This window comes from Vibrio sp. VB16 (genome assembly GCF_015594925.2).
Lineage (GTDB): Bacteria > Pseudomonadota > Gammaproteobacteria > Enterobacterales > Vibrionaceae > Vibrio.
Genome location: NZ_CP087591.1, coordinates 634,387 through 865,072, shown reverse-complemented (window position 1 = coordinate 865,072; position 230,686 = coordinate 634,387). Strand labels below are relative to the sequence as shown.

The window sequence follows — 230,686 nt, the reverse complement described above, 5'->3', positions numbered from 1 at the left end:
AGCCGATAAACGCAGTAATAACGTGTCGACGCCAACGCCTACAAATTTGGTTCCGCTTGCGGCAAACTGCTGAGCTTTTTCAATGTTGAGGCACAAAATTCCCGACGCTTTGCCACTGTTGTGGATGACGTCCATTCCCCACTGGATCTTTTCAACCACTTCTGGATGATCTGGGTTACCTACATACCCCATCGCACCAGAAAGATCAGACGGTCCTATAAAGACACCATCAACACCATCCACCTGCACTATCTCTTCGAGATTATCCATTGCTTCTAGGGTTTCTACTTGAACAATGAGGCAAATTTCGTCATTTGCATTTTGCAAGTATTGGGGAACCTTGTTCCATTTGGCCGCGCGGGCAAGTGAACTTCCCATCCCTCTTATACCTAAAGGTGGATAACGAACAGCAGACACCAACTCTTTTGCCTGTTCTGCTGTATTCACCATAGGGATAAGCAAGGTTTGGGCGCCAACATCAAGAAGCTTCTTGATTTTGGCCACACTGCCCTCATCTGGACGTACGATAGGAGAAACATCATAAGGCGCTAAAGCTTGGAGATGATGCAATATATCTTTGAGTTCAAAAGGCGCGTGTTCACCATCTATAAGGAGCCAATCAAAACCGGCACCGGCACAGATCTCAGCACAGCTTGTATCAGGCAAGCCTAACCATAAACCCCACAAGGTTTCATCCCCTTGCAGAGCCCGTTTAAATTTGTTTATCGGTAACGCAGACACAGGATTCAATGTAGACATAATTCGCCTCTATACAAACTTAACGGAGATACCGCCAAGAGGACCAAAATCAGCATGCACGGTATCCCCTGCTTTAACAGGGACAGGTCGAGTAAACGAACCAGATAGAATCACTTGACCAGGCTCCAAGCCTATATCATGAGGCGCAAAACGTTTACAGACCCAACAGATACCGTTCGCTGGATGACCGAGTACGCCTGCAGCTAACCCTGTTTCTTCAATTTGGCCATTTAGATAAAGCATTGCTCCGGCCCAGCGCATATCAAAGTCCATTGGTTTGATTGGGCGACCACCGACAACAATGCCAGCGTTCGCTGCATTATCAGCAATCGTATCGTAAACCTTGCGTGTATAACCCGATTCCGGATCAGTACGATGACAGCGTGCAGCAATCAATTCTAAGGAAGGAATAATGTAATCTGTTGCGTTTAGCACATCGAATATAGTGACATCTTCCCCTTTTAAAGGATCTTTTAACACAAACGCCAATTCTACTTCTATACGAGGGTCAAGAAAGTCATCTGCCTTAATTTGTGCACCGTCAGCAAAAAACATATTGTCTAGCAGTACACCGTAATCTGGCTGATCAATGTTTACCGCCATTTGCATAGCCCGTGAAGTTAAGCCGATCTTGTAACCTTTAACCTTCGCCCCCTCGCTCTTCTTGCGTTCTACCCATGCGCTCTGTATCGCATAAGCATCGGCCATCGTCATGTCTGGGTGTTCTAGCGTAAATGCTGGGATCTGATAGCGCTCTTTTTCTGCTACATAGAGCTTATCGGCTGCCGATTGTACTTGTTCTGGAGTGAGCATGGATTGACCTTCCTTTGCCAAATTATTCTGTCTTTATCGATTATCTTAAAAAACGACTTTCATTAACATGTTAAACATAATACTTAACATCTTAACTAAATACCAGAAACAAAAAGTGCAAAATATAACCGAATGGTTTGGAAAAAAACTAACCATTTGATTAATAAGTAGTTTACGTTTAACTTACTAACAACTTGTTAACGAATATGAGCATTCGATCACATTTTAGTGACATTTATCGATTTATGGCAATGTGGCTTTTTGTACAATCAGGCAAGGTAATTAATTGCTAATGTTTTAATTAACAATGGATTACATAATTTGCACGTTTTTATTAACCTATGAAAAGTGCAAGCATCTCCTGTTTTCGTCTATTTCCAATCACCCGTTTCACGTGGAAACTTAACAATATATTAACCAGATGGAATTGAGAAAATGTCTAATCAACCACTATTTAGAGACGCAATGGCAAACCTAGCAGCAGCCGTTAACATTGTAACCACAGGCGGCGAAGCTGGAACCGTTGGTATTACCGCAACCGCTGTTTGTTCTATCACCGACACCCCAGCAACCATTATGGTGTGTGTGAATAAAAACAGCGCTTCCAACGATATAATCAAGAGAAACAAGAATCTCTGTATTAATGTATGTGCAGCAGAACAGCAAAAGATGTCACTCGATTTTGCAGGGATGACAGAGTTAACAATGGAAGAGCGTTTTGCCGACCCAGCATGGTCTTTAAACGAGGCAAAAGTACCTGTACTCAGAGGCTGTCTAACCAGTTTAGAAGGTCATATTTCAGAAAATTTGGAGATGGGTACACACACGGTTTTCTTTGTCGAAATTGACAATATTATCGTGAATAAGGGCAAAGATGCTTTAGTCTACTTTGCACGTGAGTTTAAAACCGTAGAATGCGCGAAAGAAAAAGAAGTTGTGGCTGCATAACGACCCCAAAATATACCCCTTAATTCCCAATGTGAGATTGCAAGCTAATCACCTGCCTAAACAAAAGGTTAGCTTGCTTTTTTATGGCCCAAGTTAAATAATATCAGTTGTACTCACACTCTAGTCAAAATAGATTCTATTCAGCATTTTAAGTACTGATATAACAGACATGGATAATAACTTGATTGACAAATAGTTTGGTAATCAAATATGATTACTATCAAATACTTTGACTATCAAACATTATGAATACTCCTGCCATCTTGCCTTTAAAACATTCTCATCAGTTTGGTTCTCACCACTCTAATGGTGAAAAACGAACCTTTTATGTCCTTCTTCTCACCGTCACCGCGATGTTTGTTGAGATCATCTCCGGTAAAATTTTTGGATCAATGGCACTGCTTGCCGACGGCTGGCACATGGGTACGCATGCTGCGGCATTCTGCATCACTCTGTTCACCTATCGTTATGCAAAACGACATGCCCATGACGACAACTTTTCATACGGAACGGGAAAGGTCAGCGTGTTAGGTGGCTTTAGTAGTGCTGTCGCGCTCGGTATTGTTGCGTTAATGATGTTTTCCGAATCCTTGGTTCGTCTTTTTGATCCTCAAAAAATTCAGTTTAATGAGGCTATTTTTGTTGCGGTCATTGGTTTAATTGTTAATTTTGCCAGTATGATGCTATTGCATAATAACAACCATCATCATGACCATTTTCACGATCATCATGATCACCATCAAGACCATAATCTCAAAGCGGCGTATATGCATGTTTTAGCCGATACGCTTACGTCTATTTTGGCCATAATCGCACTCATCGTAGGTAAATATGTGGGATGGAACTGGTTAGATGCCGTGATGGGAATGGTGGGTGCTATCGTGATCACCAAGTGGGCGATAGGACTTCTTAAGCAAACCAGTCCCATTTTGCTCGATACCGCTATTGACAAAAAATACCGCGATTCTGTCATCGCAGCCATACAGCCCCATGCGGATATTATCGACTTACATATTTGGAAAGTAAGTGCCGATCACCATGCTGCCAGTCTCATTTTACGTTCAAAGAGCAATAAAAATATTGATGATTACAGACAATTACTAAGTAAGTTTGATAAGATTCACCACCTCACTGTTGAACTGCATAGCGCTAAACCTGCATGAATGATCTGACTTCACTCAACCATTTACTGACCGAATTTTATGATAAAATGTCGTCTTGGGAGCAATCCGTTGTAAAAGAAACGGGTTATACTTTGGCACAGGTCCATACTGTTGAGGTGTTGGGTAATCATGGTGCATTGCGCATGAAGGAATTAGCAGAAAAACTGGGCATTACCACCGGAACACTCACGGTTCAGGTTGATAAGTTGGTGACAGCAAACTTAATAGACCGCCGTCCGCACCCAGAAGACCGGCGATCAATTGTTGTTTGTCTCACGAACGAAGGTAACGAGTTGCATGAACAGCACAATCAACTGCATTTGAATCTGGTGAGAGAGCTCACCCGAAATATCAATTTTTCTGCAGAAAAAGTGTTGATCCAGTGTCTCAAAAAAATGAATAGAGAGTTTTAAAAAAGTTGATAACGTTGAAGAAAATGATAAACCGTCTCACCCTACTAATAACGTTGAGTGCATTCATGCTTTCAATGTTTTCGGTGATGCCTGTTTATTCTTCGACAAAAACAATGCCTCACAGTCCGAGTAACTTATCTACTGAAAATGCTACGTATGCAAATCAAAACATGGCATCGAGCCACCACTGTCCTGATCATCTTGTCGTCAGCAACGTCTCTCAAGGTGAGTGTTGTGATGATAATGGTATTATTCACACATGCTGCGGAACAGCCTGCTCTGGGTTATATTCAACAACAACCAACCATATTGCTCATAGCAACTCCGTAAGTCGATCACCTCGAATGCATTATATTCCCCAAAATGCTCCTCCATCTTGGTTTCAGGCCCCCTTCAGACCCCCGATTTCATAACACTATTCAAATCTAAACCAACAGAAATCAAGTGACAGAGTACCTATTGAAAAACCAATACGGCGACGATGTTGATTGACGACACTGAAATTTCGTTGATTTAGTCTATCGCAACAAAAAATGATGACTTAAGGTCCGTTTATAAAACGAAACGAGAATAGTAAGCCAATGAACTGGTTACATAAATCGACTATATATGCCGCTGCACTAATCAGCTTTTCTGCCTTTTCCTCAGGTAAAGATACGTCCGGTATACCGACGTCAGACTCGTCTGATTTTGAAAAAGGTCAACACCTTTTCAGAACCGCTGGTGGTTATGGTTGTTCTACCTGCCACGGACTTTTTGCACAAGGAGGGGGAAATGCGGGTGGCAATATTCGCGGTAAAGGGCTAGACGCCTTAAATCTTATTTTAGAAAAAGAACCAACAATGAAGTTACTCGGACCAACGCTTACCACAGAGGACCGGCGACTACTTTCCATCTATGTTGGCGAGCTTGGTACACTGAACCTTGTTGAATGGACAATCGAAAAAGAAGAGGTTCTCCAGAACGGAGAATTCGTCGCTAATACAGATAATCAACTGGTTATATTGAATAAGACATTTGAACCCGTTGAGTTAAATCTGCTCGGGTTTATTAACCGTAATACCGTATCAATTAACCCATATGAAACCAAGGCATTTAAATGGAATCCAGACGGTAACGCTCTGGATTTAAAACCATCTAATTATGAACTTAGAGTTCAAACAATTAACGAACTAAAGTAGGACACTAATATGACTAGAATAGTAAAATTCACCCTCATACTTATCGCAATGTTGAGCTTTTCGGTATTCGCAAAGCCCACTATTGAACTATACAAATCACCCACCTGCGGTTGCTGCACTGAATGGGCGGCCATTATGGAAGAGAAAGGTTACAAGGTGAATGTTCACCACAGCCGTGACTGGACATCGGTTAAGCAAGAATTTGGTATGCCGGGCCAGCTTACCTCATGTCATAGCGCTGTCATTGACGGCTACATGATAGAAGGCCATGTACCGGAATCTGATATCGCGAAACTACTTAGCGATAGACCTACGGATATTTCGGGGCTTTCTGCGCCAGGTATGCCTCAGCACTCTCCAGGAATGGCTGCGCCGGGTGCTGAGTATAAAGATTTCAATGTTGTCGCTTTTGATAGACAAGGTAAGATGAAACTTTATAAGAAATATTAAGAACCCTCAATGCCGCTTCTATCGGGCATATAAAACTCGTCATCCTCACGAAAGTGTAATGCTGTTCGGTTAGTGCTAAATACTTCGTCATTCCCGTGAAAACGGGAATATTAGATCCCCATTTTCATGGGGATAACGTCGGTTTTCGCGAAAATAGCTCAGTTTTCGTCAGGATGACAGGTTTAAATAACCTTAACCGAACAGCATTCCAAGAAAATCTCAGGGCCAATGAGTTCTAATGATCTAAAGAATATTTTTAGGCACAATTCGACGAATTTTGACACCCAATTGCTTCGACATACTAACCCCATCATCAGGGTTAAAATCTTGGGTGACTCGCCATGCATTGTCTGGTTCCATCTCCAATAAGATTGAAGACTTCACATCTTTCGTAATCTCAGCTGATCGGATTATCGTCATACTCTCTGTATTCAAATTCGCGCTCCGTGGATCAAAATTGTATGTCCCTATCGCGGTAATATCATTATCCACAGTCATTGTTTTCGCGTGTAAACCAAAGATGGGTTTTATGGGTAGTGTTTCGTACATATTTCCCGTCATCACCCTCTGTCGGACCTTTGCATCCGGTCTAAATTCAAAGATTTCAACGCCCGTATTTAAAAGTGATTGTCGGTCTCGTTGATACCCACTGAATGCCTCTAGGTTGTCATTTGAAGCAAGGCTATTGGTGAGAATTTTTATTTCTATGCCTTTGTCTACCAAACTTTTCAGGTATGTCCTGTCTGCTTTTGTGGTCACTAAATACGGCGTTTGCATAATGATCGATTTTTTAGCGTTCTGAGTTAACTCAATTAATCGGGCTCGGGTTAAGCCTCCACCACCAAGAAACTGGCTACCATCATTTTTACCCGGTATGTCTGACACGTACTCAACATCATCAAGCCAGACAAATTTTCCTTCTCTGTTTAGTTGTGCAAACGTATCTGGTACCTGTTCTATTTCTGCTCGGATAGCCGAATGAAAGTTCTCAGGATTGCAAGCATAGGAGTGCAGCCGAGTAAAATCGGGGTTTTCTTCAAAAGGATTATCTTTGACGAGGTCTTCAACAGGTACGCTTAGATCATACTGCCAATACTGCTCAAAGGAAGCGTGTAGATCGCTTATCACTTTTCCTGCAAGGAATACATCTCGATCGCGAAAGTTATATTGGTGATCGAAACCAAAATATTCATCCGCTATATTCCGACCTCCGGTAATCGCAACATGTTTATCTACAATAAAAACCTTGTTGTGCATTCGTTGGTTGAACCCATGAAAATCGAACACTAATGTACTGAGTTTATCGACAATGTTCTTGCCAATATTTGCATTAGGGTTGTAGATTTTGATCTCGATATTTTCGTGAGCAGAAAGCATCAATAATTCGTCCCCTCTCGCCTCGATCATGATGTCATCAACTAGGACGCGAACTTTAACGCCTCTCTCAGCAGCCAGTACCAAATAGTCGCTTGCAATTAAGCCAACATTATCCGTCGAAAAAATGAAGTATTGAATATCGATAGTTTCTTGCGCATGTTCCGTTAACCACGCTCGAGACATCATCGCTTCAGCACCTTGTTCCAGTACGTAAACGCCTGTTTGGCTTTTCATTTTAGATTCGAAGACCGAGCTATACTTAGTCAGTGGTTCTCGCTCAATCACATCTTGGTTCTCGCAATAATTGATCTCTAAAAGTGGAACGCTATCTGGCGTTGAGTCGCATCCAGAAAGTAGAAAGGTCAACATTATCGCGGAGAGTGTAATCAGCAGGGTTTTTATCATATATTGAGTTTTTTATTAGATGGTGGAGTTTGATGCCCTAAACTTACACGTAATGGAAAGGAATTACTAAAACTTGTTAACGAATTGTACTCTCCGGCAGTGTTGCGCATACGACACAGAAAACCATTAATTTTGGCGGTAAATATGTCGACCCCAGCCCTATTTAAAACAGCCATTTTATTCAACGTCATAATTGTGGTAAATAAAGCAACAGTGAAATGTTCAGACTCATCTATCTCTATTAGCCTAAAAGCCTTAGAATTTAAGAGTAACGGAACCCAAAACACATCAAAAAGAGAACTTACATGCTACGCAAAATAATTGATAACACTCTGCCCCTAACCTTTGGCGTGCTATCTATCATGTTGGTTCAACTTATAGACAGTATTTTCATCGGAAGATTAGGCATAGATGCTCTGACTGCTCAAGGGTTAACGCTACCATTTCATACCGTTATTATCGGAATCCAAGTTGGTCTTGGCGTCGCGAGTACCAGTATCATTTCCCAAGCGGTTGGATCTAAAAATATTGAAGCGGCGACGAAAACAGCGACCATTGGTGTCATTATCGGTGTACTTGTTCTTTCTGTGCTCAGCCTGACATTATGGCTAAAACGCCCATTTTTCCTTTCCCTGTTTGGCGATTTTGATGACAGTGCATCTGGTCTAGGCGTTATTAACGCGCTGCTTGATGACTATTGGTCTGTTTGGTTAATAAGTGCGGTACTTGGCGCCTTGCTCTACTTTATCTCCGGTGTATATCGAGCCAATGGTGAAACCAAAACACCAGGATACTTTCTCATTCTCGCTAGCATGATCAATCTGGTTCTTGACCCGATTTTTATGTTCACTCTTGAGATGGGAATAAAAGGGGCGGCATTGGCGTCTTCGGTCTCATTTGCCATCTGTATTCTTATCATGATTATTCGAGTCCAAAAAAAGCAATGGTTCTGCTTTTCTCTATTCGAGCGAAAAACAATCGATTACAGTCGAGCCTTAATGAATATGGCGATACCGACGACGACTAACCAGATATTGCCCTCTGTGAGCGCGATGACCGTCACCTTTTTTATCGCTCAATTAGGTACAACGAGTATTGCCTTTTGGACGCTGTTAACACGATTGGAAATGTTTTCGTTAGTGCTTGCGCTCTCACTTACCATGTCCATTCCACCAATGGTAGGTCGCTATATTGGTGAGAAAAACACCGATAAAGTCGCCGAACTCGTTTTTACTGCTGCCCGCTTTGTTCTTGTTTATCACATCGTCATTGCTATTGCAGCGATGCTTGGCGCTTCCTATATTTCGGAACTACTCACTGAAGATGCCACCTTAAGCTCTACATTGGAATATGCACTGGTATTCGTCCCACTGAGTTATGGACCCCTTGGTTTATGTATGGTTATTGTGTCGGTATTTAATGCTTTGTGTGAACCCAAAAAAGCGCTCATCCTTTCGTCTTTCCGATTGTTTGTATTCTATATCCCTGCAACCGTGATCGGTGTAACACTGGGTAGCATAGAAAGTGTTTTATGGGGTGTCTTTATTGCCAATATACTTGCAGGTACCACTGCATGGTTTATGTTCTCTCAGCGCATTCGCAAGTTGAATATGGAGTCCGATTACTGCGAAAATGCCTAACGAGCCTGTCACACTGGCCTATAAGTTATCACTACTTTGTATAAGAAATTTGATACCTATACCTAAAAAGAACGCTATGATATGCATAATTACGTTCTCTATTTCAGGTTCCTTTCTATGGATATGGCAACTCGACTCGACCTTTTTCTAGATGTTGTTCAACATGGCTCATTTGCTAAAGCGGCTGATTTACGCAACCTTGATCGCTCAGTGTTATCTAAACAGATTAAAACGTTAGAGGAAGACTTGGGCATTCGATTGCTCAACAGGTCCACTCGTTCCCTTTCTTTAACGGACGCAGGCACGGAGATTTTAAAACAAGCGGAATCAATGCGCGAACTGCTCTTAAATACGCAAAGGCTTGCCGAGTCTTATCATTCCCAACCAAAAGGCCAGATAAAGATTACTGGACCCACACCATTTGGTTATCTTTATCTTACCAAAGCGATCAATTGCTTTATGAAGAAATACCCAGACATTCATATCAGTCTGCATTTGGACGATAGGCGCTCAGATATCATTGGCGAGCAGTACGACATTGCATTTCGTGTTGGTATGTTGTCAGACTCAAATCTCATCGCGAAAAAGATAGCCAGCAACCCAATCGCTATTTTGGCATCTCAATCTTTTATCGAAGAATATGGTGAACCCAAAACACCAGAAGAATTAATAAAATTGCCCGCCATAATTTACACCAATGGTGAAACCACCATTAATAAAATCGATTTTTGTCAATCACCTGGTTGTGATGTAATGCAAACGTACACGATGAAAGGCAGGTACAAAGTAAACCAAGCCAAAGCTATCCTTTCTGCGGCTCAAGATGGCCTCGGATACGCTTCTGCTCCATTATTTACTTTAGAGAGAAACATTAAGGAGATGGGGCTTGTACCATTATTAACAAATTACAAAATGCCTAAAACATACGGTGATATACACGCTATTTATCCCCATAGGAATCAGACCCCAATCGTCAAACTCTTTATTGAAACGGTACAGGAAGTCATTGGAACTCCCCCCATTTGGGAAAGCTATATCGATAACTATTCTTCTTTGTATCGCTAGTTATATTGTGGACAATATGTCCATTGTGAATGGACATATAAACGTATTGATAAATAGCAGAACACGCCTATAATTCGCGCTGATTTGTTGGCAAGACGGTCAAATTACTTTGGCATTATTTACGCTATACCAAATCAAACACTGCTATTTCTTAAGATAATTATCTTACCTACCCTATTGGGTAGGTTTTTTTATGCCCGTTAAACAGCGGCAACGACAGAAATTTCGACAAGTAGAGCTTCTCTAGCCATCTGCGCTTGGACACAAGCTCGAGCGGGTGCATGACCTTCTGGAACCCAGTTGTCCCATACTTCATTCATCTGAGCAAAGTCTTCCATCGTTTTAAGGTATATCGTTGCTGATAGCAGTTTCTCTCTTGATGAACCGACACTTTCTAATAACTCGTCTACTTTATCTAACATGGTTTCGGTCTGCTCTTTAATGGTTTTAGTCGAATCTTTTGCAACCTGACCACAGAAGTATACCGTACCGTTATGGATAACAGCGCGACTCATGCGCTGCTTAGTTTCTTTTCTTTCAATCATTTTTATACTCAATTCTAGATACAATGAAGGGGGATAGTGTAAGGAAATTCACGTCAAAGATCAGCTTTAAAATGTCTGATATTGTTGTAATCGGTTATAGATCATTCTAAGCACGACCCGACCGTTATACCGCTTTTAAAAAGAAAAGGCTTTGAGCAAATACTCAAAGCCAAAACAAACGAAACCATCAGATTGGTTGTGATCTAATACATCAAACTGGGCAATAGCAGTGCAATAGATGGGAACAGCACAATAATTGCTAACCTCACCATATCCGCAACCCAAAAAGGTAAAATACCTTTAAAGATGGTCCCTGTACTGATGTCTTTTACTAACCCTGAGAGAACAAAAACATTCAACCCGACAGGAGGCGTAATCAGACTGATTTCCGTTACGACCACAACAACGATACCAAACCATATGGGGTCAAACCCAAGCTCAACGACAACCGGGAAGAAGATCGGCACCGTGAGCAGCATCATTGACATGCTTTCAAATACACAGCCCAAGATAATATAGATGAGCAGGATAATCCCCATCGCCACTATCGGAGACACATTTCCGACTTGGATAAGCTCGATTAACGCGGTTGGTAGGCCAGCACGGTTAACGAAATTAGACAGTATTAATGCACTTATCACAACAGCAAAAAGTGACGCTGACGTTTTGGCGGTATCAACCAGAATATCTCTTAATATGTCATAGCTCAGTTTTCTGCGATAAAGTGCTAAAAAGAAAGCACCTGAAGCACCGATACCGGCTGCTTCTGTAGGCGTAAATACGCCCGCGTAGATACCACCCATAACCAAGACAAAAAGTAATAACGTAGAGAAAATTCCCTTTAATGCCGTCAATCGTTCTTTCCAGTCTGAACGTTCACCCGGTGGAGCACTTTCTGGTGAGCGATAAACGACCCAACGAACCGTAAGCAGGTAAAGTGAAATACCTAGCAAGCCGGGAAGAAAGCCCGCAGCAAACAATTCACGTATGCTACTTTCGGTCAAAAGCCCATAGATAACCAACATGACACTTGGTGGTATCAAAATACCGAGCGTACCGCCAGCAGCAATTGATGCGGCAGCTAAACTGTCCGCATACCCATAAGCACGCATCGGTGGCATGGCGACTTTTGACATGGTTGCCGATGTGGCTAGGCTAGAACCGCAAATGGCAGAAAAACCACCACAAGCAAGTATCGTCGACATGGATAACCCACCGCGACGGTGCCCAACAAACGCATTACAAGCTCTATATAACTCAGCGGACAAGCCCGCTTTCGTCACAAAGTTCCCCATTAATATAAATAGTGGAATAACCGACAAACCATAATCTTGCCCAGTATCAATGATTCGACGAGCGGCCATAGACATGGCCGCTGTCCAGTTATAGTCATTGATGTACCAAAATCCAATAAATCCAACAACCCCCATGGCAAAGGCAAGTGGTAACCTTAAAAACACCATGATGATAAGAATGGTAAAACCTACAATGGACTCCATCATTCGCTGTTACTCCTTTCTGATATCGGCGTTCCTGAGCGGAAGATTGGTAATCTGGCCATGTATACAACAGCATTCATAAAGGTAAGAAAACCACCAGCAAACCCTGTAATTGAGATTAGATAGGTCACGTAACCCAGTGGAATTTCTAATATCTCAGATACTTCTTCATACTCAAGAGAACGACCCGCTAGTTTCCAATTCATCATCGCGACCAATACCAGCGATACTGCACAAATAAGGTTTATGACTGCTTGGCGAACGTCAATCCAGCGGTCTGGGAAATAGGCGTCGAGTAGATCTACGCAAATATTCTCTTCTTTCCAAGACACAAGAGGGAAAGCCATAAAGACCATGACAGCGAGTAGAACCTCAATCATCTCAGTTGAGCCATCGATCGGTGAATTTAGAAAATAGCGTCCGAAAACATCGAAAAATGTAATACCCATCATAAGAAATAAGCTGAGCGCAGCGAGGGTCTCCAACCCTCGCCTTACAGCTATCGAAACATTTTCAGCTATCATAATGATTATAAGCCTTTGTTAATTTGCTCTTGGTAGTAGTCGAATGCAGCAGGGCCATCAACCTTGCGTTTCTTCGCTGTTTTATACCAATCTTCAATAATAGCGGTTGTCATGCCTTTTACTTCAGCTACGAGCTCTGGCGAAGCATCAGTAAATACATGACCACCTTCTTTAGCTTTGGTATAGGCATTATTATCGTAATCATCCATCATCTTACCGAATAGACGAGAAAGCTTTTCGCCCGACACAGCCTTAATTGCCTCTTGGTCTTTCTTTGAAACACCTTCTAGTGCATCGCGATTCATGACAATAGCAAAACTTCCTCGGTACAAACCACCTGGGAACATAAGTGTATTATTGGCAACTTCCGCTAGACGGAAACTACTTAGGGCTTCTACAGGTAAGTAAGTACCAACGACAACACCTTGAGAAAGCGATTCATACACCTTAGTGGTCGAGATAAACACTGGCGTGACTTCCATCCCTTTCGCGATGGTAGAGATCACACCACCACCGACCCGGATTTTCTTACCTTTCACGTCCGCGAGGGTTTCAACTTTCTCTTTAGTGATAAGCTGACCTGGACCATGTACCCCCATAGCCAACACTTCTACGCCACGGTGTTCTTTGCCTTTTTTAAGGTATTTTTCATAGGTGTTCCAGTAAGCTTTCGACGCGAGCTCTGAACTTACACCTTCTTTAAAAGTAGGAATTTCTGGAAGCTGTGTTAATTTGAAACGTCCAGCCTTATGGCCGTGGAAGATCCACGTTACATCACCAATACCATCAGTAACGACATCAATTTGCGATGGTGGTGGAGCCAAATCATATTCAATTTTCACGGTTACACGACCTTCTGTCGCTTCTTCAACCCACTTGCCCCACGTTGGCCAAACGACCTTATTTATTCCGTGATTTGGCGAAGCCCAAGAGCTTATTTTTAGTATTTTCTCTGGTGCGGCATTAGCACCTGTTGAAGCGAGTAACAGTAAACCAGTGCTTACCATAAGGGATATTTTAGATTTGATCATGACACTTCCTTGTTTTACTTATCGTCGTTATTTTATTTATATTCGTTATCTAAATATCACTTTTCAGATACAATTCGATAACATGTTAATAATCTACCAAAAGACATATAGTTAATATGTTAACAAGATCATGTTTGTAACATTTATTTTACTTTTAATGGGTATACTTTAGTCTATATCCAAGTGGTAATAGGTAATCTAAGACATTAAAAAAGCTCCACTTATTAACGGTAGAGCTTTGTTTATTAGAGCGAATAAAAATCTCTGATTTGATTATACCATCGTTGGATCAGGTTCTAATCCCATCAACTCTCGCCCTAGAATTTGTGCACAAATATCATAATCCGTGTAAGCATGTGCACCTGTCATATGCGAATCACGGAAGAGACGTTGAGCTTCATTGTCTAGGAACCAACTCATACCACCCATCGCTTCAAACAAACGATCCACGGCTTGAATACACATCTTCACTGCATACGCTTGGTTTGTGCGCCAATAGGTCAATGTCTCACGAGTTGGATATTCTTTACGCTCACCGTGCTCTTTATGATCTTGCCACGTTTTTTCTAACATGGCGCGAGCCGCAAATATTTGATGAGTCGATTCAGCAATACGCATAAGAGCTGGTGTAGCAGTCCCTGCATTCGCCCCTGTATAAGCGCGGACACGATTCTTGGTCTTCTCTTTGTAAGCAACCAACATACGCTCGGCAATGCCTAAGCTTATCGCTGCAAATCCGCAAGCAAAATATGGACGATAAGGGGTGTAGAAAATATCACTATCTGGGTACAGACCAAAGCCCGCTGATTCGCCTTCCATCATGCCTTTCGCTGTCTCGATGCGGTGATCAGGAATGAAAACATCTCTCAGTACTAATGTTTTTGTACCGCTTGATTTCATACCAGCGGCATGCCAGTCATCAGTAATTGTGTATTCATGTCTTGGTACCACACCAAAGCAGTAGACTTTGTTACCATCCGCATCAAGTCGGTGGAATCCGAGGATAGCCCAGTCAGCATGGTCACACCCGCTGCTCCAGCGCATGTCTCCGTTAAAGATGACGCCGCCTTCTGTGTTTTCTGTTTTACCAAACGGCGCGATACTGCTACTTGCTGTTGCATCCGGATTCTCTCCCCAAAATTCTTGTTGTGCTTTCTCTGAAAACATGGCCATTTGATGGCTATGCGTGGCAAGTAAGCTACCACCCCATGCTGTACCACCACATGCGCCAGCAATTGCCGCGACACAATCGGTAAACTCAGGTAACGATATTTCAAGGCCACCATATTTCTTAGGTTGAAATGCTCGGAAAAACTTAATTTCTTTTAATAGACGAATATTCTCTTCGGGTGGTGTTCGATCCATTTCAGCTTGAGCAGCATTGGCTGCAATCGTAGGTAGGATTTCTTTGATTTGCTCTAATAATGAGTTTTCACGTTTCATGGTTACTTCCTTTTAATCTTGCAACTTACCCAACAAATTCACCTAGTGGGTCGAAATAAATAATTTTGGCTTCTGAACATTTGTTATTATCATGTTAAATAAATAGTTATAAAATGGACTAAGCACGACAACAATTGCACTTTTCGCAGAAAGTAATTAACATATTAACTGTTTTATACAAAAATGTGATCTGACACGGAAACACGAGTTATTACTAAACGTAAATTGGAGTTACAAGGTGGCTGGAGAAATCCCTAACATTATTATTGGGCAGGTTTACGATCAAAAGTACGCAGATGCGGAATTACATTTTGAATACTTGGACAACTTGGCGAGCTTCTTTGGTCGGAATATGCCTGTCCATTATCACGACCGATTTTATCAACTGCATATCGTAATGGAAGGAAAAACGCACGTTCATTTGGATGACAAACACTATTCTTTCAAGGGTATTACGTTGTTTTTTACCCCTCCAGCAGTCCCCCACTCTTTTGTGACTGAAGCCACTTCTACAGGGTATGTCCTCACTATTCAGCAGCAACTGGTTTGGCGACTCTTAGACATGGAGAGCGGGATAAACAATATTATGGTGGATCAAATGAAACCATTTTGTACTAGGCTTGAAACAGATAATCCTATTTTAGATTTTTTAACTCACCTGAAAAGGGAAATGGATTCTGGCGCGATAATGAAAGAGCGTGCAACTCAATCTATTTTGCAACTTGTACTTATCGAGGTAATGCGACTTTCTAATAGTTATAAGAGCGAGACCAGAAACCGCAGTGTGGATGTCACCATTTTTCATAACTTTAACCACCTTGTAGAGAATCAATACCACCAACATTGGGCCTTAAGCCAGTACGCAGACAATATAGGTATCTCTGTTTCTAGGCTTAATGATATTTGCCGCCGAGTCAGTGGGCTTTCCTCTAAAAAGATCATTATTGATAGGTTGATGCAAGAAGCAAGACGCCATTTACAGTTCACACCAAAAAGTGTGTCTGAAATAGGTTACGATCTTGGGTTTAGAGATCCAGCCTATTTTGCACGTTTTTTTAGAAAATACGCACAGATGACTGCAACAGAGTATCGCAATCATCTTCAAAATTCTGAATTAAAAACAACGTCTACTTAGAATTACGATCTAAAAGACTAGAAAGGTAAAACATGACAAAATTTAAAGACTCTTTGCCACTGCAGTTGATAAAAGCGAGGGACGTAACCCTCGATTACTTTCGTCCTGTACTGTCAGCAAACGACTTAACAGTCCAACAATGGCGTGTGATGAGAATTATTTTTGCTTACGGCGAAATAGATTTTACGACACTCGCGAGTGACTCTTGTATATTGAGCCCCAGTCTAACAGGCGTGATCAATCGATTAGAAAAACAGGACTATGTTTGCAAAATAAAATCGGAAGTTGATCAACGACGTGTAAATATTCGTCTCACCAACAAAGCAGAAGAATTAGTGAAAAGAGTTCGTATCGATGTCGACAAGCAATATGTGTTATTAAAAGAAAAACTTGGTGACGAAAAATACAACCAGCTTACTGAATTACTTGAAGAATTAATTGATATCAGAGACAACTAATTAGTGAAGACAACAAAAATTAGGCAGTGTGCTACCTTCCGTTTTTAGGCCGTCACACTGCTTTAGTTCGTCTAAAAAACAAAAGCAAATCGATTGCTCTCTCCCATTCAACAGATTCAGTTATCAAATAGTCCAATATGTTAAAGTCTCACAAATAATGTGATCTAGATCTCATGTAGATGGTCTTATTGCCGCTAATATTCAATTAAGCTAACAAATAATTTCAACATAATTAGTAATTGATAAATAAGTTACTAATTTTATCCCCATTTTAATCGGAGAAATCGACATGGCAACCCCACATATTAACGCTCAACTAGGTGACTTTGCAGAGACAGTTTTGATGCCTGGTGACCCACTACGTGCTAAGTATATTGCAGAAACATTTTTAGATGATGTGAAGCAAGTATGTGATGTCCGTAATATGTTCGGTTATACCGGTACATACAAAGGTAAGAAAGTGTCTGTAATGGGCCACGGTATGGGTATCCCGTCGTGTTGCATTTACGTACACGAATTGATTGCAGAATTCGGTGTGAAGAATGTTATCCGCGTTGGTAGCTGTGGCGCGGTTCGTGATGACGTTAAATTAATGGACGTTGTTATTGGTATGGGTGCATCGACTGACTCTAAAGTAAACCGTATCCGATTTAACGACCATGACTTTGCGGCTATCGCCGATTTCGGTCTGCTTGAAGAAGCGGTAAAACAAGCCCGTATTCAAGACGTTCCAGTAAAAGTAGGTAACGTCTTCTCTGCCGATCTTTTCTACACACCTGAAGCGGATATTTTCGGAAAAATGGAAAAATTGGGTATCCTCGGTGTGGATATGGAAGCGGCAGGTATCTACGGTGTCGCAGCCGATCTTAACGCAAAAGCGCTAACAATTCTTACCGTATCAGACCACATTATTCGTGGCGAAAAGCTAAGCTCTGAAGATCGTCAAAAATCATTTAACGATATGATGATGGTTGCGTTAGAAACAGCAATCAACATCTAATTTAATCGCTGTCAGTGTTTGCTGACAGCTCCAGTATTTCCTGAGGGGGCGATCGTGTCAAACGGCAAACTACCCAAGGATGCAAATGGTTTACAACTCAACTTTTGTAAAACATTGGCGTGTGATAACTTTGGTTTGAGTGATGCAGAACGATACGTTCTACAGCACGTAAATCCTAAGCGTCCAACGATGGTTTGTCGAGAATGTGGTGCTTTCCCCCCCTTACTTAATAATCAAGAAGTCCTAAATGAACTGACGCGTCTGCGCCAAGTTCATAGTGATGGACTTCCTGCTTGTCGCTGCAAAGAGTGTCATAACTTTGGTCTTTCCGTTCATACCCATAAAAGCCTCTATCATGCTTTTGGATATAGCGGTGATAGGCAACGTTATCGCTGCAAAGAGTGCCAATCGACTTTTGTAGACAAATGGTCCGGCGCTAACAACAAGCTTCAACTTCAAGAAAATCTGCTCGGTCTTCTATTTATGAGCTTTTCAGTCCGAGAAGTGTGCCGTAAATTACAGATTAACCCTAAAACTTTTTATGATCATGTCGACCATATTGCAAGTCGATGTCGCCGAAAGTTAGCGATGTTTGATGCTCGCTGGGTAAATCACGAAGAACATTACCACCTCGCTTCGCACTTTATGCCGTTACAACCAAAAAGCAATAATGGCGTACTATGGTTCGCAACAGGCGAAGCTCAATCTGGGTATATTCTTTCCCAGCATATCAACTATTCAACAAATGAAGAGCCTACCGGCCCAGTAGACCATGACCCATATGGCTCTGCGGCTCGTTATGTGTCCCGAAGCTACCTGTCCGAAGCGAATATAGACATTAAAGTGAAGTCCCACGATCTGCGCGAACGTATTGATGAAAAATATCAGGTGATTCTTGCTAGAGGAAATGTCGAAGACCCTATGGGTAACATGACGCGTTTTGATTATCCATCAAAAGGGGCGCTAATTCGCGCACCCTATACCTCATACGCGCATTTTTTGCATATCCTCGAGATGTGTAATGACGACAAACGTATCTCCATATACCTACCTCAAGATCCTGTGTTACGTTCAGCAGCGGTGACTCTATGTCTGAAAAAGATCCAGCGTCAAAATGTTGACCTTATGTACGTCGAAGAAGATGAAAACTGGGATAACAGTAAAGCTCTTGAAAAAATTGATATTATTCACATGGGTTGGTGGAAAGATCGTTGGGCCATGTCATTTCAAGAAAACGCAAGCAAAGGAATATGTTACTTAGCAGGTGACAACCCTTCGCCCGACCATTGGTTTCACAAGGCTAGCATAAGAAACACCAAGTTTTACCAAGATCGTTTTCAAACCTTATTTGGTAGTTTTATTAACGAGCCACGCAGAAAACTGAGACCCGGTGGCATTTTGCCAATGTTGGACATATTTAGAGCATGGCATAATTTATGCTACCAAGATAAGGATGGGAATACACCGGCTCAAAGACTTGGATTAACCGATCATCCACTGACTTTAAAGCAGTTACTTTCCTAATGAGATCTCTATTTACTATATAATCGCTTTGCTAGATTGTGAGTCGGCGCTAACTTTTATAGAAATGCGAATCGATTATTGTGTTTTAATTAGTGATTCCTGCCAAAGTATTCATATAATGAGTACGTTGTTTATGTAATTAACATCATGGACTTAGCCTTGGATAAAGCCCACGCCGTTCTAGAAAACGAAATCGAACAGCTCGCCTCACGAATTGAAGCCGAGCCTGAGACTGTATTGCAGCTAGCAAAACAGTCATTAGTTAGAGCCGATCAAGTTTTGTACCCTGAAGGGGGTATCAAGACTGCGATCCTGATTTCTCGATGTTATTGGTTCCTGATGGATTATACTCAGGGTCTCAAAGCGATTAAGGATGCCCACGCCAGGCTGAACCGACTCGATACCGATCTATTCCTTCCTGAAATTTTACATGTGCACGCCTTACAGTTCTGGGGCCAAGCCAAGTATTACTCTGCTCAGCAATTTTGGATAAACGCGTTAGAACAAGCCGCACTAGTTGGTGAGACTGTCATTGAGATTGAGAGCCTTATCGGCCTCGGAAACGTATGGCGGGTAACCAATGAACATAAATTGGCCATGTCTACCCACTCACTAGCGGTCAATGTGGCAAACAATGCCCGCATAAACTGGTTAGAAGGCAAAGCAAGGATTTTACTCGCAAGAGACTATTATCTGCTCAACAACTATATCGCGATGCTTTCTGTATTAGATACTGCTGAAGAGGTGCTAAAGCACAATAGCAATGCCACCTGGAAAGCGGAAATATGGGAATACCGAGGGTTAGCGCTGCTCGGATTAGAAAGGGTTAAAAACGCAGAAGAGGCAACGCTCAAAGCGTATGACCTTGCGATGAAACACAACCTATTTTGGTTACAAACTCAAGCTTACATTAACCGAGCACGGCTAGAACTTATTCGTAATAACCTGAGCGATGCGAAGCAGCTCTTAAGTAAAGCTGAAAAAGCGGCAAAAGAATTCCAAGATGGTGATTTGCTCGCACAGATTTGCTACCAACAATCTGCTGTTGCAGAAAAACAAGGTGACTTTCAAGATGCGCTGGAATCCTTTCAAAAATATCGACGATACTCGATTAAGTTACTAAAAGATAAAACCAATAGACTCGGCTTAGATAAAGCTCGTGCATCTAAAAGGCAACTGGATAATCGCGCTCGTAAATTAATTAACCGAATCAGGCGTCAGGTCGAATTCCATCACGGTGAAAAAGGCTACTCCAATTTAGTTTCAGAAACCTATTGGTGGGAGCAAATGGTTCTGTTTAAGAGCGAACTAAAAGCATCGACTCATGCCATCATTCTTATTCAACATGACAACGCAGCGTACCTTGAAGTCTGTATTGAAATAGCGCAGTGTCTCTGCAATCGAAATGACCTTATCTCTCGTTTGAGTGAAGATAGGATTGGTATGTTAGTAGCCGAAAAAGGAGAACAAGCAGAAGCGCTTTTTCAGTTCATCCTTCAAACACTAAATAACTACCCTTGGGATCGACGAGGATTAACGGGTCAAATACCCGTCGCCGTCCTACACGACATACTTTCTTTCCCATTTACATTAGAGCAGCTCGAAGATCAAGAACAAATGGATAGTCAAAATGGATAAACTTCTCAGTAAAGTATCCGATGCTGGTTTAGATCCTTCTTCTGTTACCGGTGAAGAAGCCATAATTTTCTGGGATCACGTCCGCAATCATGTTGCGGCATCTCAAAATGAGAAAGCACACTGCTTCCTCATAAGCGCTGAATACAGAAGTTTACTCAATCAACATCGACAAAGCATATCTGAACTCAAAAACGCATTAGATCTTTTAACACTACCGAACGATGTTGAAGAGATCATCACGATAAAAACCAGCTTGAGTGAAAGGCTTGTCAATGCTGGGCTATATGATGAAGCCCTTAAAGAGTTTGTTGATCTTTCCTCTCTTGCGGTGGAATACAGCTCGATAGATGAATATGCCATCGCGGTTTTAGGCATGGGCAGTCTTTGTGATGCTTATGGTGACCACGCGAAGGCTTATCGCTATTATCAGAAAATAGACAGCATTGATCATGCCATTAGTAGCCGTTCTTTAAGGCTACGCTGTAAACTCAATATGGTGGCATGCCTAATATCGCTAAATCGCATTACGTCCGCAAATGAGCTTCTAAAAGAGTGTGAAGAGCTCAGTATTTTAGTCAGCGATAAAGGGCTAGCCGGTCAGATAATTCTTTATCAGGCAAAGTTACTAAGTCGCCGTAAAGAGCATCATCAAGCATTGGCCACACTGGCTAAGTCCTATTACTTGATTCATCGGTCAAAATCTCATTGGTTAGCGAATATGCTTCGTCTTGAGCAAGCTCACAACTTAACAGAGTTGGGTAAAACCGATTATGCAAGCATCATTCTAAGAAGCACGACCAAGAAGATCCAGCAAACCTCATCACCTTTATTATTACAAGAATTGTACGACTCTATGAGTCATGTTTTTCGCAATCAAGGTCAATATCAAAAAGCATTAACCTTTGAGAAACTGGGTTATAGAGTATCGACCGATTTGATCAAAAGCATCCCAATTACGGATCTTGGCTCCCATCAGTTGCGTCGATTGTCTCGCTTCGAGCTACAGCTAAAACTCATTATGTCTGAACAAGAAAATAAAGAGCTAAAAGAGACGACTGAGAGCCAAAAAGATGCGGTTGCCAAGCTTCAACAAGACGTATTTACCGATCCGTTAACTGGATTACATAACCGTCGTTGGTTAGATGTAAAACTGAAAGACCTGTTACTCCACGACACTCCGTTTGCATTTTTGGTTATTGATATAGACCACTTCAAATCAGTCAACGATGAACTTAGCCACCTGATTGGTGATAAAGCCATTGTATGTGTCTCTTCTGAGCTTAAATCTCACTTTAGATTTAAGGGGGCATCATGTGTGCGCTTTGGTGGAGAAGAGTTTCTCGTTATCTTAGAGCACGCCACCACAGAAAGAGCGGTAATGCACGCTGAGCACTATCGAGAACATATCTATGGTTATGGCTGGAGTGCCATACTGGGCGAACGTGGGTTAACCGTCAGTATCGGTATTACACTACATCGAGATAGCGAAAACACTCAAAGAACATTCTATCGCGCAGACAAAGCGCTATATAAGGCAAAAGCTAACGGTAGAAATCAAGTCTGCCTTGAAGATTGACCCGTTTTATTCCATCACAAAAAGAAAAGAGAAATTCCAAATAATGCCCCTAATGTGCCAATAACGTTTTTCTTGGTTATTGGCTCACCATTCCACGCATAGATCATCAAAATAAATAACGGACTCGTCGCGATTAACGTTTGTGCTACGGCAGGATTAGCGTGCTTTAAGGCAATCTGTTGTAACCATAAAGCTAAAAATGTACCAACAAAGATTGCCGCTAACAGCCACCTTCTGTCTCTATTTTTGAGCTGCTTTAATTTAATCAACATTGAAGCTACTGGGCGTTTTTCAACAAAAACCACCACCGCAAACACCACCATAACCCCGATGCCTAAACGGATAAGCGCACCTAATAAAGGAGGAATATCTCCCGCAACCAATGCATAGTGAGAGATGACAACCCCTGTCGCCTGACACACACTCGCGAGCAACCCAAAACCGATACCACTAATAGAGGTTGGTTGATTATTCATATTGGGTTGAAAAATAACGTAAGTCACCGCAACCGTCGTGACAAAGACGCCTAACCAACTCTGCCCACTAAGTGCACTGCCAAGTGCCATCAAAGCCAAAATCCCAGATAAAGGCGGTGCAAGAGATTCCAGTAAAAGCGTTTTATTGGCGCCTATTCGTTTCAGAGCCGCAAAATAAGCGCTATCACCAATAGCGATACCAATAACGCCCGATATCGCCAATATCCAAAAATGCGACGGACTCAGTACAAGTTCAGGAAGAGGCAATACAGGAAGAACGAACAACATCATAGTAGAAGCGGCGATACCTTTTACAATATTCATCTGCATTGCACTAAATTTATGACTAAACTGGCTATAAATCCACGTCGCTACCGCCCATGCCAAAGCAGCAAATATGGCCGCAATTTCTCCTACATATTGCAATAGAATCCCTTACTTTTATTAATTAAATCAATCATAAATATTCAAAAACATTACTATAATAACTATAAATGATACGGTTTTCTCTGTTAAACTGGAAATAAACATAAACGTAACTTTAATAGTAAAGTATTAACAAACACAAGGAATAGACAATGCTTGAGACCGTGGCGCTAGTTATACTGGTGTGTGTTGTTTTGATTATTTTTTACGGAATTATCGTTATACACGATATCCCCTATGAAATAGCCAAAGAAAGAAATCACCCTCATCAAGATGCCATCCACATATCTGGTTGGGTAAGTCTATTCACCTTACATGTGTTATGGCCTTTTTTGTGGATATGGGCAACGCTATGGAGAGAAGATCGAGGTTGGGGTTTTACCAAACTCATTGAAGAGCAACACGATCTAGAACATAAGATCACACTGTTGTCCGATCAAATAGCAACCCTTCAAAACCAAGTGAGTCAATTGCAAAATGATAAAACCACTCCGAAGACAATGCCAGCTATAGAGCCTTCTATTCAAGAAAGTAATAATACAAATCAGGAGCAGTCTAACTGATGGAAATACTACTGATACTGACTTATACCGCATTGTGTATTGCGATATTTAAGATATTTAAAATTCCTCAAAATAAATGGACCATTCCAACGGCGGGACTCGGTGGTATCGTTATAGTCGGTTTTCTTACATTGGCTATGAACTATAACCACCCATTTACCTCTACAGGCGGTCAAGTCTTTACCACTACTCCAATCGTGTCTAGTGTGCGAGGTAAAGTTATTGAGGTTCCTATTGAGGCCAATAAGCCGATCAAGAAAGGAGACATCCTTTTCAAAATAGACCCAACACCATTTGAAGCAGATGTCATCAACAAGCTTGCCCAATTAGCAGCAGCAGAACAGAACGTCTTACAACTGGAAGCCATTTATCGTGGTGCTCAGGCAACAAGCCTCCAAGCCGCCGCGCAACGAGATAAACTTGATAGAGAATACAAAAGATACGCTGCTGGCTATAAAAAAGGCGCATTCACTGCCCAACAAGTGGATACTCGTCGCCAATCTTATTTGGCTTCAGAAGCCGCATTGCTCGCCGCTCAAGCAAGTGAAAGCCAAGCAAAACTGGCCTTTGAGTCACAAATAAACGGCGTGAATACCACTGTCGCCAGCGCACAGTCCGAATTAGAACAGTCTCAGTTCAAACTCGACGAAACGGTTGTACTCGCTCCTACAAACGGCTATGTATCCCAAGTAGCATTAAGGCCTGGCATGATGGCGGTACCATTGCCGTTGGTCCCTGTAATGACATTTGTCCACTCTGAGGAGAAATATTATATCGGAGCATTTAGACAAAACGCATCACAGCGATTAAAACCAGGATATGAAGCTGACTTTATATTTCGCGCCTTACCAGGCAGAGTATTCCAAGGTGAAGTCATCGAAATGTTACCTGCGATCGCAGAAGGGCAAGTACAAGCTAACGGTTCATTAATCAGTAGCGAAACGTTGGATACTGGGGGTCGACTATTAGTTAAACTGAAGGTCCACGATGACCTGTCTGAATTTAATCTACCACTTGGTAGTGCCGCGGAAATTGCTGTTTATTCAGAGCACCTAGAACATGTTTCAATGATGCGAAAAATTTTGATTCGCATGAAAAGCTGGCAAAACTATTTGTACCTAGATCACTAAACTATTTTTCAGTCATTCTTGAAATGAATTGTGTTAAAAATCCGCTTGTATCAAGCGGATTTTTTTCCCTAAATTAGGGATCGTTAGAAGTATCAGCAACAAAACTATTCGTAATTGTCAATAATGAAGTAGTAATCCATTTGAAGATGACTTTTTTTCAAGTTTATTGGTCATCAAACAGGACACTATTGTATAAATTCGCTAACATGACGAATAACGGTACAAATTTATAACTACCTCGAATCAGTTTGGTTAAAAAATGACTAAAGAAGACTTCCAAAAAGCGGCTGAAATACTCAGGACCGCAGTACCTCTAATGATCAAACATCAGGTACCAACTACACCACCCAATTATGCTTTGTGGTACACCTATGTTGAAGAAACACAACCAAAGCTTAATGTTGAACTAGACGAGATCATCGCTGAGTACGGCATTTGTCTTCCAAGTCACAACAAAAGCCTTTATAAAAGATACATCGCAGGGAAAACAGAATCCGATATACACGAGTTAAGGTCTAACCTAGAGATTCTGGTTAACGAGATCTTTCTTTCCATGAAAGACACCCTTGCCGATACAAGTTCGTTTGAGAAGTCGATTGAAAGAAGCTTCTCCAATCTCGAAAAAATTGATCACGAAGGGCTCACATTCGATGAACTGCTTTCACTTGTTAGAAAGTTTGTTAATGAATCAGAAGCAATAAGAAGTTCGACTAGCCACTTCAACGAGCAACTGAATACCGCAAGTTCAGAGATATCCAATCTGCGAGAAAAACTGGAAAAAGTTCAAAAAGACGCACTTCACGATAGTCTGTCCGGGCTTTTGAACCGAGGTGCGTTTGATAAAGATATCGCCGCTTATTGTGCCTCAGAACAATCCTATCCTCTCTGCCTAATTTTAATTGATATAGATAGCTTTAAGAGTTTAAACGATGATTATGGCCATGTATTTGGTGATACGGTGATTAAAGCCATCGCAAAACGCTTACAATCTAGCTGTAGAGATGGCATTGCCGCTTACCGTTATGGTGGCGAAGAGTTTGCTCTACTTATACCAAATAAACCACTTAGAATTGCAAGGCAATTTGCTGAGACCGTTCGTCGCTCTATAGAACGAATCTCCGTCAAAGATAAACGTTCTGGTGAGCAAGTTAAAAATATTTCGGCTTCTTTTGGAGTTGCTCAATTCGAAGAGACAGAAAGCCCTATCTCTTTAATAGATAGTGCAGACCAACAGCTGTATAAAGCGAAAAGCTTAGGAAAAAATAGAGTCATGCCTATCTAAACGTTTTGTTACGTTATTAAAGAGCCTACTTTTGGCTCTTTTTTTGTGCCCGCTTAATAATAAAAATATAGCAGGTAATAACACAACAATGCCTACTTCCGAATGACGGTTATTCATATAGCCAATAATACGATATTTTCTCATTTAATTTACAACAACGATCACTCCTCACCCCGTATAGAATTGAGCTAGGTTGGCGACCAAAGAGTAGAAACTTAACGGACTAATGTCACAATTTAGACCATTGTTAACAAACTATTTCTTTTTATTCCTATTAGTTAGCGTTTTTTCCCCTGACGTTGTTGTTTCATTGTCTAAACTAGAACTAAAGTATTTTATGATGGAGTCAGTGGAACTTATGAAACTAAAACCAACATCTTTTTTCATCCTCTTTTATTTCATTTCTCTTTCTACCAGTGCAGCAGAATCAACTGGTCATGTTATTGAAGGATTAACTTCATCAACCGTTGGCTATGCCTCTTTAATTATATTTTCGATAGCTTACAGCTTAGTCATGGCGGAAGAGTACCTTCAGCTGAGAAAGTCAAAACCTGTGTTACTGGCTGCAGGCCTAATCTGGATAATGATCGGTTATGTCTATCAACAACATGGTCAAATAGAAGTCGCCAAGCAAGCAATAGAACACAACTTATTAGAGTACGCAGAACTCTTGCTATTCTTATTAGTGGCTATGACCTACATCAGTGCGATGGAGGAGAGACGCCTATTTGATGTACTACGGTCATGGATGGTCGGGAAAGGTTTCAATCTTAGAACACTTTTTTGGTTAACGGGGATCCTGTCATTTTTCATATCGCCTATCGCAGATAATTTGACCACAGCATTACTAATGTGTGCTGTGGTAATGAAAGTGGGTGGAAATAACACTAAATTTATCAACATTGCCTGTATCAACATCGTCGTCGCAGCAAACGCAGGTGGTGCATTCAGCCCCTTCGGCGACATCACTACTCTGATGGTGTGGCAGGCTGGTATAGTCTCGTTCTCACAATTTTTAGCACTCTTTATTCCTTCCGTTGCCAACTATCTCATCCCGGCTCTAGTGATGTCGTATTTTGTTCCGAAAGATCAGCCAGAAGCCATTCATGAATACGTCGAACTGAAAAGAGGAGGGAAACGAATCGTTGGCCTATTCTTACTCACCATTTTAACGGCGGTAGGTTTTCATGGCCTCTTACACTTTCCTCCAGTAATAGGCATGATGATGGGCCTTGCCTACCTACAGTTTTTTGGTTTTTTCTTACGCAAGACGCTGCCCGCTTCTATCGCTAGAAAAAAAGCCAAAGCCGTTGCTGCGCATGATGAAGCAGCACTGAAAAGATTGGGTTCAATTATTCCATTCGATGTATTCAGGCGAGTTTCTCATGCCGAGTGGGACACACTTTTGTTCTTCTATGGCGTCGTAATGAGTGTTGGAGGTTTGAGCATACTCGGCTATCTAGGCTTAGTCTCTGATATCATGTATAACCAATGGGATCCCGTTTGGGCTAATGTGGTCGTTGGATTACTCTCTGCCGTGGTCGATAACATTCCCGTCATGTTCGCTGTACTCACCATGGACCCCGATATGTCTTTAGGAAATTGGTTGCTTGTAACGCTAACTGCCGGTGTAGGTGGTAGCCTACTTTCCATCGGTTCAGCTGCAGGTGTTGCCTTAATGGGAGCCGCTCACGGCAAATACACCTTCTTTGGGCACCTAAAATGGACACCGATAATTGCCATCGGATACATAGCCAGTATCGGCCTACACTTATTAATTAACAGTGCAAGTTTCTGATAGGCTAACCGATGAAGTAAGTAAGCGCTGTAAAGTGAGTGCTTACTTACTTAACGTATCCACTTTTTTCAGAAAACTGTCTCTCAGATGTTCCTGATCATATTCAAGATGATAGGTATTGTGGAATCCAACCTTGAGCTCGACGCCATTACCGCGAATAAAAACATTATAACCATCGTAATCAGAGTAGGCTTCTAGCCCTTCATACATTTTTCCGAATTCAGTCGGCGTACCATTGTTCATCACCATTTCGTACGCGCGCAATACTTTGCTAGGATCCAGTTCATTTTTCACAATAAATACCCTATTAACAAGAAATGCAGATAAAATAAGTATGGTAACGAGTAATCGAATTTTCCATTGAATCCTCTATTTTTAACCCACAATTTTAATTGCTAAGCAGAACGTAAGTTAATTCATAACGTTAGTATTTTATGATAGCGTTTAGATCACTCAGTTTTTTACGCTCAGTTAATTTTTAGGAAAGATTTACTATGCAAGACAAGATCTCGACGACCAACTTAGCAAAACAGAATAACGTAGAATCAAAGGCGTTGTTTTCTGAACTTAACCAATATGGCTATATCGTCAGACATGAAAATAAATGGTTATTGACCGACTTAGGTAAGCGTTTTGGTGGCGAGTACGTTACACATGCAGAATACGGACAATTTATTGTCTGGCCTAAAGACGTTGTTATTGATAAAAACCTGAGCGCTGGGGCGCGATTAACGGCGACACAAATAGGTGAAAAAGTTGGTCTACACGCAAAAAAAATCAATCAAATTTTGAACGAATTGGGCTGGATAGATAAAACAACAAATGGCTGGGCGCTGTCTGATCTTGGTCTAAGAGCAGGTGGTGAACAGCGAGAAGACAAAAACACCTCCGCTCTTTATACATTGTGGCACGATACGATACTTAAAAATCGCAACTTCAAAAACTCCATTCGAGAGTTCTCGGGGGCGGATTCTGATTCGCTCTCAACGGACAAATCTTTTTCAAGTTTTAAACAGAAGTTTGAGGCTAAGCATAGAACCTCGGATGGTCATTATGTACGTTCTAAAGGTGAGTTAATTATTGATAACTGGCTTTATATGGCAGGGTTAGTCCACGCATATGAGAGGAAACTCCCGATAGAAGAAGAGTTTACCAGCAACTTTTATCTTCCTAACGGCAAGGTTTATATTCAGTTTTGGGGAAGCGATACAGGGCCAATTGATACAATAACGAAACAGAAAAAGCGCCTAGCTTATACTGATCATGGTTTCAATTTAATTGAAATAGAAAGTGATGAGATTGATAAGCTTGATCAATTGCTTCCCCATGCCTTAAGAAAGCTTGGTATTAAAGCTCATTGAATCCGTTATCATTTCTAACATCTTGGTAATAGAAGAAGTAGGTTTACCGAAACAACGTATAAAAAAAAGCAGCGTTAAATGCTGTAATGCCGTTCACTTAAGAAAAAGTATTCGTCGTCATTCCCGTGAAAACGGGAATCTGAGTAGTTTAGATCCCCACTTTCGTGAGGATGACGGAGTTTGATGTCTTAAATTAACAACATTGCGTTAAATGCCGCTGTTTTTATATATCGATCTGAAATCAAAACTCTTTAGGTGCAAACCCTGTTACCGCGTCTAGTTTTAACTCTTTACCGAGTTTTGTGAGTGGATGAACAACCACAATACCTTTAATTTTCTTCTTAAATAGACCCAAATCCGCCTGTTCTTCTTTGGTCAGCTCTCGTTGAAAAGGCATATCAAGTAGGCTCTTACGCTCTTTGTTAAGATCATAACTCTGCTTATGCTTTATCTGATTAAGCTTTTTATTTAATTGCTCTACTTCTTTTTCAAATTGAGCGATAACTGGCTGATCTCGTCTAGAAACCGCTGCACTCAATTTATTTTTACACTTATCTAGACGATCATTCAGTTGTTGTATCTCTTTCTTAACGCTCATTTGTCTGCACCTATAAAAAATCAACGCTCTTTCTACCACTATCTAGCCAAAAAATGAATAACTATTTCACGACCTTAGCCATTCTTTTTAAATTCTGGTAAAGAAATCCCAATCAATCAACTGGTTGCACCAGATCAATAATATCTAAAGATTTTGGACTGATAGTCGATAACAATACATGCAACATATTTCTGCATAACGCCGAATATATTCGCTACAACTATTAAATGCACCTGTCCGTACCTGTCAAAATTGAGTTAATCATTATGAATATTACTATAAAGACGAGACTATACATTTTAGCCATCCTCCCGTTACTGATTATTGCCATTGGGACAATGTACTTTACCCGCGTTGAACTTTTCAACCTAAATCAAGCTCACATGGACTCTTCAAGAGCCTACATGACTGAAAGTAAGAAGATTGAATTAAAATCTTACATGGAGATAGTAGACTCTGTACTTGGCCCGCTGAAAGAAAGAAACGCGCCAATTGAAGAGGTCATATCTGAACTTTCCCGAATTAAGTTTGGCGAAAATGGATACGTATATGGCTATAACAGTAAGGGTGACCGATTGCTGTTAGGGCAAAGCACCAGTGGTATAGGCAAGAACTATTGGAGTCTAAAAGACGTTAATAACTTCCTTTTACTGCAAGATATTATTAAGCAAGGGACAAGTGGTGGTGGCTATACAACCTACTACTTTCCAAAACCAGGTGAGAATGAAGCATCGCCTAAATTGGCTTATTCAATCTACGTATCTAAATGGGATCTAGTTATTGGTACGGGCTTCTATATTGATGATATTGAAACAACGGTTATCGATATGGAAAAGACATCTCAAATTCTTGTCGACGATGCTTTGATCGGTATAGGTATAGCGACGTTTATCATCGTGATCATTGCTGGTCTATTTGCTGTGTTTGTAAATCAAAGCATTATTCGCCCTCTTAACGCCTTCGACCGTTCTATTGCCTCGTTTGCGAATGGTGATGCCGACTTAACAGCAAGAATGGAAGAATTTAAGATCCCTGAGTACAACCGTTTAGGCAACAATTTTAACTTATTTGTCGCAAGCCTTCAGTCAATCATCAAAAACGTCACTTTAGTCAGCGGTGAAGTCGTCAGCGAAACCAGTAACATGATAGGTAGAGCCACACAGGTCGATTCATTGGCAAGTCAGCAACGAGAAGAGACCGAGCAAGTAGCGACGGCAATGACAGAGATGACAATGACAGCAACTGAAATATCGAGTAATGCTGTTCAAGCGGCGGAGTCAGCGAAAGAAGTTGAAGGTAGTGCTCATAAAGCGATGGAGATTGTGGTTTCTGCCGCTCATTCGGTTGAATCACTGGCTAGTGACGTTGAGCAAGCCAACGAGGTCGTCTCTAAATTGGAAGGTGATGTACAGAACATCTCAACATCATTAGAGGTGATTCAAGATATCGCTGAACAAACGAACCTGCTCGCTCTCAATGCTGCGATCGAAGCCGCACGTGCTGGCGAACAAGGTCGAGGTTTTGCTGTTGTTGCAGATGAAGTTCGTAAGCTAGCAAGCCGAACACAAGAGAGCACACTCGAAATCCATCAGATGATTAATCAGCTTAAAGCCGCTTCCGATGCCGCGGTACAAACCATGGATAAGAGCAAATCTAAAAGTGCAGACACTGTGGCAGAGGCCAACGCGGCAAGTAATGCGTTAAGCAAGATACAAGAATCGATCAACGTCATTATGGACATGAATGAACTCATAGCGACGGCAACGGAAGAGCAGAGTCAAGTGGGCCATGAAATATCTGAACGCGTTGTTATTATTTCTGATAAGAGCCATCAATCGGCACAGTTTGCCAAGGAAAACCAAGCGGGTAGTGGTCAATTAAATACCAAGGCGACGGAACTGTCTCATCTCGTTGGTCGATTCACTGTCTAATTTTTTACAGTGTAAATCGTTATCTGAAATGCCATCAATCCCATGACAATGTGATGCTGTTCGGTTAGTGCTAAATACTTCGTCATTCCCGTGCAAACGGGAATCTTGGTGATATTAGATCCCCATTTTTATGGGGATGACGTTGGTTTTCGTGAAAATGGGGATCTGGATTAGGTACATCGTTCTTATTGTTTCCGTACATTATATTTAACCACTTTCTGAGAAGGTGGTTAAATATTCCAATGTAGATCAATGACTAATTTGCTTCTTTTTTTATCGCAGTCATTAATACTGAAGTATCCATCCTACCCAATCCCTGCTCAGACAGTTCTTCATACTGTTTAATTATTTTATTGGTTAACGGCAGCGATATACCTTGTCTATCTGCTTCATCTAAACAAAAACCTAGGTCTTTGACCATCCAATCAATGGCAAATCCAAAATCAAAACTACCTTGCGCCATCGTGGTTGCACGATTTTCCATTTGCCAAGAGCCCGCGGCGCCGTTTTTCAAACAGTCGACGAGTGTCGGAATATCCAACCCTGCCTTTTCAGCGAGTATCAACCCTTCCGAAAGACCATTAAGTACACCAGCGATGCAAATTTGGTTCACCATCTTAGCTCGTTGACCTTGGCCAACTTCACCCATCAAAACCGACGATTTTCCATAGGCATTGAATACAGGTTGTAACGTATCAAATATCGCTCTATCTCCACCGCACATGATGGTTAGAACGCCATTCTCAGCCCCGGCTTGCCCACCTGATACTGGTGCATCCATAAATGCAATTCCCGCGGTCTGACAAGCTTTTAAGAGCTCCTCTGCTAGGTTTGCGGACGTCGTTGTGTGGTCGATCAAGATCGCGCCTTCATTCATGGCAGAGATTGCACCGCTACTGGCTGTGATAACACTGCGCACATCATCGTCATTCCCCACACAGCAGATAACCACATCCGCGTTTTGTACACACTCAGAAACGGTGGTCTTATAATTACCACCGTACAGTTTGGCCCAATCCTGTGCCTTCTTTGTAGTACGGTTATATACGGTTACGTCGAACCCTGCTGTTTGAAGATGTCCAGCCATGGGGTAACCCATAACACCCAATCCAATAAAACTAATCTTCATTACTTTTCCTTATTTTTAGCTGAACGATGAAATAACACGTTAACAAAGCCACCAACATTATTCATTCTTTTCTCTCCAATATTCGCAAAAAAAAGAGCAACATTCGATTTTCAATTAACGGCATTTTAATCAATAAGTTAGTTAATCAATCTTTAGATTCTTCGGAAACATGATCAAGGCTACCATGTAACATGGCTTTTCAGACAATTAACAAAGCTAAGTAGGTTCGAGATCAGCATGATGATCATCAGATCCTTTTATGCCTAACAATGGGCATCCGCTACCGTCATACGGCTGATTCAGTTTCAATGTAAACCATGCTGTTAACTTTAATTCGTAGACAAAAAAACCGAGCATAATTAGCTCGGTTTATATGTTGTAATCACGTTTAAGTTTGACTCTATTCGGCGTCTAACTCAGCATTGTGATAGACCTGTTGTACGTCATCGCACTCGTCAAGTAAATCTAAGAACTTTTGAAACTTAATTGCATCATCACCGGTGATAGGTGTATTTGTTTGGGACACAAAGGTGATTTCTTCAACATCAAGAACAAGGTTTGCAAACTCGTTGTTCAAGGCTGTCTTTACCTTGAAAAATTCAGTGTGCGGCGCGAATACCGTAATAACACCGTCTTCTAGTTCGATGTCGGTTACATCAACATCTTGCATCATTAATGCTTCTAAAACGGCATCTTCATCATCACCGTTGAATTGAAACACCGCCTGATGATCGAACATATGCGCCGTGGTGCCTGGACTACCAATTTTTGCACCTGTTTTTACAAAGCACTGGCGTACATCTTGAAAGGTACGGTTTCCATTATCAGTAAGGCAATCCACTATGACGCTAGCGCCTCCTGGGGCAAAACCTTCGTAACGGGCTGCTTGGTAATCTTCACCACCACCACCCGTTGCTTTATCAATCGCTTTGTCTATTACATGTGCTGGTACTTGATCTTTCTTTGCTTTAGCGATCAAGTGTTTTAGAGAGAGATTCATGTCCGGATCACCGCCGCCATTCTTGGCGCTCATGTATATCTCTTTACCATACTTGGAATAAACTTTTATTTTCGCGCCTTGTGTTTTTGCCATTGAGGCCTTGCGCACTTCAAAACTTCTTCCCATTGGGGTCTTCTCTCTGCTTCAATTTATTTGACGAATTTTAGCAAAATGTAAATTCAATTTGCTAAGGAGCTGGAAGGTTATACCACTCCCATGGCTCTTTTATATTTTGCTACTGATTGCTCAAAACATGTTTTTTCATCTTCGTTTTTGAGCTTTTCTCTTTGAATTAACATCTCATTTGGGCCGATTTTAGCCTGCTTTAGCTGCCAAACCAAATACGACGCTTGTTTATCAATCTCAATCTTGTTTTTCTCTTCCACAGAGAGCAAAGATAAATTAACTGGCATGATGTTCTCAATAGAGTTTATTTTGTGGTGCTGCAATATATCACAGGGAATGGAAACGAGTGAAGACTCAAGATTAACGAAATAGAGAAATGACAGCAATCAATCCTCTTTATGTCAAAAAGGGGATTTAATGTAGAAAAATCAGGGGCGGTAATAACCCGCCCTTGCGTGCATTCAAAAGACCATTAATGGAATAAGCCCAGTTCCTCGGCTTCTTCCAATGTTAAACCGCTTTCACGAATTTCGCGCATCGCTTCAATACGACGACGAGCTTCAGCTGATTTAATCTGTTTTTCTGTGTGCTTAGCGTCTTCTTCCTTGATGTCCCAATGGGATGCTATATTTGCCATTTCATCATGGTCAATAGAATTAATAGACATAAATACCTCCGATTAAAACCATGTCCGAGGACATAACTTTTGTAGCAAATACCACGATCATTGTTAAGAAGAACAAGCTTAGAGTGTGAACTGCTACAGAGTTATGACAACAAAATTACATTTCTATCAGTATGGCTTTGATTATCAGATTTTCCACGTTTATTCTTAAGAATTGTTCTACAAACACCTGCCAGATCTTCAAATTGAACTCGGCTGAGTTCTGTATCCAGCTCTCCGCATTACCTATTAGAGATAGTAGACTGTTTTCAATGGATGGCGTCAGTAGCTCGGCATTTCTAAGAAAGACAATGGTAATATTTAATAATTTTGGATGGTAGATGTTAAAACGGATACGGTCAGAACGATGATCAAGACGGCTTAAAGGTACATGTAAAGGATATTACTGAATTTTGGGCAAAAAAATAGCGAGTATCTCGACTCGCTAAAAAATTCATAAATGAATGTAACTCTATGAGCTAATATATACCTTTCCTCAGAAAGGATAAAAGGTTGTCTATTCGTATTGAACTATAGCTAATAGGGATTAATTACTGTCAGACTAATGTCAATCTTCTGTCCGAAGTTAATCAAATACCTATTGCGACATCGTCCAATGTGCGAAATACCTCTTCGTCAATATGACCTTCGAAGACGGATTTACAAACCTTCTTACGCACGGCTAACGCAGAAATAAGCTTTTCGATGGACAGATGTTTCGACGAAGTCTGAGTATTATATAGCTCTATCGTTTTACTCAATACTTGATAACTCACTACTTCATCAGCAACACGAAGCCAATCAAGCTTGCCTATTAGCTCCTCACACTCTTCTTTAATTGATGATGGCGAATGACCAGTCATTGCAGAAAGAGCCGTTATGCTTCTTTCTAGGGCTTCTGAAGAGGTATATTTGGAGAGAGTTATCGTTAATTCGTCCGCATTCACTTCTACAAGGTGTTTTCGAATTTTAACTCGACGCCCCAATTTACCTTTGGGCTGACGTTCTTTGCGTTGAATTGGTTCAAATTCGCCATCAATTATTTCAGATAACTCCGCAAGTTTTTGCTTTGAAACCATTTCATTACGTAATGGATTGGGAAGCGTTGGTGCCATATTCCTTTTCCCTGCGTTGGTCGTCCTTGCACGAGAAAAACGCAATACTTCTTCTACGTCACATTTAATATCAACCAAATAATCTGAAACCTTACCTTTTGCTTCCATCATCGATATCGTTAAGTGATAACCCCAAAGGTTCACTGTAAAATAGGTGTCATTTACTTCTTCATCGGATATTTTCTTTAACTCTCGAATAAGTTCAGATGAAAAACGCCTCCATTCGATATTCCTTGCAAGCTTTTGATTTAACTCACTTAATAGCATGCTGTCCGTATATCTTCTCGACATACGACTACGGAAATATGAATAGAGTTGGAATACCAATGTGTGCTGCTTAAGAATTTCAGGTGGGAATAGGAAAAAGTAATCTTTCGTGAGTAGTTCTTCATAGAATGAAGGTTCCCACACTAAAATATAAAGGTTCGGCTTTATTTTTATTTCACCTGCTGCGTTTTCCGAAGGTGCTTCCTCTGAAGCGGTAATTGTTCGTGCCAAAAAACGAAATCGATCACTTTTAAAGCCTTCCGGCATATTGTCGCTAAGCCAACGACCTGCCAACTCATGCAGTTGAAAGTCCGTGTATTCTATTCGGTCAATGCTTTCACGGATGGAATCTCGAGCTGGTCCACTATCTTTCTTTCCACGCATCGAAAGAATATCGGTTATGTACAATGGCGTTTTGTTCGGGGCTTGCTTAATGTTGAGCTGGTATTCTTCTTGGTGATGTTCATGATACTGCACTGTGAGAGTAAACAGAGCGAAGAGTGTCATAAGATCATCGACAGTCATGATATTTTTCGATGACCGTGTTTCAATGATAGCTCGAGATCCAGAGATAGAAACCATTGATTTCTGATAGTTTTTGCGAGTTCTAGGTGGTGCTAATGCTTGATCTATAATTCCAGCCCAGTTTGCTGGAGACACGATAAATTGATCGGCTTCATCTTTAAGCGCTGGAGGTGTTTGTAGGCCGTATTCGCTTAAGAGGCGTTTATTTACTTGAGTTTGAGCCAACGCTTTCGATCTTTTTTGTTTCTCAGTCTGTTTAGAACTTTCCGTCATTAAACTTGTTGCACCCAAGACGGATACAAGCTGACTTGGGTTAACGAATATATGCAGCATCGTTTTACCGGCTAATCCTTCTTCAAATCTTACGGGGATCTGTTGAAATAAACCGATACTTACTGCCGCTCTTAGCCTTTGTTGAATTGCCGCTCTCGTTAAATGTCGATCCGTCGCTTCAACAATCTCGGTTGTTGAAACGTAACCATCTTTACTTGAAAAGCTTCTTAAGGAGATAAGATTGAGTAGTTCAATGATGCTTTTAGTGACCCCTTTGAAGTGCTGATATTGTTCGATCCAATCAACCGCATGCTCTGATACAGCAAATAAATGCCCATCTTTATGAGTTCTAGGTAATTTTATGAGCAATTTGTCACTTGGTTTGACTTTTGGGTTCACTAATCATTATCCGTAATATTACTATCGTTCCACAAGAGTAAAGAAAAATAGATCATAAATAAAGGCTTTTTTATGGTTATTTAAATAGATGATCTTAATGATTAAAATGATCTATATTGATTATATGATCTAATGATCCGAGCCTTGATATGCTTGTAACGTGTTGTTTAAAAGAGATAATATTTTCATGAGTGTAGAAGCATGATCATGTAATCAGCAGACCTATGATCAAAGTAGCTTCAGAAGTATGATCAAAGTATTGTGAAACGATGATCATTAGTTTACTGAACCTATGATCATCACTCGATCGGAAATATGATCAACGTCCTTATACAGGTTATCCACAAAATAATGGTTCTATTGTGTGCTTACTTTATTAAATTGGCCTCGAAAGTCGAGTTTACATGTGCAGAAGAATGATCAAGGTTGTCGGGTTTATCTATTTTATGGTTATCGAACCAGTATTTACCACTTATGCCAATTAAAAAATATTCATAAATAAAATGCGTTGCTTACATCGATATCGAAACGATGATCAAGGTTGGTATTTGTAGATTGACCGTTTCGTCTGAATGATATTCGCTAGGTATTGTGGCCTCTATCCTATATTGAATAAGCAATCCCCGTAACTTATACGGTTAGTTATATTCTTCCGGAGTTTTACATAGCTTGATCATTGATCCGAACGTAGATCGGTTTAGTTGCGATCGAAAACGATGTTTATACGGTCGTAGTTGTCCTTGATCATCGTTCCACTTCGCCATAATTCCTCGAAACGATGATCAAGGTATTTTCTTGATCATCGTTCCGGATATGGTGTATTCGATTAGAAGCTAGCAATATTCGTTTATCTAGATGACAAAAGCCGTAAGTTGAAGACTATTTTACATCGTTCCGAAGAATAGATGTTTTTACACTGTAAATACGTGACGCGGTAACACTTTTAATCTGAATTTATTTGGGAGTGGTAAATAGTTTAATATTGAACCTATTTATCACGTTTAGTCGGCTTTTATAGTAGATTTCTGCTTAATAAATGTGAGCTTGCTCTAAAATGAATGTTCAGCTATTTATTGTTTATGATCTAGAATGCTGTACAATATTTGCAAACCATTTTGCACGGATGATTGCCGATGAAACGAGATAAAACCATAGAAAACCTCTACAGGTTAGCTGAACAAACGAAACAAGTTCAAGCAGACAGAATAGAGATTGTTCTTGAAGAAAGAAGTGAGGAGCATTTTCCTCCAATGTCGAAAGCGCTTATGGAAACTCGGTCAGGGCTGACGCGCAGGAAACTAGATGATGCAATTAATAAGTTAGAAGCCGGTGGTCACCAGTTTACCAAGAATAATGCGAATCATTACTCCATTTCTTTGGCTGAAGCTCACATGCTGATGGATGCAGCAGGCGTCCCTAAGTTTCACGAGAGAAAACTAACGCGAGCGTCCAAATCTAACTTGAGCAGTAAACCTTGGGTTATTAATGTACAAAATCAAAAAGGGGGAACAGGTAAGTCAATGACCGCTGTTCACCTAGCAGCGTGTTTGGCACTGAATATAGATAAAAGATATAGAATTTGCCTAATCGATTTGGATCCGCAAGGTTCGTTAAGGTTATTTTTGAACCCTCAGATCAGTATGGAAGATCACGATAATATATATTCAGCTGTCGATATCATGTTAGACAATGTACCGGATGATACTGTTGTTGATCGGGAATTTCTCAATAAAAATGTTTTGTTACCCACGCAATACCCAAATCTAAAGACTATTTCTGCTTTCCCTGAAGATGCGATGTTTAATGCAGAAGCGTGGCAGCATTTATCGAAAAACCAATCTTTAGATATTGTTCGTCTGCTTAAAGAAAAACTCATTGATCCTATTTCTGAAGATTTCGATATTATTATGATAGATACGGGACCTCACGTTGATCCACTTGTTTGGAATGCGATGTATGCATCTAATGCACTGCTGATTCCTTGCGCCGCTAAGCGGTTGGATTGGGCATCGACAGTGAACTTTTTTCAACATCTACCGACGGTTTACGAAATGTTTCCTGACGATTGGAAAGGCCTAGAATTCGTAAGACTTATGCCTACGATGTTTGAGGATGATAACAAAAAGCAAGTGTCTGTATTAACAGAGATGAACTACCTTCTCAATGATCAGGTAATGATGGCAACCATACCGAGAAGCCGTGCGTTCGAAACTTGTGCAGATACGTACAGTACGGTATTTGATCTTACCGTTGGTGATTTTGAAGGTGGTAAGAAAACACTTCATAATGCTCAAGATTCAATACAAAAAGCGGCTCTAGAACTAGAGCGTGTATTACATAGTAACTGGAACTCACTTAATCAGGAGTAATAAACCATGGCGATAAAAACTTCTGAGTTAAACGCGAAATTATTTGGCAAAGCCAACAAGCGCCGCGCGACAACTCCTCAAGAAGCACAGACAGCGGCTAAGGAAAAAGCGCAAACTATAGAGCTTAGTGTTGCTGGGCAAGAAATGGTCGAGTTCGAGCTCGTTCAGATTCCGGCTGAAGATATAGAAAGCAGAACAACCGTATTTGCTCAAAATGCACGTGAGCAGTCATTTTTAAATGAACATGCTTTATCTGATGTTCTTGTGACGTTAAAAGAACGTGGTCAACAATATCCAGCGGTTGGTCGCAAAACTAAAGATGGCAAGATAGAAGTATTAGATGGTAGTCGTCGTCGAATGTCATGTATTTTAGCGAAAAAACATTTCCTAATATATGTGGCAGAGGCAATAGGTCCAGAACATGCTAAGTTTCTTTCTGATGTTGCAAACGCCCATAAGCCGCTTTCGTTATATGAACGTGGCAAAGAGATGTTGAACAAATTAGAGAGTGGCGAAGCAAGTGATCAGAAAACGTTGGCTGAAATTTTTCAATGCAGTGAAGCTCTTGTGAGTGGTGCGTTGAAAGCCGCTGCGTTGCCTTTAGAGTTATTGCAAGCGTATCCTAATGTGAGTGAATTAGGGCGACCGACGATTGTTAAACTACATAAGCAATTTAACGAATTGGATGAGAATGGACGACAGTCATTGCTCGATAAGTGTAAGTCTAAAGAAGCTTTTGCGTGGCAACGTAGTGAAGCTCAAGGCGTCGCTCGCTTAACCAAGGATGTAACAGAACATATAGAAAGTTGGATCGAAGAACTGGCACCCAAAAAATACGAAATTACTACAAAGAAAGAGTTGATAAAGGGGAGAGCTATGTATACGCGTAAAGGCAGTAATTTAGCGATAAACCTTAAAAAGGTCGATGATAGAGCCATGCAAGATATCCTGGCGTTTATTGAGTCGAAATTAAATTAATACAATAAAGCCGCTCTAGCGGCTTTTTTTTTGTGCTGTGATAACATAAAGCATTGTTTCTCTCCGGTGTTTATCAAATGACCTCTCCCCTATCCTATCTAAAATCTTTGTCCGCTATAGCTGAAGCAAATGGGCACCGTTATTTGGTAAGACTTAACGGCGATGGTTATTGGCAAGATGAACTGCTAGAAAGCTATCTCTCAAGTCGTCCGCTAGATTTATGCTATAAGTTGGGAGGAAAAGCATTAGCTGGGGCCAAATTATTATCGGCTAAGCAAGGTGCTCAATTATTAGGTAGAGAAGTTGAATGCCTTATTTATGATGATGATGATGGCTTTGATGCCAACAGTTTTACCGCTGCTTCTGGTGCACTTCGCTATGGTGGGATCTTGTTCCTCTTGCAGTCAAATAAAGATGATTGCATGTCGAACCGATGGTTGAAAACGGCACTCGTTGATTCGATTACAATCTCTGAACATAATAGACCGCCTTCGTTACCCATATATTCAAACTCTTCAGCTCTTGAAAACCAGTTCTATGAACAAGAAAATGCGATATCACTAATAAAAAATGTAGTAAGTGGGCATAGAAAAAGACCACTTATTCTTACTGCTGATAGAGGTAGAGGAAAAAGTTCGGCACTCGGTATCGCCGCTGCACAACTGATCAATAGTAAGGACCTCCGTATCGTCGTTACGGCGCCCTCTCGAAAAGCGGTCGACCCTGTGTTTGTTCATGCGAAACAACATTTAACAACTATCACTAACGAAAACAAAAACTCGCTTTCGTCAAACCACTCTTTCATTCAGTTTGTTTCTCCTGATGAATTAATCCGGTCGAATATTGAATGCGATTTAGTATTGGTAGATGAGGCGTCCGCGATACCCGTTTCGATGTTACTGCGTATTACTTCTCTCTATCATCGCACTGTATTTTCTTCGACAATTCATGGTTACGAGGGTTGTGGTAGAGGATTTACGCTTAAGTTTTTTAAGTGGCTCGACGAAAACCGACCAGGTTGGAAAAAATGTCACATTCATCAGCCAATACGGTGGAATGAAGGCGATCCACTAGAAGCATGGGTTTTTGATACATTTTTATTGAACGCAGAAGTTTATCCAAAAAACGTTGAACGCATTATTGGTCAGACACAGAGTTCGATTATCAATAAAGAACAATTACTGAGTTCCCCTACTCTATTTAAGAAGATTTTTTCTTTACTGGTTAGTGCACATTATCAGACCTGCCCTAATGACATGATGCAGATATTGGATGATGAGTCTATTTTCCTTTTTGTTCGTAAGAGTAGGGACGATGTAGTTGGTTGCATTGTGGCAAAAGTTGAAGGTGAGCTCAGCCCCGAATTAATTCAAAGTGTGATGAAAGGAATTAGAAGACCTAAAGGGCATTTGGCACCCGTTATTCTTGCGGGTCAAATGGGTTTTTCACAAGCTGCTGTCTGTCGCTCATTACGAGTGATGCGGATTGCCGTCGCACCCGCGTTTCAACACTCTGGTATCGGTAGTCAGATGCTGCGCGACCTGAGGTCTCAAAAAGAAATTCCGTTTGATTACCTTTCTACTAGTTTCGGTGTTACCTCGGAGTTGTATCGTTTTTGGATCAGTAATTGTTTTTACCCGGTACGTTTGGGCTCTAGTCTCGATCATGCTAGTGGTACATATTCGTTATTGATGCTCAGTTCTGATGCTAAAACTAACTGGTTAGGGGAGGCTGAAGCTCGTTTTTGTCAGGATTTTGTCGCCTTGCTACCAGAGACATTTCAACAATTACCTGCACCTTTCGTTTTGGATTTATTGCGTTCGTGCAATATGAAATCCATTTCCATTTCCGTTTCTCATTCTCAAGTTAGCCTAGTTCAATTTTATGTTGAAGGCGGTGGCGGATACGAGAGCGTCGTTTATCCATTGATCAAGTTGTTGTTAAAGTACATAGACACGAAAGAGATCCATCCTATATTGGTGTCTAAGTTGTTGCAAAAAAATTCATGGAATGAGATTGCGACGATTTACTCACTTAAGGGAAGGAAACAATCTGAACAACTTTTTAGGCGGAGTGCAGCCATATTGCTTTAATTTACACTGTAAACTGTTGCTTGATTTACACTGTAAATCTTATTTCTTATCTGAATTGTTAATAAAAAAGTGATTCAAACAGGGTTTTTCGTAAAGTTTGACAAAGTGTCCCATACTTTAATATAAACTCTTAATATCAAATGAAATGAGCTATGTTCTAAAATGTGGAAAGAGTTAACTCGATTATCTGAAGACTCCAACAGCGTCATTGCTCAACTGCCCCGAGGCGAGGAAGTTGGGCCTACGTTTAGTATTGACGGCCTAGAAAAAGTCTTAACTGAGCTAGAAGTTAGCAGCTTTTATTATGATGATGAAGCTGCTGGACGATTTGTGCGAGCTGCTAGAGAAAATAAAAAATCGGCGTTTGAAGGCGTTACTGTCGCCTTTCGTAAAGATGCAGAAGCTAAAGTTGAATTGTCAGATAGTGACATGCTCGCGACAATGCATGTCACTGGCCCTTTTGGGGGTAAACAAATTAGTCCAGTAGAAATCATGCAGGCGCTTGCAAATGCACATGTAACGAAGGGTATTAATAAGCTAGCGCTTAAGAAGATGCTATCTTTGAGCACAGACTTGCCGAAGGGAGAAGTCGTTGAACAACCTGTAGCCCGAGGGTTACAACCAGTAAATGGTAAAGACGCACAATTTGTCCCTATGGTTGAAGACGCGAATACTCGGGTTTTAGCTCCCCAAGAAAAAGACAACAAAACCCATAAAGTTGATATGCGTGACCTTGGTGAAACCATTACAGTTGAGCAGGGTCAAGCGATAATGAAACGCATCCCTGCGACGAATGGCAAACAAGGTTATACGGTAGTCGGTGTCTCCATTCCGCCTCAAGCAGGCAATGATAAAATATTGAAAGAAGGTAAGGGCTCCAATATCGATAGGGACAACCCAAACTTGTTGCGTGCTAGCCAGTCAGGAATGCCAATTATTCGGGAATCGACAATCGACGTTGACCCTTCTCTTATTTTGAAAAATGTTGATGTTACAACTGGCCATGTCAAATTTAAAGGTAGCTTGATTGTATCTGGAAACATCGAGGCGGGAATGGTCGTTCGTGCTACTGGTTCTGTAACCGTTGGTGGTTTTATAGAATCAGCAGATGTCCAAGCTCAAGAAGATATCATTGTAGGTAAGGGTATTATTGGACACGCCGTAGACGAAGGTGAAGATAAAGCCTGTGTTGTTAAAACAAACGGGAACATCAAATCAAAATATAGTCAGTTTGCTTTTCTTCAAGCGATGGGAAACATTGAATTAGAGCTTTACTGTATGAGCTGCACAACAATGTGTACGGGTGATCTAACCGTCAAAGACGCGAACAACAAACATGGTACGCTTAGTGGCGGTATTGCACGAGTGGGCGGTAAAGTAGAGTGTATCAATTTGGGTGTAGAAGGTGATACGGCGACAACGATACAGGCCTTCGTTAAATATAATAAGTATAAGCAGGGTCTAGCCGAGCTGAGAGAACGTTACAAGGTTGTGCAAGACAAAACCATGGACGCCATTCGGCAAGAAATGGAATTGATGAAAAGGCCCAAAGAAGAACGCTCAGAACGAGAAATCGTCGGGATTCAAAATCTAAAGAAAAAAAACAACGTATTGATTGAACAAACTAAAACTAAAATAGAGAACGCTGAGTCTGAGCTTGAAAGGTTATTGGAGCTAAATACGATAAAAGCCAACAAGGTCTTTACCCGTGTTTCAATTCAGTATGGGGATGAAACATATTTGACCAAAAAAGACAAAGGTGTCAGCGTATTTTCCTATGACCGGAATAAGATTCATTGTCGGACGATGGTTGAAGGTGTTGAGCAAGAGGAAGAACTTTAAATCTTTTAATACGAGATAATGGATGAAAAAAGAGGAAGCATTGCGCTTCCTCTTTTTTTTGCAACTCTGCTTCTTTAACTTACGGCTCTAACTTTCCCTTGCTTAAGGTCTTTTAATACCTGATGTTTTGGGCCGTCCGCGATGATAGACCCTTTTTCCATCACTATTACTCGATCAACAATATCCAGCATAGAGGTTTTATGCGTTATCAAAATAAGCGTTTCATTTTTATTCATCTGCCCAAGCTGATTTTTAATATACATCTCGGTACGGTTATCCATGGCACTTGTTGGTTCATCCATCAAAAGTACAGGAGGGCGACCCAATAATGCGCGAGCAATTGAAACCGATTGCCGTTGTCCACCAGATAACAATAAGCCACCTTCACCAACTTGCCTTTCAAGGCCCGCAGGATCTTGTTGAGTAAATACGGTCACACCGGCGCGATTAGCCGCATCCATTACCTCTCTATCATCAACGAGCGTTTGTCCCAGCGTAATATTGTCTCTTATTGAGCCAAAGAATAAGACGCTTTCTTGAGGTACACAGCCTATATTGCGTCGTACATCGACATGATGCAGTTGGGCTATGTCGGTATCATCAATACGTACATGCCCCTCTGTGGGTTGATACAGGCCCATAATCAGGCGCTCTAGAGTGGTCTTGCCTGAACCAATACGACCTATTATTGCCACTTTCTCCCCAGGCTGAATGGTTAGGCTCAGATTTCGAATAGACGCAATCGTCGAGTCTGGGTAGTGGAAGGTCACTTTATCAAGTTCAATTTTACCCTGAATTATCGGTCTATGGATGTAGCGTTTACCTTCTTCTTGCTCGTCGGGCATTGCCATGATTTGTTCGATGATAGTCATTGACGACTTAGCTTGATTGTAGCGAGTCGAGAGAAGGGATAGCTGCACGAGTGGACCAATTGCTCGTCCGCTTAACATAGTGGCAGCAATTAACCCGCCCATTGTTAGCTCGCCATCAGCAATCAAATATACGCCGAGGATGATCATTCCGATATTACAAGATTGCTGAACAAACCCCGCCATGTTCTGGATAGTGTCGGTAATTCTGCGGGTTTTAATGTTCCAGTTTGCCATATGGGCAACGGATTCTTCCCAGCGATATTGAAACTGACTTTGTGCACCAAATAACTTAACGGACTCAAGTCCTGCTAGACTTTCGATTAGGTTGGCATATTTCTGAGAGGCTAACCGAGAACCCTCTTCAATACTCTTTCTCAACGGGCCCTGAATGATCAAGGAGTGAATGATTAGAATGGTGACCCCTGCGATTGGGATGATGACCAAATTGCCAGCCAATAACCAAATTATACCCAAAAAAAGCAGAGCAAACGGCAAGTCTATTAGAGCCGACATCGTTGCTGACGTGAAAAATTCACGAATAGATTCAAACTCTTGTAAGTGTCGGGCAAAGGCACCTACTGACGGAGGTTTCGACTCCATACGAATGCCCAACACTTTACTGTATAGCTTTGATGAAATGAGTATATCTGATTTTTTTCCGGCCACATCAATGAAATAACTTCGAAGTAGCTTGAGCACAAAGTCAAAAATGAAGACAACAAAGATACCCGAAGCTAAAACCCATAATGACTCAAAGGCTAAATTTGGCACTACCTTGTCATAAACGAGCCGAGTAAACATAGGTGCCGCAACGGCAAACATATTGACCAGTATAGAAGCGATTAATACATCTCTATAGATATGTTTTGACGCAAATAATGTGCCCCAAAACCAATGTCCATCTCTTGTTTTCAATATCTCAGGTGAGCGCTCGTCGTATCTGAACTGCTTTTTCACCAAGAAATATCGGCCGATGTACTGTTGGTTCAGCTCTTCCACAGGTATTGACACAGGCATCATGTCTGAGTCGGAGGTCACTATTTCAGCCTCACCATCGTCACTGTTGATGCTGACTAATACACATGCGTCGCCTTCTTTGAGAAGGAGAATCGCCGGTAGAACGAGATCGGATATCTGGCTAAAGGGGGATCGGTTCTCCTTTGCGACTAATCCTGCTCGTTCCGCAGAGCGAGGTAAAAGAAACGGTGTCAGTAAACCATCAGATAACGGCAACCCGTTGATAAGAGCATCTGGTGAATTTGCTAAGCCATAATAACGACTGACATAAATCAGTGAATTTAATAGTGGATCTCGCATTCAATGCGACCTCAAATATAATTTTTGTTATTTATCGACAATAAAGCCTTGGAAAACTTCAATAAAGTGCTCAGATAAGAAGTCTAATTGAGTCTTAGTTTCTACCCTAGAAGCGATGGTTGTGATACCTAAATTATGCGCCGTACGAGAGATAGACGTTAGTGTGTAGCGCTGTTTTTCATCTTCAATTTGATGGGTATAGAGATAATCTAATTTAACGTACTTTGGTCTAAACTCATTGATGTAATCGAGCGAGTGGAAGTGACGCCCGTAGTTATCGACACCAAACTCTGAACCACTACTGCGAATGGCATGGCAAAGTAATGCCGTATGGTGTTGATGGGAGATAAAGCAGATTTCGGGTATTTCGAAATGGAGTTTTTTGGCTGCATTAGGAAATTTGGTAAGAATTTTGGTTAGCCAGCGAATAAAGCTTGGCTCTGAAATACTGCTCACGGTCAGGTTGATTGCGAGTGTGTCATTGATAATCCGGTTTTCTAGGTTATCAATCATGTTTTCAATGACAAATTGGTCAAATATGTAGCCAGCGTTGAGTTGATCAAGAGCAAATAGGTACTGGTTTGCGGTATAGCGAACGCCGTCTTTTTCAATCGAGGAGAATACTTCGCGGTGGAATGTTTTACCGTCGTTACTGCTTGCTGACTGAAACTTGAATTCGACATTGCGGTTGCTGATGGCTTCTTCAACCAACTCTTTCCACTGTTGTTTACCTAGTAAAATTTGGTCATTTACGTCAGAGACAATGGCATAATTTCTCTCTGGATGCGCCACGGCTTGAGACAGTGCGTTATCAACAAGAGAGAGTACCTCAGACGATGATTTGCTCACCTCGTTGTATACAAGGCCTAGAGCCATATCGACAGGGGCAGTGCCTGTTGGGTCTGCACGCACACTTTGCACATTATCAACAATATTCTTAGCCAACATATGCAACTCTTCATTTTCAATATTAGGGAAAATGAAGGCGAACTCTTCGGTGCTAATTCTCGCAATAGTCACGTCGGGAGAGTGCGTAGTGAGTTTTAGGTGATCGGCAAGCTCTCTTATTAGAGTATCTCCAGCCTCATAGCCAGACTCGTCGTAAGCATCTTTAATAAACTTAGCCTGTAATAGCGCTATACCACCTTTGGAAGACTCAGCCAGCCATTGAGTGAGCTGCCCCATAAAGAAGGATCGATTACCCAATTGAGATACCGGGTCCATATAAGCCCTTTCTCTTAGCTGCTCTGCTTCTTTCGCTTGTGCCCTAAAGCTTTTCTCGACTTGCAGTGACATCGTGTTTATACCGTTAACGACAGCGACTAAGTCTTTGGTTTTTGGTTTTTTAAGTGGCTCACCAAATTTATTTTGGGCAATTTCTTCCATCTTGATAATGATAAGCGAAAGTGGACGTAGGCTTCTTTTTAGCATGGCAGAAATCAGTAACATACCCAGAGTGAAAGCAACAAGAAATGCGACACCTAGGTTTTTGAGTGCTCCCCAAAGTTGCACATAGGCGGCACCTGGATGACTAATTATCTCTATTTCGGCCAGTTGCAACCAACCACTTGTGACGACTCTTCGGTCATGGAGCTTGGTCAAAAAATGCATATCAATAAACCAATCGGGTACGCCATTAGCCTTTACTGGGTAGGAGCGAATTATCTCCTCTTCTGTATCCAAGAAGGTCAATTTCACTATTGAGTATGAGCTACCGTCAAACAAGGCGTTGATAACGGACTCCACAGCAACGCTATCCTTTTGTTCAAGATAAGGAGCAAGTGCAAGGCCAACGGTATTGATGGTGTTATTCATTTCTGAGCGCTGTTGTTGCATCAGAAAGTTACGCGTTGTCGTGAACTCTATCACTAAGACAGAGCCAACTAGTAACAAGAAAACAGCCAACATACCTGCGACAAGTTGTTTATGTAATGTCATGGTGGTTACTCATTGTAATTTAGTTTTGGTTTATTAAGTTTCAATGACTTATTTCGCGAGCGAAGATCATTCCATAAGCTTAAGCGAGAAGAGTTACCTGCTAATTGCCCGCTCGCTTTTTCCTTCATTAGCCATAGGTTTTTACCATTGAAACTATAAATTGGCAGTAAATCTCGCCTCTGGGTAGCGGGCTTAATTACTGGATTAATATTGTCTAGGATTACAGGAACTGAACTCGATTTTTCATAATAGGCTAGAACCATATGAAACTGATTCAATTCAATCGCTTTTACGTAAACGAGCCGTAGCTTTTTGTCAGAAACTCCTAGCTCGAGTAACGAAAAATACTTTGCGATAGTGAAGTCTTCACAATCTCCTGCATTGCTGCCGATGAATTCGAGTGGTGTGGCCCAATAATCTTTCTTGGCCCATAAATCGATATCATTCACAAAGTTAAGTTGATTAAAAAAGTTGTTCACACCAGTAAGCTTATTGTTTTCAGACTGATTTTTAAGTGCCGCCATTTCGGAGCGCCAAGTTTCTGTCCGCTTTCCTGCTCTTACTCCATATATTTTTGAAACAGCGTTAACCCAACGCTGTTCTTCTGTATTGAGAGCCGATGATGTCATAGAAAAAAACATCAATATTAATAGCGGAATAATGGTTCTCACGGTTACTTATTCACTGCTTACAGTCTGAGTGTCGTACGGCATGGTGGTCATTATTCCCTAAGTGCGGTTTTTTGTGCTGTTAGAATAGGTTTTAACAGATAGTCTAAAACGGTGCGTTTTCCGGTAATAATATCGACGGAAGTTGTCATCCCAGGGATAATAGGCAAGCCAGCCTCTGTACCAAATTTATGGTCATCTGTTCTGATTTTTACCATATAAAAGCTATTCCCTTCTTCGTCTTGGATAGTGTCCGCGCTGATATGCTCTAAAGTTCCCTCTAAACCGCCATAACGGGTGAAGTCATATGCACTAAACTTAACTATAGCAGGTAAGCCTGGTCGTAAGAATGCGATGTCTTGTGGCGCAATTTTTGCCTCTACCAGCAGTGTATCCTCTGTTGGTACTATTTCTACCAAATCCATACCCGGTTGAATAACGCCCCCAACAGTATTGATGTGTAGTTTCTTGATTGTGCCTGTTATCGGCGATAGGACGACGGTTCTATTGACCTTATCCTCTAATCCGATAGTCGATTCGGTAAGTGCTGACAATTTGTCTTGTGCCTGATTTAACTTTTCTTGTTGTTCTGAACGAAACTTCAATGCGGCGTCAATCCTACCCAACATAGACTCTCGAACGGAAGAGGTTAGACTCGGGATTTTTAGCTGAGTAGAGGTAAGTTCTCTGCGCGTATCGTTAAGTTGACGTTGTAATTTAAGCAATTCAATTTTAGGAACAACACCTTCATCGGCCAAAGGCTTGGTTATATCTAACTCTCTTTTGGCGAAGTTATAACTGGTCTGTAGGTTTTTCGCCCTAGCTTTTAGCTCAACAAGTTCTTGTTCTTTTTGTTTTACTTGTTGATCTATAACGGAAAGTTTATTATTTAGATTGTCTAAGTCTTGTCGGTATTCAGCACGTTGACGCTTGGCTAACAGAGGTCGTAATTCGGTTATGATTGGTGGGAAGGCGAGCTTGTCGAAATCAATGGTTACGCTATCTTCCCAGTTAGAGTTATCAAATTCTTCTTGAATTTGTACGCTAGTGATTGAGGCAGACAATTGTAAGACACTCGCGGTTAAGTTTGATACTTGTTGCTCTCGTTCTCTGAAGTCAGAACGAAATCGCGTATCGTCAATCAGGATGAGCTGTTGACCTTCTACTACCGATTCACCTTCTCGAACCAAAAGGCTTTTTACCAAACCGCCCTCTAGGTTCTGTACGACCTGAAGTTGAGAGCTTGGAATAACCTTGCCTTGTCCTACGGTAACTTTGTCTAGCTGAGCCCAAGAAGCCCATACAATGGCGGCAATAAAAAACAGCACCATTACCCATAGAAGTATTCGGGCACTACTTGGTGTGTTTAGAAGCAAAGCGGCGGTTTTGTCATCCACATAGTCTAACTCTGCATCTTTTAGCATCTTAAACTTCTTACTGCTCATCTGCTTTCCTTGGCAATAAACGGAAAATACGGGTGGTTATTTTAACGACATTTAACATTGATTTTATTAGCTGTTGGGTAGAATGTTAAGCAATAATATATTTTTATTTTTTTTCTCAAATAGTTAGAGTGAATTCAAGTAGGGAGTAGCATAGTTTAATTGTTGATAGAGTAAAGGGTTTCAGTATTTATTTGATTATCAAAGAGTGTTCTCAAATTTCGCTGAGCCAGAGGAGAAGATTCTTGTTTTCATCGCGTGATAAGCGCAAAATTAGTAAAAATTATTCGAGGACATAATATGGAACTGAAGGATATTCGTCGTGAATATACTAAAGGTGGATTACGCCGAAAAGATTTGAAAAAGAATCCGATCGATCAGTTTAACCTATGGTTAGAGCAAGCGGTTAAAGCTGAATTGGTTGATCCTACTGCGATGACGGTTGCAACGGTAGACGAGCACGGTCAACCTTTCCAACGTATTGTGTTACTGAAAAATGTTGATAATGATGGTTTCGTTTTCTATACCAACTTAGGTAGCCGTAAAGCACATCAAATAGGGGTGAACGCGAAAGTGAGTATTCACTTTCCTTGGCATCCTATTGAGAGGCAGGTTCATATTACAGGGACGGCGGTCAAATTGTCGGCACTAGAGAACATGAAATACTTCTCTTCGCGTCCTAAAGAGAGTCAGATTGCGGCGTGGGCCAGTAAGCAGAGTAGTCGATTGTCTGCACGTGGCCTACTTGAAGGCAAATATTTGGAGTTAAAACAAAAATTTGCTAATGGAGATATACCTATTCCTAGCTTCTGGGGAGGCTTCCGTATTGTTCCTGAAAGTATTGAGTTCTGGCAAGGTGGCGAGCACCGTTTACACGATAGGTTTATCTTCACAAACGATAGAGAGCGGCCTTCAAGTGGCGACGCTTCTCAAGATGAGAGTTCGTGGTCAGTTGATCGACTAGCTCCTTAGGTAATGTATTTTAAAATCTTAATCTCCCCTTAATAAGGGGAGATTATCTGAAGTTATCTACCCTTATTAAGAGTGAGTCTCTTTAAAGCTGGCGCAGTATCCGGAAACCAACGTAATTTGATGCTGTATTAGGTGCAATAAAGAGTTGGCTGTGGCTCGTGGCTTGGTTTGGAGAGAAACTCCAAGAGCCACCCTTAGTGACACCTCTTGAATCATTCGTCCACTCCCAAACATTGCCAACGACGTCATAGAGCCCGAAGCCATTAGGAGCAAAGGTTTTAACGGGTGACGTGCTTGTATTAGACCACTTGGTACCACCCCATCCTGTGTTTGCCTGACCCGCTCCAAATGAATTCCCCCACCAATAGGGTGACTGACTGCCAGCAAGTGCTGCAATTTCCCATTCGGTTTCGCTCGGAAGTCGATATTTAAATCCAGTTTGTTTTGATAGCCACTTAGTATAGGAAACCGCATCTGTCTGGCTGATACATACTGCAGGAGAGTTTGCTTTCTGCTTAAACCCTGGGTTACGCCAGTAGCTATCTGTAATTGGTACAATTTGAGACTCTTCTACCGTTGTGCAAATTTTCTTAAGTTCTGCGTCGGTTTGATAACCTGTGAAGTTAACAAAGGTTTCAAATTCGCCAACCGTTATTGGTGTTGCGGACATAGCGTAAGCTTTGTTGACGTTTACTTGTTTCGCACTGTTTTCACCGATGAGGTATTGGCCTGAACCAATAACAACCATCTCTGGCGCTTTGGATTTATTTTGTAATGCGTCGGCAAACTTTCGGCCTGAATGAGGAACATTTTCTTTTTCTCGCAATACAGCTCTTAACGTATGGTCGCTCAATATATTCAGCTCTTGATGGAAAGATCGGTATCCTTCTTTTTCAATCGTCACCATATGGCTACCTACAGGTAACATGATGTCGAGAGGTGTACTACCATACCGAACACTATCCACCGCGACTTTATCTTCGTACTGGTTTGAACGAATGGTGAGTGTTACCCACTGAACCTCTTTTTTCTGTTCGTTGTTTGGTTTTGCGCTCTCATCAAAGCAGTAGCGAGACTCTACATCCAACAATTTACACGGAATGTTCTTAGCAGGACGTGCTTCCATGGTGACGTCTAAGATGGTTTGGTAGCGACTGTCATCAGCAAAACCATCTTTAGATGTTTTCTGTCCGACAACATGGATGTTTAGCGACACATTGGTTAAATGTTGCTTGATCAGTTTTTGCTCGGTCGTATTGGCAATGAGTTGATTTTGATATTTTCCGACTGCTTTCTGCAAGGCGAGATTTTTAGTTTGGTCTGCACATTGTGCAATGGTCATGTTTTCTTGACAGACATTAGTGAAACTGGTTTTTAGCTCGTCTTGTTGTGTAAGCTCTTTTCGCAAGCGCTCAATTCGTGCCCTTACTTTTTGGTCCGCGAGCTTATTCAAATCGGCATTCAGCCTTTTTTGATCGATTTCAAAAAGCGACAGGTCGGCGTATAGCTCTTGCAATTTTTGTTCGGATTCGAGACGAACCTGTTGATTCGTTTTGACATCTGCCCATGCGCTCTGATAAGCACCTTGGCTTGGTCTCAAGTCGATATCAGGCTCATTGGTGACTCGACTGTAATCTCGATCGAGCGCCTTTTTTGTCTGCTCAAGCTTTTTGCTCAGTTGAACAGATTGCCTTTCAAGTCGGCTTTGTTCATCTTGAGCTTTTTTGATAGCCGTTTTTTGCTCTGCTACTTGTTTGGCAGAAGCGTCCATTTCTGTTTTTTTGGACTGTAGCGTATCATCTGCTTGCTGAACTGTTACGGTAGCAACGGTATCCGTTGCTAGCACCGCAAAAGGAATAAAGCACAGAGACAATGCTAGTAGTAATGCAGGTAAACCTTGTCGCATGATCGTAATTACTTTAATGATTAATCGGGTAATTTATCCATTCTATACGAAAACGCCACTTTGTCAGAACATATCATTGCATGATATTGGACAAAATGGCGCTTAATAATCAGCTTTGTGAATTCCGGCAGGTAATCACAGCGTTAACATCACCGATAAAATAGCGGTAATGTAACTAACTTAGCTTTCTTTGCTGTTGAGTAGTTTTACCCAAACGGTGTCGCTGCCGTTTATCGTAATGACACGATTGTAAGTTTCGTAGCCTTCTTTTGATACAGTGACTTGGTGACGACCTGCTGGTAATACGATCTCGACAGGCGTACTTCCGTACTTAACACCATTGATGGTCACGGAATCATTGTATTGATCTGAACGAACCGTCACATTTGCCCATTGCTTGTTTTTATTGTCCGTTTTCGTTGATGCTTGGCCTTTTAAGCAATATCTCGATTCAACGTTCAACAATTTACATGCTGCGACGGCTTCTGGTTTCGCCTGCAACTGAGCTTGCATCTGTGTGCTGTAAGAATTGCTACCAGCAAAGCCACTTTTAATCAATTGGCTCTCTTGAACGTGGATGTTCAATTGAACACCATCAAGGTTCTGCTTAGCAAGCGTTGTTTCTGTTAATCCTACCAATAGTTTAGATTTGAAGGCTTTAACGGCTTTTTGCTTCGTCAGATACTTACCCTGATTAGCACATTCGCCAAGTGTCATTGTGGTAGAACAGGTTGTTGTGTAGCTTGTTTCTAACACATTGCTTTCTCGAAGCTCCGCATTGATACGTTTTACACGAGCCTCAATATGAGATTCTTGTAAGTTCTCATATTCATTATTAAAGCGGGCTTTTTTCTGTTTAACCTGAGAAAGCTTCACTTCACTTTCCGTTATCTCTTGACGGTTAGCCAGTTGACTTGCCTGGGTTTCTTTTAGCGCTGCCCAAGATTCTTGATACTCTTTTTGGAAAGAGGTCAAATCAGTATCGGGATCATCAAGAAGTCTCGAATATTGCTTATCAAGTGCAACTTTAGAGCGATTTCTCTTCGCTTCTCTATCCGATGCATCTCGCTTTAGAGACGCACTTTCTTGTTGTAAGCGTTTGAGATTTGCCGATTCGGAATCAAATTCTTGATTTACAGCATCGATGTCGGCCTTCTTTTGGTCAATTTTTCCATCTATCGCAATGACAGGATCCACTTGTTGTGTTTCTTCTGTTGCGAAGGATACTGGCGACCAAAAGGGAATTAGCGCAAGAAAAAGCGCTGGGATACGGCGTGTGATCATAAGTCCCTGCATAACATTTTAGATTAAGGCAAAATGAGCTAGATTAATAATTAAATTTGCTACTCAGCTTTCACTTCTCTGAGCTCTTCAATAACAGTCAATAAGCATAGCATTATTAATGATATTCTTTAAAGCTTTATGATAATTTTTGAGCTGTAGAGAATATATTACGAGTTGACCATCACAAAATATCCATCTTAAGATTAGAGCAAACATTAGCCGTAAATTATGTGCACTTGATCATCGTTCCGAATGTTGAACAACCGTAACGCTTTTGACTCCTTATTTCATTCATGATTAGAATGCAGGACTATACTGTAATACGATTGACGATTTTAAGGTGCCTTTACCGTGGCGATATCTGACGAGAAACGTAAGGCGTTGATAATGTCAGCATCTGAGTTTGCGCCTAAACCTGCTGAATTAGTGACGCTACCCAATTATATGAATAGCCATGATCATGATTATTCTCAGGTTGTTATTGGGTTAAAGGGGCAGGCCGAATTTAATGTTAACGGTATTGGTAACTTAGTAAAACCGGGGCAGGGGGTAGTTGTTACTGCAACGACGGATCATGCTTTTGGTGGTGTGAATAATAATTCTGATATCTTGGTTCTAAATCTACCGACTTTAGCCGATGACAGCCCTGTTCTACTACAACGACTAAACCATCTTTCTCAGTCGGATGTTTATTTTCAGCTGGACAATCAAATTCGTCAGTTAATTAAGATGTTGGTTATGGAGATGGAAGAGCATCCACAAGATTTATTGTTGAGCCGTGCATGTAACGATACGGTTTTGGCGTTATTGCAAAGACATTCGTCGACCTTTCAAACGAGTAATAGAGACGCAAGGTTAGATATCGATGTTGTCGATAGATACATCACTCATCATCTTCGAAGAAAAATCTCGGTAACACAGCTTGCAGGCAGCGTCTTTCTGGGTGAGAGTCAGTTTCACACGCTGTTCAAATCGCAAACAGGGATTACTCCACACCAATATGTACTTAACAAACGGATTGATTTTGCTAAAGAGCTTATTGAACAAGGTAAGTATTCATTGAGTCATATTGCTGACTTGGCTGGTTTTTCTGGTCAAAGTACCTTTACCCACGTATTTACTCGTCTTCACGGTTTTTCGCCCTCCCAGTATAAAAAGCGTATCCATAATAAATGATTTGTATCGAATAAATTAAAAGTTAAGGTGAGATTTGTTCAAATTTTGTTAACAACCGAAGTTTTAGACAAATAAACAGGAGTTTTTGACAACTACTGCCTTCCTCAGCAAAATACACTGCGGCTATCTAAAGAAACGTTAGAGATTTTTCTGATGTTGAGATTGAGGAATGTGGATGTTTAGAGCAACTGATGTGCTGACGACAGGCCTCGTTGATAAGCCTATTGACGAAATCTGGTCACTTATCTCTCCACTTTATATGGTGGATGAATCTAGATGGTTAACAGAGCTACTTCCAATGGCAACGCCTTCGGAAGATGAAAAAAAGCAAATTCAGCAGCAAACAACAGATTTGATCAAATCTATTAGAGCAGACAAAAAATCAATTCAAATGGTTGATGCTCTATTGCTTGAGTACAGTTTAGATACTCAAGAGGGTATTTTGTTGATGTGTCTTGCAGAAGCATTGATGCGTATTCCTGATAGCGCAACCGCAGATGCATTAATAAAAGACAAATTGACGGTTGCAGATTGGAAGTCCCACCTACAGAACTCAGATTCTGTATTTGTTAACGCTTCAACATGGGGACTTATGTTAACGGGTAAGGTTGTTGGTTTGTCGCAATCAGAGACCAAAAGCCCAGCAACTGCGGTTTCTAGGCTCGTCAATAAGATGTCTGAGCCTGTTATTCGACAAGCGATGCACCAAGCGATGAAGATCATGGGGCATCAGTTCGTATTGGGTCGAACGATCAAAGAAGCGCAGAAGAACGGTAGAGAGAATCGAGACAAAGGCTATGATTTCTCTTTTGATATGCTCGGTGAAGCCGCGGTAACAACTCGGGATGCACAAAAATATTTCAATGAGTACCTAAGTGCGATTCAAGCTATTGGAAATAGTAGCCCTAGTGCTGACCTAACCACCGCGTCAATCTCTATTAAACTTTCCGCGTTACACCCAAGATACGAAGTCGCGAATGAAAATCGTGTGATGAGTGAACTCTATGCCTCGATTCTTAAGCTTGCGGTGAAGGCAAGAGCGTTGGGTGTTGCTATTACTATTGATGCCGAAGAGATGGATAGGCTTGAACTTTCGTTACACCTGTTTAAAAAGCTATACCAAAGTACTGAAATAAAAGGGTGGGGCAAGTTCGGTCTTGTGATTCAGTCTTATGCTAAGCGCGCATTGCCTGTTTTGATGTGGCTTAATAAATTGGCCAAAGATCAAGGCGATGTTATTCCAGTGCGTTTGGTTAAAGGTGCTTACTGGGATAGTGAAATAAAGTGGGCTCAACAGTCTGGCTATAAAGACTACGCGGTGTACACACGAAAAGAGGCGACAGATGTTTCTTATCTTGCATGTGCGCGTTTCTTATTGAGTGAACATGCTCATGGAAATATTTTCCCTCAGTTTGCTAGCCACAATGCCCAAACTGTTACCTCGATTGCGGTGATGGCGAAGCATACTGACTATGAATTTCAACGATTACATGGGATGGGAGAATCTCTATACCACCATGTTATCGACACGTATAAATCGAATGTTCGTATTTATGCACCAGTTGGTAACCATAAAGATTTGCTTCCTTATTTAGTGCGGCGCTTATTGGAAAATGGAGCGAATAGCTCTTTTGTACATAGACTCGTTGATGCCCGATGCCCTGTCGATTCTTTGACTGAGCATCCTGTAGATATGTTGTTGGGTTGTTCCACACTACATAACAATAAAATTCCGTTACCGTTAGAAATATTTCCGGGGCGTCAAAATTCGTCAGGGGTGAATGTTGATATTGAAAGCCAATTGATACCGTTTGAGAGTAAAGTGAGCGCTTACTATGACAAGAATTGGACCGCAGGTTCGGTCATTGATGGACATTCAATATACGAAAGCATGATCAAGGACGAGATCAACAATGTTCAGGTGACAACACCTTATGATCGAAGCAAATTAGTGGGGAACGTTCAATTTGCCACCCTTGATCATGTTTCCAAAGCGATTGCAGCATCAGAGCATGCTTTCGACATGTGGCAAGAAGTCTCAACTAGCCAACGTGGACAATATCTAGAAAACTTAGCCGATTTGTTAGAAAAGAACCTCGCGGAACTCGTCGCTCTATGTCATCACGAAGCTGGCAAGACAATTCATGACAGTATAGATGAGGTTCGTGAAGCAGTAGACTTTTGTCGTTTTTATGCAAAACAGCATCACGTATTTGAACCGGAAACCGTTACCGGGTTCGATGGTTCAATACAGACCATTACCCGCGGTGGTCGTGGTGTTTATGTCTGCATCAGCCCTTGGAACTTCCCATTAGCCATATTTTTGGGGCAGATTACGGCCGCGTTAATGGCCGGAAATACAGTGATAGCTAAACCAGCTGAACAGACGTGTTTGATTGCAGCGAAAGCGTTTGAATTGATTAAACTCGCCGGTTTCCCAAATGGTGTGGTGCAATTACTGCTTGGTCGAGGAGCCGATATAGGCGCAGCACTGACGAGTCACCCATCTATTGCAGGTGTGGCTTTTACTGGTTCTACGGAAACAGCAATGCGCATCAATCAATCACTCGCGATAAGAGACGCCGCTCCAGTTCCATTTATAGCCGAGACGGGTGGTCAAAATGCGATGATTGTTGACAGTACGGCATTGCCGGAACAAGTGGTGAGAGATGTTATACGCTCAGCATTTGCCTCTGCAGGGCAGCGTTGCTCGGCTTTGCGTGTCCTTTATGTGCAAGAAGATATCGCCGATAGGATTATAGAACTTATTCAGGGCGCGATGGATGAACTATACGTTGGGTTGCCTTATCGGCACAAAACGGATGTAGGCCCAGTCATCGATACCGTTTCGAAAGAGAAGCTGTTAGAGCATATCGGTAATATGAAACAAACCCAGAAATTGGTCAAAGAACTCAGCCTTTCTAGTGAGTGTGATTCAGGTGATTTCGTACCGCCGTGTGCGTTTGAGATCGATAGTATAGGAGCGTTGAAGAAAGAACATTTTGGCCCAGTACTGCACATCATTCGATTTAAAGCCCACGAAATACAGCAGATTGTGAGTGAGATTAACCAAACTGGATACGGTTTGACACTGGGTATCCATAGTCGAAATGAAACGACTTATCGTTGGATAGAGAAAAATGTACGCGTTGGTAACTGCTATATCAATCGAGATCAGGTCGGTGCGGTTGTAGGTGTTCAACCGTTTGGTGGTCAAGGGCTATCTGGCACTGGACCTAAGGCCGGTGGACCACATTATCTCTACCGATTTACTCAGGCGAAAACAGAAAGAGGAGTGGCATAATGGGCGAGATACAAAAGAGCTTTGATTACTCTTTCACGGCTTGGGAAGAGTGGAACCTAACGGATATAGACTATCGTTCTGAGTTGCTTGGTAAATTTGTGAACAGTTTACCCAGTGGTGTTATTGCCGCGGGTAGATTTCAATTAAATCAAAGTCAAAAGGTGACGTCGACGGCTTATCAACTAGTTGGGCCAACAGGCGAAACGAATGAGCTATATGTAGCAGGAAGAGGGGTCGCTATATTAGCGATCGACTCTACTCACGACAGTGCCCATTGTGCTGCAATTGCCTTTCTTGTTTCTATGTTGGCTGCTGGAAACAGCGTTATCGTTTGTTGCGATGACGAAACACTGACGCAGCTGTTAGCAACAGTATCTGTATCAGAAAGTTTGCTTAGTAATATTGTTCAATGTCTTCCTTTCAACAGCTATAAAGCGCTGATGGATAAAGATATTAAAAGTTTTGCTTTTGTAGGTAATACACAAGCGGAATTAGAGATGAATAAGTTGCTTGCTTTACGTACTGGCGCGATTACTGCGCTGGTATCGGAAACGGATCTAGATGGGCTTCCACAGTCGCAAGATCCTAAATTGGTACTTCGTTTTATTACAGAACGTACTCGTACTATCAATATTACCGCGGTTGGTGGTAATGCCACGTTACTTGAATTAGGTAGCGAGACCCGGTAATCCCCCGTTCCTTTTTTATCCCCTCTAATGATGGAGGGGCATGGAAGATTTTTAAGATAGAGGATATTTTAATGATAGAAAATAGCTTTGCTATTACAGCAACATTTGCTGCATATTTAATCATGATGTTGGCGATAGGATACTATGCATATCAACGTACATCGAATTCTAGCGACTACTTTCTTGGTGGTCGTTCGTTAGGTCCTTGGCCCGCGGCGTTATCTGCAGGGGCATCCGATATGAGTGGTTGGCTCTTATTAGGTCTGCCGGGATACGCGTATGCTGCAGGTATTGAAGCATTTTGGTTGGCCGGAGGGTTGCTTATAGGCACATGGGCAAACTGGTACATTTGCGCGAAACGCCTAAGAACCTATAGCGTTACAACGGAGTCATTGACGATACCTGAGTTTTTAGCTCGTCGTTTCGGTGATAAATCTAAGCTCATTCAAAGTATCTCTGCATTCTTTATTTTGTTGTTTTTCCTTTTCTATACCAGTTCTGGTTTAGTTGCAGGTGGTAAATTGTTTGAGACTGTTTTTGGCCTTGATTATAGCTATGCAGTAGTAATTGGTGCGATTTGTGTGGTTTCTTACACCTTATTTGGTGGGTTCCTTGCGGTGTCTTGGACTGATTTGGTGCAAGGTTTATTGATGTCGGCAGCGTTACTCATTGTGCCGATTGCGGCAATGCAAGGCGGTTTCGGGCAGCTAACTGCAGATCTAGCCACAATTAACCCTGAACTACTCACACTTTGGAATGATTCCAAGGGTGAGCCTTTAACGGCTGTCGCTATTATTTCATTGGTCGCGTGGGGACTTGGTTATTTTGGTCAACCCCATATTTTGGCACGCTTTAAAGCTACGCGCACAAATCGGGATCTTACCGTCGCGCGTCGCATCGCTGTGGTGTGGACGGGTATCTCCATGGCGGGTGCATTACTTGTCGGTTTAGTGGGTTTAATTTACGTCACCAATTCACCAATGGGTGAACTGGCTGATGGTGAAAAAATATTCATGGTGTTAGTGAATGCTATTTTCCATCCTGTCATCGCGGGTATCTTACTAGCGGCCATCCTTGCTGCCATAATGAGTACGGCTGATTCCCAACTTCTGGTTTCGTCATCTGCACTGGCGGAGGATTTTTACAAGCAAGTATTCAAACCAGATGCCACCTCAGAAGAAGTGGTTAAAGTCGGGCGTATTGGTGTGATTTTTATCTCCATCTTCGCACTGGTGTTAGCTGCAAACCCTGACAGTTCTGTTTTAGGCCTTGTTTCTTATGCTTGGGCTGGATTCGGCGCTGCATTTGGCCCGGCAATCGTGCTTAGCTTGTATTGGTCTCGGATGAATAGAAATGGTGCTCTAGCGGGTATTGTTGTGGGTGGCATTACGATTGTTGTTTGGAAACAGTTATCTGGCGGTTGGTTTGATGTGTACGAAATTGTACCAGGTATTATATTCTCAACGATCGCGATAGTTGTTGGAAGTTTGGCATCTAGTGAGCCAGAACAAGTGGTGATAGAGCAACACAACAAGTATAAAAGATTGTTAGATGAACTTGAGTAAATTTGATCTAGCTCAAACATCGTAAAAATGAGAAGTAGAAGGGCAGAGTAGTCTGCCCTTTTTTTGTGATCAAATTCTTACATATTGAAAATAATTTTAAAGTTTTTACATTAATCTAATAAATCTGGACTTTTTAGGTTTACTATTGATTCGCTTTTTATAACTCATTCATAAGTTTAGATTTTAGGAATCGACCATGCCAGATTTGTACTGTTCCGCATGTAAAAGAACAACCGCCCATAAATCAATAATGTGCAGAAACGAGATCGTTCCTGATTCATCTATTGGGCAGTTTTTCAATTCTATCGGACAGATATTCCGTGGCAATCATTACTGTGATATGAAAGCACAACTGTTTTGCAGGGAGTGCAATTGCCAACACATAAAACTAGAAAGTGATATGAGCGGAACCAAAATGAATACAACAACTCAGGTGAGCCTGAATTGATATCATAAGATTCGATGTTTAGATATTACAGAATAGATAAGAAAATCCAGATAACGAGTTATCTGGATTTTTTTCTTTTGTTTCTAAGGAAAATCTTTATATTGAATGGATGAATTCTTGGATGAAGAAGGTTGAGCAAGGATATGGCTCAAAACTTAGATAGAACCGATCGCGAAATATTGCGTATCTTGCATAAAAAAGGTCGCCTCTCAATGGTCGAATTGGCGAAACAAGTCCATTTAACAACCTCACCATGTTCCGATAGAGTTAAACGCCTTGAAAAAGAAGGTTTTATTAAAGGCTATCACGCAGAAATTAGTGCAGAAAAACTTGGTTTAGACGTGCAGGTCTTTATACATATACGTTTAGACCAATCAAGTTTTTCTATATTTGATAGGTTTGCCAAAGCGGTCAATTTGATGCCTGAAATAGAAGAGTGTTATTCACTATCAGGCGATTTTGATGCAATGATTAAGATTCGAGTTAAGAACATGAAAACGTATCAAGTTTTCATGTCTCAGAAGCTAGGTACTTTACCCGGTGTTATACAAACTCGTAGTGAAGTTGTCATAGGTGACCACAAAGATAGTTTCGGCGTCAATGCTGATATGATCACTTCGGAATAGTATTAAACAAGCAATATCGTTTTTATGGAAGATCGACAGTGATGGTTTTACCTCCGTACTGGTGGATAAAGTCATGTGCTCGAACCGTAACATCAAATCTATAGGTATCCTTGCTCGTTTTACTCACCTGCACATCTATAATGTTGGCTTCCCCGGCAAGGGCTGAAAATGGAAGTAACAGTGCTGAGATGATGATTGCTTTGGTACGAACGTACATTGGCTAACTCCGAAAATGACAATAGGGTGTTTTTCTTGATGGAATTCACTTTACACTGTAAATGGATCCTCTAAGGGAATAAAAAGAGAATTGTCATATAGATAGTTCTCTTTTTTTGTTTGTACAGCTTTGTAAGTAGATTTAACTTTCTATCAATAACAACTTTAGTTTTGCTAATGTAATTACCACACCAAAAAAGCAATCGATTGCTTTCGGAGTATTCGAAAACTCCCATAATTTCCTTTCATATGAACGACTATTCGATATATTATCCACAATAAAATCAGGGATATAGCTAGGTGTGGCTAGCTAGCTATACGTCAAAAATGTCTATTTATAGTAGGATTACACAGTGTCAATTAAGAAAATGCTTTGCTCAATAGTAGGGCTGTTGGTTGTTGGGATGGCGATTCTAATATTCAGCACCCAACACTTAGTACAAAAGATTGAAGGTGCCATCGAAACCTCTAAACAAGTCGTCAATATTGAAGTGAATATGTTGATGTTGCGAAAAAATGAAAAAGATTTTATGTCACGAAAAGATCTTAGTTATCGTGACAAATTCCAAAATAATCTAGAAATTCTTCATACTAAAATAGACCTATTGGAACAAATGCTAGTAGAGGCTGACATTCCGAATTCTAATTTGTCCTCGTTGACCTCCACATTTGATAAATACGACAACGAGTTTCATAAGTTGGTGAGTATCCAACAAGAAATAGGTCTAAATGAAAAAGACGGGGCGTATGGTTCTTTAAGAGAAGCTGCACATACTATCCAAAGTATTACGCAGGAGAAAAATAACAAGTCTTTAGAGATACAACTGCTTTTATTACGCGGTTATGAAAAGGACTTTATGCTGCGTCTTGATGAAAACTATGCAACTCAATTTAATCATCAGTTGACTAAGATGGCGGCCGATGTAGATTCAACTAACAGTGAAAACATCGAACTCACTTCTAGTTTAAAAGTTTATAGAGACGCCTTTAATCTATTTGTTTCGCTATCAAAACAAAAAGGATTGACTGAAAACGAAGGCATTATAGGAGCGTTACGCCGCGCAGTTAAGCAGAGTGAGTCACTACTATCAGAAGAAGTCGAAGTATTAAAAGGTAAGATTGCAGCGGTTCAAAAGGAAACAAAATTGATTCTTATTTCGCTGAGTTTAGGAATAACTCTGGTTATTGCTTTGTTAGTGATCTTTATCGCCATTAAGATCTCCAGCCGCCTAAAAATTGTAATTCTGACCATGAATGATATTGCTGAGGGGGAAGGGGACCTACGAGTAAAACTTGATACAAACGGGAACGATGAAATTGCAGAACTAGGACGAGCTTTTAATGTATTTGTTAGTAAAATTCATCATACGGTAAGTACGGTTGCAAAATCTACTGAGCAACTTGCCTCTACCTCGGAAGAAATGTCGGTTGTGATGGATCAAGCTCAAGCCGGTGTATACAAACAACAACAAGATATAAGTCAGATTTCAGCTTCCATTGAAGAAATGAATGTCACTGTACAGGATATAACGCTTAACTCAACGCAGGCGGAAGCAGCAGCTGTGCAAGCTCGTCATGACGTTTCTCAAGGATGTGAGGCGTCTGATCTCAGTATCAACAATGTAACTGAATTAGCGAAGGATGTTGGCGGTACAACGAATATCATCAAAAAACTGGTTACTCATAGTAACGATATTGGAGGCGTATTGACGGTTATTCAAGAAATTGCAGCTCAAACCAATCTACTCGCACTTAATGCTGCCATCGAAGCCGCTCGAGCTGGTGAGTCTGGCCGCGGGTTTGCTGTTGTGGCGGATGAAGTCAGAACGCTTGCAATGAGAACTCAGGATGCAACGAAAGAAATATCAACCATTACTGACAGTATTCAGATTGACGCGCAAAGCGCGACTAAGGTTATGGCGAATAATGAAAAACAGGCGAATAGTACCGTACATCAAGCAACATTAGCCCACGATGCGTTAATGCATATTACCCAGTCCGTTGACGTTGTCACTGACATGAATAATCAAATCTCGGTGGCGACGGAGCAACAGAGCCAAACAAGTAATGAAATTGGCCATCATATGGCTGACATCAATCAAGTTTGTGTGGAATCGGCAACGGGAATGGAACAATTATCTGTTGCTAATAAGGAATTGGTACAGATGACTTTACAGCTTAACCAACTGATTAATAAATTTAAGTTGTAGCAGAAAATGTACTTTTTGTAAGTAGAGAATAATTTGAGCACCGTCACTTATGGTGCTCAAATTTGTAGAAAGCTTTACACTGTAAATAGAGGGAACTGTTCAAAGAATAAGGACATTCGCATAAACGTCACTCTATTCATCCGTAGAAAATTTTCGTTAGCATTGAGCATGTACCCGCTTAAAATAACAGTTTTACTTTCTTTACTTTGCCAACATTCGCACGGCCTCCTGCCATTATTTGGGTAAGTTTCTCTTCCTCAACGATCAAATTGACAATGATTTCACTTTTTGACGCGGGCGTCATGAAATAACCTTGTTCGATCACTATTTGCGGTACTTTGAAATTCATATGGTCAAATAGATAGGCGGCTAAACTGCCTGCAGCCATGCCAGTAGCCGACTCTTCAGGAATGGCGTAAAGTGGCGCAAACATGCGCGCAGAGATATCGTGATCAGGTTCCACGGCATCAGTGGTGAAGGCATAAAAACCGACGAGGTTAAACTTCTCACTAATCCTATTTATAGCATCTAAGTTAGTGTTGATTGCTTGCAATATGAGATTGTTCTTAAGCGGAATGACAATAAAAGAATTCCCTGTGTTGGACACCATAGGGCGATACCCTGTTTTCAAGTCATCAAGGTTTAAGGACAGGGATGTCATGACAGCCAAAACCTCGTCATCGTCTAGCTCGGTATAAAATTGAGGTTTTTGTTCCATAAATGCCATCCCATCTTGCAGGATAATATCTCTTGTTCCGTCGATGGTTTCTTTAGTTGCATACCGCTTGTTCAGTTCGTTACTTTGCGACAGATAAGAAAAGGTCGCGACGGTCGCGTGGCCACAATGGGCAATCTGTCTATTGGGAGTGAAAAACTCCAGTTTACGATCGGCGATTTGTGAATGGGAAACAAAAGCGGTTTCAGCATACTCAGCGAGCCTCGCGATTTCTTGTTTCTGCTCTTGACTGTATTGATCTGCGTTGAGTACCACGCCAGCTGGGTTACCACCAACGCCTTTAAAAGTGAATGCTTTCACTTCCATTACCGATACTTCGTTAACTGCTTCAATCATTATTGCCTCTGCAATTCATTTTGTGTACTTGCATAAAATATATTAGAATCTTAATATCGTGTAAAACGAATATATTCGATATCATTAATCGAAATTGTCGATAGTAGGAGCACATGGACACTAAACAACTAAGAACTTTTCGCTCTATCGCCCGTAACCTGAGTTTTTCTAAAACCGCGGTAGAGTTAAATTTTGCCCAGTCCACTGTATCCGCACAAATCCGTACACTGGAGAACGAACTGCGTTTAACGCTGTTTGATCGTTTGGGTAAAAAAGTGGTGCTGACTGACGCTGGAAAAAGTGTGCTCCAATACGCTAACCGTTTTATGGCTATCGAAGAGGAGTTTATTGAATCGTTAAAAAGCACCACGAAAATTTGCGGTGAACTCAATATTTACGCGCCAAATACTATCTGTGTTTACCACCTACCACAGGTGTTGGCTCAGTTTCGAGATCAACACCCCCAAGTTAACTTTAAGCTTCGAGCCCACTTCGGTAGCGCCCGCGCATTAACAGAGCTAAAAGTGGGTAACATCGATCTTGTCATGGTTATGGAAGAAAATTTTAGCGACCCTGAATTCAATATGACGGCATTACGAGAAGAAGAGTTAGTCTTTGTCTGCCATAACAATCACCCTCTGGCCAATCGTCGATTATTAGAGCTAAGCGATCTGAAAGATGAGAATTTTATTCTCACGGAACCTACCTGTGGTTACCGTGCTGTTATCACCCATGAGTTTTCGAAGCTAGGCCACAAGTTGGATCCTGTTATGTGGTTTGATAATGCAGAGGCTATAAAAGAGTGTGTAAAGAACAATATGGGTATTTCCTTCTTGCCCAAAATTTCGGTCGAAGCGGATATTATGTCGGGGAAGTTAAGACAGCTTGATGTGCGACAAGGGTTTGATAAGCGTATTCAATTGCAATTGATTACGCACAAAGATAAATGGATTAGTCCCGTTCTGAAGGCGTTTATCGCGGCACTAAACGAGAGCTTCATCTTATAGAGTTAGGGCAACATATAGGATGTTCCTTCTATACTTGCTATATGTTTTTTTAATGACTTGCAGAGAAAATCAATTAAGACTCTCACCCTCGCGTTGGCTGCCATATCTTTGTGGGCTAATATCCATATCCAATCTCTAGCCACTGGGTCTACGTTGGATATACGACGAATCCCTTCAGTGTTATCACCAATGAAACAAGGCAATGATGCAATGCCCATGTTTTGTCTAATCGCTTCAAGTTGAAGCACATCTGAATATAGATCCCCTTTAACGGGAATATCAGGATAGTTTGCTTTCCAAGCCCAACTGAGGTGACGGTCAGCACTCCCCCAGCCAAGCCAATGGCAGGTTTCAGGTTCGTTTACTAAGTCGTGCATAGCAAGGTAGTGGTCGCTAGCATACGCGGCCCAATGAACTTTTGCGACTCGCCTACCCGAAAGTGAATCTGCTGGGTTGTTAACGAATCTTACCGCCACATCTGCTTCACGGTTTGCAAGATCGCTCATGGTATAGGCCATGTGAATTTTAAGATTAACGTTTGGGTAGAGTTCTATAAACGTGTGTATATCGGGCATTAATAAATGTAATGCAAATCCATGGGGGATGGTTAAGCAGATATCACCTTCTAGTCGAATATCCTTGCCTGCTAATTCTGTTTCTATCGTATTAAATTCCTGATTGATCAGCTGTGCGGAGCGATATAGCGATTCACCCGCTTGAGTTAACGAATAGCCAGCGGATCGGCGATCAAATAGTTTCATCCCTAAGTCATCTTCAAATTTTTTTATGCGCCTTGCCACTGAGGTGTGATGAATTTGCATTCGTGATGCCGCTTTCTTCAAGCTTCCCATATTCGCAATCGCCAAGAATACTTTCATGTCGTCCCAATTCATGTACACCCGTTCCTTATCTCAAAGTATTTATTTTTAAGTGATTAGCTGGATTACAGTGGGTGCATTTATGCATCTACTAATCGCAAGATTACGTACTATGATGCAATTATGCAACTCTATAGAATGACTTAGCAGATAATCTCAGCTTTTACCCTTCTTGAGTCTAATGACCAATTTGGCAAAGTTATTGTCAGTTTTTAAATCATCAAAAGGATTAAACTATGTCTATAAAATTTTATGCAGATCCGGGTTCTGGTAGTTGTCGAAGAGTAAGTGCCGTCATAAACCATCTTAATATCGATGTCGAAGAAATCTTTGTTGATCTGCTTGCTGGTGGGGGACAACAACCGGAGTTTCTGAAGATCAATCCTACCGGTATGGTTCCAGTTATTGTGGTCGACGACCCTGTTCAAGGTGAAATTATCTTATCAGAGGCGGCCGCCATCATGTTGTATCTGTGTGAGCAATATGGTGATTCAGAGCTGCTACCAAATAACTCACGTATGCAGGTTCTTAAATGGATGTTTTGGGCGGCAGAACATTTTCGTCAGGCGGCTCCCATTTACTTTGAAGAAAATGTCGTTGCTCCATTAATGGGGAATCAAGCGAATGACTCACGTTTAATCGAGGCGGATAATTTGTTGAAACGTCACGGTAACATATTAAACAATCACTTAGAGGGTAGGGCGTTTGTTGTCGGTGATCATGTGACATTAGCTGATTTTGATTTAGCGGTGGCATTGAGTCAGATGTCTCGTAGTCACGCGCCATTTGCTCAGTTTGAACATATTATGGCTTGGGAAAAAAACCTGTATGACAATGTGAATGCATGGAAAACAACAGGTGATAGGTTACAACAGAGAATGAATACAGCGCTAAAGAGCAATAACCCAGAATGAAAATGATGCGCTCCAACGAGGGTATGAGTTTTGCGGTGCAGAAGCATTGCCATCATTTACTTGTTTGGACGTAATCAAAGTACCTGATAGTGAAAACAGTCATTGAAAGATCAATGACTGAAGGTATTAATTTAATTTCTATTTTTGCTCGTTTTGACTAAAAGCCCCGGTAAAGGTTGTTGTTACCGGGGCTTTAATTTGTTTTTGCGATGACTGTTTTTTCTTCAATATAGGCAGGATTATTAGGCTATAAAAGAAGAGATAATACCAATTATTCCACCAAATACACCGCCCCAGACTACAAGCCAACCTAGGTGCTGTTTTATCATATCTTGTACCATCTTCTTAACCAGTTTTGGAGTGAGCTCGTTTAAGCGCTGATCAATGATGTTTTCGATATTCGCTTGAATCTCATCCATCATTTGTGGCTGTTCGAATTGGTCTTTAAGTGCCTGTTTAACCTCTTCGCTTTGACTGATTTCTATCACTGATTGCTGCATTTTTTCAACAAATGGTTGCTTCAGCGGTAATAGTGCTTCGGTACCACCAACCATGGTAAGCATGCCTCCGAATGAAGAATTGGCAATAACGTCAACGAGCGATTCAAAGGTCGGTTCGAAATCGATGTGGTTAATGACGGGTGCCAAATCGAGTTTTTTGCCGCCAATAATTTCTTGAGTGAGAAAACGGTCGATGTTCTCAGTCGTAAAGAATTGTTCCATCATCAAACTCTTTATCGCAATTTTGAATTCTTCAAATCGTGCAGGTATGACGCCAGAGCCATATAACCCTGGTACTTTTTCAAATAGCATGTGTACGGCTAGCAAGTTGGTGATCGCACCAGAGAAGGCAAAAAGCCCAGCATACAGTAGAATTTGATTATCCGATTGGTAGCCAGCAGCGAGTAAACCTAATGCAATAAGGTTAGTGATAAAACTTTTATTCATATTTTGCTCAAGAATCTGTTGTTCAAGTAATGATTGAGCGAGATTTTAGAGAGTAAAAGAATAGATGTGAAGTAATTTAATCATAGAGTCTTGATACCTTGTTAAAAAGGCGACTGTTTAGGTCGCCATTCACTGTGATATTTATTCGGGCTTATCGGGGTTTTCTTCCTTACCAATAAAACCGCCGGTTTGATGCGCCCAAAGCTGAGCATAAATACCATTGCCTTGAATCAGCTCTTGGTGCGAACCTTGTTCAACGATTTGTCCTTTATCTAATACGATTAGCCTATCCATTGCTGCGATGGTAGAAAGGCGGTGTGCTATGGCAATGACGGTTTTACCTTGCATTAGTTCGATCAGGCTTTCTTGTATTGCCGCTTCTACTTCTGAGTCTAGTGCTGAAGTGGCTTCATCCAAAATAAGCAATGGTGCATCTTTTAGAAGGACTCGCGAAATCGCTACTCGCTGGCGTTGACCACCAGATAGCTTAACACCTCGCTCACCAACTTGAGCATCGTACCCGCTGTTTCCATGCGGATCCGTTAGGGTGTCGATAAACTCATGAGCCTGCGCTTGAATGGTGGCTTTTAGCATCGCTTCTTCGCTCGCATCCGGTTTGCCATAGAGTATATTTTCTCTGATAGAGCGGTGCAGCAATGAGGTGTCTTGGGTTACCATGCCAATATTGGCACGTAAAGAGTCTTGGGTAACCTCTGATATGACTTGACCATCGATCTTTATTTGTCCACCTTCCACATCATGGAAGCGTAACAAAAGGTTAACTAGTGTTGATTTCCCTGCGCCAGAGCGACCAACTAATCCAACTTTTTCGCCCGGCTTTATATTCAGATTCAGGTGGTTGATAACCCCTTTATCTTTTTCACCGTAATGGAAGCTTACGTTATCAAATTGAATGCCACCCTTATCAACTTCAAGAGGTTTTGCATCTTTGTTGTCTTCTATATCAATGGGTTTTGAAAGCGTGGAAATGCCGTCTACCACGGTGCCCATGTTTTCAAATAACGCACCGACTTCCCACATTATCCACATCGACATGCCGTTTATCCGTAAGGCCAAACTGATCGCGATGGCAATTGCGCCAATGGTGATCGCGTTTTCCATCCAAAGAAAAATAGAAATCGCGGCGATCGAAAATACTAAGAAATAGTTGGCAATCTCTACACAGATATTGAAGCCTGTCACTAAGCGCATTTGTCGATAGACCGTATCCAAGAAACCGTCCATGCCCTCTTCTGCGTATTTGGTTTCTCGTTTACTGTGAGAAAATAGTTTGATCGTTGCAATATTGGTATAACTGTCCACAATTCTACCCGTCATGGTAGAACGGGCATCGGCCTGTTCGGAAGCGACGGATTTGAGTTTTGGAACAAAGTAAAACTGAATGCAAATATAGGCGGCTAACCAAACCAACATAGGTAACATTAATCGCCAATCGGCTTGAGCCAACATGACCACAATAGAGGTAAAATAAACGATAACATAGACAAAAACATCCGCGGTTTTCATCACGGTTTCTCGCACCGCAAGGGAAGTTTGCATCACTTTTGTGGCGACACGTCCTGCAAAATCGTCTTGATAAAATGAGAGGCTTTGTTTTAATAAGTATCGGTGCGCCATCCAACGAATAGACATTGGATAGTTTCCAAGCAGGCTCTGATGGATCGTCAGTGAGTAGATGGTAACGAGTATTGGCATCACAACCAGTAACACTAAACCAACTGCCCAAAGTGTGCTGCTATTCTCTTCAAGAAAGGTGTCTGGGTTACTGGTCGAGAGCAAATCGACGAGTTCACCCATAAATCCAAAAAGTGAAACTTCAATAATGGCAACAATGGTACTGAGTGACGCCATTAATAGCAGCGGTTTTTCGAAACCACGAGTATAGTGCCGACAAAAAGCAAAAACACCGGTTGGTGGTTGTTGTGGTTCTTCTTCTGGGAAGGCTTTTGTTAGCCCTTCAAAAAACTTATACATTCGGTCATCCTCTTCCCATCTTGTTGTTGTTTTTTCTTCAATAACGAGAAGAATTCGTTGAATAATAGATGGGTTATTTTATCAACACACACTACCCCAAACTTAAAAAAAAGGACATTATTTTCCATTTCATGTTGAATGTGCATATTTGCGTAATAATTATGCTTACCTATGGATAACTCAGAACAAGAAGAGGCATTTATAACACTGTGAGTGAATAGATATGCTTAGGTGTAACACTGTATTAACAAGGTTTGCTTATGTTAGTTACCGAATTTGCTCTCTATGGCAGCGAAATCGCTTAGTTTGTTCGTGTAAATGGTGTCAAATTCAGTTAAATGACATTTAACCTTCTGTTTACAATCGATGTAATGAATCTAAAATGGATATTTATGAATGAACTCAACTCAATCAATGCAGTATTTGCAAGGTGTCCGTTCACTTCAAAATGCGAATTGTGTGGTGATGGTGCCGCCGAAAGAGTTTTGCTATAACGCAGAAACAGCAGAAGATAATGAATTTCAACACCGGGTCGAATTGAGTGCACAGCAGGTTCGTGAAAACGCAATGGCGGAATTTAATTCGATGGTAGTTGGCTTGCGTGCAGAAGGTGTACAGGTTGTTGAATTTGACTACCCTGTCGCGGAAAGAGAGACGCCTGATGCGGTGTTCCCAAACAATTGGTTTAGTACCACGTCGACAGGTGAGTTGTTTGTTTTCCCTATGGCGTGCACAAATCGTCAGTTGGAGGTCCGCCCAGAGGCCTTAGCTAAAGCACTTGTTGATTCAGGTCGAAGGGTAGGCTCTCATTCATCATTGGCTTCGTTTATTGAGCACAATGCTTATTTAGAAAGTACTGGTGTGATGGTGATGGACCACATTAATCGTACCATCTACGCGGCGTTGTCTCACCGTTGTGATAGAGAAGTATTAGAAGAATACGCTCAAAAGGTAGGGTATGAACGCGTTATTTCATTCCAAACCGCATTGCCTTCCGGTCAGCCGATCTATCACACGAATGTGATGATGGCGGTAGGGGAGTCATTTTGTGTCATTTGTGATGAGCTTATCCCTGAATTTGAACGTCGCTTTGTAATTAAGTCTCTAGCGAAAGATAAGCAAGTGATCTCTATCTCGCTTGACCAGATGAATCACTTTTGTGGCAATATTCTTCAACTAGAAAATGCCAATGGCGATAAAGTGATTGCCATGTCTCAATCAGCATTTGACGCTTTTACCTCTGCACAGAGAAACCAACTATCGACCCATGGCAAACTACTACCTTTTGATGTGTCAACCATCGAAAATATAGGTGGTGGCAGTGTTCGGTGCATGTTGGGTGAAGTGTTTTTACCAAGAAGGTAAATAAATTGAGCTCGAGGTAGGGATATACTACTGTGCACTAAATTTAACGCTGATTAAAACAGAAAACACCTGCGTTTGCAGGTGTTTTTAATTGATGAGCGATGTCATTTTACTTTGCGGTTGAATGGAGTATCGCTAACGACATCGGTGCCATTAATACATCACCCTCTGCGTGACGATTGACTACTTTATCCATACTGGTATCACAAATCGTCACCCAGCGTTGATTGTAGTTGTTTGGTAGCTTGAAACGAGCTGGAGCGGTGGCTTGGTTGATCAGATAGATCAGCTCGTCACCTTCTTGCTCGATCCCAAGGTGCAGAGCGACGGAATTCTGCGTGTTCCAATCGTCATGTTCCATATGTTCGCCATCAGCTCGACGCCAGCCAACTCTGTTTTGATTCCGTTGTTCACCACTAAATGCCCTGATGAAGGGAACCATATATTGTTGGCGTGCTGCTAACATATCGCTGATCCAAGCCTTAAACAGATCGATACGATTACATGACCGCCAATTAATCCAACTCAACGGACTATCTTGGCAATAAGCGTTGTTGTTACCATTCTGTGAGTGAGATTGAACATCTGCGGTCATAATATGAGGTATACCGAACGCAAATAGCAGACTGGCGATAAAGTTACGCTTTTGCTTCTCGCGAACGGCCTTTATCATCATGTTGTCGGTATCGCCCTCAATACCATAATTATCAGAACGGTTATCACCGTGTCCATCATGGTTATGTTCACCATTTGCATCGTTGTGCTTGTGGCGATATGAGACAAGATCTTGTAGCGTAAATCCGTCATGGTAGGTGATGTAGTTGATGGTTAACTTTTGAGGCCAACGACTTGCACTATATAGATCTCTTGAACCCATGATTCTGGTGGCAAATTCTTTTAGATACCCATCATCACCACGCCAGAAACTACGGGTAATATCGCGGAATTTATCGTTACACTCATTCCAACCATCTGGAAACCCACCCACTTGGTAGCCGTTTGGCCCGATATCCCAAGGCTCTGCAATAAGTTTCACTTCTCTTAGTACTGGATCTTGCGCTACCGATTTGAAAAATGGGGAATGATAGTTAAAGCTATCGCCATTTCTGCCCAACGTTGCCGCAAGGTCAAAGCGAAATCCATCGACATGAAACTCTTCCACCCAATATCGCATGGAGTCCATTACTAAATTAAGCATCGGTTGATGCATTAAGTCAGTAGTGTTGCCGCAGCCAGTGTAATTGGCGTAGTGGGGGCCATGTTTTATATAGTTGCGAGGGTCGAGCGCTTTAAGATTAAAGATCACCCCACCTTCTCCTCCTTCAGCCGTGTGGTTGTATACGACGTCGAGAATCACCTCAATACCATGACGGTGTAACTCACGAATAGCGGTTTTTAGCTCTACAACCGCATCACTGTCTGCATATCTTGGGTCAGGAACCATAAACAGATAGGGGTTGTAACCCCAATAGTTCACTTTTCCCATTTTTAGAAGGTGTTCTTCATGCATACATGCAGCCACAGGAAGGAGCTGAAGTGTAGTGATATTCTGTTTTTTGTAAAAATCGAGCATGGTACTGCTTGCCAAGCCTAAATATCTTCCCTGTTCGGATTCTATTAGACCTTGATTTAGTTTTGACACACCTTTGACGTGAGTCTCAAACAATACGGTTTCTTCCCTTGGTATTCTAGGTGGCTCAGTACCTTGCCAATCAAATGCAGGATCAATCACCACACATTTACTCATCCCCCAACTTTTTTGGTTTGAATAAGGTGTAGCGTAGTGTAATGGTTTCTCTAATGCCTTCGCGTAAGGGTCTGATAAAAGAAGGCTTTCTCCATCGTGTGTGGTAATTGCATAGCCGTATTTTTGACCTGCTTTTACATTCGGAATGTAGATATGTCGTATGCCGGCATACTCATTGACGAGCGGAAATAATTCATATTCATCATCGTTAGCAAATATGGCCAAAGATATGTCTGGGCAATTGGGCGCATGGATAGAAAAATTACATCCATTGCCGTCTAATGTAGCCCCTAAAGGGTGAGGCCGTGAGCGTGTGTCTGTCATTATTTATTCTTTTTTTATAAATTGTTGGCTTGTTGCGAACTTCAAGTAAAAAGGGATGTCGAACAATAGTCAACACATCATATGTATCCATAGTAAATTAATTCTATGTCTCAATAGTAATTTATTTTATTTTTTTTCTGCCTAATGGGTAATCGCAGATATATATTGAAACATGATGACATTAACACTTTGTACAGTGGTTTGGCTCCTATTCAGCCTCTCCTACCCCCATATTTAGTGATCCAGTATACAAAATCATCTCTAATCTAATTTTCTACGCCTCTCTACTCCCCCGAAAATTCGCGTAGGGCGGAGGAAGTCATCCGTTGTCCGCTTACTTATTATGCCTATCGTTGAAACAAAACGGGAGGCGACTCCCAGACAAATTCTTTTTTAATGGTTTCTTTTGTTCTGCCTTTCAAAGGAAATCTAGGAAGTATAAGAAACATAATTATTCGTTCAGGAGTTGACGAGATGAAAAAAGTAAGCGTAATTGCTACAGCAGTGGCAAGTGTATTATTTGCAGGTTCTGCTTTAGCAGAAGATAAAGTAACTGAAGGATGGACAGTAAATGGTTATGGTCATCTTCTGTATAACGTAGGCCAGTCTTTGGCTCTAGAAGAGACTTACCACCATCGTCGCGATTACCGCGCTGCGGGTGCCGCATTCTCTGGTAACCCTACTCAAGTAGAGTTTACTGTGACAAAAGGTAATAACTACGAAAGCGGTGCTTGGTCTAAATATGTTCTGAAAACAGAATACGGTAATAACGAAGGTGGTAATGGACGCGGTTTCTATACGTCGTCATCGGGTAACGAAGGTCATTTAGAATCTGGACAACTTGAGTTTAAAGAAGCCTATGTTGAACTAGGCGATTTGTCTTATTTTGCTGAAGGTCTGAGCATGTGGGCAGGTCAGCGTTACCTAAACCGCCAAGCGGGTATTATCACAAAAGAATTCTGGAAACAATCCTCTGGTGTTGGTACGGGTCTTGAGTATAACAACGCTGGTGTTGCAATTTTGTCTGCTGATCCAGGCGAAGGAAGCTGTACTAATCCTAATGGTGCAGAAACGAGCTCGAAGCAATGTAATTTAGATGCAGATGGCGCTAGCACAACAGTCACTTCTGCTGATTTTTACTACTATGGTGTGGAAGCATTAGCGGGTCGTTTTGATTTTGACCTTAAGCTAATGAGTCGTACAAACGTAGACGAAGCATCAACGGCTGAAAACGGTGTAGGCGCTGCAATTACTTATTCTCGTGACTACTACGGTTTGGATGGTTGGACGACGACTGCTTTAACCTATGGTCAAGGTGTGGCGGCTAACCGCGGTGTTAACTTTGGTCAGTGGAGTGGTAATTGGCAGAAAGACGATGAGTCGATTTTCTTCACTTCTTACGGTGTTGTAAATATTTCTGAAAACGTACAACTAGGTACTGAAGTCACTTACTGGGATCTATCTAACTCAGAAACAGATTCGGTTTGGGGTTCAGATGATGGATTGTCTCGTTTATTCTTAGGTGTAACACCATCATATAAAGTTAACGAAAACTTCCGTATGGAAGCCGTGTTAACATATTCAGTCGAAAGTATCGGTAAAGCGGAAAACTGGGGTCGTGAAGACGCAGATACAAGCTTCTATTCAGCAACTTTGGCGCCAGTATTTACTGTGAATTCAGATTACTGGGGTCGTCCACAACTTAAGCCTTACGTAACATACATGTCTTCAAGCGACAGCGGTTACGAATGGTCTAAAGGTGGCGACGATAGCGAGACTCGTGTTGGTATCGAAGCTGAGATTTGGTTCTAAGGTATTTAGAATAAATTGAGTATTAATAGGCGGCCTGAGAAGGCTGCCTACATTAGTTTTAGGAGTTTGTATGAAAAAAACAGTGTTAGCTTTTTTATTTGGTAGTGTACTTTTTGGTTGCGCCTCTAGTTCAGACGAAGTGAATAAGACTGATTTAACAGTTATCAATGCAGAGGTGTGTTGCTCTAGTTATTCTGATTTTTCATGGACTCAACTAAGTACAACGGAAGAGATTGAATTTCAAATTGACGACTCAACGCCGGTGTGGCGCTTTCCGGAAGGTAAAAGTCATTTTGCTTCATTTATTTTCGCTGAGAAATCTAGAACGGTGGAGATAACGTTAAGCAGCAAAATGAAAGAGAAGTCGGTTTTAGCACCGAAAGTAGTCACGTTAGACAACCGCTTTAATGTCGTTGACGAATATGATTTAGACGATTTCAAGATAAAGTATTCTGATGCTTTTAGTCAAAATAGGTATGAAGCGACGATTACCTTCGACGCAAGTAAAACACCTTATCTCATCATATATACTCCTCAGGATCAGATTGGCCATAAAATCACCATCCCACATCCTGCGAAAGTGAGAGCAATCAATAGTGGCGACCCATTACCTATCGTTACAGACCTCAAATATGAACATGGCTATTTAGGTGAGTTGGAAATAAAGCTCAAAACTTTATCCTTAAATAACTCGGTTAAGAAGGTCTCTCCGAAGGCGATTTCTGTCGCTCAACCTGAATCTGTTCTTTTTTATGAAACGGCCATTAAGCAAGCAGTAAAAGTTGGTGACATCCCTAAAGCACTAGCACTTCTTGAAGAAGCTAAAGCATTAAATATAGAAGGTGCACAAGAAGCCTTTGTTAATGCGATTAATAGTCAGAAGAAATAACCTTGAATTAATTCGTTAAGCGGTGACGACTATGAAGTCGCGGCTTAACGAATAGTAAAAATACCTGCCCTTATTAAGTTCTGTTTTACGCTCAATACCTGATAGTGACCACTCCAAACTCTGAAAGAACGATTGAACTCAATCTTGAAGAAGTGACCACCAAATGAGTGAAGCATTCTTTTAACTACTACCATTTTTTATATTTCGAATGCATAGGCGGCAAGGGGTGGCAGTTGTAGTTCCATCTCTCCTATACCCTCAGCCACTTTTATTTCAATTATTCGTTGATGCTCAATCTTTTCCTTGAAAATATGGAGCCCATTTGTCAACGATAACTGCTGAATCAAAAGGGTAGGGACGACCAATGTTTGTTTACAGTGTAAATCTGCACTGAAATTTACCGCGACAATGACGGTATGCTCGTCTTTCTGTCTGGCGAATAGAAAGATGAGGTCCTTCATTGGGCCCAATTGGTCAGAAAGAGGGCTATATAGGTCGATATAATTCCCCAACAGAGCTGGACTGTTTAGGGAATAGTTGAGGACTGAGCGATAAAAACCCCTAAGTTCTTTCTCTGTGCTACTTAATAGAACGCCATCAAATGCGCCATTATTGAACCAACGTTGGTGATGAGGTACGCCAATATAGTCAAAAATAGAGGTACGTGAGGGCTGCCCAAACCCTCCATTTTCTGCGCCGGGTTCTCCTACCTCTTGGCCAAAATAAATCATGGTAGGCGAACTGCCTAGTGTTGCAGAAATTAACATTGCTGGGCGAGCCAGATCAGCATTGCCTGCAAATTCGGGTGAAGCAATGCGTTGTTCGTCATGGTTTTCTAAAAAGTGCAACATATGATGCTCTATATCAGCCAGTGTCTTCTGAATTTGAACGATAGATTGTACCGATTTCTTTTTTTGTATTATTGCTTTAAGCGTGTCGTAAAGGTCCACTTTGTCGTAAAGATAATCCATCTTGCCTAAATGAATAAATTCTCGATAGAGCCTCGGTTGGTATACTTCCGCTAACAAAAATGCATCCGGTTTTTTGCTTTTTATTGTTGAGTTTAGGAAGCTCCAAAATTCAACGGGTACGAGCTCCGCTACATCATATCGGAACCCATCAACGCCCTTGTCTATCCAAAATAATGCAATGTCTCTAAATTTCTTCCATGAATCAGGAATTGATTGTTTTTGCCAAAATTCATTATGTTCTTGGTAACATTTGTCGGCGAATTCAGTTGGAAGAATTGGAAAATCTTTACTGCCGTCTGGCCTAATTCCATAATTAATCTTTACGGTTTCGTACCAATCATCACAATTCGGTTTGGCAGAGCGAGACCCATTACCTGTCCATTTAGCGGGATATTCAACATATGGATGCATCAACGATGAATGTGCTTCACCACCTAAAGGGATTTGCCCATCCGGACGTTGAAATGGTTCGTTTGCAATGTAATAAAAATTATTGTCTCTGTGATACTCAAGATCTGTATTGTCACTTTCTCCAAAATCTAAAACAGAATCGGGATTATTTAGGCCATGGTATTGTCGAGCAACATGGTTCGGCACGATATCGATGATAACCTTAAGACCAACATGATGAGTTCGCTCGATTAAGGCTTTAAACTCATCCATTCGTTTTTCAATATCATTAGCAAGATCCGGGTTTACTTGATAATAATCTTTTATGGCGTAAGGCGATCCCGCGCGTCCTTTGACGATCGAAGGATGGTCATCACGAATACCTATATCAGAGTAATCGCCTATCAGAGCATGATGGAGTACGCCAGTAAACCAGATATGAGTAACACCAAGTGTTTTGATTTCTCTTAGTGCTAATTCAGTAAAATCGGCGAACTTACCTACTCCATTTTTTTCTTTGGTGCCCCACGCAGTATTTTCGTTTCCACTATTTCCAAAAAGGCGTGTAAAGACTTGATAAATAACTTTTTTATTTAATGAATTGGACACTTTCGGTCTCTCTAAATCGCTCATGTGTTCAGTGCAATCCCTCTAATTATGGTTTATTCGTGTCAAAAACTGATTTTATGCGAAAATGGCACAATACTATTTATATACAAAATGCATTGGTTCTGGCACGAAACCCGCATGACTAGGTATAGAAAAAGTCGTCAATAGTTTATAGTGTTTCTATTGTTAATAATGCCTTGTGCGTTTAATAAATCATACGAAAGATAAGTTGATAGGAGCATCGTCAACGTATCATTGCTCATGTTGTAAAAGGCTGCAGATAAGTTTATGAATTTTATGACCATTGCTGTTGGGGTTACAGGTATATCGCTTATCCTAATTGTTGGCTGGATGACGTCACTATCCGTCAAGAAAAAAAAGCTTTCTGAAGAAAAAATAGAGCGCGAGCGCGCATATCGAAGGGCCATAGAACGACAACGCGAGGAAGAGAAAAAAGAACGGCTGTTTAAGGCAGAAACTGGCCATATACCGACGCAGCTATTTTTAGCTAAAGAAGCAGAGATTAATAACCCTAGAGAAGCGCTTCATTGGTATGAACAGGCCGCAGCGCAAGACAACGAGATGGGTATGTACGGTGTGGTTCGAGTGTGTAGTCGTGCAAAAGAAGATATTGTTCTTATTGAAAAATCCAAGTTTTGGCAGATTGCGATTGAAGCTCACAATGGAAATCATCTTGCTAAATTTGAAATGGGCAAAGCATTAATTGGCGGACAAGGCATCGAACCAAATATAGATAAAGGTATCGAGACTATTGAAGAGGTTGCCAATAATGATCATATTGAAGCGCAGATATACATGGGTGATTGGTATATTGCGGAAATGAACATGCATCCCAACCCCAAATTGTCAGCAGAATGGCATTTTAAAGCCGCTCAGAAAAACAGCCCAGAAGCGCAAATAAAACTCGGAGAGCATTATCGCGATGGCATCGGAGTAGATAAGAATATTCATCGAGCGACGTATTGGTATGAGGTTGCTGCTGAGCAAGCCAACCCGAGAGCCCAATATTTTGCAGGGGATGTTTGGATAGGCAGAGGAGCGAAAGGTAATGCTATTGCCTACTTATGGCTTTTTCTTTCTGCGTATTTTGGATATGAACCTGCCAAAGCGAGACGAGATGATGTTGGGAATATTCTTGGTGTTGATGCCGTTGTAGGGCTTCAAGAAATGGCTAAGCCTCTGCTGAGAAAGTTAGCAGACGGTGCGATTGAAAAGCATGCGATGATCAAAGCACTAAATAAATTGTATAAAAGAACCGCTTATTTTCCTGAAATAGATGGCAATGAGTTTTTGGTATATGAAAATAATGGTAGTGAACCTAAACAGAAAAAGTCTGAAAAGAGTAATAAGGATGATGGTGAAGGGCTAGACTTCTCCTTCTCTCTCATTGACAAAAATTAAGACTCCTTCTTTTTACAACGGCTTGATGGAAAGAATGTATAGTCGAAAAAAAACCAGCCCCAAAATGGCTGGTTTTTTTATGTGTTAAGCGTAAACGGTTACGCTTGTTCTGATTTACACACTGCCGCTGTAAATACAACGTCTGTTGAACTGTTTAGTGCTGTCTCAGCTGAATCTTGAATAACACCAATAATAAAGCCAACACCGACAACTTGCATGGCAACATCATTTGAGATACCGAACAGGCTACACGCTAATGGGATAAGTAATAAAGAACCACCCGCTACACCAGATGCACCACACGCCGATACAGAGGCAACAATACTTAGAAGTAATGCAGTAGGAAGGTCAATACTAATGCCCATTGTATGTACTGCTGCAAGAGTTAATACCGTAATGGTAATTGCTGCTCCAGCCATATTAATGGTGGCACCTAGAGGAATCGATACGGAATAAGTATCTTCGTCTAGTTCTAGTTTTTCGCATAAAGCCATGTTCACTGGAATGTTTGCAGCACTAGAGCGTGTGAAAAATGCGGTCACACCACTTTCGCGTAGGCATCTGAATACAAGTGGGTACGGATTTTCTTTGGTTTTAACCCAAACAATGATTGGATTGACAATAAGCGCGATAATGAGCATAGCACTTAGTAGAACAACAAGAAGCTGAGCATACCCGGCCAATGCTGAGAATCCAGTTGTAGCGAAAGTACTCGCCACTAGACCAAAAATACCAAATGGTGCTAGGCGGATAATAAACCGAACGATTTGTGATACGCCGTGACTTAAGTCTTCAAATACCGCTTTGGTTGTTGCAGACGCGTGATGTAATGCAAGACCAAGTCCAACAGCCCATACAAGAATACCGATATAGTTCGCTTCTTGTAACGCGTTGATTGGGTTATCAACTAACTTAAATAGAAGGGTATGAAGAACTTCTCCGATACCTTGTGGAGGTGTCGTACCTTCAGCACCCGCGACTAACGTTAAGGTTATTGGGAATGCAAAGCTTAGTAGAACGGCAGTAAGCGCTGCTGAGAATGTACCTATCAAATATAAAATAATGATAGGACGCATATGTGTCTGTTGCCCTTGTTTTTGGTTGGCAATAGAAGCTGCTACAAGAATGAATACTAAAATTGGAGCGACAGCTTTTAGTGCACCTACGAATAGGCTACCTATTAAACCGGCATCTTTGGCATTTTCTGGCGAAATAGTCGCGAGTACTACACCGAGTACAATACCGACTAAAATTTGGAGCACAAGATTGCCACTAGCAAATCTTGCGATGAGGCTGTTGTTGTTTTGCATGGAATTACCTAATTATTATTTAGAATTTGTTATGTCGAAACCCAATGTCTAACGCATAGGTAATCGACCTACATATATTATGTTAGATAGAGAATCTGTCTATAATTAAGTCATACTTTAATCAAATAATGATGATAATTGTGAGTAAGTTAGATGTTTATATTCTCTAACTGTTAAGGAATGGTTAATGAATTGATAAAAAGAAACCCGAGTAGACGTTATCCGCTCGGGTTTCTTTTATTTGCTATGCAACAATAGGTTAATTGTCATCCCCTTTTTTTCTATCTCTGCTTTTGCTCTGCACGGTTCGGTACATTTTACTTAGTTGTTTGTTGTGTGCTCTCTGTTCCGATATCGTCGCACTATTTCTTGCTTGTTCTCTCATTAGCTTGAAATAGTTGTCCACTCTACGTGGATCGATTGATTCGGAATCGAGTGCTTTTTGAATGGCGCAACCTGGTTCGCCATGATGTTGGCAGTCTGAAAAACGACACTGTTTGGCAACGCTCTCAATATCTGAAAACGTTTCGCTTACGCCTGATTCGCAGTCTGTTAGTTGTAACTCTCGCATTCCGGGCGTGTCTAGCAGTAATGCACCCGATGGCATCATGTGCAGTGTTCTTGATGTCGTCGTATGCCGACCTTTGCTATCGTCTTCTCGAATAGAGCCAGTCGATTGTAGGTGATCATCTAACAAGGTGTTCACTAAAGTCGATTTTCCGACACCGGAAGACCCCATAAATGCGACTGTCTTGCTTTGTTTACACCAATCAAGCAATCCGGCGGTGCTATCGTTATCTAATGCGTTAACCACTTCGATCATAAGCATATTATCAAGTGCTTGGACTTGTGCTTTTTTCTCGTCGGTATCATTACATAAATCGGCCTTGGTGAGCACGACGACAGCCTCAACCTCGGCATCATGGGCGATAGATAAATACCGCTCTATTCGGCTAAGATTGAAATCTTGATTAAGTGAACAAACAACAAAAATAGTATCTATGTTCGCTGCAATAAACTGTTCTTGTGCCTTTGGTCCTGCTGCTTTACGTCGAAACAGTGAATGCCTGTCTAACAGTCGAACAAATTGATCCGAACTATCTAGAAGTACCCAATCGCCAACGGTCATTTGAGGAAGCGAATGATGGATAGGTAATGATAACAAACCGACTTCACACAATAGCTCATAACCGGAGCGATGGTGTGCTGAGACTCGAGCGATACGGTTGTGTTCGTAGTCTTCTAACGTAAGTTGTTGTTGGAAAAATGGCTGCCAACCAAGTTGTGGCAAAGTGAAATTTGAATTCATTATATAAACCCTGGATGTCGCTATGACTATCTGTTTCATTGATCAGGGGTGAATAACGATTACTTCAATCTCATTTGATAATTTCAAAATGTGAGTATTGAATATAGAAGCTTAACCCCGGTAAATTACATCACCGGATAATAGGAAGGATAAAGCAAATAAACGCGCTTAACTCTTAGCCATTACCGAGTGGGTTCTGATTACAATCATTGTGTGTCCTCCATTTGTGACTTTGTTTTTAACTCAAAGAGAATGATAGCAAAAGAGAGGTGCATTATGAAACCTCTCTTTTATTCTATCGTGATTTGACTAAAAAGGTTGTCGTTAGTGCTTCATCTTCATCCCTTGCATTACCTTTTTAATTTTCGCGGTAAAGGTTTGGCTTTCGCCGTTCGCAAAGTTAATCGTTACGTCGATCTGTCCATCTTCTTTAAAGTCTTGTTTGAGTTCAAAGAGCATGATGTGTAAGCCACCAGGCTTTAGCTCGGTCGTTCCCATTGCTGGGATACTAATCGTGTCTACTTGACGCATTTTCATTACGTCACCGTCCATAACATGGGTATGAAGCTCAACTTTCCCTGCGGCTGGTGTCGACGCTGAAATAATGTTTTTTTCGATTGAGTCTTTGTTTGAGACAACCAAAAAAACGGCACTTGTAGGTGCATTAGGTGGTGTTGCTCTGGCGTAAGGGTGTTGAATTTCCACATCAGATGCCAAGGCAAATGACGAGAGGAATAGCGATAAGGTTGAGGCTAAAAGTACACGTGTTTTCTTCATTTTAATTTCCTTATAATTTGGCGAATGTTACCTTCGCTTCTATATGATTTTCTGATTGCTTTTAGTTTCAGTTATTCGGTTTTGAGTACATCTTCGATCGCGGCAACTATTGGACTTGAGTTCATGGTGTGGGCGACTTTGGTGATCAAAGTCCCATCCGGTTTTAGGAAATAGAAATAAGAGCTGTGATCCACTACATAACCGATAGCAGAATCTTCTAATTCTGTTTTTCTAAAAATGACACCATAGTGATCCGCAACAGGTTTTGTTGTCGCCATAGGGGCAGAAAAACCTTCAATATTGGCATGGAAGTATTGTGCATATTGATGGGCTGCGTTCGCTTCATCTCTTTCAGGATCGATGGAGATAAACATAGGTCTAAGTTGCGCCAATTGTCCTTCATTAATGCTGCTAAGCGCTCCGGATAACATCGCCAGCGATGTTGGGCAGACATCTGGACAGCGAGTGTAACCAAAATATACGACTCGAATTCTGTTGTCGGTGACGTCAAATATGTGTGTTTCAGTATCATCTTTACCGTTGAATACGGGGTCCTTAATGATCTGCATAGCCGCTTCATTTTGTTTCTCTAGAGCAACATCATTTTGCATATCCATATATACTTTTACGCTGTAGCCAAGCACAAAGGCGATAACTATAGCTAAAGACCAATTTCTACTCATCTTTCCATCCTAATTGCGGCATAAACTTCTTTATTACCGTCGGTCAATGTTCCTATCCATGTCATTTTATCTTGTGTGCAAACGGGCAACATTATATTGCCTATGTATCTGCCGCTTGATTGTTTAGTTAACTGGTATTTAGCGATACCCATATCCATCTCGAAACCCTGAAGAGAGAGCAGTAAAGTATCGCTAGTGGTGTCTTCCCAATTAACCTCAATCATGCTTTCCACCAATGGTTTGGCAAGGTCATGTTCGAGAGTGATTGTTACACCGTCTTGTTGGCATGCTATGGTCGAGACCATACAATATTTGTCGAGACTGATGGGCTCTGCTTCTTGACTGATTGACTTGACTAGATCCGGTACAACATAACCAAGCGCAATCGCGCCAAATATTAATAGTATTTGAATAATCTTCATCGTGGGGATTATCGTGTTGAATAAGTTAATATATTATCATGATGATAGAGATAAATGACAACTGTTGTGAACAAGTTGTGAATTTTGATGGAAAATAGAACGTATTTAAACGATACGCTCTACTTCTCTAAAAATGATGGATTATTTTTTATCGGAAACCTTCTCGAGCAGTAAAACAAGCCCTATAGCCAGAAACATCATCGCAATGGACAGTAACAATTGATGTGGCTGAGAAGTGAGAGCTTCAAATTGGAAGGGTGACAGGTTTTCTTGTACCAAAGGAACGTGTTCACCGTGTGAATTTATACGCCAACTGATGGTCTCTTTCCAAGGCCATATTTTCGGTAACGTTCCTATCATTAGCCCAGTCAAAAACATTAAGGTCGAATCTCTAAAAGATTTAAGCAGCCAAGAGAGTAGATGAGAAAATGTAAGCAAACCTAAAACGCAGCCAGCAACGAATAACAGAAGTATGTCTATTTGAATGGTTTTTGCTGCAGCAAGTATCGGCGCGTACATGCCTAGTAATAAAAGAATAAAGCTGCCTGAAATACCGGGCAAGATCATGGCACAGATAGCGATGGCGCCAGCGAAGACAAAATTGATGCTAGTTGGATCCATCTCTAGTGGTTTAAGTACGGTAATAAAGTACGCAAATGCGATACCGACTACGACAATAATACCGCGAACGATATCCTTTTTTTCAACCTGTTTAAGGATATGAAAAACAGAAACTAAGATGAGACCGAAGAAAAATGACCAGAGAGGGATAGGGTGATTAACGAGTAGCCAAGAGATCAGCTTGGCAAAGGTTAAAATACTGGTAATTATCCCACCAAAAAGGCTGATAAGAAAAAAGCCATTGATATGGTTAAATGCGACTTTAAATCCTTGTTGTTTCCATAGGATAAGTAGCCTTGGATTCACTCGTCGAATACTCTCAAGAAGAGTGTCATAGATACCGGTAATAAATGCAATGGTGCCGCCAGAAACGCCTGGTACCACATCCGCTGCGCCCATCGCCATACCTTTGAAAAAGGTGATTAAGTAATTCATTAATTGATAGATTCTGATTTAAGTAGCCAAAGAGTATACAAGAATTTTTGCAAGAGAGAAAAGAGTCCGTTCTTTATCGTTCTGCAACCTATCTCATAGCAATTTGCCTTAATTCGCAATATGCGATTTGCATTATGCGAATTAATGGGTCAAGTGAGTCTTAAGTAGGTTGAATTTAGAGCGAAACGATATATATAAATTTGGCACGCATGATGCATTAGTGTTAATGACCCTTCTTAAAGCCGAGGGTCACCTAGCCAACTGACGTTGTTAGTGAATAACTATTGTTCACAATATCTATTTACCAATCGCAATTATTGCGGTTGGTTTTTTTTATTAGAACGCCCACCAAAATGCCTGATAAAAATGCTTCTTTGCATTTGCTTCAATGATTAACCCATTGCTAGATATCAATTTATCAAAAGGCCAAGTCATGACCTCTTGTATCGATGCCCTCAATGCCGCCATATTGCTCAAGTGACGTTTATCAGAATAAGAAATTTTAAGATCTCGATTTATGCCATGAGCCCACGTGAGTATTTTCTGACCAACAGGAAGCGTGTCTTGTACTGCAAATAAATGGTCACTTAATATGAGAGTACGACTGTCTGGATCGCAGAACATGACCTTACGTGGTTGATCAAATCCCAATAGCGCCGTTTGAAATAGGTCATTTTTCCATGTTAAAGGTGCATAATTGGATAACGCGCCATCGAAATTAATATCTGAGCGTTTTTGTATCAGAGTGGGTGTCGCATAAAAAAGTGCGTCTGGGTAGGTGAGCCACCATTCGGATAGATACTGATGATAGCTTGGAGAGGCACAAATGACAGATTTGACAGAACCAAGTCTAGAGAGTTCGTGCTGCAGTTGTATGCCTAAATCGATAGGGTTGTGTATTACGATTGACCCATCTATCAGCCGAATGACCACCATTCTGTGCAGGTGCGATAAACCAAACTTGGTGTAGTACATATTGGCATACCATAGCCTATTTGATGTCCATTCCTTTAGAATCATTTGGTTTCCGTGATAGTAAAATTAGCGTTCCCATCCGTTTTGCCATTCCCGTGAAACGGAAATCGCGTAGTATGAGACCCCCACTTTCGTGGGGATAACCAGACCAAATAGAAAAGTGACGAAACCAGCTAAAAAACGCCGCACCTAACTATGGGAACGATTCTATCAATAACCCATTAGATTGAGCAAATTTTCGGCAGTTTCTATTGCTTCTTTTCTATTGGCTATATTCAGCTTTTGATAAAGATTACGAATGTGAGTTTTGATTGTTGTCCCTGCCACATCTAACTCTTGTGCAATTTGCTCGTTACTGAAACCAGAGTAGATCAAGCCTAATACCTGCCATTCTCGGTGGGTTAATGGACTGGTTCTAACCAACTCCGGAATATTCGGATGATTAAGAAGCTTGTCGATGAACTCCTCATCAAAATGAATTGAGCGGCTGCGCTGCTTACTCGATATGTCTTTTACAAGCTGTTGTGCTCTATGTTTTTCGAGATCGCCTAACGTTGATTTACTCATCAGCTTTTGTAGCAGGTGGTCAATAGAAGCACCATCAATTAAGAAGTTACCTATCATTCCCGTCTGATTTGTCATGCTTAATGCGGCTTTAAGCATATCGCTAGCCCGTTCATCATCGTTCTGTTTTATGGCAAGGATAGCATCCACAATAAGATTTCTGTTTATATCGGTGATGAGTTCTGAAGCTTCGGCTTCATTTTGTAAAAATGTTAAGCTTATTTTTGCCTCATCATATTGACCAACATAGATCTGTGCTCTGGTAATATTTCGCCATTGCAGCTGCAAAAAGTGGTTTTTTGCTTCAACTGGTCGATTTGCTTTTATTAACCATTGCTTCGTGGATTCGACATCGTTGCGTGCTTGCCAATAAAGTATTAAGGAGAGCGATGCGTTAGCTGTCCAGTCTAGGTGATAGGTTGACTGTTCCAATAGGTGTTCTATCTGTTCGATAAACCTTGCGGCTTTATCAAGTTCACCTCGGCCAATAGCAATACGAGCCAACATAGAATAGCTGTGTAAATGTTTACTAGGATCGGCCTTTCCTAGTACATCAATCCCTTTGTAAGCACACTCTTCTGCTTCGTCTAAGCGATTCCAACACCAGAGTATTTGCGCTCTAGAACGCAGCAGAAACTCGTGGAGAGGCAGTTGTTGAAGCTTCTGCTCTTCAATGAGTTTAAAGGCATTATCTTGCATCTCAAATGCGGCTTGTACAAATCCTTGTGCGACTAATATTTCACTTTGTTGTAACAGTGCCCACAATGCTTGATGATATAATTGATGTTGACGGGCCAGTTTCTCGGTTTGTTGCATCAGAGGCAATGCGCGATCTAATTTACCCAATACATGGTTAACTTCACCAACAATGGAAGTGGCAACAATCCGGCTACGATAGATAGTTGTATCTAACTGGCTCAATGCCAATTCAGCCAGTTCAAGAGCAAGGACAGGGTCATTTTTATTAATCGCAACTTGTGCGAGTAAGGCGTTTACTTGACCTTGGTCGTTAGTGCTGAGAATTATCTTTCTACTTTTCATCTCGGAAAGAGATATGGTTAACATATCTTCTACTTTATTGTATCGGTGCTGGCTCTGAGATAGCCACGCTCGCAATAGAGATAGCTTCATATTGCTATACAAAAAGTCTTTATCTAATTGATTGATCGCATTTTCCAATACAATCAGCTCGCCATGATTAAACATCTTCCAACCAGAGTTGGTTATGATCTTAGCAATAAGAGCGTCATCTTTTGCCTTTTGAGCATGACGAAGAGCTTGATATGGAATATCTAACTTAAGCCAGGCTACCGCGGCTTTTTGGTGCAACTCAACTTCTTCATTTGCGATGCGTGCTTTTCTTTGATGCGCAAGAAACTCGCCAAAGAGGTGGTGGAATCGGTACCAATCTTGCTCACCTTCTAAGTGATAGATAAAGAGTCCAAAACGATTGAGTGATTCAATCATGCCGAGGGAATCTTCCCTATCGGTGAGGTCTGTCACCAAGGCGTCATTAAATGTCTCTAGTACTGAACATTGCATCAGAAAATACTTCGTATCTTCATCGAGTAAATCAAAGACCTCTTCAATCAAGTAGTCCCATAAATGCGCATGGTTAAATTGAGAAACAGATTCTGCTGATTGCGCAAGTGTCCGCTTATGATGCTGTGCTTGTAGCGCGATCAATTGCAGAGCCGAAGGCCAACCTTCGACGTAGGTTTGTAAGTTTGAGGCCGTAGCATCATCGATGCCTTCAGAGACGCGCTGATTAAAAAAACGTGTTGTTTCTTCGGTGTCAAAGGCGAGTAAACCATTGTCGATTTCGATCATGAGATCTCTAACCCTTAGGTTAGCCGTTCCCAAAGGTGGTGTACTCCTACTAGTGACAACAAGTGTCATGTTGTCAGGCATGTTTTTTAAGAAAAAACGCATGGCTTCGTGGATCTCATCTGAATCGACAAGATGATAATCATCCAACACCACATAGAACTCATTGAAATAATCAGAGAGTTCAACAAAAACTTCGCCAAAGAGTGAATGAAGTGAGGAGAACTGTCGCCTCTCCGCCAATGTTTGCGAACTGGGACATTTTCCCTCTGTTGCTTTGTTGATAGCCTGAATGAAATAGTTCACAAAACGAGATGGGTCGTTATCACTCTCGTCTATGCTATACCAACCTACGGCACTTTTATTTGCCAACCACTGGGCAGCCATGGTGGTTTTGCCGTATCCCGCAGGCGAACGAAAAAGTACAAGCTTATAGAAAGGCGCTTGTTGCAGTAAATCGAGTACTCGTGGTCTGACTATCGCGTTATGCAAACGACCGGGTCTAGTTAATTTTGAAGGTATCAACATATTTATATTCAATGAGTTATTTTGAACTGGGTGAGTCACCCGGCTCTTGGTATTTAGACAGTAAAAAGGGCTACTTATACGCCTATTTTTCTCGGTTAAGTTAATCCTACGTTAAGGGTCCCCCTGTCGTACATGACTATTCTCAAATATGTATGACCCAGCGCATGTAAATGATCATCTACGCCCCATAATTGAGTCATTTGTCACATAATGACTAGGATATGATGTAATTAATTATTTCATCTGTACATATTAGTACGGCTGAAACAATTCTAAGCTTTAATTATTTTGTGACCAAATCGACATATTTTAGTTACTTTTTTCGATAGGTCATTTTTAGCCGATTTATGGCTAATTGAGGTAAAGAGATGTACACGTGAGCTGAATCACTTAAGTTTATTAAATTAACCGTAGTAGTGTGATTTAGATCTTGAATTGTGTAGGAGTAGGTATCTACGCCCTAACTACTCCTCCTCCGATACCACGTTTATGGGAGGATGTTCTGCTACTTAAGTCAATGCAGGATATGCCACAGATAAATTGATAATTAATGAGATTTCGCTATGAAACCAACTCAACAAAAGAAATTTGATAAAGCCTCTTTCCAAGCTAATGTTAAGAAACATCTAAGTGCAACTTATGCGACCACAATAGAACACGCTGACTCTCGTGCTTGGTACCTAGCAATGGGACGCGCATTGGCTGAATTGACCACACTTGACCTATTAGAAACGGAAAATGACAAGGCTATTCAAAACGCGAAGAGCGTTAACTATCTTTCTCTAGAATTTTTAATCGGTCGCCTAACAGGTAATAACCTGATTAGTATGGGTTTGTACGGGCAAATTACAGACGCGATGACTGAACTTGGTCAGAACCTTTCTGACCTGCTTGAAGAAGAACGAGACCCATCACTAGGTAATGGTGGTTTGGGTCGTCTTGCTGCATGTTTCATGGATTCGTGTGCAGCTCAAGAATTTCCAACCATTGGATATGGCCTTCATTATGAATATGGTCTATTCAAACAATCTTTTGAACAAGGTCATCAAAAAGAAGCACCTGACGCATGGCGCGGTGTTGAAGGCTACCCATGGGAAGTTGCTCGTCCTGAATATGCACAGCAAATTGGTTTTTATGGCCATGTTGATTCTGAGTTTGTTAACGGTGTAGAAAAACGTCGTTGGGTACCAGGTATGCAAGTTCAAGGTATGCCTTGGGATCTTCCAATCGTCGGTTACGAAAGTAATACGGTTTATCCATTGCGCCTTTGGGAATGTCGTGCAATTGCCCCGTTCTCCCTAGAAAGTTTTAACAATGGTGATTACTTTGAAGCACAGCATGCGCTGATCGACTCGGGTAACATTACTAAAGTTCTTTATCCAAACGATAACCACGAAAAGGGTAAAACACTTCGTCTAATGCAGCAGTATTTCCACAGTGCAGCATCAATGGCAGACATTCTACGTCGTCATGACGCGGCGGGTCATAAAATAGCCGACTTACCTAAATATGAGACCATTCAGCTTAACGATACGCATCCAACGATCGCTATTCCTGAATTGATGCGTATTCTGATGGATGAGCGTGATCTTTCTTGGGATGCCGCATGGGCTATTTGTTCAAAAACGTTTGCTTATACAAACCATACGTTATTGCCAGAAGCACTGGAAACGTGGAGTGAATCACTTATTCAGCGTCTTCTTCCTCGTCATATGGAAATCATCTATCAGATTAACCACCTATTCCTAGCCGATGTACGTGCTAAGTGGCCAGGTGATGTTGAAAAACAACGTAAGCTTTCTATTATCCAAGAAGGTTTCCACCGCATGGTGCGTATGGCAAATCTATGTGTTGTTGGTTCATACGCGGTAAACGGTGTTGCGGCTCTTCACTCTGCACTGGTTAAGCGCGATCTATTCCCTGAGTTCAATGAGCTATATCCAAACAAGCTACAAAACGTAACGAACGGTGTGACTCCTCGTCGTTGGTTGAAGTTCTGTAACCCAGGCCTTTCGGACTTAATCTCTGAGAAAATTGGTACAGAGTGGCCCGCCGATCTTGACCAGTTGACACAAGTAGCAGAATTTGCGGAAGATAAAGCGTTCCAAAAACGATACATGGCTGTTAAGAAAGAAAACAAGCAGCGTTTAGCCAACTGGGTACAAGAAAACATGGGTATTGAACTTGATACCAATGCCATCTTTGATGTCCAGATTAAGCGTCTTCATGAATACAAACGTCAGCATCTAAACTTGCTGCACATTCTATCTTTGTATCATCGTTTATTGAACGATCCGACATTTGATATGGCACCACGTGTTGTATTTTTTGCAGCAAAAGCGGCGCCGGGTTACCACCTTGCTAAAGAGATTATTTACGCGACAAACAAAGTGGCAGAGAAGATCAACAATGACAAACGTGTTAATCACAAGCTCAAAGTTGTATTTATCCCAGATTACCGTGTAAGCATGGCGGAAATCATTATTCCTGCTGCTGACGTCTCCGAGCAAATCTCTACCGCAGGTAAAGAAGCGTCTGGTACAGGCAACATGAAGATGGCTCTAAACGGCGCGTTAACTATTGGTACGATGGATGGTGCAAACGTGGAGATTCGTGAAGAAGTAGGTGATGAAAATATCTACATCTTTGGCTTGGATGTTGATGGTGTGGAAGCTCTACGAGCGAGTGGCTATAACCCATTTGACTACTACAACTCAGATCCATTATTGAAAGCATCATTGGATCTACTTCTGAGCGATGAGTTCACACCAGGCCAACCCGGCAAGCTTCGTGCGACATTTGACAGCTTGTTAGATGGTGGTGACCCTTATCTATGTCTTGCTGATTTTTCCTCTTATGTGAAAGCACATGAAGATATGGACGCACAGTACCGTGACCAAGAAGGTTGGGCACGTAAAGCGATATTGAATACAGCACTGGTCGGCAAATTCAGTTCTGACCGTTCAATTCGTGACTATGTAAATAATATCTGGAAACTAGAAGCCGTTAAGCGCTAGTTATAAGATCAAAGCCAAGGTAGAGATTATCTTGGCTTTGATACCCAATCCATTAGCCGTTTTCATCTTGTTGAGTTGTTGGACAAAGACTTCTACTGGATTTGGTATCTATTGCGTACCCCTACTGAAATGAAGATGCTAATGCAGCTTCGGAGAAAATAATGAAACAACAATCAGCACTAAAACAAGTCGCTGAAATAGCTAGAATTGCAGATAGTTATGTCAGTGCATGGGGAGAAGATGCGACCGTTAAAGACGAAACCATCCGTCGACTGCTTGCGTCTCTAGGTTACGATACATCGAGTGATGAAAAGTTACTCAAATCTGCCGAAAAAAAGCATAAGAAAGATGTATTAGATTCTGTGCTTGTTGTTCGTGGTAGTGATCAACCTGTTGAAGTGAGTTTGAACTTAGGCGTCAGTGCACGCGAAAGCGAATTTAGCTGGCGTTTGGAAACAGAGCAAGGCGAAGTACTTGAAGGGTATTTACAATCTCAAATTGTTAGAGATGAACGCGCTGAAGGCGGGTCATTGGTATTTCAATTGCCGAATCTTGCTTGGGGTTATCACAAGCTGATTGTTAGCCGTAAACGCCGTAAGACACCTTATGAAATGACATTGATTGTGACCCCAACGGCTTGTTATAAACAAGAGCAGATCGAAGCGGGTAAAAAAATGTGGGGGCCGAGTGTACAACTCTATACTCTGCGTACTCAGCACAATTGGGGTATTGGTGATTTTGGGGATCTTAAACAGCTTGTCGCTGAAGTGGCGTCCCGCGGTGGTGATTTCGTTGGCTTAAACCCTATTCACTCGCTGTTTCCTGCTAATCCAGAAGGTGCTAGCCCGTACAGCCCATCTTCACGTCGTTGGTTGAACGTGCTTTACATAGACGTAAGTTCAGTCCCTGAGTTCGTATTAAGCGTTGAAGCACAGCAAAAAGTTGGCAGCACGGACTTCCAACATCGATTGCAAAGAGTTCGCGATGCTCATTGGGTTAATTATACTGAAGTTGCTGATCTAAAGATGAGTGTTTTGCCTCTTCTTTATAACGAATTTAAAACACGTCACTTAGATAAAGAAAGTGAGCGTGCAGCTGAGTTTTTGGCCTTCATTGAAGAAGGTGGAGCAAGCCTAAAACATCAAGCAGCCTTTGATGCGTTACACAGCAAGTTACACAAAGAAGATTCTTCGGTTTGGGGTTGGCCTGTTTTCCCTGAACAGTACCGTCATTTTGATAACGCCGCTGTTCAAAAGTTTATCGCGGACAATCAAGAATTAGTTCAGCTGTATTTTTATCTTCAATGGGTGGCAGATAGCCAGATCCATGAAGCGCAAGTATTGGCTGAAGAGAAAGGTATGTCCGTTGGTCTTTATCGTGATTTAGCCGTTGGTGTTGCTGATTCGGGATCTGAAACTTGGGCAGACGATGGTGTTCTCGTTCAAGGTGCAAGCATCGGTGCTCCACCAGATGTATTGGGACCGCTTGGCCAAAACTGGGGGCTGCCACCACTTAACCCTCTGGTCTTGCAAGAAACCAGTTACGATGCGTATATAAAACTGCTTCGAGCCAATATGAAGCATTGTGGTTCACTTCGAATTGATCACGTATTAGGGCTGTTACGTCTCTGGTTAATCCCTAAAGGTGAAGGTGCAACAGAAGGGGCCTATATCTACTATCCAGTAGAGGATATGCTTGCCATTCTTGCGCTTGAATCGCATCGACATCAGTGCTCAGTGATTGGCGAAGATTTAGGTACCGTACCTGATGAGATAGTGGATATTCTTGCGGATGCCGGTGTGCATTCATACAAGGTGTTCTTCTTTGAAGTCGCGGAGGATGGTGGTTATTATTCTCCAGCGCATTACAAAGATCAGTCTATGTCCGCTCTTTGTACGCACGATATGCCGACATTACGTGGTTTCTGGCACTGCGATGACCTAAAGATGGGCAAAGAACTTGGTTTATATCCAGATGAAAAGCAGCTTGAAGTTCTATTTGATGACCGTTTAAAGTGCAAGCAAGAGATACTTAATAGTGTTGCTTGGCATGGCCGCTTACCGGACTGCGTAGGAAGAGATGCAACCTTAGTCGCAATGGATCAACACCTAAGTGAGGCATTGCAGCTTCACCTTGCTTCTGGTTCCTCAACCTTGTTGAGTGTTCAGCTAGAAGATTGGCTAGAAATGGATAAACCCGTCAATATTCCAGGCACTGTCAATGAATATCCTAACTGGCGTCGCAAGCTTTCTGTTGGGTTAGATGACATATTTGCTCGCGAAGAAGTGAATAGGATTGCAAGAAGACTTACAGAAGTGCGTCAGGAAGCTGGAAGATAGGTCAATTTCTCGTAGAAAATATCGATCAAGTCACTCCACATTTTCCGAGAGTCCGATAGAATGGGATTCGCTAATACCCGCTTTTAGCGGGTATTTTTTGGTAAGTAAGAAATATTAACTTACGTTAGTTGTTAGTGCTTTATCAGTTATGGGAAATTCTCACTTTAGTCTGTCTATTATTAGTGATTAAAGAAGACAATGTGAGAATAAATATTATTGCATCGGGAGACGACAGTTGAAAAAAACAGAGATTTCAAAAGAAACACAAACGTTTGATCAGCTTTCTAAAGCAGCATTTGCGGATCCGTTTTCATTCTTAGGGCCGTATCATCATGCCGACAATGTTCCTTTACGAGTTTGGATACCAGGCGCGAGTAAAGTTGAGTTAGTTGTGGGTGATGAGCCTCGCGTAGAACTAGAAAGAATCAGTGGCGATGGTTTTGTCTTAAAGCAAGACAGGGATTTAAGATTTACGCATTATAAATTGGCTGTGGATTGGAATGGAACAGAGCAAATCCTCGATGACCCTTACCAATATCACGGATTATATAGAGAATTCGAAGAGCTGCATTCCCCTGTTAAAATGTATCATTACATGGGTGCACAATTAGTTACCATGGAGCGTGATGGCGAACAAGTGAACGGTACTCGTTTCTTAGTTTATGCCCCGCATGCCTCCGCGGTCAGCCTTATCGGTCCGTTTAACTCATGGGATGGCCGTCGCAATCCTATGCAGCGTTTAGATTATGGTATTTGGGGGTTATTCGTCCCTGATCTGCCAGAAGGTGCTCAGTATAAATATGAGATTAAAGGTCCTAATGGTGAAGATTTACCGCACAAAGCGGATCCATGGGGTTTTCATGCCGAGCAGTACCCTTCCTTTTCTTCTGTGGTTTACGATCATAATCGCTACGATTGGAAGGACCAGAAATGGCAGGGCAGAGAAGTCACCGAGAAACGAAAAGAAGCGCTCTCTTTTTATGAGTTGCACGCCGGTTCATGGAAGCGAAATAAGGAAGGTAACTTTCTCAACTATCGTGAATTAGCCGCTGAATTGGTTCCGTATCTGAGTGACTTAGGTTATACCCATGTAGAGTTGATGCCTATTTCAGAGTATCCATTCTATGGTTCTTGGGGCTATCAACCTGTTGGCCTATTTGCCCCAACAAGTCGTTTTGGTTCACCCGATGACTTTAAATTTTTTGTGGATGCATGTCACGAGGCTGGTATTGGTGTCGTACTCGATTGGGTTCCTGCTCACTATCCTGCCGATAGCCATGGTTTGGCTAACTTTGATGGCACGCCACTGTATCACGATCCCGATCCTCGCCGTGGTTGGCATCAAGACTGGAATTCATACATATATGATGTAGGTCGCGAGCACGTTCGTCGTTTCTTAGTATCGAATGCGCTCTATTGGTTTGAACAGTTCCATATTGATGGTATTCGTGTGGATGCTGTCGCTTCGACTCTTTACTTAGATTATTCTCGTAGCCATGACCAATGGATTCCAAACCAAGATGGCGGTAATGAAAACTACGATGCAATAGCGATGTTTAAATGGGTAAACGAAGAGGTATACCGACATTTCCCGAATGCAATGACAATTGCTGAAGAATCAACGGCTTTCCCAGGTGTTTCCGCACCTACATTTATGGGTGGTTTAGGCTTCGGGTTTAAGTGGAATATGGGTTGGATGCACGATAGCTTGTCTTACGTGCAAGAAGATCCTGTTCATCGAAAATATCATCACAACACCATCACATTCCCTCTTATCTATGCACACAGTGAGAACTACGTGTTGTCACTCTCTCATGATGAGGTGGTTTATGGTAAGCGTTCGATCCATAACAAAATGCCGGGTGATGAATGGCAACAGACCGCTAACTTGAGAGCGTATTTGGGTTATATGTATGGTCAGCCAGGTAAGAAATTGAACTTCATGGGCACGGAGTTTGGTCAAACTTCAGAGTGGAATCATGATGAACAATTAGAGTGGCATTTGCTTGAATTTTCTCGTCACCAGGGTGTGCAAGCACTTACTCGTGATTTAAATCACTTGTATAGCGGTGAACCCGCGATGCACGATCAAGATTGTGATCCAAAAGGCTTTGAGTGGCGTTTGCAAGACGCAGACGATGCCAGTATTTTGGCGCATGAACGTATCAGTGAATCTGGTGAGCGCATACTTGTGATCACCAACTTTACTCCTGTACCGCATGAGGGTTTCCGCTTAGGTGTTCCTAATAAAGGTATGTACGAGTTGTTGCTGAACACTGATGATGAGAAATACAATGGCAGTGGTTTTGAAGTGCTTAAGTCAGTGAAAACGGACAAGGTAGAAAGCGAGGGTTTAAATGACTCACTGTCTTTACATCTTCCTCCGTTGTCGACGCTATTTTATAAATTAGTGTAAGTATACTGAATACATTGACACTGTGTTGTATGGATAACGCCTTCTACTGATAAAGTGGGAGGCGTTTTTTTAGGTTTTGAAACGTTGCGGACACGCTGCCTATTGTGAGCTCATTTGCCAGCCACACGGGTATTATTCCATTAGGGTTTGCATAAGCAGTATATGAGATATGAGTCATACCATTGCTGAGTTTCTGCACCGTCCAATTTGCCTGCACATCGGTCATTCGAACTAATCCAGTTTGTTTAGGCAAGGATTGATGGGCGTCTTTTACCGTAAGTATCAGTGTGTTTTTATCAGGTTGGGAGATCGTAGAATAGGTAATCATGTCCCTGTTAGAGGTAGGCCACGGGGCGGAAAATATGGTTTGAACCAAATATTCGTTAGGTGAAATTCTTTTTAGGATTGTCGCTTCTTTAGCGTGAGCAACCCATTTCGATACGCTTTCTGCGTCGCTCAAAATTCTCATGCAGGCTTCCAAAGAGGTCATGGTGACCATTTGAGCTCGGATCTCAATTAACCCAATCTGCCTTTCTCGCTTATGGATTATGATGTCATTATCGGTCAATACTGGCTGCCAGGGCTCTTCAGCTAGCACATTGGATGCGGGCAAAAGGGAAAGAAGTATCAACCAAATCAAACCAACTCGACTGTGCAATTTTGCCTATCCTTGCATAACGTAACTGAAATTAAAGGTGGATATCGTCTAAGTCGCGCGGTATCCGTTTGATCACACATGTACTTGGCTTGGTATTACATCAAGTTTAGGCTTGAAAGAATAAAGATCCCTAAAGTGCAACTAAAAAGTGAGGCGACAGTAGTCAGTGCAATGATATTTGCCGCTAATGAAGCGTTTCCACCCATCGCTCTCGCCATGACGTAACTCGCTGCGGCTGTTGGTGCGGAGCTCATAAAGAAGATAATGCCTAACTCCACGCCTCGGAAACCAAAAAAAACGGCAGTAACGGTTATCAACAGTGGGGCAATAATCAGCTTATTAATGGTAGCAAACCAGGTCGTCAGCTGGTCGTTTTTGAGGGATTTCATATTCAATGACCCTCCTGTACACAGCAGCGCCAGGGGTAGCGTCATTCGAGCAAAATATTGACCAGCATCCATGACCATATTTGGCACGGGTACGGCCAAGAAATAGAACGCTAAACCAAGCATGATAGAGATCACTAGTGGGTTCCTAGTGATGGTTTTAATGATGACTCCCACAGCTTGAAAACGGCTGCCTTCATCTTGTTTTGGGCTTAATGCGATAACCGCAAGAATATTGTACAAGATAGTCATTGGTGCCACATAAATAGCGGCAAGGGCAACACCAGTGTCGCCGTAAGCATTGGCGATATAAGCCAGTCCAATAATTGCCGTGTTTGCTCTGTAGCTCCCTTGGATTGTTACGCCGTTGTCGTCTGAATGGGGGAAGAGACGTTTCGTTAAGATGAAAACGAGAATAAAGAAGATGAGATTGGCTGTGATGCCGTACCCGATGAGCGCCGTACTATTGGAAAAATCGTGTTCTGAGCCAACAATACTCAAAAACAACAGGGCTGGCAGTGTGACTTGAAAAACAAGTTTTGAAGCAACATCAATAAATGAATCATTGATAAGTGCGATGCGTTTGAATACCACACCAAGCAATAACATAAGACAAATAGGCCCAGTGATAGAGACGGAAAACAGTAACTGTTCAATAAAGCTGCCCATAAAAATCCTTTTGGGGGAGTGATTTATCGCGGTTTGTCATTGTTGCATACCTATCAACGAATGAAAACTGAGATCAAAAATCAAGATGTTTCGAAAATGTTACTAGAACTTTAAAGCTAAACTGATATAGTGCATTCAGTCTAAAATTGGCGGAAATAAAGTAGGTAGTAACGTGAGTGGGAAAATTTACTTCAATACAGCAGGCAAGTTTAGTATTAAGAAAAAACTGATCAATGTAACGACTCGTCTTCACCATACTATTGCCCCTAATCATGCAAAAAAAACCGCCAGAAAGTTACTGCTTACGCCCATAAGAAATCGGCCATTCAATGATGAACCAGAAGGGTTGGTGCACGGCGAAGTTGAAACGTCTGAAGGGGTAATTAAGACCTATTTGTTGGGAAGTGGTCCAACATGGGTCCTTACGCACGGTTGGTCCGGTACCTCTAGTCAATTCTATCCGCTGATGGAACATATCGCGTCAAAAGGCTTTACTGCATTTGCTTACGATCATCCAGGACATGGTAAAAGCGGCGGTGCTTATGGGCATATTCCTGTGTTTGTTTATTGCCTAGAGAAGGTACTAGATAGTGTGAATGAAGTGGCAGGGCTTGTAGGTCACAGCATGGGAACGGCATCAGCGCTTGAGTGTAAACATGTAAAAATAGCGAACTGTCCAATGCTTCTGATTGCTCCGGTATTAGACTATTTAGACAATTTATTTGGCAGCGTTGAGCGGTCAGGTTATTCAATAAAGTTATTTAAAGACGTTGTCACAGAAATATCCCAGCAATATCATTACCCTATCCATATTATTGACCCGTATCAACACTTACTGAACCGAGATGCTCAAACTATCATTGTGCACGATGAGGGCGATAAATTTACGAAATTTTCGGTTTCTAAGCAGGCATCGGAAGAAGGGGGGAAAGTGACGTTAGTTGCAACAACTGGACAAGGTCATGGGCGAGTGATGAAATGCCAACAAGTGATGGATAGTTTTGATCGATTGATTTAGGTAACGGTTCTGTATGATCGAATTTGGTAGCAATGAGTACAAAAAGGTCAGCGTTACTATGGCGTTGGGCTCGTTTCTTATTTTTTGTAATCTCTACCTTTTCCAACCTATTCTGCCTCACCTCGCTAAAGAACTTGCTATCAGTGCGACTCAGGTGAACTGGATATTCGCTTCAACGACCTTAACCCTGTCTCTATTTCTTGTACCTTGGGCATTAGTTTCTGAATCCTTTGGCCGAAAAAAAGTGATGCTAATCGGGCTTTTTGTTCCGCCTATCATCAATATCATCATGCTGGTAGATTCGAGTTTTTATAGCATGGTTATCGCACGAGCATCCATGGGAGTAGCGTTGGCTGCCTTCGCTTCTGTTGCCGTTGCGTATATGGCAGAGGAGATGTCTCCAGCGGCGCTAACACAAGCCGTAGGAGGGTATATCGCCGCTAACTCTCTAGGTGGTATTACTGGAAGAATCGTCGGTGGCGTGCTCACCGATTTTTTCAGTTGGCAAGTCGCCGCGATTATTATTGCAATAGCAACGTTAGCGGGTGGTTTTGCGGTACTGAAGAACCTTCCTGCGCAAAAACACTTTAAACCGCAACGAGGGGTGTTTTTCCACCACAATCGCCAGTTGATACAACATCTGAGAAATCGAGAAGTCTGGTTTGCCATGCTCATCGGTGGTTTTAATTTTGCTCTTTTCGTTAATCTGTTTTCAGTGATCGGATTTAGGCTGTCTGATGAACCTTATAACTTACCCTCTAGCCTTACTTCTCTTACCTTCCTCTGTTACTTATCTGGTACGCTTAGTTCTGGTTATAGTGGAAAATGGGCGGCGAAGAGACATCCCATTACCGGAATGGTTTTAGGCACTATTACTACAGGTTTAGGCATGTTTCTGGCTTACTTTGATAGCATTCCATTTATGCTTTGTGGGCTGTTATTGATCAGTAGCGGCGCTTTTTTTACGCATGCACTTGCCTACGGTTGGGTAAGTCAAAAAGCGATAACGGCGAAAGCGACAGCAACAGCACTCTATTTGGTTCATTATTACGTTGGTGGTAGTTTAGGGGGATTTTTTCTTATTTATTGTTGGCAGCACGGAGCGTGGTTAGCCGTGATGGCGGGTGGTACACTGCTATGCTTGGCTATATTCTCTTTGTGTTATTTGCTTAAACATAACCAGAACAAAACGCTTTCGTAGGAGATACTTTGAACGATAACCACATAATAACGCAAACTCAACATTGGTTAGAAGAGGTCGTTATTGGGCTCAACCTTTGCCCTTTTGCCGCGAAACCGAATCGCAACAAGCAGATTAAAATCGAGGTTTCTCATGCAGAAACTGAAGAGAAGTTGTTAGAAGATATTTTGGCGCAACTGATGATCTTGGATTCGACAACTGCACAACAGTTGGAAACCACTCTGGTTGTGATACCCGATATGTTGCAAGATTTTTATGATTACAACTTGTTTTTAGATTGGGTTGATGCCCTTATTAAGCAACAAAATTGGGAAGGAATATTTCAAGTTGCTACGTTTCATCCTGACTACTGCTTTGGTGGAGCCCATCCAGATGACGATGAGAATCTAACCAACCGTTCACCGTTGCCCGTTATCCATCTAATTAGAGAGCAGAGCATGGAACGGGTATTGAAGCATTATCCTGACCCGGAATCGATCCCAGAGAATAATATCCAACGGGTAGAGTCTTTAAGTGACGAAGAAAAACGCCAACTTTTTCCACATTTGTTTGAGTGAGATAGGTATAAATGATAGTGAAGACCGCTCTTAACTAGAGGGCTTTCAGAACTAGTACTTTCATTAGAAACCCCTGAACTTTAGGTTTAGTAGATTCAATAATTTTGCTCTTTTAACTATGTTTTATCCTTCTCAAGTATGAGATCTGTAGGTAACCAGTTGATATTAAAAGTATCATTCTGAATTTGCTTTCTAATGCCAAATAATTAATAAATATGAAACTTGACTTCCATCCTAACTATTCATATTTTTGATGTATTCCCTAGTGGGGGAATGAGTTGTCTATGGATTATATAATAAAAATAGTGAAGTTATGAAAAATGAAGAAAAAGTCTATGAGACTATTACACTCATAACAGAGAATAGTCTGCAGTCCTCGTTGCTAAAGGATGCATTAGAAAAATCACTCGATACCTCTATCGATATTATTGCGATTAATAATCTATCAGAGTCACTGTTCATTAAAGGTAAAAAAGTGAAGGGCTTGGTTGTGATTGATATGAGTGTCTGTTCCGAAGAGCGACTAGAAAGGTACGCTGCATGTCGAGATGCTTACTTCCCCAACAGCGGGGAAGCGTTGATAAACTGTGATAAATCTTGCCAGTATTCAGACCTTAAAAACTGGACTAACTTGGTGGGTGTATTTTATAACAGTGATGACATTCATCTGCTGTCTCAGGGGATGGATAAAATATTGCGTGGCGAACTCTGGTTAAGTCGCAAGCTAGCGCAACAATATATACTGCATTACCGCAAGACCACCAGTGTAAAAACCAGTTCCTCCTATGGCAAACTAACCAAGAGAGAACAACAGATCATCAAGCTGATCGGCAAAGGTGATTCTAATGTTCAGATTGCTGAAAAATTATTTGTCAGCGAGAATACAGTGAAGACACATTTGCACAATGTGTTTAAAAAAATCAATGTAAAAAATAGGCTTCAGGCGCTTATCTGGGCGAAGGGAAATATAGGAACTGAAGAGCTTGCTTAACCCCTGAATTATTAAAATAGATGCCCATGAATAAACATGAGCATCTATTTTAATACGTTTCATTAATACATTTCTAATTCGTATTTATTACAGTAATTGAGGTTTCTCTTGCGAGTACCTTTTAATAATTGGATTGTCCATTTCTTCTGGATTCGCTGGTTGCCACATACCGCGTTCAATACCCTCAACCACTAAATGTATGACTGATGCGTCAATCGCAGACATCACCGCGACATTGACGGGCTCATTATTTGTAAAGCCGGTTTCCACTTCTAACAAGTCTTTGTAGTCAACATATCGAAATACATCGCCAGTCACCTGTAAAGATAGAATGGTTTTACTGGTAGTCACACTTAATAAGATCTGGCCGGTTCTCACGTCCACCACACGAAGGTTTACGGTGACCATATCACTACGGTATTCACTCGCACCGCCAATACCTAAGTAACGAGCACCAAAACCACCGGTTTTGACATTTGAGTCGTAAGCAACAATACCACCTTCAATCACCACGTTTGCAGAACTTAAAGACGTTAATTCGGAACCATGATTAGAAAGGTTTTGGTTTTTCTTCTGTGCGGCACGAATAATTTTACGTTCTGTCAGTAGATTCTGTAACCCTTCTCTTTCTAAAGGGATAAACCAATTGGAGTCGAGAAGCGAAGTGGTTAGTAGCGCGGTACCACCTTGAGGAACGGCGGTGGAGAAATTACTGTTAGGCGAGGGTTTATACTGACCAGTTTGGTCCCTAAAATCGTACACTGATACTAATATTTTCCCTCTTGGCCTAGGTAAAGCAACGAGATCCGAATAGGTTGCTCCTCGTGGCATAAGACGTGGCGTTTCATCTGCATCAGGAATGTTCAAAGAGTTAGAGCATCCCGCTAAAACCAACAGTGTGACGACCGTAATTAGTCTTTTCATCGTACTTCCTTGTGATAAATTATTAATCAGGGTTAAGGCCGCTAACATTGATTCTGGTGGATTCACCCGTTTCGTTGTCGACGATAATAACGACCAACCCGGAACCTTCTTCTTGAACATTGAGTGTAAAGTCTTCGGTTACAAGGCTACCGGTCGTATTACCGGTACCGATATCAGCCAATAGCTGACTTAGCAATCTTGATTCCAGACTCGAAGCCAATCTGTCCAATGCAGATTCCTCTTCGTATAAGTCTTCTGACGCTGGCGCTTTGTAATCATTAATCGCATTGGCGACACCGAAAAGGTGAGTACTGTTCCCTGAGTATCCACCAAAACTGGGGTTCACTGGTGTATAGATCATTTCTGATGCCATCGTGCTGGATGCGAAAAAGACCAGCAAACTCATTGTAAATTTAATTTTCATCCCTGCCTCTTCTATTAAAACTCATCATGGTCCAAGTCAAACGTATCCTGAAATAGTCTTTCGGCTTCCCATCTAATGATGTAATCACTCACTGCACTCACTGCTTCATCGGCCTTTTCTTGTGCTTGTCGACGTCCAGGAGAAAGCGCTGCTCTATATATAGGTTTTCCAGAATGATAAACACCGACTATGCTTCCGGAAAGTGCCGTCGGTCTTTCTCTAATCTCGAAGTTTTCTTTTACATTTTCGTATCGGTCATTCAGTTTTTGAGAAAAAAAGAAGTAGAAGTCCTCTCCTAATCTCGTCATTGTCCTATCTACAATTAATCCCGAAACCTCGTCAAAATTTTGAAAGCTTGGTTTTTTCACTTCAAGCTGTTGGTTGTTTTCCAGCGGTTTATCATGTTCCAATTTCTGTGTTGAGTCTTCTATCTTAGCCAGAGCCGATGAGATGAAAAAAAGAGTAGAAAACAGTGTTAATACAGTGACTACTTTATTTGTCATATTAATGTCCACGTTAGGCTTTTAGGTTAGACAAAAATGGAAATCATCTAATAGCCATATTTTAATTTTATATTGAAAATTTATCAATCACGAAAGTTTAGTTTCATGAACCAAGTATATAAGTCTTATAAATAAGACTGTCAATTCTGTGTCAAATACAGAATAAGATAATGCCGTTTAATTAGTCGCTACTAATATATAAAGTATAAGTAAACTTTCGTATTAGTCCAGTCGAAAAAATCTAATTAAATTTGTCTGTATTTTTTTAATTTACTCATGCGAAAGCTAAATAAATAACTTAGATAATCAATTTAAAGTTTATTGTCGAATCCTCTTCAAAATCCAATAATGTAAGCGTTCATAGGGAACAACGGAGCAGGGAGTGCAACATGAGGATTGTTAAGGTGATACCTAAAGTCTTAGCCCTTTCTATTGTTCTGATATTTCCAATGGAGACCTTAGCGTCGTTTGATTTCTCATCAGACAAGATTGTTGATGGAGGGTTTGACAGGTCGGATTCGTTTGACCTATTAGCCGGCTCTGAGCTTGATAGTCATTATAATAATTATGCCGATGTACAAATTACAGGGGCAAGTTATAACCAAGTAATGATTGATCAAGATGGTTTTGGTAGCGGAATTAATAAAGCACGAGTGGTTATAAAATCTGGCTCCTCAGATAATAACGTGTATTTGTCTCAGTATGGTTCTAACAATACGGGATTAATTACACAAGATGGAGACGGTAATACTGCTTTATTGGTTCAAAGTGGCAATGGTCAAGAGGGCTACATTTTGCAAGAGGGCGACAATAACCTAGCGTTCCTCAAGCAACAATATAAAAACCGTCGCTCTAGCAGTATCAGTATCGAACAAATGAATGATAACAACGTTGCTTTAGTTGTAGACCGTGGTGGTTCCAACTACAGCATCAAACAGAATGGCGGGTCCAAAATAGCTGTATGGAGCAGCATGGGCCGACATATCAGTATTGAGCAGTAACTGAAAACTATATTAATAATATCTAAGGATAAAGGACGTCTATTATGAAAAAATTAGCAATAGCTATCTCATTAGCATTAACTACAGGCAGCGTTATGGCTTCATCAGGAACTGAAGTCGCCATTGACGATCTAAGCAGCTTTGTAAATAGCCAATATAGTGACAATCAAGCCGACGTTAGCCTAACGGGTGCTGATAGAAATACTGTGACGATTAACCAAGACAGCGTTTCTCCTTACGGTCTTGAAGGTAACACGGCGGTTGTTGGTGTTAGAAATGGTAACGGCAATACTATCGCCATTACGCAACAAAGCTCACGTAATGAAGGTTATGTGCAGTTGAATGGTAGTAGCAGAAACACGGTTAGCTTGATGCAAAATGGCGAAAGTGATGATGCGCAAGTTAAAGGCGCAGGCTCAAACGGCAACGAAGTAACTATTACTCAAGCAGGTCTTTCAGAATCTGATAAGAATGAAGCTGTAGTTGGGTTAGTTTCTGCTGATAGAAACAATGTGACTATTACGCAAGGGCAGAGTAACAATGCGGGTGTTAGAGTCGCTCATTCAGATGGAAATACAGTGATGATTGCACAGGATTCTGGTAACGATGGTTACTGGGGCGGTGCGTATGTTGATATCCGTAATGGGTCAGATAGAAATAACGTTTCAATCACTCAAGAGGAATGGAACCTTACAGAATTGAATATGGGTGCTTCTAGCCATAATACAGTTACTGTAACCCAAGAATACGGTGATGAAGCTTACATTGACTTAATGAACTCTAATAACAACGGTATAACAGTCGATCAAAATTCTGCTTCTTATAACCTTGCTGAAATAGACCTTAGAAATTCTAATGGTAATACGGTCGATGTCGAGCAAAATAAAGGCAACTATTTTGGAGATAACGGGGCATTCGTCAATATGAGAAGCTCTAACGGCAACGATGTAGCGGTTACGCAATCTCGTCGAAACAGTGCAGATGTTGACTTGACCAATTCTGACGGTAATGTGATTGGCGTTGATCAAAATAGAGATAATACAGCAGACGTAGAGTTGATTAATTCTGACCGCAACATGATTATCGTTGACCAAAAAAGAAATAATATTGCTGATGTTTACCTAAGATCTTCTGACAATAACGATATCGAAGTGCTTCAGAACTCAAGCAATTCAGCTGCAGTGGTTTCTCTGACTCATTCTAGTAGGAATGGTATTTCTGTTCAACAGACGTCTCAGGATTGGGCTAATGTGAACCTAGTATCTTCAAACAATAACTCTGTATCCATTATACAAAACTAATATATACTATCTTTGATATGTATTATTCGTTAATAAAAGCGGCGCTATGCGCCGCTTTACTCATCCCATTTTCCGCTATAGGAAGTGAATCTATGATAGAACATAGAGGCCTTTCCATCGACTGCAGTAAACAAGATACTCAAATACGCCTGCTTATCACCTCTAAAGATGAAAGGGGACAGTTGAAGCTCTTGTCCGACTCAGGCAACCGATTGTCTAGTACCATCAATAAAGGGTCGACGGTTAATTACCGTATGAACGCAGAGCAATTCCCTCTCACCGTGATATACGATGCAGAAGGAAAAGAGAGCCAGTTTGTAATTGGTGCGGATTGTGTGCCTGAATAAATAAACGTGGCTCCAACGGTTTGTCTCTCTTTTATCCCTAGTTTTGCCTTCAAATTACGTTGTACTTTTACTTCTAAATAGCGACGTCTCTAGTGGTTGTATAGATACTCTCTAATGGCCTTTGTTAAGCGAACAAGGATGTCTTGAGCGGTCTGTGGAATTGAGTTCATTTTGAATACATAATTAATGTACTTACTATCACACTATTCTTGCCATATATAACTAGTTTCTGAGGTTAAAAAAACCTTCTGTAGAGGTAGGTTCCCATCGTAGGTCCACACCTCTACTAGAAACTCTGAAGTAGAACTTGGTAACGAAAATGAAACGTCTATTACTCCTGATGTTAACGGTGCCCCTGTCACCTTGCTACCATTGTCGGCTTGATAAGTGCCATCTGATCCCGTCGTAAAGCCCGAGTAAATTGACAGATAGCTTCTTGTGGAGAGCAGCCCAGATAAACTCACGTCCAACTGATAGGTTTGGATAGCATTGTAACTGAACCCATCGGGAATCGAGAGGTCTTGCATATCTCGAAGCACGACAAGTTCGATGTCTTGGGTTGAATCCGTGTCTGATTCGGAAGGAGTATCTGCTGAGGGAGATGAATCACTATCTGACCCACCGCCGCCACCACAAGCTTGAAGTAAAACCAATGACATTATCCATAATTTTCTCATAACGTGGCTCCTATGGCTGATAGATTTTGTTTGTGACGGCTTTGTTTGATATAAACCAATCCTTTTCCAACGTACCGCCGCTTTCTGCGTAGGTCGCAAATGCTGGGTAGGCGTTAACCAGGTCAACCCTTTCTAATGGCCATTGCCATTCATCCGTAATCAATAGTGCCCATGGAAGGTTGTCTGCGGTCTTAAAATAGATCTCGTTGCTGACATCACTGGCGTCAATACCCAGCCCCCACATGGAATCACCATCAAATTTTTCGGTTGGGCTTTGGTCTGGTAAATGAACCTCCCATTTTCTGCCCGGATGAAGAGGAAGGCCTTCTCCGTGATAGTATCCTGGCGTTGAGAAGATAAAGGGGTCATAGGGCATGCTTGCTATGTCATCAACCGAAATTCCGTCGACGATTGAGATATGCAGTTCAAATGTAAATGATTCATTTTCCAGACAATTGGCGAGGGTTCTGAAATAGCGACAGTCTGTCCCTTTTTCTTTGTTTAGCTCATTTGAGACGATAAAGATGGCTTCATTGCTATCAAGCTCAAGACCACTGTTTATCTGCTGACTGTCATTGTGTATTTGACGAGTAAGAGAGGTATCGACATTGTCACGGCTTAATCTAGGTAATCTAATTGCAAATCCATTGTGATAATCTGCACCAAAAGCCGCGAGTCTCCCTTTGATAAAAGATTTTTTAATCTCTCCATCTTTAAGAACTTCAGTGATCCGATAATGAATGACGACGTCGTTCATATCGTAGTCGGCGGTATAGGGCCAATTGTCTTCGTAGGCTAACGTGGCGTATCCCGTCTCACTTGGGAAGTGCCGAACGGTGATCCCTTCCGAGATAACCATGATCTGATGATCTTCAACTTCCCCAGAGGTTGAACCGCCCATTGGGGATAGGTTAGTTTGTTGGCTGAATCGAAATCGGCTCCATGTTAACCCTTCAACCGCGTCTAAATCGGCAATAAAGAAGAGTGTATTGTTTCCTTTTTCTAGTACGGTATCGGAGAATACTTGTTCTCCATCATCCGTGAAATCCCCATCTTGATTCCAGTCAATCCATGCGGAAAGATAACCTTGGGTCGATGCTTCTACCGTTATTATCGCGTCTAGTCCCGCCTCTATCGCAGTAACAAAGCCGATACCATCTTCATCGTTGATACCAACTGAATTATCACTCAGTGGTGCAACTAACCCATCTTGTTCGCCATCTGGCGCCTGAGAGCCCATCCAAGTCAGGTTGTCGAGCTGATGTCGAGGTCCATTGCTTGCGAGAGTGGTTTTGTAAGTGTCTGGTGCGTCGCCAAAATCGATCGTTGAATCTTCATCGATGACCGGGGCATTCGCACAGCGAGCACCATCGTTCTGATTCGACATTGGACCATCTGCAAATTTTACTGCTGTCACTAAGCCGTTATCAATATTGGTTTGATCCGATAGATCTATTCGATAGATATAGCCGTCTTGGTTTCGTGCTACATAGTAGTACCCGTTGACATCAAAGTAGCCAGCACCAAACGTCCCGGTTTGACCAGTGTCTCCAATATAGGTGCTTTCGCCTGAGTTGGTATCAAATTGGTAAAGGTAGCCGGAATTGTTATCAATTCCATAGAGCTGGTCATTGCCTGGGTGAAAGGCAAAATCAGTCAGGTTTTGGCTAGCAACGCTCGTAATCTGTTCCACTTCTAGTGTGGCGTCACTGTCTATGTCCAGAGGGGACAGATCGATCTTAAATAGCCCTTTACCTTGGCGATAAAGATAATAGTGCTTATTGAAGACATCGCCGACATAAAAGGTATAGGCACTCGGCAAGCCGGTGCTATTTACGGTTTCAGCTTGAAAATTTTTGCCCAAGCGGACAATCTGTTTATGTGTCGTGTCGTAGCCATAAATATAACGCCCCTCAAAATCAAATCCGACGCCGTTAATGTTGCTACTCACTCCAGTGTCTCCTTGTAAAAGCGTGGTCTGGCCGGTAACAAGGTTTACGCCATAGACTTGAACGGGTTTCGACTGGAATAGATATGCTCGGCTAGGGCAGGTGTCGAATGGTAGCGCATAGACACCTTGTGAAGTGATGACAAGGAGGAAAAGCACAAGTAGTTTATTCATTGAAACGTCCCTTAATAATGAAATACTATTAACGGTGTATCAATCTCTGTGCCATTTTTATCTTATTGATAAATAAGAATAAAATATTCAAACTGTCTACTTATCTAAATTGAATCTCATTTTGAGAATGGTTTATCAAGGCGCAATATTCCAGTTCCATTTCCTTCACCTGTCTCTCTAAGGAAAATTGGTTGAGAATTTTTTTGTGAGCATTACTTGCCAGCCGGTGTTGTAATGACTTTGATTGAATGATTCTCAACATGGCGCTGGGCAAGGCGTATTTGTTCCTAGGGTTATATAGTATGGCGGATTGATTGTGACTGACCACTTCTGGTATCCCCCCTATATTTGGTGCCACAATGGGTAGCGAAGAAAACCCCGCCTCAGCGATAACAAGACCAAACGCCTCGCTACGTGCTCCACTAACGAAGGCGTCGCAACCTCCTTTTAGCCAACCGACGGGGTTTTCCTGTTCACTTATAAGGTGAACATTATTGTCTAATTTTAGCGAGCTTATACGGTCGAGTAGTGGTTGTTTCTCACGGCCTTCACCAATCACAAGTAGATGCACATTGCGGGGTTGGCAATGAATGGCCTGCATTGCATCGATAAGTTTATCTATCCCTTTCCTTGAAATGAGCGAGCCAATGGTGACAAATAGAAAGCTGTCCTTTGGCAGATTTAATCTCGCTTTGACATTGATTTTTGGCACCTGAGCAAGCGAGGAAAAATCAATACCATTATGAATCACTTTGATTTTTTCGTTGGGATAGCCATCCCCATTAAGCTTAGAACTGATGGCCTTACTTACTACAACGGTTTTTTGGGAAAAATGCAGACCTAAACTGACTCTATCCCTTAATGGGTAATCGCAGTGCAGCAGAGTGAGCATGGGCACTTTACACAGTCGACAGGTCAGAGACATCCACTGAACAGGTCCACCGCTATTGGCGTGTACAATGTCTACTCTGCTTTCACGAATAATACGTTGCCCTTTTCGAATGAGTCTGAACCAGTTAACAAAAGAAAGTTTTGGTTTAACCCACCCAAATAGTAGCGAGAAGGTATCAAGTTGACTTGGAACCGAGAGCTTGTTTAGTGCTCGGTGAAGTGAAGGGTTATTTGTCCAAACGATCGGTTGAAATTTCTGACGGTCAATGTGAATTATAAGGTTGAGTAGCGATTGCTCACTGCCTCTAATCCAGTCATCACCATAGTGAACAAAAAGAATTGTTTTTCGCTCTGTCATTTAGCGGCCTCGTCCATTGAACACCACCGAGATCGTCTTGAGCAGGATAGTCGAATCTATCACTACCCATTGATAGACAGAGGTTATCGCGAGGGCATAGCTATGGTCAAAACCAACCTTTCTTCTGACGTCATCAATGCAGGTATCATAGCCTTGGTTTACCTGAGCAAGCCCCGTAATTCCGGGTAGTACGCCATAGGTTCGTTCTACAAAGAAAGGAATGGCTTGATTTAGCTTTTGGTAGAAACTAGGCCGTTCCGGGCGTGGTCCAATAAGGGACATCTCACCTTTTAGTACATTGATGAGCTGAGGGATTTCATCTATTCGTGTTTTACGCATAAATCGGCCAACAGGCGTAATACGCGGATCGTTGTCAACGGCCCAAACAGCGCCAGAACTTGCTTCTGCGTTTTGATACATTGTCCTAAACTTAATGATCTCAAAAAACGTGATGGTTTCTGACGTGCATTTACCCACGCGCAGTTGCTTATAAAATATTGGCCCTTTGGATGTCCCCTTAATAAACAGTGCAACGACAGGAAACAGTGGCAACAACAATAATAAAGTGTAGGTTGCGATCAGAATATCAAAGATGCGTTTGCCGATATAAATTTCTCGATGGTGATTGGTCATGGTTTTACCCTCGAATTTTAAAAATTGAAATGTCTCTTCTTGGCATGTGCTTGATGCGATGGTTCTCTGTGAGGTTTTTTATTGGGAGACAGGTTGCTGGTGAATAAATAAGTGATCCCACCTACGAGGTTCGCCAAATGGCCGGACAGTAGGTAAGTTAATACGGACAACACTTTACTCTTCCTTAAAAAAGGCAGGCAGCAACAAATTAGACCGACGCTGTACGCGGTAATCTGGATGACGAGAGCAAAAAGGAATAAAGGATGTTCAATGAGAAGTAGAGAACATATAAGGCAGAGCAACATCAGATATGGGGTAAGTAGCCTCAACCCTTTTCCAGAGAAGAATGTGAAGGCAGTGCTCGCGTATTTTGGGTTGAACAAATGGATTAAACGAAACACTTGCTGCATGTTACCAGCCGAGATTCTTAGTCGTCGTGCAAAGTCGTCTTTGTGGTTTGTTTGCTCAAGTTCTATCGCGTTAATTCTTGGTTCGAAGACAATTGAATATCCTTGCTCAACGATTTTCATCGGTAAGACAAAATCATCATTGATAGTATCGAGATCAAGGGGTTGAAAAAGCGATTGTCGAAATAAATAGAATGCACCGTGGCAACCAATTGTGGCGCCTAAGCAGGCTTCGCCATTTTTGATTTGAGCTTGATATCTCCAATAGCTTGTTTCTGAATGGCTATCTGAAAATGTCATACAGTAATTAGGATTGACCACGCCAACACGTTTGTCCTTAAACGATTGAGATGCTATCTGTAGTGAGTCTATAGATAAAAGTGCAGATACATCACTGAGTGCCACAATGTCGGACGTGACTTGAGGCACCAGTTCATTAATGATGGTGATTTTCCCCCGATTGGTCGCAAAATTGATAACCTCAAAATGGACATCTTCACATATGGCTTCTTGTATTGCGAGTTGCGCCAGTTGAGCGGTTTTGTCCGTGCACCCATCACAAGCGATGATGATATTAAGCTTCTGTCGTGGGTAATCTAAACTGGCGATGTTACGTATTTTCCCCTGAATCCATTGGGCTTCATTGTAAGCAGGAACGATAAGTGTTACCGACGGTAACGCTCCGTCTCTTGCGCTTTTTTTGAACCTCCTCGATACAACCGAAACCGGTTTTAATGGCCTGTTATTTTTATACCAGCTTAGCAGCATAGGATATCCAACATGGCTATAGACAATTAAACAAGCGCTTACCACGCTAGATACAATTAGTAATAATTCCATCATGCTAGTTCTCCCATTGAAAGCTCATCGTACGCTTTGACCATCTGATGAATGTTGTTGTTTGTTACCACAAATTCTCGCGGGAGGTGCGTAGAACGGTTTGCCAACATTCTTGCTAACGAATTAGAAAGGTCAGCAACGTCATTCGGCTTTGCCAATACACCCGTTTGTGGACATAAGACTTCTGCTGAGGCACCAACATTAGTGACGACGGCAGGGATATTACACGCTTGGGCCTCCAGCGGTGAAAGAGGTAAACCCTCGAACCGTGAAGGGAGACAAAACAGATCCAATGACTGATAAAATCGCGGCATATTTTCGACTAAACCGAGAAACAATACTCGCTCTTTTAGGTGTAATTTTTCGACCAAACGTTCTAGGCTTTTTCGTTGTGACCCATCACCAGCAATAACCAATATCACCTCTTTTTCTAGCAGAGCGAGTGCTTTAATGGCTAAGTCATGGCCCTTTACCTGTTCTAAGCGGCCAGCCGTTCCTATTATTCTTTTATCGTCAGGTAATTTGAAAAGTTCTCGCGCCAGTTGCTTTGAACCGGGTTTGAATTTCTTACAATCAACGCCATTTTTTATGACGACCGAGTTGGAGCCAGAAAAACAGGCAGTAAGCTTCTCTTTGACGTGGGATGCATCTGCAACCAGTGTTGGTTTTGCAGCCTTGAGAACCATACCTTGAATGCGTCGGTGTTTTTTGTCTTCTAGGTGCCAAGCGTCATGCTCGGTATGAATTCTAACGGCCACACCCGCCATGCGCGCGGCATATCCAGCGTAGAGCAAAGGACCAATATGATGGGTGTGGACAACATCGGGTTTCACTGCTCTAAAGGCCTTAATTAGAGTAAGAATCAAACCTAAATGAACGCCCGGTCTTTTGTCTAAAAAAACCAACTGGTTTTGATACGCTTCAAGTCTAGGCCAGTTTCTAAGTGATTCTTCTTTCGTGCCTTCCAGACTGACAATCAGTACTTGGTCATTTGGGTTAGCAAAACTCAGCAAATCTAGGGTTAGGCTTTCGAGCCCTCCAGGGGCGAGGTGTTGAACCACATGGATAACTTTTTTTCCGTGTCTGCGTGTTGAGGTTATATCCATAACGCTATCCTTCTCTATAAATGTGGGATTTCTCTGTGTTCAATAGATGATTCGTTTAAATAGATTGTTAGCTTTAATAGATAATTTGCAGGTAATGTGCCAAGTATATTTATCTTTAATAACAGTTAGTTATGATTTTTTCGTTACAGGCGAGTCGGTTTTGTCAATATGAGAACGAATTTAGCAACTGACATTAGGTATGCTACTCAATACTGGAACACCAGTGATAGAAATGAGTTCATCCTGCCGACGAATAGTGGTGTCGAAGAGCTCTAGCAGAGTGGCCATCCCGGCACCAAGAGCGATACCTGCAAATAGTCCAGAGAGTACATATACCCAGCTAGGGAAATTAGAGGGTTGGCTAGGGGTATAGGGCAAATCTATAATCTTAACGCGTTTGTTTTGTTCGAAATTACCAAGAGAACCGGTGAGTTGCGCCATTTCAAATCGTTCGACAAGCTCGTCGTAGAGTCGTCTTTTATTGGTGACACTGCGTTGTAGGTTAAATAAGATCTTTGATTGGTCGCCAAATTGGTTTGTCTCTTTGTCTAGAACAAATATCATCTGCTTCAAACTTTGGCTCTCTTCTTGAAGTGATTCGTACTGGCTTCTAATCAACTGCAAACTCTGTAGTTGAGTGATGAGTAAAGGCTGCATGTTGCCTAATTGAGACAGTTGAATACTACTCGCAATATCCCACAATTTTTCACTAGAAAGATTGGATGAATTTACGTTTACCATTGTTTCTCGTTCGCTCTCCAATCGAGAAAGTTCTCGATTCTTTGCTTGTACAGCGCTATGGTTTTCAGTGTAGTTGGCTCTCAAAAGAGTGAGTTGGCTGCGAGCTTCGATAATCTGCTCTTCAATTTTTCCTACAACAGGATTGGTTCTAGACAGTTGCTGATCTAGGCTACCCAAACTTTTTTCAACCCCTGCAAGCGTCGCTTTTTTCTCGGATAAGGTCTGTTTTAATGCAGCAAGTCTAGACAGCTTTTCGTTTTGCCTTTCAGGCGACACATTTGGGTTTATGTTTTGGAAATCCGCGAGGGCTTGTTCGGCATTATTGAGCTCTTCTAATCGCTTGTTTATGTGGAAAGTAAGAAACTCTGCGGAATCTTTGATAGACGATCTTTCCGGTGCGAGGACTTGGTCGATAAAATGGTTACTTATGGATTCCAGCAGCGCTTTCATTCCTTGTGGTGCCGCAGCAGTGAGTTTTATTTGTACAAACTCTTTACCTAGCAGATGAACTGAAATCCTTTCCGATAAGCTTCTGATGACTTTTTCGGATTCCTTGGTACTCATTGCTACGTCAATGAGGCCAAGATCGAGGGCGACAGATTGTAAAATGTGCCGACTTTTAAGTAGCGTACTTAGCGCATTTATTCTGTCTTTGAAACCGGTGGAGACAGCGATATCTTCAAGGAATGGGTTCATTTTCGCCGTTTCTTGAATAAGCATGCTGGTGTGTGAATGATACTGTGCGGGTGCCAGTTTGCTTACGATATAGCCGGCAAAAGGCATAATTAGAACAGGCATCAATAGTATATATCGGCGTCTCCATGCTGCTTGTAACAGAATAAGCAGTCTTATCTTTAGTTCAATCATAATAGCTCCAATAGCCAATTGAGAAATTGGCTGCGGTCCGTCCAACTTTGATGACAAACGGCGTCTTTTGATATGCGGGGTGATCGTGCTGCCTGATAGAGTTTTTGACGAAATTCGCGATGAGAACGCGCAACGTGAAGATGCTGTTTATAGGGCGCAAGTGCAGGGAAATCGACACTAACAATAGGTTGGCCCGAAGCCATGTATTCCATCAATTTTAAAGGGTTACATGCCCTTATTTGCGGGTTATCAATAAAAGGAAGAATGCTGACGTCCCAGTGTTGGCTGTAGCTTGGTAGATCGTGGTGTGAGCGACCTCCTAGATAGAAAATATTGTCTGTATGTGGCAGTTTTCGTTGTTCTAACTCGTTAGGACCAATAAAAACGAAATTCCAATCTGGCATTGATTCAGCGAGAAACTGGATAAGAGGGTAGTCTATCCAGTTTGATAAACTGCCATAGAAACCCGCAATAGGTTTACCTAAAGGAAGATCGTGGGCTCTCGGTTGCGGGCTTGTAAATAACTCTGTATCAACGCCATGGGGCAGTAAGTGGGTCTTACACGCAGGGAATTTGTGTTTAAGGTTTACGCTTGCGGTTAATATCAGATCTGCTTTATCGATGAGTCTTTTCTCATGATTGCTGACCGTATGATGGTCTACACCAGCGAGTGCATTAAAGTCATCACCACAGTAGTAAACAACAGCGGATTCACCCAACTTACCGCAAAGGTCCGCCGTGGTCGGCAGGGATGACCAAAGGATAGGTTGGTTGAGCTTTGCTCCGTCAATGATGGGTTTGAGCTGATTTATCATCATATCTTTTGCGATATATCGGGCTAAAGCAGACTTAGGGGCAGGAATAGTCAGCAAGTCGACCTCTGTTATGTTGTGGTGCTGAACTTTTGGTTTTGCGTAGTGGGGTGCCCGACTTTTTTTCGGTAGCAGTTTTGCCCAAACTCTTTTTAGATCCTTGCTATTCCAATGGGGTTGTCTTAACCCTATAGAATTAACCCACACAACTTTTCTATCTTCAGCTAATCGGGTGATCAGATGTTGTGTACTAGATGGCAAACCACCTAGGTCTTCACCAAATACAATAAGATCATGCATAAATCACCTCTTGTTCGATAATATGAAGGCCTGTGCTATCCAATAGCACGGATAATTTTTGCTGGATTGCCTGCGGCGAGTACAAAACAAGGCAGGCTTTTAGTCACAACACTTCCGGTGGCGACGATGGTGCCTTTGCCAATAGTGACACCTTTGTTTACGGTGACATTTGAACCCAGCCATACATCATCTTCTAGCGTAATGTCGCCTGTTTGATTGCTTAGGTCTGGGTCTCCAGCCGCTCTTTTCTTTGCGTCAAATGGATGGCCAGAATAACCAAATAGAGAGGACCTTCCGGCAATCCTTACATTATTTCCAATAACGATTTGAGTGCCGACGGCCATAGTGGTCTGCCAACCAATACCAACGTTGTTACCGATAATGAGGCTAGGATTATGGCTAGTAGAGCGGCCACTAAACGTGGTTTGTCCAGAAATACGACAGTTTTCGCCTACGTCGATAGATAGGGGGCCGGAGATAAATGGAATGCCAGTGTAAAGGTAAAGATTTTTGCCACAGGAATGCACTCGTCCTTTAAACGCGGGTGTATAAAGAAAAATTCGAGTCACGTTACTCAAAAAATTTCTGGTCAGAATGAGCAAGAAGTAGAGTGCTTTATTGAGAGCTTTAGGCGTAGGCATATCGAAGGTTCGTATGCTTTTTAGCAAGCTGAACAGTTTTTGATGGTATGGGTTAGAACTCTGCTTCAACCAATTTTTCAGGTTGTTGGGGGAAAGTGTCATCATGATAAAGCCTTTTTTTGATTCCTTTCAATAAGACTTTCACAGAATGTGCCATTTAATAAAAAGCATAAAATCAATTGGTTACAGAATTTCTTGTTTTGAATTCTCATTTTGACTAGCAATTTGAGCGACACAAATGGTGAGCGCAGCAAGAATGTAGATTGGCCAGTTGAACCCTTGAGTTAAAAAAGTACCAGAGATCACAGTACCAATTAGACCTGCATAAACGGCATTCGCCATGGTCTCTACACTTGCTGGGTAAGTGTGTGTTTTAACTTTGTTTACGGTGTTCTTTGCTGTTCTGATTAAAGACACGATGAAACTGATGAATACAAATAAACCTAGCATTCCTGTTTCCGCTAACACACCAAACCAAGTGCTGTGTACAGCGTGGTTCAACCCATCCCAATGAGAGCTGTAATAGAAATAATTTGAGTAGAAATTATTGAGGCCAACACCCGTTAGGGGATTTTCTAATGACATTCGAAATGCGGCTTGCCATGCATATAAGCGACCCATCGCAGATGCATCTACGCCTATTTCAGCTGCACCCCCAGAGGCTCTTTCTGAGATCCCGGCAAAGAAGTAGAGAAATAGCGTTACGGTAATACCAAGGAAAAATAACAAGGTTTTTGAACGGATTTTACCCAATGCTAATACGGAGAAAATGGCGAGTGTTCCTAATAGCCCGCCTCGGCTTTGCGTGGCAATAATAGAGTAGATAAGTATGGCGCTAATGACTATTGCAAACATACGAAGCATCAATGGATTTTTTTTGGTGATAAAGGTTGATATTGAGAACGCGAGTGGGAACATCAAAACGAGTGCTAAATCATTTGGGTCGCCGAGCATTGAACCGATATCACGGCCAATAGTGACACGACTGCCTTCCACGAGACCAATGCCATTTATTGAGTTATAAACGGCGACACTGCCCACCAATAAACCAGAAAAATTAATCAATAGTGTAATGTAAGAAAGGTATTTAGCCTGGTTGACTATCCAGATAATAGCCAGCGTCATGATCATGATTTTCCAATAGATATTCTTAAAGTACTCAATGGCAATAGGTCGGTTTGACGCAAGCGCGATGCCGATCAATATGAGAACCCAAAACGCCACTAACCAAGAAAGAGAGGGATGCCAATAGGGAGTGAGTGTCTTGCTAATGACACTGTGCCATGCAAGAGCAAGTAGAGCACCTGCCGATAATAGCAACGGGATCTTCAATGGATAAAGTACAGGGATAACCTCATGAATGCGAAAAAATGAGAAGATAACAAAGAGAAAAACCAACCCAAACATATGGTTAATAACAAAAAGTACCCCTAGTGGTAAAGCGCATAGTATGAGGGCCACAACAGGGTTGGGAGCGATAGTCCAGATAAGCGATATAACGGCGCAACACAGAGTAACAAGTGTTATGCCTGCATAACGGTGGCCGGATGGGATGTGGGTTTTCGGTGAGAGTTTCATAAACGACCGAGCTCTTTGCTATTGTTCAATTTGGGTAGAAAAATGGAAGGGATAAGGCCAGAGATAATGGCTGTTGCTAAAATCACGAATGGCGCGGCGATGGTTAAGATAATTTGGGCGGTTAAACCGTTCAACGAATAGGAACCTAGGATGAACAAGGCGGTGAAGGAAAAAATGAATAGGATAGGACGAGTCTGATAAGGAATGAAATAGTACCTTTGACTTAGAGCGAATATCAGAATCAGTTTAAGCAGTTGAGCAATATTAAGGGCCAATATTATTCCCCAAACGCCTGACTCTTTGAGCAACCAAGCAACAGAAACGCCTACGGTTGAAGCGACGATATTGATAGCGAGTAGTGTGCCAGTTTTACGACGGTAAAGGAGACCAATATTGCCTATTTCGCTCAGCTCTTTCATCAGTGCGATAGAGAGGGTTCCCAGTACATACTTGGTTGAATCTGAATAGCCCTCAGGCAGCGCTAAGGTGATAAAAACAGGCGCTAAATAAGAGATTGACGCGGCAAGCATAGCGATCCAGACAAAACCGTATTGGGACAATTGGGCCGTCGATTGGCAACCAAAGTTCTCTATGTGCTGGAACCGTTTGGGCATCCACCAGAGGCCGTAAGGTTGAACCAGAATACACATTGCTAACGAAAACTTCAGTGCGATGGCGTACACCGCAACATCCGCCAGCGATCCAGAATAGGCAAGTATCCATCTATCGGCACCATTCAAGGCGAAACCAATACTGCTTGCAAGAGCCAGTGGTAGGCAATAGCGAGCAAAGGTCTTCATTTTCTCAACACTAGGAAAGGTGAAAGACCATCTATTAATTCGATGAAGCACACCGAGTTGAATTGCATGTGAAACAACAGAGGAAAGTAAAACCCCTGAGACACCAGCGTCTAATCGTATCGCCATAATAACCAATATCAGTTGTAGAATTGCGCTTGCGGCGGTGACAAGGACAAAGCACTTTGCTCTATCTTGCATGCGTAACCACGCCAACGATATTCCCAATGCCCCCTCGATAGATAAACCAAAGGCTAATATTGAAAATTCAGTGTGCGTAACCAGAAGCGTAAGTTGAGTAAGGTAATAACCGGAGAATAAAAGCAATAAAGGAAGAGTGAGTAACGCAATGAGTACCGTCAGCGTGTAGATTTGTGCCGCGATTTTTTTCTTATTCAACGGGCTATTTTCTACACCTGAATAACGATAAAGCGCTTCGTGCATGGATAGATTAATGAACAGGCCGAGAAATGCCGCGATACTGGCGAGGATTTCAAGTTTACCCACCTCTTCAATGGATAGGTTAGCGGCAATAAATGGCAACATAAATAAGGACAAACCTTTCATCAGAAATAGACCTATTCCGTAATAGAGTATATTCCTGAAACCTGAGGGCACTGATAACCGGATCATCACGTTAACCCCCTTTCGTGATTTGTTTGTGCGGTTGCACTATGGCCTTTGCGATTTTTCTATAGCATTGTTCTGCATGATAGTTCTCTGCTTTACTTTTTGCTTTTTGACCGATAGCTGGAATCAAGAAAGGAGAATAAATAAGTGTTTGGATAGAGAGAAAAAGGTCTTCAGAATCGTTGGGTTTGTATTTGATACAATCCACCTTATGAGTCAATACACTATCCCAATAGGCACCGTCATTGGGAATGAGAACACACATACCGGCGGCCATTGCTTCTAGTATCGATAAGCCAAAGGGTTCATTTTGGCTAGTAGAAACAAATACATTGTTTCGTGCTCTTAATTCATCCAGGTTTCTAGGGTTTTTATGCCATGAAAAAAGTGGGATTTGAACCGGTGCTTGTGTAATCGAGATCTGCGTACGTTCCGGCTTTATATAACAAATGTCTGTAGGTATGGGGGTTGTATTGCCTAAGCGTTTTCCAGTTTCAATCAGTGTATCTAGCCCCTTCCATTTTAGTAGAGATGCGGCCCAAAAAAGGCGCGGTTCACCATAGGTACACGAAGTCGGCCATTGATTTGAACTAATACCATTGTTGAAAAAAAGATAGTGTGGAGAGGAGAGAGCAAACTGTGTAAATTCCCGTGCGGAATGAGCGTGGACTCTCCAACCGAAATAATGGCTAAACGCTGATTGTATTGACGGGTGGCAGGATTCAAGCGCAAAGATGACGTCTGCTTTCGTTAAGCAATGACCAATGGAGCGAGACTTCGCAACAGGGCCATGGATAAGTTGAATCAATGGAAACCGCCAGAATACCTTTACGAGATAGAGCGACATATCAACGCCTGGACCAGACATGCCTACCACTGTGTTTACGGGCGGGATACGAAGTAAAGTGATGAAGAGCATGAGAGAAAAATAGAATTGCTTGACCCAAAAAAGTCCTCCGTGACTGGCGTTGAAAAGAAGGGGAGGCATTCGAAGGTGAATGGTCTTTATTTGATGGGTACTTAATGAAACCTCACTCTCCCAGCAAGTCGGGCTAACGGTAAGGACAGTGAATGAGACGGACTCGTTATCACACTGGTTGAGGGCTTCTTGAGTGGCAAGCTTTGAACCTCCGAAGAACGGAATCGGATCAAAAATTAAGCAGTGATTTTTGGATTTCTTTTGATGCGTATTCTGTTCCATACCGATGTCCATATTATTGAGCAGTATGGTTAAACAGCAATCTCAATGCCAGAATGTCAATCTTGTTTAACATGTTGAATATTAATAACTTTAATAGTTTTAATTCTAACAAAGAAATCGTGTTCTCAATTTGAGAATCAAAATAATATCCATCTATCCGTTGTCATTGTTAGTAATAAGTGACTTGAATGCACCAACATTGGTTGTCCAACTATTGGGGTCATTTCACTCCGACGTGGGAACGAGGGTGATGTATTGCTGTGGTATGTACCAGATGGTCAAAAAGCGGTGTCTCTCGAATTTAATAACACATTTCTTTCCATTAATGAGCTAGGTGGATATTGGATTGGATCTCTCTAAATCCGAGACAGTTGGCGTTCCGTAAAACAGAAGTGCCCCATTAGGTATTTCGACCGATTGGCCACTCGATTCATTGACAAAAGACATTATTAATTGTTATGTTATATCATAACAATTAATAATGTCTTCGGCTCCTCCAATGGAAAAATTGAATAAGCCTGTATTGTCGGCACAACGTCTATGCGCAAATGGCCCCGCTAATTGGCGGGCTGTGTCAGACATCACGTTTGATGTTTGTGAGGGTGAGTGTGTCGCCATTATTGGCCCAAATGGCAGTGGAAAATCCAGTTTGCTAAAAGGCATTACGGGAGAGTACCAAACTGCATCTGGTGAACTTAGGATATTTGGCAACAGAGTCGATCATCTACCAAGACAACAAATTGCTAAAATAGTCGCAGTAGTAGCACAACATGAGTATGTTGATCCGCGCATGAGTGTCAATGAGTATGTTTTTCTGGGTCGTGTGCCACATATGTTCTGTTGTAGTAAGCAAGAGCATGATAGGGCGGTTAAGCAAGCGATTGAAGATGTTGGTCTCTCACACAAAAGTCATCGATATTTTGGTGAACTCTCTGGCGGAGAGCAACAGCGTGCAAGTATTGCGCGAGCATTTTCTCAGGAGCCCAGACTCCTTCTTTTAGATGAACCTACTAATCATCTCGATCCACTTGCTCGCCTCGAGCTTCTGGAACTCATTAAACATCGAGGTATTGCATCCGTTGTCGTACTGCATGATTTACCTCTAGTAACGCCTTTCGCTGACAATGTTCTTTTGATGTCTGAGCAAAAAATGGTGGCCTTTGCGCCGCCCGATATTCTTATGCGAGACGATTTCATGACACCTGTTTTTGGACTGCGGGTTATTTCGTTTAACCATCCTCAGATGCATAGCACGATTCATCATTTTGAAGCTGCATCACCTCACAACCATTTATCTTTAATAGGAGCCGCCCAATGAAGTGGTCTTTGATCCCCACTCTGTTATTTGCTTTACCACTCTCTGTCGCTAACGCGACCAATACCCAATACCCTGTCACCGTTGATAATTGCGGTAGCCCGTTGACAATTGACAAACGTCCCGTTCGCGCAGTGGTTCACGATATTAATATGAGTGAGATGGCGTTTGCGCTTGGCCTCCAGGAAAACATGGTCGGTGTTACCGGAATTACTGGCTGGTATAAAATGTCGGCATCATTCAATGAAAGGCTAGGAGATATCCCTGAGCTAGCACCTAAATATCCATCGTTGGAAAGGCTCGTTGCCGCAGAGACCGATTTCTTTTTCGCTGGTTGGAATTATGGAATGAAAGTCGGCGGTGAAGTTACGCCACAAACACTCAAACCATACGGCATCAACACCTTAGTGCTGTCGGAAAGCTGCATTCATACTCAAAAAAATAAAAAAGGTGCCAGCATGGCATTGCTTTACGATGACATTAAAAAGTTAGGGGTTATTTTTGACAAACAATCAGAAGCTGAAGCTTTGATAAAAGATTGGAAAGCAAGAGTGCAAAAAGTAACGGAAAAACAAAATGGTACGGGCAACACCAATACGCCACCAAACGTTTTTTTGTATGACTCAGGAGAAGACAAACCTTTCACGGCGGGTAAATACGCGATGCCAAATGCCATGATAGAAGCAGCGGGTGGCCGGAGCATCACTGGCAACATGGAAACCAGTTGGGGAAGAACCTCATGGGAAAACGTTGCGCGTAAAAATCCTGATGTCATTATCCTTCTCGACTATCAAACAGCAAGTGGTGCCGATTCACTTCAACATTTTCTTGAGCAGCACCCGTTAATGAAACATACCAATGCGGTGACGTCAGGCCGTTATGTCAAGTTACGATATGAGCAGCTTACGCCTGGTCCTGCCAATATAGGCGCTATTGAGGAGCTCGCGAATGCGTTTATTCCTCAACAAGTGAAAAGGTAGTTGACGGTTTGATGATACTTAACAAATACCGAGTGGCATGGTTAGTTGGTATTGCTGCAATTCTGCTCGCTTTTATGTTGAGTTTACAATTTGGGTCTGTGCCTTTGTCTTTGAGGGAAGTGCTAACAGGGTTGCGTTCCTTCAATGATGAGGAGGTGAATATGACCAGCCGAATACTGATAGATTTTAGGTTGCCCAGAGCATTGTTGGCCGTCATTGCCGGTTCGGGGCTTGCTATGGTAGGCGCGTTACTCCAGACCTCAACCAAAAATGACTTGGCCGATCCATTTCTGTTTGGATTGTCCTCCGGTGCCTCTGCAGGCGCGGTGTTGATCATTACTCAACTAGGGGATGCACTCGGCATTTGGTCTCTTCCTATTGCCGCATTCACCGGCGGCATCGTGTCGGCCACCGCTGTGATGGTGCTCTTTTCAATGCAAAAAAAGCAGGGTAACAACAACCTTATCTTGTGCGGCCTAGCCATCTCATTTTTATTTGGTGCCATTACTAGTTTTCTGATTTATTCGGGCGATCAGCGGGCGGCAAGCTCCATCTTGTTCTGGACGATGGGCGGTTTAGGGCTTGCTCGCTGGGATAATTTGATATTTGCGGCAGTGGGCGTGCTTTGCCTTGTTGTGTTGATAGCCAAGCGCTATCGTGAACTCGATACCTTATTGGTCAGCGAACAGACAACACGATCGCTGGGTATTAATGTTTATCGGTTGCAAAGAGAGATCTTTCTCTGCTGCGCCTTTTGCACTGCGGCCATTGTGTCACTCACTGGTGTTGTTGGTTTTATTGGTCTTATGGTGCCACACCTTGTTCGTCCTTATTCAGGTGTAATCCATAAACGGGCGCTCCCTCTAATCGCACTTTGGGGCGCGGTCATTTTGTTGGTTGGTGATCTGGTAAGCCGAACAATTTTGGCCCCGCAAGAACTACCCGTTGGTATCGTCACTGCGGCACTCGGTGGCTTATTTGTTTTATACCTTGTCTGGCGTAAACAACCTTGATTAAAGTACGTTAAATCAGATCGTATAAAACCCGATAGTCGAAAAGATGCACCCAGACACGGTTACCTTGCGCTTAGGTATCAAGGTCGAGAATCAAACAGGAAGTGTTCAGACAGTGTTTGACCACAGGGTTTTGTGTAAATTTACGAAGTAATTAATGAGAATAAATTTGATGAAAGACATAAAAGGCGTGTTTCGTAATCTTGAGAAGATGCTCCTACAGGAAAATTGGTTTGATGATGGCTGGGAAATTTATAATCGTGGGAACTATCTTCAACTCTACAAACTGAATTGGTTCAATCAAAATCAAGGTGGGATCCATTTTGAGACGTTTATCGAAGCGCCGCAGATTCAGCAAAAGTTGTTCCCAGTGTGTATGCACGTTGAAGAAGACTGTCCTTCTCAGTTTGAATTCATTCGTCAATTTATGGATCTAGAGGGAGAGCGGATAAAGAGTTGGAAGGGGTATAAAACACTGGGTAGTAGCTACGGTATTTGTCAGCGTACACTGCCGCTTAACTTCAAAAATATAGAACAACGCCTATTCGAAGAATTTAACCGCCTTCGAATTTTAGAATCCAGCGTTAACCAAGTACTACTTAAGCTTTGATAACGTGTACGTTTGAGCACGAACGAATTAAGGTGAGATGCTAGAAATGAAAAAGAAAAAAAGCCCCTGTATCGATGCGTGTGATTTTTCAAGCGCTAAGGCTTGGTGTTTGGGTTGCGGTCGAACGAGAAAGGAATGTCAACAGTGGAATACAATGACGCCTCATGGCGTAAATATTCTTCAGAAAGAGCTCGGAAAAAGAATGCTGAAGATAAAGACTGAGATGAACAAATAATAACTCGTGGGTATTCAGATATCAGTGAGAGATCATCGTCATCAAATCAGGGTGTTTAACTAAGTAGTTGTACTACACTCTAGTTAATTTTTGGGTTGCTAATTTAGCAAAAAAACTGACAGACTTATGTCTACTTAAGAGGTAGTTCAAACATTTGGCTGTTAGTTTTATCATTAATGGACAACTTCCCATCTGGTCTGTAGGCTGACTTTTTAACTTCTGATAGGTATCCAGACTAGTGTTAATTAAGCTCCTGCTGAGCGCCGTTGTCTTATCGTACTTTCTCGCTGAAATTAACTACGATGATAGAAAAGTTAATATTTCGAGTCGTTACCAGCTAGAAAACTCTGTATGTGACCGTTACTGATTGTCGTTTTGGGATAGCAGAAGCCAATTGAATGGTAGATGTCGTTTGAAGCTTGTAAATCGGTTCTGCCCCAAGGCAAGTTAAAAAACATACTCTACAACTAGAAGCCAGCTTGCTTTTACAAATCAACGCTCAGATTTTATTCTAATTTTTTGGCTTATTTCTCCCGGCGTGGTTAAAACAAAAGTATTAAATTCTCGCGTCATGTGGGCTTGATCGGAAAATCCTTGGTCGAATGCAAGCTCACTGAGTGAAATGTTTGGATTTTCCCTTAAGACAAGTATACAAAAATTCACCCGTCTTAAACGTTGAAAGTACTTAGGGCTCATTCCAATCCATTGAAGAAAGTTTCTTTCGATTTGCCTTTGATTGTGCGGGAATTGCTCCCCAATTTTCCCACGCTTGATTTGATTAAGCAGCATTGCCCGTTTAGTTAATATAGGATTGTTTAGATCCGCATACTGAACACACCATCTATAGATCGTAGCAATATGAGCACTATGACTATTTTGATGTATGAGTTGAATGAATAAATCTGTCACTGGGGATGAAGTAGTTTCATGCCCTGCATCGGAAAAATTGAATTAAGTGATTGCGGAACCATACCTGGCTGAAAGCGTATGCCACATAGCCATGTATCTTCAGTCAAAGTAATAAATTGGGTTTTCTTACTGTATCGCTGAAAGGTGATAGCTCGTTTGATAGTTGAGCCATCTAACCGAACCTCTCCCCGCATCAAGAACATCACGCCGGAGCCACCATCACAGTACAAAGGTTTTGTGACAGGGTTGTAAGTTCCTTTAGCAACCTTAACAGACCATATAGCTTGAATATGGTCTGATAGTTTTTGCTTGGGTTTTACAATTCTAAAATCCATTATAGTCGTTGTGATTATTCTTCCAATAATTAGCTAGATAAGCTACCAATCTCAGGTTTGAATATCTTAGCGATTCGATTCCAACTGTTAATAGCATTGACCGCAAGAGTTAAAGTTACCACACCTTGTTCACCAAAAGCTGCAAATGTTAATTGATAATCTTGTTCATTGACCTTTCCTTCATAGCTAATTGTCTCTGCCCAGTGCAGTGCGATTTTTTCATTTTCGCTGTATATCGGCATCTCTTTCCATGCACTTAGGCCGATAAGTCTATGCTTAGATTCACCATTTCTTATGGCTTCTTTACTGTGCATATCAATACAAAAAGCACACTGGTTTATTTGTGAAACACGCAGTTTCATCAGCTCCCATAAAGTAATCGATAAATTTTGCTGTTGTTCAAATAGTCCTCGTAGGTACTTTTCTTGTTCAAGTAAAATCTGAAAGCCTTCGGGGGCTGCATTGTAATAATCTAGTCTTGTAGTCATAAAGTTGTATCCTCTATTAGAAGATCTCAAATTAATACAGATACAAGAATAAGGATTGAATATTTTCGACATCTTCAAATCAAAGTGCGTAGGTATTACCCATTCCCCTTATACTTTCCCACCGGAAATTGGTAAACCATAACAAATGCCTAACGCATTTTTGTCCAGAACCGTGACAGTTTGCACTCTGTCATTCAAATGAAGGATCAGCTTGTAAGTCCTTCATTGATAGTAAACTAAATGGTTTACCGCCCATCAACGTGATTGATCTGATTTTTAAACGACATCTCGATCGTGTCGGAATAACTGAAGAAACACGCCTCATATTCGGGTATGTCCTTGGTAGTTTCTGTCGCTAAACTTCTCTCCTTTAAAACTTTCATTTTATTGATGCTAAATTGTCCATGATGAATGGCGAATATGTGTGATGTACGTCACGTATAAATAGTAAATAATAGCGTCATCGAGTGAGAGGGGCAGTTACCCCAACAAATAGTCACTCATTTTTAACAGACACTTTAAGGGTAAATAAGATGAAAAAATTAACAGTTCTAGCTGCCACTCTACTCGTTAGCGCAACCGCATTTGCCGGTACTCAAACGGTTTATAGTGAAGCAAATCTATCAACAGCCAGTTTCTCTTCTAAAGCGGCTGCATATGAAGCTGGGTTTGACTACGTTGATGCATTGGAAACAGCGAGCCATTCTGAATTGCGCTTCAAATTGGCCCCCATTGGAGAGAATACGGTCTCTAACCTTAAACTAGACGACACAGCTGTGACAATTGAAGAGTTCTCTGAAGCTCGCGGTGAAATCTTTTACCGCGCTATCGTCAATGTTGATTATCACTTCGATGCCCGTGATAACAACAACGACTAAAATTCCGTTGTTTTAGAATTTGAAAAGCCAACAGATCTCGGTCTGTTGGCTTTTTTGTCTTTGAGAAAAACAAACGGTAGTACCAATACTAAAACGACGCCTCTTTTCTTTTTTGGAAGGGGTTATGTTATGTGTGGAGCGGGGATGTTACCCCCGGAAATGCGCTAGGTGCGACGCTATAGTAAAGCCAATAATTGCGTTATTCCCTTGAAAAAGGGAATCTACTCAAAGCATGAGCACAATTAAATTGGGTGTAGATGTCACTCAGAATTGCCCCTTTGTGTGTTTCGAACGATTGAACACACTCTTCATCAAAGCATCATTTGACTTACGTTTTTTCATACCTAGAACTCTAACTATCTGACCAAATTTTCTAATCCACTACACTGTCAGTCGTTGGGAGTGGTTAAACAGTACTTTTACCTTGAAAATATGGCCTCTAAAGGACTTGTTGCCATTAAATTGTCGTATTTTCGATCTTATTACGACGAACTGGTAAAAAGTCTGCCGTTCCGATACAGTTTGTTCTACAATCTGCGACCGTATTTTTGGTTATGCTTTACGTGGTCGTAGCCGCTTAATTTTAGGAACACAACAATGTCATTTACATCTCAGAATTTTTCTCCAGAAATTGTGAAAGCACTGTCCGAGTGCGGCTACGAAAAACTTACTCCTGTTCAGCAGAAAGCGATCCCACTCGCTCGTAAAGGGTACGATATCTTAGCGAATGCTCAAACAGGGACAGGCAAAACTGCCGCTTTCGCTCTGCCAATTATTCAGCAGCTATTAGACAAGACCAAAGTTAATAACCAATTTCAAACACGAGCACTGGTTCTTGCACCAACTCGTGAATTGGCCGCACAGATTGCGCAAAGCATTGAAGATTATATCAAGTACACATCATTGAGTGTTGCTGCCATTTATGGTGGCGGGAAAATGTCATCTCAGGTTCAAAAACTAAAGAACGGTGTCGACATTTTAGTGGCAACACCAGGTCGCCTAATTGAGCATCTGGATGAGAAAAGTGTTTCTCTACAGAACCTTGAGTTTTTGGTTTTCGATGAAGCCGACCGTATGTTAGACATGGGCTTTATTTCATCAATTGAAACCATTATGTCTGGTGTTTCAACGAAGCCACAGACTATGCTGTTCTCGGCGACGTTCTCTCCGCAAATGAACAAACTAGCGGCTGAAATGTTGAATCAACCGAAAAGAGTATCCGTAGCTCAAGAAAACGTGACGGCAGACACTATCGCACATGTTGTCTACCCAGTAGACCAAGAAAGAAAGTATGAGATGTTATCTGAACTTATTGGTCGTAAGAATTGGAAACAGGTATTGGTCTTTGTGAACTACAAAGAAACGGCCAATATGTTATTGAAAGAACTCAAGCTGGACGGCATTAAAGCGGTACTATGTCACGGTGATAAAGCACAAAGTGCCCGTCGTAGAGCGCTTGACGAGTTTAAAGAAGGCAAGGCGCGTGTGATGATTGCAACCGATGTGGCTGCTCGCGGCCTAGATATTAAAGACCTTCCGCACGTAGTGAATTTCGATATGCCATTTTTGGCAGAAGATTATGTTCACCGTATAGGCCGAACAGGTCGAGCTGGCCAAAAAGGACACGCTGTGTCTTTTGTCAGCCGTGAAGAAGAACTGACGTTGCAACAAGTAGAGTCGTTGATTGGTCATACGATTCGACGTGTAGAGCAAGCAGGGTACGAGCCAAAAAACCGTGATGCACTATTGCAGAAAATGCACAGCAAACCAGCGTTCAAAGACCGTAAAACTCGTACGAACAACCCTTCTGATGCCAGCCAGGGTTCTGCTGAGAGATACGCTCGATTACGTAATATCGTGAGAAATAGAGCTGCAGCCACTAAGAAGTAAGTGAGTCAACGCACACTAAACGCCGATGATGCAAATCAATCGGCGTTTTTTTTCGTTTTGCCCAGTGAGACCTCTTTCTACTCTCGCTTTATTTCCAACCTTCGATTTTCATGCTTGTTCAATAATTCATAAGAGATCAAATCGCAGCTATCAAAAGGTGTTAACTCGACTTAGGTAGCAACGCCGATCACTAACTATTGCAATCAAAGCGAAGTCTTGAAACTGGCTTTTGGTGCATAATTCGGACACGCTTATAGCAAGCGTTTAAGATTTCAAGATACTTTTTCTAATCGGATTGGAACGGTTTAGCTCAGTGGCAGTAAATTGTTTTGTCCAGAGGTGTGCCAGAATCGATCACCGGAAACTGTGACAGGTTATCCTTCTTCAGACTATTGTCTCACCGTCTGTTTTCCTTCGATGGTATTAGCCAATTTATCAACAACTATGGCCATCACATTGCAAATAATGCAGAATCATTATTCTATTTTTGACAAGGAAGTCAGATGCAAACACTTATTAAAGTGGTTTTACTATTATCCGGTTTTATTGCCTCTACGAGCTACGGAATGGATCGATTGACAGAAAAGGATACTAGGCAGAAATTCAGTCCCACGTCACCACAGTTACTGCGTGCGGTTGGGAAGCTCACCATTGCTCAATCAAACTCTACAAATAGTTGTTCTGCAACCCTCATTGATTATGGCTTGGATGATTCTCAGTACGTTCTGACTTCAGCACATTGCCTTAAGAGCGATGCTGAGATGACATGGCTTTCTACTCACAATAATAAAGTTGTATCCCGAAAAGCGACTGTCGAAATCACTAACTATATCTACGATTGGGCTCTACTTAAGTTAAGCTCGCCCATCCCATCTTCCGTTATCAAAGGCGTTTATTTGCTAAGTGAGGTTACTATCCCTCTAATCGATTGGGATCTCTCTTATGAGTATGATAGCCCCTTCCATTATGAGGCTATGGAATACTACTCTACAGAGGATGATGGACTGTTTGGCAATCTCGATAGTTTTCGTAGAAATCTCTATGTTGCAGGTTATTCGTCCGATCAAGAGTTAGGTGATAGTGGTCGAAATCTTACTTACGTACACTATGGTGTTGAAGTGGTGCTTGCCCCTATATTTAACACTAATAGCGGCTTTAATTTAGTAGACGCCTTTACATTTGGAGGTGCGAGTGGTGGCGCGGTGTTGATGGAATGGCTCCCAGATTCAAATGAAGATGACTATGGAGATATTGGCCGTCCCGCTATTTTAGTTGGCATCATTAAAGGCGCTGAAGGCGACAATAATTTCTTCACCAGTGCAAATGGTGCGACAGGCAGTACCCCGAGCCTAATGGTTAATCCGGTGAGGTTTACCGTTGAAGTGGTTGAGCATCTTCGTAAGAAATACCCTTCACTTGAAAACCTAAGTTTTACTATGGAATAGTGTAATTTATATAAAGAGTACTTTTGCATATAGAAATACAGTTGGTTTCATATAAAAACGTAGGTTCAGGCTATCTCTCTCTACAACACGCCTATTCGATTCTGGTAATCATTGATTAGAATAATGAGAAAGAGGGGGAAGGCTTATTGCTCAAAAACGCTTTTGCTCATTTTTGTCCAAAAATAAGTTTAGATTTAATCAAACTTTATTGTCTTCCGACAGTTACAATTTACTGAGCTCAGGTTAGCTTGGTTAAATAGAATATCTACGATTGTTCTAAAACGGTTTGATACTGTTCCAAATACTGTGGGATTACCGCTTGCAGAGAGAAACGACGTTCAATCGTCTGACGCGCCTTTGTTCGAATGGCACTTTTTGTGGGTTCTGAGGCGAGTAACCAAATGTTTAAGGCGTGGCTCAGTTCTGTCATATCGTTACCAATCCATCCATTTTCATTGCTAATGATAAGTGAGTCCAAAGCACCAACGTTGGTTGAAATAACGGGAATACCTCTGCTCATTGCTTCTAAAGCGGCCATTGGCAACCCTTCAAAGCGCGATGTGATAATAAGTACATCGATATCGCTCCAAACGGAATTCATATCATCGATGTGGCCGTGAAGCCAAATATTTCCCCCTGCCATTTTATCAAGTTGCGATGTCATCGGTCCTGAGCCGTAAAGATGAAAATCATGTTGCGGAAAGTTTTTGGCGAGTTCAATGTAGCGATCTGGTGCTTTTTCATGGCTTAGTCGTCCAACAAAGGCGATGTTTTCGCCAAAGCGTGTCGGACAAGATTGCAGTGCGACAAAGTTATTTAGGACATGCGTTTTAGAAGGTATTTTGTTGGCAATATCTTTGCTGACGGCAAAGTTCAGATCAGAGAGAGAAGCGGTAAAACGGTCTATCATGTCATAAAGTTTCACTTTTCCTACTGGGGCTTCACCAGCATGATAGGTCGAAACTTGAACCGTACTCTTTGGAGGTGCGATCCATTTACAGTGTAAACATGCCAACCGGCTAACAACACTGGCTTTATATCCATGAGTGTGGATAAGCGCAGGCCGGTGTAATTTGAGGGCGCAACGCAGCTGCGTCAATACATTTGCATTACCTTTACAGTTAGACAATTCTGACAAGAAATTATACGGAATTTTTGCCAATTCTAGTTTACTTAAAATCGGTTGTGAGTCTGAATATTCGGTTAAAAGTACCACTCTAACCTTTTGTTTAAATTGTATTAGGCCAGAGGCTAGTTCCAAAATATGGGTCTCAATGCCACCCAATATTTGGCTGTCCACCGCTAACCAAATATCATCGTTTAACAAGGGGTTAGTGTTAGGTTTCGCTGTATTCATCCTCTGTTTCCCAAGCCAGTTTCTTACGGTAAACCGTCGATGGGCTTAGCTCCAGTAGCACCGCCGCAGTCAGAACATTTCCATCACAAAAATCGATAGCGTTTTGTATCGTTTCTCTTTCAACTTGCCACATAGGTCGAATTATTGTTGACGCTTGTCTGTTTGCTTCGAACGGTTCACCTGATGGCGGTGGCTCAATGATGTTAGATTCCTCGTGTTGTCGTTTTTCTAACTGTTCGACGACCTCTGGTTGTCGTGGTTTTTTACTTTCGCCATTACTGCTTATATCAGCATGACTTATTTGGGAGGGGAGATGTTCCATTGCGACGAGTTTGTCATCATTAAGAACAACAATGTTTCTGATGATATTCTGAAGTTGACGAACATTTCCGGGCCAACGGTAGCGTTTCATAAGCTGTTGAACGGGCTTTTCTAGGCCTGTGAATTTTTTCCCGTCTTGTTTGGCATAAATTTTAAGAAAGTGATTCGCCAATGTAATGATGTCTTTTCCACGTTCTCGAAGTGGTGGCATCTCTATAGGGATTACATGGACGCGGTAATAAAGATCTTCTCGAAATCTTCCCTCTTCGACCTCTTTTAGTGGGTCTCGATTAGTGGCGCAGATAATTCTAACATCCACCTTTCTTTCTTTGCTTTCACCAAGGGGAGTAAACGTACCCGTTTGAAGAAACCGTAGCAGTTTTTTCTGCATTTCTAGTTCCATTTCACAAAGCTCATCAAGAAAAAGTGTGCCTCCGTGAGCCTGCACTGCGGCTCCTTTTCGATCCGCTGTAGCGCCGGTAAATGCCCCTTTGATATGACCAAATATCTCGCTTTCCATTAGGTCTCTAGGGATAGCGCCGCAGTTTATCGCAACAAATGGCTTATTCTTCCTATCACTCTGGTGGTGAATGGCTTCCGCACACACTTCTTTTCCTGTGCCGCTCTCTCCATTGATGAATACGCTGGCGTTGGTTGGGGCAACAGAATCAATGATCTTATACACCCCTTGCATCTGTACGCTTGAGCCAATAAATCCATGAAACTTAGAACGGTCTAGGCTATTCTCTAAATCCTCGACGAGATGCTCTAGTTTGGCATTTTCTAAATGGATTCGAATAGAGGTTTTGAGTCGCTCTGCTTGGATTGGTTTTTCTAGAAAATCCTTGGCTCCTCGTTGAATTAAGCTTATCGCAACATCCACGGAACCATGAGCCGTAGCAATGATAACGGAAGAGGGGATTTCGTTTTCTTGAATCCAGTCTAGTATCTCTTGACCGCTAATATCAGGGAGCTGTAAGTCAAGAATGACCAATTGGGGGGCATAGTTCTTTATAAATGCTTTTGCTTCCATCCCTGTTTCTACATGTAGCAGGTCATAAGGTTCATCTTTGACGTACTGTTTGTATAAAATAGCGAGCGAGGTTGAGTCTTCGACAAGTAATACTTTTGGTCGCATACCTATACCCTTGTGTTTTTCATATGGGACATCATTCCTATAGAATAGACTATAAAGGCGTTAATTCTGTTTTATCTCATTAAAATCCTTGTTCTTTTCTTCTTTGCAACGAATCTAATGAATCTTGTGCAATCGAGTCTAAGTTTTCTGTGATCGCTTTTACCTTTGTGAATTCATTATCGATACAGAGGGATTCTATTTTTTTAGCTAATTCGGCTAGGCTCGTATTGCCCAATGCGAGTGAGGAGCTAGTTAACGTGTGTGCCTCAAACTTTAGCGTGGCATAATCGGATTCTTCTAGTGCGATAAGCATTTTGCGGACATTTTTTTGCGCTTCGTCTACATAGTGGTCAATCAACATTGGCATCACTTCGGCACTCGTATCTTTAACCATCTGTCGTAGCGTTGACTCATTAATAAGTGATTTTGAATGTGCGGCGTTACCTGTCGTTACCGGGATTACCTTGATTGTTGGCGATTTAATTTGAATGTCTGTTTCACTTTCCTGTGCGACATATTTGTTTAGTGTATTGATTAAATTTGAAAGATTGACGGGTTTCGATAAGTAATCTGTCATGCCTGCGCGAACAAATGATTCCTTGTCGCCAGATAATGCATGCGCAGTAAAGGCAATAATCGGTAATGTAGCGCCGGTCTTATTGTCGGCGTTGAGGATCCTTTTGCACGCTTCTATTCCATCCATTTCGGGCATTGAGATATCCATAAAAATAATGTCGTATACGTTGTTTTGAGCCATTTGAACCGCTTCAATGCCATTGTTGGCGATATCAATGTTTAATCCAATGTGTTTAAAAAGGCTCTGTATGACGAGTTGATTCGCCTTATTATCTTCTGCAACTAGAATGCGACTGTGCAAGCACTTTGGATGTAGATTGTTTGGTAATGCTTTGGATTGTTGGAAGTCGTCACGCGTTGCCATCTCCATAGGAAGATGAACCGTAAAACAACTCCCTACGCCTTCCGTGCTTTCTACTGTTATCTCGCCATCCATTAGGTTGACTAATTTCTTGCAGATGGCAAGACCTAATCCAGACCCTTCATTATCACGAGAGAAGGATTGATCTGCCATGGTAAATTCATCAAATAGGTAAGGCAGCGATTTTTCAGAAATGCCGATACCGGTATCTCTTATTTTACAGGTAATTTTTGCATGGTTTTCAGATGTTCTTGTCGTGAATAGTTCGATATCAATATCCCCTACCTCGGTGAACTTTAATGCGTTGCCGATAAGATTAAGTAACACCTGCTTATAACGGTATTCATCACCGACAAGGTATTCAGGGAGATGGTTGGACTTCAAATTCAAATCTAAGCCTTTATCAAGCGCTAGTGTTTTGACATTGTCAATGACCGACTGAGTCGCGTCAGAGGGGTTGAATATCCTCCTATCGATGCTCATGTTATTCGATTCCATCCTGGAGAAATCGAGAATGTTGTTGATTAAGGATAGGAGAAATAGTCCGGAGTCGGTGGCGACATTAACCAGTTTTTGTTGTTCGTTATTTAATGGGGTCTGCTTGAGAGAATTAAGTAGCCCAATAACACCATTCATTGGTGTTCTAATTTCATGCGACATCGAGGCAAGGAAAAGGCTTTTACTTTCATTCGCCTTTTCTGCCTGTTTTCGGGCTGCCTTAAGATCGATGTAGCTGTCTTCAAGGTTTTTAGACATGATGTCGAAGGCGTTTGCAACCTCACCTAGCTCGTCTTTTTGTTGTAGATTCAGCTGATAGCCTGGTCCTTTCTTGCTAACCGTGTGTGCTGCTTTTCTTAGTTTGACTAAGCTTCTGGTCAGATAGGTACCGAGTACAAAGGAAAACAGAGCCACTAGCAGAACCTCTAAAGAGGCGATGCCTATTATGGCTTTACGAGCATCATCCAACATTTTACTAATAGCGGTGGTTGCAAAGCCTATTTCGATAGAACCATATACGGTACCATCGCTTTTAATGTCGATTTTGGTGTCAAATACACCATCGTCGACAGATCGTAAGTCTTCATCAATTTTTACACCATTTTCGAGCAGCTCAATATTGCCACCAGAAGAGAGTGTTTGCCCATAACTCTTTACTTGAACATAGACCACATCTTCGAGCACCATAATGTCATTTACAAGGTCATCGAGTGTCGCAAGATTGGTCGTTAATACTGCATCTTTGATGGCGTGCGCAAACATAGTCGTTGTCGCATGGGCTCGTTGTATCAATTGTTTCTCATTCGAATCGCCTAAAAAAGACATAGCACTAAAGACAAGAATGACTAAGAGAAAAGTCTCAATTGCCGCAATACCAATAATAGTCTTGTTACGAAGGTTCATCTTATTGTCCTACTATTTCGTTTGAATGAGGTCAATATCCAGAGCTCGCACATCATCCCAGTCGCTATTTTTCGCGGGCATAAATGCTTTTATTTTCAATGGTTCTAATACTTTTGCACCTTCTGGAGTATTCGCAAGATTAGCAAAAAAGTCTTTAACTTGCTCTCGTAATTTTGAATCTATAGACGGGTGTGCCGCAATGGCATGGGGTGTGTAACCTTTGGTGGTCCAGATAGGGTTAAGTTGTTCTTTTATTTCTGAGGGCATCGCATTGAACGTTCTCATCACACCTCCACCCGCAGGAAAGAATCCTCTCGCTATCGCTAAATAGACTGAATCATGGGATGAAACATACTTAGGCGTGAAGTTAACGTTGGCGGCGTTTAGGTACGCTTGAGGAAGTATACTGGCCGCAAATGAAGCCGGTGCAGGGAACGCCATTTCGGAGTTATTGAGTTGCTCTACCTCCGTTATGTTGCTGTCTTTCTTTACGACAATGATGCCTTTTATCATTTTGTCTTTGGCTTTCGTTACAGCTTGGTATCCCGGTGACTGGTTAAATACAACAAAATGATAAGGATTCATGTAGGCAAAGCTATATTCTCCCTTAGCGAGGTTTTTTTCGAAGGTAGGAATATCACTCGTCGTCTTGAATACAAATTCATGCCCAGTCTCTTCTGAAAGTGCCTTTAATATGGGTGACCATTGTTTAGCAAGTCGACTTGCAGACTGCTGGGGTACAATACCAAAGGTATAATGGTGGGCCCAAATAGGTGCAGAAATGAGCATTATCAAGGATATTAGGATTGTTCTAATTATTATCATTATTTGCCCTTATCAATAATCTTTATCTTTTCAAATGGTTGTAGTACTAGTTTAGGTAATAATCCACTATTTACTATACTGTGATGGAGAGAAATTGATTCTTTTTTAGTTTATTTGTAATAGCGGATCGCCATTTACGAGGAAGAAAGGCCAGTCTGTTTATTTCTCTGTTGAGTTCGAATAATAAACTAGGCTGCTCTTTGGTGTTTAAAACGGTGCCAAGTAGCTGTATCTGAGATGAATTAAGTAGTTTCATCGCTTGTGTGACGTCATGTTTGTTTGTCACCCCTGCCAGTACAGTTAAAATGGTTCGGTCACAGGCTGTCGCAACAATCTGGGAAGGGATGTTACTCTTATTGATATTGAGTATTGGAGACGTATCTATCACGATGCGATCGAATTGTTTGCTCCATTCTTCTATGTTCTTTTTGAGATGTCCGGGCCGTTTATACGCGAGTTGTGCCGGAGGATTGATAGGAGAAGCAACGCCCGTAAAACACTGTGCTGAGCTGGTGTGTTCTAGCCAAAATTCATTGGGTTCTAACGAGGGTAATTCCAGCACACTAAAACTGGGTTTGTGGATATTGAGATCAATGATTAACGTGCGGTAACCTGCTAGCAGATACCGCTCGGTTAAGGCGATGGCTAATGATGTGACACCTTCGCCTGATTGGCATGAAGTGATACATAGTGAACGACAGTCAGCTAATTCGGCTTCGATAAAAATCTGTTCTATTTCGGCGTGCATTGCGGGTATAGTCATTAGATCGCCCCTATTAAAACAATGGTGGTTGCAATTTGAAGAACGTCTTTAAGGCCAAGGCGTATTTTTTCCGTTAAGCTTTCTCTTCTGTCGGGAATATAAATGGTGTCCCCAGCTCGAATGACAGGCAAATTTCGAAAACTGGCTGATTTGCTAAACTCAATGAGGTCAAAGGTTCTCGCTTGGCTTTGGCTAGTGGAAATATTGACGACGCTGATTTTTTCTAGGTATGCGTCCTCGCTTGGTCCCCCCGCTTCCGCAAGGATATCGAGAATCGTCATAGAATCGTTGAAAACGTATCGTCCAGGGTCATTTACCGCCCCTAGCACTCTTACAGTGCTCTCTTTAGAACGATCTAACCAATTACGGTTTTTCTCTGGCATGTAAATTGTGTCGCCCGGTTTTACCTTTGGTAGTAGGGACTCGTCGCCCGTCTCAAAGTATAGGGCTAGGTTCAATTTGCTCACTTTAGAATAACTCTTGTCTCTGTGCGTAACTCGAATGTTGTGTATATCGGCGTCCTTTGTTGGGCCATCGGCGGCAGACAATATATCCAAGAAATGCATTTCGTTAGTGAATCGATAACGGCCCGGCGCGTTTATTTGTCCAAATATGTAGATAGAAGCATCAGAACTTTGTCTGACCCATTGGGATTTGTTGTCTGATGGATCTTGCGGTAGGTCGTGGACGCGAACTATCGATCCGGCTGATATGACGGGTTGGTCTGATCGTCTCGCGCCTTTTTTGATAAAATCATCTAAATTGAAGGTCTGTAGTTCTTTTTCTCCGGTTGCTCTGTTAGTTGATACGACTTCTATTTTTGTCGTGTCGGCTCTACGTGTTGGCCCACCGACATGAGCGAGTAGGTCCATAAAGTCCATTTCATCTGACCACTCAATCCTTCCGGGCCTAACTACTTCCCCAATCACATTAACGGCGCGGTTAGGTGACACTTTTAGCCACGATTTTTCATTCATGTCGGTTTTTTCAGGTACAAAAATAGCGTCACCGGGCATGATCGATGGTGGTCGGTTGGTTCCTAGACCTTCTGTGTAGGCGGTTAAGTCAAATTTGATGACTTGCCCACCACTCTTAATTACGCGTATTTGTCTTGATTCTGCAAACCTTGTCGGGCCACCAGCATTGGCAAGGATGTCCATAAAGCTTGCCCCCGGTTTTCCTTCAAATGCACCGGGTGCGGCAACTTCACCCATTACGTAAACGGTGTTAGCACCCGATTTAATCTCCTCTTCTTGCTTAGGAACAAAAATGGTTGATCCAGGTAACAAGATAGGGAGGAGTTTGCTATCGCCTGAATCTAGGTAGCGTTTGAGATTGAAAAGGATAGGGTTGTTATCGGTAATAACACGAATCTGTTCAACGCTAGCGTAACGAGTAACGCCACCAGAACGCATTAATATATCGACTAAGTTTGTCTCGGCACTATAAGAGAAAGACCCCGGTGAGTTCACCTCGCCAAAAACTTTAATGGCAGATTTAGGGTCTGAACTGTCGCCTGAATTGGCCTGAGAAAGTGGGTTGAATTCTTGCTCTATATTGCCAACAAGCGGTGATGCTGGGACGAAAATTGTATCGAGTGAACGAAGTTTAGGCAGAACACTATTGTCGCCGGTATCAAGAAATTTTTTGTAATTGAAGACGCTGTTTTCCGAGCCTCTTTTTAACAGTATTTTATCTAACTGTGCACCAGAACGAAGACCTCCCGCGGAAGTGATCGCTGCCTGAACTCCTGCATTGCTAGGGATAGTAAATTGACCGGGTGATTTAACATACCCCTGTACCATGACGATTAATTGTTTCTTAGCGACATATACCTCGGCGTTACGCAGATCTCTAAAAGCGACAGAAAGGCGTTCGAGTACGATATTTTTGAGCTGCACTTCATCGTATCCGGCCACAAAAACAGCGCCAATCTCTGGCAGGGTTATTTGTCCTTTTTGGTCGACCTGGAAACCTTTATTTAAACTGCTTTCCCCGGGAAGGTTAACCTGTATGTTATCGCCAATGTTAACCGTCTCATTTGAGTCTGCTTGAGAGGCCGAGGTGAAAAGTAAGACAAATAGGCAGGTTAATGTGACTAAAAATAGATTTGTGGGTTTCATAATGAGCCCCTTGTGTTTAAGGCTACGGTCGAGTTATTACTTGAGATAATCTCAACGCTAACTCTTCTATTGGTTAATTGAACGGCCGCGGTATCACCCTGGAAAAGCGGTGCGCTTGAGCCGAGAGAACTGGATTTAATTCTCGCTGGGTTCAAGCCAAAAATGGTTAGGTATCGTTTCACCTGATTGGCTCTATCTAATGCTAGCGTTTCGTTGTATTCGACACTACCTGACGCGTCGGCATGGCCTGTTATAGCAAGCTTTAGATGCTTATTCTCTTTCAACATGTTGGCCGCCTGCGCTAGGTTCCCCATGTATTTTGGATTGATCTCACTTGAGTTCTGGGCAAATTGATTGTCAACGTTGAGCATAGCGAATAACTCGTTAATGACACCCAGTTCTTGTTGCTGGTCTTGTTGACTTGTTGGTGGTGTACAATCGGCCTGACTGGTGACATAAGTCAGCCGTTGTTCCAATTTGTTGAGGCTTTTTCTCTGGACAATGAGGTCGTTTGCGGCATCGAGTAACAAGTTGCCTTCAAGCTCTCTGGCGATTCTATTTTGCCTTTCTTGATTCTGTACAACCGCCGCGGGGAAGCACCATATAGCGCCTTCTTGTACTAACATGTCGAGATGAAGCTTACTTATTTGCCAGTCGAATCTTAGCCCGTGCTCGGGGCCGAGTGGTTCATCAGGTAAAACAGGGGAGAAGCCAGATTCAAAATCATTTTCTGCCAAGCCACCACGACCGCTTTCTGGGTAGCTACTACTACATGCAACTAGGTAGCTGATGCTAAAAAGGATTAATAGTTGTTTATAGGCGTTGTGTTTCATGCTGGCTTCTCCTTAAGTCTCGCATAGAGATGATATCTATGCGGCCTCTCTCTTTTGATTTACAGATATCGCTTGATTGATACGAAGCAGCGTAATAATTTCGAGTGGTTGTCCATGCACGTTTTCAATTCGCATATTTCTTTCTCGCTCAACTAATCGTTTGTACATGTATACGATGGCGCCTACACCAGAGGAATCTAAGAACAAAACATGCTTTAGGTCGATTTCGATCTCTGGATGGTTATCTTCCGAAAGGACTTGATCAATATGAGGGAGGGCTTCTTTGCTTCCATTTGCGTCCAAGTCTCCTGAAAGTTGAAGAGTAAGGAGTGTTTCACTTGCGTCTATTTTTCTAAGTTCCATGACAATGACTCTTTATGTGGTTGTGTGTAGATAGGTAAATACACTTTATGTGCCACATTTTAAGTTGTTGAAATAAAGGAAATATATTGATTTTTTGTTGATGTTAAAATGAGAGATTTGCGTATTCTCAATATGAGAATCGAATTGACGTGAGGTTAATGAAGAAGATTTGTCGCGTTTCCAATAGGCTATTAGGACATTTTTAGAGGGCGGAGTAGGTGAGAAAATAAAAAACCTTGCTAAGGATGAGCAAGGTTTTAGTGGTTACGGTTAGAGCGATTTGATTTGATTAGATTTTAATCAAAATCTATTCCATTCTCTTTGTGCCGTCGTCTACATGCTCTGCCATCACTATGGAACAGGTGACAACGATTGGCGGCTAGACCAATAGAGAACTTGTCCCCAACCTCTACCGCGAGAGTGTCAGGAGCGCGGTAAATAACATCCGCATCTGCGCTGTCTAAATGCAAATAGATCTGGGTTTCGTTACCGAGTTTTTCGACAATCTGAATATCACCCTCGATGGCGGCGTCGGCTTCTTCAGCATTTTGTAGATGCTCTGGGCGAATACCTAGCGACATACGTTCGCCTTTATTGACGGTTCTACCATCGACTGGAATCCAAAGCGTATTGCCATTAGAAAGTTGAACCTGTACACGCTCTGCTTCGACTTCTTCAATATTAACGCTCATAAAGTTCATTTTTGGTGAACCAATAAAGCCAGCAACAAAACGATTTTCAGGGTAATGATACAGTTCGAGAGGCTTGCCTACTTGAGAGACGAAACCGTCATCGAGCACAACGATTTTATCGGCCATTGTCATTGCTTCGACTTGGTCGTGCGTTACGTAGATCATGGTGCAACCTAGCTGACGTTGCAACTTGGTGATTTCGCTACGCATGTTTACGCGCAACGCGGCGTCAAGGTTGGACAAAGGCTCATCAAGTAGGAATACATTCGGCTGAGAAACAAGGGTACGGCCAATTGCGACACGTTGACGTTGACCACCAGAAAGTGCTTTAGGCTGTCTTTCTAGCAGATGACCAAGTTGTAATATTTCAGCAACATGAGATACACGTTTATCGATTTCAGCCTTGCTTGCTTTTGCAAGCTTAAGACCAAACGACATGTTGTCATAAAGATTCAAGTGCGGGTATAGCGCATAGGATTGGAAAACCATACCAACACCACGTTTCGATGGTTCAACGTCATTCATTCGTTCTTCGCCTATATAGAGGTCACCAGAGGTGATCTCTTCTAAACCAGCGATACAGCGTAATAGCGTAGATTTACCACAGCCTGATGGACCAACGAAAACAACAAACTCACCTTCTTTGATTTCTAAATCAACATTTTTGGAGATCAGTAAGTCGCCATAAGCTTTACATACATTCTTTAACGTGACGCTCGCCATGTAGCTTGTCCTCGATTAATTTTTTGTCTTATCGTCTAGCAGTATACAAATACTACGGTAGACAATAAAAAGTAGGAAACAGTTTTTGACTAAATGTTTTAAAAAAAGAGAGAGTTAGTAAGCTTACTTACGGTTATCTTAATATGTGCTTTGCAATTAACAACTAATCACTACTCTTGATGGTGTTTAGTTTCCAGTATTAATGCAATTTACACATCCTCCATTAGAATTAATTTCCAGGGGGAGTAGTGGGGGATGAGGCGTAGGAGGCGTAGAAATGCAAAACAAGATCCACTTCAAATAAATGGATGTGCAAAACGTGATTTACATCTCATATTATGGCCGTTGTGTGATGGGCTTCTCTGTCCAATGCAGATGACGATCACGAAAATTTCCCATACCATACGGGGCGTAGAATATAGGATGATGATTACTTACTCGTATTTTAAGATGATACAACTCGAAATATGGCTTATCGTTTAAAAAGAGCCCTACATCTCACATATAAAAAGGATATTAAACATGAAAAAAGCCCTAAGCACTGTTGCTGTATGCACACTAGCCGCTCTTGGTTCATTAAGTGCAAACGCAGCCATTGAAGAAGGTCAACTAACTATCTGGATCAATGGTGACAAAGGCTATAATGGTCTAGCGGAAGTTGGTAAGAAATTTGAAGAAGACACGGGTATTAAAGTGACGGTTGCTCACCCTGATGCACTTCAAGACAAATTCCCTCAAACAGCGGCAACTGGCGACGGTCCAGATATCGTATTTTGGGCTCATGACCGATTTGGCGGCTATGCAGAAGCTGGTTTACTAGCAGAAGTTAAGCCTTCGAAAGAAGTAACAGATGGAATTGTAGATTTTGCGTGGGATGCGGTTAAATATGACGGTAAGTTGATCGGCTACCCAGTCGCGATTGAATCCCTCTCTCTTATTTATAACAAAGATTTAGTGGCTACTCCTCCTAAGAGTTGGGAAGAAGTTGAAGCGTTAAACGCGAAGCTGCAAAAAGATGGCAAAACAGCCATTATGTGGAACCTAAAAGAACCGTATTTCACATGGCCATTAATGGCGGCTGATGGTGGTTACGCGTTTAAATTTACGTCATCTGGTTATGACGTAAAAGATGCGGGTATTGCTACTGATGGCGTTAAAGCGTCTATGAACTTTGTTAAAGGTCTTATAGATAAAGGTATAATCTCTCCGGATATGGACTACTCAGTATCTGAGGCAGAGTTTAACAAAGGCAACACAGCCATGACTATAAATGGTCCATGGGCTTGGGGTAATATCGAGAAGTCAGGTATTAACTACGGCGTTGCAACGCTTCCGAAATTTAACGGTAAATCTTCTAAGCCATTCGTTGGTGTGTTAACGGCGGGTATCAGCACGGCGTCACCTAACCAAGATCTAGCCGTAGAGTTTATCGAAAACTACCTACTTACTAACGATGGACTGCGTATGGTTAATAACGACAAACCATTAGGTGCAGTTGCTCTTAATTCTTTCCAGAAAGAACTGGATAGTGACAAGCGTATAGCGGCAACAATGGATAACGCAATGAATGGCGAAATCATGCCTAACATCCCGCAAATGGGTGCGTTCTGGAGCAGCGCCAAAAATGCAATCATTAACATCGTAGATGGTCGCCAAACCGTTGATGCTGCACTTGCAGACGCAGACAAGCAAATGACGAAGTAACAGTAAACAGATAGGGCCCATAGATTGCACAGTCACGAAAGCAATTGAAGGTCCTATTCATTTTTAGGAGGGGGTAACCTCTCCTTAGTATTTTTTATTTTTAATCGCTAGCAGGTTTTCTTATGCAGTCAGTTCAAGGTTCAGGTGCAACGGCATCTGCCGCATTACCTTCAAGCCAAAAAGTGTTTATCAAATGGGCATTATTGGCATCAGTAGGTATAGTGAATGGCTATGCCACAATTCTAATGTATTCTCGCGGTGAACTCGCTTTCGCTCTGCTTACAGTGGTGCTTACCGCTCTAGCTCTTTATATATTTGGTAGTAAAAAGACATACGCACATCGTTATATTTACCCGGGTATAGCGGGAATGATTTTATTCATTCTTTTCCCACTTGCTTATACTGTCGGTCTAGCGTTTACAAACTATAGTGCCAAAAATCAGCTGTCGTTAGAACGAGCGCAGACGGTATTACTCGATAGAACTTACCAGAGTGGTGAGAGCTTTCCATTTAATCTCTATAAAACTGACAATGGTCATCAACTTGTTGTCACGAAAGGCGAACAGCTACTCGCCACTGACAAGTTCACCCTAGAAGGCTTTGCGGAAACGGACCTTGACTTGAATATCGTGTCAGACATTCAGGGTGAAAAAGAGAAAATTAAAACAATCATTCAGAACAAAGTTTCTCTCGGTAATGTAGATTTACATATGCCTGATGGTTCTGATATCCGCATGAGTGGCTTGCGTAAGTTTGCTTCTGTCGCATCTCTGTATACGTTGCAAGATGATGGTGAATCCATGATCAACAACAAGTCAGGTGAGACATTGAAGCCCAATATGGACGTCGGTTTTTATCAAGTCATTGATGGAAACGGTGCATTTATTGGCAACACCATATCACCTGGGTTTATCGTCAATATTGATACTGCAAACTTCGAGCGTGTCTGGAAGGACGATGGAATCAAAGAACCATTTATTAGCATCTTCATTTGGACAGTGGCGTTCTCGGCGTTGAGTGTTGGTTTAACACTGGTTATTGGCCTTGTATTGGCGAGTGTTGTTCAATGGGAGTCATTGAAAGGGCGTGCCGCTTATCGCGTGCTGCTTATCTTGCCCTATGCTGTCCCTGCATTTATTTCTATTCTTATCTTTAAGGGCTTATTCAACCAAAGCTTTGGTGAGATCAATATGGTTCTGGAAACCATATTTGGATTGAGCCCGAACTGGTTCTCTGATCCTGTTCTAGCCAGAGTCATGGTCGTTATTGTAAATACATGGTTAGGCTTCCCATATATGATGATTCTTTGTATGGGTCTGCTTAAGGCTATTCCGGATGATCTTTATGAGGCATCGGCAATAGATGGCGCGGGGCCATTGAAGAACTTCACCAAGATAACGCTTCCTTTGATGCTTAAACCGTTGACGCCATTGCTCATCGCTAGCTTTGCGTTTAACTTTAATAACTTTGTGATGATTTACCTGTTAACCGGTGGTGGTCCAAACATGATCGGAACTTCAGAGCCTGCTGGTTACACAGATTTACTTGTGAGCTATACCTATCGTATTGCATTCGAAGGTAGTGGCGGTCAAGACTTTGGTCTGGCGAGTGCGATTGCAACGCTTATCTTCTTATTGGTTGGTGGTCTGGCATTATTCAACCTACGATTCACGAAACTTTCACAGGATTAAGGAGCAATATTATGGCAATTGTACAAGGTAAAAATGTGAAATATCGTGTATGGGCAACCCATGTTGCTCTATGGATATTCTTATCAATGATAATCTTTCCGCTGTTGATGGTTATTGCTATCTCGTTCCGTGAGGGTAACTTTGCAACGGGTAGTTTGATTCCAGAGAATCCATCTCTAGAGCACTGGAAACTGGCATTAGGCTTTTCTGTAACGAACGCAGACGGCTCGGTAACACCGCCGCCATTCCCTGTTCTTCTTTGGTTGTGGAACTCAGTGAAAGTCGCGGCAATATCGTCTATCTTCATCGTTGCGTTATCGACGACCTCTGCCTACGCATTTGCGCGTATGAAGTTTGGTGGTAAGAACACTATCTTGAAAGCAATGATGATTTTCCAGATGTTTCCTGCGGTGCTGGCACTTGTCGCAATGTATGCATTATTTGATAAGTTAGGTCAGTACATACCGTTCTTAGGCTTGAATACTCATGGTGGTTTGATTTTCTCTTATCTTGGTGGTATTGCGCTACACGTATGGACGATTAAAGGGTATTTTGAAACCATTGATAACTCACTTGAAGAGGCCGCAGCACTTGATGGTGCAACGCCATGGCAAGCATTTAGGTTGGTTCTGCTTCCACTTTCAGTACCAATTTTAGCGGTTGTGTTTATTCTCTCATTCATTGGTGTTGTCGGCGAAGTACCTGTCGCGTCGTTATTATTATCTGATGTAGATAAATACACACTTGCGGTAGGTATGCAGCAGTATCTCTACCCACAAAACTATTTATGGGGCGATTTTGCGGCGGCGGCTGTATTGTCTGCTGTCCCTATTACCGCAGTATTTTTGCTGGCACAGCGTTGGCTTGTCGGTGGGCTGACGGCAGGTGGAGTGAAAGGATAAGATAAGAAGCAATAGGGCGACCAAATGGTCGCTCTTTTTTATGCCTGAAATAGTTGTTGCTCGCTATAACTCTTTACTGGAAGGAGCACAGCCAACGTAGCGCATTAATACATAAATACTTTCTTCATGCAGGGCCACTTTTCTAAAAAGATCTGCAAAAATACCGTCGCCACCAAAACAAGTTTGGATGTAATGGTTAATATCCTCGTTTACATAACCTTCAACGTACATGGTACGTACCCACTGGTACTCTACTGCACTTAAGTTTCCTATTGTGTCATCACTTAGTGTAATTAGAGATCGGTCATCTATCAATTGAAGGCCTACCGTTATTTATTGTGGATGTTTGAGTTATATACAATGAGTTGAGGATTAGAACAGAAAAGCGTTAAAGAAAAATGACAACGGACAAAATGAAAAGCCGCCGACCTAAGATATTAGGGTGGCGGCTCTTTTTAAGGCTATTTTTATGGGCGTAATGACGTATTCATTACGATATGCGCAATGATTATCTCAGCATTTTTACATGCATTTCCATCTCTTCACCAATCTCTTTGCGCATGTTCATTAGTCTTATCGCAGAGTCACGCAGCTTGATGTCCTCTTCTTCTATAGGTATCCACTCGGGTATTTTAGTCGGCTTACCATTCGCATCTACCGCCACCATGATGACAATACAATGTGTCGTGAGCGTTTTATTCAACTCCTTAGGATCGCTTGCCTGAACATCTAGCGCGATATGCATTGAGCTACTGCCGGTATAGATAACCTTGGCGCTCACCTCAACTAAGTTTCCTACATGGATGGGAGCGACGAATCGTATGCCGCCAGCATAGGCGGTGATACAATATTTTCCGCTCCAGCCAGCTGAACAGGCGTATGCGGCCAAATCGATCCACTTCATAACGGCACCACCGTGCACTTTACCGCCGAAATTCACATCACCGGGTTCGGCTAGAAATCGGAGCGTTATGTCTCTTTGTTGTTCGGCCATTCTCATTCCCTTTTTATTTTTGGCTGCCCGCTAAGTATCAAGCAAAAATCGGTGACTTAAAAGGGGAATTCGATATGGAAACGAAATAGGTGGAATCACCGGCAGTGAAAGTTGGTAACGGCATGCAGCATCGCTTACAGTTCGAGTTTCTTTACCGCTTCCCTAGATTCACTGATCAGAGTTTCTGCCATCTCCCCTCTCTTTTGGATAAGCGCCATAAATATGAGGTCTATAACCGTATTTTGTGCCTCTCGAGATGAGATAGATGAGCTTCTCCAGCGGCTTTCATCTGCGACACAATCGAGGCAATAGTCGGCAATTTTCCTCAGCTCAGCGCCAAGTACGGAGGTTAAAGCCACGATAGGCACACCGTTACTCTTTGCTGACTGAACGGCGACGGAAACGTCCTTTTTGTTGCCAGAAAATGAGATGACAAATTGAACATCTTTAGGGGATAGAGTTTGAGCAACAGAGACTTGTACGTGCGTGTCGAGTTCTGAGATCGTATTGATACCGATTTTTAATAGTTTATAGCTGAAGTCTTTTGCTACCAATGCCGAACCACCAATACCGACCAATTGAACTCTTTGCGCGTTATCAATTAATTCGACAATGCTATCAAATACATCGTAATTAATGGATTCCGTTGTTTCTCGAATGGCCTTAATTTTTTCTTCTAATAATTTATGTGCAATATCAGGAATGGAATCTTCGATGCTAATTTCGTTGTGCAAGTTGTGAGATTCATTTGATGCCCGCTTTCTTCCCAACTCTTGGCTCAATGCTAATTTAAGTGCGGGAAAGCCTTTGAATCCTACTTTTTGCGCGAATTTAATGACGGTAGATTGACTCACGTTCGCTTGTTGGGCCATTTCTTGCGAGGACATTTTTAGTGCTTCTGAAGGTGTATCCAATATTATCTGAGCAATTCGGCGACTACTTGCCGATAAGTTATTCTTTAGATTTGTTATTTTTGTCAGCAATGCCATGTTTTATCACTCAGATTAAATGTTGTAGCCATTCATAAAATCATATCAGATTGCGTTAATTCAGGCATAGAAGAATAAATTATTCCTAAAAGGAATTATTTATTGCGACATAGGTTCAAGATTTGGAATTAAATATTCCATACACTCTGTGCATTACGCAGAAAATTGAAGGGATGTTTTGTGGACCTAGGCCAATTAGTGACAGAAAGTAGAAACGATTTGAGTAAAAATATTGACACACTGGCAACCAAAGAGATGTTGAAGGTGATCAACACTGAAGATAAGAAAGTCGCGGAAGCGATCGAACTCATCCTCTCGGAAATCGCTGAGTCGGTCGATTTTATAGCCAATGCCTTTCAAAACAACGGCAGACTTATTTATATTGGTGCGGGTACTTCTGGGCGACTCGGTATTCTTGATGCAAGTGAATGCCCTCCAACGTATGGCACTGACCCTGAGCAGGTTATAGGGTTGATCGCGGGTGGCCATCGGGCCATCTTACAAGCGGTAGAGAATGCGGAAGACGACAAGCAGGCGGGGCGCAATGACCTAAAGAAAATTCATCTATCAAACAAGGATGTTGTTGTGGGTATTGCGGCGAGTGGCCGTACACCTTATGTCATCTCAGCGATGGAATATGCGCGGGACTTAGGAGCAAAGGTCATCAGTCTTACCTGTAACCCAAAATCAGAAATGAATGCGATAGCCGATGTTTGCCTTACGCCAGTTGTCGGCCCTGAGGTCATTACCGGTTCATCTAGAATGAAAGCCGGTACGGCTCAAAAGCTTGTTCTAAATATGCTCACAACAGGGAGCATGATTCGTACGGGAAAGGTTTATGGCCATCTTATGGTCGATGTGGCGGCTACCAATGCGAAGTTAGTTGAACGCCAAAAGAATATTGTGATGGAAGCAACAGGGTGTGATCGACAGACGGCAGAACACGTGTTGGTGCAAAGTGGTGGCGACTGTAAAACGGCCGTCGTGATGGTGCTTACCGAGACAGATTTTAGCCGCGCAGATGAATTACTTCGAAAAAATAATGGATTTATTAGGGCGGCGATCAATCGTTAAATCCTTTGAATAAATAGCCGAAATAAACGTCATTACAACAGGGAATGAATAATGGTTAAGATAAATAACACGATGATTGAAACGATCATTAGACTTGTCGGTGGAGAAGGAAATATACAGCAATGTGGTAACTGTATGACCCGTCTTCGTCTGGTGTTGAGTAACGATGAGTTGGTTAACGACAGTGAACTAAAACGCGTGCCTGGTGTATTAGGTATTGTAGAAAGTGATGATCAGTTACAGATTGTCTTGGGGCCAGGAAAGGCACAAACCGCGGCGGAAATGCTGAATGCTATGATGGCTGAACGTGGCAACTCTGTTGATGAGTTAGTGACACCTGAAGGTCTAGTACTTGATATCTCAGATGTTGCCTCTGATCAGAAAAAGCAGGTGAAAGCCAAACATACCAGCGGCGTGCATAAATTTTTATCAAAATTTGCCACAATCTTTACCCCATTAATTCCCGGTTTTATCGCCGCGGGTTTGTTATTAGGCTTCGCAACACTGTTTGAACAACTCTTCATTAAAGCAGCCGATACTCCCAGTGAAGACTTAATCTATCTGATTGGTTACATGAAGGTATTTAGTAAAGGTCTATTCAGCTTCCTGAGCATATTGATTGGATACAATGCACAGAAAGCATTTGGAGGGTCTGGTGTCAATGGAGCCATTATCGCGGCCTTGTTTGTATTGGGTTACGACCCTGAGGCGACAAAAGGTTTCTATTCAGGTATCGACAGTTTCTTTGGTCATGGTATTGACCCTAGAGGGAACATCATTGGTGTTTTGATTGCCGCCATTGTCGGGGCCAAAGTGGAATGCTTTATTCGTCGATATATGCCAGACGATCTTGATATGATTCTTACTTCGTTCTTTACGTTGTTGGTCATGGGCGCGGTCACTTTCATCATCATCATGCCTATCGGTGGTTATCTTTATAGTGGGATGACCTGGCTGTTTTTGAACCTGAACGGTAACCCAATTGGTAGTGCAATTTTGGCGGGTTTATTCTTGATTTCCGTCATGTTTGGTATCCATCAAGGGTTCGTTCCTGTCTACTTTGCGTTAATGGACGTACAAGGGTTCAACTCACTGTTTCCTATTTTGGCGATGGCAGGCGGGGGCCAAGTTGGTGCGGCATTCGCTTTGTATAAAAAAGCCGGTAAGGACTCTCTTTTACGGACACAAATTAAGGGTTCAATTATTCCAGGTATTTTGGGTATTGGTGAACCATTAATTTATGGTGTAACGCTTCCTAGAGTGAAGCCTTTCATAACGGCATGTATTGGTGGTGCAGCAGGGGGTTTTTATATCGGTTTGATCTCCTATTTCGGTCTTCCTGTGGGTCTAAATACGGTATTCGGACCTTCAGGTATCGTTGCTCTGCCGCTTATGACATCCAATAGTGGTATCTTTATTGCGATGGCCGTTTATGGTTCTGGACTGTGTGTTTCTTATGCGGCTGGCTTTGCGGCGACTTACCTGTGGGGTACAAAGGACGTCGATTTAAGTTAATCTGAGTTCAGGAACACTTAAAGAACTAGGTAATATAATAAACAGTTTTAAAGGGCACATCGATGACGATGTGCCCTTTTGTTTTTACTGAGTTATCAATTGTTAAGCGAGAACCACAACCTTTGAGACCTCTGGATTGCCTAAATCCTCTCGGACACTATACAAAAACTCGCTTCTTTATAAGGGATCGATTGTATGAACTGCACTTAGTTGGCACAATCAAATAATCTTTAGTGAATAGCCTTTATCATAAGAACTTTCTATGCGAATTCTTCATACATCCGACTGGCATCTAGGGCAGTCATTTTTTACTAAAAGCAGGAAAAATGAACACCAAGCGTTTATTCAATGGTTGCTTGAGCTTGTTAAAGAACAGCAGGTAAACGCGGTAATCATTGCTGGCGATGTGTTTGATTCTGGCACGCCACCTAGCTATGCCCGAGAGCTATATAACCGATTCGTTGTGCAGTTGAACTCGCTTGACTGTACCTTGGTCGTATTGGGGGGGAATCATGATTCAGTCTCTATGTTGAATGAATCTAAGCCTCTTGTTGAATGTCTGAATACCCATGTCATTGCCAATACTTCAGACGATTTAGACAGCCAGATCATAGAACTGCCTTGTTCTGGAGACATCGGCGCGTTGCTATGTGCGGTGCCATTTGTGCGGGCAAGGGATGTCATGCAAAGCGTTGCGGGATCGTCTGGCAATGAGAAACAGAAACAATTAGGAGAGGCGATAAAGGGTCATTACTTGTCCCTTTATCAGAGAGCCGTGCAGCGCCGCAAAGAGAGGGATATACAGGTTCCAATTATCACGACAGGTCATCTAACTGCAATGGGTGTCACCAAAACTGATTCGGAGCGAGATATCTATATCGGCACACTCGATGCCTTTGCAGCTGATGGTTTTCCACCGGCCGACTATATCGCCCTCGGTCATATCCATCGCCCGCAGATAGTGGCGAAATCTGAACATATTCGTTATTGCGGTTCACCTATTCCTTTAAGTTTTGATGAACTTAAATCCACCAAACAGGTGGTGATCGTTGAATTTGAAAAAGAGAAACGCTCAGATATAAAAATTATTGAAATCCCCATTTTTCAACGAATGGAAATGATAAAGGGTGATCTAACCTATATAGAAAAACAGCTCGAATCGTATCGTGATGTTACCGATGAGCAGCCTGTCTGGCTTGCCGTTGAAGTCGAAGTACAGGATTTCCTTTCCGACTTACAGCAAAGAGTTCAGGCATTAACAGAAGACCTTAATGTTGAGGTGCTGCAACTACGTCGAGCCAGAGGACAGCAAACACAAAGCTTGCAACAGGAGCAGCTTGAAACCCTTTCTGAACTTACCCCTTTCGATGTGTTTGAAAAGCGAGTCGAACACGAAACGCTAGATAGCGAAAATGAATCTCAAAGGTTGGCAAGAATAAAAACGCGTTTTCACCAAATCGTTGAAGAAGTTGAAAATGGGGAGCAGAGCGAATGAAAATTTTAAGCCTACGTTTTCAGAATCTCAATTCACTAAAGGGAGAGTGGAGAATCGATTTCACTCAACCGCCTTTCTCTGAATATGGCCTGTTTGCCATTACCGGCCCAACGGGGGCAGGGAAAACGACGATACTGGATGCTATTTGTGTTGGCCTGTATCAAGAAACGTCGCGATTAGGGCCTATCACCCCCGCGAACAATGAATTAATGACGCGTGGCACTACGGAATGCCTTTCAGAAGTTGAATTTGAAGTGAAGGGCAAGGCTTACAGAGCATTTTGGGGGATGAAGCGAGCCAGAGGAAAAGTGGATGGTAAGCTCCAGCCCGCTACGGTTGAATTGGCTGAAGTTGAGTCAGGTAAAGTACTGGCAAACCAGCTAAAGAAAAAGGGTGAGCTAGTAGAGGCGATTACTGGTCTGGATTTTGGTCGATTTACAAAGTCGATGCTGTTGTCTCAAGGACAATTCGCCGCATTTCTAAACGCGAAAGAGTCAGAACGTGCGGAGTTATTAGAAGAGTTAACCGGAACAGAGATCTACAGCCAGATATCTCAAAAGGTACATGAACACTATAGCCAAGCCAAACAAGATTTAGCAGAGCTAGAAGCTCAGGCAAAAGGTGTTCATCTTCTCAATGAAGAAGAGAAACAATTGTTAACGGCAGAGCTTAATGCGTTAAGCGACAAGCAGACGGAACAAGTAAAACAACTTTCCGGCCTTGAGGCCAATGTAAATTGGTACATTAATGTCGAGAAATACAGCGCTGAGAAAGCGGAGGCGCAATCCCAATTAGACGTTGTTAAACTACAGTTAGAACACGCCAAACCCGATTTCGATAGATTGGCGGCGTGCGAACCCGCAGAGAAAATTCGTTCCCCATATATGCTTTTAAAAGAAGCGAATACTCACTTACAGCTTATTGAAGAACGCCTTGCGGATAAGCATCAAGCGATTCAGACGTTAGATAATCGAACGAAAGAACTCGAATTAATCTCAGTGAGTGCAACAGAAAAACAAGCGATAGAAAAGCAAGAGAATAACCAGTTAGAAACCTTAATTAATCAACAAATCATACCGCTTGATAATCAGATAAAATTAGAAAATAGCGCGCTTGGGACGATCAAAAAAAGGGTGACTGAACAGGAAGAACAGTATCACGGTTTTCAAGGAATCCAACAACGAGCACTTGCAGATAAGCAAGAGGTAGTGCAAGCGATAGGCGTTATCACTCAATTTCAGACCGACCATAAAGCCGATGCGTCGCTTAACCAGCATATGGGGAAATGGAGTGAGCAACTGAATCAAATTGAGCGTCATTCCGGCAATGTTCAGCAACAAAAACGCCATATTGAACAGTTAGGACAGCAGATAACTGTTCTAATTGAACAAGGTAAAACTAAACAACAAAGGCTATCTGAAAGTCGTGCTGAATTGGAACAAAAAAAACAGCGAGTGATAAAAACGGATGCCGAAAAACAGGCATTGCAGACGGCGTCTACACTTGTTGATACGCTGCCTCAGATAGAGATGCAACTGAGCGTTCTCAATCAAAAAATCGCAATAGTACAAACATTGCATGGCTATCAAACTCAATGGGTGGGTCATGAGACAGAAAAACAAGAGAAGTTAAGATCCAAGGTTGATATTGATAACCAGAAAAAAGAGAAAGAGACTCAGCGTGTTCATCTCAGAGAGCAGTATCGCTTACAAGATAGCTTGAAAGAATCGCTAGAAGAACAAGTGAAACAAGAGAAAGCGTTGCTGGAACAAGAGCAGGTATTAGCACTCTACCGGATCCAGCTAAAAGACGATTCCCCATGCCCACTTTGTGGGTCGGAAGACCATCCATTTGCCGAAAATATTGACCAACTATTTGACGTGTCTGCGAAGCAAACCGCGTTAGAAAAAGCCGCCGCAGAACTGATGGTCATTAAGACCAACGGGCTAAATATAAAGGGCGATATTGAATCCTTAATTCGCCATATTGAGGATGGTGACAAACGGATTAACTGGCTTGAAAAAGAGCAGTCAACATTATCACAATTATGGCAAAAAACGGCGGTGACCATTGACTATCCAGAGCCGATACAAAACAGCCAAGCGTTGAACGCCTATGCAATGGAACGAGAAACGCAACGTAATAAACTGTCGGACTTTACTGTGCAATTTCGCCATATTGAAGATCAGTTACAGAAAGCAAAGGAGAGTCTTTCGCAATCTGAACAAGCACACCATCAATTAGAGTCAGCGGCAAGATTACAACAACAGCAAGTCGAGCATGAACAGAAAAGCATAGATGAAGCGGTACAGCATTTACACAAACTAGAATCTGAAGCGACAAAACAACAAAGTGACCTGCTGAACAATATCTCGGATTGTGGCTATGTTATCCAACAAGAGACGAACTTAGTCTCTTGGTTGGCGTTAAAACAGCAAGATCTGGCTAAATGGCAAGCCAATGAGCTGAAGTTCAATGAGAGACAGAAAGAATATGCGGCGCTTCAATCCAACTTGGAGGCTCATCATCATCGATTGTCTGAGATAGAGATAAGCCTAGGAATTGAGAATAAGAAATTAAGCGATCAAGAAAAAACATTGGTTGATCTGGTTGATAGGCGAATTGAGTTGTTCGGCGAGAGAGTCGTGGAGCAAGAAAGACAACGTAGTCTGCATGCGTTTGCTCAGGCGGAACAAGCGCTGGCTAACGCGCAGAAACACTTCCAACAAGCCCTGCAAGAACAAAAGGCGGTAGAAGGGGAACGGAAGATCCTGAACGCCAACCTGAAAGCGGCAAAAGAAAAATGTGATGAACAACAGACTCAGTGGAATGGGTTGCTAGAACTCAGTCAGTTCTCCTCAACACAGGCGTTTGAGCTCGCGTTATTGGATCACGAAGAACGACATCGCCTAACGAACATGAAACAAAAATGTGTGATGGCATTGGAAAGAGCACAAGCCATATCTGATTCCGCCATCAAACAATATGACGCTTTAATGGCGGATGAGTATTCTGAAGAGTATCAAAAGGCGGGCAGATCCAGCATAGAGCAGAGCTTAAGTGAGCTCAAAGCGATCATAGGACAAGCGACGAAAAGGGAAGGTGAGTTGGCGAACGAGATTCAATCGGATCAGCGTCGTCGCAAAGAGCAGCAGAACCTGTTTGATCAAATTGAGCAGTACAGAGCGGCCTATGACGATATTCAGTACTTGCATTCGCTGATTGGCTCTAGCAGTGGCGATAAATTTCGTAAGTTTGCACAAGGACTGACCTTAGATAACTTGATTCACTTGGCTAACCGCCAGCTGTCTCGATTACATGGTCGCTACCAATTACAGCGTAGTCATGGAGAAGGATTAGAGCTCTCGGTAATGGATACTTGGCAGGGGGATGTAGTACGCGACACTAAAACATTATCGGGAGGCGAAAGCTTTTTAGTCAGCCTTGCTTTGGCACTGGGTTTATCGGATCTAGTGAGCCATAAAACCAGTATCGATTCGCTGTTCCTCGATGAAGGGTTTGGTACCTTAGATGCAGAAACGCTCGATTTAGCACTGGATGCATTAGATAGTTTGAATGCGTCTGGGAAGATGATTGGAGTGATAAGCCATATTGAGGCGATGAAAGAACGTATTCCAGTTCAGCTTAAAGTAAGTAAGAAAAGTGGTTTAGGAATCAGTGAGTTGGAGTCGAGTTATCGGGTTTAAATGATGGGTTCATAGACAAGGGTCATGAACCTTTCGAATATCTGTATCTTGCTTGTTATTTATGGCCGCATTCGCGTAAGCGTTTATAGACAGTATTTCTGCTTACGCCTAACTCGGCTGCCGTTTTTGAAATATTGCAGCTGAGCGATTGATACAGCGTTACTATGTCCTCTGCGGAGGGCTCAGCACTGATCGAATGTGCTTTGTTTTCTATATTAATAATGACAGGCTTAGCATTGTTTGCTTCCGCTTCTATATCCGCGAAAAAATCGTCCGGTAGATGTTCAAAGTCAATGGCTTCGTTGTCTGACATCGCCTGTCCAATTTGTATGACGCTGACCAATTGGCGAATATTTCCGGGCCAACTGTGCTGACAAAAACTCTGCATCGTTCGTTCTGTTATTTGAGCGTGATGTTTGTTTTCTGCGTAATAATCCAAAAGGAAATAGATCAGTTGCTTACGATCGCTTCGATGACGTAGTGCTGGTAGTTCTATATTTAACCCGCTGACTCGGTAGTACAAATCTTTGCGAAAAGTCCCCGCAGCGACCGCCTCTTTAAGGTTACAGTTGGTCGCAGAAATAAGCTTAAAATCAACGGGATAAGATTCAGTACTACCAAGAGGGTTGACTCTGCGCTCTTGTAATACTCGTAGTAGACGTGCTTGAACATTCATTGGCATGTCACCAATTTCATCCAAAAATAGTGTCCCTTTATCGGCTTTACGAATTAACCCTATATACCCTTTTTGGCTTGAACCAGTGAAGGCTCCTTTCTCATAACCAAATAGCTCAGACTCAACCAATTCTTGGGGAATCGCGGCACAGTTTACCGTGATCATGTTTTGTGTGGAACGTTGGCTTGAATGGTGCAGCGCTTTGACAAAAAATTCTTTACCAACACCGGTTTCACCGTAGATCAAAATAGGAATATCTTTGTTGATAATTCGCTTGCTCTGAGCGACCGCTTTTTCAAATATGGGGTCGCCAAAATTGAGTTCGTCTAGGTGAAATTTGTGTTGCTCTGATACGTGCTTTTTCTGCTCTTTAGGTTGCTTAACGAGGGTTCTAAAATCCAACACCTTCGATTTTGGCTGGGTAGGTTTATCCAATATACCGTGAACTCTAAACCCTTTGACGGTAAGTAACGGGACCTGAAAACCTTTCGGTTGGTTTATGAGTTGGTGAACATTGATATTGAACAGTTCAGAGATGTTTACCAGTTTTAAGTCGCTACCCAATATGAGCTCAGCACGATGATTGGCGGAGATGATTAATCCGTTTTCATCAAATACTATTAACCCTGACCACTGGCTATCGATATTCTCAACGCTGGTATTAAAACGCAGTAAAAAATACTCACTCTTGAAGTGAGAAATAATGATTTGGTTTTCTACCGCTTGTGACATGATTTTCACCATGCCTAACGTGTGAGAATCAGGTAAATATGTGTCGCTTGATATGTCGATAACACCAAGCATCTGGCGGTCTATGCCAAAAATAGGGGCGGCAGAACCGGTCATAAAACGATTGGAAATCAAAAAGTGTTCGTCGTGTTGAATTTGTACAACGCTGCCTGTTTTTAATGCTGTGCCAATCGCATTTGTTCCAAATGTAGATTCTCTCCAATCGGTGCCCGGAACGAATAACTCTTCTCGGCTCTTCTTTATCTGTTGTTCACCCCAACTCTTAAGCACATAGCCTTGATGGTCAGCCAACATGACTTGGCTCTTACTATTAATCAGCAAATTTTCATAACAAGGGAGGACTTCGTTGCGAGTGGTTTCGATAAGGCGATGGTGCTCTTCAAGCAGCGATGACAGTGAACCACCTGTTATATGGTCAACATTTGGTTCTGATTGATGAGTAAGTCCCGACTCTCGACATCGCATCCAAGATTGTTTGATCGTTGTAGCATGGTCAACTTTCGTAGCGGACTTTTTAAGCATGAATGACTTCCCATCTTCTCAAATGATGAATTTAATAGTGAGCGTATAACCTGAGTGTTTTTTCGTAGCCATAGTGTGCTTACATTTGCGAAACAATACATTAACCCCCATCACATAACTCATACAAATATCAGTAAGCTGTGCCTGAACAGTTTGGTTTACATTCTGTTCACACACTTAACAACGATTGTTCAATTAAATAACAACTGAACAGGAGGTAGAATTCATATAATTTCTATAAATATTCATTTATAACAAACGGTTAGATTGGATTTTAAAATATGGCATGAATTTGGCAGTACAGCTAGGGAATTGGCAAAATTGAACAGAAAATTAATTTTGCATTGCAGTTAATCAAAATGGAGATTATCGCTGTATGTCCCTGACATTGGAAAATGTAACACAAATAGTGGACGGTCAGTATTACATTAATCAGGCAAATCTCAGTTTTGAGCCTGGATCATTTAATGTACTGCTTGGTCGAACATTGTCTGGAAAAACGAGCTTGATGCGTCTGATAGCTGGATTGGATAAACCGACTTCGGGTCGTGTATTGATGAATGGCGTAGATATGACTGGTGTTCCAGTCCAGAAGCGTAATGTATCCATGGTGTATCAGCAATTCATAAACTATCCAAGCATGACGGTGTACGACAATATCGCCTCACCGCTACGACTGGCTAAGGAGTCGGAAGCCACGATCAAACAGAAAGTGATGGAAATTTCTGACATGTTGCGCATCACCCCTTTTCTTTCTCGCTTACCTTTAGAACTTTCGGGTGGTCAACAGCAGCGTACTGCGATGGCTCGCGCGTTGGTGAAAGATGCCGACATTATTTTATTTGACGAACCTTTGGTTAATTTGGATTACAAATTACGTGAGGAATTACGTCAAGAAATGCGTAATTTATTCGCTGAGCGTAACACCATCGCTGTTTACGCAACGACCGAGCCTAACGAAGCTCTGGCGTTGGGTGGTACCACGACCATACTTCATGAGGGGCAGATAATTCAGAGCGGCCCAACGGCTAAAACCTATCACTCGCCGTGCAATGTTATTGCGGCAACCTTATTCAATGAACCGCCTATTAATTTGATTACAGGCAACATAACCAAAGCCGAAGTGACCTTCGATAACACGGTGCACTTTCCGTTGACGTCCGAGCTTCTGTCTCTAGATGAGGGGGAGTATCAATTTGGAATACGTCCGAGTCATTTAAGTTTGTTACCGAAAAATGATGATGATTTGGAAATTTCAGTCCAAGTAGAAGTGGCAGAAATTAGTGGTTCCGAAACATTCTTGCATGTGCGTAATGAGCACTTTCAAATGGTATTGCATTTATCTGGCGTGCATAACTATAACGTGGATGAAAAAATCAAGATTTATGTGCCAACCCATAAACTCAATGTATTTCAAATGGATGGTCAATTAATCCAAGCTTCCAGTCGCAGAATCGAGGGTAACTATCATGGCTGAAATCCACCTAAAATCTTTAGCGCATAGTTATGATAGGACGGCAGCGGAACCAGAATATGCAATTAGAGAGATGAACCACGTATGGCAGGATGGCGGCGCTTTTGCTCTCCTTGGACCGTCAGGTTGTGGGAAATCTACTTTGCTTAATATTATTTCTGGTTTGCTGGAGCCTTCAGATGGCGACGTATTGTTTGACGGAGTGAGGGTCAATGATATTCCACCGCAGGATCGTAACATTGCTCAGGTTTTCCAGTTTCCTGTCGTTTACGACACCATGTCTGTTTTTGACAATCTGGCATTTCCATTGCGCAACATGGGGGCCAGCGACGCAAAAATTCAATCCAAGGTTGGCGAGATTGCAGCCATACTTGAACTAACCGATGTACTGAAGAAAAAAGCCGCGAACCTTACCGCGGATGAGAAGCAGAAAGTATCGATGGGCCGAGGTTTGGTACGTGATGATGTGTCGGCTATTTTGTTTGATGAACCTCTTACGGTTATCGATCCGCAATTAAAGTGGAAACTGCGTCGAAAGTTGAAGCAAATCCACGAGCAGTTCAATACCACTATGGTGTATGTCACCCACGACCAACTTGAAGCTTCTACTTTTGCAGACAAAATAGCCTTGATGTATGAAGGGCAGGTTGTTCAGTTTGGTACGCCGCGTGAGTTGTTTGAAAAACCAAACCATACATTTGTAGGCTACTTCATCGGTAGCCCAGGTATGAATTTTCTAGAAGTAAAGCGTTGTGAAGAAGGCGTCTGTTTTGGAGAAAAGATATTTACCCTTAACGAACAAGAACTGAAAGCGTTGGAAAAGTGTGATTCAGACAACTTAAAGATAGGTATCCGGCCGGAATTCATACATGTTTGGGACAAACCAAATGGTGAAGCTTACAAAGCCGAAGTCGAATTTGTTGAAGATCTCGGAACCTATAAAATTGTTAGCCTTAATCTAGATGGACTTTTAATTAAAGCACGCCTGCAAGAAGACCAACCTGTTCCAGAAGGTAACGCTTTTATTAGCTTTCCAGATCAATGGTTAATGCTTTATGTCGACGAGTTTCTTGTCTCTAAGGGTGAAAATAATGAATAAATCTCGTTCCAACAAGGCATGGTTCCTAGTTCTACCCGTTGTTCTGCTGGTGGCGTTTAGTGCCGTTGTGCCGCTTATGACTGTGGTCAACTATTCGATTCAAGATATTTTTGACGTCAACACACGTATCTACGTTGGCACCGAATGGTACCGAGAAATTTTGAGTGACCCTAGATTACAGGATTCATTAGTACGTCAGTTTATCTTTTCCGGGGCCGTGTTACTGATAGAAATTCCTCTTGGGATCGCAGTGGCCTTAATGATGCCTAAATCTGGCAACTGGTCTGTCGTGACTTTGCTGGTATTGGCTTTACCTCTTTTAGTACCTCTGAATGTAGTGGGTACGATTTGGCAAATCTTCGGTCGTGCAGATATAGGGCTCTTTGGTTGGGCACTAAATGAAATAGGCATGAATTATAACTATGCCGCTAATCCTATGGACGCTTGGTTTACGGTACTTCTGATGGATGTCTGGCATTGGACATCGTTAGTGGCGTTGCTTGCTTATTCAGGTTTACGCGCTATCCCAGATGCCTATTACCAAGCGGCGAGTATTGACCGAGCATCTAGTTGGGCTGTTTTCCGTTATATCCAACTTCCTAAACTAAAAAGTGTTCTGTTGATTGGTGTGTTACTCCGGTTCATGGATAGTTTTATGATTTATACCGAACCTTTCGTACTCACAGGTGGTGGCCCAGGCAACTCAACCACTTTCTTGAGCCAGGCATTGACTAAAATGGCAGTAGGACAATTTGATATAGGACCTGCTGGTGCATTCTCTATTATCTATTTCTTGATAATCCTATTAGTCAGTTGGCTTTTCTATACTGCTATGACCCATGGCGATAGCAAATAATTAACGCAAAGGATTCAATTATGAACAAGAGAAAAACACTGGGCCTTAGCTTATATATATTATTTTTGCTACTCCCCCTTTATTGGCTGTTGATGATGTCATTCAAGAGCAATCAAGAGATCTTAGGAGGCCTTACATTTTGGCCTAACGATTTTACTTTTGCTAACTACACAACGATCTTCACTGATGCTAGTTGGTACATGGGTTATATCAACTCTATTTACTACGTATCACTGAATATGGTGATTAGTCTGATAGTAGCCCTGCCTGCTGCTTACGCATTTTCACGCTTTCGTTTTATTGGTGACAACCATTTATTCTTCTGGTTATTAACCAACCGTATGGCACCACCAGCGGTGTTCTTATTACCGTTCTTTCAACTTTATTCTTCTGTGGGTTTGTTTGATACGCACATAGGTGTCGCCTTGGCACACTGCTTATTTAACGTGCCATTAGCCGTATGGATTCTTGAAGGGTTTATGTCTGGTGTTCCGCGTGAAATTGACGAAACAGCGTATATCGATGGCTATAGTTTTCCGAAATTTTTCATGAAAATATTTATCCCTTTAATCAGCTCAGGGATTGGAGTAACGGCATTTTTCTGCTTCATGTTTAGCTGGATTGAGTTGCTACTAGCGAGAACATTGACTTCAGTGAGTGCAAAACCCATTGCGGCTGTTATGACACGTACTGTGAGTGCATCTGGTATTGATTGGGGCGTACTAGCAGCGGCTGGTGTCTTAACGATTTTACCTGGCATGTTGGTTATTTGGTTTGTTAGAAATCACGTGGCGAAGGGCTTTGCTCTTGGTCGTGTATAGGAGATAAATATGAATTGGATGGCTTGGACATTGCCTTCAGCACTATTTTATACGGGTATTGCCTGCATATTAATAGCGATGACTTGTTGGGAAGTAATGCGCCCATGTGTTGCAAGAAAAGGGTTTTTCCCTATCGAAACTACTCGTGGAGATAGGTTGTTTATAAGCTTATTAAGTGCTGCGTACATTCATCTAGGGTTCGTCGGGTTTACAGAAATGTCGATTTGGATCCCTTTTGTAGTCGCAATAATCTGGTTGTTAATTGTTATGAAATGGGGGTGAAAACACAAGAAATTTAGGGGTCTTAGAGAAGGACGCGTTTGGCACTAGGTTGTGCCAATAGTAAGTACATAGTTAATGTGCACTTTAAATAACAAAGGAAGAACGAATGTTTAATAAAAATAAATCAGTTTTCAAACTGGGCCGTTTGAGCATCGCGATGTTAATTGCAGGTTGTAGCAGCATGGCGCTAGCAGACCAATATAGTGACGCTGCCGAGAATTGGATCGGTACAGAATTTACACCGTCAACATTAAGTCAAAAGCAACAAATGGACGAGATGGGTTGGTTCACTGAAGCTGCAAAACCTTTTCGTGGCATGGAGATTAATGTTGCTTCTGAGACCCTTACAACTCACGAATATGAATCTAAAGTTTTAGCGAAGGCTTTCTTCGAGATTACTGGTATTAAAGTAAATCATGATTTGATTCAAGAAGGGGATGTGGTTGAAAAACTTCAAACTCAAATGCAATCAGGTCGTAATATTTACGATGCCTACGTTAATGACTCAGATTTAATCGGTACGCACTTTCGTTACGGAAAAGTGGTACCAATCAGTGATTTTATCGCTGGTGAAGGTAAAGCTGTCACCTCTCCAACCTTAGATTTAGAAGATTTTATTGGTTTGAGCTTTACTACTGGACCAGATGGAAAAATCTACCAATTACCGGATCAACAGTTTGCTAACTTGTATTGGTTCCGTGCTGACTGGTTTGAACGCGCTGATCTTAAAAAGAAATTTAAAGACGATTATGGTTACGAGCTAGGTGTGCCACTAAACTGGTCTGCTTATGAAGATATTGCCGAGTTCTTCTCTGTAAAAGTAAAAGAAATTGATGGTAAACGTATTTATGGACATATGGATTACGGTAAAAAAGATCCATCTTTAGGTTGGCGTTTTACCGATTCATGGCTATCAATGGCTGGTGCTGGCGACAAGGGTATTCCTAATGGTATTCCTGTTGATGAGTGGGGGATTCGCGTTGAAGGTTGTAACCCGGTTGGTTCAAGCGTCGCTCGTGGTGGTGCTACAAATGGTCCAGCTGCCGTATACGCAACGGCCAAGTATGTAGAATGGTTGAAAAAATATGCGCCACCTGAAGCTGCTGGCATGACCTTTGGTGAGTCAGGTCCCGTACCTGCTCAAGGCAGTATCGCTCAACAAATATTCTGGTATACCGCATTTACTGCAGATATGACTAAATCGGGCCTACCTGTTGTAAATGAAGATGGCACACCAAAATGGCGTATGGCTCCGTCACCAAGAGGCCCATACTGGGAAGATGGAATGAAGCTGGGTTACCAAGATACTGGTGCGTGGACTTTCTTGAATTCAACACCTGTTGATCATCGTAAAGCCGCGTGGTTGTATGCGCAATTTGTAACTTCAAAAACGCTCTCGTTGAAGAAGACTATCGTTGGTCTAACACCTATTCGTGAATCGGACCTTAATTCACAAGCGATGACCGACATGGCACCGAAACTTGGTGGATTGGTTGAATTTTATCGCAGTGATGCTCGCGAGCAATGGACACCAACAGGAACCAATGTTCCTGATTATCCGAAGCTTGCACAATTATGGTGGCAATATGTTGCTGAAGCCGCTAGTGGTGAAAAAACACCGCAACAAGCTATGGATGGTCTAGCACTGGCTCAAGACAAAGTATTGAAGCGTTTAGAGCGTAGTAAAGCGCAGGGCGAATGTGGTCCTAAGCTTAACCCTGAGAAAGATCCTGAGTTTTGGTTGAGCCAACCTGGTTCACCAAAAGCGAAGTTATCTAACGAGAAACCTCAAGGTAAAACGATTGCTTATAAAGATCTAATTGGTGGTTAATCAATAAGATGTGTTAATAAAAACCGGCCTGATAAATGGCCGGTTTTTTTTCAATTACATTTTAATACTATGGTAATGGATAAAAATCACTCATTCATCCTTAAGATGCTTATTCAATGGACGAGAAATGAAAGGAACAACGGCGCAAGAAAAGTAAACCCACCTCACCGTCACATCAGACAATGCCTTCTATCCACTCTGTTGTCATATAAAGCAGGGCTCCATCAACTAAAGCTTGATATGGTCGTTCGTTTTCGTGTTTTATGCCACTCTTTTACAGAACAAACAATGGCTTGCCGATTTTAAGAATGATTCTCGATTTTTGGCCATATTACTCTTTATCTATGAATATCAAAATTGAGACGTTGTTTGTTTATTGTACAGTTGATCTACCCAATATGAGTCGCTATAGTTCACGCATGGTTAAAAAATGATCAATATGAGTTAAAGTGACTCATGTTTAATGTCAGAATTAACAAGGAAAACCTGTGTTGGACTCTACTATGCAAAATGAAAATATAATTCATAGACTGACAAATACAAAAGTGAGCCCAGCAGAAAGACGACTGGTTGAATACTTGTTGTCTTTATCGGAATACCAACTTGCGACCTTAAACACAGATGAAATCTGTCAAAGTGCTAAGGCGAGCCGCGCAACAATAGGCAGGCTTTCAAAACGATTTGGGTGTTCTGGACAACGTGAGTTACGCGCTGACATCATGAAAAGCAGCCGAGCAATGAAAGCTCAAATTGAAAGCAGCCAAGATAGTGGTCCTAACTTATCTGTTGATGACACACCGCTAGATATTGCCCACAAAGTTTTTAGTAACTGCTCAGTTCGAGCTCTGCGATTTTCCGACATTCTTGAACAGTCGGATGTGTTAGCCAACACGCTAAAAGAAATCAATCAAGCCAACAAAATTATCACTTTTGGTGTGGGGCAGTCGGCCATTGCGGCGTTGGATCTTTACCAACGACTGTTGCGAATTGGCCTGTCGATCCAATTTGATCTGGACTCTCACACCCAACTGGTTAAAGCCTCCCTAATGGGTAAAAACGATCTTGCCATCATCATTTCTTATTCTGGGGTTACGCGTGAAATAGTCGAAGTCGCTCGGATCGTTAAAGAGCGAGGCAGCAGGCTATTGATAGTGACAGCGAAAGCGGACTCCTCACTGAGCGAATTAGCCGATATCACCGTGCTTACCCCACCAGGGACTGGGTTATATGGCATGGATGCGGCCATGAACCGAATGATGCAAATTATGTTTAATGAAGTTATTTACCAGTGCCTTGTCGTCGATTCACCGGGAAGAATGGTCGTCACCGATCAGGTTAACCGCGCACTGGATCGTGGAAAGCTCCTTAAAGAAACGAAAAGGAAAAAAACATGACAGAACAAGTACAAATTAATGAGTTAAAAGCCCTAGCAAAGCTCGCTCGAAAATATGTTTTTGATCAGATATATGCAGCCGGTTCTGGCCATCCAGGCGGTAGCATGTCGTGCATTGAAATGCTTGTTGCGCTGTATTGCGACAGAATTAAACCGCAAGGAGGGTGGATAGAGAAACGAGACCGAGACCATGTCATTTTATCCAAGGGCCACGCCGTGCCTGCACTTTATGCCGTGCTTGCATTGGTTGAATTGTTGCCAGTCGAAGAATTACAAACCTTGCGTCAACTTGGTTCAAGATTGCAAGGTCATCCCGACCGTTCAAGGCTCAGAGAAATTGAGATGTCAACAGGGTCATTAGGACAGGGGCTGTCAGTTGGTATAGGGCAAGCCATTGCCTTAGAACGAATAGGCAGCAAGAATTTTTCGTTTGTTATTGTAGGGGACGGCGAAATGAACAGCGGTCAAATCTGGGAAGCGATAGCCTATGCGGGGGCCGCCGGTGTATCGCATCTCGTGACGATATTGGATGCGAATGGAATTCAAAACGATGGCACCGTTGCAGAAGTACAGGACCTCACCCCATATCGACCGAAATTAGAAGCATTTGGTTGGGCTGTAATCGAGATAGATGGTCAATCAATGGCTGAGATGGTGGAGGCCATACAGTGGGCAACCTCGCCGATACATGGCGATGTTCCGCGATTTATCGTTGCAAATACTACGAAAGGTGCTGGGGTTTCCTTCATGGAAAATCAGGTAGATTGGCACAGTCATGCCTTGAGTGATGAGGAATATTTGGCAGCTTGCGAAGAGGTAGCATCATGAGTATATCAACGGATTTTGAACAATATGGCTTAGTTTCTTTAAGGGATGCCTATGCAGTGGCGGTGATGTCGGTAGGGAAAAAACATGAAGATGTTTACTTGTTAGATGCGGACCTTTCTAAATCAACGAAAACCGCTTCATTTGCAGAAAAATACCCCAAACGCCATCTCAATATTGGTATTGCTGAGCAGAACATGGTTGGTATATCTGCGGGCCTTGCAACGATGGGATTCGTACCATTTGTGAATACTTTTGCGGCGTTTTTAACGCGCAGAGCTTGTGATCAAATTGCAATGTCAGTGGCGTATCCGAAACTTAATGTTAAATTCTTCGGTTTTCACGGCGGTATTAATTTGGGAGAAGATGGTGCGACTCAGCAAGCAGTGGAAGACATTGCAATTATGCGTTCCATTCCTAATATTCGAGTGTATTCACCCATCGATGCAAATGATTTGAGTTGGGTGATAGAGGAAATCCTTGCTTACGATGGGCCAACATACGTGCGTCTATCGCGTTTTCCTTCTCCGACACTATTATCGCCCAAAAGCAAACCTCACTCTACTAGTCCCCCCTACCGAGTATTAAAAGAAGGCGAAGATCTGACGATTTTTTCGACAGGTACCCTGACCGCTAAAGTACTGGAGGCGGTGGATGGTTTAGCAGAGCAAGGTATCCATGCTCGAGTTGTGGCGATAACGTGCATAAAACCATTGGCGAATGAATTAGCCGCCGCCATTAAATCTTGGCAAGGGCCAATCGCAGTGGTGGAAGAACATTCCATTCATGGTGGGTTGGCCGACTCAATAGGGAGTCTACTAGATAAGAATAACCACCCACACTTATTACATCGAATTGGGATTGAAGACCGATTTGGTGAGTCTGGTCATCCAGACGCTTTGATGGAAGCATTTGAATTAGCGGGTGATCCGCTCGTTAACAGGTTGTCAGTACTGGTTTGAACACTGACAAAATTACCCTCTGGCAGTTCATTATAGTATGCGAAATGAGGCGCCAGTGGCTGAAACGGAAATGGAGTTCAGCAATATGAAAAGTCGATGCAAAATAACTTTGTGCGCACTCTTTATAGCGGTACTGAGTACGTCGAGTTTCGCGAAAGAAACGGTTAATGTTTGGTCATGGTTTGTACAAGGAACAATGCAAAAATCCATAGCAGCCTTTGAAGAAGCTAACCCAGATATTGACGTTAAATACACCTATTACAACTATTCACCAGAATACATTACCGCGTTAAAAGCGGGAGCAGTATCCGGTGGTTTACCTGATGTCATCGGTTTGCAACCCGGTGCATTCACGCAACGTTATCGGACTCATTTAGTCCCTCTAAATGGTCTCGCTTCTAAAGAGTGGGGCGATGACTGGTTGAACGGCGTATTCCCTATTAACATCAAACAGATGCAAATGGGAAATCCGTCTGGGGACGAAGATTTTTATATCTTGCCTCAAGAGTCGCAGGTTTTGGCAATTTGGTATAACCGAAAAATCTTCGATAAATTAGGTCTAAGTGCACCTGAAAACTACAATCAATTAGTATCAGCGTCGAAAAAATTGTCGGATGGGGGTTACATCCCAATGTTTCAGGGCGCAGCGGATGGATGGCAAAATATCAATGTGTTCTTGATGCTTGCCAATCAATACTCGCCGGGATTGGTCGAAAAGGCCCAATATGGACAAGCGAAGTGGAATGATCCTGAGTTGGTTAAAGCAATGGCCGCGTGGAAGAAACTGTTTGATGATGGTGTATTTCAAAAAGGGGCGTTGGGCGCACATGCGTATCCAACCGGAGCGCAGCTTTTTGCACAAGGCAAAGTCGGTATGATGGCGTTAGGGTCGTGGTGGATGCAGGAAAGTAAATTCCCACCTCCATTGTCGAAATATGTTCAAAACATGGACGGTTTTGATTTCTTCCACCTACCTGCAATGCCAGACTCAGACCGAGCGTCGCCACCCGTTGGTGGTATTGATATTGGATATGGATTGACGGCGAATGGCAAAAATAATCCAGCAGCTTGGAAGTTCCTTGCCTCATTGGTTAATGGTGTAGCATTACAACAAGCACTCAATGATCTTAACGATCTTCCCGCATTCGTCGGCCACACGCCGAAGGGAGAGATTAGTGCACATGTTCAGTCACTTTCAGTTCGCTTTATGAACGATTTAGCCGTAGCGGAGAATCAAAGGTTCGCTAATCCAAGTATATCGGATGCATTAGAGAACGCATTGGCAGGTGTCGCCGCGGGTAGCCTTACGCCAGTTGATGCAATGGAAAAAATGCAAGTTGCAACAGATAAAGAGCTGACAAAGTAACAAGGTAACTAGAATGAGTGAATGATTTGCCACTGAGCAATGACGTGCAGTGGCAATCATCATTAGAAAAGGTTCGATAATTTAGGCATCGTCAAAAGCCCGCTTATTTATTCTTATCAATAACGACTGATGGTGCATCAAGAAGACCAACTCAAGGTGACGTATCGATGAATTCCACACCTTTGGACATGAATGTCTCTTATGTTAGAAAACGCTCAATATTACGCCAATTTGGTCGCTATTTGTTTTTGGTACCCGCAACAGTAATATTTATGGTTTTCATTGCCTACCCAATTGCATGGGTAGTCACAAATAGTACCTTTGACGGTGAATCTGTAGCATTAGGAAACTTTGTAGGTCTACAACATTACCTAACGGTTATTACTGACCCTGTTTTTTGGGTTGTGATGAGAAACATGTTCCTGTGGGCGGCAATCACCATTCCAGTTCAGATGCTCATAGGTGGCGTAATTGCCTATTATGTTGAGTTTTATACCGAAAGATGGCGTACTTTTTTTCGCACCTTATTCTTTATTCCCGTAGTGACATCGGTCTCTGTAGTCAGTCTCATTTGGATTCAAATCTACGCCCCCTATTATGGGATAGGACAAGAGTATCTAAAATTATTTGGTATTGAATTAGCCAACTCGCCGTTGGGCGACCCTCAATATACGATCTTCGCCTTAATCGTGGTCAATATTTGGCAGTGGACTGGCTTTTCCATGCTGATGTATATCGCCGGGTTGAGTAACTTACCAAGAGAGATCTTAGATGCAGCAAGAGTCGACGGCGCGAAAGGGTTGAGGATGGCTGTTTCCATCATCATCCCTATGTTGTCATCTTCGACCAAGTCATTATTAATGCTCGGCATTATCGGCACCTTGCAAACGTTTCCCGTGGTGTTTCTTATGACCAATGGTGGACCAAACCGTGCCAGTGAGATATTTGGTACCTATATTTTCAAACAGTCTTTTGTTATTGGTGACTTAGGTGTTGGCGCGGCATTGTCCGTCATTGTCTTGTTGATCGCTTTCATTTTATCTGTCCTGCAGATCGTTTATTTGGGCGGCCAATTTGACAGCGACAATAAAAGGAATACCCCATGAAGCAATGGTTAAACAAAGAAAATAGAAAAAGCATCGTCATTCATGCTGTGCTTTTGGTGTTGTTGATGATCTGGATGATCCCTGAAATTTACATGTTTACCATGGCACTAAGAACGCCTGCGCAAGTTTTTGATCCAAGCTTATTTGTGTGGCCAATCACTTGGGACAACTTTGTTACCGTGATAATAGACAACCCACTGCATGTGTTTTTCATTAACAGCATCGTCGTCACTGTGATGACCGTGCTAGCAGTTATCGTGCTTTCATCATTGTTCGCGTTTGCTATTTCGGTATTAAAATTGCCGGGCTCATTGGTACTGTATGCAATATTGTTGACGACATTGATGGTGCCTATTGCGTCACTAGTCCTGCCGTTGGCGATTCTTTTAAAAAACTTTGATTGGGTGAACCGTTACCTAGGTTTGATATTGCCTTATATCGCATTAGGCGTGCCATTTTCGGTTGTGGTACTCAAAGCGTTTTTTGAAGATTCACCTAAAGAGTTGTTTGATGCCGCGAAAGTAGATGGATGTAATGCTTTTCAGGTTTATTGGCATATTGCATTGCCTATGGTGCGCCCTGCATTAGTTTTTGTGGCCATTTGGCAGTTCATCGTGACATGGAACGAGTTTTTTCTCGCGTTAGTTATTATGACGGAATCAGAAATGAAAACGCTCACTATAATCCCTATGCAATATTCGGGCTTTTATATGGCAAATCCCGGTGCATTGTTCGCCATATTGGCCATTATTGCTATCCCCCTCATTTTTCTTTACGTCTTCGTTCAGAAGGCATTTGTCCGTGGGCTTACAGCAGGCGCAGTGAAAGGATAACAACCATGAAAGAGAAACGAATTTTTGCAGGTTTGGATGTGGGCACCTCATCAATGAAAGCGGTGTTAATCGAGATCGCAAACGATCAATGCAGAGTATTGTATAGCCATGGTTGTCCCTATAACGAATCGGGGACACCGGAACGCGATCCTGAGAAATGGTTGGCGGTTGCTCATCAGCTTTTGGCGCAATTACTGCAGATACGCATCCCAGATGCTATTGGGTTTACAGGGCAAATGCACACCTTTTTGGCTGTAAATCAAGACAACAACTCGATTGCTCCAGTTAAGCTTTGGCTCGACATGGACGGCTTTCAGGTTTTAAACAACTTAGATTTATCTCGTAGCCAGTGGCTTGAGAGGACAGGCAACATACCTTTACCCGACTTTACGTTAGCCAAATGGCTGTGGGCGGTAGAACAAGACCCTCAACTGCCTGACAAAGTGTCTCGATTATACTGCGCCAAAGACATCATACGTGCAGCGCTAGATCCTAATGCACCGTTTGTTATCGACAGCAATGAAGCCGCAGGGACTCAATGTTTCGACCCAGAAAATGAACAGTGGCAATCAGATATTATCGAAATGGCCAAATTACCCTCGTCCGCTCTGCCCACTGTAGTAGACGCGCGGACAGAAGCAGGGTTTCTCGACCTCGCCAGTTATGGTAAACAAAGCGGAAAGGTCCCTCTTATCGTCGGTGCTGGTGATCAAGCCACCGCTGCTCGTGCTGTCGGAGGTCACCAAGAGGGTGTGGTTTCCGTCTCTCTGGGCACGTCGGGTGTATTGTCTTTTAATCTCGATAAACAGGCGTTTCCGAACGTATGGAGAGGCGACTTTCATTGGTTTCCGATTGGATTTGATGACAAGCAGCAAATCATTGGCACTATTCCATCACTTGGTAGCACTCTCGACTGGTTTATGCGATTACATAATTTGTCGAAACAAACATTTCAGGCTCATTCACTGACGACTCTGGAGCAGAGTTCAAACGTCTATTTTATGCCTTTTATGGCGGGTATTGGATCGCCAGAACCTACTCATGATGTGCGTGCTGCTTGGTTTAATGAGTCAGCAAGTACAGAGTTGGCCGATCTTATCCGAGCACTATTCAACGGAATGGCACTTGAATTTTGTCACATCATTCGTCAAGCGCAGCAGCTCAATATCTCTGTGGATAGATTGATATTTTCTGGCGGCGGTGCGCATATCGACGCTTTACTAGCGATTATTTCCAGCACCACGGGACATAAGTGCTACAGAATAGATGAGCTCGATGCCAGTGCAATTGGTGCTGCTTTGCTTGCCGCTGATTCACAGATAGCAACCACTCATGTTGTGTTGCCTTGTAAAGAAATAAAAACGGCTGACCTACGTCCAGTTAGCGATGAATATCGGAAGCAGTGGCAATTATATCGAACCTTTTTAAAGTCAAACGGCACATGTTGAATTTGTCCTATTGAGACAAAAGACAATATAGAAAATGGAGCACACAATGGCGAACCTCAGTCTAATTAATGTGAGTAAAAGTTTCCGCGATACTAAAGTGATCTTACCGTTAGATCTTAGTGTACAAGATGGTGAGTTTTGCGTGCTAGTCGGCCCATCTGGCTGTGGAAAATCAACATTGCTTAGGATCATTGCCGGTCTCGAAAAAGTCACCAGTGGCAGTGTGTTGATAGATAATGAAAACGTCACCGATGCTGAACCAGCAGACCGCGCTATCGCGATGGTATTTCAGTCGTATGCGCTATACCCACATATGACCGTGGAACGTAACATCGGCTTTGGTCTTGAGATTGCGGGCATGGATAAAAAGGAGATTAAAAAACGCGTGCGTACTACCTCAGATACATTACAAATTACGCATTTATTAGATCGAAAACCCAGAGAACTATCCGGTGGTCAGCGTCAGCGTGTGGCAATAGGGCGCGCAATAAGTCGTAATCCAAAACTGTTTTTGCTCGACGAACCATTGTCAAATTTGGATGCAGCGCTACGTGTAGGAATGAGACTTGAGCTGATTAAGCTTAAACAAAAACTTCAAGCTACCATGGTCTATGTTACGCATGACCAAACAGAAGCAATGACGCTGGCGGATCGTATCGTGATATTAAACCAAGGTAAAATCGAGCAGCAAGGTACACCACTAGAGATATTTCATAACCCAAGCAACCGTTTTGTTGCGAGTTTCATTGGTATGCCAGCGATGAACTTTATTCCCGTGACAACAATAGAAAACAACAAAGAGGGAGAGACCACAATACTGTGTGAGGGCAGTGAGTTGTCATTTCAATGTACTCAAATGGCTCGTAATCACGAAAAATTGTTGCTTGGTATCCGTCCTGAGTATCTGTCATTATCGCTCGAAAATGCTGACTTCTCTTTTGATGCTAAGCTATTCGCGGTCGAATTATTAGGCAGTGAAAGTTACTTGTACGTGTATTTTGATGATCGAGAGGTCATCGTTAAAGGGGGGGAAATACTAACGGTTAACGTTGGTGACATTATTACAATATTCGGCTCTTCGCGTCGTAGTCACTTGTTTAACCAACAAGGTCTTCGTGTCTCAATAGATAATATTTATTAGCAAAAATCAGAAACATTGCCTATCGATAGCGATGATTAAAACGCATCCAGTTAATGAAAGAGTCATACGCTATAAGAAAAGTAAAAAAAACCGGCCCAGTGAAGTGAAGAGGCCGGTTTTGGACTTAATTAGTTTTTACTTGCCCATTTCATGCGCCGTTAAGATAGCGGATAGTACGGAAGCGGCGGTCACCTCGAATGGCATATTGTGGATGGTTTCACCTTCTGCACATGAAGCCTGAGCGACTTCTAATAACTTATCAAGATTAAGCTCTTTAACGCCCATCATATGTAGATTGGTTGGTAGACCAACAGATTTACAGAATGCTAATACTTCCTGAATTTCTGCCATTGGCGCATTCTCTAAAACGAGGTGAACCAAGGTTCCAAATGCCACTTTCTCACCATGGTATAGGTGATGACACTCTTCTAACTTGGTTAAGCCATTGTGAATCGCGTGAGCAGCAGCCAGTCCACTACTTTCAAAACCGATTCCACTGAGATAGGTATTGGCCTCAATGATATTTTCAACGGCTGGTGAAGTCAGTCCATTTTCGGCTGATAATTTGGCTTTTACACCATCTTCGATGAGTGTGTCGTAACACAGTTTTGCAAGGGTTTGAGCTGCACGTGTAGGTGCACCACCTGCCATTGTTTGACCACCAGAACGTGCATTGGCACGAGCTTCAAAATAGGTGGATAGAGCATCACCCATACCTGAGACTAACAATCTAACTGGAGCCGCGGCGATTATCTTGCTGTCCATAATAACCATGTTAGGGTTACGTGGAATCATCAAGTACTCACTGAACTCACCTTCTGGCGTGTAGATAACCGCTAATGCGCTCGTTGGTGCATCTGTAGAGGCAATTGTCGGTACAACAACGACAGGTACATCGCAGTAAAAAGCGATGGATTTAGCTGTATCTAAAGTCTTACCACCACCGATACCGATGATAACTTGAGACTCGTTGCTTTTTGCTAGTGCAATTAGGCGATCAATTTCTACGCGGCTACATTCGCCATTAAACTTCTCTAGTACCAACTCACCCTCTGATTGGGCAAAGCTTGCGGTTACTTGCTCGCCCACAAGCCCTGTTACGAAATCATCTGCAATTGCTAAGGCTTTTTGCCCAAGTGGTTTAACATAATCGCCGATGCTAGCAAGTGCGTTTTCGCCTTGAACATATTTGCTTGGAGAAATGATAATCTTATCCATGGATTTTTTCCTTATTAAAAAAGTGTTCGATCAATTTGGCTTAACAGTAAAAAAGATCGTGTTATTTAAATATTGCAAATACGTTTTCTACCGCAACGGCACCCGGGTCTTTAACACCACGAAGGCTTTCACTGTTGAGGTATGCTGAACGGCCTGCTTTTGCTTCTAACATTTGCGCAGTGCTATCTGCACCTACTTTTGCAGCTTCAACTGCAGAAGAAATGTTTTCATCTCTTAACGCTAATAGTGCGGGTTCTAATGCATCAATCATGGTACGGTCGCCAACTTTTGCGCCACCAAAGAACTTCATTTGCTCTAGGCCACTAAGCAATGCTTCTGGTAAATCTTGATGTTTACCAAAATGAGTGCCGGCTGCGGTGAAGAAGATGGAAAGTAAGATACCGCTTGAACCACCCATAGACATAGCAAGGTGCTCACCAACAAGCTCTAGCAGTTTTTGAACATCGGCTAAAGGTAAGTTCTTATTGTTTAGTTCTTGTTGTACTTTCAATGCACCAGACGAGAAAGTCGATCCTGTATCGCCGTCACCTACAAGGGCATCAAGACGGTTTAATTCCGACTTCAGTTCAATGATGGTGTCGCAGATTTGTCCAACAATGGATTCAACACCAGCGGACTGAGAAGGGGTAAACTCAACACTGTTTGATACTTTTTCTATGGTAATAGGTGCGCATTCATTAACGGTCATTCCGTGGGACCAAGATTCTACCGACACTGGCGCCAATAATGCCTTCTCTATGTCATCGGTCAGGACGACGCAAGATAGTGAAAAGCCTTTCATATCGATTGCAGTAACGAAAGGTTTTGGCCCAAATAGATACTGCATGCTTTTGCCCAAAGATGATTCCACTACATCTTTCGTCAGCAAGCTCATTTCTAAAGGAGAGGTTCCGCCTAAGTTATTTAACAACAGTGCGTGTTTTTGATTATTGGTTTTTTCTAATAGTTTTTCAGCTAATACTTCAACAACCGTATTGCAGTGATCTATATCTATGATAGCAATGCCAGGTTCACCATGAATGCCTAACCCCAGTTCCGCCTTATGCGGAGGAACGCGATCTTCACTCTCTTCGCCCGGGACATGACAGCTAGTAATGGCGACACCAATACTGCTGACGTTTTCATTACAACTTTCTGCATGACGTCGAACGTCTTCTAAACTGGCATCTTGTTGTGCGTAATATCCAGCAACTTTATGAACAAATACTGTACCTGCAATGCCTCTAGGCTGTTTGCTGTCTTTTATTGAGATGTCATCGTTGACGATGACCATTTCCACTTTGTAGCCTAATTTTTTCGCTTTCTCTGCCGCTAAGCCGAAGTTTAATCTGTCCCCTGTGTAGTTTTTAACTATCAGTAAACAACCTGCTTCTCCGGTGACATAAAGAATAGCGTTCAATACTGCCTCAACACTTGGAGAGGCAAAAACGTCACCGCATACCGCAGCCGTAAGCATACCTTCCCCAACAAAACCTGCGTGGGCTGGCTCATGCCCTGCACCGCCGCCGGATATCAGCGCAACCTTGCTCTTATCCCAGTCTTTTCTGATGACAACACGAATATGCTCGTCTATGTTTAATCGAGTTAAATTATCATGTTGGTTACTATAAATAAGGCCGTCGATTGCATCACTAACTAGCGTTTTACGCTCATTAAAAAATAATTTTGACATTGAAAATTCCTTGTATTTATATGTGAAATCTAAATTTTTCAGTATTCCTAGATTTGAGTTCTCAGCTTCATACTACTGGACGCTGCACAAGAACTTCATGATGTGAGGCAATGAGAAGCGACTCCTATGCAACAACAAACCAAAATGTACAGACGATTAGGTTTTGCTGATTTTTGATAAACATGCCAATTTCATGCCAAATGATAGTGTTGTTATAACTAATTGATAATTAATGATTAAAAATGAGAATAGTAACGGGTGTTGTCGGTTTGTTCATTGTGCTGTGAGCATTTTGTTAATGCGGTGAACAATTTGTTAGTCAGGGTGGAAGGAATGAAGTGAAAAATTAACAATACGAGGTAGCTTGTAGCGATATGATGGTAAATGCCTAATATTGGAATACCATAATTGCAATTACTGCAAATATGAGCCAATTTTAATAGTATCATTTTAATTATTACGGTGAATCACTTGATATATAGATTGGCTTTTTTGAGTTTTTATCTGTTAAGCATGTCGGTTTCGGCTAAAGACGCGCTTGTTTTTTATGTGGTCAATTACCCTCCTTATATGATCATCAATGATAAAAATGAAATATCAGGTATGGATGTCGATGTTGTGTCTGCTGCTTTTAAGGAGAGTGGGCAACTTGTTGACTTTGAAACTCTTCCTTGGAAGCGAATTATGAAGTCAATGCAAGCTGGGGAGATTGCTGGAGGACTTTCTTGCAGTAAGCGCAAGGGAAGGGAAAGCTATATGTTATTTAGCGAATATATTAGTGAAACTCGACAAGCTGCCATCACTCTAAAAAGCATGGATACAAGTCAGATCAAGCACCTCGACAATTTTAAGAATTACAGTGTGACGACGGTCTCCAGTTGGGGGACTGCGAATCAATTGCGTATGAATAAGATTGACTATGTAAACTCTAACGATATTCGTTCTGGGTTGGTTAATGTGTTACATCGCGGTGTCGACATTTTATACGGACCTGAAATTCCTGCGATGCATGACGCAAAAAACATGGGAGAAGTAGATAATATTAAAGCGACGTATCTGGAGGATGTCACTTCGAATAAACTTCATTTGTGTATTAGCAAGGGCTATCCACACAGTGATGACATCTTAGATGAATTTAATCGTGGTTTAAAAATAATTAAGCAAAATGGCACGTATAAAGACATTCAAGCGAAGTACTTCTAACTGGGATTTTAAGGAACAACAAGAATTTGAAACTAAGTATTTCCGTCAGACAAGCTATATACGTTCTCGTTGCATCTCTATGTTGTGGAGCGTTATCTTCTGCCGCGCAGATTTACCTTGGTTTACAACAAGATAGAGTTATACAAACTGAAACGATCGCTCGTTCAGTTGATTTACATAGAGATACGCTTGGTCGCGCTGCTTACATATTAGATGAAACGCAAGCCAACGAAATATTGACCTCGCTAATACGACAGCCTCTAATAAAGCGTGCTTTGCTTTTAGATGATTTCAAAGATGTGTTAGGCGAACAGACGCGCGAGGATACCTATCCAATGACGACCTCTCTTCGTTTCGTGTCTGAATTGGTCAACATTCCTTCCGAGCAAATTTATAAAATAATCGTCGGTTCAAATGAGACGAGACACGCAATATTAACGATTGTCATTGATGAATCGGTATTAGCCAATGACCTGATAAAGAAACTGATGGTTAACTTTGGAGTTTCTCTGCTATTTACTGTTCTATTGACGGCCATTCTTGTCACGCTTAGTTATACCTATATTTCCAAACCAGTCATTCGTATAGCTCATTGGGTTAATAATTTAAATAAAGCTCAAAGCATCTCTTCTCTTCCATATACCAGAGATGATGAATTGGGGATATTAGTAGATCGGTTTAGTAAAGAGTGGCAAGAAAATCAGTCAACCTCTTTAAAACTTATTGAGATGTTAGATAACGTAAAAAAAAGTGAACGTTTTTCACGAATGTTGATGGAAAATTCTAGTGATGCAATGTTCTTGTGCCATCACGGCTCAACTATCCATTTGGTCAATAATTTAGCTGAAAAATTAACAGGTCAAACCTCATCTGAATTGATCGGTAAAAGCTTGGCCGATTTTAGTCGAACCTATTCAGACTGTGAGTTGGAAACCATATTCAAAAAAGTGATCGCCAAAGAAGTTCATGGGTATGAAGATACTATAGTGTCTAACATTCTCCAAGAGCAGAAAAGCGTGTATTTAGAGTGCAGAGCTACCGCTATAGTCATTGATGGTGAAGCATTCGTCATGGTGAATGCTCGAGACATCACAGAGAAAAAGTTAGCACAAGAAAAAATTCATGAGCTTGCTTATTATGACTCGTTGACACAGCTTGCCAATAGGAGGCTCTTTACTGAACAGATAGCGAGTAAAATAGAACGGCATAAAGATGATAATAGATATGGTGCTTTGCTCTATTTCGATTTGGACCAGTTTAAGAAAATTAACGATTCTCTCGGCCATTCGGTTGGTGATAGCGTATTAATTGAAGTTGCATCGCGTATCCGGGAAATTTTTGGAACCCAAGCGCTATGTGGCAGGATTGGTGGTGACGAGTTTGTTATTGGCCTGATGGACCTTGCTGATAACGCCGAATATGCCGCTGAGCAAGCGTTACAGATGTCCAACAGTCTGTTGTCACGTATTTCCGACCCATTGCAGTTCGAAGACATAACGCTGCATACAACGGGTAGTATTGGTGTTGCTTTCTTTCCAGACGAAGCCATAGATGCTCACGAACTTCTTCGCCGCGCAGATACGGCCATGTATAAAGCAAAATCATTGGGTCGAAATGGCGTACAGTTCTTCAAAAGAGAAATGCAGTATGCCGCACAACATCTATTGGCCCTGGAAGAAGGTATCTACGAAGCCATCAATAGAAATCAGTTTGAGATATGGGTTCAGCCACAGGTTAATACGAATGATGTTATTTTCGGAGCAGAGGTTCTCGTTCGATGGAATCATCCTCAGCGTGGCTTACTGACACCACAAGCATTCATTCCTCATGCGGAAGAAACTGGACTGATTATTGATATTGATAAATGGGTCTTAGAAGAGAGTATCAAGCAATTAAAGAATTGGAGGGATGACGATGTAATAGGACATCTTGAAAAGCTGGCTATCAACGTAAGTCCTACCTTTTTCCTCCAAGTTGATTTTGTAATCTATGTGATTAACCTGCTTGAACGGTATCAAGTGCCAGGTGATCTCGTTGTTCTAGAGATAACAGAAAATTTACTGCTGAATAATTTTGAATTGGCTAAAAACAAAATGCTGTTGTTAAAAAACAAAGGTCTTTCTTTCTCTATCGATGATTTTGGTACCGGTTATTCGTCGTTAAAATACCTAAAAGAACTCCCGCTTGATGAACTTAAGATAGATCGATCTTTTGTTTCTGGCTTAACCGACGGTTCTGATACAACGTCTATTGTCGAAGTGGTAATAACAATGGCGAAGAACCTACAGTTGGGTGTTATTGCTGAGGGTGTGGAGACTCAAGAACAGCTAGATTTGCTGACCAAGCTTGGCTGTAAGGCGTTTCAGGGCTATCTACTTGGGTATCCACAAGCTTGTCATGAATTCACAAAGCAGTTGAGTAATGAGAAGGTAGCTGAGACCTGAGCAAGGTCACTCACAAAGCGTCAACGTTAAGCCCACGTCAGGTTATTTTATCTAGATGTAATTCGATGATACATCCTGATTATTGGTTTTCATTCATCCCTAAATAAACCAACCAGTTCTGCGTCATGGCATCGAAGTTATAGATACAGTATTCCTTGCGGTCTTTTAGGTAATCTTGTTCTACTTCATCCAACAAATAATTATATTTATCTGGATTACTTCCATACACTAAACATAAGGTTGAAAAGTAGCGCTGTAAGTCAAAGCTGTGTTCGTCGATATATTCACCAAACTCATAGTAGTCAGGTCTGTCATCGGATTCAAAGGCAAACATATCGGCAGCGCTGATGGCTATATCGTCGCCTAAATCGACGTAATTTAATAGTATGATTGATGCAAAGTTATCAACGGCATCTTCTTCTTTGCCCAGCACAGGAATATGGTTATCTGCGATAAAGGCATGGCCAGCTTCATGTAAAAGTGTATGTAACAATGTGTCTAGTGCGCCATCTTTGGCCGATTTCCCGAGCTTCTTTTCGTAATCATTCTTTTCGAAGTAGTGGCGTGATTCAATATAGAAGCGATAGGGAATAAATACAGTGTGCTTTTCTGGGTCGTAAAGTGGTCCTTCGCTAGCACCAAACTGAATGAATAATGTGTTGTTGAAAGGAAACCATTTGTTTGATAAATCGACAATAGTATCACTTACCCCGCTCACCTTTATGTCTTGCATTGCTTGCTCTTCAGCAACGGACTGTGATGTCGAAAACGCTACATGTACATTTTCATTAGCGTAAGCGACAGAAATGCAGAAAAAGGTAAGAATTACAGCAGTGATGAGTTTCATAACAATCCAATGGTCATAACATGGTCGCCTATGAGTTTAGCAAACAAATCTCAATTTTGGCTATTCGTGGCGCGAAATGATAAGAGCGTACTGTATTATAATAAAGCTCTGCATAGTGTTAATTTGCGGCGATGATCTGAGGTGACTTAACTTAACTCTTAATTAGGTGCCATGTTAAAATTCGCCATAGCGTCATTAGAATTGCAGTTACCCTCGGCAATGTCATTTAAATAGCGTCTTCGCCGTTTTCGCTTAATCGATATGAAGTGCCTCCAGATGACACGGACAATATTGGAGAACACTTCATGCTCCTAGCTTATAGGCAAAATACTAATGTACCTTCGAAACTAACTGCCTAATTGGTGCGCCGTTAGCATAGCCGCCAATACAAGCGTTGGTGTTACTTCAAATGGCATGTTATGGATAGTTTCACCTTCTGCACATGAAGCCTCAGCAACTTCCATCAGCTTATCGCGATTGATTTCAGTTACACCCATATCTTTTAGGTTTGTTGGAAGGCCAACAGATTTACAGAAATTCAATACTTCAGTTATTTCAGACATTGCTGCATTTTCTAGAATTAATTGAGTCAATGTACCAAAGGCGACTTTTTCACCGTGATACAAGTGATGACACTCTTCTAGTTTAGTTAAACCATTGTGGATCGCGTGCGCTGCTGCAAGACCTGAACTTTCAAAACCAATACCTGAAAGATAAGTATTTGCTTCGATGATGTTTTCTACAGCGATATTCGATAGATTTTGATCACAGGCAATTTTTGCTTTAAGGCCATCTTCGATCAATGTTTCATAACAAAGTTTTGCCAGTGCTTGAGCGGCACGTGTTGGTGCCCCCCCTGCCATTGTCGATTTTCCTGAGATACCGTTTGCACGTGCTTCAAAATAAGTAGACAGAGCATCACCCATACCAGAAACAAGCAAACGGGTAGGTGCCGCTGCGATAATTTGAGTATCCATAATAACCATATTAGGGTTAGTTGGAATCATCAAATATTCTGAGAATTCACCTTCAGGCGTATAGATAACGGCGAGCGCACTTGTCGGTGCGTCCGTTGAAGCTATGGTCGGAACAACAATGACTGGTATTTTAGAATAGAAAGCGATGGCCTTAGCGGTATCAAGTGTTTTACCACCACCAATACCAACAATTGCCTCAGCACCTATATTTTCAGCAACCGTCATTAGACGCTCAATTTCGGGACGACTGCATTCGCCGACGAATTCAAACATTTGTAATTCGACGCCTGAGCTTGTGCAACTTTTTGACACTGTATCGCCAACGAGTTTGGTGACAAAACTGTCAGCAATAGCCAGAACGTTAGTGCCTAGCGGTTTAACATAGTCACCAATGCTATTTAATACATTGGCACCTTGAACATATTTACTTGGTGAAATAATGATTTTATCCATAGTTATTCTCTCTTGTGCGTTCTTGGTTTGAACCATTCAGAAAAGCTAAGATTTTACCTGCTTAACTCTCTATATCTTGTGATAGCTACAATAAAGCGGGGTAGATAAAAGGTAACGAAGAGATGCTGAGTCAGTGCTACATTCATGAAGAACAGCACAAAGTATCTTTAACTAAGCTATTGGGAGATTGATATTATGACCAAAGTCACATTCTCTTATTGAGTAGTAATTCTTGTTCCAAGATGAAAAGAAACATCTTCACTTGCGTTTCAATTTGAAACGAAAAGTTACCGTGTTGCGCCATTTTAAAATACACACATACTAACCCTAGAATTATTGGATTAACGGACTTGAATAGTCGCAATCAACCTGAATAAAAATGGTATATCGATGAAAAAACTTATCAATAAAGTGGAAGATGTAGTAACAGAACAACTGGAAGGGTTAATTGCTGCTCATCCAGAGTTAAAAGTGTCATATGACCCTCGATATGTGTGGCGTGAGGATAATCAGGGAAAAGTTGCGCTTCTTTCCGGTGGTGGTAATGGCCATGAACCAATGCACGCGGGATTTATTGGAAAGGGTATGTTAACGGCTGCCTGTCCCGGCGAAGTATTTACCTCTCCAACACCGGACCAAATGTATGACTGTGGAAAGAAAGTTGATGGTGGAAATGGCGTATTATTTTTAGTAAAAAACTATACAGGTGATGTATTAAACTTTGAAACAGCTGTTGAGCTATTGCATGCGGATAATGTTGCTGTAGGTTCTGTCATCATTGATGATGACGTGGCAGTAAAAGACAGCTTATACACGGCTGGCCGACGTGGTGTTGGAGCCACTGTTCTGATAGAAAAAATGGTCGGAGCGGCAGTAGAGAAAGGCTACAGCCTTGATGAATGTGAAAAATTAGCGGTGCGAATCAATAATAACGCACGATCTTTTGGTGTTGCTCTTTCAGCATGTGTTGTGCCAGCAGCTGGTAAACCATCCTTTGTCTTAGATGATAATGAAGTTGAATTCGGAGTAGGTATTCATGGTGAGCCAGGAATTGAACGTCGTGAATACACAGATCTAGACAGTTTGACTCAGCAAATGTTTGCTGAACTCATCGATTGTCCACCTTATACCAGAACACTCAATCGTTGGGACCGAGTACGTGGTGAATGGGTTAGTGAAGAGACGACGACGGATGAATTCAAACCAGGTTGCGATTTGATTGTGATGGTAAATGGATTAGGTGGAACACCAAGCTCTGAGCTATTTGGTGCGTATCGCAAGGTTCATGAACATTGCGAAGCAGCGGGCTATAAAATTGCACATAATCTAATAGGTGATTATTGCACTTCTCTCAATATGGAAGGTTTTTCTATTACGTTGATACAAGCAGACAGTGAGATGCTTGAATTATGGAGTGAACCTGTGAACACACCTGCTCTGCGCTGGGGTTGTTAAGGAAATTAATATGACGATTGAAAAAAAACAAATTTTAATATGGCTAAGTCAATGTTCGGAACTTTTTATTCGAGAACGAGACTATCTAACTCAGTTAGATGCGGATATTGGAGATGCCGATCATGGCCTCAATATGAACAGAGGTTTTGTGCGAGTCGCAGAAAAAGTACCCACAATGGAGAAACAAAGTATTGGGACGATCCTGAAAACGACCGGAATGACACTTATGTCGAGTGTTGGTGGAGCAAGTGGTCCGCTATACGGTACTTTTTTTATCAGAGCGGCGGCCGTAGTTGATGCTAAAGACTCCCTAAATAGTGAAGACTTAGCGGCAATGTTAAGGGCGGGTGTAGAGGGTGTTGTTTCTCGAGGTAAAGCAGTAAAAGGTGACAAAACAATGTGTGATGTTTGGTTGCCAGTGGCTGAATCCTGTGAGAATGGATTGTCGCTTGAACAGAGTGTTGAAGTGATACTCGAGAACGCGGTTAAAGCGGCAGAAGAAGGGGTCCACAGTACAATCGCAATGCAAGCGAGAAAAGGACGCGCAAGTTACCTTGGTGAGCGAAGCATTGGCCATCAAGATCCAGGTGCAACCTCAAGTATGATGATGCTTAAAGAGCTACAACGTGTCGTATTAGGGGGTAGATAAAATGGTTGGGATAGTTATTGTATCTCACAGCCGACTTTTAGCAGAAGGTGTCGCGGAATTAGCGACGCAGATGACGCAAGGTAAAGCGATGATTGCTGTTGCTGGTGGCATAGACGACCTAGATAATCCAATAGGGACTGATGGTGTCAAAGTAATGGAGGCCATCGAGAAAGTGTTTGATGATACCGGTGTACTTGTTCTTATGGACATGGGTAGTGCGTTGCTTAGCACCGAAATGGCACTCGAGCTTTTACCTGACGAAATTTCTGAAAAAGTTCGCCTCTGCTCAGCCCCTATTGTTGAAGGTACGATGGCGGCATCGGTAGCTGCAATGACTGGCCAATCTATTGATGTAGTCATTCAAGAAGCGAATAGCGCATTGGTGGCAAAACGCACGCACCTAGGCGATGACGTCGTTCAAGAAATTGAGACCTCAATTGAATTAACGAGTCAGGCGATTGAGAGCGATTATTGGACTGTACAAAACCCTCACGGAATACATGCAAGACCGTCTGCGTCTATTGTTTCAGAGTTGGCCGCCTTTAATGCTGAATTATGGCTTGAAAAAGGCCGCAAGCGTGTTAATGCCAAAAGTTTGAATGCTATTGCCTCTTTGAGCGTACTTGTTGGTGACACTATTCGCCTGATTGCTCAAGGAGAGGAGTCGCAGCAAGCAATAGAGGCATTTATGTTGCTTGCAACAAGACACTTCAATGAAGATATTTCAGAGAAACCTTCGGTTGAACTAGAGCAAGAAAACCCAGAATTACAATCAATTGATGGTGCCCTCTCAGGAATCTCAGTGTGTGGAGGCATCGCGACAGGGCCCGTCACATTTTTTACAAGCTCGATGCCAACGGTACCAGTTAGAACCTTTGACACTTATGAAGTTGAAAAAAAGTCCTTTTTTGAGGCGATAGAACAGGTAACCCAACAAATTCAAGATCAAGGAAAAAGCACCTCAAATAAGGCAACTAGTGCCCATTCCGGGATTTTTGAAGCTCACGTAATGCTTCTAACCGACCCGGAGTTGGAGAAAACAGTGATGGAACAAATCGGACGTTCTATTATTGTTGAGCAAGCTTGGCTGAATGCAATTACCGACCTTGCCAACATCTATGCTCAGTCTGAAAGCCAATATCTTAAAGAACGTGAAGCTGACGTGTGGGATGTGGGGCGTCAGCTAATGATGGCATTATGTGATGAGCAATCTTGTGAGTTCATTATGGATAAGCCTTCAATCATCATTGCAGACGAACTATCACCATCGGACACTGCGAATCTTGATCCAGAAAAAGTCTTGGGTATCTGTTTAAGCGGCGGAGGAAAAACCACCCATAGCGCGATTTTGGCGCGTGCGATGGGAATTCCAGCTCTGGTTAAAGTTCAAGGCTTAAATACTATAGTTGAGAATCAAATCGTCACCATTGATGGATTTGGGGGGCTACTTTGGCTAAGTCCAGACCAATTAACTCAGAAAAAACTGGAAGAAAGACGGATAGATTGGCAAGCACAAGCAAAGCGCCAGTTAGAGCAATCTAATGCGGCGGCAATTACTCTGGATGGAACCAAAATTGATGTTCTTGCCAATATAGGTGGACTGGAAGATATTGACGCTGCGTTAAAATCTGGTGCGGAAGGCGTAGGTTTACTGCGGACAGAATTTCTTTTTCAAGACTGTGCGGTTTTGCCTACAGAGGAGGAGCAATATCGAACCTATGTTGATATTGCTAAAGCCTTGAATGAACGTCCATTAACCATCAGAAGCTTGGACGTTGGTGGTGACAAACCAATGGCAGCCTATCCTGTTCCAGAAGAAGAGAATCCATTCCTTGGGCTTCGAGGTGTGAGGCTATGTTTAGCCGACCATCAGTTGTTCAAAGTACAACTTCGAGCGGTACTTAGAGCGGCGAGTGAATATGCCAATATTCAATTGATGGTCCCTATGATTGCTAATGTTGACGAGCTTAAAAAAGTAAAAAATCTTATAAAAGAATGCCGGGAGGAATTAGGTCTGCCACAAAACGAGTACCCGATGAAACTTGGGATTATGATTGAAGTGCCGTCAGCTGTTTTTAGTGCAGATTCGTTAGCAATAGAAGCAGATTTCTTTTCTATTGGTACCAATGATCTTACTCAATATGTTATGGCTGCCGATCGGGGGAATCCTTTAGTTGCTGAATTAGTTAGTTACAACCAACCGGCGGTAATTAGAGCGATAGAACTGACTTGTCAGGCGGCAAATAAGGCAAATATACCCGTTAGCATGTGTGGTGAAATGGCAGGTGATGATCAAGTGACAGAGTTATTGCTTGGATTGGGTCTGTCAAAATTCAGTGCAAGTTCGAGCATGATTCCGAGGTTGAAAGATAAAATTAGAGGTCTAGATTTTTCTCCAGTCAACTAAAGCGTAGTGTAGTTCGTATAAAGCCAACAATAGGATGAGAATTCAATTGTTGGCTTTTTTTATAACACGATTTTTAAAACAATGTTTCAATATAAAATTTCTTATGTTTCAAACAAGAATAATATATCGGTAAAAAAGCAATATTTTGGGGCTTAGTCACTATTTGCCTGCTTTTATATGTCCAAGTACTAACTGTTGTTAATGTCGTCAATAAATTAGGCTCTAATGACGTAAATATCTTCTTGTATTCATGAATAGTAAATATAGTTAGTGCTGATTATAGTTACTAACCAATACTTTATAGAGGGAAAAAATATGAGAGTAAGAATATTGCCAGTTCTAGTTACATTGGCGTTAATATCTACCACAGTGAATGCCGCAGAGATATATAAAGATGATAATAGTAGTTTTAAATTAGGTGGTAGAGTGGAGGTTCGCGGAAACATCAGTGACGCTAATGCTGATAATTTTAATGATATTTCTAGAGCACGTATCTACTTACTTGGTGAAAAAATTCTAAATGATGACGTTACCATGAGGGCCAGGTATGAAACAGAAATCAAAGAAAGAACTGGTGCGGTGGATGGTTCTGACACCAAGTTTGACACTCGCTACTTATACGCTGGCTTTAAAACTCAAATTGGGGACGTTTACTATGGTCATCAGGACAATGCCACTACCTATCTTACTAACTTTTCTGATATGGCAGAGTACTATAGCGGTTATATTAATGAATTAAGTGTTACCACTGCCGATCGTGCAAAAAATACAATGCGTTATGCGACAAGTGTAAATGATGTTACTTTTCAGGCAAGTGTTAATCAAAATAGTGACCGTAAATCAGATGGTTATGGTGTCGTTGTCGCCTATAAGTTGACGGATAATGTTGAGTTTGGTATCGGTTATGCCAGTGCAGATCAAGAAACTTACGACGGTGGTTCTGAACAGACCGATACTATGGCAATTGTTGCTGCAAAATATACGACAGATAATTTTTGGATAGGTTCTACTTTCCAGACAGGGCAGATTTCTAGTACTTCGGTGATAGAAGATGACTTTACAGCGTACGACCTGTATTTAGGCTACTTTTTCAACAATGGTAGCGTTATTAATACAACCTATACCAGTTTTGAAGCTGATACTATTTCTCAATATGACATGAATTTTGTTGCGGCAGAATATGCATATTACTTCCAAAATATAGCGACATATATAAGTTATAAACACAACTTATTAGACGAAAATGACTACTCCGGAGCAAAATGGTTAGCGTACGAAAATACTCAGGATGAGATTACATTTGGTCTCCGTTATAAGTTTTAGAATGTAAAAAACATTGATGGCACTCAACGATAATAGCGCCTGGAAATACACTACAAATAAGTTGTTTTATCATGGTGTAAATGCTTGATATTTATTATGGATTCAGTGTTCAGTGCCTAGTAGTTATATATATTATTCGTCATGTAAATTAGTGTTGATTATTATATTTTGTATTAATTTTTTGAGTGAATAGAAATCGTTAATATTATTGTAAATAGTTATTTTGATTTTTCGTCGAGATTTTGTACTCTAAGTTACTTGTGATGTTTCAATGTGAAACCATGACTATATTCTATGTTTCTATTTGGAATCAAGTTATGAATAAAGTAAGAAATATAGACGTCAGTCACTTTTTATACTCTACGAAGAGCCGAATTATGTGACCTTGTGTTTACCATCAAAGAACCTGAACTTAAAGTGATGATTTGTTCTCATGTACAGGCACTCTTTTGTTAAATTAGTTTTGAAAGCTTTAAGTGCCCTACCAAATAATTAAAAGGAATCGGTTATGTCAAGAACCAATGAAATGAAAAAAGGTGCAATAGATAAAGCGGTGTTCTTTCCTGCTTTGATTGTAACCTTAGTTATGGGGATATATTTCCTCTATGATCCAAAAGGCAGTGCCGCTCTATTAGGTAAACTTCATTCATTTACCACTGGTGAATTGGGGTGGTTTTTTCTTCTGGCGACTGTTGCAGCCGTTCTCTTTTGTGTTTACCTTGCGGCGTCGCGCTATGGCAATATAGTTTTAGGAACAAAAGGGGAAAAGCCAGAATTTTCTACAGCAACTTGGCTCGGTATGATATTCACATCTGGAACCGGTGGTAGTGTTCTCTATCTTGGCGCGGTTGAATGGATCTGGATAATGCAATCTCCACCGTTTGGCATTGAGCCGGGCTCAGCGGACGCCGCTCGTTGGGCTTCAGCTTATGGTATGTTCCACTGGGGGCCCTCAGCGTGGGCATGGTATATCGCTTGTGCCATTCCAATTGCTTATTTCTTTTACATCCGTAAAGAACGCTCGCTTAAAATCAGTGAATTTGCTCGTCCATTAATTGGTGATCAAGCAGACAAACTAGGTGGTCAAACAATAAACTTCCTTTATATGTTCGGAATGATAGGCGGAGTAATGACATCGCTTGCATTAGGAACGCCTCTGATTTCAGGAACCATTGTTTACTTCCTTGGCTTAGAACAGAGTAACGCCTTTATCGATACGTTGGTGATATTCCTTTGGACATTTATTCCGCTAATTGCATTAATATTTGGTTTGAAACGCGGCGTTTCTAAACTAAGCGAATGGAATGTGCGAATGGATGTTGTCATGCTAATCCTTATTGTTGTCCTAGGGCCTACCTCGTTTATTCTCAACCAATCTGTCGATGGCCTTGGTTTGATGTTGCAAAACTTCATCTATATGAGCTTTGTTACCGATGTTATCCGTGACACTGGGTTTCCTCAAGGATGGACTGTCTTCTATTTTTCATGGTGGGTAGTGTATGCAATGCCATTTGGATTGTTTATAGCAAAAATATCAAAAGGCCGGACAATTCGTGAATTAGTCTTGGGTGGATTAGTAGCCGGCTCCCTTGGTTGTATGGTCTTCTACATGGTGTTACCAGGCTTTGGGATTGACTTGCAAATGTCAGGCCAGGCTGATCTCATGACCATCATGAATGAAAGCGGTCGTGGCCAAGTGGTCATCGAAATGCTTCAACATCTGCCTGCCTCATGGTTACTTGTGCCTGCATTTGGTTTGATTACGCTTATTTCATACATTACCGGTCACTGTGCGGTTGGTTATTCTCTTGCTGCTGCGACCCAACAAGAAATGGCTCAGGATGAAGACCCAGCTAAATGGAATATCGCTTTTTGGTTGATTCTTGCTGGTGTTGTATCGCTAGGTCTTTATTTTATAAACCCTGAAAGTTTGAAACCATTGCAGACGGTATCTATTCTAACTGGCTTCCCATTAGTGTTTGTTGTTTACATTGTTGCACATAGCTTTATGAAGCAAATAAAACTGGACTTTCCATCCGGTTTTCCAGTTGCGGAATCGGACGGGAAAGTGTACTTAGAAGTGGACACAGCTAGGACGACAGAAAAGCCAAAAGAAGTAGAAGAAGTATTAGTGAATCAAAGTTAAACATCGGCCCCTCTCAATAGCTATTTATTGAGAGGGGTATATCGATCCCTTTTCTGAATAAGACGGCTTGTCTTTATTTCTTAGAAAGTATTTTGAAAATGAATTGTAAAAAAGATCTAGTGATATAGAAAGATATCTGGAGATTCAAATAAATGAACAAGATTATTGAACCAAAAAGAGAAACGCCGGTTTTAATTGAAACCGAAGTATTAGTGATAGGTAGTGGTCCCGCCGGTTTAAGCGCTGCCATTGCTTCTGCCCGCCTAGGTGTAAAAACGGTGTTAGTTGAACGTTTTGGCTGTTTTGGAGGGGTGTTAACACAAGTTGGTGTTGAGAGTTTTGCTTGGTATCGCCATGAAGGAACAGAAGATTGCCAAGGTATAGGGCGTGAATATGAGAAGCGCGCAAAAGAGTTGGGTTTCACTCGCCCTGAACCGCAGTCTATTAGTGAAGTTATCGATACGGAAGGTTTTAAATACGTTGCTGATCGTATGATCTTAGAAGCTGGAGTTACTCCATTACTCCATTCTCAGGTAGTCGATGTGATTATGGAAGGCGATTCACTCTGTGGCGTCATTGTCGAAGGAAAATCCGGTCGACAGGCTGTCTTAGCACAACGAATCGTTGATTGTTCTGGAGATGCCGATGTTGCCTATAAAGCGGGGGCACCTTATACCAAGCGCGATAAAAAAGAGCTAATGGGCGTCACAGTAATGTTTAACTGTGCTGGGGTAGATAGTAAGCGTTTCCATAAATTTGTTGAAGAAGATCTGAAGCCTACTTATTCAGATTGGGGGAAAAACTGGAGCATCATCACCGACGAAAAAGAAGATGATATGTTCAGTCCCTATATGGAAGAAATTTTCAACAAAGCCCAAGAAGAGGGCATTATCCCCGGCGACGCGCAGGCAATAGGCGGTACTTGGAGTACATTTACCGAGACAGGAGAAGCCCTGCAATTGAATATGGTTTATTCATATGGTTATGACTGTACCGATGTGTGGGATCTGAGTAAGGCCGAAATTGAAGGCCGGCAGCAAGCTATTTGGGCCATAAATGCGCTTCGTCACTATGTGCCTGGTTTTGAACAAGCCCGCTTGAGAAACTTTGGTATGACATTGGGTACACGCGAATCAAGGCTGATTGTTGGTGACTCACGAGTAGACAAAGATTACGTATTAAATCAAGGCCGTTGTGAAGACAGCGTCGGTATCTTTCCTGAGTTTATAGATGGTAGTGGCTATCTAATTTTGCCGACGACAGGTCGATATTTCCAAATTCCGCTCAGTTGCTTGATTCCCCAAAAGGTAGAAAATCTTATCGTTGCTGGGCGTTGCATATCTGCCGACGTTATCGCACATACATCAATGAGAAATATGATGTGTTGTTCCGTAACAGGTCAAGGTGCTGGTACGGCTGCAGCGCTTTCAGTGAAAGAAAATCAGAGCCTTCGTGATTTAGACATCATCAAACTTCAACAAACATTGGTCCAACAGGGGGCGAGAATCGAATAACGGTTGCTCATAAATATCGGTTAATGGATATGGCCATACGGCCCTAGTTCTGTATTTTTGTGTTTAATTGGAGAAATATTGATGAGAGAAGTAAGAGAAACGGTTGACGTTGTCGTTGCGGGTGGCGGGACGGCTGGTCATGTGGCTGCAATTCAAGCAGCAAGAGCGGGTGTAAAGGTATCTTTAGTAGAAGCAAGCTCTATGCTTGGTGGCACAATGACCGATGGTGGTGTGTTTATGCCCAATCATTGGCATTCACCGAAACAAGCGGTGGTTCAGGGGATTGGCTGGGAGCTATTTAGCCGGTCAAAAGAGATAGAAGGCTTAAGAATCAAACCTTTTACTGAACGAAGAGCGGTTGATACTCCAGGATACTACAGCAATATTAACGTACCAATTTACGCGACGATCGCAGAACAAGCCGCAATAGAGGCCGGTGTTGAGATCCATTATCATGAGTTCATTGGTGAAGTTGCGCATGATGGTAATTGGTGGGAAGTGACGTCATATGCCCGTGGGATTAAGCGTATTACCCGTTGTAAAGAGTTGCTAGATTGCTCTGGTGATGCGGATGTTGTGAGAGCTCTCGATTTACCCGTTGTAAGAGCACCAAAACGGCAGCCAGGCACATTGCAATATCGTATAGAAGGAATTGATTTGCAACAAGTGTGGAAAGGCGAAGCCCAAAAACTATATGAAGAAGCGATGGAAGAAGGTCGTCTAGAGAAAGGCGATTGGGCCTATTTTGGAATCTATGAGTTTATTTGGTTTTTGCAAATGGGAGGGCACAATTCTACCCACATTTACGGCTGTGATACGACTGATGCTGACGGTCAAACGAAAGCGAATATTGATGGACGTAAACGTATGTTAAGGATGTACGAATTCGTCAAAGATAAAATACCGGGTGCAGAAAGATCCGTACTTAAAACAATGTACACAAGAGCGCTGTCGCGAGAAGGCTGTCGTATTGTAGGTGAGCACAACGTTACGTTAGATGAATTTATGGGTGCTAAGAATTATAAAGACAGTGTGTGTAATGCGTTCAACTATATAGACCTGCATAACGAAGATAATGGATGCGATGAAATCTTCCATGAATCGGCGGAGCTTATACCTAAGGTGCCGATGTCTGCTCTGATACCAAAAAACACCAATCGTCTATTGGTTGCGGGACGAATCTTGTCTTCCGATAGAAAATCCCTCGCGGGGATTCGTGCTCAAAGTACGTGTATGGCGATGGGACAGGCTATTGGAGCGGCAGCAGCTCTCGCCGTGAAAAAGGGTGTGTATTCACGTGATATCGCTACATCAGATATCGTTGACCTCACGATAGAACACGGTGCAGTCGCTCTGTAATAGGGAGAAAATTATGGGAGTTGTTGAAGTTAAAATTGGCTCGATAATGTTGGATATTGAGCTGAACGACAGTGAAACAGCAGAAAAACTGTTGTCTGAGCTGCCTATTCGCTCCAGAGCGAAGCGATGGGGAGACGAGATTTATTTTACAACGCCTGTTGAAATTGATGTTGCTAGCGATGCAAAAGAAACTGTGGAAGTTGGTGATGTTGCCTTTTGGCCCCCTGACCGAGCATTGTGTTTGTTTTTTGGCCCAACACCTTGTAGTAGCAACGGAGAACCACAAGCTGCATCAGCTGTTAACTTAGTCGGCAAATTACTCGGTGATGTGTCATTACTTAGTCGCGTGACGGATAACTGCCAAGTAGAAGTACGAATTAAACCATAACAAAAAAGTACATAACACTAAACATAAAAATTCAGACATAAAGTATTGCCGTTTGGTAAGGGCATTTTATGTCTGAAGTTTATTGTTTAATTAACGGTGCATAGAACTGATGAGTATATTTAATAAATATAGATTAAATAGGGTAATACAGCTGCCAATATTCATAATAATAATTCTCCTTAATTGTTTTTTGGCTGTTTTTTATTATGAATATGTAAAAGTGAATCAAGTTGCTCTATCTATGGAACAAGTAAAAAAAGATGTAGAGGTTATAGATAAAAATATAATTTATATGTCTGAATTGACATCTAATGCGAATAACAAAACCAATAGTTTAAAAGAACTGAAAAAAACTGAAGACCAAGTGTTGAAAATAATTGATTTAATGAAAGATGAGTTGAATTTATTAGATGAAAAAACCCAAGCAGAGTTACATGGCTTACTTAATTCGTTTGCTTTGGAGCTACAATCGAAAAATATGCTCACTGAGCATTCAGTTAATCTTTATCTTAATCTACCTTGGCTTGCTGATGAATTCGCAAGGCTTGATCAGAAAGGTGTTTTTAGTGACCAAGAATGGCTGAAAAATAGAGACAGGATATTGATTATTAGTTCCCATATCCAAGACCGCATCGCGAATCTATTTACCATTAATATTCCTGACCCGGAAAAAAAATTAAGAACAGAGCTTATTCAGCTTGATGAGACGTTAACGCAGTTAACGTCCGATGCTCGTTTTAAACAATTCATCACTGACTACCGTATTGCTACCAATAAAATCTTAGTTAATCGTGCGTCAGAGCGCATCCATCAAGAAAAACTGTACGAAATAGGTCAGGCCCTCAACATGTCGTTCAAGACAATAAGAGATAAGAAAGAAAATGCGTTATCTAAACTTCTCCTAGAATATAGCGACTTATTGAGGATGTTATTAATATTAAAGATAACTGCAATGGTTGTGCTAGCAGCAATAAGTCTTGTGCTAACGTTACTAATCAACCGCTGGCAAACCAACTGGATATCGAGAATAAGCGCAAATATTGAGAGGATGTCACGAGGGGACTTTACATCAAAAATAGTAGTAGCGGAATCGGCTAATTCTCGCAATGAATTTGTATCTCTCAGCCATTCATTTAACAAAACAGTGACCGAATTGTCGTCAGTAACACGAACACTATTAGACGTTTCCCAAGGGGTGTTATCGTCATCTACTGACTTAGCTAATGTGATGGGAAAAACCGAAACCAATGCACAGTTAGAAGTTGATCAGATTACATTGGTGTCGACAGCCGTAAGTGAATTATCTGTTACCGCGAGTGAAGTTAGCCGTAATGCATCTGTCGCTGATAGTGCCGCGCAAGAAGCCTTAAATAACGTTTATCTTGGTGAGAGTGCGTTAAGAGAATTAGAAAATATTTCGACCAAGATAGAATGTTCGATTAAAGACACGTCTGATGTTATTGAGGAGTTAAACGGATTTTGTGCCGAAATTGGCTCTGTAATTGACGTCATAAAAAGTGTATCAGAGCAGACGAATCTGCTCGCTTTAAATGCGGCAATAGAAGCAGCCCGAGCTGGAGATTCGGGTAGAGGCTTTTCTGTTGTTGCAGATGAGGTCAGAAATCTTGCAGCAAAAACACAGAATTCTACGGCGAGTATTCAAGACCTAATCGATAGGCTTCAACATCAATCAAATAGTGCGAGTTTAGTCATGATTGAAAACTCTGAACTGGTGACTCAATCAAAAAGCATCACATTGACGGTAAAAAATTCGTTTAATGAAATTACCGTTTCTGTTCAAAAAATTTCAGAGATGAACGCCTCTGTTGCTACGGCGTCAGAGGAGCAATCAAGAGTGACTCAAGATATATTTGAAAATGTTTCTTCTGTGAATGATTTAATTAATAAAAATGTGTATTCAATTACTAAAGGTGCAGAATCCAGCGAAGACCTTGCGGCTATGTCGGATAAGCAACAAAGCTTACTATCGTCGTTTAAATACTGATGAATCAAGAGTTGGTTGTCTTCAAATATTTAAAAAATCAGGTGACCATATGTTCCAAAGTGAAACAATGCAGTTGGCGGAGTGATTCGATTTGAAACGAAAATTGATGTAGTTGCGGTAAAAAATATACGCGATAGTATTATTTTGAAATAGTTAAATAAGATGATATTTGAAAGAAAGTATTTGTACTGACGATTATTGCTTTCCCCAAAAAATTCCCAGTAAATGAAATGATTTATCTTGTTAGTAACTAAAAAATTAACCTTGGAGATTGAATTATGGCTAGAATGCGTGCAATAGAAGCAGCAGTTCTAATATTAAATAAAGAAGGGATTGATACTGCATTTGGTGTGCCGGGTGCAGCAATCAATCCTATGTACGCTGCGATGAGTAAGCTAGGTGGAATCGACCATGTTTTGGCGCGCCATGTTGAAGCTGCCTCACATATGGCTGAAGGTTATACCCGTACGGCAGACGGCAATATTGGCCTCTGCATTGGTACTTCTGGCCCCGCAGGTACTGATATGATTACTGGATTATATTCTGCATCGGCTGATTCAATTCCTATCCTATGTATTACCGGACAAGCGCCCGTAGCTAAACTAAATAAAGAAGATTTTCAAGCAGTAGACATTCAATCTATTGCAAAGCCAGTGACAAAAATGGCGGTGACTATTCTAGAAGCGGCTCAATTGCCAGGTACTTTCCAAAAAGCTTTTTTTGAAATGCGTTCAGGCCGACCTGGACCTGTACTTCTTGATCTGCCTATCGACGTTCAATTAGCGGAAATTGAATTTGATATTGAGCTTTATGAGCCGATGGTTCCTCATAAGCCTCAAGCAACCAAAGCTCAAGCTAGACGTGCTTTAGAGATGCTCAATGAAGCAGAAAAACCTTTATTGGTTGCCGGTGGTGGTGTTGTCAATGCCAATGCTGCAGAGCTTTTCCAAAAATTCGCCGAGATTGTTGGCGTTCCTGTCATCCAGACCCTCCGTGGTTGGGGAGTTATCTCAGATGACCATGAACTTATGGTCGGTCGTATGGGCTGTCAGGCTAATCATCGCTATGGTAACGCTTCCTATTTGGAATCTGATTTTGTGTTTGGAATCGGTAATCGTTGGGCAAATCGCCACACGGGTGCAATTGAAACATACACCAAAGATCGTAAGTTTATTCATGTAGATATTGAACCGACACAGATTGGTCGGGTATTTGCTCCCGATCTAGGTATCGCCTCTGATGCAGGGGCAGCACTTAAGTTGTTTATAGAAGTGGCTGAGGAGATGAAAGCAAAGGGTGAGCTTAAGCAAAGAGACCTTTGGGTGGGGGAATGTGTAGAGCGTAAAAGAACAATGCTCCGTCGTGAAGATTTTGACCAAACACCGGTGAAACCACAACGTGTTTACCACGAAATGAACAAAGCGTTTGGCCCCGACACTCGCTACGTTGCAACGATTGGTAATGCACAAATTGCTGCTAACCAGTTCCTAAGAGTCCATAAACCTCGTCATTGGATTAATGCCTGTCAGGCGGGACCATTGGGTTGGACATTACCTGCTGCTTTAGGTGTCGTGAAGGCTGACCCAAGTAAGCCAGTTGTTGCTGTTTCTGGTGACTACGACTTCCAGTTTTTGGTGGAGGAGTTTGCTGTTGGGGCGCAATTTAATCTGCCATTCATTTATGTCTTGATCAACAACGCTTATCTTGGGCTCATCCGCCAAGCACAACGTAACTTTGATATAGATTATTGCGTACAACTCTCTTTTGAAAATATAAACGCACCTGAATTAAATGGCTACGGTGTCGATCATGTTTCTGTAGTAGAAGGGCTGGGTTGTAAAGCGATACGGGTCTTCGATCCAGAAGAGATTGGTCCAGCATTAGAGAAAGCGAAATTAATGATAAAAGAGTTCCAAGTGCCTGTCGTCGTAGAGGTGATAACCGAACGAATCACCAATATCGCTATGGGCCCAGATATCGACAAAGTGACAGAATTTGAAGAAGTGATTGATCTAGATTAAATAAAAAATAATGGATAGGACAGTCCGGTTATAACAATGTGGCCGGACTCATAAAAAATGTAAGGAGTTGTTATGCCCAAGCTAGCTGCAAATCTATCAATGTTATTCACAGAATTGGAATTCATGGCTCGTTTTAAAGGTGCTGCTGAAGCTGGTTTTAAAGGTGTCGAGTATTTATTTCCATATGATTTTTCTGCTCAGAAGATCAAAGATGAATTAGAAAGGTATGGATTAACTCAGGTGTTATTTAATCTGCCAGCAGGAGATTGGATGGTCGGTGAACGCGGCATTGCGTGTTTACCTGAAAGAGTTGAAGAGTTTCGCAAAGGCGTGGACCAAGCGATCAGTTATGCGACCGTAATGGGCTGTACTCAGGTTAACTGTTTGTCGGGAATTATTCCGAAAGGTCTGTCTCAGCAAGATGCAGAGAAAACATTGATTAAGAACCTAAAGTACGCCGCAGACAAACTAGAACTAGCAGGTGTTCGATTGGTTGTTGAGGCGATAAATACTCAGGATATGCCCGGCTTTTGTGTTAACAACACTAACCAAGCACTTAGGTTGATTGGTGAAGTGGGTAGTAAAAATATCCATTATCAGTACGACATTTACCATATGCAAATTATGGAAGGCAATATCGCAAGAACATTAAGCGATCATCTTTCCACGATTGGACATGTGCAACTTGCTGACAATCCAGGTCGCCATGAGCCTGGAACAGGAGAGCTTAATTATGAGTTCCTTTTCCAACACCTAGACGATATAGGCTATCAAGGTTGGGTTGGGTGTGAATACGTTCCTGCCAATGGTACTGAAGCAGGCTTAGGTTGGCTAAAAGAATATAACTTAGTGTGATTTTTGGAGAGTAATAGAATGAATATTGGATTTATTGGTACTGGTATTATGGGTAAACCGATGGCGAAAAACCTTCAAGATGCGGGTTATACGCTTTATTTCACAGAACATTTTGAGTCTGCACCAGACGACTTAATAGGAGACAAAGGCGTTGCATGTCCTACTCCGGCCGCCGTTGCTGAAGCTTCTGATATTATCATCATCATGGTTCCTGACACCCCTCAGGTTGAGGATGTCTTATTTAATGATATTGGCGTCGCAAAAGGTTTAACGAAAGGTAAAATTGTTGTAGATATGAGTTCCATATCACCAATTGAAACGAAAAAATTTGCTCAACGCATTGAAGAGACGCAAGCATGGTATCTGGATGCGCCGGTTTCTGGTGGTGAAGTCGGAGCGGTCGCTGGATCATTATCAATTATGGTTGGCGGGCATGAAGACATTTTTAATAAAGTGAAACCGTTATTTGAAATCATGGGGAAGAATGTCACGTTAGTAGGCGGTAATGGTGATGGTCAAACTTGCAAAGTAGCAAATCAAATTATAGTTGCATTGAATATTGAAGCAGTATCTGAAGCACTGGTTTTTGCCTCTAAGGCTGGCGCTGATCCTGCGAAAATCCGTCAAGCTCTTATGGGGGGGTTTGCTTCGTCTAAAATCTTAGAAGTACATGGGGAGCGGATGGTGAAGGGGACATTTGATCCTGGCTTTAGAATATCCCTCCATCAAAAAGATCTTAATATCGCATTAGAAGGTGCGAAAGCACTGGGAGTTAATTTACCAAATACTTCTACGGCACAAGAACTATTCAATACCTGCAAAGCACTTGATGGGGACCACTTGGATCACTCTGCAATGATTCTCGCACTAGAGCATATGAGTAATCATTCGATTCGAGATTAACTCCTCGTTTTGGGCTGATGGTCCCTCGGCCTCAGCCCCTTTTTCCCCATATTTAGACAAATGACTAGTTGTTTGAAAATGGCGTAACTACGTCGTTTTTCAATCCACCGAAAAGGTGGAGAATGTAGTGACTATTTATCTACACACGTTTGAATGAATCTGTAGTGAGTCATCTGTTAATAGTGTTATTGATGTCTCAAAATGAAACATCTTTAACATGCATATACGCCATCTGCCAAGAATAAAAGATATTATGCAATCAACATTTTCAGTAGTTATCTAACTGGGCCCTAAATTATGAGTGAAGGCTATCTTTTGGTAAGGAGAACATCATGAGTCGGAATTCAACAGATACGAAATTTAACGACATCCAGACTCGTTGGGATTTTTTTCAAAAACACCATTGGGTTGCTCCTCAATTTGCTACTTCGCCGATTCTGGAATCGTGGGAGCGCTGTTTAAGACAAAGTAATCCGTATGAATGGTTAAAACCTCATGTTGCTGTAGGGACAACCTTGGATTCGTTTCTTAAACGTAATTTGGCGGCAACTTGTATCGCCGAAGCTATCCTTGAAGACGCGTTTCAGTTCTTGGAGTCTCGTCGCTGCTGTTTCCTGGTCACAGATGAAACCGGGTGCACAATGTCTATTATCGGTCATCATGAAATGATCGAGGAATTAAGAACATTAGGAATAAAAAAAGGTGCTTTCTGGAGCGAAGGTCGTCTAGGAACTAATGCGATTAATTTGAGTTTGCACACCCACGAGACGGTATCTTTATTTTCGGCGCAACATTTTAATACAAAGCTACATGGTTACAGCTGTCATGCTTCACCTGTTTTTGATGAACAAGGTAGAGCGCGAGCTGCGCTTATGCTTTTCACTATGGCAAGCGAGCATAAAGATTCTGATGCCGCACTTGTCAATTCTTGTGGAAAAGAAGTGGCGAGTCAATTACTCATAGAAAAGACTCTGACACAATCAAATCAAATCCTTTGTCAGAGAAATGCGGTTCTTGAATGTATGGATGATGGAGTGATTTCTTGGGACAAGGAAGAGAGAATTACCTTTATTAACCAAGTCGCATCGGAGAAATTGAAGCTCAAAAAAGATCTCGTTCTTTATAAATCGCTTAGAGATACGATTACCCTTCCTCCTGCTTTAAAAAATGCATTAGAAGGACGAAAAAAGTGTTCTCATCTAGACATCATTATGGAGTGCCAGGGAGATTTTATAGAGGCTTTGGTTACACTTAGGCCACTTAGTGACGGTGGATGTTTGTTGTTTATTCACCCCTTGGAAACGATACGTAAGTTAGCGCAGAGGCAGCTTGGATCAAATGCAGATTTGAGTTTCGACTCCCTAGTGGCGCAATCCAAAAAGATGAAACAGGTTATTACTCTCGCCAAAAGAGCTGCAAAAGTAAAAGATCCAGTTTTATTACGTGGTGAAGATGGAGTAGGGAAAGGACAAATTGCCATGGCTCTGCATAATCATAGCCAGAATAGCGAGGGGCCTTTTTTAACGGTCAATTGCAAGAGTATCGCACCAGAGAACATGTTAAGAACGTTATTTGGAACCGATGAAGGCGAAGGTCTAGCATCAAAAATAGAGTTAGTGAATGGTGGGACTCTCTATTTAGAACAAGTGGAATACCTGTCAGAGGAAGTACAGTCAGCACTATTACAAACACTGAAAACCAATATATTGGTACGTGACAATAGTAATCGAATGATTCCTGTTAATTTTCAACTTATCACTAGTACTTCTGCCGACCTTGAACAGTACGTTAGCAAGCATAATTTCCGTCGACAACTTTATTATGCTATTGGTGCCATTGAGTTAAAAATTCCGTCTATCAGGCAACGAAAAGAAGATATTCCAGTCTTTATTGAAAGACAAATGCTTCGTATGAAGAAACGATTTAACGTCGATATTGTGATAACAGATGCGGCACTGGATATTTTATGCAGTTATTCGTGGCCCGGGAATATATCTGAACTTCAGAATAAGATTGAAAAAATCGCACTAAATCGCCGTAGAAACATTATCGATGTGGATGATCTTCCTAGCCAACTATTAAACAGCAAAGTGGGGCATGAATCTGCCGAGTGGGAATCGTCTATTCAGAGCTTGGAAGCATTAGAACGAAGAGCGATTATGGAGGCGTGGGAAATATTCGACGGCCGTATCGCAGATATTGCAGCTGCGCTGAAAATTGGTCGCACGACGTTATGGAGAAAATTGAAAAAGTACGAAATAAATAAAGATGAGTTGGACTTTACTGAAGAAAAGTAAGCAACCACAAAGGGTATTTTGAACAAAGTATATATTTAAGTTTTTGATCTCAGCTCTTTCAATATTAACGCTGACGTGCAACTCAGTTTGGCGCGAATTACTTCCGCGCAAGTTTATGGTGAGCTCTTGCAAAGTGCCCGGCACAAAAAGCGCCAACGATAGAGAGCTCTCCCGCCAGACAAAGAGCGGCACACACTTCAGCAAGGGCTTGCGATTTGCCGGTACCATGTAAACCCATTAGATCTAAACAGGCTTTTTGGCTGGGTAACCCCGTTCCACCACCAACGGTGCCAAGCATCAAATTTGGCAAAGTGACGCTCGCATATAACCCGCCATTTTTGTTCACTTCCATACGAGTCATACCAATGGCCGATTCAGCAACACAGGCGGCATCTTGTCCACAGGCGATATACAGTGCCGCTAGCGCATTTGCATAGTGTGCATTTATCCCAATCGCCCCACTTAATGCGCCACCGACAGTGGTCATTTGACCAAACTGCATCATTTTTTCAGGTGTTGTGTGCAGATATCTTTGGATTAACTCCGCAGAGATATGCGCTTCAGCCGTCACTTTTTTTCCACGCACACTACGCAGAGTTTGAGTGTTGGCCTTTTTGTCACCTGATAAATTTCCGTCTAGAAAGGCGTACTCGGGTTCTACGGGGGTATGTGCCAAAATATATTCGAATACGGCGTTTGTTGCGATGGTCACCATATTCTGACCAGAAGCATCACCTGTTAGATATTCAAAGACAAGGTACACATGATTGCCTTCAATATTGATATTGATATCCGTGAGCTTGCCGTAAGCAGTAGTGGATTCACCGACTTGTTTAAATTGGTCGTATTGAGTAACAGCCCAAGCCACAAACTGACCGGCCTCCGCTAGGCCATAAAAAGCGAAGCCTGGTGTTCTGGTAACGCCTTCATTGAGTAGCATGGCACTAGCACCACCTGACGCAGTAAGTAGCTTAGAACCTCGATTATACGACGCCACCAAAGCGGCTTCTGTGGTCGCTAAAGGAATAAGGAAATCATCCTTCGCAAACAACCCATTAACCCTTAACGGGCCAGCTAACCCAACCGGAACCTTAACGGTACCAATAAAATTTTCGATATTTTTTTGATAAGCACTTGCTTGATGTTGCGTATGTTCGTCCAATAACTCCGCTTTCAACGAAAGGTTATTCAGATCACGCCAACGTCGCTCAATGTTTTTTTCGGTTAAATAAGGACTTGGTAAAAGGCTTTTCTTGGCTGGTGCGTAATTTGGAGACAACGTGTGCTTCAACTCTTGTGTTGTAATATCGCCACCAAGAATGGAAACGTAGTCTCGATGATGTAGTTTGAGTTTAGGCATATTTTTCTCACGTTTGAAATTTTTGCTGATTCTACGGGTTTCTTTTTCAGACACAAGGTTTGCTTATACTGTGTTACAGTTTATTGGATTTTGGCAATACCTTACTGGTTTAAAGCATGAGCCAGCTTATAAATCGTTTTTAATTTGTTATACCTTATCCAATCAATAGATTATGGTGGGCGGTATACTATTTCAATTAACGAACGGGTCAGTACTCTAAGGACTGTTTATGAATATCGATAAAGCCAAAAAGCGCATCGCGAAGCATGTTAAAAAGGGTGATAAGGGCTATCCAATCATTTCGATGACATATTTTGGTGAAAAAATAGATTGTGCAACAGAAGTTTCAATCCAGTTTACGTTGCATGAGGGTGGGGATGTTATGGAAGAACGGTTCGCAAGTAAGACTGATGCTAGAGAAGATGAAGTGATTCAAACCACGCTGCTTAAGATTATTGAACGTGCGAATGCCAATACTGTTTTGGAAGTAGAAGGTGTCTCTATTTTGTAGTGCTGTCACTGCAATTGAATACGTAATTATAGAAAGCAAAATCGCTACCAGTTATGGTGGCGATTTTGCTTTCTATACATTTTAATTGTACGTGCGATTTTGTCGCCCTTGCAGCCACGTAACATATATTTAACATTTCCTGCATTCTGCTGCTATAGTTGGTCTGACCAGATGATTAGACATCAATATATTGGAAGTCGAACGTTAAATAGCACAAGGAAATGTTTTGCAACTGCATAGAATTCAAGGGTATATTCAAACCATGTATCTGGCTGAGTATCCAGATAAGCTCATGCTGCTGGATGGTGGTAGTCGAGCGGATGTTCCTCATTTAAGAGATTTCATTGAGCATCAACTCCAACGCCCATTTACAGACCTTAAATTGGTTGTTGTAACTCATATGCATCCGGATCATGCGGGTGCCGCACATAAATTGCGGACGCTAACGGGTTGTACTCTTTTGGCAGCAAAACGAGAGACAGATTGGTATGCTGGATGGGATGGTTGGTTGATGCATTTGACAGACTTAATGTTGGCCCTATGGGTGGCAAAGCGAATGCGCAAACCAAAACAGAACCTGTGGTACTCGCGTAAGCTAAAACCTGACGTTGAAATGCTCGATGGTGATGCTATTCCAGGTTTTGAAGACTGGCAGGTGCTGGAGACGCCTGGACACACAGATAGAGACCTTTCCGTGTATCATAGAGAACAGGGGATATTATATGTCGCTGATCTTGTTGTGGAAGTCAAAAAAACACTCATTGCCCCATTTCCGATTTTCCACCCGAATCAATATCGCTGCTCAGTTGAGAGGGTATACGAATTAAAACCGACGTTTCTGTTAGCTGCACATGGCGGTGAAGTCACATTTGACGGCGTGGCTTATCAACAACTATTACGTACCGCGCCGAAAAAGCCGATCACCCATTGGCGATTTACAAAAATAAAGATTAAAAGGTTGATGAGTAGATTGGTGCTGAAGAAGTAGACCCGGCGTGATAATCATGGCTCATGGAATAAAATTTATGTTATTAATGTAGGTGTTATAAGCTCCGAGTTGTCGTGAAACAGCTCGAACAGTAAGTTGTTAAACAAAAGATTGTTTAGTAGGAAAAAGTGAAACAGGTCATCGTAAAATGGATAAGATCGATACAATGAAAACCTTCTTGATGGTGGTTCAGGAAGGATCATTTTCAAAAGCCGCTGAAAAGCTCAATATGTCACCTCAATTGGTCAGTAAATATGTTTTGGCATTAGAAGATAATTTGCGAACTCGCTTACTGCATCGTACGACAAGAAAGGTGAGTACAACGGAAGCCGGTGACCGATACTATCTCCGCTGCCAACAAGTGATCGAAGACATTGAGGATATGGAATATTCCCTGACAAAATTAGGCCAGCACGTCTCTGGTGTATTGACGATAAGTGCCCCTATGTCTTTTGGTGTCAAACATTTGCCTAAGTTACTGGTGGATTTTCAATCTCGATATCCTGATCTTGAATTAGATCTAAAGCTTACCGATGTAAAAATAGACATTGTTGAGGAAGGAGTTGATGTTGCGCTTAGGATTGGCAAACTAAAGAGTTCCTCTTTGATTGCAAAGAGAATCGCACCTATTAACATTGCTATCATGGCATCGCCAGAATATTTGCAGAAAAAAGGCACACCACAGACACCGGAAGAATTGCATCATCATACCTATCTTAAATATGCCTATACAGATGCCTCTTTTCTTTTTAGCCGATTTGATAAGAACTCAATGGATTTAAAGCTATCGAGCAACATGACTGCAAATAATGGTGACCTATTAGTTAACGCGGCTATATGTGGTGGTGGAATTGTTATTCAACCCACTTTTATAGCAGGTGAAGCGTTAGCAAACGGCTCTTTAACGCGTATTTTGGTCGATTATGAACCAGAAGCAGTTGGACTTTATATGGTCTATGCAAACAGGAAGTTTTTGCCAAGTAAGGTGCGTGCTTTTGTCGATTTCGTCTCTGAATATTATGGAGATGAACCATACTGGGATCGAATAACGTCAAGCGAATTATAGAAGCATAAAGGCAGAGTCTTTCTCGAAGTACAGATCTCTGCCATTCGTTTGGGATTGCTGTATGTTGATAAATACTACCCTATTTCAATGCAATCTCGTCCGTTATCTTTGGCTTTATAAAGTAATGTATCCACTCTTTTTAATAGGGTGCAAATATCGTCGTCATCCTCCAACATAGTGACACCGACACTCACGGTTAATACGATCGCCTTATCCGCAATGTTTAAACCTGCTTGTCTAATATTGCTTTGCAGTCTTTCTAAGGAAGTTGAGATGCCTTGAACGTTTTTGGAGGGAAATATGGCTAAAAACTCTTCGCCGCCCCAGCGACCATAGACGTCATCACTCCGGCCAAATTCATTGGCGACATGAGCAAAAACCTTCAGCGCCTCGTCTCCAATAGCATGGCCATGTTTATCGTTAATGTCTTTGAAATTGTCAAAATCAAATAGGGCGACAACTAGGCCATGTTTATGGCGAAATCTATTTTTTATGTAGTCTTGTAATACTTGTTCTAGAAATCCTCGATTGGCTAATCCAGTTAACGCATCGGTATTGGCTAATACTTCGAGTTGGTCGTGGGCGTTCTTCAATGCATTTAGGTCATTATTGCGAGCAATCTCATGGCCTACCCACTCCGCGAACAATCGGATCAATTCATAATCTTGTCTTATAAATGGTTTGGTTGGCGAATTACTTGAGAAGTTGAGTGTGCCATAGCGCAGACCATCAACGAAAATAGGCACACCTATGTACGCTTCGAGTTTGAAATTCTGATAACAAGGATGGGATTCAATTTCACTCGTCGCAACGCTATGAAATCCTTTTGCTTTGTTAGCCTGAAAAACATGCGTGCAATATGTCTTATCCAAAGCAAAAGCCATCTGTTCTTTTAATTGATTGTCCGGGTGTACAGCCTGTTGAATGACATAACGATTGCCATCAATTTTACTAAATATACCGATAGGTAAACCATAGTGGTCACAACCCAACAGAAGTATGGCCTCTAATCTTTGTTTGAAATTAAGCTGCTGATTAGAGGTTATGGAGTGGAGTTTGTTCAACGTCTCTTCCGCATTAAGGCGTGAAGAGTCATCCTGAATCATCGCAACATAGAAGAGGCTTTTTCCTGCGGCATTCTTTATAGGTCCTCCGGTCACTTGACACTTAAAAATATAACCAGACTTATTTTTGAAGGTAACGATAGAAGACTCGTCGATATAGTCGGCGGTGTCGTTAAAGCGATTTCTCCCTAAATCAGAAAAATCGTGCTCATTGGCGTATAGCATTCGAGTACTTTTGTTCAGTACTTCTTTATCGCTAAAACCGAAAAGTGTTTTTGCTGCGTCGTTAATGCTGACAATTTTACGGTCTAAGCTCGCGAGTATGACGGCTGTTTCTATATGCGCGAACACAACGGAGAGTGTCTTGATGTCTAGTGGTAAGGTCGTATCAATGTGGTCAGTCATAAATTACTTAACGTCCTTATTTCGGTTAGCGAGTCTAAAAGTATCGCTCTAAATTGAGAGAATTGCTAAGAATAATAAATACATACATATAAGTTGGCATTTATACATCGTATTACAAGTTCGGTGAATGAATCTTGTGTCTTGGGTTCCTTTCATTAAACTGAAGTGAAAGTAGTAACATCAATCTGGAAAAGTAGTTGATCACAAACTTACTTAGCTTGGTATAAATGAGGTGTGGTATGAATATTCCAGCGATTAGATTTAAACATAATAAATGCGATCAAACAGAGTTTGAAATGGTCGAACTCGAATCTCTTTACCAACGAGATTTGAGGCAGAGGCCTGAAGACCCACATCGTGTCACCTTTTTTATGCTTTTGTATATAGAGGAGGGCGAGGGAGTACATATGGTGGATTTTGAAGAATATCCGTTTACTTCTGGGTCTTTTGTCTTTATTCAACGAGAACAGGTTCATGCGTTTGATTTCTCTTCTCAACCGAAGGGGAAAATCATACTATTTACACAAGGCTTTTTAGACCGACTGCATGCTAATATGCGCTTGCCGAATTACACACCGACTCATCTAAACAGCCACCATACACCTTTGCTAAAGCTAAATAAGCAAGATAATGGCCGATGTAAAACCTTGCTTGGTGAAATAACAAATGAGATAGCGCATTTAAAATCGGATCCGCTTATCGTTATGTACCTTTTTTCTGCTCTATCTTTGATTTTACATCGCTTACGGCCAGAGCTTCGCCACGATAAGCTTTCTCATGAGCAGAGCAATAAGTTCGCTCGATTTTTGGATTTACTTTTTGAGCATTTTAAGAAAATACGCGATGCTAATTGGTATGCCAATCAAATTAATACCACATATAAAACACTCAATCAGGTATGTAAACTTGCCACTGATTTAACCGCGAAACAATTGATTGACGCGTATACGATGATAGAAATCAAAAGAAACCTAGTCGTCAGCAATATAACAACACAACAGATGGCCTATGACTTTGGGTTTGAAGACGCGAGCAATTTTGTGAAATATTTTAAGAAACACGTCGATGCGACACCAAGCCAATTCCAGAAAGCCTACTTGAAGCCCATATTGTAGTGGGGTTCGAAATTGACCATTTTTAGGCAAATATCTACTCTGCCCCTATTTGGAAATAGTGACTAATATGCACGCATCCAAACAAGGGAACAAAAAAATGAAAAAATTATCACTTTCTAATGTATTCAGTAATAGTTTCATTGCCGCTGGTATTATGGGCCTTGCAGCATGCTCTTCAGTCGCGAGTGAAACAGAAACAGTTTCAAATAAAGATAAAGCGATTCAACTTATTTCGTCTATAGAAACAGGTGACCCAGGACCCATCGCTTATATCAATCCTGATCAATATATTCAGCATAATTTGGCCATTAGTGATGGGCTAGCGGGTTTTGGTGCTGTCATGCAGATGCTGCCAGCAGGCAGTGCTAAAGCAGATGTTAAACGTGTGTTTCAAGATGGTGAGTACGTTATTCTTCATACTGAATATGACTTTTTTGGCCCTAAAGCCGGTTTTGACGTATTTCGTTTTGAACAAGGGAAAATTGTAGAGCATTGGGATAACCTAGCAGATGTTGCACCAGCGAATTCAAGTGGTCGAACTCAATTTGATGGAATGACTGAAGTTACGGATCTAGATAAAACAGAAGCCAACAAAGCGATGGTTACTGATTTTGTCGACTCCATCCTTATCAAAGGTGAAATGGCAAAAATTGGTCAGTTCATTGGCCCGGAAGATCAAGACTACCTACAACATAATAGTGGCGTTGCTGACGGCCTAAGCGGTTTCGGTGAAGCCATTAAAGCATTAACTGAGGCGGGTCTACCAATGGTTTATGCTGAAAATCATAAGATCTTAGGTCAAGGTAACTTTGTATTATCTATTAGCGAAGGCAAGTTCTTGAATAAACATGTTGCATTCTACGATTTGTTTCGAGTTGAGAATGAGATGATTATCGAACATTGGGATACGATTGAAGAGATCCCTGTTAAGGCGGAATGGAAAAACACAAACGGTAAGTTTGGTTTTAAGTAAACTTCGAAGAAAGTGAGTTTCCTTCAGGATATTAAAGCCTGAAGGAAACCGATGAGAGATGACGGCTGAATAAATAACCCCCAACAACAAGAGTTGTTGGGGGAACTGGTTACGATTTGCCTTTATTTTCTAAATAAAGGACGGTTGCTGCAACGCGGGATTTTACGCAAAGCTTTTTAAGTAAGCTCTTGATGTGTACCTTCACCGTTGCTTCAGAAATAAATAACCGATCAGCAATTTGTCGATTACTAAAGCCTCTCGCGACCTCGACAAGAATTTCCTTCTCGCGATCCGTTAGTGAGCTAAACATGTCATCACTCACTGATTTGTCACGCATTATTTCCAACACATACTCGTTATATGCATTCCCTGTGACCATCGCTTGTTTAAGCAGACGAATGAGTTCATCTGGTTCGGTATCTTTAAGCAGGTAACCGTCAGCACCAGCATCGACTAATGCTTTAATGTCTTGTTTGTTGTCAGAGACTGTAAGCACGATAACGGTTGACGTTACGCCTTCTTCTCGCAGTACTTTAAGGGTGTCGAGACCGGACATGCCTTTCATATTGAGATCGAGTAATATCAGGTCAGGTTCTTTTTGGCATGCAATGGTAACGGCATCGGCACCATTACTGGCTTCAGCAATAACGGTGAACTCATCTTCGAAAGATAGGAGCTGACTTACTCCTCTTCTCATTAGAGGGTGGTCATCGACTAATAATACGTTCCAATTTGACATTTCTTTTCCTAATTTAATACGAGTTCAGGTTAATCTACATCTGTAGGGGGAAAAGCAGCTGTACTGTACAGCCTTCACCCGGGCTACTAAATACTTTGAGCTCACCATTTAGACGATCGGCGCGTTCAGACATGATGGTTAAACCGTAATGATTCAGCTTTTCAATGCTAGTGCAGAATCCGTTACCATTATCAACAATACTGATATTAACTGATCGATCTTGTTGGTGACAATTTATCTTTATTTCAGATGCATTTGCGTGTTTTATGGCATTGAGTACCGCTTCTCTAATCAGCTGTATCACGTGTACCTGATGGTTTGCACGAAGAGATATTGATGCAAGTGTGTTTTCTAGAATTATCTTCGCCTTTGTCTGTTCTTCTAACGGTTTAAGTAGTTCTTGCAATGCTTCCTCTAGATTTGCCTTGCCAATCGTCAATCTAAACGTGCTGAGCAATTCGCGTAACTGTGTGTAGGTCGCACTCAGTTGCGTATCTATCTCTTTTGCGGTCTCTCCCGCAAGTTCCATATTTGGCTTCGCGATACTTCGATTGAGTAACGTAGTTTGAATTTTTAAGTAAGATAGAGACTGTGCAATAGAATCGTGTAACTCTCTGGCAATGGTTGCGCGCTCTTCCATTAGCAATAGTTGTTGGGTCTGTTTCTGAGTATTATTATAGTATAGACCGCGAGCAAGAATATTGGCTACGTTAGCGATGAGCTCTTGATCAGGGCAAGGGAGGATGAACTGCCATTCGAGCTTTCCCATTATATCGCCATCAATTTTTAGCGGTTCAACATGCCAAGTAGAGTTATCTGCGTCGCCGACCAAAAGGTCCCATTCTGCATGTGCCTCTTTAACAACCAGACGTACCGCAGTCACTCCTTCCGTTGCTTGTAAGTAAGAGAGTATGTTCTTAAAGTTTTCTTCTCCAAGATGGCTGACAGAAAGTTCTTGTTGGCATCCGTAGAGAACTTCAAGGGAGTTTTTAGCATGCTCTAAACGGTGAGTTTTTTCAGATATTTTTTGTTCAAGCTCAGAATAATATTTTTCTAACTCCGTGGACATTCCGTTAAAAGCGCCAGCTAATACACCAAGCTCATTTTGACTTCTAATTCTCAATTTGAAACTGAAATTACCTGATTGGACTTCTTTGCTTGCGACCATCAATTGTCTCAGTGGTTTTACGATCTTTTTCTGAGAAAAATAGATGACATATGAAACAACCGTTAAAATAAGTATAAAAACCAACCCATAAGCGAGAGATAAAATTTGTAGTTTAAGCTGAGAGAATTTCTGCAGCTCATAGACAAAAATATCGATTTGATTGACGTATGTGGCAACTTCATCTAAGTAGGAAAATTTGTTTTCTGATAACAGGGCTGGGTGTAGTGCCTCCCAGCGTTCCAATAAATGTTGATAATTGTTTACCAATGAATCTGGCGTTATCCAATTTTCAATTGCTCGTAACGTTGGGGAGTTTAGAGAACGTTCATAGCTGATAATATGATCATAAAATAGGACCGATTGTGTCTCTATATCAAAGGCCAAGCGATAGCTCTGCATGCGAAGCGAACCCGCAATATTTATGGCTTCGGCATCATCTAAATTGGAGTATAACGAGATCAATGTAATCAGCGTTGATATTACCGATAAAAGGAGAATGATTATCATTGCTCTTGCAATTGTTTTCGTTACAGAAATCTGAGCACGTCGCAATTAAATTTCCCCCGATTGAGCATGGAATAGAATTGGTTATTGTGTGAACTAAAGCGATAATAAATATTGATCTTGCTCAAGTTCACAAGCTAATTACCTCTTTGTAGGTATTTATTAGCCGAACCCACATCTTAGACTAAAGTTATAATGAATAAATAAAAATATTAACAAAAATGTCTACTTAAAGACGTTTGTTAATTTGGTCACTAATATAATTGTTACAGTCATTTACAGAGGAAAGCTTTGGTCGATTTAGCACGGCGTCGTTTGTTTAGCCGAATACCAAAAGCGCAATTAGATACACAAGCACCTCAACGGATGCCATGGCTTGTCGATGAACAGACTTTTATCGCTGGATGTAGTCGTTGTAACAAGTGTCTAGACGTCTGCGAAACCGCCATCATTATTCAGGGAGACGGAGGTTTTCCTGAAGTCGATTTTAGCAAAGGTGAATGCTCCTTTTGCGAAAAATGTGCAGATACATGTCCCGAATCTCTTTTTTCTCCACGAGCTGAACCTCTTGTTTCGCGGACTGAAAAACCTTGGAAACAAGTCGCAAAAATTAATGACACGTGTTTGTCGATACAAGGTGTTGAGTGTCGAGTTTGTGGTGATAATTGCGAATATTCAGCAATTAAATTCCGCCTTCAAGTGGGTGGAAGTGCAAAGCCATTAATAAATGAATTTGAATGTACTGGGTGCGGAGGCTGTATCAAGCCATGTCCATCTGATGCAATCGGTATGTATAAAATGGAAAGCATAAAACAGGAAGCATAGATGAGTTATCACGTGAGCAGTTTAGCGGTGCACGCCGCCGCTGACAAACTCGAAGCGGTGAAAGCTGCAATAGAGGCAATGCCAGGAACTGAAGTCCCTGGAACAAGTGAAGTGGGCAAGTTAGTTGTGGTTATCGAAGGTGATAGTCGTGACAGCCTCGCGGATCGTTTTGATAAAATTAAACTATTGCCAGGGGTGCTAGCGGCAACTCTGGTTTTCCATCAAATGGATGAGCAAGTTGAGCTTGACTGAGGAAGCAAAAATGAGTGTCAGTAGACGAAGTTTCTTGAAGGCAAATGCAGCGGTTGCTGCGGCATCGATAACGGGAGTTATACTTCCAACATCGATTGCTCAGGCTGCTGGAAAAGATAATGAAGTAAATTGGGATAAAGCACCCTGCCGTTTCTGTGGTACTGGTTGTAGTGTTCTAGTCGGTACGCAGAACGGCCGAGTAGTAGCATCTCAAGGTGACCCAGACGCACCAGTAAACCGTGGTTTGAACTGTATTAAAGGGTATTTCCTACCGAAGATCATGTACGGGAATGACCGTTTGACTCAACCGTTATTGCGTAAAACCGATGGTGTTTACGATAAAGAAGGTGAATTTACCCCGGTAAGTTGGGATGAAGCTTTCGATATAATGGAAGAGAAATTCAAGGCAACACTGAAAGAAAAAGGACCAACTGCCGTGGGCATGTTTGGTTCTGGTCAGTGGACTGTCTGGGAAGGTTACGCCGCAGTAAAACTTTTTAAAGCGGGATTCCGTTCTAACAACCTCGATCCTAACGCTCGTCACTGTATGGCGTCTGCGGTTGTCGGTTTTGCTCGTACCTTTGGTATGGACGAACCTATGGGTTGTTATGATGACTTAGAGTACGCAGATGCATTCGTACTTTGGGGTTCAAACATGGCGGAAATGCACCCGATCCTTTGGTCGCGTCTAACTGACCGTCGTTTGTCTGATAAGAATGTACGTGTTGCGGTTCTATCTACCTATGAGCATCGTTCTTATGAGTTAGCCGATAACCCGATTATCTTTACGCCACAAACTGACCTTGCGATTCTTAACTACATCGCTCACTACATTATTTCTAATAATAAGGTGAACCAAGACTTTATGGATAAGCACGTTAATATCCGTGAAGGTGAGACCGACATAGGTTATGGGTTGCGTCCTACTCATGCACTTGAAAAAGCGGCAAAGAATCCAGGTAGCAAAAAATCGACGCCAATGTCTTTTGAGAACTATGCAAAATTCGTCGCTGATTATGATGCAGAAACCGTTTCTAAGCTTTCAGGTGTACCAGTAGATCAGCTTGAAGAACTTGCTGAAATGTATGCTGATCCTAAAGTTAAAGTTGTGTCTTATTGGACAATGGGGTTCAACCAACATACTCGTGGAGTATGGGCAAACAACTTGGTCTATAACATTCACTTGTTAACCGGCAAGATCTCTAAGCCGGGTTGTGGGCCGTTCTCGCTAACTGGTCAGCCTTCCGCATGTGGTACGGCTCGTGAAGTTGGTACGTTTGCGCACCGTTTACCAGCAGATATGGTGGTAATGAATCCTAAACACCGTGAAATGTGTGAAACCAAATGGAATATTCCTGCAGGCACTATTCCGGCAAAACCTGGTTATCACGCGGTTCTACAAGATCGTATGTTGAAAGACCGTAAACTAAATGCTTACTGGGTCCAATGTAATAACAACATGCAAGCTGGCCCGAACATGAACGAAGACCGCCTTCCAGGTTATCGTGATCCAGCGAACTTCATCGTTGTTTCTGATCCGTATCCAACGGTTACGGCGATGGCTGCTGATCTTATTCTTCCAACCGCTATGTGGGTAGAAAAAGAAGGGGCTTACGGTAACGCAGAGCGTCGTACGCAGTTCTGGCGTCAACAAGTCTCACCACCGGGTGAAGCTAAGTCAGATATGTGGCAAGTAATGGAGTTCTCCAAACGCTTTAAAGTAGAAGAGGTTTGGCCACAAGAACTTATCGATAAGAAACCAGAGCTTGCTGGTAAGACATTATTCCAAGTTCTATTCGAAAATGGTGAAGTGAATAAATTCAGCGTTGATGAATTAGCGGAAGGCCAATTGAATGATGAGTCTCGTGACTTTGGCTTCTACGTTCAAAAAGGTTTGTTTGAAGAATATGCGTACTTTGGTCGCGGTCATGCGCACGATTTAGCACCATTCGATATGTATCATAAAGCTCGTGGCCTTCGCTGGCCTGTGGTTGATGGTAAAGAAACCTTATGGCGTTATGTTGAAGGCTATGACCCATATGTAAATGAAGGTGAAGAGTATTCGTTCTACGGTAAACCAGATAAGAAAGCTGTGATCTTTGCGCTTCCTTACGAGCCGGCAGCGGAATCTCCAGATGAAGAGTACGACCTATGGCTATGTACAGGTCGTGTACTTGAGCATTGGCATACAGGTTCTATGACCCGTCGTGTGCCGGAGTTGTACCGCGCCTTCCCGGATGCTGTTGTTTATATGCACCCATTGGACGCTAAGAAACGTGGTTTACGCCGTGGAGACGCAATAACTATTGCTTCGCGTCGTGGTGAAGTTACCAGTCACGTTGAAACTCGTGGACGTAATAAGGTACCGCAAGGCCTCGTATTTATGCCGTTTTTCGATGCTAGTCAGTTAACCAACAAGCTAACCCTTGATGCGACTGATCCACTATCAAAAGAGACGGACTACAAGAAATGCGCGGTTAAGATCGGAAAAGCCTAGTTGTTGTTATGGAGCAGTAAAGAATGAAAATCTTACATTCTTTGCCATCTGCAAGTAGAAGGCGTTTCATGCGAGACGCCATTCGTACAGCGGTTGGAGTTGGTGCCGCAACGACAGTACTTGGGTTGCAAACCACACAAAGTAAAGCCGCTAATACGTCCGGTGTGCCTATTCGGCCACCCGGTGCATTAGCAGAACAAGAGTTCTTAAATGCTTGTTTACGATGTGGTTTGTGTGTCCAAGCTTGCCCTTATGACACCTTAAAGCTGGCGACAATGTTGTCTCCAGTGGGAACTGGAACACCTTATTTCACCGCGAGAAATATTCCGTGTGAGATGTGTGACGATATTCCCTGTGTGGTTGAGTGCCCAAGTGGTGCTCTCGATAAAGGGCTAACCGATATAACGAAAGCGAGAATGGGAACCGCTGTTCTCATAGACCATGAGACATGTTTGAACTGGCAAGGGTTACGTTGTGATGTTTGTTACCGAGTATGTCCATTGATTGATGAAGCAATCACGCTAGAGCCAATACGTAATCAACGTACGGGCGTTCATGCAAGTTTTATCCCAACCGTAGTGTCAGATAAATGCACTGGTTGTGGTAAATGCGAACAAGCATGTGTGCTTGAAGAAACGGCAATCAAGGTTGTTCCAATCGCGTTAGCAAAAGGTGAATTAGGTCACCACTATCGCTTAGGTTGGGAAGAGAAAGCGAAACATGGCGGTGAAAGTTTGATTCCAGAGCAGCTCGATTTACCAAATCGTAAACCCCTTGGTAATCCAGATGGTATTAACCCAGATGGCATTAATAAAGGAGGTTTGTGATGGCAATGAAACCTAAGAGCGTAAAAAATCTGGCAAAAGATGCAGGTAAAGAAGCAAGAGAAAAGTTCGGTTGGTGGAGTGCCTATCGATTCTTAATCTTACGTCGACTGTGTCAGCTTTCGGTAATTGGTCTGTTTGTTATGGGTCCAACGTGGGGTGTATTGGAAGGGAATTTATCTTCTAGCGTGTTGCTAGGTACGGTTCCTATGTCCGACCCTTTATTATTGCTTCAAACGATGGCAACAGGTTATTGGCCTGAAACTACAGCGATTCTCGGCGGGATAGTTGTTGCAGGGTTTTATGCTATTGCAGGACCAAGAATGTTCTGCGGATGGGTATGCCCGATGAATCTGGTAACAGATTTGGCCGCATGGATAAGAAGAAAAACGGGACTTAAAGCAAGTTATCAATGGCCATCTTCACTGCGCTATTGGTTATTAGCAGCAATCCTAATAGGTAGTGCTGTATCAGGCACACTTTTATGGACATGGTTAGACCCAGTATCAGCCCTTCACCGAGGTATTATTTTCGGGTTTGGTGCCGGTTCTGTGTTAATCCTTCTAGTGTTCCTTATTGACTTGCTTTTGGTTGAGCATGCTTGGTGTGGTCACTTATGTCCGTTAGGAGCCACTTATGGTGTTATCGGTCGCTATAGTCTAATGCGTGTCACTGCGACCAACAGGGAGCAGTGCAATAACTGTATGGACTGTTACAACGTTTGTCCGGAACCAAAAATATTAAGGCAACCGTTGAAAGAGGGCGACAGGAAAATCATGAGTCAGGATTGTATTTCATGCGGTCGATGTATTGATGTCTGTGCTGAGAAAGTATTCGAATTTAGAATAAGAACTGGAGCTAAATATGAAGAGTAAGTTTGTCGTGTCTGCAATGCTGGCGGCTTTTGTAAGTACGGCAGCATTCGCCGAAGTGACATCACTTCGCGGCGATCAGAATATAAGCGATAATAATGAGGTATCTACTATTAAGCAGTTACCCAAAAAACAAGATAAGCTGGCGTTGGATTATGTAAACCAACCACCACTTATCCCACACTCAACGGTTCAAGTGCAACTGAATGTAAGTAATAATGGTTGTCTCGAGTGCCATGATGTGAGTACTTATCGCAAAACTGGAGCGCCACGTGTGAGTCCAACTCACTACATGGATCGTGATAATAAAATGTTGACTGATGTAGCGCCACGCCGTTATTTTTGTCTGCAGTGTCACGTAACACAAGTTGACGCGAAACCTCTGGTCGCTAATGATTTCAAACCAGCTGGTAAATTTGGCCAGTAGGGGGCGGTATGGGAATGATTAAACGCCTATGGGCGTGGTTTACCAAGCCGAGTCATTTGGCTCTTGGAACGCTTTTAACGGTTGGTTTCATTGCGGGTATTATCTTCTGGGGTGGTTTTAACACCGGTATGGAGATGTCAAACCAAGAAGAATTTTGTATTGGTTGCCATGAAATGGAAGATAATGTATATCAAGAGTACTTAGGTACCATTCACTATTCGAACCGTTCTGGTGTTCGTGCAACCTGTCCGGATTGTCACGTACCGAAAGAATGGGTTCCAAAAATGATCCGTAAGATCCAAGCAAGTAAGGAGCTATACGGGAAAGTTTTTGGTGTTGTCGACACACGCAAAAAGTTTGAAGAACATCGTTTTGAAATGGCGACGCGTGAATGGGCCCGAATGAAAGCTAACGACTCTCAAGAGTGTCGTAACTGTCATAACTTTGAGTACATGGATTACGTAGAGCAGAAACCTGTAGCGGCGCAAATACATAATTTGGCAGAGGAACAAGGTCAAACTTGTATCGATTGTCACAAAGGTATTGCTCACCAGTTACCGAAAGGGCATAACATTAAGAAAGAGTTTTAATGTTGCCTTGTTAATAAAATGGCACCCAAATGGGTGCCATTTTTATGTTATCTGAAGCTAAGTAAATTTGTGAATAATAGGAATACCTTCCTACTGAACACTCAAAACGCCCTCGTGCACGTAGTAATGTGCTTCAATGCCTATTGACGCCTGACTCATTGCATCAACAATGCTTTTTACTATTTCTTGGCACCATATTAATATGTTGTCTATCTGTAACATGACTTTGCTTGTGATTGGCGTCTATACTGTAAGTTATAGATAACTTTTTAAGGGAGGAATATATGGCTGTTACACGCATGCATACTGACCCTGGTAAACCCTACGATCCAAATAAGGAACTTACCAATAACCAACGTAAGCGCTTTTCCGATGTAGCGAATAAAGCTGAAGAGAAAAGGGAGCAGCGCGAGTTATATGATGCGGTCATTCATCCTGAGAAGTTGAGAGCCAAAGCGATCGCCCAAGCTAAAGCTCAACAACAACAGGCACAGTTAGAAAAATCGCAACGGAAGATAAAGGTACCAGAGCTTTCTTTTTGGAGAGTGTTGATGTGGTCTATTACGTTGGGTGTGTTTTGGGTTTGGGTACTGTTTATGTTTCCAAGTAGCTAACCATGGTTAAACAATATTGAGTTTAACGATTTTCTTATCTGCAGGGTTATTTTGCGAGGAATGATAGAATCGATAACGATTTTTCCCTGAATTTTTAGCGCTATACATCGCCTTATCGGCACATCGTATCAGGTCTTCTAAATTGTCTGCATCTTGCTTATATAAGGCAATTCCAATACTAAACGTAAGATGGGCGGCCAATTCTGTTTGATTGAGTTCATCATCAAACAGAATATTGATCCTATGCACGATTCGCTGTATGTCATCAAGCGTTGGAACGTCATGCAATAAAATCATGAATTCATCACCTGCGTAACGAGCGACAGAGTAATCATCTTTTTGGGTTATGCGGTCAGCGGCTCTCATATTGCCGATGATACGCTTAGAAAAAAGCTGTAATAGTTTGTCACCGCTATCGTGACCGTATGTGTCATTGATGTTTTTGAAGTTATCAATGTCCACAAACAGTAGTGCGGTAATACTATACTGCGAGTCTGCTATTTTTAGTTTCTCTTTTGACCATATTTCAAAACTCCAGCGATTCGCTAAGCCTGTTAATCTATCTCGGTAAGCGAGTTGGTCAATCCCCTCTTGGTAAAGACTTTGCAGATAATCGGATGCGTTTTTATAGCCATAATTTGATATAAGTGCAATAAGGCAAAGTGTAAACATGGATAATAAAAAAGTGGTTTCTGATAGGTTTTGTAACGAAAGATAGTCGACAGAATTGGTCGCGTGGAAAGCCAATATTGCTGCTGTCACGATAAAAAAGACAACAGTGTAGATGATGGCAGCTGTAAACTCATTGATCATTATAATGGCAGCGACAATAGGATAGATCCAAAAAATGGTGCCATTGGGTTCAGAAATATTGATAAACACATTCAAAAGCAAGGCCACAGAAGGGACAAGCGGGCTGTGTTGGGTATTTTTGACCACCAAGAGATAAACTATATGCATAGAGCAAAATAAAGCGGCAACAAGATTAAATTCTGCGATCAGTTCCTTGCCTGCAATATAGTTTACGATGCTGTACGGATAGAGAAGGACAAGAGCAATAGAAGAAAAGGTGATCAACAATTTCTTTTTTCTTGATTGGCGAATATCCGCCATTGCTTCGAGTTTGATTCCTCTTAGTTGATCACGCATATTATCTGCTTCTTGGACCTTAGATAAACAGATAATATTGTAGTGAATTTTGGGTAGAATTGGTCTTATTTCGAGTGAACATACTGTGACCAATATCGTCTTGTTACATATTTTTCGAAGCGACATCACGTTTACATTTGTGTTAACACTGACCTTTTCTGTCTATATCTGCGGCTAGCGAAGTTAAATTGATGCAATATTAACCACTTAGAACTCAATTGTTGTGTAACGCACTAAAATGTAATGAAAAAGCATCTACACTGAAAAGATACCTATTACATAAATTATCACAGGAGGTGATTATGCCAATAACTCCACTGCATTCTTCTCAACTTTATCATGTGGCAACGCTAGAAAAGTTGCCCTGCAAGTCGACTAAGGAGTTACCACCTTTAGATGAAATAGTTGGACAAGAGAGAGCGCAGAAAGCGGTTGAATTTGCGATGTCTATTAAGGACAAAGGGTACAACATTTATGCTATAGGTCGAAATGGTCTAGGTAAGCGCACCATGATATTGCGATATTTGAATCGACACCAACACGAGATTAACTCGTTGTTTGATTGGTGTTATGTCGCTAATTTTGAAGACATTCGAACACCAAAAGTACTCAAACTCCCAATTGGTATGGGGAACAAATTTAAGCACGATATTGAAAAATTGATGGAGAAGTTAATTAAAGCGATACCGTTGGCTTTTGATAATGAAATGTATTTTACGCGGGCTGAAAAGTTAAAAAGTCAGCTTGCAAAAAAACAGGAAAGTGAACTAGAAGATATTAGTAAAATCGCCAAAGATAAGAATATAAGCTTAACTCTTACCACGCAGGGGGATTACCAGTTTATAGCGATGGATGGCGAAAAAGAACATACCGAAGAAACGTTTGATGCGTTAACAAAAAAAGATCAGGACCAGTTTGGTAAAAATATTGACGCCTTAGAGATACAGCTTCGCTCTATGGTTCGTCAATTGACTGAATGGGAAGAGACATACAGCGAAAAAATTCAAAAATTGAATGATGATGTCACGTTAGATGTGATTACTCACTTCATTAAGGCACTTAAAAAAGAGTACGCGAGATTCAGCGAAATTAAGAAATACCTAACGGATTTACAAAAAGATATTGTCGAGAATGTCGAAATATTTTTGGAGGAAAGTGATGAGCAAGGTGAAATTGCTGCCGCGTCTTTAGACAAGAAGCTGCCTCGTCGATACAAGATCAATGTTCTGGTCAGCCAAAGTGTTGATGCTTTCCCTATCATTGTTGAAGAAAATCCTAATTATCATTCCTTATTTGGGTATACAGAGACCGCGACATTTAAAGGGACCGTGTTTACCGATTTTTCATTGATCAGAGCGGGCAGTTTACATCGGGCGAACGGCGGTGTTTTGCTGATGGATGCTATAAAAGTGTTGGAACAACCCTATGTGTGGGATGGCTTGAAGAGAGCGCTTCGATCCAAGCAACTGAGTTTTACTTCACTAGAGAAGGAGGTGACGCTGACGGGGACCGTCTCGCTCGACCCTGAGCCTATCCCACTGGATGTGAAAATCATTCTGTTTGGGGATTATCGGACCTATCAGTTACTGCAACATTATGATCCAGAGTTTAGTGAATTGTTCAAAGTGACCGCTGATTTTGAAGACGAAATGTCACGGACTCCTGACTCGGAACTGCACTATGCACGATTTATATCCAGTATTGTGCACGACAATAATATGCTTCATTGCGATAAAAAGGCGATGGGTAGAATTATCGAATACAGCTCGCGCAGCGCAGGAGATCAAAATAAGCTGTCGCTTCATTCTGCTCACATTGCTAACTTGTTGAGAGAATCTAATTATGTGGCTAGAAATGCACGTTCAAACTTGATCCGCGCTAACCATGTAGAGAAGGCGCTTGATAATCAGAAAATGCGCGTTAGTCGCTTGCAAGACGATGTAATGGAAAGCTTTGTTAATGGCACCACCCTTATTCGCACGGAAGGTGAAGCTATTGGTCAGGTTAATGCGCTATCCGTATTATCGACAAGTGACTACATGTTTGGTGCTGCCAATAGAATAACCGCAACGACATCTTATGGTGATGGCGAAGTTATAGATATTGAAAGGAATGTTGACTTGGGTGGTAGTATCCATTCCAAAGGGGTACTGATTTTGTCTGCTTATTTGGCCTCTGTGTTTGGTAAAACAGCGAAGGTTCCTTTGACGACTAACATTACTTTTGAACAGTCTTACGGTGGTGTTGATGGTGATAGTGCGAGTATGGCTGAGTTTTGCGCGGTGGTTTCAGCCTTTTCTAAACAGCCCAATCGGCAAGATATTGCGATTACAGGTTCAATGAATCAATTTGGTGAATCACAACCTATTGGTGGTGCTAACGAGAAAATTGAAGGTTTTTTCGATATTTGTCGAGTGAAAGGGCGCTCTCGAAATCAGGGGGTAATTATCCCTAAGTCGAATATTCATAACCTAATGCTACGTAAAGACATTGTACAAGCAGTAGATAAAGGGGAATTTTTCATCTGGGCCATTGATCACGTGTCTGAAGCCATAGAGCTATTTACTGGTAAACCTGCGGGAGAGCCGAGCGAAGAGGGAAGCTATCCTATAGATACTATATTTGGAATCGCTCAAGCTAAATTGAATGCTTTGCGCAAATGACGCGATAAATAGTAAGGTCTTAGGGTGATGTGTATCAATTCGCTACCATCAACCTAGGCCTTTATTTTGTTTATGATCACTCAAGGATAAATTATTAAAGCTTTAAGGTAAGTTTGACACCATCGAATTTAAGTAGACCAAGCAAACTCTTAACGTGGGTCGTACCAGTCTCATTGAACTTAAGCCCATACTTGGCGTAGTGCATAGAAGATTGTAAGTTGCATATAGTGCCGTACAGCGGAAGCAGTTTGACCTTAGAGTTTGGCGGTGTACTGATGTTGATCATAACCTCTTCACCGACATCATATTTCTTCCCTATAGGGCTGGTAATGAATCGACATCCGCCTTTAGACAGGTCCCTTACTTCACACTCAATTTTAGTCTGACCAACCTCGGCGTGAGCTCTGAGTGCTACATCGTACCTTGGCTCTTTTCTCAGCTGGTTGATTTTCATCATGCCGGGAATAGAAACCAAAATGATCGGGATTGGCTCTTTAAGAATATGCATGATCTGCGTGCGGAAATAGATAAGAGCACCTTCTCCCTTTTGAGAGATAGCCCTGATATTCATCCAGAATCCTTCTTGGAAGAAATAGTCTTGATCCTCTTCGGATATACTTGGTATTTCCATAAGGATAAAGTTATCTGAGTGGGTACCAACGAACTTGGTCTTACCCATATATTTGATACCAACAGGTGTCGTCAAATTAATAGTAAGTTCACTACCGTGGTCGACCATATCAATAGCATCAGTACTATTGATCGTACTTTCATTGCCATCGATAGCCGGAGACTCTTTTACATCTATTTTATGTTGTCTTTTTTCTGAACGTTGAGCACTCACTTAATCGACTCCTGAGTGTATATATCTGTTGAAGCTTATCATCCCTATTACATGAATAATAAAGATTATTGTTCATGTTGCAACTCACTTTTCAATACATGGACACACATTAGCGTTTGATTGAATGATTTGTGATCTCGCCGTCGACTGCGAAACCAGTTGCGTTAGTGTGAGGCGTCATTGCTCTGGTATGAATTCACTATGCCAATGACTTCCTCACTAAAGCTACGTGTTATTCAACGCTGAAGATATACGCTTGGTAAGGGTTAAGCGTGATTTTTTGTATCGATTCACATTCATCAGAGTAGTTGTTGATGATAACCTTTTTAAGTTGGTAGTCGTAATGTCGTATTTGATGTTCATCGGTGAAGTTGGCAACGATCAGTAGTGTTTTACCATCATAAAAACGCAGAAATGCATATACATCTGTGTCATTTTCGTCAAGTAATTGATGTTTACCGTATATGATAACATCACTGTATTTGTCACCCTGACGCAGTGCGATAAGCTTACGATAATGATGAAATATGGAGTTCTCATCGTCTGTTGATTGTTCTGCATTGATATCAACATAATTCTTATTCATCGCCAACCAAGGTGTTCCGGTTGTAAACCCAGCATTCGTCTCTTTATTCCACTGAAGTGGGACTCTGGCGTGGTCACGTGAGAAGTAATTTAGGAAATCGAGCGCGTCTTGTTGTGAAATACCGCTGTCCAACATTTTTTGATAATGGAATTTTGCCATTAGATCGTCGTATTCATCAATGTTAGCAAAGAACTTGTTGGTCATTCCTAACTCTTCACCCTGATAAATGTAAGGTGTCCCACTCATCATGTGAAGTACTGTGCCTAGCATTTTGGCGCTAATGATACGATATTCAGGGCTATCATTTCCGTAGCGCGAAACAGCACGTGGTTGATCATGATTGCTCCAATATAAACTGTTCCATCCCTTTTGATAGAGGTCATTCTGCCATTTAGACATAATGGATTTAAACTCAACTAAATCAAAAGGTTTACGCACGGCATTATGCTCTTCTCGATCGATACTCATGTGTTCAAAATGAAATATCATGCTCATTTCATTTCGATCTGGATGTGAGTAATACCGACCATCTAACGTGGTGGTAAATGGTGTCTCACCAACAGAGAGTACATCATAATGTGAGAGTACTTTTTCATGCATTTCGCGCAGGTATTGATGAACGAGAAGGTTGTTAGACCAATGTTCCCAACCAGCGACACCAGAATCAAAAATGGTTGCATCGGGATAGTCTGAGGGTTTCCCAATCATATTGATAACATCCATTCTAAAACCACCGAGCCCCTTCTTAAGCCAGAAATGCATCATGTTATAGATTGCATCGCGTACTTCTGGGTTTGCCCAGTTAAGGTCGGGTTGTTTTTTACTAAAAAGATGGCAATAGTACTGGCCACTACTTTCATCAAAGCTCCACGCTTTAGGCGTGAAGAATGACTCCCAGTTGTTTGGCTCACTGCCATCCTTTTTTGGATCTTTCCAGATATACCAATCGCGTTTAGGGTTATCTTTACTGCTTTTGGATTCAATAAACCAAGGGTGTTCGTCGGATGTATGATTGGCCACTAAATCCATAACGATCTTGATGCCACGTACCTCCGCTTGTGCGATAAGGCTGTCCATATCGGCCATGGTGCCAAACTCTGGTGCAATCTCCATATAGTCGGAAATGTCGTAACCGTTGTCGTCCATCGGTGATTTGTATACTGGACTTAACCAAATGACATTGGCCCCAAGCAGCTTGATGTAATCGAGTTTCTCAATAATGCCTGGGATGTCACCGATACCGTCCCCGTTTGAGTCGTTAAAACTACGCGGATAGATCTGATAAACGACGGCATCGTGCCACCAACGTTTTTCGAGTTGTTCGTTACTCATGGGTACTTACTCCTTAAGCAGGCGTTTGATTAAATTAGCTGCTGTGACGATTCACTAGTTGGAACGGTAGCTCAACAGATTCATATGGAATGAGGTTTAGCGCCATCTGTGCGGCCACTCTTCCTTTTTCAGATAGAGGTTGCGAAATGGTCGTCAGTCCTTTCTCTTTTGCTTCAGGAATTCCATCAAAACCGACGATCTTTAATTCGTCTGGGATAGTTAATTTTAGCTCATGGGCGATGTCTAGAGCGGCCAACGCAATCTTGTCACTCATGCACAGTAGAACGTCAACATGATCTGGCGCGGTAAGTGCACCTCTTAAGATGGTTTTTAAGGATTCCGGTTCTAAATGATGAATCTGCCAAACATCTTGCGTGGTTAACTCATGACCGACCTCCGCAAGTGCTTCTCTATAACCTTCGAAACGACAGCGTGAAATGGATTCATCGCTTGTGTAAAGGCTATCGAAGTTCGCGAGCGAAAGCGATAAAGAGGGTTCGAGTCGCAGACCCAAAATAAGCGTTTTGTGTCTGCTGTCCTTCAGTGCGTGACAAGCGATGTCATACGCCGCTTTTTTATTATCAATGCCGATGGACGGGGTGTTTTCTAAAGTAAAATCAACGGTAATTAATGGTTTACCTTGCCGTTGAATACGTTCGATTATACTGGAATCTACTGGCCTTCCGTACACAATAAAGCAGTCTGGGATCGTTTCAACCTGCGTACTTTGATAATTTTCGGCGTTGGAAGGCAGCAATAACATATTAACGTGCTGCGCATCTAGGGTTTGAGAGATACCGGCTAGAAATTCCGTCGCAACGGGGTCGGTAAAGTTGAAAGAAAGACTATCCGCCAACAAAACCCCAATCACCCCTGTTTTTCCTGTGCGTAAGCTTCGAGCGGTTAGGCTCGGACCGGTATATCCCAGTTCATCACATTGGTGCAGGATTCTGTCTCTTAAAGCAGCCGATAGCTGATCTGGACGGTTGAACGCATTTGAAACGGTGGCGGTTGAAACGCCAAGTTTTGCCGCGACAATCTTAAGCGTTGGTTTTTTTATGTTATTCGCTTTCATGTTGCTTTCCCAATTTCGTCGACCTAAAGTTTAGGTACTATGGGATTCTAGAACGATTAAGTAATATTTAGAAATACGATTGTTGTATTATTCATGGTTAGTTTGAGCTTTGTCACGAATTGCTCGCAATATCACCAAATTATATGATCTATTTAGCAATTATTGACTGAAAATTGGTCGGTTATGTAAATGCAGTCTACTGTACTTGAATGGACTTAAACGATTAAGTCTTAACGTGAAGACAAAAGAATAATAGTAACTAAAGACATGGAGTTCGAACCAATGAAAACTACTCTACTAATGAGCGCAGTGGCTCTGGCGATACTTTCCTCATCTGCTATGGCTGCTGACCTTAAGTATGCACCTGGAGATGATGGTCGCTTTAATTGGTCAAGCTACGACTACTTAAAGAAAGTGGATCTGCAAGGTGAAGTTATTACTATCCGCGGCCCTTGGTTGGGTCCAGATAAAGAATTAGTTCAAAGTGTCATTGCCTATTTTGAAGCGGCGACCGGTGCTGATGTTCAATACGCAGGCTCTGATTCTTTCGAACAACAAATTGCGATTGATGTACAGGCAGGAAGTGCGCCTAATATCGCTATTTTTCCGCAGCCCGGTTTGGCCGCTGATCTCGCTTCTAAAGGGTTTTTAACACCCCTAGAGCAGAGTTGGGGACCATGGATCAAGGACAACTATGCAGCTGGTACTTCATGGGTTGATCTAGGTACCTTTGCTGATAAACAAGGCAAAGACCACCTATATGGCTTCTTTTACAAGGTCGATTTGAAATCTCTAGTTTGGTATGTGCCAGAAAACTTTGAGGATGCGGGTTATGACGTTCCAGAGTCTATGGAAGAATTAAAGGCATTAACAAAGCAGATCGTTGCCGATGGAGAGACACCGTGGTGTATCGGGTTGGGTAGTGGTGGTGCGACTGGTTGGCCAGCTACTGACTGGGTAGAAGATATGATGCTACGTACTCAATCTCCGGCTGACTACGATGCATGGACAAAAAATGAACTTAAATTTAACGATCCTAAAGTGATCGCAGCCATTGATGAATTTGGCTGGTTTTTAAATGATAAATATGTCGATGGTGGTTCTCGTGCTGTTGCAGCAACCGATTTCCGTGATAGCCCTAAAGGCATGTTTAGCTCTCCGGCTAAATGTTATTTGCACCGCCAAGCGTCGTTCATACCGAGTTTCTTCCCTGAAGGGACGAAATTGGGTGAAGATGCGGACTTCTTTTACTTCCCAGCTTATGAAAGTAAAGACCTTGGTAAACCAGTTCTTGGTGCTGGAACAATGTGGAGTGTGACCAAAGATTCAAAAGCAGCGAGAGAAT

187 protein-coding genes (2 of these 187 running past the window's edge) are annotated in these 230,686 nt (G+C 41.9%); 105 read left to right on the top strand and 82 right to left on the bottom strand.

Annotated elements, in window-relative coordinates; translation table 11 throughout:
* On the bottom strand, positions 1-759 hold the 5' portion of the coding sequence (hpaI, locus tag IUZ65_RS20300) for a 4-hydroxy-2-oxoheptanedioate aldolase (RefSeq protein WP_195705838.1). Its footprint begins 72 nt before the window's first position; the window shows 759 of its 831 coding nt (coding positions 1-759); its start codon is at positions 757-759; its stop codon lies off the left edge, out of view.
* 9 nt (positions 760-768) lie between these two features.
* Positions 769-1,572 (bottom strand): 2-oxo-hept-4-ene-1,7-dioate hydratase, encoded by an 804-nt coding sequence (gene hpaH, locus IUZ65_RS20295; protein ID WP_195705837.1) that lies wholly within the window; start codon positions 1,570-1,572, stop codon positions 769-771.
* Between the two features lie 435 nt (positions 1,573-2,007).
* On the opposite strand from hpaH, the gene hpaC reads away from it, so the two are divergent.
* The 5 genes from hpaC to IUZ65_RS20270 all read left to right on the top strand — a co-directional run bounded on the left by hpaC (position 2,008) and on the right by IUZ65_RS20270 (position 5,727).
* Positions 2,008-2,520 (top strand): 4-hydroxyphenylacetate 3-monooxygenase, reductase component, encoded by a 513-nt coding sequence (gene hpaC, locus IUZ65_RS20290; RefSeq protein WP_195705836.1) that lies wholly within the window; start codon positions 2,008-2,010, stop codon positions 2,518-2,520.
* A 245-nt stretch (positions 2,521-2,765) separates the two neighbouring features.
* Positions 2,766-3,683, top strand: a complete 918-nt coding sequence (gene dmeF / locus IUZ65_RS20285) for a CDF family Co(II)/Ni(II) efflux transporter DmeF (protein ID WP_229638258.1) — start codon at positions 2,766-2,768, stop codon at positions 3,681-3,683.
* A complete protein-coding gene (locus IUZ65_RS20280) occupies positions 3,680-4,096 on the top strand; it encodes a MarR family winged helix-turn-helix transcriptional regulator (RefSeq protein WP_195705835.1) in 417 nt (138 codons plus the stop codon). The genes dmeF and IUZ65_RS20280 overlap by 4 nt, the downstream gene beginning before the upstream one ends.
* Before the next feature lie 581 nt (positions 4,097-4,677).
* On the top strand, positions 4,678-5,277 hold the full coding sequence (locus IUZ65_RS20275) for a hypothetical protein (protein ID WP_195705834.1): 600 nt from the start codon (positions 4,678-4,680) through the stop codon (positions 5,275-5,277).
* Positions 5,278-5,286: 9 nt separating this feature from the next.
* The gene (locus tag IUZ65_RS20270; protein WP_195705833.1) at positions 5,287-5,727 is read left to right on the top strand and encodes a DUF411 domain-containing protein; all 441 of its coding nucleotides are present in this window, start codon (positions 5,287-5,289) and stop codon (positions 5,725-5,727) included.
* 243 nt (positions 5,728-5,970) lie between these two features.
* Here the strand turns inward: IUZ65_RS20270 and IUZ65_RS20265 are convergent, their stop codons facing one another.
* Positions 5,971-7,509: a phospholipase D family protein gene (locus tag IUZ65_RS20265; protein WP_195705832.1), complete on the bottom strand. Its 1,539-nt coding sequence runs from the start codon at positions 7,507-7,509 to the stop codon at positions 5,971-5,973.
* Between the two features lie 305 nt (positions 7,510-7,814).
* Here IUZ65_RS20265 and IUZ65_RS20260 point away from each other — a divergent pair, with 305 nt between their 5' ends.
* Together IUZ65_RS20260 and IUZ65_RS20255 are read left to right on the top strand one after the other, a co-directional pair.
* Positions 7,815-9,149: an MATE family efflux transporter gene (locus IUZ65_RS20260; protein WP_195705831.1), complete on the top strand. Its 1,335-nt coding sequence runs from the start codon at positions 7,815-7,817 to the stop codon at positions 9,147-9,149.
* A gap of 117 nt (positions 9,150-9,266) precedes the next feature.
* A complete protein-coding gene (locus IUZ65_RS20255) occupies positions 9,267-10,214 on the top strand; it encodes a LysR family transcriptional regulator (RefSeq protein WP_195705830.1) in 948 nt (315 codons plus the stop codon).
* A 200-nt stretch (positions 10,215-10,414) separates the two neighbouring features.
* Here the strand turns inward: IUZ65_RS20255 and IUZ65_RS20250 are convergent, their stop codons facing one another.
* From IUZ65_RS20250 to IUZ65_RS20230, 5 genes are all read right to left on the bottom strand, one after another.
* Positions 10,415-10,759: a RidA family protein gene (locus IUZ65_RS20250; protein ID WP_195705829.1), complete on the bottom strand. Its 345-nt coding sequence runs from the start codon at positions 10,757-10,759 to the stop codon at positions 10,415-10,417.
* Between the two features lie 203 nt (positions 10,760-10,962).
* Entirely contained in the window at positions 10,963-12,261 is a 1,299-nt protein-coding gene (locus tag IUZ65_RS20245; protein WP_195705828.1) for a TRAP transporter large permease, read from the bottom strand.
* On the bottom strand, positions 12,258-12,782 hold the full coding sequence (locus IUZ65_RS20240; protein ID WP_195705827.1) for a TRAP transporter small permease: 525 nt from the start codon (positions 12,780-12,782) through the stop codon (positions 12,258-12,260). Before IUZ65_RS20240 ends, IUZ65_RS20245 begins: the two co-directional genes overlap by 4 nt.
* A 5-nt stretch (positions 12,783-12,787) precedes the next feature.
* Positions 12,788-13,813: a TRAP transporter substrate-binding protein gene (locus IUZ65_RS20235; RefSeq protein ID WP_195705826.1), complete on the bottom strand. Its 1,026-nt coding sequence runs from the start codon at positions 13,811-13,813 to the stop codon at positions 12,788-12,790.
* Positions 13,814-14,086: 273 nt separating this feature from the next.
* Positions 14,087-15,256, bottom strand: coding sequence for a p-hydroxyphenylacetate 3-hydroxylase oxygenase component (locus tag IUZ65_RS20230; protein ID WP_195705825.1), 1,170 nt, complete (start codon positions 15,254-15,256; stop codon positions 14,087-14,089).
* 238 nt (positions 15,257-15,494) lie between these two features.
* On the opposite strand from IUZ65_RS20230, the gene hpaA reads away from it, so the two are divergent.
* From hpaA to IUZ65_RS20200, 6 genes are all read left to right on the top strand, one after another.
* Positions 15,495-16,391 (top strand): 4-hydroxyphenylacetate catabolism regulatory protein HpaA, encoded by an 897-nt coding sequence (gene hpaA, locus IUZ65_RS20225; protein WP_195705824.1) that lies wholly within the window; start codon positions 15,495-15,497, stop codon positions 16,389-16,391.
* Positions 16,392-16,423: 32 nt separating this feature from the next.
* Complete coding sequence (gene hpaR / locus IUZ65_RS20220; protein WP_195705823.1) at positions 16,424-16,849, top strand: homoprotocatechuate degradation operon regulator HpaR; 426 nt, start codon at positions 16,424-16,426, stop codon at positions 16,847-16,849.
* 289 nt (positions 16,850-17,138) lie between these two features.
* Complete coding sequence (deoD, locus tag IUZ65_RS20215) at positions 17,139-17,849, top strand: purine-nucleoside phosphorylase (RefSeq protein ID WP_195705822.1); 711 nt, start codon at positions 17,139-17,141, stop codon at positions 17,847-17,849.
* 54 nt (positions 17,850-17,903) lie between these two features.
* A complete protein-coding gene (locus tag IUZ65_RS20210) occupies positions 17,904-19,373 on the top strand; it encodes an IS1 family transposase (RefSeq protein ID WP_195705821.1) in 1,470 nt (489 codons plus the stop codon).
* A 159-nt stretch (positions 19,374-19,532) separates the two neighbouring features.
* On the top strand, positions 19,533-21,011 hold the full coding sequence (locus IUZ65_RS20205) for a hypothetical protein (protein ID WP_195705820.1): 1,479 nt from the start codon (positions 19,533-19,535) through the stop codon (positions 21,009-21,011).
* Positions 21,004-22,587, top strand: coding sequence for a GGDEF domain-containing protein (locus tag IUZ65_RS20200; protein ID WP_195705819.1), 1,584 nt, complete (start codon positions 21,004-21,006; stop codon positions 22,585-22,587). The genes IUZ65_RS20205 and IUZ65_RS20200 overlap by 8 nt, the downstream gene beginning before the upstream one ends.
* Positions 22,588-22,601: 14 nt before the next feature.
* Here IUZ65_RS20200 and IUZ65_RS20195 read toward each other — a convergent pair whose 3' ends face one another.
* Positions 22,602-23,489 (bottom strand): DMT family transporter, encoded by an 888-nt coding sequence (locus IUZ65_RS20195; protein WP_195705818.1) that lies wholly within the window; start codon positions 23,487-23,489, stop codon positions 22,602-22,604.
* 152 nt (positions 23,490-23,641) lie between these two features.
* Between IUZ65_RS20195 and IUZ65_RS20190 the strand changes: the two genes are divergently transcribed.
* From IUZ65_RS20190 to nhaD, 4 genes are all read left to right on the top strand, one after another.
* Positions 23,642-24,052 carry a DUF3302 domain-containing protein gene (locus IUZ65_RS20190; RefSeq protein WP_195705817.1) on the top strand — a complete coding sequence of 137 codons (411 nt, stop codon included), beginning with the start codon at positions 23,642-23,644 and terminating at the stop codon, positions 24,050-24,052.
* Entirely contained in the window at positions 24,052-25,182 is a 1,131-nt protein-coding gene (locus IUZ65_RS20185) for an HlyD family secretion protein (RefSeq protein WP_195705816.1), read from the top strand. Before IUZ65_RS20190 ends, IUZ65_RS20185 begins: the two co-directional genes overlap by 1 nt.
* Positions 25,183-25,441: 259 nt before the next feature.
* On the top strand, positions 25,442-26,464 hold the full coding sequence (locus IUZ65_RS20180; protein ID WP_195705815.1) for a GGDEF domain-containing protein: 1,023 nt from the start codon (positions 25,442-25,444) through the stop codon (positions 26,462-26,464).
* A 358-nt stretch (positions 26,465-26,822) separates the two neighbouring features.
* Positions 26,823-28,262 (top strand): sodium:proton antiporter NhaD, encoded by a 1,440-nt coding sequence (gene nhaD / locus IUZ65_RS20175; RefSeq protein WP_195705814.1) that lies wholly within the window; start codon positions 26,823-26,825, stop codon positions 28,260-28,262.
* Positions 28,263-28,304: 42 nt separating this feature from the next.
* Here nhaD and IUZ65_RS20170 read toward each other — a convergent pair whose 3' ends face one another.
* Positions 28,305-28,556 carry a DUF3081 domain-containing protein gene (locus IUZ65_RS20170; protein ID WP_195705813.1) on the bottom strand — a complete coding sequence of 84 codons (252 nt, stop codon included), beginning with the start codon at positions 28,554-28,556 and terminating at the stop codon, positions 28,305-28,307.
* Positions 28,557-28,756: 200 nt separating this feature from the next.
* Here IUZ65_RS20170 and IUZ65_RS20165 point away from each other — a divergent pair, with 200 nt between their 5' ends.
* Positions 28,757-29,623, top strand: a complete 867-nt coding sequence (locus IUZ65_RS20165; protein WP_195705812.1) for a glycerol kinase — start codon at positions 28,757-28,759, stop codon at positions 29,621-29,623.
* A 241-nt stretch (positions 29,624-29,864) separates the two neighbouring features.
* Here the strand turns inward: IUZ65_RS20165 and IUZ65_RS20160 are convergent, their stop codons facing one another.
* The gene (locus tag IUZ65_RS20160) at positions 29,865-30,221 is read right to left on the bottom strand and encodes a YibL family ribosome-associated protein (RefSeq protein WP_195705811.1); all 357 of its coding nucleotides are present in this window, start codon (positions 30,219-30,221) and stop codon (positions 29,865-29,867) included.
* Positions 30,222-30,487: 266 nt separating this feature from the next.
* Between IUZ65_RS20160 and IUZ65_RS20155 the strand changes: the two genes are divergently transcribed.
* A complete protein-coding gene (locus IUZ65_RS20155) occupies positions 30,488-32,152 on the top strand; it encodes a methyl-accepting chemotaxis protein (RefSeq protein WP_195705810.1) in 1,665 nt (554 codons plus the stop codon).
* Between the two features lie 256 nt (positions 32,153-32,408).
* On the opposite strand, the gene IUZ65_RS20150 is transcribed toward IUZ65_RS20155, so the two are convergent.
* From IUZ65_RS20150 to IUZ65_RS20130, 5 genes are all read right to left on the bottom strand, one after another.
* A complete protein-coding gene (locus IUZ65_RS20150; protein WP_195705809.1) occupies positions 32,409-33,281 on the bottom strand; it encodes an NAD(P)-dependent oxidoreductase in 873 nt (290 codons plus the stop codon).
* 400 nt (positions 33,282-33,681) lie between these two features.
* A complete protein-coding gene (locus IUZ65_RS20145; RefSeq protein ID WP_195705808.1) occupies positions 33,682-34,407 on the bottom strand; it encodes a YebC/PmpR family DNA-binding transcriptional regulator in 726 nt (241 codons plus the stop codon).
* A 77-nt stretch (positions 34,408-34,484) separates the two neighbouring features.
* Positions 34,485-34,694 carry a DUF3283 family protein gene (locus IUZ65_RS20140; protein WP_195705807.1) on the bottom strand — a complete coding sequence of 70 codons (210 nt, stop codon included), beginning with the start codon at positions 34,692-34,694 and terminating at the stop codon, positions 34,485-34,487.
* A 185-nt stretch (positions 34,695-34,879) separates the two neighbouring features.
* Entirely contained in the window at positions 34,880-35,074 is a 195-nt protein-coding gene (locus IUZ65_RS20135; RefSeq protein WP_195705806.1) for a PA3496 family putative envelope integrity protein, read from the bottom strand.
* A gap of 587 nt (positions 35,075-35,661) precedes the next feature.
* Positions 35,662-37,650 (bottom strand): replication initiator protein RctB domain-containing protein, encoded by a 1,989-nt coding sequence (locus IUZ65_RS20130; protein WP_195705805.1) that lies wholly within the window; start codon positions 37,648-37,650, stop codon positions 35,662-35,664.
* Positions 37,651-38,783: 1,133 nt separating this feature from the next.
* Here IUZ65_RS20130 and IUZ65_RS20125 point away from each other — a divergent pair.
* The 4 genes from IUZ65_RS20125 to IUZ65_RS20110 all read left to right on the top strand — a co-directional run bounded on the left by IUZ65_RS20125 (position 38,784) and on the right by IUZ65_RS20110 (position 44,932).
* A complete protein-coding gene (locus tag IUZ65_RS20125) occupies positions 38,784-40,019 on the top strand; it encodes a ParA family protein (RefSeq protein ID WP_195705804.1) in 1,236 nt (411 codons plus the stop codon).
* A gap of 6 nt (positions 40,020-40,025) precedes the next feature.
* Positions 40,026-40,997, top strand: coding sequence for a ParB/RepB/Spo0J family partition protein (locus IUZ65_RS20120; protein WP_195705803.1), 972 nt, complete (start codon positions 40,026-40,028; stop codon positions 40,995-40,997).
* Between the two features lie 77 nt (positions 40,998-41,074).
* A complete protein-coding gene (locus tag IUZ65_RS20115) occupies positions 41,075-43,090 on the top strand; it encodes a tRNA(Met) cytidine acetyltransferase TmcA (RefSeq protein ID WP_195705802.1) in 2,016 nt (671 codons plus the stop codon).
* A 162-nt stretch (positions 43,091-43,252) separates the two neighbouring features.
* A complete protein-coding gene (locus IUZ65_RS20110) occupies positions 43,253-44,932 on the top strand; it encodes a DUF342 domain-containing protein (RefSeq protein ID WP_195705801.1) in 1,680 nt (559 codons plus the stop codon).
* A 74-nt stretch (positions 44,933-45,006) separates the two neighbouring features.
* On the opposite strand, the gene IUZ65_RS20105 is transcribed toward IUZ65_RS20110, so the two are convergent.
* The 4 genes from IUZ65_RS20105 to IUZ65_RS20090 form a co-directional block, all read right to left on the bottom strand.
* A complete protein-coding gene (locus IUZ65_RS20105; protein ID WP_195705800.1) occupies positions 45,007-47,121 on the bottom strand; it encodes a type I secretion system permease/ATPase in 2,115 nt (704 codons plus the stop codon).
* Positions 47,122-47,148: 27 nt separating this feature from the next.
* Complete coding sequence (locus IUZ65_RS20100) at positions 47,149-49,059, bottom strand: bifunctional diguanylate cyclase/phosphodiesterase (protein ID WP_195705799.1); 1,911 nt, start codon at positions 49,057-49,059, stop codon at positions 47,149-47,151.
* Positions 49,060-49,064: 5 nt separating this feature from the next.
* Positions 49,065-49,688: a transglutaminase-like cysteine peptidase gene (locus IUZ65_RS20095; RefSeq protein WP_229638257.1), complete on the bottom strand. Its 624-nt coding sequence runs from the start codon at positions 49,686-49,688 to the stop codon at positions 49,065-49,067.
* Positions 49,689-49,780: 92 nt separating this feature from the next.
* Positions 49,781-51,172 carry an HlyD family type I secretion periplasmic adaptor subunit gene (locus IUZ65_RS20090; protein ID WP_195705798.1) on the bottom strand — a complete coding sequence of 464 codons (1,392 nt, stop codon included), beginning with the start codon at positions 51,170-51,172 and terminating at the stop codon, positions 49,781-49,783.
* A gap of 297 nt (positions 51,173-51,469) precedes the next feature.
* On the opposite strand from IUZ65_RS20090, the gene pdxH reads away from it, so the two are divergent.
* On the top strand, positions 51,470-52,141 hold the full coding sequence (pdxH, locus tag IUZ65_RS20085) for a pyridoxamine 5'-phosphate oxidase (RefSeq protein WP_195705797.1): 672 nt from the start codon (positions 51,470-51,472) through the stop codon (positions 52,139-52,141).
* Between the two features lie 82 nt (positions 52,142-52,223).
* On the opposite strand, the gene IUZ65_RS20080 is transcribed toward pdxH, so the two are convergent.
* Together IUZ65_RS20080 and IUZ65_RS20075 are read right to left on the bottom strand one after the other, a co-directional pair.
* Entirely contained in the window at positions 52,224-54,047 is a 1,824-nt protein-coding gene (locus tag IUZ65_RS20080) for an SUMF1/EgtB/PvdO family nonheme iron enzyme (protein ID WP_195705796.1), read from the bottom strand.
* Positions 54,048-54,227: 180 nt separating this feature from the next.
* A complete protein-coding gene (locus IUZ65_RS20075) occupies positions 54,228-55,331 on the bottom strand; it encodes a PEGA domain-containing protein (RefSeq protein ID WP_195705795.1) in 1,104 nt (367 codons plus the stop codon).
* Between the two features lie 357 nt (positions 55,332-55,688).
* On the opposite strand from IUZ65_RS20075, the gene IUZ65_RS20070 reads away from it, so the two are divergent.
* The 5 genes from IUZ65_RS20070 to IUZ65_RS20050 all read left to right on the top strand — a co-directional run bounded on the left by IUZ65_RS20070 (position 55,689) and on the right by IUZ65_RS20050 (position 63,139).
* The gene (locus IUZ65_RS20070; RefSeq protein ID WP_443083758.1) at positions 55,689-56,507 is read left to right on the top strand and encodes a helix-turn-helix domain-containing protein; all 819 of its coding nucleotides are present in this window, start codon (positions 55,689-55,691) and stop codon (positions 56,505-56,507) included.
* Between the two features lie 175 nt (positions 56,508-56,682).
* Positions 56,683-59,811, top strand: coding sequence for a bifunctional proline dehydrogenase/L-glutamate gamma-semialdehyde dehydrogenase PutA (gene putA, locus IUZ65_RS20065; RefSeq protein ID WP_195705794.1), 3,129 nt, complete (start codon positions 56,683-56,685; stop codon positions 59,809-59,811).
* Positions 59,811-60,500: a 1-pyrroline-5-carboxylate dehydrogenase gene (locus IUZ65_RS20060; RefSeq protein ID WP_195705793.1), complete on the top strand. Its 690-nt coding sequence runs from the start codon at positions 59,811-59,813 to the stop codon at positions 60,498-60,500. Before putA ends, IUZ65_RS20060 begins: the two co-directional genes overlap by 1 nt.
* 71 nt (positions 60,501-60,571) lie before the next feature.
* Positions 60,572-62,065 carry a sodium/proline symporter PutP gene (putP, locus tag IUZ65_RS20055; protein ID WP_195705792.1) on the top strand — a complete coding sequence of 498 codons (1,494 nt, stop codon included), beginning with the start codon at positions 60,572-60,574 and terminating at the stop codon, positions 62,063-62,065.
* A gap of 591 nt (positions 62,066-62,656) precedes the next feature.
* Positions 62,657-63,139, top strand: coding sequence for an Lrp/AsnC family transcriptional regulator (locus IUZ65_RS20050; protein ID WP_195705791.1), 483 nt, complete (start codon positions 62,657-62,659; stop codon positions 63,137-63,139).
* A 22-nt stretch (positions 63,140-63,161) separates the two neighbouring features.
* Here the strand turns inward: IUZ65_RS20050 and IUZ65_RS20045 are convergent, their stop codons facing one another.
* On the bottom strand, positions 63,162-63,356 hold the full coding sequence (locus IUZ65_RS20045; protein ID WP_195705790.1) for a hypothetical protein: 195 nt from the start codon (positions 63,354-63,356) through the stop codon (positions 63,162-63,164).
* Between the two features lie 352 nt (positions 63,357-63,708).
* Here IUZ65_RS20045 and IUZ65_RS20040 point away from each other — a divergent pair, with 352 nt between their 5' ends.
* On the top strand, positions 63,709-65,565 hold the full coding sequence (locus IUZ65_RS20040) for a methyl-accepting chemotaxis protein (RefSeq protein WP_195705789.1): 1,857 nt from the start codon (positions 63,709-63,711) through the stop codon (positions 65,563-65,565).
* A 178-nt stretch (positions 65,566-65,743) separates the two neighbouring features.
* Here the strand turns inward: IUZ65_RS20040 and IUZ65_RS20035 are convergent, their stop codons facing one another.
* The gene (locus IUZ65_RS20035) at positions 65,744-66,637 is read right to left on the bottom strand and encodes a PhzF family phenazine biosynthesis protein (protein WP_229638256.1); all 894 of its coding nucleotides are present in this window, start codon (positions 66,635-66,637) and stop codon (positions 65,744-65,746) included.
* A gap of 113 nt (positions 66,638-66,750) precedes the next feature.
* Here IUZ65_RS20035 and IUZ65_RS20030 point away from each other — a divergent pair, with 113 nt between their 5' ends.
* Positions 66,751-67,644, top strand: a complete 894-nt coding sequence (locus IUZ65_RS20030; RefSeq protein ID WP_195705788.1) for a LysR family transcriptional regulator — start codon at positions 66,751-66,753, stop codon at positions 67,642-67,644.
* Between the two features lie 2 nt (positions 67,645-67,646).
* Here the strand turns inward: IUZ65_RS20030 and IUZ65_RS20025 are convergent, their stop codons facing one another.
* Complete coding sequence (locus IUZ65_RS20025; protein WP_195705787.1) at positions 67,647-68,537, bottom strand: LysR family transcriptional regulator; 891 nt, start codon at positions 68,535-68,537, stop codon at positions 67,647-67,649.
* 221 nt (positions 68,538-68,758) lie between these two features.
* Between IUZ65_RS20025 and IUZ65_RS20020 the strand changes: the two genes are divergently transcribed.
* Positions 68,759-69,436, top strand: a complete 678-nt coding sequence (locus IUZ65_RS20020) for a glutathione S-transferase family protein (RefSeq protein ID WP_195705786.1) — start codon at positions 68,759-68,761, stop codon at positions 69,434-69,436.
* 242 nt (positions 69,437-69,678) lie between these two features.
* On the opposite strand, the gene IUZ65_RS20015 is transcribed toward IUZ65_RS20020, so the two are convergent.
* Together IUZ65_RS20015 and IUZ65_RS20010 are read right to left on the bottom strand one after the other, a co-directional pair.
* Positions 69,679-70,383, bottom strand: a complete 705-nt coding sequence (locus IUZ65_RS20015) for a DUF445 domain-containing protein (protein ID WP_195705785.1) — start codon at positions 70,381-70,383, stop codon at positions 69,679-69,681.
* 141 nt (positions 70,384-70,524) lie between these two features.
* Positions 70,525-72,378: an ABC transporter ATP-binding protein gene (locus IUZ65_RS20010; RefSeq protein ID WP_195705784.1), complete on the bottom strand. Its 1,854-nt coding sequence runs from the start codon at positions 72,376-72,378 to the stop codon at positions 70,525-70,527.
* Between the two features lie 396 nt (positions 72,379-72,774).
* Between IUZ65_RS20010 and IUZ65_RS20005 the strand changes: the two genes are divergently transcribed.
* A complete protein-coding gene (locus tag IUZ65_RS20005; RefSeq protein ID WP_195705783.1) occupies positions 72,775-73,743 on the top strand; it encodes an arginine deiminase-related protein in 969 nt (322 codons plus the stop codon).
* Between the two features lie 109 nt (positions 73,744-73,852).
* Here IUZ65_RS20005 and glgX read toward each other — a convergent pair whose 3' ends face one another.
* On the bottom strand, positions 73,853-75,814 hold the full coding sequence (gene glgX / locus IUZ65_RS20000; RefSeq protein WP_195705782.1) for a glycogen debranching protein GlgX: 1,962 nt from the start codon (positions 75,812-75,814) through the stop codon (positions 73,853-73,855).
* A gap of 474 nt (positions 75,815-76,288) precedes the next feature.
* Between glgX and IUZ65_RS19995 the strand changes: the two genes are divergently transcribed.
* Complete coding sequence (locus IUZ65_RS19995; RefSeq protein WP_195705781.1) at positions 76,289-77,626, top strand: carbohydrate porin; 1,338 nt, start codon at positions 76,289-76,291, stop codon at positions 77,624-77,626.
* A gap of 70 nt (positions 77,627-77,696) precedes the next feature.
* A complete protein-coding gene (locus tag IUZ65_RS19990) occupies positions 77,697-78,515 on the top strand; it encodes a MalM family protein (protein ID WP_195705780.1) in 819 nt (272 codons plus the stop codon).
* 197 nt (positions 78,516-78,712) lie between these two features.
* Here the strand turns inward: IUZ65_RS19990 and IUZ65_RS19985 are convergent, their stop codons facing one another.
* Complete coding sequence (locus IUZ65_RS19985; protein WP_195705779.1) at positions 78,713-80,509, bottom strand: alpha-amylase family protein; 1,797 nt, start codon at positions 80,507-80,509, stop codon at positions 78,713-78,715.
* A gap of 264 nt (positions 80,510-80,773) precedes the next feature.
* On the opposite strand from IUZ65_RS19985, the gene IUZ65_RS19980 reads away from it, so the two are divergent.
* On the top strand, positions 80,774-81,907 hold the full coding sequence (locus IUZ65_RS19980; RefSeq protein ID WP_195705778.1) for a tetratricopeptide repeat protein: 1,134 nt from the start codon (positions 80,774-80,776) through the stop codon (positions 81,905-81,907).
* Positions 81,908-82,005: 98 nt separating this feature from the next.
* Here IUZ65_RS19980 and sstT read toward each other — a convergent pair whose 3' ends face one another.
* The 8 genes from sstT to malT all read right to left on the bottom strand — a co-directional run bounded on the left by sstT (position 82,006) and on the right by malT (position 91,358).
* Positions 82,006-83,217: a serine/threonine transporter SstT gene (sstT, locus tag IUZ65_RS19975; protein ID WP_195705777.1), complete on the bottom strand. Its 1,212-nt coding sequence runs from the start codon at positions 83,215-83,217 to the stop codon at positions 82,006-82,008.
* Between the two features lie 259 nt (positions 83,218-83,476).
* Entirely contained in the window at positions 83,477-84,526 is a 1,050-nt protein-coding gene (rsgA, locus tag IUZ65_RS19970) for a ribosome small subunit-dependent GTPase A (protein ID WP_195705776.1), read from the bottom strand.
* A gap of 324 nt (positions 84,527-84,850) precedes the next feature.
* The gene (locus IUZ65_RS19965) at positions 84,851-85,303 is read right to left on the bottom strand and encodes a copper chaperone PCu(A)C (RefSeq protein ID WP_195705775.1); all 453 of its coding nucleotides are present in this window, start codon (positions 85,301-85,303) and stop codon (positions 84,851-84,853) included.
* 71 nt (positions 85,304-85,374) lie between these two features.
* A complete protein-coding gene (locus IUZ65_RS19960) occupies positions 85,375-85,986 on the bottom strand; it encodes an SCO family protein (protein ID WP_195705774.1) in 612 nt (203 codons plus the stop codon).
* On the bottom strand, positions 85,983-86,408 hold the full coding sequence (locus IUZ65_RS19955; protein ID WP_195705773.1) for a hypothetical protein: 426 nt from the start codon (positions 86,406-86,408) through the stop codon (positions 85,983-85,985). The genes IUZ65_RS19960 and IUZ65_RS19955 overlap by 4 nt, the downstream gene beginning before the upstream one ends.
* Before the next feature lie 141 nt (positions 86,409-86,549).
* The gene (locus tag IUZ65_RS19950; protein ID WP_195705772.1) at positions 86,550-87,464 is read right to left on the bottom strand and encodes a DUF368 domain-containing protein; all 915 of its coding nucleotides are present in this window, start codon (positions 87,462-87,464) and stop codon (positions 86,550-86,552) included.
* A gap of 336 nt (positions 87,465-87,800) precedes the next feature.
* A complete protein-coding gene (locus IUZ65_RS19945; RefSeq protein ID WP_229638255.1) occupies positions 87,801-88,484 on the bottom strand; it encodes a hypothetical protein in 684 nt (227 codons plus the stop codon).
* 165 nt (positions 88,485-88,649) lie between these two features.
* Positions 88,650-91,358, bottom strand: coding sequence for an HTH-type transcriptional regulator MalT (malT, locus tag IUZ65_RS19940; protein WP_195705771.1), 2,709 nt, complete (start codon positions 91,356-91,358; stop codon positions 88,650-88,652).
* 563 nt (positions 91,359-91,921) lie between these two features.
* Here malT and IUZ65_RS19935 point away from each other — a divergent pair.
* The 3 genes from IUZ65_RS19935 to glgB all read left to right on the top strand — a co-directional run bounded on the left by IUZ65_RS19935 (position 91,922) and on the right by glgB (position 99,130).
* The gene (locus IUZ65_RS19935; protein WP_195705770.1) at positions 91,922-94,375 is read left to right on the top strand and encodes a glycogen/starch/alpha-glucan phosphorylase; all 2,454 of its coding nucleotides are present in this window, start codon (positions 91,922-91,924) and stop codon (positions 94,373-94,375) included.
* Positions 94,376-94,536: 161 nt separating this feature from the next.
* A complete protein-coding gene (malQ, locus tag IUZ65_RS19930; RefSeq protein ID WP_195705769.1) occupies positions 94,537-96,714 on the top strand; it encodes a 4-alpha-glucanotransferase in 2,178 nt (725 codons plus the stop codon).
* Between the two features lie 235 nt (positions 96,715-96,949).
* Complete coding sequence (glgB, locus tag IUZ65_RS19925) at positions 96,950-99,130, top strand: 1,4-alpha-glucan branching protein GlgB (protein WP_195705768.1); 2,181 nt, start codon at positions 96,950-96,952, stop codon at positions 99,128-99,130.
* 43 nt (positions 99,131-99,173) lie between these two features.
* On the opposite strand, the gene IUZ65_RS19920 is transcribed toward glgB, so the two are convergent.
* Positions 99,174-99,788: an START domain-containing protein gene (locus tag IUZ65_RS19920; protein WP_195705767.1), complete on the bottom strand. Its 615-nt coding sequence runs from the start codon at positions 99,786-99,788 to the stop codon at positions 99,174-99,176.
* A 95-nt stretch (positions 99,789-99,883) separates the two neighbouring features.
* Positions 99,884-100,843: an AEC family transporter gene (locus tag IUZ65_RS19915; protein ID WP_195705766.1), complete on the bottom strand. Its 960-nt coding sequence runs from the start codon at positions 100,841-100,843 to the stop codon at positions 99,884-99,886.
* 172 nt (positions 100,844-101,015) lie between these two features.
* Here IUZ65_RS19915 and IUZ65_RS19910 point away from each other — a divergent pair, with 172 nt between their 5' ends.
* The 4 genes from IUZ65_RS19910 (at position 101,016) to IUZ65_RS19895 (ending at position 104,610) form a co-directional block, all read left to right on the top strand.
* Complete coding sequence (locus IUZ65_RS19910) at positions 101,016-101,861, top strand: alpha/beta hydrolase (protein WP_195705765.1); 846 nt, start codon at positions 101,016-101,018, stop codon at positions 101,859-101,861.
* Between the two features lie 13 nt (positions 101,862-101,874).
* Positions 101,875-103,062 (top strand): MFS transporter, encoded by a 1,188-nt coding sequence (locus IUZ65_RS19905; RefSeq protein ID WP_195705764.1) that lies wholly within the window; start codon positions 101,875-101,877, stop codon positions 103,060-103,062.
* A gap of 8 nt (positions 103,063-103,070) precedes the next feature.
* Positions 103,071-103,619 (top strand): DUF1415 domain-containing protein, encoded by a 549-nt coding sequence (locus IUZ65_RS19900; RefSeq protein WP_195705763.1) that lies wholly within the window; start codon positions 103,071-103,073, stop codon positions 103,617-103,619.
* Positions 103,620-103,932: 313 nt separating this feature from the next.
* Positions 103,933-104,610, top strand: coding sequence for a LuxR C-terminal-related transcriptional regulator (locus IUZ65_RS19895; RefSeq protein WP_195705762.1), 678 nt, complete (start codon positions 103,933-103,935; stop codon positions 104,608-104,610).
* An 87-nt stretch (positions 104,611-104,697) separates the two neighbouring features.
* Here IUZ65_RS19895 and IUZ65_RS19890 read toward each other — a convergent pair whose 3' ends face one another.
* From IUZ65_RS19890 to IUZ65_RS19880, 3 genes are read right to left on the bottom strand one after another with little or no spacing between them, the layout of a single operon-like run.
* Complete coding sequence (locus IUZ65_RS19890) at positions 104,698-105,534, bottom strand: CsgG/HfaB family protein (protein ID WP_195705761.1); 837 nt, start codon at positions 105,532-105,534, stop codon at positions 104,698-104,700.
* Positions 105,535-105,556: 22 nt separating this feature from the next.
* Complete coding sequence (locus tag IUZ65_RS19885) at positions 105,557-105,958, bottom strand: curli assembly protein CsgF (protein ID WP_195705760.1); 402 nt, start codon at positions 105,956-105,958, stop codon at positions 105,557-105,559.
* 14 nt (positions 105,959-105,972) lie between these two features.
* Entirely contained in the window at positions 105,973-106,461 is a 489-nt protein-coding gene (locus IUZ65_RS19880; RefSeq protein WP_195705759.1) for a curli production assembly/transport protein CsgE, read from the bottom strand.
* A gap of 389 nt (positions 106,462-106,850) precedes the next feature.
* On the opposite strand from IUZ65_RS19880, the gene IUZ65_RS19875 reads away from it, so the two are divergent.
* The 3 genes from IUZ65_RS19875 (at position 106,851) to IUZ65_RS19865 (ending at position 109,110) form a co-directional block, all read left to right on the top strand.
* Positions 106,851-107,462 carry a hypothetical protein gene (locus IUZ65_RS19875; protein WP_195705758.1) on the top strand — a complete coding sequence of 204 codons (612 nt, stop codon included), beginning with the start codon at positions 106,851-106,853 and terminating at the stop codon, positions 107,460-107,462.
* A gap of 44 nt (positions 107,463-107,506) precedes the next feature.
* On the top strand, positions 107,507-108,763 hold the full coding sequence (locus IUZ65_RS19870) for a hypothetical protein (RefSeq protein ID WP_195705757.1): 1,257 nt from the start codon (positions 107,507-107,509) through the stop codon (positions 108,761-108,763).
* Between the two features lie 92 nt (positions 108,764-108,855).
* Entirely contained in the window at positions 108,856-109,110 is a 255-nt protein-coding gene (locus IUZ65_RS19865; protein WP_195705756.1) for a hypothetical protein, read from the top strand.
* Positions 109,111-109,313: 203 nt separating this feature from the next.
* Here IUZ65_RS19865 and IUZ65_RS19860 read toward each other — a convergent pair whose 3' ends face one another.
* From IUZ65_RS19860 to IUZ65_RS19805, 12 genes are all read right to left on the bottom strand, one after another.
* Positions 109,314-109,787, bottom strand: coding sequence for a hypothetical protein (locus IUZ65_RS19860; protein WP_195705755.1), 474 nt, complete (start codon positions 109,785-109,787; stop codon positions 109,314-109,316).
* Between the two features lie 10 nt (positions 109,788-109,797).
* Positions 109,798-111,909: an LruC domain-containing protein gene (locus IUZ65_RS19855; protein ID WP_195705754.1), complete on the bottom strand. Its 2,112-nt coding sequence runs from the start codon at positions 111,907-111,909 to the stop codon at positions 109,798-109,800.
* A gap of 100 nt (positions 111,910-112,009) precedes the next feature.
* Positions 112,010-113,158 (bottom strand): glycosyltransferase family 4 protein, encoded by a 1,149-nt coding sequence (locus tag IUZ65_RS19850; RefSeq protein WP_195705753.1) that lies wholly within the window; start codon positions 113,156-113,158, stop codon positions 112,010-112,012.
* Positions 113,159-113,791 carry a sugar transferase gene (locus IUZ65_RS19845; RefSeq protein ID WP_195705752.1) on the bottom strand — a complete coding sequence of 211 codons (633 nt, stop codon included), beginning with the start codon at positions 113,789-113,791 and terminating at the stop codon, positions 113,159-113,161.
* A 17-nt stretch (positions 113,792-113,808) separates the two neighbouring features.
* Complete coding sequence (locus IUZ65_RS19840; protein ID WP_195705751.1) at positions 113,809-115,041, bottom strand: glycosyltransferase family 2 protein; 1,233 nt, start codon at positions 115,039-115,041, stop codon at positions 113,809-113,811.
* Positions 115,038-116,144: a glycosyltransferase gene (locus IUZ65_RS19835; protein ID WP_195705750.1), complete on the bottom strand. Its 1,107-nt coding sequence runs from the start codon at positions 116,142-116,144 to the stop codon at positions 115,038-115,040. The genes IUZ65_RS19840 and IUZ65_RS19835 overlap by 4 nt, the downstream gene beginning before the upstream one ends.
* 180 nt (positions 116,145-116,324) lie before the next feature.
* The gene (locus IUZ65_RS19830; protein ID WP_195705749.1) at positions 116,325-117,752 is read right to left on the bottom strand and encodes a GumC family protein; all 1,428 of its coding nucleotides are present in this window, start codon (positions 117,750-117,752) and stop codon (positions 116,325-116,327) included.
* Positions 117,749-118,864 (bottom strand): glycosyltransferase, encoded by a 1,116-nt coding sequence (locus tag IUZ65_RS19825; protein WP_195705748.1) that lies wholly within the window; start codon positions 118,862-118,864, stop codon positions 117,749-117,751. Before IUZ65_RS19825 ends, IUZ65_RS19830 begins: the two co-directional genes overlap by 4 nt.
* A gap of 35 nt (positions 118,865-118,899) precedes the next feature.
* On the bottom strand, positions 118,900-119,610 hold the full coding sequence (locus IUZ65_RS19820) for an acyltransferase (RefSeq protein ID WP_195705747.1): 711 nt from the start codon (positions 119,608-119,610) through the stop codon (positions 118,900-118,902).
* Positions 119,611-119,688: 78 nt separating this feature from the next.
* On the bottom strand, positions 119,689-121,083 hold the full coding sequence (locus IUZ65_RS19815) for an O-antigen ligase family protein (protein WP_195705746.1): 1,395 nt from the start codon (positions 121,081-121,083) through the stop codon (positions 119,689-119,691).
* On the bottom strand, positions 121,080-122,447 hold the full coding sequence (locus IUZ65_RS19810) for a lipopolysaccharide biosynthesis protein (protein ID WP_195705745.1): 1,368 nt from the start codon (positions 122,445-122,447) through the stop codon (positions 121,080-121,082). Before IUZ65_RS19810 ends, IUZ65_RS19815 begins: the two co-directional genes overlap by 4 nt.
* Before the next feature lie 70 nt (positions 122,448-122,517).
* The gene (locus IUZ65_RS19805; protein ID WP_195705744.1) at positions 122,518-123,711 is read right to left on the bottom strand and encodes a glycosyltransferase family 4 protein; all 1,194 of its coding nucleotides are present in this window, start codon (positions 123,709-123,711) and stop codon (positions 122,518-122,520) included.
* A gap of 499 nt (positions 123,712-124,210) precedes the next feature.
* On the opposite strand from IUZ65_RS19805, the gene IUZ65_RS19800 reads away from it, so the two are divergent.
* From IUZ65_RS19800 to IUZ65_RS19780, 5 genes are all read left to right on the top strand, one after another.
* Positions 124,211-125,029, top strand: a complete 819-nt coding sequence (locus IUZ65_RS19800) for an ABC transporter ATP-binding protein (RefSeq protein ID WP_195705743.1) — start codon at positions 124,211-124,213, stop codon at positions 125,027-125,029.
* The gene (locus tag IUZ65_RS19795) at positions 125,026-126,006 is read left to right on the top strand and encodes an ABC transporter substrate-binding protein (RefSeq protein ID WP_195705742.1); all 981 of its coding nucleotides are present in this window, start codon (positions 125,026-125,028) and stop codon (positions 126,004-126,006) included. The genes IUZ65_RS19800 and IUZ65_RS19795 overlap by 4 nt, the downstream gene beginning before the upstream one ends.
* 11 nt (positions 126,007-126,017) lie before the next feature.
* A complete protein-coding gene (locus tag IUZ65_RS19790) occupies positions 126,018-127,019 on the top strand; it encodes a FecCD family ABC transporter permease (protein WP_195705741.1) in 1,002 nt (333 codons plus the stop codon).
* A gap of 172 nt (positions 127,020-127,191) precedes the next feature.
* Complete coding sequence (locus IUZ65_RS19785) at positions 127,192-127,629, top strand: hypothetical protein (protein ID WP_195705740.1); 438 nt, start codon at positions 127,192-127,194, stop codon at positions 127,627-127,629.
* A gap of 46 nt (positions 127,630-127,675) precedes the next feature.
* Positions 127,676-127,864, top strand: a complete 189-nt coding sequence (locus IUZ65_RS19780) for a DUF1289 domain-containing protein (RefSeq protein WP_195705739.1) — start codon at positions 127,676-127,678, stop codon at positions 127,862-127,864.
* 492 nt (positions 127,865-128,356) lie between these two features.
* Here IUZ65_RS19780 and IUZ65_RS19775 read toward each other — a convergent pair whose 3' ends face one another.
* The 3 genes from IUZ65_RS19775 to IUZ65_RS19765 form a co-directional block, all read right to left on the bottom strand.
* Entirely contained in the window at positions 128,357-128,560 is a 204-nt protein-coding gene (locus IUZ65_RS19775; protein ID WP_229638324.1) for a helix-turn-helix domain-containing protein, read from the bottom strand.
* 209 nt (positions 128,561-128,769) lie between these two features.
* Positions 128,770-129,108, bottom strand: a complete 339-nt coding sequence (locus IUZ65_RS19770; RefSeq protein ID WP_229638254.1) for a DUF6597 domain-containing transcriptional factor — start codon at positions 129,106-129,108, stop codon at positions 128,770-128,772.
* A 29-nt stretch (positions 129,109-129,137) separates the two neighbouring features.
* A complete protein-coding gene (locus IUZ65_RS19765) occupies positions 129,138-129,596 on the bottom strand; it encodes a carboxymuconolactone decarboxylase family protein (protein ID WP_195705738.1) in 459 nt (152 codons plus the stop codon).
* A 533-nt stretch (positions 129,597-130,129) separates the two neighbouring features.
* On the opposite strand from IUZ65_RS19765, the gene IUZ65_RS19760 reads away from it, so the two are divergent.
* The 3 genes from IUZ65_RS19760 (at position 130,130) to IUZ65_RS19750 (ending at position 133,809) form a co-directional block, all read left to right on the top strand.
* A complete protein-coding gene (locus IUZ65_RS19760; protein ID WP_195705737.1) occupies positions 130,130-130,474 on the top strand; it encodes a DUF3316 domain-containing protein in 345 nt (114 codons plus the stop codon).
* Positions 130,475-131,071: 597 nt separating this feature from the next.
* Positions 131,072-132,364, top strand: coding sequence for a DEAD/DEAH box helicase (locus IUZ65_RS19755; protein ID WP_195705736.1), 1,293 nt, complete (start codon positions 131,072-131,074; stop codon positions 132,362-132,364).
* 503 nt (positions 132,365-132,867) lie between these two features.
* Positions 132,868-133,809: a trypsin-like serine peptidase gene (locus IUZ65_RS19750; protein ID WP_195705735.1), complete on the top strand. Its 942-nt coding sequence runs from the start codon at positions 132,868-132,870 to the stop codon at positions 133,807-133,809.
* A 265-nt stretch (positions 133,810-134,074) separates the two neighbouring features.
* Here IUZ65_RS19750 and IUZ65_RS19745 read toward each other — a convergent pair whose 3' ends face one another.
* From IUZ65_RS19745 to malK, 9 genes are all read right to left on the bottom strand, one after another.
* Positions 134,075-135,166, bottom strand: coding sequence for a glycosyltransferase family 4 protein (locus tag IUZ65_RS19745; protein ID WP_195705734.1), 1,092 nt, complete (start codon positions 135,164-135,166; stop codon positions 134,075-134,077).
* Positions 135,147-136,625 carry a sigma-54-dependent transcriptional regulator gene (locus IUZ65_RS19740; RefSeq protein WP_195705733.1) on the bottom strand — a complete coding sequence of 493 codons (1,479 nt, stop codon included), beginning with the start codon at positions 136,623-136,625 and terminating at the stop codon, positions 135,147-135,149. The genes IUZ65_RS19745 and IUZ65_RS19740 overlap by 20 nt, the downstream gene beginning before the upstream one ends.
* Positions 136,626-136,704: 79 nt before the next feature.
* Positions 136,705-138,963, bottom strand: coding sequence for an ATP-binding protein (locus IUZ65_RS19735; RefSeq protein ID WP_195705732.1), 2,259 nt, complete (start codon positions 138,961-138,963; stop codon positions 136,705-136,707).
* A gap of 12 nt (positions 138,964-138,975) precedes the next feature.
* Complete coding sequence (locus IUZ65_RS19730; RefSeq protein WP_195705731.1) at positions 138,976-139,788, bottom strand: phosphate/phosphite/phosphonate ABC transporter substrate-binding protein; 813 nt, start codon at positions 139,786-139,788, stop codon at positions 138,976-138,978.
* 73 nt (positions 139,789-139,861) lie between these two features.
* Complete coding sequence (locus IUZ65_RS19725; protein ID WP_195705730.1) at positions 139,862-140,551, bottom strand: CpsD/CapB family tyrosine-protein kinase; 690 nt, start codon at positions 140,549-140,551, stop codon at positions 139,862-139,864.
* Complete coding sequence (locus IUZ65_RS19720) at positions 140,551-142,674, bottom strand: SLBB domain-containing protein (protein WP_195705729.1); 2,124 nt, start codon at positions 142,672-142,674, stop codon at positions 140,551-140,553. The genes IUZ65_RS19725 and IUZ65_RS19720 overlap by 1 nt, the downstream gene beginning before the upstream one ends.
* Positions 142,671-143,507: an OmpA family protein gene (locus IUZ65_RS19715; protein ID WP_195705728.1), complete on the bottom strand. Its 837-nt coding sequence runs from the start codon at positions 143,505-143,507 to the stop codon at positions 142,671-142,673. Before IUZ65_RS19715 ends, IUZ65_RS19720 begins: the two co-directional genes overlap by 4 nt.
* Before the next feature lie 36 nt (positions 143,508-143,543).
* On the bottom strand, positions 143,544-143,870 hold the full coding sequence (locus IUZ65_RS19710; RefSeq protein ID WP_195705727.1) for an STAS domain-containing protein: 327 nt from the start codon (positions 143,868-143,870) through the stop codon (positions 143,544-143,546).
* Between the two features lie 296 nt (positions 143,871-144,166).
* On the bottom strand, positions 144,167-145,285 hold the full coding sequence (gene malK, locus IUZ65_RS19705; RefSeq protein WP_195705726.1) for a maltose/maltodextrin ABC transporter ATP-binding protein MalK: 1,119 nt from the start codon (positions 145,283-145,285) through the stop codon (positions 144,167-144,169).
* 522 nt (positions 145,286-145,807) lie between these two features.
* Between malK and malE the strand changes: the two genes are divergently transcribed.
* The 3 genes from malE (at position 145,808) to malG (ending at position 149,582) form a co-directional block, all read left to right on the top strand.
* On the top strand, positions 145,808-146,989 hold the full coding sequence (malE, locus tag IUZ65_RS19700; protein WP_195705725.1) for a maltose/maltodextrin ABC transporter substrate-binding protein MalE: 1,182 nt from the start codon (positions 145,808-145,810) through the stop codon (positions 146,987-146,989).
* 122 nt (positions 146,990-147,111) lie between these two features.
* On the top strand, positions 147,112-148,680 hold the full coding sequence (gene malF / locus IUZ65_RS19695) for a maltose ABC transporter permease MalF (protein ID WP_195705724.1): 1,569 nt from the start codon (positions 147,112-147,114) through the stop codon (positions 148,678-148,680).
* An 11-nt stretch (positions 148,681-148,691) separates the two neighbouring features.
* A complete protein-coding gene (malG, locus tag IUZ65_RS19690; RefSeq protein WP_195705723.1) occupies positions 148,692-149,582 on the top strand; it encodes a maltose ABC transporter permease MalG in 891 nt (296 codons plus the stop codon).
* A gap of 63 nt (positions 149,583-149,645) precedes the next feature.
* Here malG and IUZ65_RS19685 read toward each other — a convergent pair whose 3' ends face one another.
* The 3 genes from IUZ65_RS19685 to IUZ65_RS19675 form a co-directional block, all read right to left on the bottom strand.
* Positions 149,646-149,894: a hypothetical protein gene (locus IUZ65_RS19685; RefSeq protein WP_195706449.1), complete on the bottom strand. Its 249-nt coding sequence runs from the start codon at positions 149,892-149,894 to the stop codon at positions 149,646-149,648.
* 196 nt (positions 149,895-150,090) lie between these two features.
* The gene (locus tag IUZ65_RS19680; RefSeq protein ID WP_195705722.1) at positions 150,091-150,576 is read right to left on the bottom strand and encodes an acyl-CoA thioesterase; all 486 of its coding nucleotides are present in this window, start codon (positions 150,574-150,576) and stop codon (positions 150,091-150,093) included.
* A 134-nt stretch (positions 150,577-150,710) separates the two neighbouring features.
* Complete coding sequence (locus IUZ65_RS19675) at positions 150,711-151,565, bottom strand: MurR/RpiR family transcriptional regulator (protein WP_195705721.1); 855 nt, start codon at positions 151,563-151,565, stop codon at positions 150,711-150,713.
* Positions 151,566-151,745: 180 nt separating this feature from the next.
* Here IUZ65_RS19675 and murQ point away from each other — a divergent pair, with 180 nt between their 5' ends.
* The 4 genes from murQ to IUZ65_RS19655 all read left to right on the top strand — a co-directional run bounded on the left by murQ (position 151,746) and on the right by IUZ65_RS19655 (position 159,356).
* Positions 151,746-152,639 (top strand): N-acetylmuramic acid 6-phosphate etherase, encoded by an 894-nt coding sequence (gene murQ, locus IUZ65_RS19670; protein ID WP_231363628.1) that lies wholly within the window; start codon positions 151,746-151,748, stop codon positions 152,637-152,639.
* A 51-nt stretch (positions 152,640-152,690) separates the two neighbouring features.
* Entirely contained in the window at positions 152,691-154,154 is a 1,464-nt protein-coding gene (murP, locus tag IUZ65_RS19665) for a PTS N-acetylmuramic acid transporter subunit IIBC (protein ID WP_195705719.1), read from the top strand.
* A 262-nt stretch (positions 154,155-154,416) separates the two neighbouring features.
* Positions 154,417-155,649 carry an exonuclease subunit SbcD gene (gene sbcD, locus IUZ65_RS19660; RefSeq protein WP_195705718.1) on the top strand — a complete coding sequence of 411 codons (1,233 nt, stop codon included), beginning with the start codon at positions 154,417-154,419 and terminating at the stop codon, positions 155,647-155,649.
* Positions 155,646-159,356 (top strand): AAA family ATPase, encoded by a 3,711-nt coding sequence (locus IUZ65_RS19655; RefSeq protein WP_195705717.1) that lies wholly within the window; start codon positions 155,646-155,648, stop codon positions 159,354-159,356. The genes sbcD and IUZ65_RS19655 overlap by 4 nt, the downstream gene beginning before the upstream one ends.
* 55 nt (positions 159,357-159,411) lie before the next feature.
* Here IUZ65_RS19655 and IUZ65_RS19650 read toward each other — a convergent pair whose 3' ends face one another.
* Positions 159,412-161,304, bottom strand: a complete 1,893-nt coding sequence (locus tag IUZ65_RS19650; protein WP_195705716.1) for a sigma-54-dependent Fis family transcriptional regulator — start codon at positions 161,302-161,304, stop codon at positions 159,412-159,414.
* Between the two features lie 376 nt (positions 161,305-161,680).
* Here IUZ65_RS19650 and IUZ65_RS19645 point away from each other — a divergent pair, with 376 nt between their 5' ends.
* The 14 genes from IUZ65_RS19645 (at position 161,681) to IUZ65_RS19580 (ending at position 176,741) form a co-directional block, all read left to right on the top strand.
* Positions 161,681-162,781 carry an ABC transporter ATP-binding protein gene (locus tag IUZ65_RS19645; RefSeq protein WP_195705715.1) on the top strand — a complete coding sequence of 367 codons (1,101 nt, stop codon included), beginning with the start codon at positions 161,681-161,683 and terminating at the stop codon, positions 162,779-162,781.
* Positions 162,774-163,877: an ABC transporter ATP-binding protein gene (locus tag IUZ65_RS19640; protein WP_195705714.1), complete on the top strand. Its 1,104-nt coding sequence runs from the start codon at positions 162,774-162,776 to the stop codon at positions 163,875-163,877. The genes IUZ65_RS19645 and IUZ65_RS19640 overlap by 8 nt, the downstream gene beginning before the upstream one ends.
* Positions 163,870-164,733 carry a carbohydrate ABC transporter permease gene (locus IUZ65_RS19635; RefSeq protein ID WP_195705713.1) on the top strand — a complete coding sequence of 288 codons (864 nt, stop codon included), beginning with the start codon at positions 163,870-163,872 and terminating at the stop codon, positions 164,731-164,733. Before IUZ65_RS19640 ends, IUZ65_RS19635 begins: the two co-directional genes overlap by 8 nt.
* Positions 164,734-164,753: 20 nt before the next feature.
* Positions 164,754-165,554 carry a carbohydrate ABC transporter permease gene (locus tag IUZ65_RS19630; protein WP_195705712.1) on the top strand — a complete coding sequence of 267 codons (801 nt, stop codon included), beginning with the start codon at positions 164,754-164,756 and terminating at the stop codon, positions 165,552-165,554.
* Positions 165,555-165,563: 9 nt separating this feature from the next.
* Positions 165,564-165,836, top strand: a complete 273-nt coding sequence (locus IUZ65_RS19625; RefSeq protein ID WP_195705711.1) for a DUF2160 domain-containing protein — start codon at positions 165,564-165,566, stop codon at positions 165,834-165,836.
* Positions 165,837-165,993: 157 nt separating this feature from the next.
* On the top strand, positions 165,994-167,667 hold the full coding sequence (locus tag IUZ65_RS19620) for an ABC transporter substrate-binding protein (RefSeq protein ID WP_229638323.1): 1,674 nt from the start codon (positions 165,994-165,996) through the stop codon (positions 167,665-167,667).
* A 503-nt stretch (positions 167,668-168,170) separates the two neighbouring features.
* Entirely contained in the window at positions 168,171-169,061 is an 891-nt protein-coding gene (locus tag IUZ65_RS19615) for a MurR/RpiR family transcriptional regulator (RefSeq protein ID WP_195705709.1), read from the top strand.
* Positions 169,058-169,888, top strand: a complete 831-nt coding sequence (locus IUZ65_RS19610) for a transketolase (protein WP_195705708.1) — start codon at positions 169,058-169,060, stop codon at positions 169,886-169,888. Before IUZ65_RS19615 ends, IUZ65_RS19610 begins: the two co-directional genes overlap by 4 nt.
* Entirely contained in the window at positions 169,885-170,847 is a 963-nt protein-coding gene (locus tag IUZ65_RS19605; RefSeq protein ID WP_195705707.1) for a transketolase family protein, read from the top strand. Before IUZ65_RS19610 ends, IUZ65_RS19605 begins: the two co-directional genes overlap by 4 nt.
* Positions 170,848-170,932: 85 nt before the next feature.
* Positions 170,933-172,213, top strand: coding sequence for an ABC transporter substrate-binding protein (locus IUZ65_RS19600; RefSeq protein WP_195705706.1), 1,281 nt, complete (start codon positions 170,933-170,935; stop codon positions 172,211-172,213).
* Positions 172,214-172,380: 167 nt separating this feature from the next.
* Positions 172,381-173,319 carry a carbohydrate ABC transporter permease gene (locus IUZ65_RS19595; protein ID WP_195705705.1) on the top strand — a complete coding sequence of 313 codons (939 nt, stop codon included), beginning with the start codon at positions 172,381-172,383 and terminating at the stop codon, positions 173,317-173,319.
* Entirely contained in the window at positions 173,316-174,152 is an 837-nt protein-coding gene (locus IUZ65_RS19590) for a carbohydrate ABC transporter permease (protein ID WP_195705704.1), read from the top strand. The genes IUZ65_RS19595 and IUZ65_RS19590 overlap by 4 nt, the downstream gene beginning before the upstream one ends.
* Before the next feature lie 5 nt (positions 174,153-174,157).
* On the top strand, positions 174,158-175,600 hold the full coding sequence (locus tag IUZ65_RS19585) for a xylulokinase (RefSeq protein ID WP_195705703.1): 1,443 nt from the start codon (positions 174,158-174,160) through the stop codon (positions 175,598-175,600).
* A gap of 46 nt (positions 175,601-175,646) precedes the next feature.
* Positions 175,647-176,741 (top strand): ABC transporter ATP-binding protein, encoded by a 1,095-nt coding sequence (locus tag IUZ65_RS19580; protein ID WP_195705702.1) that lies wholly within the window; start codon positions 175,647-175,649, stop codon positions 176,739-176,741.
* A gap of 135 nt (positions 176,742-176,876) precedes the next feature.
* Here IUZ65_RS19580 and IUZ65_RS19575 read toward each other — a convergent pair whose 3' ends face one another.
* Together IUZ65_RS19575 and IUZ65_RS19570 are read right to left on the bottom strand one after the other, a co-directional pair.
* Entirely contained in the window at positions 176,877-177,959 is a 1,083-nt protein-coding gene (locus IUZ65_RS19575; RefSeq protein ID WP_195705701.1) for a glycerol dehydrogenase, read from the bottom strand.
* Positions 177,960-178,020: 61 nt separating this feature from the next.
* Positions 178,021-179,652 (bottom strand): dihydroxyacetone kinase subunit DhaK, encoded by a 1,632-nt coding sequence (locus tag IUZ65_RS19570; RefSeq protein WP_195705700.1) that lies wholly within the window; start codon positions 179,650-179,652, stop codon positions 178,021-178,023.
* Between the two features lie 471 nt (positions 179,653-180,123).
* Between IUZ65_RS19570 and IUZ65_RS19565 the strand changes: the two genes are divergently transcribed.
* Both IUZ65_RS19565 and IUZ65_RS19560 read left to right on the top strand, forming a co-directional pair.
* Complete coding sequence (locus tag IUZ65_RS19565) at positions 180,124-180,855, top strand: substrate-binding periplasmic protein (RefSeq protein ID WP_195705699.1); 732 nt, start codon at positions 180,124-180,126, stop codon at positions 180,853-180,855.
* A gap of 26 nt (positions 180,856-180,881) precedes the next feature.
* Positions 180,882-183,299, top strand: a complete 2,418-nt coding sequence (locus IUZ65_RS19560) for an EAL domain-containing protein (RefSeq protein WP_195705698.1) — start codon at positions 180,882-180,884, stop codon at positions 183,297-183,299.
* A 79-nt stretch (positions 183,300-183,378) separates the two neighbouring features.
* On the opposite strand, the gene IUZ65_RS19555 is transcribed toward IUZ65_RS19560, so the two are convergent.
* Both IUZ65_RS19555 and IUZ65_RS19550 read right to left on the bottom strand, forming a co-directional pair.
* Positions 183,379-184,146: a DUF4344 domain-containing metallopeptidase gene (locus tag IUZ65_RS19555; RefSeq protein WP_195705697.1), complete on the bottom strand. Its 768-nt coding sequence runs from the start codon at positions 184,144-184,146 to the stop codon at positions 183,379-183,381.
* Positions 184,147-184,493: 347 nt separating this feature from the next.
* Positions 184,494-185,576, bottom strand: coding sequence for a glycerol dehydrogenase (locus tag IUZ65_RS19550; protein ID WP_195705696.1), 1,083 nt, complete (start codon positions 185,574-185,576; stop codon positions 184,494-184,496).
* 390 nt (positions 185,577-185,966) lie between these two features.
* Between IUZ65_RS19550 and dhaK the strand changes: the two genes are divergently transcribed.
* From dhaK to dhaR, 13 genes are all read left to right on the top strand, one after another.
* Complete coding sequence (dhaK, locus tag IUZ65_RS19545; RefSeq protein ID WP_195705695.1) at positions 185,967-187,031, top strand: dihydroxyacetone kinase subunit DhaK; 1,065 nt, start codon at positions 185,967-185,969, stop codon at positions 187,029-187,031.
* A gap of 10 nt (positions 187,032-187,041) precedes the next feature.
* Positions 187,042-187,680, top strand: a complete 639-nt coding sequence (gene dhaL / locus IUZ65_RS19540; RefSeq protein WP_195705694.1) for a dihydroxyacetone kinase subunit DhaL — start codon at positions 187,042-187,044, stop codon at positions 187,678-187,680.
* Between the two features lies 1 nt (position 187,681).
* Positions 187,682-190,087 (top strand): phosphoenolpyruvate--protein phosphotransferase, encoded by a 2,406-nt coding sequence (ptsP, locus tag IUZ65_RS19535; RefSeq protein WP_195705693.1) that lies wholly within the window; start codon positions 187,682-187,684, stop codon positions 190,085-190,087.
* Between the two features lie 315 nt (positions 190,088-190,402).
* Positions 190,403-191,410 (top strand): porin, encoded by a 1,008-nt coding sequence (locus IUZ65_RS19530; protein ID WP_195705692.1) that lies wholly within the window; start codon positions 190,403-190,405, stop codon positions 191,408-191,410.
* Between the two features lie 508 nt (positions 191,411-191,918).
* Complete coding sequence (locus IUZ65_RS19525) at positions 191,919-193,556, top strand: BCCT family transporter (protein ID WP_229638252.1); 1,638 nt, start codon at positions 191,919-191,921, stop codon at positions 193,554-193,556.
* Positions 193,557-193,708: 152 nt separating this feature from the next.
* The gene (locus IUZ65_RS19520; protein WP_195705691.1) at positions 193,709-195,070 is read left to right on the top strand and encodes an FAD-dependent oxidoreductase; all 1,362 of its coding nucleotides are present in this window, start codon (positions 193,709-193,711) and stop codon (positions 195,068-195,070) included.
* An 81-nt stretch (positions 195,071-195,151) separates the two neighbouring features.
* Complete coding sequence (locus IUZ65_RS19515; protein ID WP_195705690.1) at positions 195,152-196,429, top strand: FAD-dependent oxidoreductase; 1,278 nt, start codon at positions 195,152-195,154, stop codon at positions 196,427-196,429.
* Positions 196,430-196,442: 13 nt separating this feature from the next.
* Positions 196,443-196,817, top strand: a complete 375-nt coding sequence (locus tag IUZ65_RS19510) for a cyclophilin-like fold protein (protein ID WP_195705689.1) — start codon at positions 196,443-196,445, stop codon at positions 196,815-196,817.
* A 241-nt stretch (positions 196,818-197,058) separates the two neighbouring features.
* Entirely contained in the window at positions 197,059-198,822 is a 1,764-nt protein-coding gene (locus IUZ65_RS19505; RefSeq protein WP_195705688.1) for a methyl-accepting chemotaxis protein, read from the top strand.
* A 278-nt stretch (positions 198,823-199,100) separates the two neighbouring features.
* Complete coding sequence (gene gcl / locus IUZ65_RS19500; RefSeq protein WP_195705687.1) at positions 199,101-200,843, top strand: glyoxylate carboligase; 1,743 nt, start codon at positions 199,101-199,103, stop codon at positions 200,841-200,843.
* A 72-nt stretch (positions 200,844-200,915) separates the two neighbouring features.
* Positions 200,916-201,698, top strand: a complete 783-nt coding sequence (hyi, locus tag IUZ65_RS19495; RefSeq protein ID WP_195705686.1) for a hydroxypyruvate isomerase — start codon at positions 200,916-200,918, stop codon at positions 201,696-201,698.
* A gap of 18 nt (positions 201,699-201,716) precedes the next feature.
* Positions 201,717-202,601, top strand: coding sequence for a 2-hydroxy-3-oxopropionate reductase (gene glxR / locus IUZ65_RS19490; protein WP_195705685.1), 885 nt, complete (start codon positions 201,717-201,719; stop codon positions 202,599-202,601).
* A 332-nt stretch (positions 202,602-202,933) separates the two neighbouring features.
* Positions 202,934-204,898 carry a dihydroxyacetone kinase operon transcriptional regulator DhaR gene (dhaR, locus tag IUZ65_RS19485; RefSeq protein WP_195705684.1) on the top strand — a complete coding sequence of 655 codons (1,965 nt, stop codon included), beginning with the start codon at positions 202,934-202,936 and terminating at the stop codon, positions 204,896-204,898.
* A gap of 97 nt (positions 204,899-204,995) precedes the next feature.
* On the opposite strand, the gene IUZ65_RS19480 is transcribed toward dhaR, so the two are convergent.
* Positions 204,996-206,258 (bottom strand): hydroxymethylglutaryl-CoA reductase, encoded by a 1,263-nt coding sequence (locus tag IUZ65_RS19480; RefSeq protein WP_195705683.1) that lies wholly within the window; start codon positions 206,256-206,258, stop codon positions 204,996-204,998.
* 229 nt (positions 206,259-206,487) lie between these two features.
* Here IUZ65_RS19480 and IUZ65_RS19475 point away from each other — a divergent pair, with 229 nt between their 5' ends.
* The 3 genes from IUZ65_RS19475 (at position 206,488) to IUZ65_RS19465 (ending at position 208,823) form a co-directional block, all read left to right on the top strand.
* Positions 206,488-206,769: a hypothetical protein gene (locus IUZ65_RS19475; protein WP_195705682.1), complete on the top strand. Its 282-nt coding sequence runs from the start codon at positions 206,488-206,490 to the stop codon at positions 206,767-206,769.
* Positions 206,770-207,031: 262 nt separating this feature from the next.
* Positions 207,032-207,757 (top strand): MBL fold metallo-hydrolase, encoded by a 726-nt coding sequence (locus tag IUZ65_RS19470; RefSeq protein WP_195706447.1) that lies wholly within the window; start codon positions 207,032-207,034, stop codon positions 207,755-207,757.
* A gap of 148 nt (positions 207,758-207,905) precedes the next feature.
* Positions 207,906-208,823 (top strand): LysR family transcriptional regulator, encoded by a 918-nt coding sequence (locus tag IUZ65_RS19465; RefSeq protein WP_195705681.1) that lies wholly within the window; start codon positions 207,906-207,908, stop codon positions 208,821-208,823.
* Between the two features lie 74 nt (positions 208,824-208,897).
* On the opposite strand, the gene IUZ65_RS19460 is transcribed toward IUZ65_RS19465, so the two are convergent.
* Positions 208,898-210,292 carry a sensor domain-containing diguanylate cyclase gene (locus IUZ65_RS19460; protein WP_195705680.1) on the bottom strand — a complete coding sequence of 465 codons (1,395 nt, stop codon included), beginning with the start codon at positions 210,290-210,292 and terminating at the stop codon, positions 208,898-208,900.
* A 239-nt stretch (positions 210,293-210,531) separates the two neighbouring features.
* Between IUZ65_RS19460 and IUZ65_RS19455 the strand changes: the two genes are divergently transcribed.
* Both IUZ65_RS19455 and IUZ65_RS19450 read left to right on the top strand, forming a co-directional pair.
* Positions 210,532-211,407, top strand: coding sequence for an AraC family transcriptional regulator (locus tag IUZ65_RS19455; RefSeq protein WP_195705679.1), 876 nt, complete (start codon positions 210,532-210,534; stop codon positions 211,405-211,407).
* Between the two features lie 154 nt (positions 211,408-211,561).
* Entirely contained in the window at positions 211,562-212,380 is an 819-nt protein-coding gene (locus IUZ65_RS19450) for a nuclear transport factor 2 family protein (protein ID WP_443083757.1), read from the top strand.
* Between the two features lie 109 nt (positions 212,381-212,489).
* Here IUZ65_RS19450 and IUZ65_RS19445 read toward each other — a convergent pair whose 3' ends face one another.
* Positions 212,490-213,119 (bottom strand): response regulator, encoded by a 630-nt coding sequence (locus IUZ65_RS19445; protein WP_195705677.1) that lies wholly within the window; start codon positions 213,117-213,119, stop codon positions 212,490-212,492.
* Positions 213,120-213,153: 34 nt separating this feature from the next.
* Positions 213,154-214,839, bottom strand: coding sequence for a nitrate/nitrite two-component system sensor histidine kinase NarQ (narQ, locus tag IUZ65_RS19440; RefSeq protein WP_195705676.1), 1,686 nt, complete (start codon positions 214,837-214,839; stop codon positions 213,154-213,156).
* Between the two features lie 243 nt (positions 214,840-215,082).
* Between narQ and napF the strand changes: the two genes are divergently transcribed.
* The 8 genes from napF (at position 215,083) to IUZ65_RS19400 (ending at position 221,692) form a co-directional block, all read left to right on the top strand.
* Positions 215,083-215,616: a ferredoxin-type protein NapF gene (napF, locus tag IUZ65_RS19435; RefSeq protein ID WP_195705675.1), complete on the top strand. Its 534-nt coding sequence runs from the start codon at positions 215,083-215,085 to the stop codon at positions 215,614-215,616.
* Entirely contained in the window at positions 215,617-215,868 is a 252-nt protein-coding gene (locus IUZ65_RS19430) for a chaperone NapD (RefSeq protein ID WP_195705674.1), read from the top strand. It abuts the gene before it with no gap.
* A gap of 10 nt (positions 215,869-215,878) precedes the next feature.
* Positions 215,879-218,365 carry a nitrate reductase catalytic subunit NapA gene (napA, locus tag IUZ65_RS19425; protein ID WP_195705673.1) on the top strand — a complete coding sequence of 829 codons (2,487 nt, stop codon included), beginning with the start codon at positions 215,879-215,881 and terminating at the stop codon, positions 218,363-218,365.
* Between the two features lie 23 nt (positions 218,366-218,388).
* Positions 218,389-219,192 (top strand): ferredoxin-type protein NapG, encoded by an 804-nt coding sequence (napG, locus tag IUZ65_RS19420; RefSeq protein WP_195705672.1) that lies wholly within the window; start codon positions 218,389-218,391, stop codon positions 219,190-219,192.
* On the top strand, positions 219,192-220,064 hold the full coding sequence (gene napH / locus IUZ65_RS19415; RefSeq protein WP_229638251.1) for a quinol dehydrogenase ferredoxin subunit NapH: 873 nt from the start codon (positions 219,192-219,194) through the stop codon (positions 220,062-220,064). The genes napG and napH overlap by 1 nt, the downstream gene beginning before the upstream one ends.
* Positions 220,054-220,488 carry a nitrate reductase cytochrome c-type subunit gene (locus IUZ65_RS19410; RefSeq protein ID WP_195705671.1) on the top strand — a complete coding sequence of 145 codons (435 nt, stop codon included), beginning with the start codon at positions 220,054-220,056 and terminating at the stop codon, positions 220,486-220,488. The genes napH and IUZ65_RS19410 overlap by 11 nt, the downstream gene beginning before the upstream one ends.
* Before the next feature lie 8 nt (positions 220,489-220,496).
* Positions 220,497-221,078, top strand: coding sequence for a cytochrome c-type protein NapC (gene napC, locus IUZ65_RS19405; RefSeq protein ID WP_195705670.1), 582 nt, complete (start codon positions 220,497-220,499; stop codon positions 221,076-221,078).
* Positions 221,079-221,362: 284 nt separating this feature from the next.
* Positions 221,363-221,692, top strand: a complete 330-nt coding sequence (locus IUZ65_RS19400) for a hypothetical protein (protein WP_195705669.1) — start codon at positions 221,363-221,365, stop codon at positions 221,690-221,692.
* Positions 221,693-221,698: 6 nt separating this feature from the next.
* Here the strand turns inward: IUZ65_RS19400 and IUZ65_RS19395 are convergent, their stop codons facing one another.
* Positions 221,699-222,841 carry a GGDEF domain-containing protein gene (locus IUZ65_RS19395; RefSeq protein WP_195705668.1) on the bottom strand — a complete coding sequence of 381 codons (1,143 nt, stop codon included), beginning with the start codon at positions 222,839-222,841 and terminating at the stop codon, positions 221,699-221,701.
* 302 nt (positions 222,842-223,143) lie between these two features.
* Between IUZ65_RS19395 and IUZ65_RS19390 the strand changes: the two genes are divergently transcribed.
* Positions 223,144-225,504 (top strand): Lon protease family protein, encoded by a 2,361-nt coding sequence (locus IUZ65_RS19390; RefSeq protein WP_195705667.1) that lies wholly within the window; start codon positions 223,144-223,146, stop codon positions 225,502-225,504.
* A 94-nt stretch (positions 225,505-225,598) separates the two neighbouring features.
* Here IUZ65_RS19390 and IUZ65_RS19385 read toward each other — a convergent pair whose 3' ends face one another.
* The 3 genes from IUZ65_RS19385 to IUZ65_RS19375 all read right to left on the bottom strand — a co-directional run bounded on the left by IUZ65_RS19385 (position 225,599) and on the right by IUZ65_RS19375 (position 229,341).
* Positions 225,599-226,348: a PilZ domain-containing protein gene (locus IUZ65_RS19385; RefSeq protein ID WP_231363627.1), complete on the bottom strand. Its 750-nt coding sequence runs from the start codon at positions 226,346-226,348 to the stop codon at positions 225,599-225,601.
* A gap of 232 nt (positions 226,349-226,580) precedes the next feature.
* Positions 226,581-228,266 carry a glycoside hydrolase family 13 protein gene (locus IUZ65_RS19380; RefSeq protein ID WP_195705666.1) on the bottom strand — a complete coding sequence of 562 codons (1,686 nt, stop codon included), beginning with the start codon at positions 228,264-228,266 and terminating at the stop codon, positions 226,581-226,583.
* A gap of 34 nt (positions 228,267-228,300) precedes the next feature.
* Positions 228,301-229,341, bottom strand: coding sequence for a LacI family DNA-binding transcriptional regulator (locus IUZ65_RS19375; protein ID WP_195705665.1), 1,041 nt, complete (start codon positions 229,339-229,341; stop codon positions 228,301-228,303).
* Between the two features lie 282 nt (positions 229,342-229,623).
* Between IUZ65_RS19375 and IUZ65_RS19370 the strand changes: the two genes are divergently transcribed.
* Positions 229,624-230,686, top strand: partial view of an ABC transporter substrate-binding protein gene (locus IUZ65_RS19370; protein WP_195705664.1) — the 5' portion only. 287 nt of this gene lie beyond the right edge of the window; 1,063 of the gene's 1,350 nt are visible here — the first part of the coding sequence; it begins with the start codon at positions 229,624-229,626; the stop codon falls past the right edge of the window.

Excerpts from the sequence above, each read along its gene's own strand:
- hpaH (WP_195705837.1), bottom strand. The coding sequence starts at position 1,572 with ATGCTCACTCCAGAACAAGTACAATCGGCAGCCGATAAGCTCTATGTA.
- hpaC (WP_195705836.1), top strand. The coding sequence starts at position 2,008 with ATGTCTAATCAACCACTATTTAGAGACGCAATGGCAAACCTAGCAGCA.
- dmeF (WP_229638258.1), top strand. The coding sequence starts at position 2,766 with ATGAATACTCCTGCCATCTTGCCTTTAAAACATTCTCATCAGTTTGGT.
- IUZ65_RS20280 (WP_195705835.1), top strand. The coding sequence starts at position 3,680 with ATGAATGATCTGACTTCACTCAACCATTTACTGACCGAATTTTATGAT.
- IUZ65_RS20275 (WP_195705834.1), top strand. The coding sequence starts at position 4,678 with ATGAACTGGTTACATAAATCGACTATATATGCCGCTGCACTAATCAGC.
- IUZ65_RS20270 (WP_195705833.1), top strand. The coding sequence starts at position 5,287 with ATGACTAGAATAGTAAAATTCACCCTCATACTTATCGCAATGTTGAGC.
- IUZ65_RS20265 (WP_195705832.1), bottom strand. The coding sequence starts at position 7,509 with ATGATAAAAACCCTGCTGATTACACTCTCCGCGATAATGTTGACCTTT.
- IUZ65_RS20260 (WP_195705831.1), top strand. The coding sequence starts at position 7,815 with ATGCTACGCAAAATAATTGATAACACTCTGCCCCTAACCTTTGGCGTG.
- IUZ65_RS20255 (WP_195705830.1), top strand. The coding sequence starts at position 9,267 with ATGGATATGGCAACTCGACTCGACCTTTTTCTAGATGTTGTTCAACAT.
- IUZ65_RS20250 (WP_195705829.1), bottom strand. The coding sequence starts at position 10,759 with ATGATTGAAAGAAAAGAAACTAAGCAGCGCATGAGTCGCGCTGTTATC.
- IUZ65_RS20245 (WP_195705828.1), bottom strand. The coding sequence starts at position 12,261 with ATGATGGAGTCCATTGTAGGTTTTACCATTCTTATCATCATGGTGTTT.
- IUZ65_RS20240 (WP_195705827.1), bottom strand. The coding sequence starts at position 12,782 with ATGATAGCTGAAAATGTTTCGATAGCTGTAAGGCGAGGGTTGGAGACC.
- IUZ65_RS20235 (WP_195705826.1), bottom strand. The coding sequence starts at position 13,813 with ATGATCAAATCTAAAATATCCCTTATGGTAAGCACTGGTTTACTGTTA.
- IUZ65_RS20230 (WP_195705825.1), bottom strand. The coding sequence starts at position 15,256 with ATGAAACGTGAAAACTCATTATTAGAGCAAATCAAAGAAATCCTACCT.
- hpaR (WP_195705823.1), top strand. The coding sequence starts at position 16,424 with ATGACAAAATTTAAAGACTCTTTGCCACTGCAGTTGATAAAAGCGAGG.
- deoD (WP_195705822.1), top strand. The coding sequence starts at position 17,139 with ATGGCAACCCCACATATTAACGCTCAACTAGGTGACTTTGCAGAGACA.
- IUZ65_RS20200 (WP_195705819.1), top strand. The coding sequence starts at position 21,004 with ATGGATAAACTTCTCAGTAAAGTATCCGATGCTGGTTTAGATCCTTCT.
- IUZ65_RS20190 (WP_195705817.1), top strand. The coding sequence starts at position 23,642 with ATGCTTGAGACCGTGGCGCTAGTTATACTGGTGTGTGTTGTTTTGATT.
- IUZ65_RS20185 (WP_195705816.1), top strand. The coding sequence starts at position 24,052 with ATGGAAATACTACTGATACTGACTTATACCGCATTGTGTATTGCGATA.
- IUZ65_RS20180 (WP_195705815.1), top strand. The coding sequence starts at position 25,442 with ATGACTAAAGAAGACTTCCAAAAAGCGGCTGAAATACTCAGGACCGCA.
- nhaD (WP_195705814.1), top strand. The coding sequence starts at position 26,823 with ATGAAACTAAAACCAACATCTTTTTTCATCCTCTTTTATTTCATTTCT.
- IUZ65_RS20165 (WP_195705812.1), top strand. The coding sequence starts at position 28,757 with ATGCAAGACAAGATCTCGACGACCAACTTAGCAAAACAGAATAACGTA.
- IUZ65_RS20160 (WP_195705811.1), bottom strand. The coding sequence starts at position 30,221 with ATGAGCGTTAAGAAAGAGATACAACAACTGAATGATCGTCTAGATAAG.
- IUZ65_RS20155 (WP_195705810.1), top strand. The coding sequence starts at position 30,488 with ATGAATATTACTATAAAGACGAGACTATACATTTTAGCCATCCTCCCG.
- IUZ65_RS20150 (WP_195705809.1), bottom strand. The coding sequence starts at position 33,281 with ATGAAGATTAGTTTTATTGGATTGGGTGTTATGGGTTACCCCATGGCT.
- IUZ65_RS20145 (WP_195705808.1), bottom strand. The coding sequence starts at position 34,407 with ATGGGAAGAAGTTTTGAAGTGCGCAAGGCCTCAATGGCAAAAACACAA.
- IUZ65_RS20140 (WP_195705807.1), bottom strand. The coding sequence starts at position 34,694 with ATGCCAGTTAATTTATCTTTGCTCTCTGTGGAAGAGAAAAACAAGATT.
- IUZ65_RS20135 (WP_195705806.1), bottom strand. The coding sequence starts at position 35,074 with ATGTCTATTAATTCTATTGACCATGATGAAATGGCAAATATAGCATCC.
- IUZ65_RS20125 (WP_195705804.1), top strand. The coding sequence starts at position 38,784 with ATGAAACGAGATAAAACCATAGAAAACCTCTACAGGTTAGCTGAACAA.
- IUZ65_RS20120 (WP_195705803.1), top strand. The coding sequence starts at position 40,026 with ATGGCGATAAAAACTTCTGAGTTAAACGCGAAATTATTTGGCAAAGCC.
- IUZ65_RS20115 (WP_195705802.1), top strand. The coding sequence starts at position 41,075 with ATGACCTCTCCCCTATCCTATCTAAAATCTTTGTCCGCTATAGCTGAA.
- IUZ65_RS20110 (WP_195705801.1), top strand. The coding sequence starts at position 43,253 with ATGTGGAAAGAGTTAACTCGATTATCTGAAGACTCCAACAGCGTCATT.
- IUZ65_RS20105 (WP_195705800.1), bottom strand. The coding sequence starts at position 47,121 with ATGCGAGATCCACTATTAAATTCACTGATTTATGTCAGTCGTTATTAT.
- IUZ65_RS20100 (WP_195705799.1), bottom strand. The coding sequence starts at position 49,059 with ATGACATTACATAAACAACTTGTCGCAGGTATGTTGGCTGTTTTCTTG.
- IUZ65_RS20095 (WP_229638257.1), bottom strand. The coding sequence starts at position 49,688 with ATGACATCATCGGCTCTCAATACAGAAGAACAGCGTTGGGTTAACGCT.
- IUZ65_RS20090 (WP_195705798.1), bottom strand. The coding sequence starts at position 51,172 with ATGAGCAGTAAGAAGTTTAAGATGCTAAAAGATGCAGAGTTAGACTAT.
- pdxH (WP_195705797.1), top strand. The coding sequence starts at position 51,470 with ATGGAACTGAAGGATATTCGTCGTGAATATACTAAAGGTGGATTACGC.
- IUZ65_RS20080 (WP_195705796.1), bottom strand. The coding sequence starts at position 54,047 with ATGCGACAAGGTTTACCTGCATTACTACTAGCATTGTCTCTGTGCTTT.
- IUZ65_RS20075 (WP_195705795.1), bottom strand. The coding sequence starts at position 55,331 with ATGATCACACGCCGTATCCCAGCGCTTTTTCTTGCGCTAATTCCCTTT.
- putA (WP_195705794.1), top strand. The coding sequence starts at position 56,683 with ATGTTTAGAGCAACTGATGTGCTGACGACAGGCCTCGTTGATAAGCCT.
- IUZ65_RS20060 (WP_195705793.1), top strand. The coding sequence starts at position 59,811 with ATGGGCGAGATACAAAAGAGCTTTGATTACTCTTTCACGGCTTGGGAA.
- putP (WP_195705792.1), top strand. The coding sequence starts at position 60,572 with ATGATAGAAAATAGCTTTGCTATTACAGCAACATTTGCTGCATATTTA.
- IUZ65_RS20050 (WP_195705791.1), top strand. The coding sequence starts at position 62,657 with ATGGCTCAAAACTTAGATAGAACCGATCGCGAAATATTGCGTATCTTG.
- IUZ65_RS20045 (WP_195705790.1), bottom strand. The coding sequence starts at position 63,356 with ATGTACGTTCGTACCAAAGCAATCATCATCTCAGCACTGTTACTTCCA.
- IUZ65_RS20035 (WP_229638256.1), bottom strand. The coding sequence starts at position 66,637 with ATGATTGAAGCAGTTAACGAAGTATCGGTAATGGAAGTGAAAGCATTC.
- IUZ65_RS20030 (WP_195705788.1), top strand. The coding sequence starts at position 66,751 with ATGGACACTAAACAACTAAGAACTTTTCGCTCTATCGCCCGTAACCTG.
- IUZ65_RS20025 (WP_195705787.1), bottom strand. The coding sequence starts at position 68,537 with ATGAATTGGGACGACATGAAAGTATTCTTGGCGATTGCGAATATGGGA.
- IUZ65_RS20020 (WP_195705786.1), top strand. The coding sequence starts at position 68,759 with ATGTCTATAAAATTTTATGCAGATCCGGGTTCTGGTAGTTGTCGAAGA.
- IUZ65_RS20015 (WP_195705785.1), bottom strand. The coding sequence starts at position 70,383 with ATGAATAAAAGTTTTATCACTAACCTTATTGCATTAGGTTTACTCGCT.
- IUZ65_RS20010 (WP_195705784.1), bottom strand. The coding sequence starts at position 72,378 with ATGTATAAGTTTTTTGAAGGGCTAACAAAAGCCTTCCCAGAAGAAGAA.
- IUZ65_RS20005 (WP_195705783.1), top strand. The coding sequence starts at position 72,775 with ATGAACTCAACTCAATCAATGCAGTATTTGCAAGGTGTCCGTTCACTT.
- glgX (WP_195705782.1), bottom strand. The coding sequence starts at position 75,814 with ATGACAGACACACGCTCACGGCCTCACCCTTTAGGGGCTACATTAGAC.
- IUZ65_RS19995 (WP_195705781.1), top strand. The coding sequence starts at position 76,289 with ATGAAAAAAGTAAGCGTAATTGCTACAGCAGTGGCAAGTGTATTATTT.
- IUZ65_RS19990 (WP_195705780.1), top strand. The coding sequence starts at position 77,697 with ATGAAAAAAACAGTGTTAGCTTTTTTATTTGGTAGTGTACTTTTTGGT.
- IUZ65_RS19985 (WP_195705779.1), bottom strand. The coding sequence starts at position 80,509 with ATGAGCGATTTAGAGAGACCGAAAGTGTCCAATTCATTAAATAAAAAA.
- IUZ65_RS19980 (WP_195705778.1), top strand. The coding sequence starts at position 80,774 with ATGAATTTTATGACCATTGCTGTTGGGGTTACAGGTATATCGCTTATC.
- sstT (WP_195705777.1), bottom strand. The coding sequence starts at position 83,217 with ATGCAAAACAACAACAGCCTCATCGCAAGATTTGCTAGTGGCAATCTT.
- rsgA (WP_195705776.1), bottom strand. The coding sequence starts at position 84,526 with ATGAATTCAAATTTCACTTTGCCACAACTTGGTTGGCAGCCATTTTTC.
- IUZ65_RS19965 (WP_195705775.1), bottom strand. The coding sequence starts at position 85,303 with ATGAAGAAAACACGTGTACTTTTAGCCTCAACCTTATCGCTATTCCTC.
- IUZ65_RS19960 (WP_195705774.1), bottom strand. The coding sequence starts at position 85,986 with ATGAGTAGAAATTGGTCTTTAGCTATAGTTATCGCCTTTGTGCTTGGC.
- IUZ65_RS19955 (WP_195705773.1), bottom strand. The coding sequence starts at position 86,408 with ATGAAGATTATTCAAATACTATTAATATTTGGCGCGATTGCGCTTGGT.
- IUZ65_RS19950 (WP_195705772.1), bottom strand. The coding sequence starts at position 87,464 with ATGAATTACTTAATCACCTTTTTCAAAGGTATGGCGATGGGCGCAGCG.
- IUZ65_RS19945 (WP_229638255.1), bottom strand. The coding sequence starts at position 88,484 with ATGATTCTAAAGGAATGGACATCAAATAGGCTATGGTATGCCAATATG.
- malT (WP_195705771.1), bottom strand. The coding sequence starts at position 91,358 with ATGTTGATACCTTCAAAATTAACTAGACCCGGTCGTTTGCATAACGCG.
- IUZ65_RS19935 (WP_195705770.1), top strand. The coding sequence starts at position 91,922 with ATGAAACCAACTCAACAAAAGAAATTTGATAAAGCCTCTTTCCAAGCT.
- malQ (WP_195705769.1), top strand. The coding sequence starts at position 94,537 with ATGAAACAACAATCAGCACTAAAACAAGTCGCTGAAATAGCTAGAATT.
- IUZ65_RS19915 (WP_195705766.1), bottom strand. The coding sequence starts at position 100,843 with ATGGGCAGCTTTATTGAACAGTTACTGTTTTCCGTCTCTATCACTGGG.
- IUZ65_RS19905 (WP_195705764.1), top strand. The coding sequence starts at position 101,875 with ATGATCGAATTTGGTAGCAATGAGTACAAAAAGGTCAGCGTTACTATG.
- IUZ65_RS19895 (WP_195705762.1), top strand. The coding sequence starts at position 103,933 with ATGAAAAATGAAGAAAAAGTCTATGAGACTATTACACTCATAACAGAG.
- IUZ65_RS19890 (WP_195705761.1), bottom strand. The coding sequence starts at position 105,534 with ATGAAAAGACTAATTACGGTCGTCACACTGTTGGTTTTAGCGGGATGC.
- IUZ65_RS19885 (WP_195705760.1), bottom strand. The coding sequence starts at position 105,958 with ATGAAAATTAAATTTACAATGAGTTTGCTGGTCTTTTTCGCATCCAGC.
- IUZ65_RS19880 (WP_195705759.1), bottom strand. The coding sequence starts at position 106,461 with ATGACAAATAAAGTAGTCACTGTATTAACACTGTTTTCTACTCTTTTT.
- IUZ65_RS19875 (WP_195705758.1), top strand. The coding sequence starts at position 106,851 with ATGAGGATTGTTAAGGTGATACCTAAAGTCTTAGCCCTTTCTATTGTT.
- IUZ65_RS19870 (WP_195705757.1), top strand. The coding sequence starts at position 107,507 with ATGAAAAAATTAGCAATAGCTATCTCATTAGCATTAACTACAGGCAGC.
- IUZ65_RS19865 (WP_195705756.1), top strand. The coding sequence starts at position 108,856 with ATGATAGAACATAGAGGCCTTTCCATCGACTGCAGTAAACAAGATACT.
- IUZ65_RS19860 (WP_195705755.1), bottom strand. The coding sequence starts at position 109,787 with ATGAGAAAATTATGGATAATGTCATTGGTTTTACTTCAAGCTTGTGGT.
- IUZ65_RS19855 (WP_195705754.1), bottom strand. The coding sequence starts at position 111,909 with ATGAATAAACTACTTGTGCTTTTCCTCCTTGTCATCACTTCACAAGGT.
- IUZ65_RS19850 (WP_195705753.1), bottom strand. The coding sequence starts at position 113,158 with ATGACAGAGCGAAAAACAATTCTTTTTGTTCACTATGGTGATGACTGG.
- IUZ65_RS19845 (WP_195705752.1), bottom strand. The coding sequence starts at position 113,791 with ATGACCAATCACCATCGAGAAATTTATATCGGCAAACGCATCTTTGAT.
- IUZ65_RS19840 (WP_195705751.1), bottom strand. The coding sequence starts at position 115,041 with ATGATGGAATTATTACTAATTGTATCTAGCGTGGTAAGCGCTTGTTTA.
- IUZ65_RS19835 (WP_195705750.1), bottom strand. The coding sequence starts at position 116,144 with ATGGATATAACCTCAACACGCAGACACGGAAAAAAAGTTATCCATGTG.
- IUZ65_RS19830 (WP_195705749.1), bottom strand. The coding sequence starts at position 117,752 with ATGATTGAACTAAAGATAAGACTGCTTATTCTGTTACAAGCAGCATGG.
- IUZ65_RS19825 (WP_195705748.1), bottom strand. The coding sequence starts at position 118,864 with ATGCATGATCTTATTGTATTTGGTGAAGACCTAGGTGGTTTGCCATCT.
- IUZ65_RS19820 (WP_195705747.1), bottom strand. The coding sequence starts at position 119,610 with ATGATGACACTTTCCCCCAACAACCTGAAAAATTGGTTGAAGCAGAGT.
- IUZ65_RS19815 (WP_195705746.1), bottom strand. The coding sequence starts at position 121,083 with ATGAAACTCTCACCGAAAACCCACATCCCATCCGGCCACCGTTATGCA.
- IUZ65_RS19810 (WP_195705745.1), bottom strand. The coding sequence starts at position 122,447 with ATGAAAGGTTTGTCCTTATTTATGTTGCCATTTATTGCCGCTAACCTA.
- IUZ65_RS19805 (WP_195705744.1), bottom strand. The coding sequence starts at position 123,711 with ATGGAACAGAATACGCATCAAAAGAAATCCAAAAATCACTGCTTAATT.
- IUZ65_RS19800 (WP_195705743.1), top strand. The coding sequence starts at position 124,211 with ATGGAAAAATTGAATAAGCCTGTATTGTCGGCACAACGTCTATGCGCA.
- IUZ65_RS19795 (WP_195705742.1), top strand. The coding sequence starts at position 125,026 with ATGAAGTGGTCTTTGATCCCCACTCTGTTATTTGCTTTACCACTCTCT.
- IUZ65_RS19790 (WP_195705741.1), top strand. The coding sequence starts at position 126,018 with ATGATACTTAACAAATACCGAGTGGCATGGTTAGTTGGTATTGCTGCA.
- IUZ65_RS19785 (WP_195705740.1), top strand. The coding sequence starts at position 127,192 with ATGAAAGACATAAAAGGCGTGTTTCGTAATCTTGAGAAGATGCTCCTA.
- IUZ65_RS19780 (WP_195705739.1), top strand. The coding sequence starts at position 127,676 with ATGAAAAAGAAAAAAAGCCCCTGTATCGATGCGTGTGATTTTTCAAGC.
- IUZ65_RS19775 (WP_229638324.1), bottom strand. The coding sequence starts at position 128,560 with ATGAGCCCTAAGTACTTTCAACGTTTAAGACGGGTGAATTTTTGTATA.
- IUZ65_RS19770 (WP_229638254.1), bottom strand. The coding sequence starts at position 129,108 with ATGGATTTTAGAATTGTAAAACCCAAGCAAAAACTATCAGACCATATT.
- IUZ65_RS19765 (WP_195705738.1), bottom strand. The coding sequence starts at position 129,596 with ATGACTACAAGACTAGATTATTACAATGCAGCCCCCGAAGGCTTTCAG.
- IUZ65_RS19760 (WP_195705737.1), top strand. The coding sequence starts at position 130,130 with ATGAAAAAATTAACAGTTCTAGCTGCCACTCTACTCGTTAGCGCAACC.
- IUZ65_RS19755 (WP_195705736.1), top strand. The coding sequence starts at position 131,072 with ATGTCATTTACATCTCAGAATTTTTCTCCAGAAATTGTGAAAGCACTG.
- IUZ65_RS19750 (WP_195705735.1), top strand. The coding sequence starts at position 132,868 with ATGCAAACACTTATTAAAGTGGTTTTACTATTATCCGGTTTTATTGCC.
- IUZ65_RS19745 (WP_195705734.1), bottom strand. The coding sequence starts at position 135,166 with ATGAATACAGCGAAACCTAACACTAACCCCTTGTTAAACGATGATATT.
- IUZ65_RS19740 (WP_195705733.1), bottom strand. The coding sequence starts at position 136,625 with ATGCGACCAAAAGTATTACTTGTCGAAGACTCAACCTCGCTCGCTATT.
- IUZ65_RS19735 (WP_195705732.1), bottom strand. The coding sequence starts at position 138,963 with ATGAACCTTCGTAACAAGACTATTATTGGTATTGCGGCAATTGAGACT.
- IUZ65_RS19730 (WP_195705731.1), bottom strand. The coding sequence starts at position 139,788 with ATGATAATAATTAGAACAATCCTAATATCCTTGATAATGCTCATTTCT.
- IUZ65_RS19725 (WP_195705730.1), bottom strand. The coding sequence starts at position 140,551 with ATGACTATACCCGCAATGCACGCCGAAATAGAACAGATTTTTATCGAA.
- IUZ65_RS19720 (WP_195705729.1), bottom strand. The coding sequence starts at position 142,674 with ATGAAACCCACAAATCTATTTTTAGTCACATTAACCTGCCTATTTGTC.
- IUZ65_RS19715 (WP_195705728.1), bottom strand. The coding sequence starts at position 143,507 with ATGAAACACAACGCCTATAAACAACTATTAATCCTTTTTAGCATCAGC.
- IUZ65_RS19710 (WP_195705727.1), bottom strand. The coding sequence starts at position 143,870 with ATGGAACTTAGAAAAATAGACGCAAGTGAAACACTCCTTACTCTTCAA.
- malK (WP_195705726.1), bottom strand. The coding sequence starts at position 145,285 with ATGGCGAGCGTCACGTTAAAGAATGTATGTAAAGCTTATGGCGACTTA.
- malE (WP_195705725.1), top strand. The coding sequence starts at position 145,808 with ATGAAAAAAGCCCTAAGCACTGTTGCTGTATGCACACTAGCCGCTCTT.
- malF (WP_195705724.1), top strand. The coding sequence starts at position 147,112 with ATGCAGTCAGTTCAAGGTTCAGGTGCAACGGCATCTGCCGCATTACCT.
- malG (WP_195705723.1), top strand. The coding sequence starts at position 148,692 with ATGGCAATTGTACAAGGTAAAAATGTGAAATATCGTGTATGGGCAACC.
- IUZ65_RS19680 (WP_195705722.1), bottom strand. The coding sequence starts at position 150,576 with ATGGCCGAACAACAAAGAGACATAACGCTCCGATTTCTAGCCGAACCC.
- IUZ65_RS19675 (WP_195705721.1), bottom strand. The coding sequence starts at position 151,565 with ATGGCATTGCTGACAAAAATAACAAATCTAAAGAATAACTTATCGGCA.
- murP (WP_195705719.1), top strand. The coding sequence starts at position 152,691 with ATGGTTAAGATAAATAACACGATGATTGAAACGATCATTAGACTTGTC.
- sbcD (WP_195705718.1), top strand. The coding sequence starts at position 154,417 with ATGCGAATTCTTCATACATCCGACTGGCATCTAGGGCAGTCATTTTTT.
- IUZ65_RS19655 (WP_195705717.1), top strand. The coding sequence starts at position 155,646 with ATGAAAATTTTAAGCCTACGTTTTCAGAATCTCAATTCACTAAAGGGA.
- IUZ65_RS19650 (WP_195705716.1), bottom strand. The coding sequence starts at position 161,304 with ATGCTTAAAAAGTCCGCTACGAAAGTTGACCATGCTACAACGATCAAA.
- IUZ65_RS19645 (WP_195705715.1), top strand. The coding sequence starts at position 161,681 with ATGTCCCTGACATTGGAAAATGTAACACAAATAGTGGACGGTCAGTAT.
- IUZ65_RS19640 (WP_195705714.1), top strand. The coding sequence starts at position 162,774 with ATGGCTGAAATCCACCTAAAATCTTTAGCGCATAGTTATGATAGGACG.
- IUZ65_RS19635 (WP_195705713.1), top strand. The coding sequence starts at position 163,870 with ATGAATAAATCTCGTTCCAACAAGGCATGGTTCCTAGTTCTACCCGTT.
- IUZ65_RS19630 (WP_195705712.1), top strand. The coding sequence starts at position 164,754 with ATGAACAAGAGAAAAACACTGGGCCTTAGCTTATATATATTATTTTTG.
- IUZ65_RS19625 (WP_195705711.1), top strand. The coding sequence starts at position 165,564 with ATGAATTGGATGGCTTGGACATTGCCTTCAGCACTATTTTATACGGGT.
- IUZ65_RS19620 (WP_229638323.1), top strand. The coding sequence starts at position 165,994 with ATGTTAATTGCAGGTTGTAGCAGCATGGCGCTAGCAGACCAATATAGT.
- IUZ65_RS19615 (WP_195705709.1), top strand. The coding sequence starts at position 168,171 with ATGCAAAATGAAAATATAATTCATAGACTGACAAATACAAAAGTGAGC.
- IUZ65_RS19610 (WP_195705708.1), top strand. The coding sequence starts at position 169,058 with ATGACAGAACAAGTACAAATTAATGAGTTAAAAGCCCTAGCAAAGCTC.
- IUZ65_RS19605 (WP_195705707.1), top strand. The coding sequence starts at position 169,885 with ATGAGTATATCAACGGATTTTGAACAATATGGCTTAGTTTCTTTAAGG.
- IUZ65_RS19600 (WP_195705706.1), top strand. The coding sequence starts at position 170,933 with ATGAAAAGTCGATGCAAAATAACTTTGTGCGCACTCTTTATAGCGGTA.
- IUZ65_RS19595 (WP_195705705.1), top strand. The coding sequence starts at position 172,381 with ATGAATTCCACACCTTTGGACATGAATGTCTCTTATGTTAGAAAACGC.
- IUZ65_RS19590 (WP_195705704.1), top strand. The coding sequence starts at position 173,316 with ATGAAGCAATGGTTAAACAAAGAAAATAGAAAAAGCATCGTCATTCAT.
- IUZ65_RS19585 (WP_195705703.1), top strand. The coding sequence starts at position 174,158 with ATGAAAGAGAAACGAATTTTTGCAGGTTTGGATGTGGGCACCTCATCA.
- IUZ65_RS19580 (WP_195705702.1), top strand. The coding sequence starts at position 175,647 with ATGGCGAACCTCAGTCTAATTAATGTGAGTAAAAGTTTCCGCGATACT.
- IUZ65_RS19575 (WP_195705701.1), bottom strand. The coding sequence starts at position 177,959 with ATGGATAAGATTATCATTTCTCCAAGCAAATATGTTCAAGGCGAAAAC.
- IUZ65_RS19570 (WP_195705700.1), bottom strand. The coding sequence starts at position 179,652 with ATGTCAAAATTATTTTTTAATGAGCGTAAAACGCTAGTTAGTGATGCA.
- IUZ65_RS19555 (WP_195705697.1), bottom strand. The coding sequence starts at position 184,146 with ATGAAACTCATCACTGCTGTAATTCTTACCTTTTTCTGCATTTCTGTC.
- IUZ65_RS19550 (WP_195705696.1), bottom strand. The coding sequence starts at position 185,576 with ATGGATAAAATCATTATTTCACCAAGTAAATATGTTCAAGGTGCCAAT.
- dhaK (WP_195705695.1), top strand. The coding sequence starts at position 185,967 with ATGAAAAAACTTATCAATAAAGTGGAAGATGTAGTAACAGAACAACTG.
- dhaL (WP_195705694.1), top strand. The coding sequence starts at position 187,042 with ATGACGATTGAAAAAAAACAAATTTTAATATGGCTAAGTCAATGTTCG.
- ptsP (WP_195705693.1), top strand. The coding sequence starts at position 187,682 with ATGGTTGGGATAGTTATTGTATCTCACAGCCGACTTTTAGCAGAAGGT.
- IUZ65_RS19530 (WP_195705692.1), top strand. The coding sequence starts at position 190,403 with ATGAGAGTAAGAATATTGCCAGTTCTAGTTACATTGGCGTTAATATCT.
- IUZ65_RS19525 (WP_229638252.1), top strand. The coding sequence starts at position 191,919 with ATGTCAAGAACCAATGAAATGAAAAAAGGTGCAATAGATAAAGCGGTG.
- IUZ65_RS19520 (WP_195705691.1), top strand. The coding sequence starts at position 193,709 with ATGAACAAGATTATTGAACCAAAAAGAGAAACGCCGGTTTTAATTGAA.
- IUZ65_RS19515 (WP_195705690.1), top strand. The coding sequence starts at position 195,152 with ATGAGAGAAGTAAGAGAAACGGTTGACGTTGTCGTTGCGGGTGGCGGG.
- IUZ65_RS19510 (WP_195705689.1), top strand. The coding sequence starts at position 196,443 with ATGGGAGTTGTTGAAGTTAAAATTGGCTCGATAATGTTGGATATTGAG.
- IUZ65_RS19505 (WP_195705688.1), top strand. The coding sequence starts at position 197,059 with ATGGAACAAGTAAAAAAAGATGTAGAGGTTATAGATAAAAATATAATT.
- gcl (WP_195705687.1), top strand. The coding sequence starts at position 199,101 with ATGGCTAGAATGCGTGCAATAGAAGCAGCAGTTCTAATATTAAATAAA.
- hyi (WP_195705686.1), top strand. The coding sequence starts at position 200,916 with ATGCCCAAGCTAGCTGCAAATCTATCAATGTTATTCACAGAATTGGAA.
- glxR (WP_195705685.1), top strand. The coding sequence starts at position 201,717 with ATGAATATTGGATTTATTGGTACTGGTATTATGGGTAAACCGATGGCG.
- dhaR (WP_195705684.1), top strand. The coding sequence starts at position 202,934 with ATGAGTCGGAATTCAACAGATACGAAATTTAACGACATCCAGACTCGT.
- IUZ65_RS19480 (WP_195705683.1), bottom strand. The coding sequence starts at position 206,258 with ATGCCTAAACTCAAACTACATCATCGAGACTACGTTTCCATTCTTGGT.
- IUZ65_RS19475 (WP_195705682.1), top strand. The coding sequence starts at position 206,488 with ATGAATATCGATAAAGCCAAAAAGCGCATCGCGAAGCATGTTAAAAAG.
- IUZ65_RS19470 (WP_195706447.1), top strand. The coding sequence starts at position 207,032 with ATGTATCTGGCTGAGTATCCAGATAAGCTCATGCTGCTGGATGGTGGT.
- IUZ65_RS19465 (WP_195705681.1), top strand. The coding sequence starts at position 207,906 with ATGGATAAGATCGATACAATGAAAACCTTCTTGATGGTGGTTCAGGAA.
- IUZ65_RS19460 (WP_195705680.1), bottom strand. The coding sequence starts at position 210,292 with ATGACTGACCACATTGATACGACCTTACCACTAGACATCAAGACACTC.
- IUZ65_RS19455 (WP_195705679.1), top strand. The coding sequence starts at position 210,532 with ATGAATATTCCAGCGATTAGATTTAAACATAATAAATGCGATCAAACA.
- IUZ65_RS19450 (WP_443083757.1), top strand. The coding sequence starts at position 211,562 with ATGGGCCTTGCAGCATGCTCTTCAGTCGCGAGTGAAACAGAAACAGTT.
- IUZ65_RS19445 (WP_195705677.1), bottom strand. The coding sequence starts at position 213,119 with ATGTCAAATTGGAACGTATTATTAGTCGATGACCACCCTCTAATGAGA.
- IUZ65_RS19430 (WP_195705674.1), top strand. The coding sequence starts at position 215,617 with ATGAGTTATCACGTGAGCAGTTTAGCGGTGCACGCCGCCGCTGACAAA.
- napA (WP_195705673.1), top strand. The coding sequence starts at position 215,879 with ATGAGTGTCAGTAGACGAAGTTTCTTGAAGGCAAATGCAGCGGTTGCT.
- napG (WP_195705672.1), top strand. The coding sequence starts at position 218,389 with ATGAAAATCTTACATTCTTTGCCATCTGCAAGTAGAAGGCGTTTCATG.
- napH (WP_229638251.1), top strand. The coding sequence starts at position 219,192 with ATGGCAATGAAACCTAAGAGCGTAAAAAATCTGGCAAAAGATGCAGGT.
- IUZ65_RS19410 (WP_195705671.1), top strand. The coding sequence starts at position 220,054 with ATGAAGAGTAAGTTTGTCGTGTCTGCAATGCTGGCGGCTTTTGTAAGT.
- napC (WP_195705670.1), top strand. The coding sequence starts at position 220,497 with ATGGGAATGATTAAACGCCTATGGGCGTGGTTTACCAAGCCGAGTCAT.
- IUZ65_RS19400 (WP_195705669.1), top strand. The coding sequence starts at position 221,363 with ATGGCTGTTACACGCATGCATACTGACCCTGGTAAACCCTACGATCCA.
- IUZ65_RS19395 (WP_195705668.1), bottom strand. The coding sequence starts at position 222,841 with ATGCGTGATCAACTAAGAGGAATCAAACTCGAAGCAATGGCGGATATT.
- IUZ65_RS19390 (WP_195705667.1), top strand. The coding sequence starts at position 223,144 with ATGCCAATAACTCCACTGCATTCTTCTCAACTTTATCATGTGGCAACG.
- IUZ65_RS19380 (WP_195705666.1), bottom strand. The coding sequence starts at position 228,266 with ATGAGTAACGAACAACTCGAAAAACGTTGGTGGCACGATGCCGTCGTT.
- IUZ65_RS19375 (WP_195705665.1), bottom strand. The coding sequence starts at position 229,341 with ATGAAAGCGAATAACATAAAAAAACCAACGCTTAAGATTGTCGCGGCA.